Below are 230,686 nucleotides of genomic sequence, written 5' to 3'. Positions count from 1 at the left end.
CAGCACAAACCGCAAACTCGATTGCGATAAAAATGGACAGGGAATACGTTGCCGAAATGTCCTGCATTGCTGGTGTCGGTGGGGATGTAAAACCACTTGTTAAAACGGCAAAATCTGGTCGAGACATCATTGCAATTGATGGGTGTCCTTTGTCATGTTGCAAACATATTCTGGCAAGGCATAGTATTGAAGCAAAGCATTATTTTATCCTGACAAACTTTGATGTTCCAAAAAAGCAACATGTAGATCCAGATCCTCAACTTACCGAGAATGCCTACAATCAAATTTTAAGGCGTGTGCATGAATTATCCAGATGAAAAAATGAGAATGAAAAGGCTCAATTTGTAGCGGAGCCTTCCCTCATTGTAGAGCACGATTGTATTCTGTTTTTCCTAATTGACTTCCACATCTCGTGATAGAATTTATATATATTCAAACCATTAAACACAAGCCCTTAAAACTGAATAATACCACCATTAGATTTAACCCAGGTTAAATGAACTCAGGGAGGGTAAATATGTATAAGAAAATCCTATTAGCCGCAGATGGTTCGGAGCATTCGAAACGGGCAGCTGAACATGCACTTATGCTGGTGAATGGAAACTTACATACAAAAATAGAAATCGTCTATGTGGTGGACTATGATAAAGTGAAATCCGAAGTTTTAGAAAACTGGAACGCAGCTGATATAGGGGACAAACGAAGATTTCGACTAAGAGGTATCGAACGAATTATGAGGAAATCAGGTGTTTCTTACGAAGTCGTTTTTCTTTACGGGGAACCAGGAACTTCGATTGTGAATTACGCAAATAAAAATAAGTTTGACCTTGTCATCATTGGTAGTAGAGGTCTAAATATACTACAAGAGTTTGTTCTAGGAAGTGTCAGTCATAAAGTGGCGAAACGTGCCAATTGCCCAGTTTTAATCGTAAAATAAATCAAGCAGTTAGACTTTTTATAAAAAAGTTCTAGCTGCTTTTTGTGTGAACACAGTATCAAAAACTTACCATAAAAACACTTGATCTTTTACTAAGAGGGAGAGAAAAGAAGTGAAAAACGGAGAAAAAATGAGCTAATTATATTTGTGTGCGATTACATGATGGATTCACAAAACAGAAACAATCCGATATACTATGATTTGTTAATGACGGACCCGACTTTCATGAGAGTTGAAAGTCAAGAGAAAGCAAAGTCACCTTGTTTGGAAAGAGATAACTGGCCGAAATTTTCTCGAGTTTCAAGCTACAAAAGCATTACAAGGAGTCAGTGATATGAAAGTTGAATTCCAAGAAACAATAAAATGAAGAAAGAGGTGCTAAATTGAATTTATCAACATATAAAACTGAATGGTTTGGCAATATTCGAGGAGATATCTTGTCAGGTATAGTGGTGGCTCTTGCACTAATTCCAGAAGCGATCGCCTTTTCATTGATAGCAGGAGTTGATCCAAAGATAGGGTTATACGCCTCATTTTGTATTGCTGTAACAATCGCGTTTGTTGGTGGAAGACCTGGGATGATTTCAGCAGCTACGGGTGCAACGGCATTGTTAATGGTAACACTAGTTGCTGAACATGGCCTTCAATATTTGCTCGCTGCTACAATTTTAACTGGAATTATTCAGATCATAATGGGTGTATTAAAGCTAGGTAGACTCATGAAATTTGTCCCACGATCCGTTATGACTGGATTTGTGAATTCTCTCGCGATTCTTATTTTTGTTGCCCAATTACCTCATTTTGTAGGTGAGTCATGGCAAATGTATATAATGGTTGCTGGTGCTTTAGCGATTATCTATATCTTCCCGAAATTTACGAAGGCTGTTCCATCACCACTCGTTGCAATTATAGCTATGACGATTATCGCAGTAATGACGAATAGTGGGGTACGTACAATTGGGGATATGGGTGAACTTCCGTCAACTTTACCCATCTTTTTACTCCCTGATATTCCATTGAATTTTGAAACATTAAAAATTATCTTTCCTTACGCTTTATCAATTGCAATTGTTGGATTGGTAGAGTCATTATTAACTGCATCTATCGTAGATGATATGACAGACACTGAAAGTGATAAAAATAAAGAAGCGCGTGGGCAAGGTATTGCGAATATTGTCTCTGGTTTCTTTGGATCGATGGCTGGTTGTGCGATGATTGGTCAATCAGTTATTAACGTAAAATCAGGTGGACGTGGAAGACTTTCTGCATTTGTAGCTGGTGTTTTCTTAATGGTGTTAATACTTTTATTACAAGACTTCTTAGTTCTAATTCCAATGGCAGCTCTTGTTGGGGTAATGTTTATGGTTTGTATTGGAACTTTCGACTGGTCTTCTCTACGTACCATTCATAGAGTTCCGATTACGGATACCATCGTTATGATTGTTACAGTTATAACCGTTTTACAAACAAATGATCTTTCAAAAGGGGTTTTGGTTGGAGTTATACTTAGTGCTATTTTCTTTGCTGCTAAAATTTCAAAAGTTAAGGTCACAAGTATTTCATCAAAGAATTCTCAGAAGAAAGTGTATCATGTATCAGGCCAAGTGTTCTTTGCCTCAGTTACTGACTTTGTAAACAGTTTTGATTTCAAAGAAGATGTGAAAGAGATTGATATAGATTTATCGAATGCTCATCTGTGGGACGATTCTGCGGTTGGCGCAATTGATAAAATTGTCTTAAAGTATCATCAAAATGGTACAAATGTAAACATTAAGGGGTTAAATTCTGAAAGTAATAAATTAGTTGAAAAGCTTGCTGTATACAAGACACCTGATGCTCTTGAAAAAGCAGTAAATGAATAGAGAGGAAAACAGCTGTTTTTTACCTTGTTTAGAGTGTAGACAAAGTCAAACTCGACTTTGTCTACACTCATTTTTATAGGGAACATTAGTAAGTTTCATTTTCCCAGACTGTCTTGGAAACCCTTGTCAGACAAGGTGCGCTCACCGATCGAAGACGCGAATAGAAGTTGCCTTCATGGGCGTACGAGTGAGGCTAGCAACGAAGTATACGAGTGTTTGTCAACAGTCTGAACACGCTGTTTTGGTACAGCGTGTTTTTAAATTGCATAAAAGTGTGTCAGACAGAAAAGTTTTATATTATTTAAATGATATTTTGACTGAGTAGCCAAGGTTAGTAAAAAATTCCTTTAATGCGATCTCTGCATTCTTTTCTGCTGTTTGTAAAACGCCCACTTCTACAGCTTCTTTTTTGATTAGCTCTTGTGCTTCTTTAGCAAGATTGAAACCTTCTGCCCAGTCAACCTCGCTACGGAAAAGACCTTCATCTGAGAACGTACTAACTTTATCCATTTGAATAGCTGGATCCTGAATAATTGTAGCAGAAGGTAGAACAATTTCTAATTCTTTTTTCTGTTCATTAAATCTAATATCTTTTGGAGAGATCTCTTTTAAGTCGACGCCAGCAATAACAGTGGCAGGCACAACTAATAGTATTTGCCGTTTTGTTCCAGGGAGATTTACTTGAATCTCTTTCCCGAAGAGTTTATTGTCCTCTTGCTCAATAATGACCTTTACATGCGCCTTAGATGTTGCTAAGGTGGCTAGCTCCTGAATTTGTTCTACAAATGTTGTACTTTCTTGTTTAAAAGTACTTCCTGAAAAAATCCGATAACTTCCAAATGTGATGGTAAGTATAATCGCTATAATAAGAATAATTCTTATACCCCAAAACTTAAAAATGAACTTAAATAGTTCACTGGAAAGGTTAAGTCGTTTACCTCTACGACCGATTGTAGCAGTAGTTGCCGTTTCTTCGCTTCCAGATTTTAGCTCTTTTAGTATGCTCTCCAATTGTTGCGCTAATAATTGATCCTTTTTTCTCATTTCATTCTCCTGAACTTTGTCTGCTTTTTTCATTAGACTAGTATTGCTATGAATCTAGTACTTTTGAATTATAACAAATAACAAGGTTAAAAGACGAATTGTATAGATTTAATTTGTTTTTGTATCAACTGTTCAGGAATAGGGAGTAGATTTTTCTACTAAACTTCAATAGATGAACCACCTATGAAGGGGAGATTATCAACATGGGAATCTATATAGGTCATAAAGGAGTGCAGTATGAAGTAGAGGGCAATTAAATAGTAAGATTTCTAATAAATGATTAAGGTTGCTGTTTACAGTCATGATCAGCAACCTTTTCTTGTTATTATGTAATTTACACGAGTGCGTCCACTTTACCAAAGGTTAGGATGAGCTTCCTAATGAAAAATCCAACGAGCAGGCCTGGAATCACACATAACATTGGAAAAAAGACAGGTCCAAAAGTGATCCCCCAAAAACTAGCTTTTGGTGAAACCATTAAACCGACCGTAACAGAATAAGCACAAAAAGCAAATGGTAAAAAGGAATAAGGTGCTTTCCCACCACCAGCTTCTTTAAATGCGTCCCACATTGCAAAAAAGTAAAGACAGGGGTAAAACATGAGCCATCCATAATTGACCGCAGACAGTGCTTGTTGTGTCTCACCTAAAAAGCTAAGCATGATGGCATGATTAAAATTTGCACAGGAATTAACTAAGAATTCTAAGATGATAAAGGTCAGGCCCTTCACATATTGTTTATTTAATAATTGTCCGAACCCTGGTAATGCGATACTCCAAAAAATACGTTCTACAGCCTTCACATTCGTTTTATCCACCACACTTGTCGTTTCGATATGTATATTTTCTTATATTTGCCAGTAGATTATTCATGGAAATACAATAACAATGAAAAAGCACCTAACTAGATGCTTTTTCAATGAACTACATATATTCATTTGGTGGTGCTGGTGTACCGTGGATCGAATTTCTGTCATTATTTTTATTATTTGATGTTTGTTCATTCATTGAATCTTGTGGTTGAGTACCTTGGATTGACCCACCATCTTGCGTTTGTATGCTGTTATCTTGAATGACTTGAGGGCTAGGTTGGAATGATTGTGTGTTATTTTTTTGAGGAGCACGATATTCAACTTGCGTCTGATTTTCGTGATTCGGGTTTTCTTGTTGTATTCTTTGATAGGACTCTTCCTGTTGGTGTGGATAATCGATTGATTGTGAACGAGGATATTCTTGTGTGTATGATGAATTTTGGTTTTGATGGGGAATGTCTTGCTGGATCGAAGGCTGAGCTTGATTTTGGATATGTTCTGTAACTTGGTCGCGAGTTTCTGTAGATGTATTTGAAGTCTTGTCAAAGTATCCTTTACCTTTATCGGGATTTGATATTACGCCTAAAGCAGCCAGAATACCTACTATTGCGGTTACATAGGTTTCCCATGTCGTTAAGTCAATTTGTGAACCAAAGTCCTTAAACACCATATATACGATTGAGATAAGAGAGAGCCATAATCCATAATTTTTCCATTTCATGTTTTGATAACTCCTTTGCGGTAGTTTCAGGGGTATCTTATTCGTTTCTTGAAAAAAACGTGACTACCATACAGGATTGTTGTCCAAAGCCCCATAAATGGGGCGTTTAGGATGTGCCCGATTCATTTTGCAATCTTTCCAAGATTCGTCTTTTACGGTATAACATATTACCAGTCTCAGTAAGATCTCGAATCATGGAGCGATTTGATACGGCACCAAAAATGATTCCTGCGATTGGAATCATTTGAAGAAGCTTTTTCCAACCAAATTGATCTCGATAGGTATAGACAACCTCACGCCAACCTTGTAGTTGCGACATCATTTCATTTGACGAGTTTCTACCATGATAAAACGAAGAAAGTTCTTTCAGTATGGCTTGTTTACCAACTACATCTGCGGATGAAAATTGTAAGCATTTTATGATAAAGATACGTTCGTTTTTGTCCTTTGGATCGTAACCATGAATAATGGCAATCTCTTGTAAGGTTTTTAATGACATTCCTAGCAATGCAGGGATATCAACTGCCAGTGTAAATATTCCACCGACTCCTGTCGTTGCACCCTGAAGGGTAGCAACCTTTGCCCACTTTTCAGCATGCTCCTGACTAGCGTCAATCATGGTTTGTATAGATGTTTGTTCAATATCTGAAATACTTTCAATTGAGGACTTTGCCTGTTTTTCTACAAGTTTAAATATGGCTTTTTCCTGCACGAGATATTTACCGCCAGTTTGAATGTAACTGCCAATTTCATCAAGTAATATCCCGATTTTTTCATGAATGAACTTTGGAGTAAGTTTATCAAGGAGTTTAAAAGGAAGTCTACCAATCCGGTCCCAAAACCATAATCCACTCTGGTCTTTCTCCCAAGCTTCAATCTTTTTTAGTTCATTTTCGAGTAATTGTTTAGACTCCATTTGCATTCCTCTTTCTGAATTGTACTCTTTTATGTGTTACGTTTGTAATTCAAAATAGTTTCATAAATATTTTCTACCGACTGGGTTTTCAGTTCTCAAATATAATTGCCACATCCATTATATTGTAAATATGATATAATAACCTAATCAAAAATGAGGGTAGTGATTATGATGAATGTAGTGGTTGTGATGATTGGTGGATTTCTTGGTGCTATCTTTCGCTACCTTGTAGGAGAATGGTTACCTACATCTCATGGATTCCCAACTGGAACCTTACTAGTAAATGTAATAGGTTGTCTATTATTAGGATGGTTATTATCTTTTATTGCGAATCAAACAAACGTGAACCCAAAGGTTGCTCTCTTTCTGAGTACTGGGATAATCGGATCTTTTACAACATTCTCCACTTTCTCAATTGAGGTTATTCATTTAGTGGATGAAGGAAAGTTCGGCTTTGCAATAATATATGTGTCAGTCAGCATTTTGGGAGGATTGTTATTATCATATTGTGGAAATCGATTGGCAAACATACGGACAAGGGTGAAATAACTTGATGATTTTAGTTGGAATAGGAGGCGCGTTAGGAGCGGCGAGTAGATTTCTAATCGGAAACTGGATTGTGAAAAAAACTGGAAAGACATTTCCGTTCGCAACTTTTTACATAAACACTGCTGGTTCACTATTACTAGGAATCTTAACAGGAATGAGGCTCCAAGACATGATTCCAAGCTGGTCATGGTGTTTGCTAGGGATTGGTTTTTGTGGTGCATTCACGACATTTTCGACCTTTGGGTATGAAACTGTTCATCTATTTCTTGAAAAAAAATACAAGATCGCTATTTTATATCTAGCATCATCAACTGTTTTTTGTACTGTTCTAGCTTTATTTGGCATCCAAATAATAGTATAAAAAGCCAGGAGAATCACAGACTCCTGGCTTTTGTATGATCTTATTATTTTTTTAGGACGTCGTGGTCCACATAACGTTCACCGTTCATTTCACTGATGACATTGATTGCAACCTTCGCACCATCACCAGCTGTGATGATCGTATGAACACTAACACCTGCACAAGTTCCAGCAGCCCAAATACCTTCTATATTTGTTTTTCCTGCAGAATCAACATCTAGGACAGTTTTTATACGAGGCTCTGTACCTTCTTTAGTTGCAACGCCGGCTGCTGCGGCAACATCTGTTAACGCACCAGTAGCAAAGATAACATGTTTACCTTCGTATTCGCCGTTTTCAGTTACTACTTTAAAACCGTTTTCGGATTTTTCAACGGAAGTAACCGCTTGTTGTACAACCTCTGCACCAAACTTTGCTGCTTGTTTTTGGCCAATTTCAACAAGTTCAGGACCTTCGATTTCCATCACACCATAGTGGTTCTCTACCCATGCGCGTTTTGTCATTCCTTTATCACTGTCTAGAAGTAATGTTTTCTTCCCAGCTTTAGCTGCAAATAAAGCTGCACTAGCTCCTGCAGGGCCTGCACCAACAATAACAATATCAAACATTGATTCAACACTCCTTATGTAAAATATACTCAACCATAATTATACCCATTTGTTATATCCCAATCTAATCATCTGCTTTTAAAGTTTTGAACAAATGATTAGTGTAGATCGTTATATATACTTCAATTTAACGATAGGACAAATTCACATTCATTCATCATTAAAGAAAAAAGGACAAAAGGAAAAAACCTTTTGTCCTCAGGCTGTCGAGAAAGTCTCGACAGCCTTTATTCTTTTGATACACTTTACTAATTCACCGCATTAATATGTTATAATATAGTTAATAAATTAGGGTTGGTGATATTGTGTTAAATACTAGGGAAAATACACAAAATGAAATTGAATTTGTATCAATTGACGAGCTTGTTCCAGATAACCATCTGTTACGAAAAATAGATAAATACATAGATTTTTCTTTTATAATTGAGAGAGTAAAACCTTACTACTCTGAAGATAATGGTCGACCTTCGATCGACCCTCTTGTTCTTTTTAAAATGATGTTTATTGGATATTTTTATGGTATCCGTTCCGAAAGACAACTTGAACAAGAGATAAAACTTAATGTCGCATATCGTTGGTTTTTAGGTCTCAGATTTAAAGATCCTGTACCACATCATTCCACAATAAGCTGGAATCGCCATAAGCGTTTTAAAGATACAGACATCTTCCAAGAAATCTTTGATGAAATTGTTCTTCTTGCAATGAATCACAAAATGGTTGGCGGAAGAGTCTTATTTACGGACTCCACTCATCTCAAAGCTAATGCGAATAAACATAAATTTACAAGGGAAGAAGTTGAAGTAGAAACTCGTGAATATTTAAATGAGTTAAATAAGGCAATTGAAGAAGATCGTGCTGAACATGGAAAAAAGCCTTTAAAGGAAAAGGAGGAGGTGAAAGAAACAAAAGAGATTAGAGTAAGTACCACAGATCCAGAAAGTGGGTTTATGTCGCGAGACAATAAGCAAGAGATGTTCTGTTATTTAGACCATCGGACAACAGATTTGAAGTTTAACATTATAACTGATGCATTCGTAACTCCAGGTAATGTCCATGATTCAATACCATATCTTAGCCGTTTAGATCGTCAAATCTTACGATTTAACTTTAATGTGGAAGCTGTTGCTCTTGACTCTGGATACTTAACTAATCCGATTTGCAAAGGATTATCAGATCGTAAGATCTTTGGAGTTATTGCCCATAGAAGGTATCAACCAACAAAAGGACTCTTTCCAAAATGGAAGTTTAAATATAATAAAGAAAATGACATTTATGTTTGTCCAAATAGCGAGGAACTAACATATCGTTCAACTACAAGAGAAGGTTACCGAGAGTACAAGTCAGATCCCAAGAAATGTTCAACCTGCCCTCTTCTTGAACAATGCACTAGATCCCAGAATAAGCAAAAAGTTGTTACTCGTCATGTTTGGGAAGATCATAAAGATAAGGTGAGGCTAAATCGCCTCTCTCCAGAAGGGAAAATTCTTTATAAGTTTAGAAAAGAAACCGTAGAGCGAAGCTTCGCAGACTCAAAAGAGCTGCATGGGCTTCGCTACTGTAGGTTACGGGGAATTAAAAATGCTAGTGAGCAGGTATTACTTACAGCAGCCTGCCAGAACATGAAAAAGATTGCCAACCACCTAGCCAAGCAAGGCTAGATGGTTGGGAGTGATATTTTCAAGATTTTTGATAAAGAATAATGTCAACTTACAACTACAAAAACCACCGAAAACAAAAAGTGTAGAGAAAAAATACCCCTTTCTCTACACTCTGAGGACAAAAGGAAAAAACCTTTTGTCCTACATATGCTCTGAAATTTGTTGATAAGTTGGATCTGTTTGTTTGCCCAATTTTGTTGATCGATCATGAAGAAAATAATAAAGCACAATTCCAAGTAATACATAAAAAGAACTAAATAAATAAAATGTTCCAAGACCTATTTGCGCGCTAATAAGGCCGACTATGGATGAACCAATTCCAATTCCCGTGTCAAAAATAGATAAGAATGTAGCTGTGGCAGTACCTCTGCGTGTGGGTGCCGCAGCTTGAATAGCAATCGTTTGAAAGCTTGGAAATAAGGTCCCCCAGCCTAATCCAATTAAAGCAGCAGCCAATAAAAACACAAACGAATTAGATGAAATTCCAAGGACGAACATTCCTATTGCAAATACAATAATGGATGGATAAATAATTTTATTTGCACCATATAGGTCAAACCATCTTCCAGTGAAAGGTCGTGATACGAGAAGGACGATTGCATATACGACAAAAAAGAAACTTGAAACAGCAAATAGTCCTATTTCTTGAGCATATACAGACACAAACGAAAGGATAGAGGAGTATACGATTCCTATTAGACCGCCCACAATAGAGATTTTTATGGCTGGAACCTCAAAAAGATCGGCAAAAGAAAACTTCTTTTTCGTTCTTTTTTGTTGTGTATGAACTTCTGGCAACTGTGATGGTATTTTCACAAAATATCCTGATAGAAATGCAAGAATGGCACAAAGTGATCCAACAATAAAAACACTTACCATCCCAGATTTGTTCATCAGAGTCAATCCTAAGAACGGACCAATGACCATTGCTAAGTTAGTCGACATAATAAAATACCCCATGCCTTCGCCTTTTCTGGAATCAGGAATAAGATCTGCAACAATTCCTCCAGCAGCTGTTGTAGCCATCCCGAATCCGATTCCATGTAATAGCCTTAATAACAATAAAGTATAGATGGATGGAGTGAAAAAATATAGGAGCGATGAAATCAAGAAAAGAAGCAATGAGAGTGTAAGAACATTCTTTCTTCCAATGGTTGTAAGCCATTGTCCCGCAAATGGACGTATGATAATAGCGGAAAATAAAAATACCGTAACCATGAGTCCAGCTTCTAATTCATTCCCACCTAAATCATTCAAGGTATAAACGGGTAATGATACTAATAAATAATAAAATGTTAAAAAAACAAAGAAATTACTAATCGAGAGACTAATAAAATCTTTCGTCCAAAGCTTTTGTTTCCCCATTACACTCAATTCCTCCTGTTGTTATTTCGTAAGTTGCTTGAACCACTTGTTCAAAAGGTTATGAAGCTGATCTTGCAATTCGGGTGGAAATTCTCGAACCAGTCTTTTATTCATTCTAATTATGGCTTGTTCCCATTTCGGATACTCCGCTAATGCCTTTTCCGTTAACTCAATTTGTTTCGTACGTTTGTCAGAGCCTTGAACCTGTCGTACAAGATTGAGTTTTACAAGCTTTTGGATATTTCTAGTCATTGGCGGGGCTTCTACACTCAAGTATTCGCATAGCTCAGATTGAGACATGGTCCCTTTTGTTTTTAAAACAAATAAAACGGACCATTGAGCACTAAATAGTCCGAAGGGTTCTAATGTTTCATTTACATGTTTTGTAAGCTGACGTGATAATTGATGCACGGCATGAAATAGGGTATGACCTGTTTCCATATTAACACCTCTAAAATCAATTAGTTACCTAGGTAACTATATCATGTTCAAACTAAAAATGGCAAGTCAATTCCATTACCAAAATGGATATCTTGGATAATTAAATGGATTAAATGAAAAACTACTTGTAATTCATTCAATTGGGGGGATCAGTTTTGATTTCTAAAGAAATTCTATCCATTTTGGAAGAGAAAATTACACTTATTGAAAGAGGAGACAAAGCGATATACTTAGTGGGTCCAATCCAGCTACCAGTTAATTTAAATGGGGAAACAGTCATTTTTCAATGGTATTGCTGGCTTCTTTGTAATGAAGTGACAATAGACGCAAATCGTATCATCCAAAAGCTATCATCAACAAATCTTGCAGAAATGCAACAATCTAGTGTTTTGGTATTTGGTGATTTTGAGAATGCGGATGAGGCACTTATTAGAATGCACAGTATTTGTCATACGGGTGATATTTTTGGTAGTAAGCGTTGTGACTGTGGGTACCAATTGAAACAATCAATGAGAATCATTGTGGATCATGGTGCTGGAGCCTTATTTTACCTAGCGAATCACGAAGGACGGGGGATTGGCTTATTTAGTAAGGCAATGGCTTATATTTTACAGGAAAATGGTCTAGATACTGTTGAAGCAAATATACAACTGGGCTTCCAAGATGATACTAGAAACTATGAGGATGCAATTCGAGTATTAAAAACATTACGGACAAAACCAGTATCCTTAATTACGAATAACCCTAAAAAAATTGAAGCATTGAAAAACTCTGGTATGAATGTTTCGGATCGGATGCCAATCTGGGGAGATATATCAGAATATAATCAAAACTACTTAAAGACGAAAGTTGAAAGAGCAGGCCACTTAGTTGAGATGGCTCAAGACGAGCAACCATTCTAATTGAAGTAAAAAAGGTTCGCTATTAATGAATAATCGAAAATGGCGAACCTATTTAACTATCAAGTACTTTCAATCCTGGTACCAGTGGGGAAGAGGCACGAACTAAAAACAGGAGTCTGAGAATCCATCATACATTCATAATGAAGACCACACTAGTCATAAGGAAAATTATCACCCTCCATGTTTCGAAATGGAGGTAGAAACTGAATCACAATTACAACCGGTAACAAATACCCAATCAATGCCTCGATAATTGCAACAGCCCTTGAAATCCCAAATGGCGTTACATCACCATAACCAACAGATAAGAGTGTAATTGCACTAAAATATAACGATCGTGTTACTACATCAAGGGACTGCTCTTGGTGTGAGTCTGATGCATAATGGTCATGAACAGAACCAAGATTAAAAAGATCCAATAAAATATATATAATGGCAAATGTTAATAATGTATTAAGATAAACAAAGATAAAAATTAACCCGCGATACAGGGTTTTTTTGCGATGGATAAATGACTTCATCTTAAATCTCACATCCTTATAGCGAGCCTTTGTATAAGTATATTAAGAAGTCATTAGAATAGACTAGCCTTGAGTTCAACGTTTTATAAAAAACTCGGCAGATTTTACCGAGCGCAAGAATAAATGATTATGATTCATGAGTGGTATTTTTCTCTTTTACCCATTTATTTAATTCATGCAAAAATGCGTCCTTGTTATCAACAGTTACATAAAGCTTTGTTACTTCTCGTTTTACGCCGAATGGGAGGGTGGCTAAAGTTGGTTCTGTTAAAATAATCTCGAATTGTGGATCCTCTTCGATTAAGTCTGGTAGCGTAATGGCAAAGCTATGTTTTTCTTTAGCTCTTACTTCTTTTTTTGTTATGGTCGGTTGAATCGATAGAATGGTATTTAAATCAACCACGATTTCGCGTCGTATGCCAACCTGGGCAAGGAGTTTATCATCCTTAATGACTATGGGAGAAAGACGTACTGCGTGGTAATCCGCAATAATCCAAAGCAATGCATATAAATCTAACGCTGTTATAATCCAAGCAGCCGTGTGATTCCAAAAATGAGCAATTAGAAAGTGGACTCCAATGACCTCTATGACCATTGCATGAGCGAGCATGATAAAAAGGCCGAAATAGCCCGAATTCTTGTGAATAGTAAATGAACGAAGATGATTTCCGTCTTTCCACTTCTTCTTCCAAGCAAAGAAACCATAATAGAAGATTGAAAAATCATATACAAGAATGTCATTCAGTTTTTTCTTGCCAAATGTTTTATTCATTGCCATCCTTATAGTTGAAGGATAAAAAAAATTAATTTCTTTTAGCTTTTTATAATGTTGAAAAAGTAAAGGGATTTTACGTACTAGTAGGACTAAGAGAAATAGTTCAATTCCAATAAAAAGGGCTTCGAGTCCAAATATCCCGTATTTTACATAATCAAAAATGACTACATCACGATGTGGAGCAATGAAATAAACAAACCAAAAGCCACCAATGAAAACTGGGAGAAGGGTAATCAAAGAAAGTCGATTTCTAACTACAAATAAGTAGAAAAAAAGTGGTAATACAATGGTTACGTCAAATAAGGATGCAAGGATTAATGTATCTGTTACGGGTTCAAATGGTTGAATAACCATTAACGTATAATTTGAGCTTAAGATTAACAAAGCCACAATGATAAAAATATAGATGGACCTGTTTTTTTTGAGTGAGTACGACATAAAAATTCCCCCTTATTCTTCAGACTCGATATGAGAAGTAGTTATAATCGTATGAAGCTTTCGCACGATTGTTTGGAACTGTACCATTTCCTCTTCTGTAAGCTTTGAGTAATACTTTTCCATGATTTTTTGGTCAATTTTATCGCTTTCTTCATATAATTCGACTCCTTTAGAACCAAGTGAAATGAGGATTTCACGTCTATTATTCGGGTTAATTTCTCTTTTAATGTAATGTTCACTTTCTAGCTTGTTCAAAAGTTGACTTACAGCACTTGCAGAAATATTCATTAGCTGTGCTAGTTCATTTACTGTAATTATTTTCGCTTGATGTACGTGATGTAATACAATGGACTGTTTGGTGGTAATATCATATTTAAAAATTGATTCGAATTCTTTGAGTAAAAGAGAATTAACCTCATCGAGAAGATTAAAGGTTTCTTTCATATATGTTTTAATATCCAATGTTAACCATCCTTTAAATTTAATAATACAAAATAATTAAGTTATCTTAACTATATTATAAACTTAATTATTTATGGTAGCAATAAAAAAAGGTAGCTTTTGCCACCTTTAAAAAAATATGTTTAAAATTTGATACATGATTCCAGCAAGCAATGCTGAAATTGGAAGTGTAATGACCCAAGTTAGAACGATTTTTCGAGCGACTCCCCACTTAACACCTTTTACGCGCTGAGCTGAACCGACGCCCATGATTGCAGATGAAATAACATGAGTAGTACTAACTGGTAAATGAATATATGTTGCTCCAAAAATAATCAATGCAGAGGACAGGTCTGCAGCAGCCCCATTTATCGGACGGATTTTCATAATTTTACCACCGACTGTTTTTATGATTTTCCAACCACCAACTGAGGTTCCGAGCCCCATTGCAGTGGCCGCAGAGATTCTTACCCATAGAGGAATATCGTTTGACGTTGTAAATCCACCAGCAATTAAGGCCATTGTTATAATCCCCATTGCCTTTTGTGCATCATTTGTACCATGAGTGAAAGCTTGAAGTGATGCAGTGAAAATTTGGAAAATCCTAAAGCCCTTATTGGTTTTATAAAGATTGGAATTGCGAAAGATGACTTTAAATAGACTCATCATAATAAATCCAACAGCCAATGCAATGAAAGGTGAAAAGAGAAGTGCTTGTAATATTTTTATGAAACCATTGTAGTTTAGAATTCCAAACCCAGCTGCCGAAATAGCTGCACCCGCGATTGAGCCGATTAAGGCATGAGAGGAGCTACTCGGAATCCCGTAATACCAAGTAATAAGATTCCAGGCAATCGCCGAAAGTAATGCAGCTAAAATGACAACTGTCCCATTTGAAATAGCAAATGGATCCACAATATCTTTTGTAATTGTTTTCGCTACACCCGTGAACGTAATTGCACCAATAAAGTTCATGGAGGCCGCTAAGACTATGGCTACACGAGGCTTTAGTGCCTTTGTTGATACACTTGTCGCAATCGCATTAGCTGTGTCGTGGAACCCATTTATAAAATCAAAGGCTAGTGCAAAGAAAATAATTAAAATAGTAAGCAAAAATAATGTATCCATGGCAAAAGTTTCTCCCTTAAGCATTTCTCATAATAATTGTTTCTAGCGTATCAGCGACATCTTCACAGTAATCTGAAATGCCTTCTAGAATCTCATATATCTCCTTGACTTGGATAATTTGAATGGGGTCCTTGACAGTTTGAAAAAGTTTTTTGATGGAAACTCTTAATAGTTCATCACACTGTGATTCATAATCATTGATTTTGATTGCATGTTTTCGCATATCTAACAGCTTTTTTGAAGATAAAAGCTCGATGGCATAAAATATTTCAATTGTGCTTTTATGGATCAAGTCTGCATATGAAGTCATATATTCGTCTGTTTCTGTTAACGTATACATTTCAAATCTAGCCGCACATTGCTCCATTCCGTCTAACACATCATCCATTTTCATTGCTAATTGTAGAATATCCTCACGCTCAATTGGAGTAATAAACGAATTATTCAACTCAGCAATTAAGCCGTGGATAACATCATCGCCTTTTTTCTCAAATCTCTTCATTTCAATAGAAAACTCTTTTAAATCACTCATATTTTGAATTTTAAATTGTACAAAGTAATCTGCTGCTTCTTTGAGATTTGTAGAGATCGTCGAAAGTGCCTCGAAAAAAACATCCTTCTTCTTGTTTCCAAACATAGAATTGTTCCTCCATACAAAAATAACTATTATTTCAATTCGTACCATAAAGATGGTTACCCATTCTTTTAGTATCTATAGAAAATTAAGGAAATATACTTGAAATTTATTGTGTGTAGTGTAAAATTACACTAACGGGATGGTGTAATTTTACACTATGGACGATGATTGGTGGTTAAGCTATGGATATATTTCAAACAAAAGAAATACATGCAAATTTAAAAGATGAAATGATTTCGCTTACAAATAGAGTTAGTGGAGTTGGTGAAGCATATCTTCTTTCAAGGTTCGAGATCTATAACAAGGTTGTTTGCTTAAGACGAAATCAAAAGCTTTTAGCTTTTCAACTTGTTCAAACTTTTGAACTAGGTGGGGAAAAATATGTCTATTTTGGACCTTTGTTCTCAAAGATGAGCTGTTTTCTCGACCTATTTATGGATTATCTCCTTTTTGTGATGGGTGAAAATAAAGGTAGGAGTATTCACCTCCTTGCAGAAATTGAGAATCCTGAAGTTCTGCTACTATTTAAAGCATTATTTGAGGACCAGGCTTTTCCGAAATTTCAGGATTGCCATGTACCCGATGAAATAAAAAAGTCTTTACTTGTATTTTCAGAGCAGATTTCACATATTGAAAATCTTGATATACAACGTTTGACTTCATCATCAAAGGATTCACTTTATCAACACAGACGGGCTCATGTAGAGATAGAGCAATGGTTACATTCAAGAAATATTGATCTTTCAAATGGTAAGAAGGTTGTATTATACTCCACGATTTCACACGAACCAATTACACGTAAGGAATTTAAGGTGCAGCTAGAAAGAAATAGAAAACAAATGGAGAAATGGAAGGAAAGGAAGAAGGAAGTCTTAGGTCTATTTAAAGGAGGAATTGTGAGCAGTGTCTAACATTTATTTTTCACAGATAAGAGAGGATAGCTTAGTGGAAAGGGAGATTTCAAGTATCGTAAACCCAAAGAAAGTACTTGTCGTAGGATCTGGAGGTTGTACGGCCCTTTCCATACTGAATGACTTCGTTGATCGAGTTCTCTGTATTGATATAAATCCAGCACAATGTGCTTTGATTGAGTTAAAGAAGGCGGGAATCCAATACTTTTCATTGGATGAGTTTCTCGCCTTTATTGGAGAATCTCCATGTGAAAATCGAGTTGAAATGTATAAAGTCCTAGCAGAGGATTTGCCTGACTATGCAAAAGAATTTTGGGATAAGCATCTTCATGAAATTGAGGTAGGGATTAATCGATGTGGTATAAATGAACGCTTTTATAGATTTATAGGGGAGAATATCTGCCGAAATATATATGATGAATCGGTTTGGAAAGAATTATTTTCTGCAAAAACTTTAGAGGAGCAACAAGCCTTCTATGAAAAATATTTAACTACCCAAGAATGGAAAACAGCAGTCAAAATTTTATTGAGCAAAACATCCCATCTTCTATTTTTTCCACACTTTATGTTTGCGAATGCAAGTGAAAATGACTTTGGTCACTTCTTTATGAATCAATTTGAGAAAGAAGTGAAAACAAAGCCCATTCATAATAATTATTTCTTAAGTCAAATCATACTCTCATCCTATTTAGAAGATGAACACGAAGGGGTTCCATTTTACTTATCGAAAGAAGGTTTTGAATCGGCCAAACGGAATAGTCATAAACTTACAATTCATCCCAATAGCATTCAAGCATTTTTAATGAAGGAAAACTCCATTGATGCCTTTTATTTGTCAAATGTATTTGACTGGGCAGATGTGAACGGAAAGGAAGAGATTTGTAATGGAATTTTACAGGCGAAATCTAAAAATGCCTTTGTCTTGTTCCGAAATATGCTAAGTACAAGTCAGTTTCCTGCCTTTTTTATGAAACAATTTATGTATGACGAAGAGCTGTCAAAACGTAGTGAGTTATTGGAACGTTCGATGTTATATCAAAAAATAACCGTTGGGCAGTTTGTATGACTTATCAATTTAATGAACTTGATAAATCCCATGGGGAACAACTGCTCCAATTAGCTAAAGAAACAAATACAGGAAGCGATCTGTTTTATGTGGATCGGACTCCAGACTTTTTTCGTCTGTCCGAAACGTTTGGGAAAACAAGACATTTCGGATTGTTTAATGAGGATTCGTTAATCGGCAGTGTTGCGGTTAGTCAACAAAAGAGAGTAATTGAAGGAAAGTGTCAACTTGTATACTACCTGAATGACTTAAGAGTACATCCCGATTATCATCGGACATTTGCTTATTATCGACTGATAGAACATCTACTAACACTTTATCGTAATGAAGGGACCGTAAAATGGATGTTTTCTACAGTTCTTGATAGTAATACCAATAAAATATCTTTAAGCAAGGGATACAGGCTTATTCCTAATGGAGTTGAAATCGGTAAAACCGTTCATATAGGTGTGCCGATGTTTATGAAATCTAGAAAAAATAGCTCTGTTGTATCGGAGATAGATGGTGAAAGAGCATGGGAGATTTATAAAAAGATGGCCAAATTCCAATCATTTTCCCCTTGTGAAAAGAAGATATTTCTAGAAAAAAATGGATTGTTTTTTGTATTGAAAAATGAGAAGAATGATGATTTATCAATTTGTAAACTTGTTAATCGATCAGATGCTAGAAAGCTTCGTCTATCTAAGAAGCTTCCAATCTCATTTAAAATTGTGAATGCTCTTTGTAGGATAGCGGGGTGTCCACCATTGCCAAATCCTGGAGAAGAATTTCAGCATGGCTACATGGCGTTTTTTGCTACAAGGGAATCTCCAAAGAGATCTAGAGATGAATTCATTACCTATATTCAAAGGACGTATAAACACAACTTCTCTTATTTGTTTTTTGGCACATCAGTTGCGGAAGCCAGTCACTACCAGGGGCGTCCATTTCATATTAGACTTTCGTCCACAACATTTGCATATGGAGATATTCCAGAAAACCTTTCAATGAATTACCACGAATTAATACTAATATAGGAGGATTTCTAAATGGAGAAATTTATTGAGTTAAAGAGAGTAACAGATTGTATGTTTGTTGAAAAGAAAATTGAGGAACACCCATTGTTCGTCGAAATGATGGACGGCAAGTTAACAAATGAACAGCATAAAGAAATTGCGTTACAAATATATTATGTTGTCCTTTATTTTCCGCGTTTTTTGTCCGCAATTTTAACGAATATGTCAGATTTTCGAATGAGAATGCCGCTTGTTGAAAACTTGTTTGAAGAGCATGGGAAAATGAAAGAAAAATATGTTCATAGCGAGACCTACAAAACTTTTTTGAAAGGAATTGGGATAACAGAATTCGAAATTAACGAAAGTAAGCCAAGCATCCCAGTCATTGCTTACAATCGAGCAATCACTGACTTATGTCTGCATTATCACTACTTGGAAGGCCTAGCTGCACTTGGAGTAATAGAAGAAATTGTCGCAAGAGTTTCTCCATTTGTCGGTCATTATGCCAAACAAACTTACGGTAGTGATAACAAATCACTTGTACACTTTACTGACCATGAAGTGCTCGATGTTCAGCATGCTAATGAAATATATGAAGTAGTAGCGCAATGTTATGAAGGTGACCAAAAGCAAATCATCGAGCGCGGTCTACAATTAGGCATGTATTATCATACAAGAATGTACACGGATATTTTGGAAGGAGTTCGTAATAATAAATAAAATTAATTAGTATCCCCTTAAAAGAGAACCCTGTTCGAATACATATATATAGTGCTAATTTTGTAATATATAGTATTTGTCTAATCTGGAGGGCATTCGAATGGGAAAGAACTTCATTAAGATTTTGTCTGAGGTAGGAAGGATAAAAATCATCCTGTTAGTTGGGTTGGTTTTTATTCTTTTTGTAACGATTGGACTAAACATGTATATCAACTCCCGCGATGTTAGTGCATTAAAGAATCCATTACCAGAACCAACCATTATTTATGATAAAAACGGAAAGATTGCTAGTAAAGTGCCAGGGTCTAAGATAGATGGTGCAAGTTACGAAGATATTCCACCACATGTCATCAATGCGGTTATCGCCATTGAAGACCAACGATTTTACAAACATCCTGGAGTCGATTACATTGGAATTTTTCGCGCTCTTTTTCGAAATGTAAAAGCGGGCGAAATTGTTGAGGGCGGAAGTACGATTACCCAGCAGTTAACAAAGAACGTTTTTTTAACACATGAGCAAACATTAAAGCGAAAAATTGATGAGTTTTTCCTTGCTCAGAAGATTGAACGCACTTTTTCAAAAGAAAAAATAATTGAAATGTATCTGAACCAAATTTATTTTGGCGAGGGTGCTTGGGGTATTAAAAATGCTGCAAGAACTTATTTTGGTAAAGAGGTTAGTGATTTAACAATTAGTGAAGGTGCAATCCTAGCAGGATTAATAAAAGCTCCTTCAACAATGAACCCATTAATCAATCAGGAAAAATCATTTAATCGTAGGGACCTTGTACTTGCAATGATGGAAGAACAGGGATATCTTACATCAGACCAGGTGAAGGAAGCAAAGTCTCAAGAGATTGTGTTTAAAGGACGCCAACTTGATCCATATAGAGGTAAGTACCCCTACTATATTGATTATATTATTGAAGAGGCCATTGAAAAATATGGCCTCACACAAAATGAGGTCATGTCTGGGGGCTTGGAGATTTATACAGATCTTGATCCACATATGCAGGAATCTGTGGAGAATGTTTTTAAAGACGATAGCTTATTTCCTGACATCGCAGAAGATCAACTGATTCAAAGTGGTGCTATTTTAGTAGACCCGAAGACTGGTGGAATTAGTGCTCTAGTTGGAGGGCGCGGTGAGCATGTATTTCGTGGTTTTAATCGTGCGACCCAATTAAGAAGACAACCAGGTTCAACCATCAAACCACTTTCTGTATACACTCCTGCACTTGAACACGGCTACAGCATATACGATGTTTTACCTGATCAACCAATGAACTTTAACGGATATGAGCCAAAAAATGTATCTGGTAGATTCAAAGGTAGTGTGACCATCTATGATGCCGTTAGGAATTCTGACAATGTTCCAGCTGTATGGCTATTAAATGAAATGGGAGTAAAAGCAGGGATAGATGCCGTTAACGAATTCGGTCTCCCAATAACAGAAAATGATCAAAATTTAAGTCTTGCTCTTGGTGGACTGGATAAGGGGGTTGCTCCTATCCATATGGCCGAAGCATATACAACCTTTGCAAATGAAGGAATGAAGACGAAGGCACACGCAATTTCAAAAATCGTTGATTCCAATGGAGAGGTCATTGCTGAATGGAACGAAGAGCCTGAACAAATCACAAGCCCTGAGGTTGCACAAAGGATGACATATATGCTGAAAGGCGTTGTTGAAAATGGGACTGGACGCAATGCGAGAATAGATGGAAGGGAAGTTGCAGGTAAAACAGGCTCAACTCAAGTCGGAATTCCTGGTATAAGCGGAGCAAAGGATATTTGGATGGTCGCATATACACCTGAGCTTGTGGGGACTATTTGGATTGGATATGACAAGACCGATGCCAATCATTATGTATCAACAACAAGTGCAACTGCAGCAACGATCCTTAAAGAAATGATGCAACAGTCATTACTTCATATTCCACCTAGCTCTTTTAATCTCCCAGCTTATCAAGCTCCGATAAGGAAAACTGAGCAGAAGCAGAAGGAAAACAAAGAGCAAAATCAGAATAAGAATGAGTGGGAAGAGCATAAGAAGAAACAAAAAGAAGAAAAGAAACAGAAGAAAGAAGAAGAGAAAAGGCGGAAAAAGGAAGAAAAAAAGAAAGACAAAGATGATGATTAAAGAGGTGGCCCCAGATATGACGGGGCTTCTTTTTTTACAGTCTAACAATGAAATTTACTTGTAAGGATATTTATTTTTACAATATTGTATCTTGCTGTAGGTCGAGGAATATATACGATATGGATGTGTAGGAATTTTAAAAATAATGAAACCTTTCTCAATGGTTAATCGTAAATGATAATGTATAGAAATTCAAATTCATTAGTGGAGGTGAAGCTATGGAGTTATTCGGATATAACATTGAAACCATTTATCTTATCGGCTTAATCATAAGTGGAATTGGCACTCTTCTCTTTATTTTATTTGGTGATTTTTTAGATGGAATCTTCCCAGAAGGTTTTTTAAGCCCTACACTCATTTTTTCATTCCTCACTTTTTTAAGTGCATCAGGTTACATCTTTGAAAAAATATTTTCTTTTCATAGTTTCTTAATTTTTATTGTTTCACTTGTTTTAGCACTTATTTTAGTAACTCTATTGAATGTTTTTGTCTTAGTTCCATTGTCCTCTGCCGAAGAGTCCATGGTATACCGGGAAGAAGATTTGAAAGGCAGACTCGGCAAGGTCATTACTTCAATCCCTGTTGATGGCTATGGTGAAGTAGTAATCGAGGGGATCAGTGGAACAATCTCTAAATCAGCAAAGGCCTTTAATAATGAACCAATTTCATATGATGAAAAGGTTCTTATTATAGATGTGAAAGAGGGCGTTGTATACGTCTTACCTTACCAAAATATGAAGATTAAAGGGGGAAATCAAACATGACAACAGGAATTTGGATTGTAATAGGAGTTGTCGCATTTTTAATTCTTGCACTAATCGGGGTATTCGTTACTAAGTACAGAACAGCGGGGCCAGATGAAGCTCTTATCGTAACAGGAAGTTACTTGGGTGGGAAAAATGTTCATGTGGACGAATCTGGGAACCGGATCAAAATTGTACGTGGTGGCGGTACTTTTGTACTACCAGTTTTCCAACAAGCTGAACCACTGAGTCTCTTATCGAGTAAATTAGATGTGCAAACGCCTGAGGTTTACACAGAACAAGGTGTACCCGTAATGGCCGATGGTACAGCCATTATTAAAATCGGTGGTTCTATTTCTGAAATTGCCACCGCTGCAGAGCAATTTTTAGGTAAACGAAAAGAAGATAGAGAAAATGAGGCTAGAGAAGTATTGGAAGGTCATCTTCGTTCGATTCTCGGGTCGATGACAGTTGAAGAAATCTATAAAAATAGAGAAAAGTTCTCACAAGAAGTGCAGCGCGTTGCATCACAAGATTTGGCTAAAATGGGTCTTGTCATTGTATCGTTCACAATTAAGGATGTTCGTGATAAGAATGGTTACCTCGATTCATTAGGTAAGCCAAGAATTGCTCAGGTAAAACGTGATGCTGACATTGCAACTGCAGAAGCAGATAAGGAAACCCGTATTAAGCGTGCAGAAGCAGATAAAGAAGCAAAGAAATCTGAGCTAGAGCGAGCAACAGAAGTAGCAGAAGCGGAAAAAATCAACCAATTAAAAATGGCTGAGTTCCGTAGAGAGCAGGATATTGCAAAAGCACGAGCTGACCAAGCCTATCATCTAGAAGAAGCAAGAGCGAAACAAGAAGTTACAGAACAGCAAATGCAAATCCAAATCATCGAAAGACAGAAACAGATTGAACTTGAAGAAAAAGAAATTTTACGTCGTGAAAAACAATACGACTCAGAGGTAAAGAAAAAGGCTGATGCTGATCGATATGCAGTCGTTCAAGCGGCAGAGGCTGAAAAAGCGAAACAATTAGCAGAGGCAGATGCGAATAAATATCGTATCGAAGCAATGGCAAAAGCCGAAGCAGAAAAAATCCGTATTGACGGTCTAGCAAAAGCGGAAGCTCAGCGTGCACAAGGGGAAGCTGAAGCAGACATTATTCGTCTAACTGGTCTTGCTGAAGCGGAAGCAAAACAAAAAATTGCTGAAGCATTCGAGCAATATGGAAAAGCTGCAATTCTTGATATGATCATTAAGATGCTTCCTCAATACGCGAAAGAAGTGGCTGCACCATTATCAAATATTGATAAAATTACGGTTGTGGATACAGGTAGTAGTGGGGAAAACGGTGGCGCCAATAAAGTAACAGGTTATGCCACGAACTTGATGTCAACCCTTCAAGAATCTTTAAAAGCCTCATCAGGTATTGATGTGAAAGAGATCATCGAAAACCTCTCAGGTAAAGGCAATGTGAAAAACAGTATCGACAATTTAACCGACGAATTGGCCCAAACAAGAAAAAACACCGATGTAACAGAGATAGAATAATGAATGTTGATGGAGCAGCCTATTCAGGCTGCTTTATTTGATGTAACCTTTTTTGGCTAATTTGATTTTGACAATGATAGCGGTGAAATCTGTGGGAGAGTCCAAAACAGGAGTGATCTGAAAAGGGATAACAGTGTAAAAACATGGAATAGATCAAAAGAAGATATGATTGCGACAGGGAACTTGAAGAAATTCAGGTTAAAGTCCAAATAAGACTCTGATTGCGACAACGATAGTGAGAAATCCTTAGGATAGTCCAAATAAAAGTCTAATATCGACAATAGTAGCTCAGTAAGTCACAAATAAAGTCCTATGAACTCCACGTCCTTGATTTTACGTCGAACATTAATCACAACCATTGTTCATTTTTACTTGTTTCAAGAAGCAAAGCGCATATACTATAAAAGTCCAAATTAATTTTTTTCAAAGTGAACTTTTCGATTACACTCTTCGTATTATGAATGAAAAAACAAATAAATCTTCTCGGGGGAGAATTATTGCATGGATGAAAAGGAGTTAATTCGCAGTGCGAAGCGTGGTGATTCACTCGCGTTTGCTATGCTTTTTAAGGAAAACTATCCTTTTTTAGTAAAGTATTTAATAAAGGCAACAATGAACCCTGATATTGCTGAAGACTTGGCACAGGAAGCAATGTTAAAAAGTATGGAAAAAATCAAATTATATAATGGTAAATCAAAATTCTCCTCATGGCTGATAACAATCGCAACAAACTTGTATATTGACGATCTCCGAAAAAAGAAACGTGAACTAGAATTTAAGCATCAGGAACAAGCATTGCGAAAGATGAAATGGCAATTTGAGAACCATTCAGAGGATTGGAATGATGCTCTTGCTGCACTTGGAAGGCTTTCGGATGAAATTAGGATTCCGATTGTATTAAAACATTACTATGGGTATTCTTATGAAGAAATAGCTGACATGCTTCATATCGCCATTGGTACTGTTAAATCGAGAATACATAATGGAATCAAAACAGTAAGAAAGGAGCTGAGACCTAATGAAGAAAAGCAAACTAATACTACTAAACGCCGAACAACGAAATGAGGAAGATTCAGAAACCATTCAAGAAATTAATGATGCTTTTACTAAAATTGATCAACATTACTCGGTTTTTACTCCTGATTTACAAGTGTTTGAACAAATGGTGGCAGTTGAACAACAAAAACAAAAGAAGAAGTTTAGACGGGATTTAATCGCATTTATCTTAATTGCCTTATTTATTATGACAAGTTTAATAACCGCAGTTTTTCAAATACCAATCGTGTTTATCATCATTCAAGGTATTGCGACCATTAGTTTTCCTCTATATAGTTTTTATCGATATAGAAAACGGGTGATGCATACATGAAAAAGTATAGCATCGAATTTTGGATACTACTAATAATCATCCTACTTATTCAAAGTTTTTGGTTATTTTTAGATGCAAGGAAGAGGGGACATAACTACTGGTTTTGGGGAATTTGGGGATTAATACAAACGCCAATGCCCATTGTTTTTTATCTCCTATTTGTAAGAAAAATTTATCAACGTAAAGCAGGTAGGGAATGATGTGGAATATTGCAAAATATATTGTATTGTTAATAGCGATAATTGGACAAATTGTAGGTATTGTATTTTTGTTTATTGATATATCAAGAGCAATCACGTTTTATACTTTTTATATGGTGGCTATTGTTCTATTATTTGCTATTTTAGTATGGGAACGAAAACGAGAGAAAGAGGAGGATGATCAAAATGATTATCGTGACTACTGATTATGTACCAGGTAAAGAAGTAAAAGAGCTTAAAGGATTTGTAAGAGGTGGTACAGTCCAGTCTAAACATATTGGTCGAGATATTATGGCAGGATTAAAAACAATCGTTGGAGGAGAAATTTCCGATTACACTGAAATGTTGGAAGAGGCTCGGCAGAAAGCAATTGGCCGAATGGTTGATGATGCTAAAGCAAAGGGAGCAAATGCAATTATCGGAATGCGCCTACAAACTTCAGCTGTCATGCAAAATGCTTCTGAAATTATTGCATATGGCACAGCCGTGTATGTTGAGTAGAAAGTATTTAGAAAACACTTGAAAAAATAAGATTACATGTTAGTATTGGAAATAAGCAAATTTTATAAAAAATCACGATTCCACTAGGGGTGCCTTTAAAATGGTAAATGACAATGTTTGCATTCATTGTTTTATTTACAAATAAGGCTGAGATTGAGGATTGAGTTATCATGACCTCGAGACCCTTAGAACCTGATCTGGTTTATACCAGCGTAGGGAAGTGGGCTTTGGGTTAGTATGTTTTTTTATGGTTAATAATCAATCCAAACCACTTTTTTTACGTTGTGTAAAGAAGGTGGTTTTTTATTTTGCTTAATAAGTGATTAAAGGGAGGAAAAATGAAATGTTATTTTCAGAGGAGATACGAAAAGAGGCAAATTCTATATGGGAGGCTAGCTTTGAGCATCCATTTGTAAAAGGTATCGGTGATGGTTCTTTGCCACTTGAGTGTTTTAAATATTATGTGCTGCAAGATGCTTATTATTTAACGCATTTTGCTAAGGTACAAGCAATAGGTGCTGCTAAAGCAGAGGACCTACATACAACGAATCGACTGGCGATACATGCACAAGGGACCTACGAAGCTGAATTAGAATTACATAAAAGTTTTTCGGAAAAGTTAGGTGTGACTGAAGAAGATAGAAAAAATTTCAAACCTGCACCAACAGCCTATGCCTACACATCCCACTTGTATAGAGCAGCTTATTCGGGCCATTTAGGTGATGTCATTGCAGCTTTATTGCCTTGTTACTGGCTGTATTATGAGATTGGGGAAAGACTTAAAGATTGTCAACCAGAAGAACCAATCTATCATAAATGGATTGAAGCATATGGTGGTGAATGGTTTAAAGAATTGGTTGAAGAACAAATTAATCGCATCAATGATATTGCTTCAAATGTAACGGATGTAGACCGAGAACGCATGAAGGATCATTTTTTAATTAGTAGTCAATATGAGTATTCTTTCTGGGAAATGGCGTATCGATTAGAGAAATGGCCTGTTAAGCAAATAGTAACTGTTTGAAGTACCCATATATAAGAGGAGAGTTTTCTATGAAAAATAATGGACTAAAATTAACAGATATTTTGGTCACAATTGTGATTTCAATCGCATTTGGAATCGTTTATATCGCTTGGGGATCCTTATATTATGTTGTGAAGCCAATTGGACTACATATAGATCAATTACTATATGGAATGTGGTTTATTGCAGCTACTGTTGCATATTTGGTCATTCGTAAGCCAGGTGTTGCTTTACTTGCCGAAATAGCAGCTGCCTCAGGAGAATTTATATTGGGTTCTCCATGGGGACTAACGGTTCTTCTTTATGGTGTTGTGCAAGGATTGTTTGCAGAAATAGTATTTATGCTCTTTCGGTACAAAAAATATAATCTTGCTGTCATTCTATTAGCAGCTTCAGCTTCATGTTTAGGTTCAATCATCATGGATATTGCTTATGGAGAGATAGGTGATTTAGCTGTATGGAATCTTGCTTTATTAGTGGTAGCTAGATTTATAGGTTCTATATTATTTGCTGGGATATTTGCATTCTATCTTGTGAAGGTGTTGGAAATGACAGGAGTAACGAATCTTGTACGCCCACTTTCGAAAAGTGATTTTGATTCATTAGATCAAAAATAAAAGGGTGTTTAAAATGGAAACAATTGCCTATGTAGAAAATCTACGTTTGAAATTTCCAGGAGATGAGTCCTTAGTTTTTAAGGACTTGTCTATCAATATTAAAAAAGGAGAGAAAGTACTACTTCTGGGACCATCAGGATGTGGAAAATCAACGTTACTTCAGGTATTGAGCGGGATTATCCCCAGCTCAATAGAAGTACCGATGAAGGTGGATTCACTACAGGTCCCCGCAAAATGGGGTTATGTCTTCCAGGACCCAGACTCCCAGTTTTGTATGCCATTTGTGGATGAGGAGATTGCTTTTGTCTTGGAAAATTTGCAAATCCCAAAGGAACAAATGTCTGAGCTAATCCAATATTATTTAAATCAGGTTGGATTAGATTTAGAAATGGTGCATACAAGCATTCAAACGTTGTCTGGGGGAATGAAACAGCGTTTAGCCATCGCTTCGGTTTTAGCACTCGATCCTGATGTATTATTTTTAGATGAGCCAACAGCCATGCTGGATCCAGGTGGGACAGAAGAAATTTGGGAGGTTATTAAGAACGTTGGACAAGATAAAACACTCGTTATTGTAGAGCACAAACTTGATCATGTTCTTGAATTAGTAGAAAGAGTTATCCTTTTCAATGATGTAGGAGAAGTAATTGCTGATGGACATAAGGATGATATGTTATCTCGCTATCAAACGCTCATGCGAGAGCATGGGATTTGGTATCCTGATGCATGGGATCACTTTGTTCGAGACAATAGGATAAACAGTCATCAAGATAATCTTGCAAGTAGTCCACCTTTCATTCAACTTCAACAATTTAAAGGATATAGGAAGAATAAGGAATTAGTGAGTGTGGATGATGCACAGGTTTTTCCAGGTGAGTGGATTGTCATAAGGGGGCAGAATGGAGCGGGAAAAAGTACGTTCCTTCACTCACTTATGCAATTTATTAAAACAACAGGTGACTATATCTTATATGGAAAAAAGATAAGAAATTCATTCAAACTTAGTCAGCAAATATCCTTTGTTTTTCAGAATCCTGAGTTACAATTTGTCACGAACTCTGTGTATGAAGAAATTGCATATTCTTTGCGAATTGACAAAAGAGATGAACAAGAAATAGCTGACACGGTTGAAGAGCTTTTACAATTATTTCATCTTACAACACATAGAGATAAACATCCTTTTCAGCTATCAATGGGTCAAAAAAGAAGATTAAGTGTAGCCGCTTCAATCATAAGAGATCAACAAATTCTTTTACTAGATGAACCAACATTTGGACTTGATTTAAAGAATACTTTTGCACTACTTACCTTGCTAGAAAAATATAGACAAAAGAACAAGACGATTATGATGGTTACTCATGATTCGAAAATTGAAGAATATTTTGCAACACGAGTTTGGACTATTGAAAGTGGTCGTTTGATAAAAGATCAAATTGCAAGAAGGTCGAATGTCAATCATAGTGTTGTATCAGTGTAAGAGTAGAAAGGAATTTACAAATGGAATTTTCAAGTAAAGAGACATGGTTACATCGAATCAACCCAAGTGTAAAACTGATCGTATTAGTTTTTTTATGCATTGTCGTATTATTCACAGACCATCTTCCATTTCTTATTCATACTGCTGTAGTCGTTTTTATTTTATTTTTTTGTTTCTCAGGACATTCTGCTAAAAGAATCTTATTATTAACTTTACCATTTCTCCTTATATTTGTTTCAACCTCATCTTCCATGGTTTTTTTTGGAAAAGGAGATACAGTTTTGTATCAATGGGGATTGGTCTCTATTTCGGAGGAAAGTATTTATAAAGGTTTACTTGTTGGATTCAGGGGGATTATCTTTGCAGGGCTTGGCCTAACGTTTTCTTTAACAACGCGACCTGTTTTCCTTTTTTATTCATTAATGCAGCAACTTAAACTGCCACCCAAATATGCTTATAGTTTTATGGCGGGATTGCGTTTAATTCCAATCATGATTGAAGAGTTTCAAACCATTCAAAATGCGTTGAGAGTACGAGGGTATGAACGTAAAAATGGGATACAATCGTTTTTTAATAAATTGAAGGTATATTCAATTCCCTTATTATCCCAAAGCATTAGACGTGCTCATCGAATTGCGGTAGCCATGGAAGCAAAACAATTTTCAAGCGAAAACCATCGAACTTTTTATTATGAGTTAACATTTTCAAAGTATGATATGATTTTTGTACTTTATTTTATCGTCATGTTGAGTTTAGGGTATTTCGTCTATCTACAGCAAATCTCCTTTACATTATTTTGAAAACTTAACGCTTCATGTAAATAATCAAGATATGGTACGATATTTTATATCAGAAGATTTCAAATGAGAGTCGTATAGGGGATAAAGGAAGGAATGATTCAAGTTGACAGAACGCTACTCACGGCAAGAGTTATTTGGACCAATTGGAATAGGTGGACAAGAAAAAATTAGTAGCAAACATGTTCTTATCGTTGGAGCTGGTGCTCTTGGCACGGGTAGTGCAGAGGGACTTGTTCGTGCTGGGATTGGAAAGTTAACAATCGTTGATCGTGATTATGTGGAATGGACGAATCTACAAAGACAGCAGTTATATAGTGAAGAAGATGCAGAGAATCGTATGCCAAAGGCAATCGCTGCCAAAAACCGATTGGAAAAAATCAATTCTGAGGTTGATATCAATGCACATGTCATGGATGTCTCAATTCAGGAGATTGAACATATCATTCATGATGTTGATCTAATAATTGATGCAACCGATAACTTTGATATAAGAATGCTGCTAAATGATGCAGCACAAAAATATAACATTCCTTGGATTTATGGGGCATGTGTTGCGAGTTATGGAATTAGCTATTGCATCTTACCTGGACAAACACCGTGTCTACATTGTCTGTTAGAAACGGTTCCATTAGGTGGGCTTACTTGTGATACGGCAGGGATTATAAGTCCCGCGGTGCAAATGGTGGTGTCCTATCAGCTAACGGAAGCACTTAAAATCTTGGTAGAAGATTATGAAGCTCTCAGAAATAAATTGGTTTCATTTGATCTATGGAAGAATCAACATACATCTATAAATGTTGACCGTATTAAAAAGAACGGCTGTTTATCCTGTGGGACTAATCCAACTTATCCATTTTTATCGTATGAAAATCAAACAAAGACCGCCGTATTATGCGGTAGGGATTCAGTTCAAATTCGACCAAGTGAAAGAATTGAAAGAGATTTGGATTCAATAGCAGAACTGTTAAAAGCCCAAGGTGGTAAGATTGAAAAAAATCCATACCTCTTATCCTTTACAAAAGAAAAAAACCGCATGGTTGTTTTCAAAGATGGGCGAGTACTTATTCACGGCACGAAGGATATATCAGAAGCAAGGAGTTTGTATCATCGCTATTTAGGATAGTGGTGTTAGCGAACATAATTGGGTTAAACACCGAAGTTGTTTAAGAGTAGATTCACAAAAAATTCAACTAATTGACAAAAAATTGCCTCAAAAATGGCCTGACATTTCCACTACAAATGATACTCTAAAATTATAAAAAGATAATGGGGGAGTAATAGTGGAAGAATTGTCAATAACATTTAATATTGCGGCAGCGTTGGTTTTAGTATTTTTTATCGGTGCAATCATAATTGAATCATAAAAAAAATCCACGGTACTGAACTGACCCGCCAAAATGGGACTTAGAAAAAACACCTATGCTACCTGACGTCCATATTCAATTGGAGCCAGGTAGTTTAATTTTGCCTGTATTCGTTTTTCGTTATAGTAACACATATATTGATTCACAATCTCAATTACTTTAATATTAGTGATAGAAGATCTTCTATGGTCTTTGAATCCTTCCGACTTTAGCGAGGAGTGAAAGGATTCGATTACGGCGTTATCATGGCAGTTTCCTTTACGGGACATGCTTGTGATAATGCCTTTTTCTCTTGCGAAATTTTGATATGCATAGGATGTATATACTGATCCTTGATCACTATGCAATAGAACTTTTTTAGGTCTTCGCTTTTTTATGGCCTCTCTCAATGTACTTAATACAAAGTTCGTATCTTGTACTGAACTTACCGTATAAGCGACTACCTCGTTATTATACAAATCCATTATTGTTGATACATAAAGCATAGAAGAGCCATATGGTAGGTATGTAATGTCAGTTACCCACTTTTCATTGGGTCTTTCTGCCTTAAAGTTCCGGTTAAGAATGTTGTCCACAATAATATTACTTTCCCCATTGATATGTTTCTGTCTTTTTACTTTAATCTGACATTGAAGATTGAATTTTTGCATTATACCTTGTACAGTCTTGCGATTAACCTTAATGCTATAACGCTGTTTTAGAAGAGCTTTAATTTTTCTATGTCCATAATGATATTTAGTCTCTTCGCAAAGGTCGATTATAAGCTTTTCTAATTTTTTTGGCCCTCGATTAATGTATTTCTTTTTCCAACGATAAAATGTAGATTTTGGTATTTCTAGAACACTGAGTATATCAATTATTTTATATTTTTTTGATAACTCCTCTACCAATTCAATAACTACTTGCGGAACCAGCTCCTTTCGAGTTCTTTGTACTTTTTTAGAATTTTAATTTGCATCTGAAGATGCTTATTTTTGTTGCGTTCTATTTCAAGTTCATCCTGGCCTTCTGGACCTTTTCCATAACTGTACTGTTTTCCAATAGGCTGTTCAAAACGATAGCTTTCCCCATTACGATCCCAGCGCATCCATGTCTTTATTTGTGAGACATTCTTTATCCCCAATTCATTCATAATTTCTGAGTTTGTAAATCCATTCTTTTTCATTTCTATTGCTTTTACTTTAATCTCTGATGGATAATGTACCTTTTTCCCCATATAAAAACACCCTCCATAAATATCGATTAGTTATTAACTAAATTCGATACAGGGGGTGTTTTTTCCTTGTCTCATTTTACTGGGTCACTCTATACCGTGGATTTTTTTACGCATTTGTTCATTTATTCGGGGGTATTTACCATGATTCCTGCTACTTGTTGAAGGCGAGCATAGAAGGCATCTGCTGCTTCTCCATTAAGCCCAGTTTCCTCGAATGCTTCCTTCATACAACGAAGCCAAGCTAAAGCACGTGTTGGAGTTATTTCAAAGGGCATATGGCGATATCTCATTGCGGGCGGACCAAATTCGTTACTGTATAAAGTGGGTCCACCTAAAAACTGGGTAAGAAACATATATTGTTTTCTTTTAATTTCTTCAATATCTCCTTCGAATAATGGAGCTAAGTCAGGATCTGCATATACCTTTGGATAAAAGGCATTCACTAATTTTCGGATCGCATCGGCGCCTCCTAATTCTTCATATAACGAATTTAGTTTAAAGCTCATTATTTCACCGCCACTTAAATATTAATTATAAGTACTATATCAATACTAAAAATAACATGGTGTGATTAAAATCACGCTAACTTACATAATTATTCCCATGAAAGAAAATGTTTGCTATTATAAAATTATCGGAAAAAATGAAATGAAAGTATACAAACCTTCATTGTACTATCTTAAACAATAATAACCCCAATTACAATTTAGGAGTTGAGATTTTCGTGGACGATTTGCCACTGGGTACCATCATATTGTTACTAATTCTTATCATGTTATCAGCTTTCTTTTCAGCAACTGAAACAGCTTATTCAAGTGTGAACCGAATTAGGTTAAAGAATTATGTTGATGAAAAGCGTCGGGGAAGTAAGAAAGCATTTTATATCACTGAGCATTTTGACAATGCACTATCAACAATCTTAGTAGGAAATAATATCGTCAATATTGCTGCTGCGTCTATAGCCTCGAAGGTCGCATCAGATTTAGTTGGTGGAAATGCAGGGCTTGTTATTAGTACATTTGTCATGACATTACTCATTTTAGTTTTTGGAGAAGTTCTTCCCAAGTCTTTTGCAAAAGAAAATGCAGAAACTTTCTCATTACGAGTTTCAGGAGTTTTATTTACATTAATGAAAATACTGACGCCAGTAACATATCTATTCAGTTTGCTAAAAGCCGTAGCGGCCAAATTGATTAATAGTAAGAATGATACTCCGTCAGTCACAGAAGAGGAAATCAAAGTAATGGTTGATTTGAGCGAAGAAGAAGGTGTAATTGATAACAAAGAAAAAGAATTAGTACACCGCTCCCTTGATTTTAATGATATTTTAGTTGGAGAAATCTTAACACCGCGTACTGATATGATTGCAGTTGAAGTGAATGATTCAATTGAAAAAATTCGTGATATGTTTTTAGAAGAACGATTTTCACGTGTTCCAGTTTATGAAGAGAATATTGATAATATCATTGGGATATTATCAGAACGTGAATTTTTAAGTCTTCTCGTTCAACAAAAGAAAATAAATGTGCGTTCAATTGTTCGAAAGCCTTTTTTCGTTGTTGAATCCATGAAAATCTCAACCTTATTGCCAGAACTTCAAAAGACGAAAACGCATATGGCGATCGTTGTGGATGAATTTGGCGGAACTTCAGGTTTAGTTACATTAGAAGATATCATTGAGGAAATAGTCGGTGAAATTTGGGATGAACATGATGAAAAGATAAAATACATTACGCAAATAGATGATAATACGTATGAAGTAAATGCCGATATGGCACTAGACGATTTTGCTGAAATCATCGGAGTTAAAGAACCAGAAAGCTCTCATTACTCGGTAGGGGGTTGGATTTTTGAATCCTTTGAGAAAATTCCAGCTTCTGGTGATACATTTGATTATCAACATATTACCCTTACTGTCACAGAGGTTGAAAATCGACGAATCAGAAAAGTTACCGTAGAAGTGAACCAACCAATAATAGAAATTGAAGAATAAAAAAAGGGGATAGTCCTTTTGGTTTTCTAAGTATTGAAAACGAATCGAACGTCCCCTTTGTTTTACTGAATGATACTAGCAAGGTTTGCAGGGATAGGGATTTTGTCATCTATCTTATGTTTTTTTTCAAATGAGTGATATTCAAAAAGAACTCCTTCAGGTGAGGATACAGATAGATCTAAAATGTAATCTCCGTGGTCTCCCTTCGTTTCGAGATAAAAGGTAGTGTCCTCTACTTTCAAGTGGTAGAAATGATATTGAAATCCGAGAAATTCCTTTGTATCGAAACTTGTATCGGGATGACTTGAAATGTACTGAGCTAGGTCATCTATCGTGGCCATAGGTTTTTGTAAAACTGTGTTTATTTTTTCTTTTACGTTTTGGGAAGTAGTAGAAAATGTATCTTTTGCTTTTGTTGTTATATCCCGAATAAATTGATTTACTTCAGTCAATTCGGATCGCTCCTAAAAGGAATACTTATTTTATGAAAAATAATCTTGATAGCCTTCTCGTGGAATTTCAGCATCTTTTTTATTCACATTATCCACTACAGCTTTAATTTCACCTTCCATATAAGAGTCACTTACTTGCTCGTGAGTTTCAGCGAGCCCAGAAGACAATTGATCATCTTTATCGTAGTCCTCTGGTTGGTAATATCTTGCGGCTAAATCTTCGGTAGTATTTTGGTTCTTATCTTTCAAGGCTATCTCCTCCTACAAATTAATATCTTCGTTTTTAGTATCCCAACAATATTTTGTAATAAGTCTAGTCAAAAAATGGAACATTAGTAAGAGTAGGAAACAAATGAAGAGACACCCGTTAAGGGTGCCTCTTAAGCCAAAAATATTTAATTGTTATTAACCTTGACGTCCACCCATAGATTGTTGAGCGAAAGATACTAAACGCTTTGTAATTTCTCCACCAACTGATCCGTTTGCGCGAGATGTAGTGTCAGCACCTAAGTTAACACCAAATTCTTGTGCAATTTCATACTTCATTTGTTCGATAGCTTGTTCTGCACCTGGTACTAATAATTGGTTACTGTTGTTGCTATTGTTGTTTGCCATTTTCCTTCATCTCCTTAAACTGATTTTTTTTGGTGGGTTACTCTGGAATTGCACCAGATATAAGGGTTTCCTTAGCCTCTAGGCTAACCCGAATAATTATTCTTTCACGTAATATTTCAGTGATTTTTTAGTTGTGGGTGGGTGTTGCTGTGTTTGTACTAAGTATTATGTTACGAACAAAAGATTATATTCGATATTCTCTCTACCAATTAATTCCTTAGAAAAAGGAAGCATAACCGCTATGATTCATCAAAAACTAGTTGTAAGAAAATATGAACCATGAGTAGGAGAGAAGACTATGTCTATTTGCCCATTATGTAATGGATTTTACAAAGCTAACTTCTCATGTACGCAATGTGAGAATCTATTAGAGGATTCTGGACGTGTTCTCGATTATTTTGGTCCTTATAGTGCTTATATGCAGATTGATTCCCTGAAAATGATAGATGGCATTCCAACAACCTTACAAAATAATGAATGCGCTCATCTTTTCTATTGTACAGTATGCAATAACCAAGAAATAAAAATGATCAAAGAATAGGGATATGTGATACCTTCTTGTCTCAATCCACTTATAGTGAGAAAAGTGTTCAAAAAAAGTCGCCCATGGATTAAATGGGCGACTTTTTGTTCCTAGATTATCGAATTCTTTTTTCTGTATCTGCGTCGAAGAAGTGGCATTTGTTCATGTCAAATGCGAGTTCGATTGTTTCACCTGGTTGTGCTTGTGTACGAGAGTCAACTCTTGAAACAAAGTCAGTTCCACCTAATTGTGAATAAAGCATTGTTTCAGCACCTGTTAATTCAGAAACTTCAATACGAGCATTGATTTTTGAACCTTGAGAAGACTCGATGAATACTGGCTCATCATGGATATCTTCTGGACGGATACCAAGGATAACATCTTTATTTACATAGCCTTGTTCACGAAGTACTTTCATTTTTCCTTCTGGAACAGCAATATTTACATCAGCAATTGTAAATACGCCATCTTTTAATTTACCTGGGAAGAAGTTCATTGCAGGTGAACCAATGAATCCAGCAACGAATACGTTTTCAGGATTGTCATAAACTTCTTTTGGTGCTCCAACTTGTTGAATGATACCGTCTTTCATAACAACTAGTCTAGTTGCCATTGTCATCGCTTCTGTTTGGTCATGCGTTACATAGATTGTAGTTGTTTGTAGGCGTTGGTGAAGCTTAGAAATCTCAGCACGCATCTGAACACGTAGTTTTGCATCAAGGTTTGATAAAGGTTCGTCCATTAAGAAAACCTTTGCATCACGAACAATTGCACGTCCTAGAGCAACACGTTGACGTTGACCACCTGATAAAGCTTTTGGCTTACGATCTAAGTATTCTTCTAGACCAAGAATTTTTGCTGCATCTTTAACACGACGGTCAATTTCATCTTTCGGGAATTTACGTAACTTTAATCCGAATGCCATATTATCATATACACTCATATGTGGGTAAAGTGCATAGTTTTGGAATACCATTGCAATGTCACGGTCTTTTGGAGCTACGTCATTGACACGTTTGTTATCGATGTAAAAATCTCCATCAGAAATTTCTTCTAATCCAGCAATCATACGTAGTGTAGTTGACTTACCACAACCTGATGGACCTACGAATACGATGAATTCTTTATCCTTAATATGAAGGTTAAAATCCTCTACTGCAGTTACTTTATTGTCGTATACTTTGTAAATATGATCTAATACTAATTCAGCCATTATTTCTCCTCCTAGTGTAAACGTTTTCGATAAGTTAAGTTTACTTTATAAGGGGAATATGCGTAAATGTGTAAATTGCACAAAAAAATGAAAGGGTTTTCGTGCAAGTCTACGAAACTTAAAAATTCTCTATTGTCAGAATGGCTAAATAGGTAGTAACAGCACCGTGAAAGTGCTTTATATCAATACCTGTCTTTTCTATGAATTTCTCAATTCGATATTGCAAACTATTTCGATGCATATATAAACGCTTCGCTGCGTTTGAAACATTCAAATCACTTTCAAAAAACACCTTGATAGTCTCTAGTAATTCTTGGTCATTCTGAATATCAGCGGGAATGACATTTTTTAGTTGACTACGATAAAAAGGGTCCATACCTTCTATTAATAAATACGGTAAAATATCATGTAGTTGATATACCTTTTGTTTATGTGAGAATTGCATTCCTTTTTGGAATAACTCTTTTTCAATTTGAAATAACTGGCTAAGCTTATCAGTTAGAGTATGAGTTTGCCCGATAAATAATCGGAGATCTGTGTAAAAATCACTGGTTAAGGTGACGGAAATCTCATCATACAAAATATCCTCAAGAAACTCTTCATTTCTAGTTTCAATTAGTACGCCACTTGATTCATTTTCCCATAAAAAAATAGTATCAATTGGTAATAATGCTTGAAATGCTTCCTGAAATTCAAATTGGTCAGTAATAGGTTGGTCGGCATGAAATAAAATAAATCGGCAATGCGAAAATGAAAATTGATTAGGTGATTGTTTTCCTTGTTGTAAATATAATAAGTTATACCAATATGTCTGTGTGTCCGTCATATTATTCAAATGAGAGCCATATGGCGTGAAGAGTGAAGATAGGAGAGATATCTCTTTAGTGGAAAGTCGCTCCTTCTTAATTCCAAAATAGGTTCCTGTTTCCGTAGAGAACCATGAAAATTTATCAGTTTGATAAGGGGATCCCGACGTAACTAGATCATCTTTATAATGTGATTTTAAATTTTCAATCATAAGAATTATCCTTTCTGCAAATCGAAAAAATCTCCTTCTATTATAACAGAAGGAGACATGGATAAACGAATTATTCAATTACTTCGGGTGGGTCTTCTTCAATGAAGTCGCGTGCTTCTTCAATATTTGTTTTATCGTGAAAGCGATAAACAGTGCCCCCCGCCATACCCTCATTTATGAATCGATCCACATCCATAAAAACCTCATCTTTTCCTTCATATTGAAGGTCTTCACGTTCTTTCCCTTTTTTATCCATAAAAAAACCTCCTTTGCTACATAGTGTGTGAAGGAGGCGAAAAAATACTCAATTTCAACCTAATTAATTATCATAAACATGAAAAAGCATTAGTTCATGGATTTGTTTTGTAATGTCATCAATCACTTTTAATTCGGGGTGGCTACCATGCCAATCAATGCTACCATCTTTGTTATACGTTCCATTATATTTTGTACCTTGGTAGAAAAAAGAAAAACTCCATCCTGGAATTTTACTACTATTATACAAAGGTTTCCACTGAAAATGTGAGATCATCCTAAATATCCCCCTAAATTGTAATTGCACCTTGCATGATTACTTAGATTTTTTATGGTAGACATGCACAACAAAAGAATCGATCACTCATCTTAATTGAAGAAGTGCGAAACATTTTCAAGAGAGTGCTAGCACCAATATAAGCTACTGAACATGACAATATTTAGTCGGCATTTATGCCTTTGTCCCTTTCATTATAAGGAGTTTGGTTAATTTTTCAATCCCTTTGTCTTGGATGTGATCTTCATCAAATACCATTGGTTTTGAATTGATTTCATATATATATATTGCCCCATCGGTAGTTCGACCAAGGTCAATGGAAAATTCACCGATAAATGCTCCTGTTTGTTCCATTAGTTCTTTTCCAATTTTCTTAACAAGTTGTCTTAAGATGGATTCATTAAATCGAGAACGTACCAATTCATAGGGAATAATTGTGCCTCCATTAGGAACATGGGTAGTTATTTCACTTTTACCACTAAGTCGAACTCCAATACCACTGATGGTATGATCTTTCTTTTCATAATGACATAAAATTCGTAGGTCGTAACGCTTGCCTTCGAAAGTGTCAGATGGAATTGCCTTTTGAATGATGAAGTCTTCTTGCATAAGTTCTAGTTTATTTTTCTCCCAAAATGAGGTAAGTGTTGGATAACTTTGTTTCTTTTTAGGTGTCTCAACAATGTAGACATTGTTTCTTTTTGTTATTCTGTATAGACCTATTCCTTTACACCCCTTAGAACTCTTTAAATAAAGGTCCCAATGTTTTGTTATCATGAATTCAAGATCCTCTTTACGCTTCAGAAGAAGGGTTTCGGGAAGAAAGGAAGAGATAAATTCATTCCCTTGTAAGTATTGATAAACCTTCCATTTTGAAAAAAAATACGGATTGAAAAAAGGAATCCTTTTCTTTTTTATAAATGAAACGATATCACTGAAATGTTGGCTATCTTCCATTCGTCGGTAAGGTATACGGTTATATACAGCATTTGGGAGAGGGGTTCGTAGTTTAATCCATTTATTAAAAGGTTGATAAAAAGTAAAGCACAACAAGGAATCCTCTTGTATGGAATTTGGTGTCATCACAATCCCAAGTGCACCTTTGTCCTGTAAGGAAAGTAGAATTCTCTTAAGAACTTTGACATTTCCGAAAAAAGTATTGTCTTTTGAGGAACCTGCTAGAATCCCAATTAAGGGTCCAACAATATTACTTTCTCTTTTCACTTGGAAGGGAAGCGAATGCTCTTGCTTGCTCCCCATATAAGAAATGATTGTGTTATACTTACCAAAGATAAGTCCATTTGGCTCCTCACATTGGTACCAATCGTTTTTATCAATATGATAATAAATGGTACTCATTTTCATTTGAAAATTTCCTCAGGTTTTTTAATCGTTGTCTCTGTTAAATAGATAGCATATTGCAATGAAAGTCTGCTAGAGAGCTTATCGTATTTCCTTAACTTCGGATGTGAAAAAATAGAACGACCTGGTTTTGAATTAGCTTCAAATAGCCAGACACTTCCTTTCTTATCAATTCCTAAATCAAACCCAAGTTCTCCGATATGCCCCTTTAGTCGAGAATCAATAGCTTCACTTAATAAGAGTGCTGCTTGTTTAAGGGAATCGGCCATTCTTCTGCATTCTTCTAGATCTGGAAAAACTTCAGTGAGTGTCCGTACAACTCCGCCATTATTTAGATGTGTTGTAACACTCCCACGCCCAGAAATTTTCCCCGCAATCACACTAACCTGCCATTTACCATTCTCATCCTTGTTTGTATGAACTCGAAAATCAATCGCTTTATGGTCACTCCGAATTAAATGAATTCCCTGTTGAACAATATAATGTTCCAATCGTTTGTTGCGGAAATGTGTGTTAATAAATGATTCAATCGTTGAAAATCGCTGCAATCGATTTTTCCCATCTTCGTCTCGGAAACGGCAGAAATATTGTTCTGTTTCTCTGTCAAATAAGATTTGATATATTCCTAGACCTAGGCTACCATTTGCAGGTTTTATATATACATGTTGGTATTTCGAAAGCATTCTTTCAATCAATGAAAAAGTTGGTTCCTTATGTGTTTCTGGTAAATACGTGGCAACTCGGTGGTCACTTTCTAATAGTTGGTGGATTTCCCATTTATTAAAAAAACCTGGATTAAACCATGGTATCAAGTACTCATCATGCAATCGTTGTTTGACTTCGCGTAATGCTTTATGATTTTCTGTTCGTCGATTAGGTAGTCGATCATATACAACATTTGGGAATGGAACTTCAATAGATTCCCAGCCATTGTGATTATGAAATAGTCCAAAAATTGTTCCTTTTTCCCAATTAATATGTTTTGCACCAAATATAAAAACATATGCGCCAACGGCTTTTTCTTGCGTCAAAAGTTTTGCGAAAAACAAGGTACGTTCCCCAATTGGACGTATCATTGACTCACTAAATCCAGCGGTGAAAATTCCGACCAGTGGACCAATATAGAGATTATCTTCATGGACAAAGACTTGTGTCGTACTGGTGTATGGGATTTTTAACGATTTAAATATATCCTCAGACATTTTGATTTCCTGTTTTTCGTAATGAACCACTGTGCATTCACAGGAGGATGTTCCAAAATATATATGTTTAATCGGTGTTTTTAATTGGATCTTATTTGGAATATAGACGATTCCATTTTCTTGGTTTGTTACAGTTAGTGGTAGAGGTGTTCGCATTTTTTACAACTCCTTTTTGAACAGGTATTTAGGTTGAAAGCTTTGAATGTAGATATAGGCAATATTTTAAAGGTGCTGTGAATAGGACGTCTTCAATAGCTGGGTCAGTATCCAAAATGACCTTTCTTCCCGGTTTTGAATTCGTATCTAAAATAAAGATGGCTCCTTCCTTTGTAAGACCTAAATCTATCCCAAGTTCGAATAATGGATGAAAGTTTTCTTCCAATACAACAGGTAGCCTATTAGTAATTGTATGAATGTTATCTATAAGTAATTGCTTTTGTTGAAAAGACATTTTTTCTGTCCAGGTATCAAACCTATGAGTTTCACCGCCACCTCCTAAATTTGAAATGAGATGATCAGGTAATCCAATCCGTATTCCACGTCCTTGTTCAACCCATTTACCATCAGCATCTTTTTGAAGTAAAATGCGGATGTCAAATGGACGGTTGTTCTCGTCTTGGAGTGGTAAATAGCTTTGCATTAAATACGGTTGTTTTGTAACAATAGCATCTAACCAATTCTTTAATTCTCCTCTATTCGTAAATTGGTTTCTTTTTAATTGGTTTGCATCTTTGTAGACAACCTCGGCATAATTTCGATGAAGAAAAAGTCCAATAATCCCTTTACCCATAGAGCCCTTTTCTGGTTTAAGGATGAGTTCATGCTTTTTCATCAAGGTTCGCAAGATTGTAGAAGAGGAGGTAGCTTGTTTGGTGGAAGGGACATATGGTAATAGGTTCTCATCTTGACTTATTACATTATAAATATTCCATTTATTAGGAAGACCTTGGCCAAGAAACATATTGGTCGGACGATTTTTTAACCAGTTCATAATGGGTTGACTTTTAGTTGAGACTTCATCATTTGAGTAGAAACAACGGTCATATAAATAGGTTGGAATTTCAAACTGACTTTGTTCCCATCTATTCTTTTTTTGATTATATGATTCTCCGAGGACCATTTCAGAGGCGGGTTCGATAGAAGTAGGTGTAAAGCGGTATAACTGTATCCCAAATTCAGGTGCTCGCTTAGCTAGTTCTGTCGCATATCCTCTTTCTTGGTTCGGATAAAGAGTAATGAATCCTAGTGAAATCACAAGAACCTCTCCCTTCTTTTGCGAATGCTTAAATACTCGCCCTAAACTGACGCAATGATTTTTTTGAGTGTATCATGCACCAAGGTGAACGTATTTTACGAGTTTAATCACGAAGCCAATTCCTTAATGTAAGGGAATTGGGTGTTAACTTAAATCGTTTTCTTGATTACGGTATTCGGTGTTGGGCCGCTTTGAAATTTGACGAACTAAGAAGTGCTAATACCTGACAATGTTAGAATGGCAGTTTTGTAGATATGATTCTTTTTGAACACATATTTTAGATCATTTTTTCTGTAAGAAAGATACAATGTTTTAAAATAGCTTTTGCACTTGGACGAATTTTGGACGATAAGCCATTCTGTTCCTGGTTTTTTGACGGTTTTGTATTTACCTCAATGATGGTTGGCTTACCATTTTCATCAAGGGCTAAGTCTATTCCCAGTTCTGCATAAATTCCATCGGTCGTTCCATCTATAATCCCAGCCACCTCCAGCGCTAAATCTATAATGAGTCGTTTTATATGGGGAACTTGTTTTTTTTCATAGTTCGCTAGAAGGACTTGATTAACTTTTTGAATCTCTCCACCTCGTGCGAGATTAGAAACAAATTCATCCTTCGAAGAGACACGGGCAATTACTGAAGTTAGTTGCCATTTATCACTTGACTGCTTCTGACAAAGTACTCGGAAATCCAGTGGTTTATCTTCATATAATAAAAGCGAAATACATTGCTGAACGATAAAAGTGTTTCTTTTTAATCGGGATAATAGGGATTGAAATAGGGTGGAGAAGTTATTGTGAACTGTTTCAATGTCCCCAGAGAATGTCGTATAGTCTAGCAAATACGTATTTTCATCGGTTTTATGAATCCTATAAATATTTCTTCCTTGACTGCCATGAACGGGTTTTACAAACACACAATGATATTTCTCAACCATCTCATAGAGAACGTCTTTACTCGTTAACAATATAGTGTCTGGCAGATAAGTATGGAGATGTTCATTTTCCCTCAATATTTCGTGTACTTCCCATTTGTTTAAAAAATGATCATTAAAATATGGAACATTGTTTATTCGCAGTTCAGTGGTAAAATCGATAAACCTAGGGGACTGTTCTCTTTTACGTGAGTGAATTCGATTATGAACAACATGAGGGTATGGAACGTTATGTTTTTTCCAAGTACCATCTACATAGATATACCCAACCTGATTATAAAATGTAGTTAGAGTAAACACATAAAAAAGTACTCCTATTTCATTTGCATACAGAGATAATTCTTTACAGAACTCCTCAACCGAACCGAGTAAGATCTGATTGCTTTTTTCTACACTGTCTGTTAAAAGACCTACGACTGGTCCGATTTCAAGTGTGTTTTTTTCCTTTTTGGACAAGGTTATTGAAAAATGTTCAGTTGGAAGTAGTAGTTCGCTTAGAACACGATCAGTACATTGAATGACAGGCTCGCTCTCTTTTATAGATACGATTTCAACAACGACACTATTCCTGCTGCAGACTAATTCAATTTTTTGTTGTCTCTGTATGCCTAACTCCTTGAGAATGAATTCACTAACTTTTATTTGAAATGTGGAATCCTGTTCGTTTGTAACAGGAACCACCTCGATAAGAATTTTTTTCGTCATCATTATTACCTCATTTGCTTAACTTGACGATAAAACACTATAATTGGTAAGGTGATACTTTAGTTGGAGTAATCCTACTTATGATAGAAAAGAAAGTTTGAATTTTTATACTAAGTTAGCTCCAGGTGCCATCGGCTCGAGATCACAAGCCAATCGCTTCTAAAAGGCAAAGGACGCCTGCTGTCAGCTCTAGTCTTGTGCTTGTCGCCACTAAGCGAAGCACCTTGCGCTTTACTAAGTAGGCATTTGTCTGATATCGTATCGTATGAAAATACAGCAAAAACTGTGATTGGAAATTAAATTGTGTGTTCAAAAGGGTGAAGGATATGAATGTATTTTTAATGATTTTATTCATGATGGTGATTGGAGCCATCATTGGTGGGGTGACAAATCATCTGGCAATTAAAATGCTGTTTCGACCATATAAAGCAGTCTATATTGGTGGAAAGCGACTTCCATTTACTCCTGGTTTGATTCCGAGACGAAGAGATGAGCTCGCATATCAAATGGGGAGAACGGTAGTGGAGCATCTGTTAACTCCCGAAAGTCTTAAAAATAAGCTTCGAGATGAAAGTTTTGTTTCAACAATTGAGGGCTGGGCGAAAGAAGAAGTTGGAAAGCTCTTAGCGACTGAAAAGAATTTGATCGAACTTGCTGAACAAGTTGGGATCCATCAACTAGACGAGGTGGCAGAGGATAAGCTAATTGGTTTTATTGAAAAAAAATATGAAAACTTGTTAAAGGAAATAGGTCAAAAAGAATTAGGACATGTTATCCCTGAGGAACTGTTGGTAAAAATAGAAATGAGATTTCCCGACGCGGCTAATTATATAACAGATAAAGGGATTGAGTATTTCGAAAGCGAGGAAGGGAAACAACGTTTAAAAAGAATGTTAGACGACTTCTTATCTACCCGTGGAATGCTGGGGAATATGGTCCAGATGTTTTTAGGAAACACTAGTTTAATCGATAAAATTCAACCTGAAATCATTAAATTTCTTAGCAATCCAGGAACGAAGGAACTAATACAATCATTAATAGAAAAAGAGTGGAATAAGGTAAAGGCTTGGGAAGTAAATGAAGTCGTTGAGCAGGTGGGGTCAGAAAGAATTTTAACCTCTCTAAAAGATCAGATTCTAAACATGCTTTCTATGAAAAACTACCTTACGACTCCTGTGAGCGTCTATTTACAGCCTTATAATGACCGAATTATTAATGATTTTGTTCCAATAGGAATTGAGGTTGCGAGTGATTTTATAGTTAATCGTGTAGAGAAAATGATGAAGAGTCTAAAGTTGGAGGAAATTGTAAAAGATCAAGTTGGAACATTTTCTGTTGAGCGTTTAGAGGAAATGGTATTAGGCATTTCAAAAAGAGAATTCAAGATGATTACATACTTAGGAGCACTACTTGGAGGTTTGATCGGTTTCTTTCAAGGGATTATTGCACAATTGTTTTAACAACGACGAACAAAACCTTCGATTTAGAATATGTTAAAACTATGTAACTAATTGTGGGATAAAGATGAATTCTATGGAAATGTTTGTTATAGTGGGTAAGAACCATTTTGCTCGAAGTAAATTTTGGAAAAGGAGGTAGTAAAATGGGTGTAAATTTATATGATGTTGCGTATAGTGTTGAGAAGGCGATTCGTGAGAGCGATGAGTATCAGCAATTAAAGCAATTATATGATCGGGTTAATGATGATGAAGGAGCGAAAAAATTATTTGAAAGCTTCCGAAATATCCAGTTAACCCTTCAACAAAAACAAATGATGGGTGAAGATATTTCACAAGAAGAAGTAGAACAAGCACAAAGACAGGTTGCACTTGTTCAACAACATGAAACAATTGCACAACTGATGGAAGCAGAACAGCGTATGAGCGTTGTGATTGGTGAGCTAAATCAAATCATGCTTAAGCCACTTGAAGAACTATATGGCAGCATGGAACAACAATAAATATTTGAAGGACCCTTTGCGTATGAGCGAGGGTTCTTTTCTATTTTGAAGGGTTGTTTATTATTAACAATGATTGATCTCGGACACTAGGCAAAGTTTTTGAGTCGGGGCTTGAGCCTCCTCAATAAAATGTGGAGACGACTTGTCATAGAAACCTAAAGATACTTCTTGAACTTGTAAAGAAGTGAAAGTGCTTAGTCGATGTTTCGCTTTAAGTGTTTACGAAGTTGTAATTTTAGCTCATTCAGATGAAAAACTAGAGTTCTAATCAGTTTTATTTTTTCATAACCTTATGTATAGGGGCACCAACTCGAGAAGGAGGACCTGCTAACATGTATAGGTTACTAGCAATCAATGTAGATGGAACACTACTGCGTTCAAATGGTCGGCTTCAAAGTGGAACAAAGGAAGCTATAGATTACGTTCGAGCTAAGGAAGTTTATGTGACTCTTATAACAAGGCGTCATTTTCCGTCGACTAAAAAAATAGCAAAAGCATTAAAACTAGATTCATTGTTAATTACGCATAATGGAGGGTTCATTAGCGACAATATAAATGAACCTATTTATGTAAAACGTATGTCTGAAGAAAAAACATTTAATATTGTTCAGGTACTAGAAAACTTTAAGTGCAGCATTCGCCTCCAACATGAAAAGTTTTCGATTGGCAATCGTGTGCGATTTCCTGGGAACCTGATCGCAAAAGCAATGTTTGGCTCAGGAGACCCACTTTTCTATCCAATGCAGTTTGTCGATTCACTTGGGGACTACTTAACAGATCATCCAGTTGCACCACCTAAAATTGAAGTCTATTCACAAAGTGAAAATGAATTAGAAACCATTCAAGAAACACTAAATGAGCATTTCGAGGATATACAAGTTGCCATCACAGAACCACATAAGTTAGAAATAACACCATCTGGCGTTTCGAAGCTTAGTGGTTTGAAAATACTAGCCAATCATTTAGAAATTCCATTACATCAGACAGTAGTTATCGGTGATTCACTAGATGATATTGAGATCATTGAATCTGCTGGTTTAGGAGTTGCGATGTGGAATGCGCCGAAGGAAGTGAAATTTGCTGCTGACTGGGTGACACGTTCTAATAATATGAATGGTGTCTCATATATGATAAAGGAACATTTCAGAAAGCAGCAAAGAGTTGAGTTTTTAAAACAAATTAAGATTGAGAAATAATACAGGTAAGCTCTCCTCCACTGTTAAGTGGGGGTTTTTTATTGGTAAATTGCTAATGCTGATAGAAATGAAGGAATCGCCGATATTCTGTCTTTCATGTATCAAAGAATTCAACCAAAAATTCTCATATTGATTAAAAAACGTACATTCTGTACACTTATAACAGCAATTAACTTTAACAGTAGAAATTGCATACTTCTATCGAATACAGTTAAAGCCTGTGGCGAAAGCGACGATTCTTTTAGGAAACTATTAGAGTGGTTAGATAAAGACTAAGAGCAAAACTTCATGTGGCAACGTCTTTATGTCCACCTTGTGTGACCTTAAAATTAGGTGCAAATTCGCCAAAGATGATTTGATTAAATAAAAAGGTGAGGCAAACGATGCGTATTTTGTTCAGTGGGCTTGAAGATGATCGGTTTATACGACCTTTACAGCTCATCACGAATCTATTTTATGAAGATAGTGAAATTTCAATGACAGGTCTGGAAAACCCAGAACTAAAAGTAGACTTTAAATATGAATACAACAAACCCATGATTTCCACATATGCTAAGCTGACTGATGTAAAATCTGGAAAAGAGTATCACGGAAGCTATAGTAAGGAGTTTCCACCATTTGAGAATGAAAAGGAACTGTTTAAAAAGATAAAAAATGCCGTTTCACATGTATATGTTACTGTTTTGCAAGATTTTACAGGAACGATACAGCCGTGGGGAATGCTTACTGGGATCCGACCAACAAAGCTTCTACACAAAAAGATTCAAGAAGGTATATCTCGCGAACTGGCACATAGTCAACTAAAAGAAGACTATTTAATTACCGATGAAAAACTTGAATTAATGCAACAAATTGTGGATCGCCAGCTTACTATGGTTCCTGATCTCTATCAACTACAAAATGAAGTAAGTATTTATATAGGGATTCCCTTTTGCCCAACAAAATGTGCGTATTGTACCTTCCCTGCCTATGCGATTAATGGAAGACAAGGTTCAGTCAATTCATTTCTTGGTGGACTTCATTATGAGATGCGAGAAATGGGACGCTGGTTAAAGGAAAATAATATAAAAATTACAACGGTCTATTATGGCGGTGGAACTCCTACAAGTATCTCAGCTGAAGAGATGGACATGTTGTATGAGGAAATGTATCAGTCCTTCCCAGACGTAAAAAACATTCGTGAAATAACAGTTGAAGCGGGAAGACCTGATACAATTACTCCCGAAAAACTTGAAGTTCTGAAAAAATGGGATATAGACCGTATTAGTATCAATCCACAGTCTTATATACAGGAAACACTTAAAGCGATTGGACGTCATCACACCGTTGAAGAAACAATCGATAAGTTTCATCTTGCTAGAGAAATGGGAATGAACAATATCAATATGGATTTAATTATTGGCCTTCCTGGTGAAGGAGTCGAGGAATTTAACTTCACACTCTCAGAAACGGAAAAGCTCATGCCAGAGTCGTTAACCGTTCATACTTTATCTTTTAAGCGTGCATCGGAAATGACGAGAAACAAGAAAAAGTATAAGGTAGCTGGCCGTGAAGAAATTACAGCCATGATGAACAATGCGTCAAAATGGACGAAGAAAAATGGTTATGTGCCTTACTATCTCTATCGAATGAAAAATATTCTTGGTAATCTAGAAAATGTTGGCTATTCTCTTCCTGGGCAAGAGAGCATCTACAATATAATGATTATGGAAGAACTTCAAACAATTATTGGTCTTGGTTGTGGGGCTGCAAGTAAATTCATTGATCCAGTCACGGGGAAGATCACGCAGTTTGCAAACCCAAAGGATCCGAAGTCCTATAATGATAATTATATTGAATACACGAACAAAAAAATCAATATCTTAAATGATTTGTTTGGTGTACCAAAAGGGGTATAGGTCACTATACCTCTTTTTTCTATCCAAAAAAGAGGATTTTTCTTATTAATGAGGAATTATTCATGTAATGGAATTCATACAGTTTAATAATCTCACTCCATAAAATGTAAACGTTTACTTTAAACCTCTACTAGACAAGAATTCATAGGCATTCCGCATTATATTTACCCAACCTAACACATACATTGTTACAGAAACACCCCTTAACTAAGGAGGGATCATGATGGCTGCACGTTATCTGCAAAATGAACATCACATTTTTCGTGATGCCTTTCGGAAGTTCCTTGAAAAAGAGGCATACCCCTTTTACAACGATTGGGAAAGAAATGGAATAATCCCCCGTTCCTTTTGGATGAAAATGGGTGAAAATGGGTTTTTATGCCCATGGGTCAGTGAAAAATACGGTGGTTTTGAAACAGACTTTGGCTATTCAGTAGTCATTAATGAAGAACTTGAACGAGTTGGAGCAAGCATGATTGGAATCAGTCTGCATAGTGATATTGTGGTTCCTTATTTACATGCATATGGGACAGAAGAGCAAAAACAAAAATGGTTACCAAAATGTATTTCAGGAGAGACAATAACAGCGATCGCAATGACTGAGCCAGGTGCAGGTTCAGATTTAGCAGGTGTTAAAACATCAGCTGTAAAGAAAGGCGATCATTATATTGTTAACGGTGAGAAAACATTTATTACAAATGGTATCCATGCTGATTTAGTTGTTGTTGTATGCAAAACCAATCTGAAAGAAAAACATAAAGGGATTAGTTTGTTAGCCATTGAGAAAGATACCCCTGGATTTTCAAGAGGAAGGAAACTTGATAAGGTTGGTCTCCATGCTCAAGATACAGCAGAACTTATTTTCGAAGATGCAATAGTTCCAGCCGAAAATCTCATTGGAGTAGAAGGAAAGGGTTTTTATTATTTAATGCAACAGCTTCAGCAAGAACGACTAATTGTGGCAATTTCCGCTCAGGTGGCGGCCGAGACAATGCTTAAGCTAACTTTGAAATATGTAAAGGAGCGTGAGGCCTTCGGACGAACGATAAGTAAATTCCAACATGTTCAATTTAGACTTGCTGAAATGGCAACAGAAATCGAGATAGGCAGAACATTTTTAGATGACTTAATTGAACAGCATATGGCAGGAAAGGATGTGGTGACAAAGGTCTCAATGGCAAAATGGTGGTTAACCGATATGGCAAAAAAAGTGGCAGCTGAATGTATGCATTTGCACGGTGGATACGGTTATATGGAAGAGTACGAGATTGCTAGAAGGTATCGAGATACTCCTGTATCTGCGATATATGCGGGTACAAATGAAATAATGAAAACGATTATTGTAAAAAATCTAGGGCTGTAAAAATAATTATATTGTAGATGGGGGAATGGAAAATGATGAACATACCATTACTAGTATCTTCAATGCTTGAGCGAGCAGAAAGGTATTTTCCAAAGAAAACGGTTGTTTCTAGGACCTCTACTGGCATCGTCACTCATACCTATAAGGAGATAGGCGAACGAACAAGAAGATTATCAAGCGCCCTCGAAAAAATAGGAGTAAGAAAAGGAGAACGTGTCGGAACACTAGCATGGAATCATCATCGACACCTTGAGGCATATTTTGCTATACCAGGCATTGGGGCAGTCTTACATACAATCAATATCCGACTTTCACCTGCACATATTACCTATATTATTAATCATGCTGAGGATAAGGTATTGATTTTTGATGAGGATCTGCTCCCATTATTAGAAAAAGTAAAGAATCAGCTAAATAGTGTTCAGGCATTCGTCATGATGACTGATAAGGATGAATTACCAGAATCTAGCTTAGAGCCACTTTATCATTATGAAAAACTAATCAATGAAGGAAATCCTTCATATGAGTTTAAAAAAGATCTAGATGAAAACGACCCAGTTGGAATGTGTTATACATCTGCAACAACTGGTAATCCAAAAGGTGTTATTTATTCTCATCGTGGAGTTGTCTTGCATAGTATGGCACTTGGTCTTGTTGATAGTGCTGGTTTATCGGAAAGCGATATTGCGATGCCAGTAGTTCCGATGTTTCACGTCAATGCATGGGGAATACCGTTTGCTGCAGTGTGGTTTGGAACAACTCTTGTTATGCCAGGACCTTACTTTACCCCGAAGATTTTAGCTGAATTGATAGAGTCTGAGAAGGTTACTACGACAGCGGGAGTACCGACCATTTGGCTCGGGCTTCTTAATGAATTGGAACAAGGTAATTACGATACAAGTAGCTTGACCAGGATTTTATGTGGTGGTTCAGCAGCTCCCAAAGGTCTCATTAAAGCTTTTGAATCAAAATATAAAATTCCATTCATTCATGCATATGGGATGACGGAAACAACTCCACTTGTTGTTCTATCTCGTTTAAAAAGCTACCAAAATGAACTATCAGATGAAGAGAAATTAGAAATACGTTCGAAGCAAGGTTCACTTGTGCCACTAGTGGAAATGAAGGTGGTAGGAGCTAATGGGGAAGTTGCTCATGATGGAAAAGAAATGGGAGAACTCTTGCTAAGAGGGAACTGGATTGCTGATGAGTATTACAAGGATGAGCGAACTAATGAAGCGTTTCGTGATGGTTGGCTTCATACTGGGGATGTTGTCACAGTCGATGAAGAGGGAAACGTAAAGATTGTGGATCGAACAAAAGATTTAATTAAAAGTGGGGGAGAATGGATTTCCTCGGTTGATATTGAAAATGCACTCATGGCCCATGAAGCTGTGTTCGAAGCAGCAGTTATTGCTGTCCCGCATGAAAGATGGCAGGAGCGTCCTATCGCATGTGTTGTCTTAAAAGAACATGCAAAAGGTAAGATAGCAAAGGAAGAGCTGTACGAATTTCTGAAGCCACAATTTGCAAAATGGTGGATACCTGATGACATGATCTTTATGAATGAAATACCTAAAACATCGGTTGGGAAATTCTTGAAAAGAGCACTGAGAGACCAATTAAAAGACCATTTTTCACAAGTTTAATAACGCTGTGTAGCCATCCAATATTTTTGGATGGCTCAATTTTAGAAAACGGTTTCATTTAAATTGATATAATTGTATAATGATAGTAACACCACATAAGGGGGCTTAATAATGGCAACTGAACAAGTAGAAAAAGTGTTACTTCATATGGATGATCGGGTAGCGTATCTTACTCTTAACCGCCCTAAGTCACTAAATGCAATGGATGTTGAAATGTTAACTCAAATTTTACATAATTTAAAAGAGGTAGCTGCCAATGAACAGGTGGATATCCTTGTCTTGGCTGGCAGTGGAACAGGTTTTTCAGCTGGTGGAGACATAAAGACTATGCTAAGCTCAACAGATGATCGTGAATTTGAACCAGTAATGGAACTGATATCAGAAATTACGAAAACGCTCTATCTAATGCCAAAGTTAGTCATTAGTGCAATTCGTGGACCAGCAGCGGGACTAGGTTTAAGCTTCGCGCTAGGGGCTGACTATATTATTGCGGACCGACTATCTAACATAGCGATGAATTTCATTCGAATTGGCCTGATTCCAGATGGAGGTGCACATTTCTTCCTAGAAAAACGACTTGGTGAAGCAAAAGCTAAGCATGTAATTTGGGAAGGAAAGCAATTGTCACCTGGAGAGGCATTGCATATTGGCTTAATCGATGAGGTTGCAGAAGAAGATCTGCAGACAGCCGTCATTCAAAAAGTGAAAAAGTGGAAAAAGAGACCAATACTAGCAATGATTCAATCAAAAGCAATTTATAATCAGATGCACCTGCCTGAGCTTGAAGAAATACTTACATTAGAAAAACAAGGCCAGTTTGCGATGAGAATGACAAAAGACCATAAAGAAGGCATTCAAGCCTTTTTAGAAAAAAGAAAACCAATCTTTACTGGTGAATGATTGAAGAATCCCGCTGATAGCTCAGCGGGATTTTTTAATGAAAAAAACATTAATGGTGAAACAATACTAATTTTCCTGCAGAACTTGTGCAGCGGTGTGTCGTTTCTAAATAATTCTTTTCTTTAAGAATTCTTTCTCCCTTTTCCTTTGCTTCTTTTTCGGTAGCAGCATCAAAAGACTCCTCAAGTAATTTTTCTCCTGTTTTATCAAACACAGTAAGCACATAGTTCATGTCTGATTCCACTCCCCTTGTTAAAAAATCCTTGATAACTAAAGTGTAGTTGATTGCTAGTTTGAGCGCAATCAAAACCCAATATAAATGTGTTATGATAAATAACGAAACTTTTCTGAGACTTAATCGTAATAACAACTGAAGAAGGAGGAGTCGATATGGCATTAAAGCTTGAAAATGTTACAAAACGATTCGGTAGCTTTACAGCAGTTGATAATCTATCGATTGAAATACCAGAACGAGAAATGTTTGGATTTCTAGGTGCCAATGGTGCGGGAAAGACAACTACATTCCGTATGATCCTAGGTTTATTAGATACCAGCGATGGTCGCATTCATTGGGATGGGAAAAAAATTAATTATGAGAACAGTCACATGATTGGGTACTTACCAGAGGAAAGAGGATTGTATCCCAAAATGAAGGTGCGTGACCAGCTAGTATATTTAGCAAGACTGCGTGGCATGCAAAAACAAGATATATTAAAGCAAGTCGATTATTGGTTAGATCGATTCAAAGTACCTGAATATGCAACAAAAAAAGTGGAGGAACTTTCAAAGGGGAACCAGCAGAAAATACAGTTTATCGCATCTGTCATTCATATGCCAAAATTGCTAATTCTTGATGAACCGTTCAGTGGTCTTGACCCAGTGAATGTTGAACTTTTAAAAGAAGCAGTCGTAGATTTGAAAAATGCAGGAACCTCCATAGTGTTTTCAAGTCACCGGATGGAGCATGTTGAAGAATTATGTGAGCACTTGTGTATCATGCATCATGGTAAACCAGTTGTACACGGCTCACTAAAGGAAATAAAGCGTTCCTTTGGGAAGAAAAATGTGATCGTGCATGCTGATTTTGATATCAGTCATTTAAAAACACTCGCAGGAGTGACGAAGGTAAAGGAAACAGCCGAAGGTCTCAATTTACAGGTTGAAAGTGAAGCTATTTCACAAAAAATACTTGAGTCCATCGCTGGAAAAGGTTTTGTTCGAAAGTTCGTATTAGAGGAACCATCCTTAAATGATATATTTATCGAAAAGGTAGGTGCTTCCTATGAATAAGTTTTGGATTATCTTATTTCACACGTATATTAGTAAATTAAAAACGAAATCATTTATTATCACAACACTAATTACAGCTCTCATTGTGTTTGGACTCGCAAATATTCAAACCATTATCGAAACGTTCGATAAAGATGAAACAAAGCATGTTGCAGTTTTGACTGAATCAGACGAACTTTATCAAGCGTTTGAACAAACATTAGCACCTATGGCTTCTGATATCGTTATAGAGAAAATGGATGATACGGAAGAACGGGCCATGGAGCAGGTTACAGCTGAAGAAATTTCTGGCTATCTTATTTTAAAGGAAACATCAGAAGGACTTCCAGAAGGGGTCTATAAAGCGCCTTCCATTACTGATTCAGGAATTACAAGTCAGCTCGAACAGGCTCTACAACAACTTAAAGTAACAATCGCTACAACAAAAGCAGGATTAACTTCAGAACAAATTGATGAATTATATGCACCAGTCCAGTTTAGTAAAGTGGCACTAGAGGAGCATGCAAAATCTGAGGAAGAGCTCAGTCAAGCCCGTGGTTTAGTATATGTTCTTTTATTTGTTATCTATTTTGCAGTCATCATGTATGCAAATATGATTGCGATGGAGGTTGCAACTGAGAAATCCTCACGTGTGATGGAAATTCTGATTTCAAGTGTGTCTCCCATTAAGCAAATGTTCGGGAAAATACTAGGAATTGCGCTATTAAGCTTAACTCAATTCGCAGTTATTTTAGCCGTTGGTTATGGTTCGTTAAAACAAAGGATGAGTGGAATGGAGGGCGGATTTTTTGAAGTGTTTGGATTCGGTGATCTTCCAGTTTCAACATTCGTTTACGCGGGAATTTTCTTCATTTTAGGATATTTCCTCTATGCGACACTAGCTGCCTTTTTAGGTTCTTTAGTAAGTCGCATTGAAGATGTTCAACAAATGATTACACCGATGACCTTATTAATTGTGGCTGCGTTTATGATTGCAATGTTTGGTCTCACAAAACCAGAATCGTCTTTCATTACCATTACATCTTATATCCCATTTTTTGCACCAATGATTATGTTCCTACGCGTTGGTATGTTAACTCTTCCAATATGGGAAATTTCATTAGCAATTGGATTATTAGTATTGACAATAACTCTATTAGCTATATTTGGAGCTAGAGTTTATCGAGGGGGAGTCTTAATGTATGGTAAATCCTCTTCTTTCAAAGATATTAAAAAAGCTCTGCAAATAAAATAGATATTTCCTTATTTTACCAATATAGGGACGGTCCGAAAAATCATTGAAAAATGAATTTTGAGGGCAGTCCCTCATTTTATATTTTATGGTTTTTGCGAATATTGGTGTGTTCTTGATTTCCACTTAAGGTAGGTACGACAAAGTGTATGTAGCGTTTGGAATTGTGAGAGTAGCGGGAGTCCGCCAGTTACTATCAGAGCAAAATCGAAAAACTCAAAAAGGCAAGGTAGTAAAACGACTCGTTTTTCTACCTTGCCTTACTTTTTCAGCATATGGGATAGCCTCTTTTTGTTTTACTTTAATATTCTATTGTAGGCATGAGGTGAGAATAAACGTCCGTCACTTGATTATTAAAACAAGAACGTGCATTCGTATTTTAGAAGTGGTAAAATATACGTAAATCAGTCTAAGGAGCTTTTAATATGGATTCAGTTACTTTTTTACATATCGCGGATTTACATTTGGACAGTCCATTTTCAGGGTTGGCAAACTTACCATCAGAGTTATTTAAGCGTGTACAGGAAAGTACATTTTCCTCCTTTACTAGACTTATCAATATTGCAATTGAGAAAAAAGTTGATTTTGTCGTCATTGCGGGTGATTTGTTTGATGGAGAAGATCGAAGTCTTCGTGCACAATCAAGGTTTCGAAGGGAAATGGAGCGACTGCAAGAGCATGATATTGAAGCGTTTGTAATCCATGGAAACCACGATCACCTTGGTGGCAATTGGCCACACTTTGAATGGCCAAGCAATGTGCATGTATTTCAAACAGAAAATGTAGAGGTAATTCCATTTAGTAAGAATGGAAAAACACTTGCCAATATCTACGGTTTTAGTTACACGAAAAGAGCTGTACTTGAAAATAAAACTGCATCCTACGAAAAAAAAGAAGGCGCCCCTTTTCATATAGGGATATTACACGGTAGTAAAGAAGGAGAAAGTGCACATAGCCGTTATGCCCCGTTCTTATTAACCGAACTCCAGCAAAAGGGTTTTGATTATTGGGCTCTTGGGCATATACATAAAAGCGAGATTCTATCAGAACACCCACCCATTATTTATCCTGGAAATATTCAAGGCCGACATAAAAAAGAAACAGGAGAAAAAGGTGGCTATCTTGTAAAACTTACAAAATCGAGAGCAGACTATACATTTTTACCGACTGCAGATCTTTTATGGGAAAATACGACCATCGATATTTCAGGACTCGCTAGTTTTGACCAGTTAGTTGACAAATCCCTTTCTCAACTCGATTCCCTTCGTAGAGAAAATCAAGGCTTATTTGTAACAATTGAGTATACGGGAACAGGCCCACTACAAAAACAACTTCAGGAACATGCAATAAAAGAAGATCTCATATCCCTTCTAACTGACCAAACAACAGGAAGAAATTTTGTGTATGTAGTAGGTATTACACAACCTAAGCAACACGAAACCGATAAGGAAAGGATAAAACAGGATTCTCATTTTATCGGTGATTTACTAGAAAACATAGAGACCTATCAGGAGTTCCATCAGGCACTATTGCCTTTACGGAACCATCAAAGTTACCGCAAGCTTATCGAACACTTTACGGGCGAAGAACTCGAGGACATACTTCGTAATGCAGAAAGCTTAATACTTCGGGAACTTTATCATGCGAAATCGAGGTGAAGATATGCAAATTATAGGAATTCAGGTCTATGGATACGGAAAATTAGAAAATATTGAATTTGGTAACCTACATCCTAATCTTCAAGTGTTTTTTGGGAAAAATGAGGCTGGAAAATCAACACTTATGTCATTCATACATAGTATATTATTTGGATTTCCTACAAAACAACAAAATGAACAGCGTTATATCCCGAAAACAGGATCCAAATATGGTGGAAAACTGATCCTTCAAACGAAGGAATATGGAACGCTTATGATTGAAAGACTGCCAGGTAAAGCTGCTGGAGATGTGAAAGTTTATTTTCCTGATGGAACGGTAAAAGGTGAAGATTTTATTTATGAGCTCTTTCAAGGAATGGATAAGAACCTTTATCAAAATGTGTATTCTTTTAATATCCACGGCTTACAGGGCATACATCATTTGACGAGCGAAGATGTTGGGAGGTTTTTGTTTTCAGCAGGAACAGTTGGAACAGATGCCTTGCTTGGATTACAAGATAAACTAACGAAGGAAATGGATGGATTATATAAGCCTAAAGGAAAGAACCCTCCCCTTAATATGGAATTAATTCGACTTAAGGAAGAACACATAAAAGTGTCAAAGTGGCAGGAGAAAAATAATATATATGAGGAATTGTTAGAGGAAAAACAGCAACTTGAAAAGGAATTAGAAAACCTTGACTCTAAGAAACGTCTCATAAGGGAAAAAATATATGAGTCTGAAAAGCTTCAAACCATTCAACCTATCCTGGAAGAGTATCAAATCTTAGTTAGCCAATTGAAATCTTTACCACGATATGAACCTTATCCAGAAGATGGGTTGAAACGATTCGAACAGCTACAGGCACAGTTGAAACCTTATGAGGCACAAGCAGCAGCCATACAAGCTCAAGCTCAAGAATGGGAAAAGGAAAAAGATGCGATTGAACTGTCTCCACAATATCTTGAAAATGAAAAACACATTTTGGATTTGGTTGAAAATAGGAACCTTTATACTGAAAAAAAGAACAGATTGCATCAAGTAACAAGAGATCTTGAACAATTAGAAGAAGAATTAAATCAGTTGAAGAATCGAGTCCATTTTTCATTACCAGAAACAGATATCTTTACATTAGATCTAAGCATTTCTGCGAAGGAGACTTTTTCTGAGATTGTAGCTGAAACCGTACGACATAAACAACAGAAGCATTACCTAGATGATAGCTTTACAAAAGCAAAGGAGCAATTAGAAAATAGCGAAATAAAATTGTGTGATCTAAAAAGACAAGTCTTGCCTGACGATGAACGAAAATACTATGAAAATAAGAAACATCAGTATACTACGAGAGAGAGTTTGGAAGAAGAAAAGAGTAAGCTTGAAGAAGAGATCAAACGAATTGATCAAAAAATAGTGCGAGAAACTGTTAGAGAGAAAGAAATTAGGTCAAAGTTTACTCGATTATTTTATGGGATTGCACTAACCTTAGCTATTATTTCAATTTATTTTTATGTTTCCCAAGAATGGATGACTGGTGGTATCTTAACAATTTTAGCACTGTTCATGCTTCCAATCGGAAGAACAGTGATCTCGCAGATGGCGTCCACAATTATTCATGAACTGCATGAAGACAGAGAAGCTTTGTTGAAAAAGCTTCAGACAATACAGGAGCAGCTTTTGCAAAGTAATCAAACAGATAACGAAGATATTTCATCTTTACTACTTCGAGATCAACATATAAGGCAGCAACTTGAAATTGAACAAGCCACTCTTCAACAATATGAACGTGCCTATGAAAAGGTACTTGAGGGTTTTGAAGAATGGGAGACAACTGGATTTACAATCGAGGAAAAAGCAACAAACATAAAGGAAACATACGGACTTCCCTTGAATATCTCAAATGAACTATTAATGGATGCCTTTCAAATTCTTGAAGCAATCAGAGATAAGGTGCTGACGAAACAAAAACTTATCGAAGCAAAAGGTAATCTTCAAAATGAAATTTCTGACTTTCAAGTTAAAGTAAATAGAGTAGGAAAACAATTGAATATATTGGAACTAGGCACCATTAGGATCGACCGATTGGCCATCAGGTTAGAAGAAGAAAAAAAGAAAGTAGAACAACATACCCAGTTCGAAGAGAAAGTAAAAAATGCTAAAGAACAGAACTCAAAACTAACTTTTGAAATCAATCATTTGCAAAATGAAATTAAAGTTCTCTGGGATATTGCTCAAGTTTCGAGCGAAGAGGAGTATCGCGCAAAAGGACAAGCAAATGAGAGAGCGAAAGAACTGAATGAACGGATAAATATTCTTAAAGCACAACTAGATCGATTCGGGGAATTAGTTTCAAAATGTAACTATGAAACGAACTATAAAAATCTGATTGTAGAATTGTCTGCTGAATTAGGTCAATACCACGAAAGCGAAAAAGAAATACAAAGTCAGCTTTCAGCGGTAAACCACAGTCTCCTTGAGCTTGAAGAAGGTGGAACTTATGCAGATTTTCTTCATTCATATGAGGCAAATAAATCAGTGGTAAAGAATTACGCCAAACGTTGGGCAACGCTTGCAGTTGCAAAAGATATTTTATCCAAAACAATCGATCAGTATCGTAAACTGAGGCTTCCAAAAGTAGTTGAAAAGGCTGAGCAATATTTCTCAATACTGACTAATCAAAGGTATAAAAGAATCTATATTGACAATGATGCAGATGGTTTTATCGTAGAGGATGCAAACGGAATGCGCTATAAACCAAATGAGCTTAGTCAGGCAACATCAGAGCAATTGTATATTGCCATAAGATTTTCACTCGCTTACACGATGCATCCTAATCACTCTTTTCCATTTATTATCGATGATAGTTTTGTAAATTTTGATTCACATCGATTAGCTAGTGCGATGTCATTAATTAAAGAACTAGCAAAAGAACATCAAGTCCTCTTATTTACCTGCCATCAACATGTTATGGAAGGATTTGGCGAGAACAATCCTATCTATTTAGAATCAGGGTATATCCAAGAAAATAGTAAAAGTATGCTATAATTTCGATAGAAATTGAGATTTTCAAAGGATCTATAGATAGAAGAACAAGAATTTACTTTTCTAGGGGGAGAACATATGGTGAAGGGCATTGTGCATTATGAAGTAGGACAACAAGTTGATGTGTACCTATTAATAAAATCATCAACCAAAGGGATTGCAAGTAATGGAAAGCCATTTTTAACTTTAATTTTACAGGATAAAAGTGGTGAAATGGAAGCCAAGCTCTGGGATGCGTCACCCGAAGATGAGGTAAACTATGCTGCACAACAAATCGTTAGACTTGCTGGGGAAATTAACAGCTATCGGGGACGAAATCAGCTTAAAATTAGAAATATCCGACCCATAACAGATTTAGATGGCGTAACAATTTCTGATTTTCTAGAGGTTGCCCCCGTACCACAAGATGAAATGGCTGCGAAAATTACACAATATATTTTCGAGATGAAAAACTCAAACATCCAAAGAATTACGAGGCATCTGTTGAAGAAACACCAACATGCATTTTATGAATATCCAGCTGCAACCAAAAACCACCATGAATTTGTGTCTGGATTAGCTTATCATGTAGTTTCGATGCTCGATTTAGCAAAGTCTATTGCTCGCCTTTATCCAACATTGGATACGGACTTATTATATGCTGGGATCATCCTTCATGATTTAGGAAAGGTTACGGAGTTATCTGGCCCAATTTCAACCACTTATACGATCGAAGGAAATTTATTAGGACATATATCAATTATGGTAAATGAAATCGGTCAAGCGGCAAAAGAGTTGGGAATTGAGGGTGAAGAAGTTACCATCTTACAACATATCATTCTAAGTCATCACGGAAAGGCTGAATGGGGAAGTCCCAAACCACCATTAATTAAGGAAGCGGAAATTCTCCATTATATTGATAATCTTGATGCAAAAATGAATATGTTGGACCGTGCGTTAGAACGGGTAAAACCAGGAGAATTCTCAGAACGGATCTTTGCATTAGATAATAGAAGTTTTTATAAACCTACATTTCATAAATAACAATGAAACTCGACTATAATAGTCGAGTTTTTTATAAATAGAATTTTGCTTTTTATGGAAAGCTATGTAAAAAAACAAGAGGTCCGTAAAAGATGGCAAAAGTATTTCTTTTCTTACTATTTTTGTTCTCTATTTTTTATAGCAATGTGGAGGCAACAACTGAATATGAAGAAAAAGACAGCCCAATCAGTTTTAAAGTTGAAATGGTTCCATGGGATCTAGTAAATGAGATACTTCCTAGGAAATCCTTTTTTACAATTATAGACGTTGAAACTGGTCTTCAATTTCGAGTTCAAAGAAGGGCAGGGAGCAGACATGCTGATGTCCAACCGCTCACCTTTGATGATACAAAAATCATGAAGAAAATCTACGGTGGTCACTGGAGTTGGAAACGTAGAGCCGTTATTGTGAAGTATGGTGATCAAATGCTCGCGGCTTCGATGCACGGAATGCCGCATGGTGCGGGTGCGCTAAAAAACGGTTTTCCAGGTCATTTTTGTGTACATTTCTTGGGGAGCACCACTCACTCTTCAAGGGAGCCAGACATTGCTCATCATCTGATGTTATTGAAAGCAGGAGGTAAACTCGACGAATACATAAGTAGTGCTGATCCATACCATCTTGTAGAAATATTTGCGACAGGTATTAATCAAGCAGATCGGAAAATTATCCGTCAAACCATTTTGCCCAATCTGGATAATAAAAAGTTATTTAAACTCTTACGTAAAATCGATATTTTTTCCATCACAAATATGTCTTATTTACCGTTAAGTGATTTAGAGGTGCTCTTAACGGTGGAAATCCCAGTTGAGGTAGAAATTTATCGTGAGGGTCTAGGGAAAGAACGGAAGCAAATTATTTTCGTGTTAGTCAGAAATAGCAGTGTTGATCGTTGGTATATCCAACAAAATGAATTAATTAAGGAGCTATACCATAGTAAAAAGTGAAATAAAAAAGGATTTATTTAGTTTTTGTAGAATTCTGTAAATAACACTTTAAACTTGGAGTGAATAAGATGTCGTCAACTAAATCTTTAATTTATGGTGTATTACTGGGAAGTATCATTGGGGGAATGTCTGTCCTTTTAAGTACGCCTACCTCAGGTAAAGAATTTAGAAAAACATTAAAAAATAATCAAAAACAGCTTTCTAATTCCATATCTCAAGTTGTTAATGAGGGTAAAACTTTAACAGAACAAGTAACTCATACAAGTAAGCAGGCGGCCAGTACCTTGAAAGAAGTTTCAAAAGAGATTCAGAAATCCATAAATCATTGGAAACAAGAAATAGAAGATAATCAAAGAAATATTAATAAAGAGCTTTTAGAAATTGAAAGTGCTTTGGAAAAATTGGAAAAAGCGGTTACAAACAAGTAGTATCAAAATTTCTTCAGTTAATTTAAAAATTTTGTAAATTTACATCTTTATTAATTTTTATTTTATTGGCATAATAGTAATAAGTGAATTTAGAAAAGTGGGTGAATCTATGAAACATGAAGAAAAGATAGGCTCCATCAAAGAAGCGCTCCTTTTTAGTCAAAGAATGGCACAACTTAGTAAGGCATTATGGAAGTCTATTGAAAAGGACTGGCAACAATGGATTAAGCCTTATGATTTAAATATTAACGAGCATCATATTATTTGGATTGCGTATCATCTAAAAGGTGCTTCAATTTCGGAAATTGCTAAATTTGGAGTTATGCATGTTTCGACTGCATTTAACTTTTCTAAAAAGTTAGAGGAACGTGGACTTCTCCAGTTTTCGAAAAAAGAGAATGATAAGCGTAATACTTATATTGAATTAACTCCAAAAGGCGAAGAGATTTTTTTGAAAATTCTAGAAGGTTATAATCCTAGCAAAAATGCTGTGCTGGAAGGGGCGCTTCCACTTACAAAGCTTTATGGGAAGTTTCCAGAAATTGTTGAAGTAATGAGCATCGTCCGAAATATATACGGCGATGATTACATGGAAATTTTCGAGAAGTCATTCCGAAATCTTGAAGATGATTTTATTGAGGTTGATGGCAAGTTATACAAACGAGTCGAGGAAAAAATAGAAATGTAATACATGGATTTAGTCAATACTATCGATTATCCCTTTAAACTCGTGCATTAAAGGGGTATACCTTCTTTCTTGTGCTAAAACATTGATTGTTGTTTCTGGATCTAAATTATGATGAAGCATCCCGACAAATTGCGTTAAAAGCGGTGTGAAATCAATAAATCCCTCCGCTTTTTGTTTTTTGTATTCTGTGCTCAATTTTTCACAAATGTCTAACAAGTCCTCAACGTCTCTTTTTGATAAGTTTGCTTCTATGATTATTTTATGAAATGGTGATAATTTATCTTCAATTAACGGTATAATTAATGATTGATAATATTCAAGTCGCTCTAAACGTTCTTCTATGGACTCCATATCATACACTCCAACTCATCGTATCAGTCATCTGTTTGTAGAATACTTTTCAAAATTATTATGTCCAAAAAACACGAAAAAAGTCGAAAAAACATGTATTTTATCGTTCTTTTGGTTACCTATTGCATTTTTGTTTGAAACAAAGTAAAGTAGTTTAGTAAGTTTAGAGTAAAAAATTCGAGTTTTAAATCTGGATATTATTTCCATTTATTTACTTCCAATGATTGTGGATGGTGATTTTGTATGACTTGTTGGAAAACCATTAATCTTACAAAGGATTATGGATTCCTTCGAATTATTATGATATCCATAATGTCGATGTTAATTGCATTTATTCTTTTTTATTTACCAATGAATTTAATGTATTCTTCTATTGAACCGAAAGAAGATGGAACTATTTATTTCTTAATAGCCTTACTTTTAGTGTATCCATTACATGAGACCTTGCATGTCTTACCATTTTGGATAACCAGAAAGAAGATAACCGTCACATTTAAATGGATGAACGGAATAATCCCAACGATTATAACTCGTTCTAAAAATCCGTTATCTAAACCATTTATTATTTTAGTAAAATGTACACCATTTTTATTGTTAAGTACTCTAATGATAGGAGCATGTGTTTTATTTCCTGCATTTATTCATTATTTTTCCATTATTGCAGCAGTTAATTTTGGATTATGTGTGCCAGATATAATTTGCTTAGGACAGTTTATCAAAGCACCAAGATCTTGCACGATTGAAGAAATTGAGGATGGCTATGATATCTTGATTCATAATTAAGATGACGGAGCAAATTAGTGAATTAAATTTTTCGAACTCGATTAGATAAATGCTCCAAAAACATATTGTATTTTTAGATGGGGGGATTAGGAGTGATCTTATTTTATATTCCATTTGCTGCTTTTATATTGTTTTATATTAATCAAATGACTTACCGGCTATGTGAGCAAAAAGAAATTCCTGATGACCGCCAGCCAAAAGTATATCGTACAATTAATATTTTAATTACCATTTTACTTATTTCCTCGTATGTAGAGGTCCTGTTTACGTAAATGGAAAAAGGATGACCAATTGGTCATCCTTTTTTGTTTGCGAAGTATGCTAGCGCAACAATTAACTTGGACTGATTAGCTTAAGAGTCAAGCCCTAGAGACCATAAGTCAATCCAGCTTAAGGAAAAAATCATTCCTTTTCACCAGTTTTTCTTATGCTTGTCGGACTTTGCAAAGGAAGTGCTGACGTCCACGTTAGCCGAGGGACGTGGCTGTTTTAGTGGACGAACAGCAACAAAGGCTTAAGCTTTTTTTAGAACCAAGCAGCACCTACGATGATTAGTAGGATGAATAACACAACGATTAGTGCAAATCCACCACCATATCCTTGACCCATGATTACACCTCCAATACGTTTGTACGGTATATTATGCAAAAACATTTGTGAACGAGTAGGCATTTGTCTTGCCTTTTGGAATTTTCTTTTCGTGATTACCTTATAGTTGAACTAACCAAAGCTTTTGCCTTATAATTTAGTTCACTATATCTTATTCAAGGTAATTCTAGATGACTGTGCGAATGTCCCATATTTTTGAAGAATCTTACGAAAATGTTTTCTTTCTGTTTTAAAAGTATGTTATAGTAAATTTTGTAGCATCGGACAAACAGTAGATAAAAATTGTACATAGTAGGAGTGTGTGTAATGAAGAAATCAATTATTGCCCTGACAGCCGCTGTAGGTATTTTTGGGTTAAGTGCTTGTAATAATGCTGATGATTCAGCTGTACTCGTGGAAACGAAAGCGGGTAATGTCACAAAAGAAGAATTATACAATGCAATGAAGGATCAAGCAGGCGCTGTTATCCTAAAGGATTTAGTATATACAAAAGTTTTATCTGATAAATACGAAATAAGCGATAAAGAACTAGATGCAAAATACGATGAAATGCAAGCGGCTTTAGGTGCACAATTCGATATGATCGTTGAGCAAAATGGTGAGGATTTCGTTCGTGAACTTCTAAAGTCTGATATGCTTAAAGAAAAAGCTGCATTAGAGGAAGTGGAAGTTAAGGAAGGCGAAGTGGTTAAAGCTAGTCATATCTTAGCTAAGTTTTCTGATAATCCAAATGAGGAAGTAACTGAAGAACAAAAAGCTGAAGCGAAGAAGAAAATTGATGAAGTAAAGGCTAAGCTTGACAGTGGGGAAAAATTTGAGGATGTAGCAAAAGAATTCTCAGATGACAGTACTGCTCAAAATGGTGGAGACTTAGGTTGGTTCGGAAAAGGACGCATGGTTCCTGAATTCGAAGAAACAGCTTTCTCACTTAAAGAAGGCGAAGTAAGTGATATCGTAGAATCACAATTTGGTTATCACATCATTAAAGTAACAGGAACTACTGAAGGCTTTGAAGATATGGAACAAGAGAAGAAAGATGAAATCCGTAGAGCATTGCTACAAGCTGATCAGAGTGGTGCTACGCTTCAAAGTGCATTAGATAAAGCAATCGAGAATGCAGATGTCAAAGTCAAAGACAAAGATTTTAAAGACTTATTTAAAGCTCCAGCTGCTGAATAATAAATATAGCAAAGGACCGTAATATAATGTACGGTCCTTTTTTATACTAATTTTGTTGAACAAGGCTGTCATGAATTACATAGGCTCTGGTTTGTTTACTTGTTGAGAACGTCGTCTTTCTCTTTCATCATTCATTCGTTCAATATAGACATTCCCTTCTTGTTCAATATAGGAGTCCTCGATCTTTCGTTCCTCTCTAGTAGTCCGAATCACCATATATGCGCTAAAAAGTACTCCAAATAACGCTACATATACAAACCAAGGTACTGATAACATTACATTCCACTCCTTGTCCTACTTTTTACTTCTACTATATGATGAAAAGTATATAGATATCACTTATTTTCATAGAATTTTGATATGCCATTTTGCACTATAGTGGGTATTTGAATCATAATTTGGTTCTATTAACATTATGATCATTCTATCAATGATATTCAGATTCTATCATTAATACCTATTTCTAGAGTTATCCAACAGAAAAAGGGTGCCCCACGATAAGTAGGTCACCCTCAAAAACATTAAGTTTATCATGCACTTACTGTAAAATTTGTACGCTTCATGATTTGCTGTGCAATTGGATATATAATCGCCATTGCAATAATTCCCATTACAGTTGTCGGTAGGACTACAGTTAAGAACAATCCGATGAAAGTTCCAGGAAGTCCAGCGACTAAAAGTGCAACACTTAAGAAAACAATTCCAGAAACTAGAATTCCTACAGCAGTAACTGCACATATCATTATGATTGATTGAGTATACTTTCTTGCAGCAACAAGAACACCATAGAATACGAATGCTGAAACGAACTTGTCAAATGGACTCGCAATTTGACCACCTGGGAAACCAGTTGTCAAGGCTGAAATGACACCAGCGACAAGTGCAACAAGCAATACATATTTCTTTTCTGGAAATAGGATAATGCCTAAAAACATCATGACCAACAATAAGTCAGGCTTCATTCCCAGATAAATAGGTGGCATTACAGCATGTAAAACAGCACCCATTCCAATTAATAATGATAATAGTACCAATACCTTTGTATTCATTTCTCATCTCTCCTCAGCTTTTCTAAGCTATTTATTAGATCCTCCAATAGTGCACTCATTGCCTATTGCGAAAATCTTAACTCTAAGTATATCAGACTATTATCCTGTTTTGAAGTGACTTATTCAGAAAATTCCATCTGATTTTAGTGAATAGTAGGAATAGCGAAAAAACAGATATGTTAAGTTTTATAATAACTCTATAGGGTACTTAAAATTTTATGAGAGGTCTCTAAACTGTATGAGAAAAGACGTTACCATCGTTGTGGCAACGTCTTATTAAACCAGTTTTTTTGTTTACATATACCTATTTCATTTAGTTATTTGATTTGAATTCATCCATAAATGCCGCAAGAGCTCTAACAGACTCTAATGGAACTGCGTTGTAGATGGATGCACGGCATCCACCAATGGAGCGATGTCCGTTCAAACCAACAAATCCTTTGTCTTTTGCCTGTGCTAAGAACTTCTTCGTTAGTTCATCACTTGGAAGTGTGAAGGACACGTTCATAATGGAACGACTACCTTTTTTTGCATGTGCTTTATAGAAACCATCTGAATCATCAATCGTATTGTATAAAAGTGCTGCTTTTTCATGATTCTTTGCTTCAATTGCAGGAACCCCACCTTGTTCCTTTACCCATTCAAGTACAAGTGAAAGCATGTATATTGAAAAAGTAGGCGGTGTGTTATAAAGAGAATTTGAATTTACATGTGTATTGTAATCCAACATGGTTGGAAGATTCTGATTTCCTTGTTTTAACAGGGAGTCCTTAATAATTACAACTGTCACCCCAGATGGTCCAAGATTTTTTTGGGCTCCTGCATAGATCATATCAAATTGTTCAACATTGATTTCTCTACTTAAGATATCACTAGACATATCTGCAATTAAAGGTACATTTTTATAGGTTGGGTATTTTTCCCATTGTGTACCATAGATTGTATTATTAGATGTAATGTGTACATATGCAGAGTTATCAGAAAGGTTGTTTACGTCTATTTCAGGGATAAAGTTATATTTTTCATCTTTACTTGATGCAATTACATTTGTGTTCCCAAACTTTTTTGCTTCATCAAGTGCTTTTTGAGACCAAGAACCTGTTAATATGTAATCAGCTGTTTTATCTGCTGTTAAGAAATTCATTGGGATCATTGAGAACTGAAGACTAGCGCCACCTTGTAAGAATAAAACATGATAGTCATCTGGTATACGCATAAGGGAACGTAAATCCGAAATCGCTTGCTGGTGAACTTGATCATATTCTTTACTGCGATGGCTTAATTCCATAACAGACATTCCAGTTCCTTTAAAGTTGAGTAATTCAGCTTGTGCACGGTCTAAAACTTCTTGTGGCAAAGCAGAAGGACCTGCGTTAAAATTGTATGCTCGTTGCATTGTTGACTCCTCCTAATTTTTGGTGTCTTACGTAAGGCACCATCAGCTTATTAGTCTAAGACAATCGCTTCTGTAGGTAAATAATACCTTCTGTAAGTGCTTGTCTTACGCTTTTAACCGAATAAGGTGCCTTGAGACTTTTTTATATTACTTTAGTTGAATAAAGTTATCTTATCATGTTTTCACAAAAAAAAAAGTGAAATCTTTCGAAAAAAAATGAAAAAAGGCAAGACATATAGTCAAGCCTTTAAAAAATTTTAATTTTGCTCAATTGCGTTAGAAATAGTTGAAGCGATATTTTGTAGATCTTCGCCTGAGTATTGGCTTTCATGTGATTTCCAAACAATACCAAACCCATCACCTTTACCGTAACGAGGAATGAGGTGTAGGTGGAAATGGAATACAGATTGTCCAGCTTGTTCACCATTGTTTTGTAAAAGATTCATACCTACTGGATTGAATTCTTTTTTAATTGCTTTTGCAATAGATGGAACAACTTCAAAGATATGTTGAGCAATTTCAGGTGTTAATTCAAAAACGTTTTCTTTATGTACTTTTGGGATAACTAGCGTATGTCCTTTTGAGACCTGGCTGATATCTAAAAATGCATACACATGTTCATTTTCAAACACTTTTGCACTTGGAATTTCTCCATTAATGATCTTACAAAAAATACAATCACTCATTTTTCGTCCATTCCTTTCAATTACATTTATATGTATTTTAGCACAACTTTATAAGATGTTAAAATTTTCATACAAACAAAGAAACAGGGTGCAATCGCAAAGGATACACCCTGTTCTTGAAGAAGGCATCATGTTAAAAGGTTAACGGTATCTTTGATAAACACCTCATTTTTTTAGGAATGAAAGTCTTTATCTAATGGAGTGAGTCAATTACGTGGTTCAAGCGGACCATCCCCTTGTCATGTTTTATAAGTTCATACAACTTATAAATCGACTAGATAGTCTTTAACAAACACCTCATTTACAAAATAATGGTTATTTTGTTAGTGGCAATTTGTTCGAACTCACAATTCTCTCACATTTCCCAAAGTAACCATCCCCTTATAACAGTTTTAAAAAGCTGTCGTCTAAAACAAGGTTATTGTCTTTAACAAACACCTCATTCCAGGTAGATGATTAACATCAAGGCTTTTTTCTTGCCCTCTTCAAAAATTAGTATGACCCGTTCCAATCAATTTATACAATGTTTTTTAGCTATGTTAAATTGGCAATTTTTGATATGATTAAAATGAAAAGTGATTATAGATGAAGGCTTGTATGTCAATTGACTAGCGTTATATTCCTTAACGGTTTCGTAGAGGTGATGAGCGCAAACAGGAGGTGCAATTATACTTTCTGTAACATTGACTTGACTAGAAAGCCAATCGCGCATGGAGTTAAAATTCAAAAATAAATAAAATTTTGTAGGGTAAAGAAGGGAGCTTTACATGGCACTATTAGAGATTTCTAATCTAACTGGTGGTTACACACAAAATCCAGTACTTAAGGATGTCTCCTTCCACGTTAAGCAAAAAGAAATAGTGGGTTTAATTGGACTCAATGGTGCAGGGAAGAGTACAACCATTAAGCATATAATTGGTCTGATGGAGCCGAAGAAAGGAACTATCCAGATAAACGGAAAAACAATTCAAGACGACATGGAAACCTATCGTTCCATGTTTAGTTTTATTCCTGAAACACCTATTCTTTATGATGAATTAACATTATATGAACATTTAGAGTTAACAGCAATGGCATACGGTATCGAAAAGAAGGTATTCGAAAAAAGAGTACAACCCTTATTAAAAGAATTTCGAATGGAAAAAAAGGTGAAATTCTTCCCATCTAATTTTTCTAAGGGGATGAAACAAAAGGTGATGATTATGTGCGCCTTTCTTGTTGAACCATCTCTGTACATCATTGACGAGCCATTTGTCGGTTTAGACCCTCTTGGCATTCAATCCTTATTGGAAATAATGAATAAGATGAAAAATCAAGGAGCAGGCATCTTAATGTCAACCCATATATTAGCGACAGCCGAGCGTTACTGTGATTCATTCATTATTTTACATAATGGGAGGGTCAAGGCTTGTGGTACCTTAGAGGATCTCCGCAAACAATTTAATATGGAAAACGCGAAACTTGATGATATTTATATCAGCTTAACAAAGGAAGAAGAAAATGATTGATAGCAAAGATCTATGGAGGAAGAGACTCGCTCAATATTTTAAGGAAATAAGCAGGTATTTACGGTACATGTTAAATGACCATTTATTAATTGCTCTCCTATTCTTAGGAGGTGGAGGGGCTTATTACTATAATTTCTGGTTGCAGGATGTGCCTAAAGATTTTCCTTATGCAATCGTAATTGCTCTTGTATTAGGGACTATTTTAACCAGTAGTCGAATCCAGACCTTGTTAAAAGAACCAGATCTTGTTTTTTTACTACCTGTCGAGAAGCAACTTACACCCTATTTTCAAAAGGCATTCTGGTACAGTTTTTTCTCTCAGATTTATCCTTTATTAATTGTTTTCGCAGTAGCAGCACCTTTATATCTTGCTGTTACTGAAAAAACAATGTCATCTTTAGTTGCTATTTTTGTAATTGTACTATTAAGTAAGGCATGGAATCTTATGATGTCATGGTTCACACAGTATTATATGGAAAAGTCTACATACTACATAGATATGATGATTCGACTTATCCTGAATGTCGTCCTTGTTTATTTATTGTTTTCTAGAGCATCGATTCTATTTATCGGAAGTATAGTAGTAATCATGATAGGATTACTACTATACTTTCAAAAAAACGTGGAGAAAAAAGGACTAAAATGGCAGACATTAATCGAGTTAGAATCGAAAAGAATGCTTACTTTTTATCGAATCGCCAATTTATTCACTGATGTTCCTAAGCTACAAGAACGTGTAAAAAAACGTCAATGGCTAAACTGGGTAACAGGATTCATCTCTTACAATAAGAAAAATACATTCCGCTATCTTTATACACGTACTTTTTTACGGACGAGTGACTATTTAGGTATGTATGTGAGATTAACACTTATTGGTGGATTAGTTCTATATTTTGTGCCATTTCAATATGGGAAAGCTTTTGCCATGATTTTATTCCTATATTTAACAGGCTACCAGATCATAACGTTATGGAGGCACCATAGTTTAAAAATTTGGGTTCAGTTATATCCAGTCAGTGAAGCTTCCAGGCTTGCGTCATATTTGCAGTTTTTATGTCTACTGCTTCTTGTTCAATGTATGTTATTTACAGTCATTTTGATGCTTACGGTTGAAATCATGAGCACATTCATCTTTTTCATAATGGGTGTCCTATTCGTCTTTCTTTTTGTGTTTATTTATACAAAAGGAAAAATACGAAAATTAGACCGTCTGTATAGATGAAAAAGTGAAACCTTTGTTTCTATTTATACGTAGTAATATGTAAACACAAAGAAGGGTAGAGGCGCATGAATGATTCGTATATGTTAATGGTGGAAGAGGAATTATTTCAATGGAGGAAAAAGCTAATTAGAAAGTCTAATATGCTCCAACGTGTCTCGAAAAAAGCACAAACAAAAATGAATGAAATGATCCCTGAAAAGGCCCACACAATTATAACAGAAAGTATTAAGAAGATGATTCAGGCAACATTGATTGGCTCAGAATACACAACCAAAGGCGACTATCCAAAAGATTTGTCATTACAGGCGAAAGAAAAACTCTTAGAAGAGAAGTTAACAGTTTATAGGCGAACTGCCGCTGCAGAAGGAGCTGGAACTGGGGCAGGAGGATTTCTATTAGCACTCGCGGATTTTCCATTGCTACTGTCGATAAAAATGAAATATCTATTTGAGGTTGCAGCAATCCACGGGTTTGATACGAAGAATTATGAAGAACGGCTTTTCTTGTTGTATGTGTTTCAATTGGCTTTTTCAAGTGATGAACATAAAAAGAAAACATTTGAAATAATTGAGAACTGGGAAGCGGAGAAGGATAAGCTTATAGAATTGGATTGGAGGGTCTTTCAACAAGAATATCGAGATTATATCGATTTTGTGAAGATGCTCCAATTATTACCTGGTGTCGGGGCGGTTGTGGGAGCTTATGCAAATTACAATTTACTCGACCAATTAGGTGAGACAGCGAAAAATTGTTATCGATTACGAATATTAAAATAAAAAAGAACGCAAGAATGCTGAATGTTACATCATTCTTGCGTTTTTTTTGCCGATAAGGTGTTACACCAAAGTGTCTCTTATCTTATTCAATGTTTGAATAGTTTAAGATTGCTGCACCTAGTGTCTTAGCTGCAATTAACATGGCCTTCTCATCAATATCAAATTTAGGATGATGATGTGGATAAGCGTTTGATTCATTAGTTGGCATTGCGCCAGTAAAGAAAAAGGTTCCTGGCACATGCTGTAAATAATAGGCGAAGTCCTCTCCCCCCATTTGAGGTGCTGTCTCTTGTACATAATGAACACCAGGCACCTCTTGAGCTATTTTAGCTAGAAAATTTGTTTCTTGTTCGTGGTTTACAACAGCAGGATACCCACGATCAAACACATACGTGTAAGTTGAATCGGTTGCGATGCATGTTCCTTTTACTATTTTTTCAATTTCTACTTCCATTTGACTTCGAACATCTTCACTGAATGTTCGAACTGTACCTTTGAGACTCGCAGTATCTGCAATGATATTGAAGGTATTATCGGCTACAAATGAACCGACAGAAAGAACAGCAGATTCAATTGGATCGACACGTCTACTCACAATTTGTTGTAAATTCATCACAAGTTGGGAACCGATGACAATGGCATCCTTTGTTGTATGAGGATGTGCGCCGTGCCCGCCTTGTCCCTGAATTTTAATTTCAAAGCGGTCTGCAGCTGCCATAACAGGGCCGACACGATATTCAATCGTTCCTGTAGGGACTGTTGCCCATAAATGTGTACCGAAAATGACATCTACATCTTCTAGGCAACCATCTTCGATCATCGCAATTGCACCACCTGGAGCTAATTCTTCTGCATGTTGGTGGATAAGAACCACTGTACCAGATAGTTGCTCTTTTAATTCATTTAAAGTTTTCGCTAATACTAGCAGTGTAGCAGTATGTCCATCGTGCCCACATGCGTGCATGACACCTGGAACTGTTGATTTATAAGGAGTATCTTTTTCGTCTTGAATTGGCAAGGCATCAAAATCAGCACGTAAAGCTACAGTTGGTCCTGGTTTGCTACCGTGAATTTTAGCCACTACTCCATTTCCACCTACATTTGTTCGTACTTCAACACCTAGATTTCTATAGAAAGTTGCAATAAATTCGGCTGTTTTATACTCTTTAAATGATACTTCAGGATGCTGATGTAAATAGCGGCGAATATCAACCATTTCAGAGTATTTTTTATCTAAAGATTCATATAACTGGTTTAACATTTCCCAATTCTCCCTTTTGCTTTGTCATACGAATAAATTATATCATGAATATGGAATTACATTAATTTTTTGAAAAAAAAAGAGGAGGCACTTAAGCCTCCTTAATAAATCGATTCAAGTAATGCATTTCCATTCCTAGCTACCTTTACTTTTGCGAATTTTGCATTTCGCTGTAGTTCTAACCCCGTACCTTCTTTTACAAAATAACTTTCAATACCGAGAATGACTCCATTGTATCCATTATATTTACCTGTAAGTATAACTTCGTCCTCAGCTAAAAGATAATCAGTTGGATTTATATTTGTTAGTATTTTCTCTCGTTGATAGATCCCATTATTATCTTTTTTCACAAGAATGAATACCTTGTTTCCTGAATGAACATTAATAAGTTCATTCGTTTCAGCAATTTCATAGCGCAAAATTACATAATCACCTTGGAGCATGGAGCGTGGATCCACTGGTGCTAAAGCAAGGGTAATTTCTTTTCCGTTTTTCAGAAGGGACTCATTGCTCCAAATTTGATATCCAACAAATGCTAATTGTAACAAAAGAATGAGTCCGATTTGGCCCCATTGCTTTTTTGAAAAAGTTTTTTCTGTTTTCTGATCTTTAATACCAGACTTACGATCAAAGTATTGTGTAATGATAAAGAAAACAATACCGATAATGAGAAGTGAAAGTGATTTATGCACAAGTGACCAAAGAAGGTCATAATAAGTCGAAATAAATAAAGCAATCCAGAATACCAAGGTCATTCTAAAAAGAAATACTTGGTCTTCCTTTGAAAAGAAAAGAACAAGGGATGTTGTAATGATAAAAAACATCAAACTATATACTATTTCTTGCCAAAGTAAATTGTCGGTAAATGATAACGCATAAAAAAAGAGTAAGGAATAAAACAAACTAATTCGTTTTAATGTTGCTTCAGAGCGAACCAGATAGTAAACGATTGCGTTTAGCAGTGCATAACCAATAAAAATGAATTCTAGCTGTTCCGACAAGCCACCTTCATCAAGGATAAGATGTAACGAACAACCAATGATTGTTGAGTAACTTAAAAAACGAATAATACCACCTTTCATGGCTATGGTTACGGCGACTGAGATAAGTAAATAGAAAATAGTAATGGGTGTTGATAAGAAAAACGCTTCAAGTAAACCAGAGAAGAACCCAATAAACAGTAATGTGTTTCGAACATAAGGTCCAAGTTTTTTTGTAAACAAACCAACGCTAATAAAGATAATACTTAATACGACAGTTGCATAAGCACTAGAAAATAGAATGAAGAGAACACCACCAAAGCTGATTGAAAACATAAAAGATCCAATAAGTGTCACGATTACAATCAAAGTCCCCTTCATCGTTTGAGCAAGTGGAGTATCTGTATGTTTGGAAGATAAATGCTTTGCCAGCATAACTCCACCGATAATTAGCGCGACTGAGGCAATTGAACCTAGCACTTGTAAACCAAGATATCCGATTGATTCTCCGAATAAAAATGGGATTTCAATAATTTTCGTACAAACGTAAATACTGATCATTGTGAATAAAATAATGGAAATATAGCGATCAATTTTTTTCGTAACTAGAAAGAAATAAGAAATGGCTGCAAATGCAATATATAAGACATTTGTCCATCCACTATAAGGTTCAAATAATTCAAAAATGCTCATTCCGATTAACATGATATGGGTCATCATATAAGACAGATAACGTATAGTCTTATTACGAAAAAAATCAGTAAAGGTAAAAATGAAGAGGATCAAATTAATGACCGCAATAACAAAGAATATGAGCCACTCTTGAAAATCTGAGCGAACAATGAAGTAAGAAGAGGGATGCATATAGAACCAATAAGCAAGGTGGAATAGGACGAAACTAAAAATAGCTAAAGGTGCATAGCGCGTACATATCGCTAGTAATAATGTAGGAATTAGCCAAACAACAAAAAGTATATAACTATCAGCGTGTGAATTATATATTTGACCCACTAACGCCATACATAGACCAAAGGATATGGCACCAGCAACAAGTAGCCATCTTCCCAAAAATACTTGATATGAAAGAACTTTTGAAGAAAGAACGGATAACAAATAAAATAAAAGCATACCAGCTACTGCAAGCGTTAGTTTTTCGAATCGAGTAAATTCAGGCCAGTTTGCGGCAAAAAAATAAAGAATTCCTGATAAAATTAAAACAATCGAAGCAAAATAACCAAATGGAATGAGCTTCCTCATAATAAACTCCCCTTTTCCTTCTGGAAAATATTATTTTATTAGCATATTCTATTAGTACTATATGTGATGCTGTTTAATCGTTGTCTTGATTATAATATATTTTTCCATTTTTGATACCATTATTTATTCTATAAACTTAAATTGAACTTGGGTAAAATAAACCCGAGGTGAATTACGAATGGAATTGTTTTCAGCAGAGTTCTTTTCAGCTCTACTTGCAATTGTAGTAATTGATCTCGTCTTAGCGGGCGATAATGCGATTGTAATCGGTATGGCCGCTAGAAATTTGCCAAAGGAATTGCAAAAAAAAGCAATTATCTGGGGAACAGTTGGAGCGATTATCATCCGGGCTGCAGCCACCCTTGCAGTAGTGTGGCTTCTTGAATTACCTGGATTACATCTTATTGGGGGCATCCTACTCATCTGGATTGCTTATAAGCTCCTCACTGACGACACGGAACATGAAATAGAAGCTAAAGGATCATTTATAGCAGCGATAAGAACAATCATTGTTGCGGATGCATTAATGGGCCTTGATAATGTACTGGGAGTTGCAGGTGCGGCGCATGGTAGCTTTTTATTAGTTATCATTGGGCTCATCATTTCCGTTCCAATCATGGTCTGGGGAAGTACACTGTTTATCAAATTAATTGATCGATTTCCGATTATTGTTGTATTTGGTGCAGCAATTCTTGCTTGGACAGCTTCAAAAATGATTGTAGGTGAACCATTTCTACAGGACTTTTTTGAAAATCCATGGATCAAGTATGGTTTTGAGCTCCTTGTAGTACTTACGGTTATTTATATCGGCACAAAGGCGAAGAAAACCAAAGCTCAGTCCATTAAAGAAAAACAAAAAGCGTCTTAGAAATGGGGCTGTCCGATAAGTCCTAAAAAATAAGGCAAGGGAGAAAAACGACCGTTTTTCTCCCTTGCCTTTTCGTCTACTACACGGGCCTCGTGATGTTGTGGAATAAGAGATTCGATATCATAAATCATTTGAATTTGTCGATTATCGTAGGGTTTGAAAGTAGGGGCTAATTGTCTTGGATTAGGTTCCTTTTGTTTTTCTTCATTTTGAACTTCTAGTTTCTCCTCTTCGAACTCTGGAAAAAGGGAAGTTTGCGTGTTATAATTTTCATTAGTAATCAATTGATTGCTCATAAAAAATCATCCTTTCTGGAATGTTGTGTGGTAACTTCATTTTACTAAAAAGGATGGTTTTTTTGTAACGGGTTCTGTTTTCGAGTACAAAACTTCAAATAACACATCAAAGGGAGTGCCAAATCGCATTGATTTCGCTACTCCTTTTTTCTTGATTTAACGGTAATTATCCATAACAAACTAATCAATTGGTACTACAAAAAGCACCCTAAAAAGAAGATGACAGAACTTTCTGTTCTTCAAAATTTTTGGTGTCATTTGCAATACTTTTTAAGTTACCAAAAAAACCTCTGAACTGGAAATATGGTATTGTAAAGAGACAAAATCTTCAAATAAAGGGAAGGTTAGTAATAAAAAATTGCGGTAAAACTGAGAAAAAAATGGAGGAGCAAATGGATAATCACAAGTTTAATGAGTTTATTAAAATTGCAAAAAAACTAAATGATATTGAAATTATCCCATTGTTAATGGGTTCGGTTGGTTTAGAGGTCATTACAGGAAAGAGTTGGGATGCACAAGACTTAGATATTCATATACCTGGTGATAAAAGAGGGTGGGAAGTACCACCTGAATTAAATATACATAACTGGAATGAAATAGTGACCATTATGAACACAATGGAATATAGTTTGGTTGATTTGCACGAACACGAGTTCTCTAAAGAAGGATTATCAGTTGAGTTTGGTATTATTGACACTTTACCAAGTTTCGCAGGAGTACAATTAGAGAATTTAGAAATGCAACAAATGGGAGAGGTAAAGTATTATTTACTAAATCCTGAGCAATATTTAAGTGTTTACGAATCTTCATCCAAGGATAGTTATCGAGCAGATAACAATAATAATAAAGATATTAGAAAAATAGATTTCTTAAAAAGTATGTTGAACAAAATACCATAAAAAAAGGTCGGTCAGTGGTTTCAGCCGCTGACCATTTTTGTGCGTTTTATATTGATTTTTTTTGCACGAAATAGACAACCTTTTCGTCTGATAATTACCTGTTTGTACTTCAAAACCGAACCCGTTAGTTTTTTTGTATGTTTTTTTAAAAATTACGAGTCAATACTATTAAATTTTGTAACCTTGTTGATTGTAGCGAAAGGTACGAGACTCCTGCGGGAAAAGCGTGGCCAGTGGAGACCCCGCAGGAGCTTGCGACGAGGAGGCTCCCGGACCGCCCGCGGAAAGCGAGTACCTGCAGCGGAAATCAACACCAGATTTTTTAGTAAACCCAAAAAACAAAAAATGAGGGCTGTCCTCAAAAGTCATTTTTCAGTGACTTTTTGGACAGCCCCTTTTAATTTAAGATAAAATATGTATATCATTTGGATAATAATGGATACTATAAACGATAAAAGTGTACATAGGTTAGAAAGGACGGAAAAAATGAAAAAATTTACAATGTCTGTATTTGCGTTATTACTAAGCATTTTCTTGGTAGGTGGCGTTCAAGTAGCTGCGGAAATGGATGGAGAAAAGCCAAAAGTTGAGCTGACTGAAAAACAAAAACAAGAATTGGATGAGCTTTATCAAGAACTTCTTAAAACGAAAAAGGAAATTATTAACAAGTACATTGAATTCGGTGTACTTACAAAAGAAAAAGGTGATAAAAAGCTTAACTGGTTAGATGAACATTATCAGAAAATAAAAGAACATGGATATATTCCAAAGCATCATCATAAAAAACATAAAGATGACGATAAACACGATAACGATTAAAAAAAAGCTAGATAAAACAAAAAATGTTTTATCTAGCTTTTTTTAATTTGGCGTGTTTTTAAGAACAGAAGAAAGACCCTATCAGGTAGGGAAATGGACAGCCCTTTGCAAAATTTTACATCAGGTAGAGGGTCCACCTACATTATTTTCAATTTGTAAATAACAACAAAGTTTGCGAAAACAGCCCTTATTTTAATCAAAAGAATGAATGTTGAAATTTACATTTATTAGAAAGTAAGTTAAGAAATTTGTTGTTCAAAATAGTATTTTCACCTATAAAAAGGTAATCAATATCTTATAATCCATTCTCGTAAAAGTCGATTAACCTTTGTATAATAAGGGTATCTAAGATTTTGATTATTTACGGAATTTAGAAAGTCCAATAGATTAAGGAGGTAGTAAAGTATTTTAGTAGGAGGAATTAGTTTTGAGAAATAATAAAAAGAAACTTTTAGGTCTATCACTAGCATTAATGCTAGGAGTAGGTGGACTTGCTGGATGTGCGGGTTCTGGTACATCCGAAAAAACAGATTCAGATGGCAAAACAAGTTTTACAATTATGGCAAACCTTTATACACCAGAAGTACCATCTGATAAGATTGAGAAGCTTCTTGAAGAGAAGACAGGCGTAGACATTAACATTCAGTGGACACCTGATACGAGTTATGAGGAGAAATTGAATACTGCTTTTGCAACAGAGTCATTACCAGAAGCTGTTTTTCTAAAAAACCAATCTACCTTTATTCAATTTAAAGAAGCCATTCGCGATGGTCAGTTCTGGGAGATAGGCCCATATTTAAATGAGTTTCCGAACCTTAGTAAACTAAATGAACAAATACTTCAAAATACCGCAGTAGATGGTAAAATTTATTCACTTTACCAAGGTAGGCCATTGTCACGACAAGGATTAATCTATCGTAAAGACTGGGCAGATCGTTTAGGAATAGAGGCACCAAATACGATAGAGGATGTCTATGAAATGGCTCGAGCGTTTACCGAAGATGATCCTGACGGAAATGGCAAGAATGACACATTTGGGATTACTGATCGTGCGGATTTAGCTTATGGAGCATTTAAGACAGTAGCATCATGGTTTGGAACACCAAATGGTTGGGGTGAGAAGGACGGACAACTTCTTCCAGAATTTATGTTTGAAGAGTATATAGACACGATGGATTATATAAAGAAGCTTCGAGATAATGGATACATTAACCAGGACTTCCCAGTAACGAGTAAAGAAGACCAACAAGCATTCTTTAAAAATGGTACGGCTGGCATGTACATCGGATCAATGGCTGATGTATTGAGTATTCATAAAGATGCTGTAGCCCTTAATCCTGACATAGAATTTGAGGTTCATAATCAAATAGTAGGTCCAACTGGTGAATATGGGATTTGGGCGATACCAGGTTACGGTAATGTGGTACTATTCCCGAAATCTTCTGTTAAAACAGAAGAACAATTAAAAGAAATTCTTGGTTTTTTTGATAAACTTGCTTCACCAGAAATGGCAAACTTAATTTTCTGGGGTATCGAAGATGAACATTACACGGTTCAAGATGGAAGAGCTCTAGCATCAGAGGATACGGATTTAACAACAAGAGAGGTAAAGCCGTATCAATCATTGGAAATCGGTGAACCGAAGACGAATGGAAGGTATGAAGGTGTATTTACTCTTCCAGTAAAAGAAAAGGCTGAAGAATTAATAATCGATAACGAAGATTATCTGATTCATGATCCAACAGTTGCTCTGGATTCTGCAACACTAGCAGAAAGAGGAGAACTATTAAATCAAAAAATTAATGACGCAACCTATCAATATATTCTTGGTGATATTGACAAGGATGGATTTAAAAAGGCGATAGAAGATTGGAAAAAGTCTGGTGGAGAAGATGTTATAAAAGAATTTAATGAAGCATACCAGAAAATCCAATAAGTTAAAATCTCTAGTATGATGAAGGCTGTCGAAACTGTCGAAATGCCTTCATCTTTTTTGTATATTTGCGGTATCTTCAATTTTGTAAAAGTAATAATCATTTTCTTAACATTGATTTTGAAAGTGCTTTCAAACCTTGTATTTACAAGGATATGTGAGAATTTGATTATTCACGTCATCCTATCATGACGATAGATTAAAGGTGCAACACAAAAAAATAAATAGGGGGAATTCCTTTGAAGAAAAGTAAGAAAAAGTTTTTAGGCTTATCCCTTGCATTAATGTTAGGGGTTGGTGGATTAGCTGCTTGTTCAAATGAAAGCGCTTCAGGTAACAAGGATTCTGACACAAATCAAAAGGAAGAGAAAGTTAGCTTCACTATAATGGCTAACCTTCACACACCAGAAGTACCATCTGACAAAATTGAAAAGTTGCTGGAGGAGAAGACTGGTGTCGACTTAAAGATTCAGTGGACACCTGATACGAGTTATGAGGAGAAACTAAATACGGCATTTGCAACTGAAACACTGCCAGAAGCAGTTTTCTTAAAGAACCAAACAACTTTCATACAATTTAAGGAAGCGATTCGCGATGGTCAGTTCTGGGAAATTGGTCCATACTTAGATGAGTTTCCAAACTTAAGTAAGTTAAATGAACAAATCTTAGCAAATACGGCTGTTGATGGAAAAATTTACTCATTATACCAAGGTAGGCCATTATCTCGCCAAGGTTTAATTTATAGAAAAGACTGGGCAGACAAACTAGGGCTTGGTACGCCTGAAACTATTGAAGATATCTATGAAATGGCGAAAGCATTTACTGAACAAGATCCAGATGGAAATGGTAAGAATGATACATTTGGATTAACGGACCGTAGTGATTTAGTTTATGGTGCATTCAAAACAGTTGCTTCTTGGTTTGGCACTCCAAATGAATGGGGCGAAAAAGACGGAGAATTACTTCCAGAATTCATGTTTGATGAGTATGTCCAAACAATGGATTTCTTTAAAGACCTGCGTGATAATGGCTATATAAATCAAGACTTCCCGGTAACAAGTAAGGAAGATCAACAAGCATTCTTTAAAAATGGAACTGCAGGTATGTATATTGGTTCAATGGCTGACGTTGTAAGTCTTCATAAGGATGCTGTGGCATTGAATCCAGACATTGAGTACGATGTTCATAATAAAATTGTGGGACCACATGGTGAGTTTGGAGTATGGGCGATCCCTGGTTATGGAAACGTTGTATTATTCCCTAAATCTTCTGTAAAAACAGAAGAACAGTTAAAAGGCATTCTTGGTTTCTTTGATAAATTAGTAACACCTGAACTTTCTAACCTCATTTTCTGGGGAGTGGAAGGTGAGCATTATGAAGTACAGGATGGCAGAGCATTAGCATCTGAAGATCAAGATTTAACAAACCGTGAAGTAAAGCCATATCAAGCTCTTGAAATTGGTGAAATTAAAACAAATGGTAGATATGATGGAGTATTCACATTACCAGCAAAAGAAAAAGCAGAAAACCTCATTCTTGATAATGAAAACTACCTTATTCATAACCCAGCAGTTGCACTTGACTCAGCAACATATGCAGAAAAAGGAGAGCTTCTAAACCAAAAAATAACTGATGCTACATATCAGTATATTTTAGGAGATCTTGATAAAGCTGGTTTCGAAAAGGCTATTGAGGATTGGAAGAAATCTGGTGGGAACGATGTGATTAAAGAATTTAACGAGTCATATAAGAACTCTAAATAAGACAATGAACTCTTGGTAAAAATAAAAGGCTGTTCTCGGACAGCCTTTTATTCATTCAAAAGACATAATTATAAAACAAGCAATTGCGTTGTTTTAAGAGAATCGACTGTCAAGTAGAAGGAGAATGTTGGATAATCATTTTCTTACCATTTAGTAATGGTAGTTAGGTAGACAGTTTTCCATTCGGATTGCTTACAATCATGATACACAGATGATTACCCTTTATTAAGTTGTAAATAAATGAGCTATTTTTTGAATAAGTGATGTGGACAGAATAATCATCATCTAAGATAAGGTGATAGTGTTATCCATACTTGTCATATCGACAGAGCATATGAAACTTTGATTATTTACGATATCTATTATTCTTTACAAAATAGGAGTATAAGGTTTGTTTCAAAGCGGTAAACAACAACTCCTACTGTATTTGCTTCTTAACAAATCTTAAAGCAAATACGAACATGATTGTGATGATAATTATATGACGAAAGGAAGATGAGGGTGAAATCTGAAACACTTATTGAGCAGAGCAGTCAAACAGAGCTAACAACAGTTAACAAAGATTTGCAAAAGAGCTTTAAGGCAGAAATAAAAAGACGTATTTTCAAGAATAAACTATTATACTTAATGATCCTACCTGGTCTTTTGTATCTTATTATTTACAAATATATTCCGATGTTTGGTCTAGTAATCTCGTTCCAAAATTACAAGCCTTATCAAGGAATCCTAGGAAGTGAATGGGTAGGATTTGAGCATTTTACTCGTCTATTTACAGATTCGGATTTTTGGATGATTTTAAGAAACACACTTGTTCTATTTGGGTTGCATATTTTTGTAGCGTTTCCAATTCCGATTGTACTAGCACTGATGTTAAATGAAGTCAAAAATCTATTTTTTAAAAGAACGATACAATCACTTATTTATATCCCCCATTTTATGAGTTGGGTCATCATTGTATCAATCAGCTTCGTTTTATTAACAATGGATGGTGGGTTAATTAATGAATTACTAGTCAGTCTAGGATTTAATAAGGTTAATTTTCTTATGAATTCCGATTGGTTTAGACCAATCTATATCATACAAGTTGTCTGGCAAAGTGCTGGATGGGGAACCATTATTTATCTAGCAGCAATTTCTGGGGTAGATCCTGGTTTATATGAAGCGGCAAAAATGGACGGAGCAAGTAAATTTCGTCAAATCTGGCATATTACTTTACCAGCAATTCGACCAGTCATTATTGTCCTTCTTATTTTAAAAATCGGAGATGTCTTAGAGCTTGGTTTTGAGCATGTATACCTATTATTAAATGCTTCAAATAGAAGTGTTGCTGAGATTTTTGATACGTATGTGTATACAACTGGATTATTACAAGGTCAGTATAGTTACAGTACGGCGGTAGGTTTATTTAAAGGGCTTGTTGGTCTAATTCTTGTAGTCTTTGCGAATAAAATGGCTAAAAAATTCGGAGAAGAAGGTATTTATTAAGTCTAATTAAGGGAGTGAGAGCATGGTAGGAGAAAAAGAGTTTGGAAGTCGAGTCTTCCGTTGGGTAAATAATCTATTACTTATTATTATAGCGCTAACAATGGTCCTGCCATTTGTACATGTTATCGCAGCCTCATTTACAACAAGTGCAGAGTTAGCTGATAAACGTTTTGTCCTTTTTCCAACTGTATTTAGTTTGGATGCGTATAAGTATATTTTTTCAACAAATACAATTTTTAAAGCATTATTTGTATCCATTGGGGTAACATTGATTGGTACTTTATGGAGTATGTTTATTACATTATTAACTGCTTATGGATTATCACGAAAAGATCTGATTGGTAGACGGCAAATCTTATTTTTATTTGTATTCACCATGTTATTTAGTGGTGGAATGATTCCTACTTTTTTAATCGTAAAAGAGACAGGCTTACTAGATAGTTACTCAGCATTGATTATTCCAGTGACAATAAACGTATTTAATATGATTATTTTACGCAGTTTTATTATGGGGTTACCTGAAGGATTGATTGAATCGGCTAAAATTGATGGTTGTAACGATTTTGGGGTATTGTTTAGAATCGTGTTACCAATATCAAAACCAGCTCTTGCAACCGTTTCCTTATTCTATGCAGTGGCTTATTGGAACACATATATGCATGCGATTCTTTATATCAATGATGCTGCCAAATGGCCAATTCAAGTTTTATTAAGACAAATTGTAGTGCTTGCAAGTGGTCTCAGCTATGATAGCTCAGAATTTACAAATATACCACCGCCAGATATTACAATAAAAATGGCAGTAATCGTTGTTGCAACAGTGCCTGTGTTACTAGTCTATCCGTTCCTGCAAAAATACTTCACGAAAGGTGCTATGCTCGGATCAATGAAGGAATAGTAGTTTTAGTAAGATAGCGGGAGAGCTACAGGTAAGAATCACTAAAGCTTTTGAGAAGTTGGTTTTCACCTTTAAATCGTTTTTCTAAAATGGCTTGAAGGTAGATCTGTCGAACATGGTTCGGTATTATTTTGAATCTGACAACGTCTGATTTAGCAGTTTTATTACGAAATGAATGATTTACAAAAATGCCCGTAGATTTACGGGCAAAATTTATTTCGCTTTTCCAACAAGTTATGGCTAAAGGTGAGTATTAATCAGAAATGCCTTTGGAGTTCCATCTCAGCATCGGATTATAGAAAGGTGTATGGACCCCCGGATAATCAGGCAATGTTCATTTGGATACAGTCAACAAATGAACAAGTATTAAAGCAAGTAATTTAAGGAGTTATGTAGAACTATAAATCAATAGGTACTATCATTTAGGAGGGAGTAATATGGCTATTATAGATATTACACAACTAGGAGCAATGGGAGATAATCAAACGGATAATACAGAGATTATTGCTCAGGCAATTAATCAGTGTACAGATGATGGTGGAGGGACTGTTTATATACCTTCAGGGACATATTTGACTGGACCAATTGTGCTTAAAAGTAATATTACACTTTATGTTGAAGCAGGTGCCACACTCGTCTTTATAGACAATTTTGACCTGTATCAACCTGTCAAAACAAGGTGGTCAGGATATGAATGCTATGGCTATTCTCCGTTAATTTTTGGTGAAAATCTAGAAAATGTTGCGATTAAAGGAGAAGGCTCCATTGATGGACAAGGGAAAGCTTGGTGGAAGATTAATAGCCAGCTTCGTGTAAATAGTAAAGCGTATTCGTCGAAAACAACAGAGAAAATTTTTCAATTGAACCAACACTTCATGGAACCAATTGAAACGAATCTTGTTGAATGGGATTCACAATTTCTACGTCCACCATTATTGCAATTGATGAATTGTAAGCATGTATTAATTGAGGGTATCATCTTGAAAAACTCACCGTTTTGGAATACACATCTAGTATATTGCGATCATGTTACTGTTCATAATGTTACCTTTGAAAATCCTGCAGATACTCCGAATGGTGATGGATTTGACATCGACTCTTGTTCAAATGTACGTGTATCCAATTGTCACTTTGCAGTAGGGGATGATTGCCTTGTTTTAAAATCAGGAATTAATGAGGATGGAAGAAGGGTAGGTAGACCAACAGAAAATGTGGTTGTTACAAATTGTACGATGCATCATGGACATGGTGGAATTGTCTTAGGTAGTGAAATGTCAGGAGGAATTAAAAATGTGACCATTTCTAACTGTACATTTATTGGAACAGACCGGGGAGTTCGAATTAAAACGAATCGTGAACGCGGTGGATATGTGAAAAATATACTTGTGAACAATATATATATGGAAGATGTATTATGTCCAATAGCCATAAATTCATTTTATAGACATGGTGTCAATGAAAAAGATCCAACAGTTAATAGTCTTGAAGCGCAGCCTATCACTGAAAAGACACCAGCAATAGAACATATTCAGATTAGTAATGTAACTGCAAAAAACTGTCGGGCAGCAGCAGGGTTTATTTACGGGCTTCCAGAAAGCCCAATTAATGATCTATCAATCTATCATACTGTAATTGAAATGACAAACGACCCAGATGAAATAGGTGGAGAACCAGATATGGTTCAAGAGGAATTAGTAATGGCTGGAGCAGGTATCTATGGAAAGTATATCTCAAATTTGAATATCCATCATGTTCGTGTAGAAACACGCCAGGGTGCAGGACTTCAGATTGAGAATAGTGAATATGTTAATATTGATCATTTTACAATGAGAAACCAACATGACTCTACTCCAGTTGTGGTATTAAATCGAGTGAATCCAAAAAACATAGGGGGCTTTGCTACGCAAATAGAAAAACCGAACTATTTACAAATCAAAGACCCAAGTAAAGTAAGTGAATAATACATTATAAATTGTTTGAAAGAGAGGGGATACATATGTGGGTCAACCATCCATTTCTAGATGACTTGTATCGAGAAACTGTTAATGTTAGAGATACGACAAAACGATACGATGAAACATGGCAAATATCTTTAAAGGCAAAATTTGAGGAGCTGATTGGTACTTTTAAAAGTGACCATGAACTCCAGCCTACGATTGTGAAACAAATGACATACAACCAATATACAAGGTATAGTGCAGAGATTACAACTCTACCAAATGTCAGAATGCAGATGTACGTTTTAGTTCCAAATGGTATAGAGGGTAATAAGGCTCCAGCAGTGCTTGCGCTACATGGACATGGGTACGGAAACAAAGATATTGTAGGTCTAGATCCAAATGGAAATAATCGAGAAGGGGATTCTGGATATCATAAGGATTTTGCTATTGAACTAGTGAAAAGAGGGTTTGTTGTAGTTGCCCCTGAATTAATAGGGTTTGGAGAACGAACGTATTCTACGGACGAGCGTAAGAACTCATCAGATAATTCTTGTTATTCCTTGGGAAGTCAGTTGTTACTTTATGGTAAGACACTAGCAGGACTTCGTGTATTTGAATGTCAAAGAGTATTAGATTTCATGGAGGAATTTGAAGAAATAGACCCTACCCGCATTGGTTGTATGGGGATATCTGGTGGTGGACTCGTTTCGGCTTTCACCTCTATCCTTGATAAACGAATTAAGGCAACAGTCGTTTCTGGTTATACGAATACATTTAAAGGAAGTATTATGGGCAGAAGACATTGTTTAGACAATTATGTACCAGGTATCTTGCAATATGCCGAAATGCCAGAATTAATCGCATTGATGGTGCCTCGCCCATTATTTATAGAGGCTGGGAAATCGGACCATCTTTTCCCTGTAAAAGATACTGAAAAAGCAATTGAAGATATTAAAAGAATATATTCAGAACATAATGTTTCGCACTTGCTAAAATGGCATGTTTTTGACGGTGGCCATGAAATATGTGGAGAGCAATCATTTGAATGGCTTTGTTCAACGCTGGATGTTAGGTTTTGAAAATGGATGGGGGTAAATGGTTATTGAATGATATAGACATAAGCCGTATTAATCAGAATGTTTGGCAGGCAGACTTGGAAAATGGACTATACCAAAATCCAATCTTGCACGCAGATTATTCAGATCCTGATGTTATACGTGTTGGAAAAGATTATTATATGGTTTCATCAAGTTTTCATATGTCACCTTGTTTACCCGTTTTACATTCTACCGATCTTGTAAATTGGAAAATCATTAATCATGTAGCTGAATTTTTACCATATGAGAGTTATGATAAACCACGTCATGGAGATGGTGTTTGGGCACCAAGCATTCGTTATCACAACGGAAAGTTCTGGGTGTTTTTTGGTGCGCCTGACGAAGGGATTTTTATGAGTACGGCAATAGACCCAGCAGGAGAGTGGACACCTCTGCATTTGGTTAAGAAAACAACAGGCTGGATAGACACATGCCCATTTTGGGATGATGATGGTCAGGCATATCTTGTAAGTGCATTTGCAAAAAGCAGAATTGGGTTTAAAAGTATCCTCCATATAAGTCGCATGGATTCCGATGGGACGAAAACGTTAGACGAAGGTGTCCATGTATTTGATGGTCGTGCACATCATCCCACGATTGAAGGGCCCAAACTTTACAAACGAAATGGTTATTATTATATCTTCGCACCAGCAGGTGGTGTTGCAACAGGCTGGCAAACCATACTCCGCTCAAAAAATATCTTCGGACCATATGAGGATAAGATCGTATTACATCAAGGAACGACAAACATAAATGGCCCCCACCAAGGAGCTTGGGTTGAAACAGAAACAGGAGAATCATGGTTCCTCCATTTTCAAGATAAGGGAGCATACGGTCGAGTGGTTCATCTACAGCCAATGAATTGGGAAGACGATTGGCCAGTAATAGGCCATAATCAGAATGCAGAGGGAGTCGGAGAACCTGTAATCAAGTGGAAAAAGCCTGAGACTCTAGTACCATCAGGGATTCGTGTTCCCAACATGAGTGATAACTTTAGCTCTGAAAAATTAGGCCACCAATGGCAGTGGCAAGCAAATTATAAAAAAGAGTGGTATGAATTAAAGAATCAAAAGCTTAAACTACATGCAATCAATCAGTTTGGTGTAGGAAACCTCTATCATATCCCTAATATATTGACACAGAAATTTCCTGCAGAAACATTTAATGTTCAAACAAAACTTAGTTTAGTTCCTGAAATGGAAAAAGATTGTGCAGGGTTATTAATATTAGGTAAGGAATATGCGACTCTCCAAGTTAGGAAACAAGAAAGTAGTTTAGGCATCTTTTATGTCACTGGTAATGAAGAAAAAGTACAAAATATCACATGGATCGGTACTATCAGTGGGGATGAACTATTCCTACGTGTAGAAGTAAAAAAGGGTGCGATTTGCCAATTTAGCTATAGTGTAGATGGTATCAATTTCACGAAAATAGAAAAAGAATTTAAAGCTACAATAGGTAAATGGGTAGGCGCTCAAATGGGAATCTACTGTTCCAACATGGAAAGCCGAAATAGTAAAGGGTACGCTGAGTTCAATTATTTTTTAGTTCACAAATAAAGGGGAGAAACGTTTTTGTCTACCTATAAAAATCCAGTAATTCCTGGGTTTTACCCAGACCCATCGATTTGCCGAGTAGAAAATGATTATTATCTCGTTACTTCTACATTTGAATACTTTCCTGGTATTCCGATTTTTCATAGCAAAGATTTAGTCAATTGGCGACAAATTGGTCATGTACTCGATCGCCCAAGCCAGCTAAACCTTGATGGAATACCAAACTCTAAAGGAATATACGCTGCAACAATTCGTTACCATAAAGGTCTTTTCTATGTCATTACAACTTTTGTAGAAAGTCAAACAGGTGCGAGAAAGAACTTCTTTGTCACCTCAGAAAACCCTGGTGGTCCATGGTCTGACCCATATTGGTTAGATGACTGTCCTGGTATTGATTCATCTTTGTTTTTTGATGATGACGGAAAAGTGTATGTCACAGCTAATCGACGACCTCCAGAAGGTCAACTTTATCCAAAACAGATGGAAATTTGGTTGCAGGAACTGGACTTAGAGACGAAACAATTAATTGGTGAGAAATATAGTCTATGGGATGGGGCATTAAAAAATATACATGCACAGGAAGCACCACATCTTTATAAAGTCGATGGAATGTACTATTTACTAATTGCAGAAGGTGGAACTGGTTTTACTCATTCAATTACTGTAGCACGCAGTAAAAACATTACAGGTCCTTATGAAGGATCTAAAACAAACCCAATTTTGACACATCGACATCTAGGGAAGGAATACCCGATTACGAATGTGGGCCACGGTGATATTGTTAAAACACATAACGACGAATGGTGGATGGTATGCTTAGGAACTCGACCGTATGGTGGTCAATTTCGGAATCTAGGCAGGGAGACTTTTCTCGTACAACTCAATTGGGAAGATGGCTGGCCTGTCGTCAATCCAGGAAAAGGGATCGTTGAAATGGAAGCTATCGCACCAAATTTGGAAGAGAAAAGATGGCCATCCGAACCTGCCTGTGATCATTTTGATTCAATTGAATTACGGATGCAATGGAACTTTATCCGAACCCCACGAGGTCATTTTTGGTCATTAAAGGATCGTCCAGGCTATCTGCGTTTGCGATTAAAGCCAGATACCATCACAGAATTTGTTAATCCGGCCTTTATTGGAATGAGGCAGCGCCATATGAATTTTGCTGCGCGTACAAAAATGGAATTTATACCAAACAATATAAATGAAGTAGCAGGAATCATTTTGCTTCAGAACACAGATTTCCATTATCGGGTTGAGTACACACAATCTCAATTAAGATTAGTAGAAAGAGTAGCGGATCGGGAAGTTATCTTAGTTTCAAAACCTTATCAACAACAAGAGGTCTTCTTTAAAGTAGAGGCTTATGGTCAATCTTACAATTTTTATGTTGCCAAAAGCTCTGAAAACTGGGAGGTTCTGAAGGAAAATGTTGATGGGACAATTTTAAGTTCAGACGTTGCAGGCGGATTTACAGGGGCTTATATAGGGATGTATGCAAGTTCCAATGGAATAGAGTCTTCAAACTATGCTGATTACGACTATTTTGAGTACTATGGTATAGACGAATGAGAAAGGAAATATGCCTCCCATTTTGGAAGCTTCAGACTGTTGACAAAGGCCAGTATACTTCGTTGCTAGCCTCATTTGTCCTCTCATGAAGGCAATCTCAATTCGCGTCTTCGATCGGTGAGCGCGCCTTGTCTGACAAGCGTTTGCAAGATAGTCTAGGAAAGTGAATCTTACTAGTGTTTCCTATAAAAATGAGTGTAGACAAAATAAAGTTTGACTTTGTCTACACTCTGAAGCTCTTATTTTGGTAGCCATTTATCATTTTTACGGAATATGTTTTCTAAGGTGTATGTGGAAGTTTCCTCTTCACTTATTAAATTTGCCCACTTCACTCGTTCAGAGGAGTCACTTCCAGGGCCAGTACTATTACATTCGATATAGCGGGATGTATGTTCATTTTCTTCATTTCTCCAATTATCCCATCCGTTGGGATGAATATGCTCACCCATCCATGTATTGATAAAAGCAGTATGGGCATATGGTCGCCACGGACGACCCAAATATACTTCAGTGGCCTCTTTTGCTCCAGTAAGTTTGCAATTTTTAAAAACAAACCCAAAATCATTTTCCATAGGAGTTGAAGCAGCAGTTATATAACCTTTACGGAGACTATGAATGATACATTGATCGAAAACAGAGATACCAGCACCGAAGATAAAATCGACATGTCCTTCAATATAACACTCAGAGAAATAGTGTCTGCCTTTTGACAGATAAAGGGTGTCCTGATTGGCTAGCAATCGTACATGTTTAAATGTACATTTATCTCCAGATACATAAAGCGCAATTGCTTGGCCAATTTCATCCCCATAGCCAGCCACATTTTGAATTGTAAGGTTTTTTATTTGAATAGAATCAGCAAAAATATGAAAAGTAGCCGTTTCAAAAGTACCAATCTCAGATCCATTCGCATTTTTCATTCTTGCAAATTTGCTTCCAGAAATGGTAGTCTTCTTTTCCCCAGCGCCAATAATTGTGATAGTAGGTTTGTTTTCTGGTATGGTAATGATTTCTTCATAAAAACCTTCTTTTATATAAATCGTGACAGCTTCTAATGGGAAGACCCGAATTGAATCAATGGCAGCTTGTATCGTTTCAAAATCTCCCTCGCCATTTTGAGAGACTACTAGTTTTTTCATGAATCCAGCTCCTTAACTAGCTAAGTATATACTTAATCTTGAATAAGTGCCTGTAAATGTTGTGTAGAGCATCGAATCTTACATTGCTCTGACAGAATCACGATATTTACCTGGTGTTATCCCTTCAATCTTCTTAAAGGAGCGAATGAAGTTTTGGGAATTATTAAAGTTAAGTCGATCGGATATCTCTTTAACAGAAATATCGGTTTCTGCAAGCCATTTTTTGGCCATGTTAATTCGATACATGGATAAATATTCACTAAACGAAATGTTCATTTCTTTTCTAAAAATACTGCTTAAATAGTTTGGATTGTAATGTAGTCTTTTTGCAATCATATCCAGTGTAATATTGGATTCAAATTCCTCATGAATAATATGAACAATATTCTCCGAAATGTTCTTATATTGTGATTTTGCACGGTCCTCGATCTTCTGAAGAAGTGGATCGATAATGACTGTAATAAACCAATCCTTTACGTCTTCTCTTGTTTTTTGTTCATAAATATTTTCAAAAATAGATCGATTGTCTTCTATATCTAGAACATTAATTGCCAATGTATGCATTAATTCAATCAAATCACTTAGTAATCGAACCAATGAGATTTGGTATTGGTCATGATTTAAATCATCAGAGAAAATTTCATCAATCAACTCATTGAGTAATTGATAGACTTTCTCTTTGTCATTGACCTTGATGGAATCAAATAATTCATTCTCAATTCGTTTAGGAAAATAGGTATGTAAAGCTTTACCTATTTCGAGATTTTCAAAGAAAATAATTGATTCAGTACCATATTTAAGTGTATATTTGAGTGCTTCCAGGCTTTCCTTGTAGCCAATTCTTGTTTGAAGAATATCGTTGTAAGGTTCACTCACACCTATACTAATTGGAACACTATATTCCTCTTTGACCTTTTTCTGAATCTGTTCGGCGATATCATTTACAAATTGGTTAAATTCATGTTTTGAATCTAAATTGCTCAATAAAAGCGTAACTTGAGTTTGTTTGTTAACAATTGGCATCAGTCGCTCTTGGCTTGGAATCAGTTTTTCAACAAGGTCATTAATAACAAACAGAATCACATCTTCTTCTTTCGATTTAAAAGAAGTCCCCTCAAGACTGTCTATTTGAACAGTGAGTACACTTACCCATTTAAAGTCGGTGTTATATCCATAATATTTCATCCTGCCATCTAGTTCTTCTTTAGTCACTTTACCAGTCAAAAGACGATGAGTGAAAAATTGCTTCAGTTGAACAATTTGGTTTTGTAATGATTTTTCTAAAATATCATTTTGCTTCAGCATATTCCTTACATGTTTCTCAATAAAAACAAATTCATTCTTATCGCTACGATTATCCCTATCGGTTATGGAATGTAAAATAAAATTCTGTAATTGTTTAATAGGTTGATAGATTAATCTACTTCCAAATAATGCAAGTAATAAAGAAAGTCCAGCAATTACTAATGTGATGGTAAGTGTTAGCCATCCAATCGACCTAGATTGGGCAGTTAGTTCACTCAGCTCAACAATAGAGAGGTAGACCCATCCATTATAAAAAGATTTTCGGTAAGTAAATAGATAATCTGTATGTTCTGACGCGATTGTAAATTGTCCAGTATCGTCTTCATCAGATATATGTTCTGTCAGTACGTCGCGATATTCAAAGGCTTGTCCAACCTTGCTTGTATCATCATGTAAGACAACGCTTCCATCCTTATCTAGAATAAAAAACGATTCTAAAGTATTATCCTTATTTAACATATCTCGAAAGCTACATGTCGGTATATTGGCAATAATCATCCCTGTTTTATTTGATGAAATTGTGGGTATTTTTTTTATCAGGTTTAAATTATAGCTACAAGCACGAGAGGCGACTTGTTTATATAATGAATCCTTTGAGTTTTCTTCTAAAAGCCAGACAGAGCTTGTCTTAAGAGATAAATAACGTTCAGAAATTTCGAATAATTGATCTTCTGTAAGTCGTTGCAAACCATAATTATTAACGAGCCAATTATTTTGAAGACTAATTAGCGCAACATCGGTAAGGCGTGTATCGAAAGTTTGTTGGTGACTAAGATCGTCTCTTAATTGATTATAAAGTTGAAATTGTCTAGTTGTAAGTGGTTCTCTTAACGATTCAATAATCTTAGAAGAAGAAGCTAGTTGTGTTAGGGATTGATCAACCGACTTAATAACCTGCTCGACATTTGTTTGGATTTGGTACACACTATGCTCTTTTTCTTTGGCAACATAATTCTCCACAACAGAAGTTGAACGAAGAAATGAAAACACACCAACAATGATGACTGGTATTATGGCTAAAATACTTACAAATAAAATCATTCTGTGAAAGAAGCTTCCTGGTAGCTTGAGTTTCATGAAATCACTCCAAATCTATTCAAATGTGAGGGGATGATTATTATGCTCGTAACATCCCTGTACTAGAAGAATGTATCTCTATTATAGATGTAAGCCCTTATAAATTGAATAATCATTATATTACATTGTGTCATTATATTAGGGTATTCCTAATAAACTCAGGGATTTGAAGCTTTAAGGAACAGTAAATTAAATGATTATAGTCATTATTAAGTAAATATCCTAGCATAAAGGCAGGAGAGTTGTTACCGTTTTCAAATTAAATTTTATCAAAGTGTTTAGAAAGGATGTTAATTCTTGAAGAGTACAAAAGTTGAAAAATCACCTCTATATTTTGCAAAGAAAACATGTGACACCATTATGGCATATTTTACTCCAGAGGAACTTCCACCAGGAGGTCGTTGGCACTATCACCAAGGAGTCTTTTTATGTGGAATGGACTTAGTTTATAACAAAACAAATGAACAAAAATATTTAGATTATATAAAGGCTTATGTAGATCATAATATTGATGAAAATGGGAACCTGTTATTTGCAAGAGATGAATTGGATTCTATACAAGCAGGTCTTCTATTGTTCCCATTATATAAAGTTACTGGTCTAAAAAAATATAAAGTAGCAGCAAAGCGACTACGTAACATATTTACAACTTTAAATCTTACGAGTGAAGGTGGCTTCTGGCATAAAGATAAGTACCCTTATCAAATGTGGCTAGATGGTTTATATATGGGTGGACCATTTGCGCTACATTATGCAAAGGATTTTAATGAACCAGAATTAATCGATATGGTCATCCATCAGGAAAAATTAATGCGAAAACACACGAAAAGTGAAGCCACTGGTTTGTACCATCACGGATGGGATGAAAAGGCCGTTCAGCCGTGGGCTCGTTCAGATGGAAAAGCTCCAGAGATATGGGGTCGTGCACTTGGTTGGTATGGATTAGCTGTAATAGACATGATTGATATTTTACCAGAGGATCATCCACAAAAGACAGAGTGGATTGAATTTATACAAGACTTTGTACAAGATGTTGTCAAGTACCAGGATGAAAAGACAGGGCTTTGGTATCAAGTGGTAGATAAAGGAGATCTTGAGGACAACTGGCTCGAGACTTCTGCTTCTAGTCTATTTATCTATTGTATTGCTAAAGCTGTTTCAAAAAAGTATGTAGATGAGAAGTATGCATCATATGCAACAAAGGCATATGAGGGTCTACTTAAATATAAAATTCAAGAAAACGAAGAAGGCAATCTTATTATTGATGATATAGTCATTGGTACTTCAATTGGGAAATATGACTATTATATTAATCGTGAGCGAAGTCATAATGACTTACACGGTGCGGGTGCTTTTATCATGGCAAGTATGGAGATGGAGAAACTGTATGAAGTACACCAGGGGTTAGTAAATCAATGAAAAGATATGCTATTTGTGGATTAAGTAACAGAGCTCTAAAAATGTTTATTCCTCCATTAATTGAGAAATTTGCCAAACAAAGTGAGATAGTTGGGTTGTTAGACAGTGATGAATATCGTCTTGAATTATGCAAGGAGAAATTTCCAGTATTAGCAAAAACACCTACGTACCGACCAAATCAAATTGATGCAATGATTTCGGAAACGAAACCAGATTGCATAATTGTTGTGAGTCGTGATGACACACATGTTGATTATATTTTAAAGGCGTTACAACATGATATAGATGTGATTACAGAAAAACCCATGGTTACAACAGCTAGAGATGCTGTAAGAATAATAGAGGCTGAAAAGAAAAGTAAAGGGAACGTAACAGTAGCCTTCAATTATCGATATAGTCCATATCATAGAAAAATTAAAGAGCTCATTTTGGAAGGGAAAATAGGAAGGGTGACCTCTGTTGATTTAAATTGGTATATCGACACATACCATGGTGCGAGTTATTTCAAACGATGGAACAGGAAAAGGGAATATTCAGGTGGACTTTCCATCCATAAATCAACACATCATTTTGATCTTGTAAATTGGTGGGTTGATCAACATCCTGTGGAAGTTTTTGCACACGGAGCCCTACATTATTATGGACAGGACGGAGAGCTTAATCCAGATCCAACCACAGATAACAGATTCTGTAGTACATGCCATGTAATCGATAAATGTGAATATTATCAAAGATGGAATCCGCGTGAATTTACGGAGACTGTAGAGGATGATCACTTAAACATGGGAGATAGAAAAGAAAATCGATATACAGGATATCAACCAGATGCTTGTATTTTTGATTCGGAGATAAATATTGAGGATACGTATACAGCTTCAGTAAAGTATCACAAAGGTGCGTTATTAAGCTATTCTATAAATTTCTCAACTCCATTTGAAGGATATAGACTCGCAATTAATGGTACGAAGGGACGAATTGAAACTCAAGAATTTCATGCACCAAGCCGTGTACCCTTTGAAGTGCCTGACCAAACAATAGATTACTATCCATTATTTGGCTCAAAAGAAGTCATTCATGTTGTGAAAACACCTGGGGGTCATGGTGGTGGAGACCCTGTGTTAATTCATGATCTCTATCAAGGTATTGACCCGAGGCGCCATTATGAAATACTAGCAGGTTCACAAGCAGGTGCCTATTCAATTGCAATCGGTGAAGCAGTTTGGAAATCAGTCAAAGAAAATAAACCCATCACTATTGAACAATTGCTAAATAACAATCAAGTACAAGTATAAGAATTTATACCTGTGTAGAAAGGGGAGAGGCAAATGCTTGGAGGATTGGAGAGTCCATTTTATCGCTGGTGCGGGGTAATATCTCGGTTAATTTATTTGAATTTGCTCTGGCTTTTATTTACCACAATGGGACTTGTAGTTGCAGGATTTGTACCAGCAACCGTAGCAATTTTTGCAGTGACTCGTAAGTGGATTATGGGAGAAGAGGATATCCCTGTCTTTTCAACATTTTGGAACGTGTATAAAAAGGAATTCTTGAAATCCAACCTCTTAGGGCTTTCCCTTTTTGTCACAGGTTACATTTTATATGTCGATCTTGTGTTTTTGCCAACTACAAGCATGTTATTGATTGTGGTGAGGTACGCACTAATCGCAATTTGTTCAGTATTTTTCGTTATATTACTGTATATATTCCCTATATATGTTCATTTTAACGGAACTATCAAATCGTATTGGAAAAATGCCGTCATGTACGGTCTATCTTACCCACTGGTTACTTTTTCAATGATTATAGGGATTTTTGTACTTTATGTTGGCTTTACTTATATTCCCTCTCTTATACCTTTTCTCAGTGTTAGTTTAGTAGCCTATTTAATTATGTGGCTGGCTTTAAAAGTATTTGCAAGAATTGAAGAAAAGGTTAATGGAATAACCGAGAAGGGACAGGTAAAAGAGAATCTAGTTTTAGGTGAAAAGACAAATTGAAGGTGTATAAATGGAGAATATTTGTATATATATAGCGGGAGATTCAACAGTGTCTGATTGCCCACCAAATGAAGAACCACGTGCAGGGTGGGGACAGGTACTTCATCAATATTTTAAAGAAAATGTCATCATCCACAATTTTGCAATTGGGGGAAGAAGTTCAAAAAGCTTTATCGAGGAAAATAGATTGGATGCGATTCTAGATGCAATTCAACCAAATAATTACCTTTTCATTCAATTCGGTCACAATGATCAAAAAGTAGATGACCGAAGAACTGAACCATTTTCCTCATATCAAGATTACTTGAGTCAATACATTGCCGGGGCAAGGAAAAAAGGTGCTATACCAGTGCTAGTCACATCTATGCATAGAAGAACCTTTGATAAGAATGGAAAAATAGTCAATAGTTTAGGTGATTATCCAGAAAGTATGAAAGCACTCGCAGAACAAAAGCAAGTATGTCTCATTGATTTGTGGAAAGAGTCAAAGAACTTGTACGAATCTTTGGGGCCAGAAAAATGTAAAAATCTATTTCTTTGGTTCGAGCCTGGGGAACATCAAAATTATCCAGAAGGAATCAGCGATGACACCCATTTTTCTGAGGAAGGGGCAAACCAAATTGCTCAAATTATTGCCAGAGAAATGAAAGTGAAAATCCCAGACTTATCCAAATATCTAAAGGAATAAAGTGAGGTGTTCAAATGATCAATCTAGGTATTCGTGCTCATGATGTGAAAGTAAATTCTTTAGAACAACTTGCTCAAACAGTTAGAGATAAAGGGCTTACTTCTGTGCAGTTGGCATTAGCAAAATCATTTCCAGACCTAAATTCCAGTCTGGGAAGTCTTTCACCTGGTTTTGGTCAATATATACGCAATGCTTTTCAACGGAATAACATCCAAATTGCAGTATTAGGTTGCTATATTAATATGATTCATCCAGACCTTCATGAACGAAAAAAGGTACTAGACCGTTTCAAAGAACATATTCGTTTTGCAAGGGATTTCGGATGTAGTGTTGTCGGAACGGAAACAGGAAATGTTCATGCGAAAATGGGTTATACAGAAGAAAATTTTAGGGAAGAACCTTTTTTAGCAGTCGTTGAAAGTGTAAAAGAGCTTGTACATGAAGCTGAAAAGTTTGGTGTAATTGTTGGGATTGAAGCGGGTGTGAATCATCCTGTCTATCATGCAAGTCTATTAAAACGTTTATTAGATGAAGTGAACTCTAACAATCTACAAGTTATTTTTGATCCAGTAAATTTAATGACTGCCCAAAATTACATACACCAAGACAAGATTATTAAAGATGCGATCGAGTTAATTGGAGACCGAATGATTATTGTTCATTGTAAAGATTTCATTATTGAAGAAGGAAAATTGAAGTTTGTATCTCCTGGTAAAGGATTATTAAACTACGATTTAGTTATGAGCTTAATAAAGCCATTAAAACCACATATCCAATTTCTTTTAGAAAGTACTACCGAACCGTTTATCGATGATAGTATTGCATTTTTACAAGAGAAATATGAGAAATCATAGAAGTGGATTATCATAAAAAAGTTCTTTATCAGTATTTAGTTTTGTAATAAGACAATGAGACTATGGTGGACACTTTATAACTATTGAGCAGTGTTTGGCGAGAAACCACAGTAATAGGAGCATACTCGAACGTTTAAAAATCGGAATATTGACAAAATAAACTCTTTTTAAATATAAGGAGGCTAATGATATGGAACATTTAAAATATCATGTTGAATCATTAAAACTTGGAAAAGAACTCGAGAGTACCTCAGATGTGAAGGTATATGAAAAGTCTTTAACTCACTATGAAAATGTAAGTCTTGTAATGGTAAGAGATCAAGCACAAAGATGGATTCTTGCCACAGGTAATGGGAGTTTATTTGAGGAATTAGAGGGAACTGTCATTACGGATAGTGGCAAAGTAGTTCCGTTGACACATGAAAACCGTTTAGTATTAAATCGTTACTTTGCTTACACTGCTCCTAGAGCGTTCGGTACAAAAATTGCAACAATGGGGTTAGGTGATCGCTTAGGTCTTGCTTCACCAGGACATATTGAAACGGTTAGAGGTCATCAAGTAAGGCCAATTCTTGCTCAACAAAGTATACGAGAATTAACACTCACCAATCGTACAATGAACGATGTAATTGATGCTGCAAGTTTTGCGGTTTTCCAAGAAGGGTATACAGAAGGTTTTGGGGCAGATGGTGACCACTTGAAAGAAGAAGAAGATATTAAAATGGCATTGTCACTAGGCATGTCAATGCTTACACTAGACTGTTCTGACCATATACAAAATCGAGTTGAAGCTCTAACAGAAGAAGAAATAAGTGCTGAATTTGAAGGACTTCCTGAAGAAACGAAGTGTCATTATAACGAGTTATATTTAAATAAAAGTTTTAATGTTGAAGATCTTTCGATTGTATTTGATAAGAACACAGTACAAAAATTTGTGTTGCTATATAGAAACGCTCTCGATTATATGGTCCATGTCCATGACACCTATATTAAAAAAGCGAATCGTGATATTGATTTTGAAATTTCGATTGATGAAACGGAAACAGTTACATCACCAGCCGCACATTTCTTTGTAGCAAATGAATTACTAAAACGAGGAGTAACGGTAACAAGTCTTGCACCTAGATTCTGTGGTGAATTTCAAAAAGGCATTGATTACATTGGTGATCTTGAACAATTTGAGAAAGAGCTTCGTGAACACGCACTTATCGCTGAATACTTTGGCTATAAACTAAGTATCCACTCAGGAAGTGATAAATTTACAGTATTTCCAATCATTGCTAAATATACAAAAGGTATACTTCATGTAAAAACAGCAGGTACAAACTGGCTTGAAGCTGTTCGAGTAATAGCGAAGGTAAACCCAGGTCTATATAGAAGGATGCATGCATATGCGCTTGAACATTTAGATGAAGCCCTAAAGTATTATCACATTACACCAGATATGAGCACAATCCTTCCACTTGATTCTGTTTCAGATGCGGAATTACCTGAATATATGAATAATGATGCTGCAAGGCAGGTTATCCATGTAACTTACGGGCTATTATTAACTGCAAAAGATAAGAATGGAAACTTCATTTTCAAGGATGAATTCTTCACTACACTACATGAAAACGAAGAGGAGTACAGACAAAGCCTTGTAAAACACATAGGGAAGCATGTTGAGTTATTAAACTTATCTAAAGAATTGACTACTAAAACATCCTTATAAGGATTGTATTGCTAATAAATAAAAGAAGGGGGATATTATGAAAAAATTTATGGACGAATCCTTTTTACTATCAAACAAAACTGCAATCGACCTGTACAACAATTACGCAAAGGATATGCCGATTATTGATTATCACTGTCATTTAAGTCCGCAGGAAATATATGAAAACAAAACGTTCAAAAATATAACCGAAGCATGGCTCTATGGAGATCACTATAAGTGGAGAGCAATGAGAGCGAATGGTATTGATGAAGAGTATGTAACAGGTCATGCATCTGATTATGATAAATTCATTGCATGGGCAAAAACAGTTCCAATGACAATCGGAAACCCATTATTCAACTGGACTCACTTAGAACTACAACGCTTTTTTGATGTTCATGAGATTTTGAACGAGAAATCAGCTCCTATGGTATGGGAAAAAGTAAACAGCAAGCTCACTAGTGGAGGATTTGGTGCGAGAGACTTAATCAAAAAATCTAAAGTGGAAGTTGTTTGTACAACTGACGATCCAACTGACTCTTTAGAGTATCACAAGCTTATTGCTGAAGACGCAAGTTTTGATGTCAAAGTATTACCCAGTTTCCGTCCAGATAAAGGTTTAGAAATCAACCAAGGTACGTTTGTAGGCTGGGTGAAAAAGCTTGCTGATGTATCAGGTATTACAATATCTTGCTATGATGATTTCTTACAAGCGCTTGAGAATCGAATTCAATACTTTCATTCATTAGGCGGCCGTATTTCAGACCACGCATTAAACACAATGATGTATGAACACACAAACAAAGAAGAAGCCGCAGCAGCATTTGACAAAGCAATGAAGGGTGACAAAGTTTCAGTTGATGAGGAAACTAAGTATAAATCATATACTCTTGCTTACTTAGGAAAAGAATATGCAAAGCGTGACTGGGCAATGCAATTACATATTCATGCATTGCGTAACAACAACACTAGAATGTTTGAAAAACTAGGGCCAGATACAGGATATGACAGTATCAATGAAGGAGAAATAGCACGACCATTAAATGAGCTTTTAGACACGTTAGAACGCGATGATGCACTTCCAAAAACGATTCTATATTCATTGAATCCCAATGATAACTATATTCTTGGAACAACAATAGGCAACTTCCAAGGTGGAGGAAGGCCAGGAAAAATGCAATTTGGAACTGCTTGGTGGTTTAATGATCAAAAAGATGGCATGCTCGAACAAATGAAAGCACTTGCGAACCTTGGATTATTCAGTCGTTTTATTGGTATGCTAACAGACTCTAGAAGTTTTCTTTCTTATACGAGACACGAATATTTCAGACGCCTAGTCTGTAATTTAATTGGTGAATGGGTAGAGAATGGAGAGGTACCAAACGATATGGATCTACTAGGAGATATCGTGAAAGGAATCTGCTACCAAAATGCAAAAGAATACTTTGAATTTTAAATGCTGAAATTAGGATAGTATGGATACAAAAGAAAGCTTTTCAAAGCTAATATCATTACAGCGAACTTGATCTAATGCAGAAATGAAAACGAAAACTCAATACTACCATAACACCTTCCATTTAGTTATACTTACTAAGGGAAGGTGTATTATGTATAGATTTTTTCTTTTACTAATCATGATTTTATTTATAAATGGTTGTAGTTCACCAGAAACGAATGAAGATACAAAAGGAATTGAATTAACTGTCTCTGCTGCAACAAGTATGCAACATGTCCTTCTTGAAATGAAGAATATGTTTGAAAAAGAACATCCAACAATTGATATAGCCTTTAATTTTGGAGCATCGGGTGCACTTAGTCAGCAAATTTCACAAGGTGCCCCTGTAGATATATTTTTATCTGCATCAGAGGAGAAGTTCCAAGCAGTAGTTAAAGAGGGGCTAATTTATGAAGAGTACCAAAAAAATGTAATTGGCAATGAACTAGTTCTGATTGTTCCAAAAGACAACCCTAATAAAATTACCTCAGTTGAAGATGTAAAGAAAGAGGTTGTAAGGTTATCAATTGGCATACCAGAATCGGTTCCTGCAGGGATGTATGCAAAAGAATCACTTATGAATATGGGTCTTTGGAATGATATCGAAAATAAGCTCGTATTTGCAAAGGATGTACGGCAAGTACTTACCTATGTAAAAACAGGAAATGTGGATGCAGGTTTTGTGTATAAAACAGACACACTAAACTCAGACAAAATTCATATTGTGACAAGTGTAGAGCCAATCCATCATTCCGAAATAATTTACCCAATTGGGATTGTGAAGACTTCGAAACACTTAGAGGAAGCGAAATTATTTTATGAGTTTTTATTAAGTAAGAAGGCACTTGCTCTTTTTGAAGAATACGGATTCACAAGACTTCAATAAAAAAGCAATTGAGCTATGCTCAATTGCTTTTTTAAGTCATCTTTATTAAGAGCCCTGTCGGTTTTCACCTTTAGCAGGGATATAGCGAATATCTTGCGAACCGATAGCTGCGCCTATTCGCTCAAAGCGTGACAATACGTCAAATATCTAAGCATATAACTACATTTAAAGGATAATTACATATACGGATGTACACCCTTAGCAACTTCTTGAACAATTGATGCAAGAGATGATATTTGTTGGTCGTCTAAGTTAAATGATTCTTTGATTTTTGCTTCAAGATTACTCGTGATTCGGCGTTTGCCAACTTCAACAAGTGCAATAAGGGCAAAACTACAATTTACTGCTTTCGCAAAATCACGTTGAGTCATGTTATTTTTTTTGCGTAAAAATTTTACAATTTCTTTGTTCATACTAGACATTCCATACACTCCTAACCATGTTTATACGAGTGGATACATGGGGTATAAATCTACTATTCTATGATATTCACAATATTAACATCATATATTAATTTCGTCTAGGCGGACATTTTTTTGCCCTGGATTAGAAAAAGCTGTGGATTAATCCACAGCTTGAATATTTTATTACTCTCCGTGTAGTCTACGTGCAGCATGGTTTGTTGGACCTACATGTTCATTTAATTTAAATGAATGACGAATGGCTGCTGTGATAAATTTTTTCGCATCATAAATAGCTTCTTTCGGTTCTAGCCCTTTTGCAAGTCCAGCTGTAATGGCTGCTGAATAAGTACAACCCGCACCATGTGTAAACGTAGTTTCAAATCGTTCACCTTCAAGAACTTCAAGTTCTTTTCCATCATAGAGAACGTCTACGGCCTTATCATGTTTTAGTTTACCTCCACCTTTAACAAGTACAAATTTTGCACCAAGGTCATGAATTTTAACAGCAGCCTCTTTCATTTGGTCGACAGTCTTTATAGAACCTATTCCGCTTAATTGACCTGCTTCAGTTAAATTTGGAGTGATAACAGTTGCGAGTGGAGTTATAAGTTCTCTAAGTGCAATTGCATGGTCAGGGAATAAAACTTCGTCTACTCCTTTACAAACCATGACAGGATCTACAACAAAATTTTGTATATTATGTTTCTTCACTACATCAGCAACAATTTCAATAATATCAACGGTTGGAAGCATACCTGTTTTTGCAGTATTTACCCCAATTTCATCAAGGATAGTAGCCAACTGAGCTTTAATAATATCATGTTCAACTGGATATACTTGGTGGCCCCATTGATTGTCCATTGCTACAATTACAGTTAAGGCAGACATGCCAAAAACTCCATATTCCTGAAAAGTTTTGATATCGGCTTGAATACCAGCTCCGCCACTACTATCGGAACCTGCAATCGTAAGCGCCTTTGGTAAACTCATATTTGAAACCCCCATTTGGATAAATTGTGACAAATAATATTATATAACAATTGTCAAAAATTGATATAATATATCGAAAAAAAGGATGCTTACAATAATAGGAAAAAAAGAAAAATTGCTTTTCTTGATCATAATTTGTTACAATACTTTGATGTAAGAGAAATGTGGAATTCGATCCTAAAACATTCATATCTTGCAAATATAATGACAGGTGGTCGAAAAATAATGACAGAAACCAAACCTTATCGAGTATTACTTTATTATCAGTATGTGACAATTGAAAACCCAGCAGAATTTGCAGCAGAGCATCTAGCTTTCTGTAAAGAAATTGGCCTGAAAGGTCGTATTTTAGTAGCTACCGAGGGAATTAACGGAACAGTCTCTGGGACAATTGAACAAACAGATAAGTATATTGAAAAAATGAGACAAGATCCTCGCTTTGAAACAATGCCATTTAAAATAGATGAAGCAGATGGACATGCTTTTAAGAAAATGCATGTTAGACCTCGTCCAGAGCTAGTCAACTTAAGTCTTGAGGATGATATTAATCCGTTAGAATTAACAGGAGAATATTTAAGTCCAAAAGAATTCTACGAAAAAATGCAAGATCAAAATACAATTATTCTGGATGCTAGAAATACGTATGAGTATGACTTAGGTCATTTCAGAGGAGCAATCAGACCAGATGTTGAAACGTTCCGTGACTTGCCACAATGGGTACGTGAAAACAAAGAAATGCTTGAAGGTAAAAAGATTTTAACTTACTGTACAGGCGGTATTCGTTGTGAAAAGTTCTCTGGTTGGTTAGTAAGAGAAGGGTTCGAAGATGTTGGCCAACTTCATGGAGGAATTGCAACGTACGGTAAAGATCCAGAAGTACAAGGTGAACTTTGGGATGGTCAACTTTATGTGTTTGATGAGAGAATTGCTGTTCCAGTCAATCAAAAAGAGCATGTAATTGTGGGAAAAGATCATTTTACTGGTGAACCATGTGAACGCTATGTAAACTGCGCAAACCCTGATTGTAATAAACAAATTCTATGTTCAGAAGAAAATGAGCATAAGCATTTAAGAGGTTGTACACATGAATGTCGTGTTCACCCACGCAACCGTTATGTTGAAGAACATGGTTTGACTGCCGAAGAAGTATCAGAACGTCTACAAGCTCTTGAAAAAGAATTCGTGCAACAATAAATCATAATGCCACAGTGAAAATAGTTCACTGTGGTTTTTTAATAGCATGAATTTGAAAACAACTTTGTGAGCCATTTTTTGATACAATAATAGAAAAGAAAGGAGCGAACCGTGAAAGTAATTGCATCCCATCCGTATATTGTGATTCAGCGGAAAATTGAGTGGAATGAACAAAAATATATTGAAACAGATCACCAACTACGATTATTTGAAGATCGAATTCTTTCTACTGCTAATGAATTTTGTCTAGATCATGTGTATGACGTATCATATCGAACTAGCTTTTTATACCTCCACACAAATCAAGGAGTATTTTCCTATAATATTAAAGAAGAACCAATTCAATTTATTTCTGCTTTTAAAGCTTTAAAGCAATAACTATCTTTGAGGTGAACCATGGAAATCGATAAAATTGTCAATGTAGTTAAAAATCGAACACCATCTATCATGGGACGTGGTGATTTTAAACGTTTTTCCATCCTCTTACCTTTAATAAAAAAAGATAATGAAGTTCATGTCCTCTTTGAGGTTCGTTCCAACCAACTAAGAAGACAGCCTGGTGAAATTTGCTTTCCAGGTGGTAAAATGGACCCAACTGATAAAGATGAACAGTATACTGCTGTAAGGGAAACGATGGAGGAACTTGGAATAAAAGAAAGTGAAATTACTAATATAAGTCCGCTCGATTATTTTGTATCACCGTTTGGAACAATTATATATCCATTTGTTGGCGTAATCACAAATCCTGATGGAATTAGTCCCAATCCTGGAGAGGTTGGAGAAGTATTCACGGTGCCACTATCATTTTTTCTGTCAAATCCACCCCAAATTTTTAAAGTGAATTTTCATGTCGAGCCAGAAGAGGATTTTCCATTTAACGATATCATCGGTGGAGAAAATTATAATTGGCAGGTAAGAGGGATGGACGAATGCTTCTATTATTATGAAGATCGTGTCATTTGGGGATTAACAGCTGGAATTCTTAAACATTTTATTGAACTAATTGAAGGGGCTGTCCGATAAGTCCTCAACAAAAAGGCAAGGGAGAAAAACGACCGTTTTTCTCCCTTGCCTTTTCGTCTACTACACGGGCCTCGTGATGTTGTGGAATAAGAGATTCGATATTATAAATCATTTGAATTTGTCGATTATCGTAGGGTTTGAAAGTAGGGGCTAATTGTCTTGGATTAGGTTCTTTTTGTTTCTCTTCATTTTGAACTTCTAGTTTCTCCTCTTCGAACTCTGGAAAAAGGGAAGTTTGCGTATTATAATTTTCATTAGTAATCAATTGATTGCTCATAAAAAATCATCCTTTCTGGAATGTTGTGTGGTAACTTCATTTTACTAAAAAGGATGATTTTTTTGTGAGTTTTTTTAAAAGTTACGAGTCAATACTATTAAATTTTGTAACCTTGTTGATTGTAGCGGAAGGTACGAGACTCCTGCGGGAAAAGCGTGGCCAGGGGAGACCCCGCAGGAGCTTGCGACGAGGAGGCTCCTGGACCGCCCGCGGAAAGCGAGTACCTGCAGCGGAAATCAACACCAGATTTTTTAGTAAACCCAAGTAACAAAAAATGAGGGCTGTCCTCAAAAGTCATTTTTCAGTGACTTTTTGGACAGCCCCTTTTATTTTTCTAATAAACTGTTTAGTTTCTCTGCGATTTTTTCACTAACATTCTTTATGTCCTTTTTTGCTTCTTCTAATACAATTTTCCATTTTGCACTTTCTTCTTTTAATGTTTCTTCTATTTTTTCAGCTTGTTGTTTTAGTTCTTCTTTTGTAATTACTTTTCGGTCCTCTTGTCCAGATAGCTTCGCATTGACGGAAACAACATCAAAGGAGTCAATTTCCATTCCAGAGATCATTTCGTCCATAATCGCTTTAAATAGAGGAACAACATATTGTGTACTACTACCTGGGATATAATGTGTTTTGTCTGTTTTGTCATAGCCTAACCAGACCGCACCGACGAAATTAGGTGTATAACCAACAAACCATTGGTCCTTAGTACCACTAATATCCTTATAGGGAAGCTGCGTTGATCCTGTTTTTCCTGCTAAATCAACTCCAGATATTTTAGTACCTTTCCCTGAACCTGTTTCAACGACATTTAATAGCATAGAGGTCATATCATTCGCAACTTTTTTTGAAGTAACTCGAGTTGTCTTTTGCTTATGTTCAGCTATAATATTTCCAGTCGGTCCTACAATTTTTGAGATGAGGTGTCCTTCAGAACGTTTTCCATCGTTTGCAAAAACGGAATAGGCCTCTGCTAATTGTAACGGAGATATCCCTTTATGCATGCCGCCAAGACCAATGCCTAGATATCGATCCTCAGTTTCATAAGGAATACCAAACCTTTTTAAAGCATCAAGCCCTTTGTCAAGTCCAATTTGGTCTAATAACCAAACTGTTGGTGCATTTAATGAATCCTCAAGTGCTTTGTACAGTTTGACTTCTCCTTGGTACTTTTTATTGTAGTTTTCAGGTGTGTAATCTCCATATGTTTTTAATTCATCGACTAGCACAGAAGTCACTTCATAGCCTTCTTCTAGTGCTGGCGTATATACTGCTAAAGGTTTTATCGTTGAGCCAGGCTGTGCTTGCAAGTGTGTAGCTCGATTAAATCCTCGGAACACTTGATCACCACGGCCACCAACTAAACCTAGTACACCACCAGTTTTAGGATGTAACATGACAACCCCACTTTGCACAGGGACATCCTTCCCTCTTGGAAATAGGTTGTCTTTTTTATATACAGCTTCAAGGGACGACTGAACATGTTGATCCATTTCAGTATAAATACGATACCCACGAGTTAAAATTTCTTCTTGTGTTAAACCGTACTTCTTAATCGCTTCATCCAGCACCGCATCGACATAATAAGGATAGCTTCTTTCGATATAGCTTCCGCCACCATCCTCAAGCTTGATTTCTTCCTTTTTTGCCTGAGCATATTCTTCATCCGTAATCATATTTAATTCATGCATTTTTAATAAAACAGTGTTCCTGCGATTGATTGCTCGATCATAGTTTTTATAAGGATCCAATGCTGAAGGTCTTTGTAACACTCCCGCTAGCATTGCTGCTTCACTTATTGAAACATCTTCTATATTCTTATTAAAATATTTTTTGGAGGCTTGATTAATCCCCCACGAACCATTTCCAAAGAATACCTGGTTCAAGTACATTTGTAAGATCTCGTCTTTTGAGTAATGCTTTTCAATTTCCACTGCTAAAAAAAGCTCTTCAATTTTTCGTTTATAGGTTTGTTCAGGTGATAAAAGAGCATTCTTTGTTAGTTGTTGAGTAATCGTACTTCCTCCACCTGTAATTCTTCCTGCAAATAAATTATTGAAAAATGCGCGCATAATTCCTTTTATATCAAAGCCATTATGTGAATAAAAGCGTTCGTCTTCAATTGCAATAACTGCATTTTTGACATGGTCAGGAAGTTCCTCTACTAACACTCCTTCAGTTCGATTTGTCATGATTTTGGTTGCAACTTCTCCATCCTTATCATATATAACAGTAGATTGTCGTAAACCCTCTTTCAATGATTGAACGTTTGCCTGGCTGGCCATAAAGGCAAAGAATAGCATCGAAACTAGAATAAATACGAGAGCGATGAGTAACAAAATTTTGGTAAGATGCTTATCCCGCCAAAATCGTTTGATAGACTCCCAGAATCGTGTTATATGTGGCACTATTTTATCAAATAAACCTCTCATCTTAGTTTCTCCATTCGTTAGGGTTCTTGAATTTATATTTTATAATAGTTTATCAAATATGAGAAATAATAATCTTTTTAAGTTAGAAATTAGGAGAATGTAGCAATAGAAGGGGAAGGGACTTTCTTAAAGTATAGCTATGAGAAAGTTACACCCATAACACAAAAGAGAGCAGGTAACGCATCGACGTATAACTGCTCTTTTTTGTCCAACGGAAGATCTTATCTTTTATATTAATTTTTATAGTTATTTTACATTCGACAGCATGTCAGCTAAATATTGACGAATCTCTTCTGGTTTCCCAGAAACCTTAACATCTCTTTCCTCGTCTTTTTTAAGTTTGACCTTTGCTTTTGCTAATACTTCTTCTTCTTTGGCCTGAGGGATGACAACGACACCGTCTGCATCTGCTACAACAATATCACCTGGGTTTACTGAAGTTCCTCCACAAGAAATCGGAACATTCACTTCACCCCAACCTGCCTTTGCACTAGAAGCAACTGTTGTTCCTTTACAAAAAACAGGGTAGTTGAGCTTTTTAACTCCGAGAATATCTCGAATGACTCCATCAGTTATAACCCCTTTAATGCCAAGGGTTTGCGCTAATCCAAGGATGAAATCTCCAGCAATTGTTCGATATGTATCCCCTTTTGCATCGACTACTAGCACATCCCCAGGCTTGGCCTCATTGATTGCTTGTAAGATGGTTGTATTATCGCCTACTGGCATCTTAACTGTAAATGCTCGGCCAGCAACTCGATACTCTTCTTTCAATGGCTTAATTGCACTATCCATATTATTTAATCCTTGCATGATATCCGAAATGCAGGTAGTGGGAATGTCTCCAAACTCTTTTACAATCTGGTCCATAAATACCCTCCTTGAAAATAGTCATCTACTGTATTATACAATAATTTGTTAATTTTGAATAATTCGTGATTTAGGTATCGCCGCTATTCTAGCGTCACGATTCATTCACGATTTTGTCCAGCATATTTTTTGTTCCTTTCTGCTCATGATATGATTGAGTCTTCTATTGAAAGGAAAGATTAAATGTGCTTTGTATTTTATATTCAAAGAGAGGGCATTTAAATGTACTGGAAGGAAATTAGAGGACGATTGGAGAAGAGTTATGATAGAAACTAGTAGAAGGAGACTCGCAGTCTACTTAAATAAAGATTATAGAGGTTTTACCATTGTTGAGATTAATTTAGGATAATCATCAACCCACAATAATATATTTATAATATAAAGTAGGGAGGCTATACGATGGAAAAACAAAAATTGTATATTAATGGCGCTTGGGAGGAAGGCGTAGAATATGAAGAATTACGTTCTCCTTATAACCAAGAAACAATTGGGTTAATCCCATTAGCTACAAAAGAACAAGTAGAAAACGCAATTACAAGTGCACAACAAGCGACAAAAACGATGCGAAACTTAACTTCGTTTGAACGTGCCGAAATACTTGAAAGAGTATCCGATTTGTTCACAGAAAAACTTGAAGAATGTGCTCTAATACTGGCTTCAGAAAATGCCAAACCGTTAAAAGCTGCAAGAGCGGAAATCCTCAGAACTGCAGAAACATATAAATTTGCTGCAGAAGAAGCGAAACGACTTCACGGGGAAACAGTTCCGCTGGATGCTGCAAAAAGCGGGAAAGGACGCTTTGGCTATACAAAAAGAGAACCTCTCGGCGTTATTGCAGCCATTACACCGTTTAATTTTCCTTTTAATCTAGTCGCACACAAGCTTGGCCCAGCATTTGCTGCTGGAAATACACTTGTCTTAAAGCCTGCTTCACAAACACCATTGAGTGCAATTATGACTGCAAAACTATTTGAAGAAGCAGGTCTGCCAAAAGGAGCGCTAAATGTTGTAACAGGAAAAGGCAGTGTAGTGGGTGATCTATTGATACAGGATCATCGTGTGAAAATGATTACATTCACAGGCAGTGTACCAGTTGGTAAGCGTATTAAAGAAAAAGCCGGACTTAAGCGCGTCACCCTGGAATTAGGGTCAAATGCAGCCGTTATCATTGATAGTACGGATGATTTGGAAGCTGTAGCAGCTAGGTGTGCGGAAGGAGCATATAATTTTGCAGGACAAGTATGTATTTCAGTTCAACGCATTTATGTAAACGAACATTTATTTGAAGAGTTTCTGGAAAAAATGAAATATTACACGGGCAAACTTGTTCTCGGTGATCCGAAAGCAGAAGAAACGGATGTATCAGCACTTATTAATCCCCAGGAAACAGAGAGAATTGAACAGTGGGTAAAAGAAGCTGAGGAAGCTGGAGCAAATGTAGTCCTAGGTGGTAAGAAGGAAGGGACCGTTTTTCAACCGACAATTTTAACCCATACTACTGATACTCTAGCAGTTTCTTGTAACGAAGTATTCGGTCCAGTTGTATCGGTTAATTCGTATAAAACATGGGATGAAGCGATCAAACTTGTTAACAATTCGGAGTATGGTTTGCAGGCAGGAGTGTATACTACAAATATCCAAAAAGCATTTGAAGCTGCTGATCGATTAGAAGTTGGTGGAGTGATCATAAATGATATTCCAACTTTCAGAGTAGACAATATGCCATATGGTGGGGTTAAGAACAGTGGTGTTGGAAAAGAAGGAATTAAATATTCCACTGAAGAGATGACAGAATTGAAGTTTGTATCATTTAAACTTTAATAAAATAAAGGAGCTGTCCTAAGAGGGATTAAAAAGTGACTTATAGGGCGGACTCCTATTTTTTATTGTATAGGAAAAAATAAAACTCAATCATGTTTAGAGTAGGAATTACGTCACGGGCACCTTTTATTTTACAAATGTAACATTTTTAGTTTAAAAGGAGTCAAATTTTATAGAAGAAAAAAGCAGGGAGGTAGCCTATGTACAAAAAAGGATTACTATCAATGTTGATTGGTGTACTCTCCGTTACTATCGTGATTGGCTTTTTATATGTATTTTTTGAAGTGGATCATGAGCAGCCAAATGAACAGAATGCACCGAGTGAGGAGTCTACTCAGCCATCAGAAAAGAATGACTCCGAAGGAGAGATAGATCCTTCCACAGAAGAAAAAATAGGTACTCATGAACTGGTTAGTGAAATTTTATTAAAATCAAAAACAGGGAAAGTTCCACAAACTTCTTTTATAGCTGGGCAAACAAAGATTCAAGAAATACACAGTCAATGGGGGCAACCAACCAAAATTGACAAAACTTCGGTTGGTGATTTTGTGGTGTATTCTGATCATGAAGTTACTATCGGTATTAAGGACGAATTGGCATTTGATATTCGCTCTTATCATTCAGATTTAACGAACATCTCTTTTCATGATATTAAAGAAGCGATAGGTGAGCCAGATGAGATTAGATATTACCAAGATGACCATGTTAATCAAATTATTTTAATTTATCAAGTGAATAAGCACTTTCAGTTAAAGTGGATATTACCAAAGCCGACGGAGCAAGTGCCAAACCCAACAGTTCATCATATTTCAGTCGTGACAAACCTTCAATCAACAGATAATGAAGATGAAAGTCTAACGTTAGAAGAAAAAATAGGTCAAATGATTTTTGCTGGGATATCTGGTACGAAAATGAATGAAAATATGAATCAATTAATTAGAAACTATCATGTCGGTGGGATTATATTTAATGGTGATAATTTAGTAACTCCAAAACAAACGGTTACTTACTTGAATCATATTAAGCAAGCAAATGAGGGGCAAATTCCATTGTTTTTTGGAGTGGACCAGGAAGGTGGCAGAATTTCGAAGTTACCAGGAGGACTAAAGGATTTTCCAACAAACCTAGAAATCGGTAAAATCAATAATCCAAATCTCTCATTTGAAATCGGCAAAACCCTAGGAAAAGAGCTTCAAGCATTTGGGTTTAATGTGAATTTTGCTCCTGTACTCGATGTTAATAGTAATCCAAAAAATCCAGTAATTGGAAATCGTTCTTTTAGTGCTAATCCAGAGATTGTAAGTAGGCTTGGGATTCAAACAATGAAGGGGTTGCAATCTCAGTCTATTATTTCAGGTATCAAGCACTTTCCAGGTCATGGGGATACACATGTAGATTCTCATTTAGAGCTACCTAAGGTTGAAAAAACACTTGCGGAGTTAGAAAGTCTAGAGTTGATTCCATTTCGCGAGGCCATAAATGATGGGGCAGACATGGTAATGGCTGGTCATATCTTAGTACCAGCACTTGATCAAATCTATCCATCCTCCATGTCAAAAACGCTAATCACCGACATCCTACGAAATCAACTAGGTTTCAATGGAGTGGTTATAACCGATGACTTTTTCATGAAGGCCATCACCAATGATTATGAGATTGGTGAAGCTGCAGTTCAATCTATCAAAGCTGGTAGTGACATTATTATGGTTGCTCATGACTTTAACAAAGTGGTTCGCGTCCATCATGCAATAAAAAATGCAGTCAAAACTGGGGAATTAACCGAAGAAAGAATCGATGAAAGTGTGACAATAATCCTTGAATTGAAGGAAAAATATCAACTAGACAATACAAAAACAAAACATGTGGATATAGATAATCTGAATCAATCCATCCAACAAGTTCTAGACAAATTATCAAAAGGGAAATAGGGACACAGTTAATACTCATTGAAATACTGGTGAAACCAGTAATTTTAAGCAAATCACTTCAGTCTGCTACTATCAGATAAAAATAACAAATGGCAAGGGAGAAAAGTGATTCGTTTTTCTCCCCTGCCTAACTTTTTAACACTTATTGAAAGACCTCATTTACCATTTTACGAAGCTAATTTATTTTTCTTTTCAGGCTTAATTGCAAATAATCCCCCAAGTAAAAATGTTCCACTGATAAAAAATACGGAAAAGATTCCTGCCCATGAACCAACTACTCCAAAAAAGACAGGGGCAATTAACTGTGATAAGCGATTTGAAGCAAGGCGTAGACCAAGTACTTCACCTGTTCTGGATTTCGGTGATGCATTATAGGTTGTTGTCATAGAAAGCGGTTGGCCACATCCTAAACCAAGTCCCATTAGAGCACTTAATATACCCAATATAATGACGTTTCCTGTAAAGGGTACTAACAAAAATGAAATACCCGCCATAAAAACGGATGCCATTAAAACATAATCTCTCCCAAGCTTTTCGGCTAAGAGTGGTAAAAAGACACGAACGACAATCATGGCTAAACCTTGAATCGAGATAATCCATCCAATTGTTGATGTAGAAATGCCGTATTGTTTGGCAAATAACGGAAAGTATGCAATGAATATGTCTTTTGAATATAGAACAAGAGCACTTGAAATTAATGCTTTCCGTAGTAAAGGCATTTTTAATAATCCGACAGAAGCAGCAATCTTCATTTTTTGTTTAGGTTGTCGCCTACGTAAGACAGGAATAAATAAAGTCATAAAAATCGGTATGACAGTAAGACAAATTGATGCAAAGAAAACAGAAGAATAAGAAATGTGTTCACCCAAGTACCCACCGAAAATTGGCCCAATTACCGCTCCTAGTGCTGTAGCAATCCCCCATAAACTGTAATATTGATCCCGTTTATCCTCTGTTGCAATGTTTCCTAAAATATTTTGTAAGGAAACCGTGATAAACACTGCAGCTGTCCCAACAATTAATTGTGAAATAAATAAACTGATGAGTGAAGGAAAAGAATACGGGAGAATCATTCCGATTGAAATTCCAATGAGTCCAAGAAAGACTGGTAACCGGTCACCTACTTTATCGGCAACCCTCCCAGCGTAGATGGCAAAGATGAGTGGAAAAAAGGCAAAAGCTGCCGTTAAAATGCCAATATCGAATGTATTTGCCCCCATCTCAGACGCATATAGCGTAATAATTGGTCTAGTTGTGTTTAGTGTTGTTTGAAATACCGTACTTATAATAATGACAATCCAAAGTATCATGTTTCTTCCCCTCGCCTATTAACCTCAATCTTTATAATGTATGGATAAATATAGTATATTAATAGATATAAGTAAAATACTGGATTTGAATGAAGAATCATAAGATTTTTGAATATCTAAAGTGCTAGTAAGCAAAAGGAGGATAGGAATAAATGCGTAGTGAAGATTGGGAAATCCTTAAGGTACTATATGAAAATAAAAATATTACAAAGACGGGAAAGGAATTGTTTATCTCACAACCTGCTTTAACAAATCGGATTAAGCAAATTGAAAAGGAATTTGGAGCAAAGATTATTAATCGCGATAGACGAGGAGTCAGATTTACTCCTCAAGGAGAATACTTAGCAAAAAGCGCAGAGGAAATGATTGTAAAACTTAGACAAATAAAAGAAAAATTGAGAAATATGGAGAGTGACGTTGCTGGAACGATTCATTTAGGTGTTTCAAGCTTTTTCACCAAATATAAACTTCCACAATTGTTAAGAGAGTTTAGAAAGCAGTATCCAAATGTAGAATTCAAGGTAACAACTGGATGGAGTCGGGACCTTTTCCATTCCTTATATAAAAAAGATATACATATTGCGTTTGTTCGAGGTGATTATACATGGCTTGAACAAAAACAACTATTATTTGAAGATTATCTCTGTGTTGCTTCAAAAGAGGAAATCGAATTAAAGAACTTACCAAATCTGCCGCGTATTGATTATAGAATGGATAATTTCTTGAAATCGATTGTTGATCACTGGTGGATGGAAAATTTCACAAAACCGCCAATCGTAACAATGGAAGTTGATCAAGTTGATACTTGTAAAGAAATGGTAGTGAATGGGCTAGGTTATGCAATCATGCCAGGAATGATCTTAAAGGAAAATGAAGACATCCGAAAGATATATATAAAGGATAAAAAGAATAAACCATTAATCCGAAATACATGGATGCTTTATCATGATGAATCAATAGAAGTGAATATAATTAACACATTTGTTTCTTTTATTTCATCTATTGATTTACAGGAACTATAAAAATATGTGAACTTTATGAACAAAATGATGTTTTTGTCGTTAATATCCTTTAAATTGAAAACGGTTACATAATTAAAAAATGAAAGTAAGATAAGGTTGTGAATGGTAAGAAAGATAAGAAGGGGTGGAACAATGAAAAAAGTATTTTCATTTGTAGCAATTTTATCTTTATTATTTGTGGCAGCCTGTTCTTCAGGTGCATCAGGAGACAAAGGTTCATTTCCAAAAGGAAATATTGAACTTGTAGCACCTGCAACTCCAGGGGGAGGTTGGGATGCAACTGCTAGAGCAATCCAAAAGATTTTTAAGGATGAAGGTATTGTGGACCAAAATATTAATGTTGTCAATAAGCCTGGTGGTGGTGGAGAAATAGGTTGGCAGTATCTTTCTACCAAAGATGCACATCATTTAGCGATTAACTCCAGTCTTTTGATTACAAATAACCTATTAGGTCAAAGTGAACTCACATATGAAGAGTTTACTCCACTCGCGATTTTAACAACTGAGTGGATTTCCATTGCAGTTGGAAATGATTCTAAATTTGAAACTGCAAAAGAAGTAATGGAGCAATTAAAACAAGACCCAACATCCTTAACGATTGCTGTTGCACCAGGGTTAGGTAACAATGATCACCTATCTTTCGTTCAAGCAGCTAAAACATATGGTGTTGACGTGTCAAAATTAAATTTCATGATCTATGAAAGTGGCGGAGATGTAGTAACCGCACTTTTAGGTGGTCACGTTGATGTGGCAACAATGGCGGTATCAGAGTCTAAAGAACAGCATATCGCTGGTAACTTCAGAGTAATAAGTGTTTCTTCTGAAGAAAGAATCGAAGGTTTAGAGGAAGTTCCAACTTGGCAGGAACAAGGTGTAGATATGGTATTCCCTCACTGGAGAGGGATTATGGGACCTAAAGACATGTCAGAGGAAGAAATTGCATACTGGGATAAAGTAATCAGTGAAATGGTTGAAACGGATGCGTGGAAAGACCTTGTAAAAAACAATGAATGGTCTCCTTACTACCTCGATAGCAGCGAGTCAGTTAAATTTTTAGAGGAACAAACAAAAATGTATGATGAATTAATTACTGAATCCGGACTTGTTGATTGATGTTGAGGACCCTATTTTATAGGGTCCTTCATACTTTGAGAATACGATACATCTATAGAAAAGAGGGAAAATCATGACATGGCTTATCGAACATCAAAAAAGTCAGAAAGAATTAGCAGAAGAATTTAAGAGGTTAATAGAAGAAAAGTCCATCCTTCAAATTATGGGTACACATGACGGAATGGCTGCCTTAATGGCAAAAAAAGTTGGTTTTAAAGCACTTTATTTATCGGGTGGGGCTTATACTGCAAGTCGAGGCCTACCTGATTTAGGGGTGTTACATTCTCAGGAAGTGGCAGAAAGAGCACGTGATATTATCCGTGCATCCAATTTACCACTTTTAGCAGATATCGATACAGGATTTGGTGGAATCTTAAATGTTGCCAGGACTGCAAAGGAAATGGTTGAGGCAGGTGTAGCTGCTGTCCAAATTGAAGATCAAGATTTACCAAAAAAATGTGGCCATTTAAATGGAAAAAAATTAATTCCTATTGATGAGATGGAACAAAAAATAAAAATTTTGAAAGAAGTTGCTCCATCATTAATAGTGGTTGCTAGAACAGATGCGCTCTCTGTTGAGGGTAGAGAATCAGCTATTCAGAGGTTAAGAAAATATATGGAAGCTGGGGCAGATGCCTTATTTCCTGAGGCACTAAATACTGAAGAGGATTTTAGAGCTTTTAGCATGGAATTTGATATACCATTACTAGCAAATATGACTGAATTTGGAAAAACCCCCTATTATACAGCAGAAGAATTTGAGTCTTTTGGCTACTCGATGGTCATTTATCCAGTTACATCGTTACGCGCGGCTGCAAAAGCATATGAAAAAGTATTCTCGCAAATTTTTGAAAAAGGAACACAGCGTGATGTATTAGACCAGATGCAAACACGCAAAGAGTTATATGAAACAATTAAACTTCATGACTATGAAGAGATGGACAAAGAAATCGCAAAGACTATTGTTCCAGAAGTGAAGTAAGGAGGTGCTACCATGTCACAATTTTCAGTTCGGTGTGTGGTTTACAGGGGGGGCACAAGTAGGGGACTTTTTTTTCATGAAAATGACCTGCCAGTAAATAAACAATTAAAGAATAAAATCTTTTTAGAAGGAATAGACGCCTATAATCCAACGCAAATAAATGGTCTTGGAAGTGGAACATCCCACACGAGTAAAGTTATCGTTATTTCAGAGCCCACAGTAAAGGGGGCCGATCTAGATTATACATTCTATCAAATTGGTATTGGTGAGGAAGTAGTTGATGATGAAGGTACTTGTGGAAATCTAATGGGGGCAATCGGGGCATTTGCTGTTGATGAGGGAATTGTCCAAGCAAACCAGAATGATGAGTGTGTTACTGTTAATGCCTTTAACAAAAATATTCATAAAATGATAAAAATGCGCGTACCTATATCGAACGGTCATGCAAAGGTATCGGGTGATTATTTGATGCCAGGGATTGTTACCCCTGGTGCAAAAATTATCGTTAACATCCTTTCTCCAGGAGGTGGAAAGACAGGAAGTACACTACCGATCGGAATAAGAACAACGCTATCAACGAAAAAAAGAGATTATGAAGCAACCTTTGTCGATATCGTAAACCCTTTTGTATTTGTGGCTGCAAGTAATTTTGGATTACTTGGTTCAGAGCCTAACCAAGTAATAGGATCTGATAGTACCTTATTGGATGAACTCGAAGAAATTCGGTTGAAAATGGCAGTTTCAAGTGGAATGGCAAAAAATGAGGAAGAAGCTAGAGCGATTCCATCTATTCCAAAGATAGCACTTGTTGCAAGTCCACATGATTATGGAACCTCAACAGGAAAACAGATTAAGGCCGAGGACATTGATATCGTTGCAAAAATGGTTTCAATGAAGAAATTGCATCGAACTTTTGCTGGAAGCGGATTATATAATCTGGCTGCCGCTGTTTTGCTTGAAGGAACCATTCCTAATAAAACTTCTAGAAAAAAAGAAGCGGGAGATATTGAACAAATCATACGAATTGGACATCCAGAGGGAATAGCGGAAGTCCGTGTTGCTCTATCTAAGGATAAAACTGATGTGGTATCTGTTGGTTTGGACCGAACGGCACGTAGAATTCTAAAAGGTGATCTTTATATTCCTCATTAAGTGTCTTTAAAGCCTGAATATAGGAACAAGACTGTCCTGTAGTGGCGTTTTTGTACAGCAGCGCAAGTGCTTCAACTAGAATGCTTATTTAAATGCACATCAAAGGAGGACATGGAATGAGTGTAACAGAAGTTTTTTCTAATTTAAAAAGAACTCTACATGTTGATGGAAAGGACTATCACTATTATCGGATAAATGATTTAGAAGCCATGGGTTATCCTGTCTCATCACTTCCATATTCAATTAAAATGCTACTGGAGGCAGCAATTCGACATAATGACGGTAAACATATTACTTCTGCTCATATTGAACAACTAGCAAACTGGAAGACTATGCAATGGGAAAAAAAAGAGATACCATTTAAGCCTGCTAGGATCGTTTTTCAAGATTTTACGGGTATCCCTGCTATTGTTGATTTAGCTGCAATGAGGGATGCCGTGAATCGAAAAGGTGGAGACGTCTCTCACATTAATCCCCAAATACCTGTTGATTTGGTAATTGACCATTCCTTGATTGTTGATCATTCTGGTAATCAGGAATCCTACTCAGCAAATCTAAAGCTTGAGTATGAGCGGAACCTTGAAAGATATCGCTTTGTTAGATGGGCACAAAGCAACTTTACCAATTTTAGAACCGTCCCCCCCTCGAACGGAATTGTTCACCAGGTAAATTTAGAGTATCTAGCTAGTTCTGTTGTCACAGAAACGGAAAATGGAGAAACAATAGTTTACCCTGATTCCGTAGTAGGAACGGATTCTCATACGACAATGATCAATGGACTTGGAACAGTTGGATGGGGAGTTGGAGGAATTGAAGCAGAGGCAGCCATGCTTGGACAACCTCTTTATTTCGTACTTCCCGAAGTGATTGGAATAAAGTTAATTGGGAATCTTCAAGAAGGTGTTACTGCAACGGACCTAACCTTGACAATTACGAACATCCTGCGAAAAAAGGGAGTAGTTGGAAAGTTTGTAGAGTTTTTTGGTAAGGGATTATCGAGTATTTCTTTAACTGATCGTGCAACGATAGCTAATATGGCACCAGAGTACGGTGCAACAATGGGATATTTCCCAATAGATGATGTAACGCTGGACTATCTTGAGCTTACAGGTCGTGGAGATCATCGAAAATTAATAATGGCATATTATGAAGCACAAGGGCTTTTTAGAAAAGATAAATCCCCCGATCCACAGTTTACTGAAACAATAGAGGTGGATTTGTCTTTAATCAAACCAACTCTCGCAGGTCCGAAAAGACCACAGGATAGCATCGAATTGTCCTCAATGAAGCAAGAGTTTACCAGAATTATATCAATGCCTGTTAGTTCTGGAGGATATGGTATAGATGAATCAGTTTTAAATAAGCAGGTGGATTTACCAGATGGAAGTAAAATCGGTACAGGATCGCTTGTATTAGCTGCAATTACGAGCTGTACAAATACATCTAATCCAAGTGTGATGATAGCGGCGGGTCTAGTTGCGAAAAGGGCGATGGAATTAGGTCTAAAGAAGCCATCGTATGTAAAAACAAGCCTTACTCCTGGTTCCCGAGTTGTGACCAAGTATCTTAAAGAAACAGAACTATTACATGCTTTAGAGGAGATTGGTTTTTATTTGGATGGTTATGGTTGTGCAACTTGCTGTGGAAATAGTGGTGCTCTGATTCCTTCAGTTGAAGCAGCTATTAAGGATAATAACCTCCTCGTTGCCTCGATTTTAAGTGGAAATCGGAATTTTGAGGGGCGAGTACATCCATTAATTAAAGCAAATTATTTAAGTTCACCTCCATTAGTTGTAGCTTATGCACTCGCAGGTACTGTGAAGATTGATTTCTATTCCGAACCAATTGGGAAAGGAAACAATGGGAAATTAGTTTATTTACAAGATATATGGCCAACAACAGATGAAATAAATGAAATAATTAGTTCTTCAATTACAAGTGAGATGTTTAAGGAAGAATACGAGCATATTTTTGAAAATGAAGCATGGTTATCGATCGAATCTACAAATGGTCCTCTCTATAAATGGGATAATCGATCAACATATATTCAAGAGGCTCCGTATTTCAGTGAAGTGAGCTCTAACAGCAAACAAGATTCATTATTTAAAGATATCAAGACATTATTGATGTTAGGTGATTCCGTTACAACGGATCATATTTCTCCTGTTGGACAAATTCCATTAAATAGTCCAGCAGGTTTATATTTAAATGAAAAAGGTATACCAGTTCGTCAATTTAATTCTTATGGTTCAAGAAGAGGAAATCATAATGTCATGGTTAGAGGGACATTTGCAAATATTCGAATGCGAAATAAATTGGCAGATGGTAAAGAGGGGGGCTATACAAAATATTTACCTACAGGAGAAATAATGCCAGTCTATGACGCTGCTATGAGGTATAAAAACGAAAATAAGAGTCTATTGATCATAGCAGGAAAAGAGTATGGTACCGGTAGTTCACGCGACTGGGCTGCAAAGGGAACGGCATTATTAGGTGTAAAGTTCGTCCTTGCCGAGAGTTTTGAGCGTATCCATCGCAGTAATCTTGTAGGAATGGGAGTATTACCGCTACAATTTTGTGAAGGGGAGAATGCAGAGATCTTACAATTAGATGGAACCGAGGACTTTGAAATAAAAGGTTTGAATGAAACGATTAAACCAGGTCAACAGGTACGCATTGTTGCTACTAACAGTGGTCAAATGGAATCTAAAGAATTTACTGCGATGGTACGCTTAGATAGTCTAGTAGAAGTCGACTATTATCAAAAAGGAGGTATACTACAATCAGTTCTTGAAAAACTTATATAAAAAGTAAACCCTTAGCTAGGAGCTAAGGGTTTTTGTATTACCAGCTTTTTTCTTTCTTCTGTTCATGAATAATGGATAAGTAAGTGATAATAATGTTAAGATGATTAGCGTAATTGCAATAGGCGAACCAATAAATATATCTAGGCTACCTTGACCTGCTACAAGGCTTTTTCTGAAGTTTTGTTCCATATCAACCCCAACAATAAGTGCTAAAATCATAGGAGCAATAGGGAAATTGTATAGTTTTAAGAATAAGCCGATAAATCCAAAAAGGATTAAAATATAGAAATCTAGGATGGTATAGTTCATTGTATATGCACCGATAAATGCAAGGATTAAAATAATTGGATAAAGAACCTTAGCAGGTACATCTAATATTTTTATAAATACACCAACCATTAGTACGTTTATAAGAAATAAGAAAATATTCCCTAAAAATAAAGCGTCAATTAAGCTCCAAACCATATTTGGGTCACTTTCAAACAGTAGCGGACCTGGTTTGACACCTAGCATAACAAGAGCTCCTAACATTACTGCTGTTGTTCCAGATCCAGGGATACCCATTGTTAAAAGTGGAACAAATGCACCGACAGCTGCTGAGTTGTTGGCTGTTTCAGGTGCAGCTAACCCTTCAATGGCCCCTTTACCAAACTCTTCAGGACGTTTTGAGAGTTGTTTTTCAGTACTGTATGCCATTAATGAAGCAATCGCACCACCAGCACCTGGTAATACACCTACGAGAAATCCAAGTGGAGAGCTACGCCACATTGGCCATTTTGAACGTTTCCAATCCTCTTTTGTGATCCAAACACGTCCAAGCTTGTGTTTCTTACCAAGTGGATTATCAATTGTTAAATAGTTATATAAAATTTCACCAATAGCGTATACACCAATAATAATAACTAAAAAATCAATTCCATCACTAAGGTGAACGTTACCAAATGTATAACGATATACCCCAGTTTGAAGGTCAATTCCTACAGTAGCGAGTACTAATCCAATTCCCATTGAAATAAATCCCTTTGTCATATTCCCCAGAGAAAGGGAAACAACTGCTGATAAAGTGAAAAGCATGAGTAAAAAATACTCTGCTGGACCAAACTGTAACGCGAATTTTGATAGTGGTTGAGCTAATAACATAAAGCCAATAACAGCTACAAATCCACCAATCAGTGATCCAATTGCCGTAATGGCAATTGCTGGGCCAGCACGACCAGCTTTAGCCATCTGGTACCCATCAAATGTTGCTGCTACTGCTGATCCATCACCAGGTGTATTAATTAATATCGAACTTAGTGACCCACCGTACATAGCTCCGTAATAAATCGTTGCCATTAAAATTAAAGCACTAGTGGGGTCCATACCAAATGTAACAGGTATTAAAACCGCAATAGCTGTAGCGGGTCCCAAGCCTGGGAGCATACCAACAATCGTTCCTAAAAACCCACCAAATACAACAAATAATATATTTTCTGGTCGAAGGACGGTTGTAAATCCTTCAAGAATTCCTTGTATATCCATGTTATCCCCCCTTAATCTATGGTAAGCTGACGTCTAATAATTGAGTAAAGGCATACCATGCCCCTAAACTAAATAGTACAGCTACACTAATATTGACTTTCCATTTTTCTTTTCCATTTACGATAAATAATATAGCCATCATGAAGAGGATCGTTGAGAGTAAGAATCCAAATCTTTCAAAAATAAGAGTATAAATGAGTGACAATACTAGTGTTGAGATGATAAGAAAGGGTGCTCTGCCTTTAAATAATAACTGGACTTCATCATTCTTTGGATAGTGATGCTTAAACTCTTTAATAAAATAAATAACACTTACTACAAAAAGAAAAATACTAACTATTAATGGAAAATACATCGGACCATTAGGATCTCCCAATTTTGCTTTTGGAAGATTGATAGTTGATATAAAATAGAAAATACTAATTAGAATTGAAATGGTCGGTATGATTAATCTTGAAGCCCCCATTTTATAACCCCTTTCTAACATTACTTTTGTTGAGTTTAATTTTTTTGTGAATGAAACACAGCCGAACTAGCTGCTCTTTATTAACCCTTATAGATATAATAAAAGTTCTGACACACATATGTAACCGTTTTCAAAATAAGTAATATAAAAACCGATAAATACTTTTTGTTCATTTTGTTCATGAAAAAGCATCTTGAATCCAGTTCAAGATGCTTTTGATTACTTTATTTTTGAGTATTTTCGTTCGGGTCTACCTACTATCCCATATTCTAACTCTGCAGTTACTTCATTGGTTGAGGCTAAGTATTCTAAGTATCGTCTGGCTGTTGTTCTTGAAGCTCCCATACGTTCTCCCATTTCTTCTGCAGTGATACCTGCATCCAACTGGCTAATAATTTCTTTTACCTTTTCTAGTGACAGGGGATCAATGCCTTTTGGATAATGGATTTTCTTTTCAAGCGTCTGTATGGGTTTACCTCCGAAATATTGGTCTGCTAATTTTTGATCGACCTCGTCCGTGTTGTTAAGAAGTTGTTTCTTTTCAATGTATTTTTTTATAGTCTCTGTAAATTTTTCAACGGTTACAGGTTTGATTAAGTAATGAAAGACTCCACTTCGAATCGATTCTTCTAAATGTTGTTTTTCTGTTGCAGCGGTAATCATAATGATATCTACATCTGGATGGAGGTGCCGAATAATGGGGAGAATTTGCGTCCCCATTTTGTCCGGCATATAAACGTCTAATAATAGTAGATCAATATTCTCATGTTTTTTTAACCATTCAAGTGTTTCTTTTGCATTTGAAGACTTTCCGATCAACTTCACATTTTCTATTTTTGTAAGAAATTGTTCATGAATAGACGCTACTCTAAAATCATCTTCAGCAATAAGGACATTGATCATGAGCCTACCTCCTTATAATTCTATTTTTTCTTGGGTAAAAATACTGTAAAAATAGCTCCACTATTTTTCCCGTTTGTCACTTCAATTGAACCGTTTAATTTAAGTACAACGTTTTTTACATTCCAAAGTCCAAAACCTCGGTTTTTTTCTCCTTTTGAAGATTTCCCTTTGTGGAAGAGGTGAGGGACTGTCTCATTAGGAATTCCTTTGCCGTTATCACTAACTTCGAAAACGATGTCATTCCCAATATCAGTTACAAAAAACGTGATTTCTCCTACTTCTTGTATTACTTCTTCAATTGCATTATCAATAAGGTTGCCAATAATAATGATGCAATCTGTAATGGAAATATGTTCTGGTAACTCAGATAGAGAACTATTTTCATCGATTATCAAATTTACCTTTTTTTCAGAAGCTTTTCCAATTTTACCGAGTAAGATAGCTTGTATCTTTGTGTCTTTTATATGATTAAATAAAAGGTCATTTTGAAAGTTTAATTGATTAGTTTCTTCTTGAATCATTGCAACCGCTTGCTCGTATTGTTCAAGTTGTAACAAACCAGACAGCACATATAATTTATTCGTAAATTCGTGGGTTTGTGCCCTTAAGTCTTCAGAGTAGTTTTTAATCTCTGTTAGTGTATCGACCATTTTTTTAATTTCTGTTTTATCTCTAAAACTTGCAACCACTCCAACTGTCTTTCCATTCTCAATAATAGGCATTCGGTTCACAATTAGGACGCGATTATTAAGAATCATCTCGTCATCGGTTTCATCTAGATTTGTCTCTAAAACTCTAAGCATTTTTGTACTAGGTAAGATTTCTTTTATAGGTTTATTTATACTGTCCTTAGATATTCCAAGCATTTGTTCTGCAGAATTATTCAGTAGAGTAATGTATCCAATCTGATCAATGGCAATTATTCCTTCTTTTACTGATTTCAATATCGCATTTCTTTCTCGAAATAAGGAAGCGATTTCATGAGGTTCAAGACCCATTATGTCATTACGAATACTTCTTGCTAATAGAACTCCACCAAATAAACCAATCACTAAAACAATAATAGCGATAAATAGGGTTTTAAGTAACTTTTGATGTATGCTTTCCTGAATCTCACTTTTTAGGAAGCCGACACTTACTACACCAATTAGCTGTTGACCATGTTCTTGTGTGATGATTGGTGCTTTTCCCCATAAAATCTGGCCTAATTGATTATCTGTTTCTACCGTATAATAGCTACCAAAAACAATAGCTTTATAGTTTTCACGATCGAATGCAGAATGATCAAAATCGACGGAAGGATATGTGATATTTAGTCCATCTTTATATTCAATGAGTACATAGTCTGCACCCACTTGATTTCCGATTTGTTGTGTTATAGCAAGTATAGAACCTTCCTGCAAGTCTTGATGCGAAACATCATTTATTACGGGTATTAATGAAATAGTCCTCGAAGCTTGAAGCGCGAGCTTTCTCATTTCTTCATGAGTGTCTTTAGCTTCATAGTAAATAAACATCCCCGTTAATACTGTGATTACAAACACAATCAAGGTAACAATTAATGTAATGATTTTTGTTTGTAAGGTAATGTTAAAGAATTTTAACATGTGTCTCTCTCCGATGACATTAAAATATATATCTATTATATCGGAATTTGTCAGAAAATCACCAATATTTTAAAACATTAATGCGGTCTTAGTGTTAGGTTTAATTTCACTATGGTAGACGAGTACAAGGAACTTATTTCAATAACTAAATGTCCGATTCTATTCATCTTTTAGTACATGATAGGTCTTTGTGTAGACAGGGCCAGTGAAAACAGTTTGGGTAAGACCTGCTTTTGTTTTATGAATGACAAGTTCAAGCTGTTTGAATGATGCCGAGTGGGTCCAATCTAGGTAAAATGATTCTTTGACCCAAAAGCTTGCGATTACAAAGGTGTCGTTTTTAATCGGGCGAAGTACTCGAAATGCCACTAATCCAGGAGTGCTGTGAAAGAGAGAATTCAATTGGATAATATTGTTTTCAAAAAGTGGCTTTCCTTCTTCTGAAACAGGTACATATGTCAATGCTGCAAACCCCGCGCAGTCAATTTCCCCTGAGCCAGTATGGACTTCATATCTTTTTGGTGCAGCAAATACAGACTTCTTTGTTGTTTCATGAAGTAAAATCGCCGTTTCGTTATTATAAAAGGCAATCATGTTTTTATTCTTATGCTTTATTTGTAGCTTTTTTAAAAAATCAACTGTACCAAATGCAATATAAAAATTCATGTTACTCCTCCTTTACGTTTTGAGTTTAGCGTCATTGGAATTTTAATTGGGCCTTATGCCAATCGTTTTAGATGGTAAATTCAATACATAGTGAGAAACTTTTACAGTTATACTAAAAGATAACATAATAAAACAAGCTAAGAAAAATATCTGAGAATAAATGAGACATCGATAAAATTTTTCTTTCATTAATATAGAGCTTCGTTTACACAAGATACATGTTTTTAAACATTCCAAGGAGGGTATTGTATGAAGAAGAGATTAATTCTATTGTTTATTACTATTATAGGTTCGTTTGTCCTTGGTTTGTGTGGGTATTTGCTTATCTTATATGCAGGTGACTATGTGATTGATGACAAAAAGCTTGTGATGAATTCAGCAACCAAGCTTATTGATGAGGAAGGGCAATTTATTACGAAATTATATTATGAGAATCGTGACCTTGTAAAAATTAAAGATATTCCAGAATATGTACAACAGGCATTTATTGCAGTTGAAGATACTAGGTTTTATCAACATCATGGAATTGATCTCCAGGCGATTGGAAGGGCGATTTACAAGGATATTGTTGCTGGGGGGAAGGTAGAAGGAGGTAGTACGATAACGCAACAACTTGCAAAAAATGTATTTCTAACAAATGAAAAGACTTTTTTGAGGAAAACGAAGGAACTAATCATTGCAATTAATTTAGAAGAAAAATATTCAAAGCAAGAGCTCCTTGAAATGTATCTAAATCAAATCTATTTTGGTCATGGTTCATACGGAATTCAGTCGGCATCTAAGTTTTATTTTAATAAAAATGTAAGTGAATTAACTGTTGAAGAAGGGGCACTCCTTGCAGCCATTCCTAAAGCACCTTCTACATATTCTCCCATTTTGCATCCTGAAAAAAGTAAACAAAGACGTGATCTCGTGATTAGCTTAATGGAAAAGAGAGGCTTTCTACAACCAGAAGAAGCGGTTAGGGTACTTGGAAAGACATTATCTTTAGACATACATGAAATAGAGAGGGATCCAGCTTTATTAACATATATTGATATGGTTTTTGAAGAAGCAAAAACGCGATATAAGCTCTCAAATGAGGAGTTATTAAGAGGTGGCTATACAATCACTGTTCCTCTTCATTTAGAAATACAAAAAACAGCCTACGAGTTATTTAAGGATCAAAAGAACTTTCCAGGTGTAGATGATCAAGTGGAAGGCGCCTTTGTTCTCCTTGATAACGATACAGGGGGTGTTCTTTCTGCAATAGGAGGCAGGCATTATGTCAGTCGTGGGATAAATCGAGTTGTAGTTAAGCGACAGCCAGGATCGACAATTAAGCCATTAGCTGTTTACGGGCCTGCACTAGAGGAGAATGGCTTTGAACCTTATTCCTTGTTGGTGGATAAAAAGCTATCCTATGGGGACTATGAGCCAAGCAATTTATCTGGAATTTATAAAGGGAAAATATCAATGTACGATGCATTAATTGAATCTGCAAATGCACCAGCAGTTTGGATGCTAGATCGACTTGGAATAGACACGGCTAAAAAATATTTGACAAAAACTGGGATTTCAATTCCTGATCAAGGGTTATCAATTGCGCTTGGTGGACTAAAAGAAGGGATTTCTCCAATCGCAATGGCAAAAGCATATCGTGCATTTGCCCGAGATGGGAAAGTAATTGAACCACATGTGATTAGTAAAATTGTCAATCGTGATGGAAAGGTGATAGGTGAGGCATCTCGTCATGAGACCGAAGCATTTTCAAAACAAACAGCTTGGTATATGACGAGGATGCTTGAAGGGGTCGTGGATAATGGAACAGCAAAAGTTGGTTCATATTCAGGTGCACTTGCAGGGAAGACGGGAACAACTAATTTACCAGGTGTGAAAGACGGTATCAAAGATGCCTGGTTTGTTGGATTTACACCATCTGTTGTTGGGGCCATTTGGATGGGATATGATACATCAAATGCTACCCATTATTTAAAAACAGGAAGTGCTTCAGCGACGAAACTATTCAAGAAGATTCTTGATCAATCAGAGCTAAAACAAGTAACCGCGTTTTCGACTCCTAAGGATGTGGAAGAGCTTGAACCCCCAATACGTCTATTTGAAATTACAGATGTCAAAGCTAACTTAACTTTCAAGCCACTTGGACTTTTTACGGTTACACTTAATTGGACACCAGGAAAAGATGAACGCATTGAATATCGAGTCTATGAAGAAAGTTCAAATACTGTTAAATATGTCGGCTCTGTTAGAGGCAGTGGGAAATTTGAAATTGAAAATGTAAATATATTTTCAATGCCTTCATATTTTATAGTCCCCTATAATTCACAAACGAAAGAAGAAGGGATTCAATCACAATCTATAAAACCTACCTTATTTTCAAATAAATAAAAAATTCCAAGTTCGAAAGGGGGGTGTTCTATTCATCACCCTTGGTGAATGTTCGTCAAATTTTTGACATTTGCCCCCGTTTTGTATACAAGGATAGTAGAAACAATTATAGTGATAGAGTGAGGAGATAGAATGTACGATTAATAAAAACCAAACTTACTATGCTATGATAATAAATATTTGTGAGGATGTTGAAAGGTAGGTAAATACATATGCAAAAGAGTTTCAATGATACATTATTAAGGGCGGCTAGGGGTGAAAAGACTGAGCACGTACCTGTCTGGTATATGAGACAAGCGGGACGTTCCCAACCTGAGTACCGGAAAATTAAAGAGAAATACGGATTGTTTGAAATTACACATCAACCAGAACTTTGTGCTTATGTAACAAGACTTCCAGTCGAGCAATACGATGTAGATGCTGCAATTCTTTACAAAGATATTATGTCTCCGCTACCAGCAATGGGAATAGACGTTGAGATTAAAGCAGGAGTTGGTCCTGTTATCAGCAACCCAATCCGTTCTGTGAAGGATGTTGAGAAACTGGGTGAAATTCATCCTGAAGAAGATGTTCCGTACGTGTTAGAAACCATTAAGCTTTTAACAACAGAACAACTTTCGGTTCCATTAATTGGATTTGCTGGAGCACCATTTACACTAGCGAGCTATATGATTGAAGGTGGGCCTTCAAAAAACTATAATAAAACGAAAGCTTTTATGTATGCTGAGCCAGAAGCTTGGTTTGCACTAATGGATAAATTAGCTGAAATGACCATCACATATGTGAAATCGCAAATTGCTGCAGGCGTTAAAGCTGTGCAGATTTTTGACTCTTGGGTAGGGGCACTTAATGTTGCAGATTACCGTCATTTCATTAAACCTGTGATGCATCGTATTTTTACTGCTCTACGTGAGGAAAATGTACCTTTAATTATGTTCGGAGTCGGTGCAAGTCACTTGGCATTAGAATGGCATGACCTACCAATTGATGTAGTTGGTCTTGATTGGCGTTTGCCTATCATGAAAGCAAGGGAACTAGGGATTACGAAAACGGTTCAAGGAAACCTAGACCCAGCAATTTTATTAGCACCATGGGATGTTATTGAAGCAAAAGCAAAAGAAATCTTAGACCAAGGAATGCAACAACCTGGGTATATTTTCAACCTCGGTCATGGTGTTTTTCCAGAAGTTAAACCAGAAACTCTTAAGCGTTTGACTACATTCATCCACGAATATTCAAAGAATAACTAATCTAGCTTTTTGAGGTGTATGAAATGACAAAGAAGAAAATGGGTTTACTCGTAATGGCATACGGTACTCCATATAAAGAGGAAGATATTGAACGATATTACACACATATTCGTCACGGACGCAAGCCATCAGAAGAGAGTTTAGAGGATCTACGCAACCGTTACGAAGCGATCGGTGGTATATCTCCACTTGCTAAAATTACAACTGAACAAGCGGAAAAACTAGAACAACATTTAAATGAAATTCAAGATGATATTGAATTTAAAATGTATCAAGGGTTAAAACATATCGAGCCTTTTATTGAAGATGCAGTAAAACAAATGAATCAGGATGGAATTGAGGAAGCGGTGAGTATTGTACTTGCGCCACACTTCTCAACTTTCAGTGTGAAATCCTATAATGAACGTGCGAAAGAAGAAGCTGAAAAACTTGGTGGGCCGAAGATTACATCCGTAGAAAGCTGGTATAAAGAGCCTAAATTTATCAATTATTGGGCAAATCAGGTTAAACAAGTATATGCTTCAATGCCTGAAGATGAAAGAGAAAACGCAGTATTAATAGTATCTGCTCATAGCTTACCAGAAAAAATTATTGCTGCAGGGGACCCATACCCAAATCAATTACAAGAGACGGCTGATTTGATTGCAGAAGCAGCAGGTGTGAAAAATTATGCAATAGGTTGGCAAAGTGAAGGGAATACCCCTGAGCCTTGGTTAGGACCAGATGTTCAAGATTTAACAAGGGATCTATATAACCAAAAAGGCTATAAAGCATTTGTGTACATTCCAGTAGGGTTTGTTGCTGATCACTTAGAGGTACTCTATGACAATGATCACGAATGTAAAGTCGTTACCGAAGAGCTAGGTGTTAGCTATTACCGTCCAGAAATGCCAAATGCAAAGCCAGAATTTATCGATACATTGGCTACAGTGATTTTAAAAGAACTAAACAAATAAATTTTCATTGAATGTATATATTTGATGAGTGTTCAAAAAGGAGGATGAAAAGGACCGCGTCGACAAGACCCCGACGTCCTGTCGCAATGTCGACACTAGCACGTCCTTTGCGTCGAAAATTCGAGCGGTGAAGCTTTGATTGAGTGGCGGAACGTATGAGTTGATACGTGGGCAAATGTTCTAGCACGAAGGAAAAGTGATTTTCCTTTTCCAAGGAACTAAAAAAGGCTAGCCAACGAGCTTCTACAGGATGTGGTGAATTCGAGTTTGACAAGGACGTGTCGGCTTTTAGTCGAAGTTCCACATCCGATGTTCATTTTCATCCCATTTTTTGACATACTATTGAAAGAAGGCGATGTTAAGTGAGTAATCAAAAGGTAGTCGTAATAGGTGGTGGGATTACTGGTTTAACGGTAGCTTATTATCTCCAGAAAGAGGCAAGGGAGAAGGGCTTAGATATAAAATGTACCCTTTTGGAAGCGAGTCATAGACTAGGTGGAAAAGTTCAAACAGTTGAACGAGATGGTTTTGTGATTGAAAGAGGTCCAGATTCATATTTAGCAAGGAAAAAAAGTGCCTCTCGACTTGTCAATGAAGTAGGTCTAGGGGATAAATTGGTCAACAATACTGCTGGTAAATCATATGTTCTTGTAAATGGAAAGCTTCATCCGATGCCAGGAGGTTCGATTATGGGGATTCCAACTCAAATCGGGCCGTTTATTACGACGGGGTTGTTTACGCCTTTCGGTAAATTACGTGCAGCAATGGATTTTGTGCTGCCACGAACATCTGATGATGGCGATCAGTCACTTGGACAGTTTTTTAGAAGAAGACTAGGAAATGAGGTTGTAGAAAACCTTATTGAACCATTGTTGTCAGGAATTTATGCAGGAGATATTGACCAATTAAGTTTAATGTCAACTTTTCCACAATTTTACCAAGTAGAGCAAAAATACCGAAGTCTAATTGTTGGTATGAAGCAAACAACACCACCAAAACCAAAGACAAATGGTGCAACAAAATCTGCACCAAAAGGCCAATTTTTAACTGTAACTACAGGCTTGCAATCATTTATCGATGCGATAGAAGCTAAGCTCGAACCAGGAACTGTATTTAAGGGAATTAAGGTAGAAAGTATTGAGAAACAAAATAATCATTATGAAGTGAAGCTCAACAGTGGTGAAACCATTACAGCTGATAGCGTGGTACTAGCAACACCACATCATGTTACTCAATCTATCTTTAATCAATATCCATTCTTCGATTCCTTTAAGAATATGCCATCTACCTCCGTTGCAACAGTGGCAATGGCTTTCCCAGAGGAGGCAATCAAGAAAGATATTGATGGAACAGGTTTTGTTGTCTCCCGTAATAATGATTATATTATTACGGCTGTTACGTGGACTCATAAAAAATGGCCTCATACAACTCCTAAAGGTAAGGTTCTTCTGCGTTGTTATGTTGGAAAAGCGGGGGACGAAGCAATCGTCGATCAAACAGATGAGGAGATTATCAAAGTGGTCCTCGATGATTTAAATAAAACGATGGACATTACGGACCAACCTGAATTTTCAATTGTAACAAGGTGGAAGGATGCGATGCCACAATATACAGTTGGTCATAAGGATAGAGTTGAAACGATTAAACAGAATGTCGCTGAACACTTACCTGGTGTCTTCTTAGCGGGAAGTTCTTATGAAGGTCTAGGTCTACCTGACTGTATAGACCAAGGAGAAGCAGCAGTAAAAAATGTTCTCGAATTCCTAAAAGAAAATACACCAGTACTCGTATAAAAAAGGAAGGCCTGAGCCTTCCTTTTTTATTTGATTTCATTGCAATGATCGCATTTATTGCCGTAGCACTCATGTTGCTCCTCAATCTCATGGCCACACTCAACACATTTTTTTGGCGGCAAGTTTTTGAAAAATTCTGTACTTTTTACTAACATTTTAACCCCTCCGTTTGTTTTCTCCGCATATACGGGTAGTCAAGGACCCCTATTATGTGGGCTTCAATTCCCAATCAGTGGGGATAAGAATCCCTTCTTCTGATTGTTGGTTTCGCTTTATTGTTTATAGTGTACTATAACAGTTTAAAATATGTCAATAACTGTTTTGTAACAATTTTCGCTAATAATGCATTTTTTTTTCGTTTCGATTATAGTGGTATTGGATGGGGTAAACCATTAAAGAAGAGTGGAAGTAAGAACAAGGAGAGGTGATTCTATGAAAGTAACGGTAGTTGGTTTCTGGGGTGGTTTTCCAGCAGCAAATGAAGCCACATCTGGATATCTATTTGAACATGAGGGGTTTCGTTTACTCGTTGATTGCGGAAGTGGTGTACTAGCACAGCTTCAAAATTATATAACAATAGATGAACTTGATGCGGTAATTTTATCTCATTACCATCATGATCATGTAGCAGATGTCGGTCCCATGCAGTACGCAAAACTCGTAACGAATACAATACATAACAATCAAAAAGTACTTCCGATATATGGCCATATGGCTGATCAAGACGGCTTTTCAAAACTAGAGTATAAGGGGCATACAAAAGGTATTGCATATGATCCGAAAAAAACAATTGAAATTGGACCATTTTCCATCTCGTTTATGGAAACGAAACACCCTGCAGTATGTTACGCAATGAGGATTTCAGCAGGTGAACAAACAGTTGTTTTTTCTGCTGACTCAAGTTACTTAGAAGAGTTTATTCCTTTTACCGAAGATGCAGACCTGTTTATTTGTGAATGTAACTTATACGCAGAACAAGATGGTTCTAATATGGGTCATATGAATAGCACGGAAGTTGGAAAAATAGCAGCTGCAGCCAATGTGAAGGAGCTTTGGATTACACATTTGCCACATTACGGACAACATCAGGACTTAGTCAATCAAGCTATACAACAATATAATGGACCTATCAAATTAGCAAAATCTGGATTAACTTGGGAGTGAAAAGCTATGTTATTTATCGACAATAAAGGTATTACCGATCCACAAATCAATCTAGCAATTGAAGAATATGCACTGAAAAATCTCGACATAAATGAAACGTATTTATTGTTTTATATTAATGCTCCATCAATCATCATTGGGAAGAACCAAAACACGATTGAAGAAATTAATACTCAATATGTTGAGGAAAATGGTATCAAAGTAGTGCGACGCTTATCAGGCGGAGGAGCTGTGTATCATGATTTAGGAAATCTAAATTTCAGCTTTATTACAAAGGATGACGGGGAAAGCTTCCATAATTACAAAAAGTTTACTGAGCCGGTCATTGAAGCATTACATAAGCTTGGTGTAAATGCACAACTTAGCGGACGAAATGATATTGAGGTTGAAGGTAGAAAGATCTCTGGGAATGCCCAATTTTCAACAAGAGGTAGAATGTTTAGCCATGGTACTCTTATGTTTGATTCTGAGATTGATCACGTTGTATCAGCTTTAAAAGTAAAGAAGGATAAAATAGAATCAAAAGGAATTAAGTCTGTAAGAAGCAGGGTTGCAAATATCAGTGAATTCCTAACTGAACAAATTACGATTGAAGAATTTAAACAGATGCTACTACGGTACATTTTTAACTCGGATGGGGACATTCCTGAATATAAATTGACTGAACAAGATTGGGAAAAAATCAATGAAATTTCCAAAGAACGTTATCAAAATTGGGATTGGAACTATGGAAAATCACCTAAATTTAATTACCAACATACACATCGTTTCCCAGTTGGTTCAATTGATGTGCGACTTGAGGTTCAAAAGGGTGTCATTGAAAATTGTAAGATTTTTGGTGACTTTTTTGGTGTTGGGGATGTAGAGGAAATCGAAAATCAGTTAATTGGAAAAAAATACGAAAAGGCTGAATTGGAGAAGGCACTTGAAAACATCGATATATCACATTATTTTGGTAAAATTACAAAAGAAGATTTTATCCAATTAATTTACTGATTCATATGAAAAACAGGTAGGATTCTTTATTTGAATCTTACTTGTTTTTTTGAAAAACTGTTCTAAATATTCTTGATAGAAAAACTTTCTTTCAATATAATAAATTATGTATATTATTATTAAGTATAATGAATGAGTATTCATTCATAAAGTATAGGGAGGGAGAAAGTTGAATTTATCATTACGACTAAGGGAAACAGCAAAGAAATATTTTGACAAGCCAGCATATATTTTTCAAGGAAATGTAAGTACATATGCTGAATTAGATGGTGCAGTAACGAGATTTGCAAGCGGGTTAGAAAAGTTAGGGATTAAAAAAGGAGACCATATCGCTTTAGTATTGGGGAATACTCCACACTTTGTCATTGGATTTTACGGTGCTCTCAGGGTAGGAGCAACCGTTATTCCGATAAATCCCATTTATACACCTGATGAAATTGGATATATCGTGAATAACGGTGATGTTAAGGCTGTAATTACATTAGACTTGCTTGTCCCACTGTTTGAAAAGATGAACGAACACCTTCCGAAAATTGAACACCTCATTGTATCCGAAACACCTCAAGGGACAAATAGTGAATTAGATGTTTCAAAGTTATCAATCTATCCTAAAATGAAATCGTTTTCAAATGTCGTTAGAGCAGGAGAAGTCACTTTTGTTGGACCAGCTCTAGACGACAATGATGTCGCTGTTATCTTATACACTTCAGGAACAACCGGGAAACCTAAGGGAGCCATGTTAACACAGATGAACTTGTATAGTAATGCAAGGGATGTTGCGGAGTACCTGAAGATTTCTAACTCTGATCGTGTTATCACAACATTGCCGATGTTCCATGTTTTCTGCTTAACCGTAGCATTAAATGCTCCACTAATGAATGGGGGAACGATGCTAATCGTGCCTAAGTTTAGTCCAAAAGAAATCTTTGAAATCGCAAAAGAATATCAAGCAACTGTTTTTGCAGGAGTACCAACGATGTATAATTTCCTTTTACAGTATCCCGAGGGGAATCCTGAGGACCTACGTTCACTACGTTTATGTATCTCAGGCGGCTCAGCGATGCCTGTAGCTCTGTTAAAAAGCTTTGAGCAGAAGTTCAATGTGTTAGTATCTGAAGGGTACGGTTTGTCCGAGGCATCACCAGTAACTTGTTTTAATCCATTAGATCGTCCAAGAAAGCCAGGTTCAATTGGGGCGAATATTGTAAATGTTGAAAATAAAGTAGTTAATGAAGATGGAGATGAAGTTCCAATTGGTCAGGTTGGTGAACTCGTCGTCCGTGGACCGAATGTGATGAAAGGCTATTATAATATGCCTGAAGAAACTGCTGCAACATTACGTAATGGTTGGCTTTATACTGGTGATTTAGCAAGAATGGATGAAGAAGGCTATTTTTATATCGTTGACCGTAAGAAGGACATGATTATTGTCGGGGGATATAATGTATATCCGAGAGAGGTAGAAGAAGTTTTATATAATCATCCTGATATAGTTGAAGCTGCAGTAGTTGGAGTGCCAGACCCAGAACAGGGAGAGGCAGTTCTGTGTTATGTAGTTAGAAAGAATGATCGTTTAACAGAAGAGAATCTCCTTGCATATTGTCGAGAACATTTAGCAAAGTACAAGCTTCCAAGTAAGATTGAATTCATTGAAGAACTACCTAAAAACACGACTGGAAAAATACTTCGACGAGCATTGAAGGATTTAGTTATGAATAAGTAAGTTTTAAAGGAACAGGTCAAGTCGACCTGTTCTAATTTTTTTAAAATAAAATTTGTTAAAGGAATTTTTCTATTAAAAGCGAAATAGGATGTAAGCGATTCAAAATTAATAGTAAGAGGTGGAACCATGACTACAGTAACATACCGAGTTGAAAATCATATCGCAACTGTCACACTAAATCGCCCAGAAGCGCTAAACAGCTTTAATTATGAGATGCTTAAAGAACTAGATGAGGTAGTTGAGCATATCCGTACAAATGCAGATGTAAGGGTTGTTATCTTTACTGGCTCAGGTGAAAAGGCATTTAGTGTAGGTGCTGATTTAAAAGAGCGAAAAACCTTAAATGAAGAACAGGTCAGAAGAAACGTTTATAAAATAGGATCAGTCTTTGAGAATATAGGAAATCTACCACAGCCAACAATTGCTGCTGTTAATGGATATGCGTTTGGAGGTGGTATGGAGCTTGCCTTAGCTTGTGACTTCCGAATTTCAGTAGAAGATACTCAAATGGGATTAACAGAAACAAGTCTTGCCATTATTCCTGGTGCTGGAGGAACACAGAGGCTTCCGCGCCTGATTGGTGAAACGAAAGCACTTGAACTGATATTAACCGCAAAACGAATAACTGCAATCGAAGCAAAAGAACTCGGAATTGTTTCGAGTGTCGTACCACGTAATGAACTCTTGGAAGAATCTTTGAAATTTGCAAATGAAATGTTGAAAAATGGACCGCTTGCCTTACAGCAAGCTAAGTTTGCAATAAAAGAAGGAATGAATACAGACTTACATACAGGTCTTAAAATTGAACGTAAAGCCTATGAAGTGATTATCCCAACCGAGGACAGAGTCGAAGCATTAAATGCTTTTAATGAAAAAAGAAAACCTATTTATAAAGGAAAATAGAATGGATTGGGCGTCTCAGTGCTGAGGCGCTTTTTTAGATTTCTCTAACGCCGATAGAGTTTTATAATGTTGATAGAAATGAAAAAAAAACTGATAGAATTAGATTATCGTCTAAACAGCGAATATAACAACAATAGCTCGTGTGTTATGGGACGCAACTAAAAATCAATGCAGGATGAGGAATCCTCCAATATTGGAGTTTCGCTTAATCATTTAGTTTTCTAGTTCCATACATGTAGTAAGCATCAAGTCATTCTAACGTAAGGGAATCATCCATATGCAACCATTTACTGAAAATGTGATTCAAATTATAAGTCAAATACCACAGGGCAAGGTCATGACGTATGGACAGATTGCACGTCTATCAGGGAGTCCTAGAGGTGCAAGACAAGTTGTGAGAATCCTACATTCCATGAGTAAAAAGCATAATTTACCTTGGTTTCGAGTTATAAACTCCAAAGGTGAAATTGCCATTAGAGACGAAGAGACGCGTACCGCCCAAATCATCTTTTTAGAGGATGAAGGAGTTGAGGTCGTAAATGGTTCAATCGATCTTAGTAGATATCAATATCATCCCTAAAAAGAGCCTAGAATAAATCCCTAGGCTTACTACGTTTTATTAGTTGTCCATCCTGTCAAAGATAGGACAAGAGAAAAGTCATTGTTCTAACTGGCCTCACTTTAAACTAAAATAATAAAAGAAGAGGTTGTACATAAAGGGGGACAGCTTAGTGAAGAAGGTAATTAGTTGGTCACTTGGAATTTATCTGGTCTTTGGCCTGTTTATAGCCTGGTATTTATTTTTTGGAGCAAATACGGATATCCCGTCACAGCTACAAGGAAGTCCAGCAGACCCACAGACATTTATGAGTGATCGTGAGCTATTGTTAAGTGAAGAGTATTCACAATTTCGAAACCTTTTGTTTTTCTTGTCAGTACCATTTGAATGGCTCATTTATACATTGGTTCTCGTAATCGGGATTTCAGCAAAATTTCGAGATTGGTCTAAAATATCAGCTAAATTTTCGATTCTCCAAACGGCGATTTATTTATTCTGGCTTTCCTTGTTGGTAGAGGTTTTATCATTTCCTCTTTCATGGATAAGTTATAATGTCTCCAAGTCATATAACATAAGTGTCCAGTCAACGCAAAGTTGGATGAAGGATTTATTAATTGATTTTTGGGTGAATTATGCCTTAATGATTGTGATTGTTGGCGTTTTGTTCTGGTTAATACGCAGGAATGAGAAAAGATGGTGGTTTCATGCTTGGTTGCTATCCATCCCGTTCTCACTGTTTCTCATGTTTGTACAGCCAGTTATTATCGACCCACTTTATAACGATTTTTTCCCATTAACGAACAAAGAACTTGAAACGAAAATTCTTGAGTTAGCAAGTCGCGCGGATATTCCAGCAGATCATGTATTTGAAGTAAATATGTCAGAAAAGACAAATGCACTTAATGCATATGTAAATGGAATTGGCTCCAATTCTAGGATAGTTTTATGGGATACTACTCTCGAAAGGTTGAGTGAAGACGAAATTTTATTCATCATGGCCCATGAGATGGGGCATTATGTGATGAAGCATATATATTTCGGAATTGCTGGCTATTTGCTATTAACTTTTGTTGGGTTATTTATCATTAGTAAACTCATGAACTATATGATACGAAAATGGGGACATATATTTAAAATTTCAAGTGTAAAAGATATTGCAGTTCTTCCTGTGTTTCTCTTATTAATTTCTGTTCTGAGTTTTGTTTCAGATCCTGTTTCAAATGCAGTTTCAAGACATCAGGAAAAGTCAGCTGATTTGTATGCTATTGAAATGACTAATGATAACGTGGCGGCAGTCTCGACATTTCAAGAATTATCAAAAGCAGGACTAAGTCAAGTGAATCCGCCGTTCCTAGTGAAAATTTTTAGATATGGGCACCCTACGATGCTTGAGCGAATTACGTATATAAACGAATTTGAAAAGAGTGACAAATAACCCAAATAGCCTTGTTTACAGAACTATTTCTGTGAGCAAGGCATTTTTCGTTTTCTGTTGTTATAGTACAGAATAACTATTTTTAAAATTGTTATATAAAATTTTCAGAAATATATTCCATTTTTAAATGTTCTGTTATACAATACATTTATAATTATTAATCTGTAGTATAACAATAAAGGGAGGAAAACAAAATGACAAATGAAAGAGTTGAAAAATTAAAAGAAAGCTGGGAAATGGATTCAAGATGGAAAGGGATTGAAAGACCTTATCGTGCAGAAGATGTGATTCGTCTACGTGGATCAATTGATATTGAACATACATTGGCACGAAGAGGCGCTGAAAAGCTTTGGAATCTTCTTCATACGGAAGATTATATTCATGCTTTAGGAGCTTTAACAGGAAATCAAGCTGTTCAGCAGGTAAAAGCAGGATTAAAAGCCATTTATTTAAGCGGGTGGCAAGTAGCTGCTGATGCAAACTTATCTGGACAAATGTATCCAGACCAAAGTTTATATCCTGCTAACAGTGTACCAAGTGTGGTAAAACGAATTAACCAAGCATTACAACGTGCTGACCAGATCCAGCATTTAGAGGGAGAGGGAGATATTGATTGGTTTGCTCCGATTGTGGCTGATGCAGAAGCAGGTTTTGGTGGACAGTTGAATGTATTTGAGCTAATGAAAGGAATGATTGAAGCGGGAGCTGCTGGAGTACACTTTGAAGACCAGCTTTCCTCCGAAAAGAAATGTGGACATTTAGGTGGGAAGGTATTATTACCAACACAAAATGCAGTACGTAATTTAATTTCTGCACGCTTAGCTGCAGATGTAATGGGAGTTCCAACGATAATCGTAGCACGTACAGATGCTGATGCTGCAGACTTAATTACAAGTGATATTGACCCTGTTGATCAGCAATTTATTACGGGTGAACGAACACCAGAAGGTTTTTTCCGAACAAAAGCGGGAATGGACCAAGCAATTGCACGTGGCATAGCCTATGCACCGTATGCTGACTTGGTTTGGTGTGAAACGTCCGAACCAGACCTAGAACAAGCTAAGCGATTTGCGGATGCCATTCATGAGAAGTTTCCTGGTAAGCTATTAGCCTATAATTGTTCTCCATCATTTAATTGGAAAAAGAAGCTTGACGATGAAACAATTGAGAATTTCCAAAAGGAAATCGGTAAGATGGGTTACAAATTCCAATTTGTCACGTTAGCAGGATTCCACTCATTAAATCATAGTATGTTTGAACTAGCCAGGGGTTATAAAGAAAGAGGAATGGGAGCATACTCAGAGCTCCAACAAGCTGAGTTTGCAAGTGAAAAATATGGTTACACAGCAACAAGACATCAGCGTGAGGTAGGGACTGGATACTTTGATGAAGTGGCACAGGTTATTACAGGTGGAACATCTTCGACTACGGCACTCAAGGGATCTACGGAGGAAGCTCAATTTACGAAGTAGTGCACACCGCACGAAAAAACTGGCTAACATTTGTTAGTCAGTTTTTTATGTGATTGAAAAAAGCATCACCGTCATTGTACTACGTTTTACTATATAATTTGCGGTATTCTGCAGATGCCTTCATAAACAACCCTTCATTGTTAGCATCAATTGCTTCATTCACCTTTTTTTCTAATAGTTCTTTTTTTCGTTTAAATAGGCTCTCATCAATAACCATTTGAATATAGATATCTAATACTGATTCTTTAGGTGCTTTAAGTGCCTTCGTACCCTGTGACTTCATGATTTCTGAATATGTTTTTCTTTTTTTCATGAAAGCTCACCCCTAAATCCTTTTTATTAGTATATTTAGCAGGGGGGAGAAAATCAACTGAATTTTTTGACTTTTTAAAAATTAAGTTGGAATATAAAAGAATATTACATGATATTTTGGATTTTTAAGCATGATAATAGTGGAGGTGGAAAAAAATTGAAAAATAACAATAAGCAATTAACTCATGATATACCGATGAACACACCATTAAATCCAGTTTTTGGAATGTCGAATACTCTTGATACTAATAATCCGTTTCTTTCTGAATCGGCATATGCAGGTAATTCTATTGATGAACACACCACATTAGAACAAGCTAACGCCTATTTAGCTGAAAAAGAATTAGGACAAATTAATGAGAACTCCTGAGAAATACGCAATAGTGTACTTATCTTATGAAAAGATTTGTTTATGACTTTGAATGGATGATACTTATATAGAAAAGCACAATATAAGTGGGTTTCTTTTAAAATGGTTATTGGAAGATCAAAAGAGTATTTTAAAAAGAAATCCACTTTTTCTTTATGAACATTTTGTGAACCGACTAGTTATAAATACCTATAAATGATAATATGTAAGTGCTTCCATCAGTTGAATAATAGAACAAATCGAGAGGGGTTGAGTACATGGAAGTTAAGCATTCAAATTATTTAATGGAATATGAAATTAATCCAGACACTATGGCAGTACTACCAATTGAAATAGGAAATAATACCTGTTCGAGAGTACTTGAAGTGGAAGGTGAATATGTTGTTGCCATGAAGCCAACCGAGATTGTCGACAGAAGCTGCCGTTATTTTGGAAGTTCACTTAAAGGTAGGCAAGAAGGGACACGTGAAATTATGGGAGTAACCCATAAAGCACCAATCATTGTTGAAGCGTCTAATAAAATTTTCCTGTTTCCAACAGCCTCCCCAACGAAGCTTGATTGTGCATGGCTCTCACATAATTATGTTTCAGATTGTAATTATAGTTTACATGAGAAAACAACTGTTATTTTTACAAATAAACAGGCAGTCCAATTGCAAATTTCGAAAGGTTCCTTCCAAAATCAACTACATAGAACTGCACAACTGCGAACCATTGTCACCAATAGAATGGATAAACCAAAGAAACGTATCAAATTTGTCTTAAACCCCCAAAATAATTAAACTTACCAAAAAATGTCCAATTATTATTAAATGAATCTATCAGTACGTTTGCGATAAATGTATCTACTCACTTGTATTTTTTTTGATGAAATAAGCTTCAAGAAGTTGTTGAACCTCATTTCGAATCCGTGGGTTAAAATAATTATGCTCCTCTTCATAGCCTCGATACATGAATGAAAATAAGGTAAATGCCTCATCTCTTTGTTTTTCCCATACCTTCATATTTTTCTTTTTCATTTGTTGTTTGATTGTATAGAGGTCTTTTTGAACCATCTTCATTGTATGTTCAAGTAGCTGGAGATACGGCTTTTTTAACTTAAAGCCAGCCGTTTCTATTACTGAAAGATCACGGTTAAGGATGGTAAGAACCATTGGCAAAAAGATGGCTTTTTCAAAAATATCACGGTCATCTTCTGGTATTCTTGTCATGATTACCCCTCTTTTTAGAACATATGTTTGTATACATACTATAATATATTTTTTAAGAAGAATCAAGAAGAGTGAAGGAGAATTTATTTCAAATGTCGAAATACTTTTGGAAGGAATATAAAAAGTAAACTACTTTGACAATTAATGAGATAAAGGACGGGAGCTAGAGATGACAGAACAAAAGCCTAGAGGTATCGTTGCAGAGGATTTATATGAATTAAAAACAGTGAATGATCCACAGTTTTCACCAGATGGACGCAAGTATGTATACGTTGAGACTGAGATTAATAAAGAAAAGCATGAGTATAATTCACATTTATATGTAGGGACAGTTGATGGAAAGATCACTCAATGGACATATGGGGATGTTAGAGATGGCTCACCACGTTGGTCTCCTGATGGAGAAGTGATTGCATTTGTATCAAATCGTTCAGGTAAACAGCAAATCTATGTTATGAACGCTCACGGTGGCGAGCCTAAACAAATTACATATTGTGTTAATGGTGCGCGAAATCCAGTTTGGTCACCAGATGGCACAAAGCTCTTGTTCACAACTTCGTTAGCACCAGATGAAAGCATTTCAGATAAAGACGAAAAAAAGAAAGATGAAGATGAGAAAAAACTTGAACCAATGGTAATCGAGCGAATTCGCTATAAATCAGATGCTGCTGGGTTCTTAGATAATAAAAGTCAACACCTTGCAGTAGTTGAAGTGGCTACTGGAAAAGTGGAGCAACTCACATCAGGAGAATATGATTATACCGCGGGTTGTTGGTCACCAGACGGGACAAAAATTACATTCGTAGGTGATATCAGTGAGGATTCAGATTATAATTTGATTTCTGACATATACGTCATGACCATTAACGATAAAAGTTATCACAAGATTACAGGGAGTACTGGAAATTTCGGAAATCCATCTTGGTCACCAGATGGCAAGTACATCGCATTAATTGGCCATGAACAAGAATTTGCAGGTGCTACATTACCTAAGATTTACCTATATACAGTCGAAAATGCAGAATTAATTTGTTTAACAAGTGAGTTAGATGCCTATGTTGGTGATTGTGTAGCTGCTGATTTCCAATTAGGTGGTTCAAATCCAGGAGTCATTTGGAATGAGGACAGCAGAAGTTTTTACTTTATCCTCTCAAACCATGGCAGCACAGGGGTTTATTATGGGTCAATAGAGGGAGAAATGTATCCTTCCCTTTTTGAAAATCAGCATGTATTCGCATTAACAGTGAACAACCATAAGGCTATTGTAGGGATTAGTAAACCAACAGAGCCAGGGGATCTCTACCATTTGGATTTGAGTACGGGTGATATCAAACGACTCACAAATGTAAATGAACCTTTTTTACAGGGAGTTGAATTGTCAGATGCAGAACCGTTTACATTCCATGCCCCAGATGGCTGGGAAATAAATGGCTGGGTGATGAAGCCATTTGGCTATAAGAAAGGTAAAAAATATCCGACCATTGTCGAAGTACACGGTGGACCACATGCAATGTATGCTAATACATATTTCCATGAGTTCCAAGTATTAACGAGCAAAGGTTTTGTCGTTGTCTTTACAAACCCTCGTGGAAGTCACGGCTATGGGCAACATTTTGTTGATGCCGTTAGAGGTGATTACGGTGGTAAGGACTATTTAGATGTAATGGCAGCAACAGATTATGCTGTCCAACATTTTGAATTTGTCGACGAAACGAAACTTGGTGTAACTGGAGGGAGTTATGGTGGTTTCATGACTAACTGGATTGTTGGACACACAAAACGATTTAAAGCTGCTGTAACACAACGTTCCATTTCAAACTGGATCAGTTTTTATGGTGTAAGTGATATTGGTTATTTCTTTACGGATTGGGAGCTAAAAGGGAATCTACTTGAAGATGCTGAAAAACTCTGGGATCATTCACCACTCAAATATGTGGGAAATGTGGAAACACCGTTATTAATCATTCATGGTGAGCGTGATTTCCGCTGTCCAATTGAGCAAGCCGAACAATTTTATGTAGCATTGAAGCATCAAAAGAAACCAACAAAATTTGTACGTTTCCCAGGAGCCAATCACGAATTATCACGAAGCGGAAATCCAAAACTGAGAATATCTCGTCTCCACCATATTAAAGACTGGTTCGTTGAATATCTTAATTAAGATGCAAAAAGACACTGGTGCAAAACGAGGCAGCTGAAAAACTTACGTTTTTTATAGGTGATTAAATTGATAAATCAAAAAAGACGACTAAAATTCATTTTTTGAATTAAAAGTCGTCTTTTTTATGCATATGATACCATTTCACCCTGGGTTATACGAAAGAGAAGTCCACAAGTTCATTCATTTTCCGTAGCATATTATCCTGCGGAACGACAATATCATAGATTTGCATAAACGGACTAAAAGTCATTGATTGTTGTTTTTGAATCATAGAACCCACCCACATAGAATTGATACAACCATTATATAATGAAAAAAGGTATTATTTTCTCAAATTCAGAGAAAATAATACCTTTTTAACTAATGTTGATTGGAGCGGAAGGCACGAGACTCCTGCGGGAAAAGCGTGGCCAGGGGAGACCCCGCAGGAGCACAGCGACGAGGAGGCTCCCGGACCGCCCGCGGAAAGCGAGTGGCTGCAGCGGAAATCAACACCAATTTTAGAAAGGGACTTTTTCAGTGCCCTCGTGCAAAACTAGTGTCTTTTTCTGTAGATTAAACGAAATATTTTGGTAGTAATGTCCAATTGGGTGTACAATATTAGTAATCATATATTTAGCATACGCTTAATGTTGAGGAGATACATATGGATATAGAAACAATTAAAGAACTCATTACATTGAAAAATATAGAAGAATTACTAGGGGAATACCGGTCATTTGGTCCGTTGCCAGGAATACTTCTTCCGATGCTAGAAGCGTTCTTACCGTTTTTGCCTTTAGTTGCATTTGTGGTTGCGAATGCAAATGCGTTTGGACTTTGGCTTGGTTTTTTATATTCGTGGATAGGTGCGATCGGAGGATCTCTTCTTGTCTTTTTTTTAGTTCGTAAGTATGGTCAAAAACGTTTTTTTTCGTTTGTAAGTCGCCACAAAAAAATAAAAAGTCTTATAAATTGGGTGGAAAGGCATGGGTTTGGTCCGTTATTTCTTTTACTATGTTTTCCGTTTACCCCATCTGCAGCGATTAATTTAGTTGCTGGACTCTCAAGGGTCAGTACAGCCCAATTTGTATTAGCCGTTTTATGTGGAAAATTAGTCATGATATTCACCATTAGTTTCATAGGCTATGATATACGAGCTCTTTACCAACAGCCAGTCCGAACGATTATTGTAGCCGTTATTATTTTTATACTTTGGATTGTTGGGAAAAGGGTGGAAGCATGGCTAAAGGTAAAGCCAACTCGGCTGAAAGAAGACGAGGCCTAACTTAATCTAGACATCGCACCCTATAAGTTGAAAAGAGGCAAAATAGTTACTATTTTAGTTAGAGAGTAATCTCCAAACTAAATAAAGTTAGGAACCTCCACCGAAGCCATAGGATATTCAACGGGTACATTTTGAGAAAGCGCGGGAGTACTCAACGAACAAACGCTAAGGCGTATTTGAGTAGAGGGGGAGTCAGAGTGGAGGGATCTAAAACGGAGAAAAAATCAAACCTTTCTTTCGTTAAATCCATAGGAATCAGCTTGATTATTGTTGTTTTTTTACGAGCGTTTTTTTTTACAAACTACATCGTCGAGGGTGAATCGATGATGCCAACTCTTGAGGATGGAAACCTCTTAATGGTCAACAAGATTGGGATCAAGTTGGGAGAGCTTGACCGTTTTGATATTGTAGTTTTCCATAAAAACAAAGAGGAGGACTTTGTAAAAAGGGTCATCGGTTTGCCAGGTGATCATATTGAATATCAGGACGATGTACTTTATGTAAATGGAAAAGCTGTTTCTGAGCCATTTTTAGACTCCTTTAAAAAAGAACTTTTCATTGGTCAATTAACAGGAGATTTCACCCTTGAAGAAGTAACGGGAGAATCAACTGTGCCTGAAGATCAACTTTTTGTCATTGGTGATAATCGCTTAGATAGTTGGGATAGCCGTCATTTTGGATTTGTAAAAATGGACCAGGTGGTTGGGAAGGTAAATATCAAATATTGGCCATTCGATAAAATAGGAATCCTTCATTAAAAACACTTACCTACTTAATATAAAGAACAAGAAGAAAGAACTCAGCCAGAATTCGAGTTCTTTTTTAGTTTGAATATGATAAAATAGTAGCAAAATTACAAAAAGAAGGGAGGTTATGAGTTGGGTACTAAGATACAAGTTCTCCAGACAAAAATAACTCCACCCAATGTAAAGGATACGATATTACGAAGACCTACCTTAATGAAGAAAATGAAAACGATTCCAAAATATCCGCTCACTATTCTGCACTCAGGGGCAGGGTATGGGAAAACAACTGCACTTGCAGCTTTTATTAATGACCGAAAAGATTTATCTTGCTGGTATAGTATCGGGGCGAATGATGATGACATTATTCCTTTTTTAACATATGTGGTCTATGCGATTCGAAAAAACTACCAGGGCTTCGGAACGGAACTCCTCTCTTTTATTGAAAAGATTGAAAGATATGTTCGAGATGAAGAAATAAGAACGCTTTGCTCTTTATTTATTAATGAAATTTCTGTGCTTCATACAAATATACTGTTGGTTATCGATGACTATCATCTTATTGGACATTCTTCAGCAATTGACCAGTGGATGACGTGGTTAATTCAACATCTTCCTTCAAACTTAAATCTTGTCATCTCGTGCAGGATTAAGCCCAACTGGGATTTTCTAACCTCTATGAATGTGAAAGGAGACCTTCTTGAGATAAAGCAGCGTGAACTTGTATTTTCGTTTGACGAGGTAGATGTTCTATTAAGTGATTTGTACGAACGTGAAATGGATGAAAAAGAGATTGAAAAAATCTTCTCATTGACAGAGGGATGGATTATCGCAATTGGAATGATACGTCAGCAATTAGTTTCTGAAGGAGGATTAGAGTCCATTCTCAATAATAAATCGAAATCGCTTGATGAGTTATTTCGGTTTCTTGCTATGGAAGTTTTCATGAAACAACCTCCAATGATTCAGCAATTTCTTGAAAATACTTGTATTTTTGAAGAATTAAATGGAAAAGTATGTGATGAAGTATTAGGGATTAGAGGCTCAGGTGAGATGCTAAAGGAGCTTTCCGATCAAAATCTCTTTTTGATATCAATTGGGGAAGGTCAATATCGGTATCATGCACTGTTTAAGGAGTTTCTAGAACAGCGTTTATTCTCAATGAATGAGCGCCATTTTCACAATCTGCATATTCAATCAGCGAAATATTATCAAAAAATTGGTGATTTTAATCAAGCAATCTATCATTTAGAAGCAACTCGCGATTTTGAAAGAATTGCAGAAATCCTTCATCAATATGGAGAAAAAATGATTCAAAATGGGCAACTTGTCGGTCTGCTAGACCGGATAAAAGACATACCTGAGTCTCTTATGAACCATTATTACCTGCTGTGGCTCTATAAAGGTGAAGCATTAAGATATCGCTGTTCATATAAAGAGGCTGAAGATTGCTACATAAAGACGATCCAATTAGCAAAATCAGCTAAGGATCTCCGCAGTTTGAGCAAGGCTTACGAGGGACAAGCGAGAATCTACCTTGATACCATTCAGCCAGGTAAAGCAGAGCGTTATTTATTGCAGGCGATTGAAGCACTCGAAGAGCACAAAGATTCTTCAAGTGAAGATAAGAGTAGAGTATATCAACTAATGGCTGAAAATCTTGCAAACGCTGGAAAGGCAAATAAAGCAAAAAAGTGGTATGAAAAAGGGAGAGCCTTAAATATTCCATTACTTGATGGGAATTTAGAGGCAAGACTTTATTTGCGAACTGGCAAGCTAGTGGAAGCAAAAAAAATACTGAGTCAAAAGAAAGTGATAGAACAGGACAACAAAACCAGCCATTTACAACAATCCCATCGAGAAACAGATTTATTATTATCTTTAATCGAGGCATTTATGGGAAATGGACAGGTGGCGAAAGAGCTTGCGGAATCAGGGATAAAACAAGGAGTTCAATTTCAAGCACCTTTTGTTGAAGCTTGTGGTTGGATTCGCATGGGTCACGCTGTGCAACTACTCGAAAAATATGATACATCACTAGCAACACAGTGCTATGAAACAGCTCTTGAAATCATGGACGAACTAAATGTATCAAGGGGGAAAGCAGAGCCGTTGATGGGCTTATGCCTCCTTTATGGTAACAAAGGATTATATGAAAAAGCGATTGAATTTGGCAATAGAGCCTTAGACGAAACAGAAAAAGTGAAGGATGCATGGCTATCTGCACTGATCCTATTATGTATGGGTATCTCAGCTGTTCATAATGAAAAGTGGAACGAAGCTGGACATTATCTAAAACGATGTGAAGGCTTGTTTCAAACTTGTGGTGATCAATATGGAATCGTTTTAACACAGCTTTGGCTGGCATTCTTGCATTACCACCAAAAGGACAGTGATGCTTTTAAAGAAGCCATTACGAGTTTATTAAAGAAAATGCAGGTTGGGGGATATGATTTTATCCTTACAAAGCGAACCACCTTTGGTCCGCTAGATTTATATAATGTCGTTCCATTATTACTAGATGCCCAAAAAGAAGGCATACATCTTCCATATGTTAACCAACTTCTTAATGATTTGGGATACTCAAATATTACTTCACATCCTGGTTACACGTTACGAATTCAAACTTTAGGGAGATTTCGAGTCTGGCTCGGTAGTCAAGAGGTGGAGGAATCCGATTGGCAGAGAGGCAAGGCAAAAGAATTACTTGAGTTGTTTGTTACTATGCGTCATTCAATGATTGATCGCGAAGAAATATTTGCATGTCTTTGGCCAGACCATGATGAATCGGCGGCAGCACGAGACTTTAAGGTTGCATTAAATGCCTTAAATAAGGCGTTAGAGCCAAAACGGGTAGCAAGGTCAACACCATTTTTTATCAAGCGAATAGGTTCATCCTATGGATTGAATCAAGAAGCGGGCTACCAGTTAGATATAATTGAATTTGAAGAATGGATTCATGCAGGATTGCATGAAAAAGATACCGAGCAAATGATCAAATATTTAAGGCAGGCACTAGAATTCTATGAAGGTGATTATTTACCTAACCGTAGATATGAAGACTGGTGCTTAAGTGAAAGAGAGCGGCTTCAGGTATTGTTTCTACGTGGTGCCGAACGCATTTCGCAAGCCTTTGTTCAAACTGAAAGATATGATGAAGCCATTTATTGGTGTGAGCAAATTTTAGCGAAAGACCGCACATGGGAAGAAGCATATCGACTGTTGATGTTCTGTTACTATCATAAAAACAATCGTCCTCAAGCAATTAAGTGGTATAAAAAATGTGTATCTGCTCTAGAAGATGAGCTAGGGGTAACTCCGATGCAACCAACCAAACAAATGTATGAAATGGTACTTCAAACTTCCAAAATAGAATAATCATATAAAAGGGTTAGAACTACAGTACGAACGTAGTTCTAGCCCTTTTTAATATATTTCGATTTGTACAAGCATAAGACTTTAAAGAGTTGATTTATACCTAAATACTTGCCACAAATCTAACGTGTAACTCAGTTGTAACTACCTTCAAGTACGATGAATGCAAAGGTTTTACAGTTTCAAGGAAAAAAAGGGGGAAGGGAAATTGAAAAAAATCTCATTTCGTAAGTTGTTTTTGTTAAGCTTGCTAGCCATGCTAATGGTTGTAGCAGCTGCTTGTAGCTCAGATTCTTCAACTAAAGAAGAGAGCCCAGGGTCAGATGATTCAAACAATTCAAGTGAAGAGACGAAAGATCCGATCAAGATTGGTGTTCTAGCTTCATTAAGTGGTGGGCTCGAATCTTATGGAAAACAAACAACACAAGGATTTGAGTTGGGGCTTGAATACGCAACAGATGGAACGATGGAAGTTAATGGTCAAGAAGTTCAATTTTTTGTAGAGGATACAGAAACAAAGCCAGAGGTAGCGATCCAAAAAGCAACAAAATTAATTGAAGAAGATGGAGTAGACTTCCTAGTTGGAGCATCAAGCTCTGCGGACACCTTAGCAGTACTTCCACTAGCAGAGGAATACGAAAAGATTATGATTGTTGAACCAGCAGCCGCGGATAGTATTACTGGTGCAGATTGGAATGAATATGTCTTTAGAACAGCTCGAAACTCTTCACAAGATGCGGTAGCAGGAGCGGCAGCTATTGCAAAAGAAGGGGTGAAAATTGCGACGCTTGCCCCTGATTATGCATTCGGTCGTGATGGAGTTGCAGCCTTTAAGGAAGCAGCTGAAAAACTAGGTGCTGAAATCATTCATGAAGAATACGCAGACCCTGCAGCAACAGATTTTACTTCAAATATCCAAAAGATTATTGAGGCAAAGCCTGATTATTTATTCGTCGTTTGGGCGGGAGCAAACTCACCGTGGAATCAAATTGCAGATATGAAGGTTCAAGAAAATGGTATAAAAATTTCAACAGGTGCCCCTGATATTCCTGCACTGGCAACCATGAATGCGCTAATTGGGATGGAAGGATTCACTGTATATTATCATGGCCTTCCTGAAAATGAAATGAATGATTGGTTGGTTGAACAGCATAAAGCGAAATTTAATGGAGAAGTTCCAGATTTATTTACTCCAGGTGGTATGACTGCTGCATTAGCCATTGTTGAAGCCATTAAAAAGACGGATGGGGACACAAATGCAGATAAGTTAATTGAGGCAATGGAAGGTATGAGTTTTGATACTCCAAAAGGTACGATGACATTCCGCGAAGAAGACCACCAGGCACTTCAAACATTATATGCCATTCGCTTAGAACAAGTAGATGGTTTTGATTATCCTGTCCCCGTCTTAATGAGAGAGTTAAGTCCAGAAGAAACAGCTCCGCCAATTCGTAACTAACACAATTTAGTGGGCTTCGGTAGAACGATCTATCGAAGCCTCCTTTTAGAAAAAAGAGGTGATATTACGTGAAGAATATAATTGAAACGAAGGATCTGACAATCGCATTTGGAGGACATGTTGCTGTAGATAAGGTCAATTTTACGGTTCCTTCTAATCATTTTAAATCAATCATTGGACCAAATGGTGCAGGGAAAACCACCTTTTTTAATTTGTTAAGTGGTCAGCTTTCACCGACGAATGGTCAAGTTTTCCTAAAGGGTGAAGATATTACGAAGATGTCACCAACCGTCCGTACACGAAAAGGGATCGGTCGTTCTTTTCAAATCACAAATGTTTTTCCAAATCTAACAGTCTTAGAAAATGTTCGTTTAGCTGTACAATCAGTAGCGGGTGTACGTTATCAAATGTTTAAGCATTTTCGTAAATATCGACAATTCGAAGAAAAAGCAATACAGATTTTATCGCTTGTTCTTCTTGATAATAAAGCAAATGCAATTGCGAAAAATTTAGCACATGGCGAAAAACGAAAGTTAGAGATTGCCATGCTTTTGGCATTGGAGACAGAGGTTCTTCTACTTGATGAACCAACTGCAGGAATGTCTCTTGAGGAGGTTCCAGCCATTCTTGATGTGATAAAAAAGATAAAGGCGGAAGGGAATCGAACGATTATTCTAATTGAACACAAGATGGATATGATTCTCGACCTTTCGGATAGTGTAATGGTTTTATTCAATGGAAGATTACTAGCAGACGGGACACCTGAAGAAATTATGAATAATGAAACGGTTCAAACTGCGTATTTAGGAGGTTTATACGATGACACTGCATCTTAAAGTGGAGGGGATTGAGACCTATATTGATCAGTTCCATATCTTACAAGGTGTTTCATTTGAGGTCAAAAGAGGTGAGGTAACTGTTCTATTAGGGAGAAACGGTGCAGGGAAAACCACGACACTCAGGTCGATTATGGGACTCAATCCTCCGACAAAAGGAACCATCGAATATGATGGAAAAAATATTGCAGGCCTCACAACCCATCACATTGCATCTCAAGGAATAGGGTATGTTCCAGAGGACCAAGGTATATTTGGAGATCTGACAGTGGAAGAAAATATGAAGGTTGCGATAAAAAAGGATAATGATGAAACGAAAGAGCGTTTGGAATATATATTGAATCTTTTTCCTGATTTAAAGAAACTTTGGAGGAGCAAAGGTGGCAACCTAAGCGGTGGTCAAAAACAAATGCTTTCAATCGCAAGAGCTTATGTGAATAATAATGACTTGTTGTTGATTGATGAACCTAGCAAGGGATTAGCGCCAATTATCGTTGAAAAGGTGATGGAATCGATACAAGAGATGAAGTCGAAAACAACAATTGTGCTAGTTGAGCAAAATTTTAACATGGCAAGTACAATTGGGGATCGCTTTTTCATCATTGATGATGGAAGAACGGTTCATCACGGCGAAATGCAGGAGTTAAAGGAAAACGAACAACTCCGTAGACAATATTTAGGAATCGCCTAAAGAGAATCATTGCACTTTTGGAATTAGTTTTTAGTGTCTAGTTCCAGCGCCTAGAGGTCAATGAACGCAACCTTCTAGCCAGCTCGTCTTGTGCTTGTCGTGGCTGACAAGGCGCTTGCACTTTTCAGTAGAGGAGGAGAATTTGTGGATGCAATTATCAATTTAACAGTGAATGGTCTTGCTACAGGAATGTTAATTTTCCTACTTGCAGCTGGTCTGACTCTAATATTTGGATTAATGGATGTTCTGAATTTTGCTCACGGTGGTCTATTTGCATGGGGAGCGTATGCAGGAGTTTGGTCATATGGGCAAACTGGTAGTTTTGTAGTTGGTATTATTACGGCACTTATAACGGGTCTTATCTTGGGTTTACTAATGGAGAAATTCATCATCACACCAGTCTATGGAAACCATATTCAACAAATTTTAATTACGCTCGGAGTTATGATCGTTCTTTCCGAGATGCTCAAGGTGGTTTGGGGACCTAATCAATTAAGTGCAAAGACCCCTAGTTATTTAAGTGGAAGCTGGGAATTTGGTGGAGTTATTCTCATAAAGTATCGTTTGTTTATCATTATAATAGGATTTCTTGTTTTTTTTAGCATTTATTATATTCTCAAAAATACAAAGATTGGTCTAATCGTTCGTGCAGGTGTTATTAACAAAGAGATGGTCCAATCACTTGGAATTAATATCAAAAAAATTTTTATGCTTGTGTTTATGGTCGGTGCTTCCATGGCTGCACTCGGTGGTGTTTTACTTGGACCATATTCTGGTCAAATTTATGCAGAGATGGGAATGGAATTTGCCATACTCGCGTTTATCGTCGTTGTCATTGGTGGGATGGGAAATATTACGGGATCTCTATTTGCAGCGATTCTAGTAGGTTTATCAGGTTCCTATATGGCCTATTATGTCCCTGAATTATCTCTTGCAGTGAATATGCTTCTAATGGCGATTGTACTAATTTTTAGACCACAAGGATTATTTGGTGCAAAGGGGTGAGGAAATGAGACTTCTATCTAGTTCTTCAAAGATAACGGTCATATACATTGCAGTTGCTGTATTCCTATTATGCTTTCCATTTATCAATGACACCAGGAGTATATTAATCCTATTTACACAAATCTTTATCTTCGCTGTGTTTGCAATGAGCTATGATATTTTACTAGGCTTTACAGGAATTGTGTCATTCGGGCATGCCATGTTTTTTGGAATCGGGGCGTATACTACTGGTATTTTGTTAAAGCGATTTGAGCCAACAATAATGGTATTTCTACTGTCCATTATTATTGGAATGATTTTAGCTGCTGTATTAAGTTATATAGTAGGTTTACTTTCGTTACGTTTAAAAAGCCACTTTTATGCGATGCTTACGCTAGCATTATCAGGTTTGTTCTTGGTTGCTGCCGAGAAATGGCGTTCACTAACGGCAGGAAATGATGGTTTTACCTTTCGAATCCCAGATCTTCTAAAAGACCGAATGACCCTTTATTTTATAACATTACTTCTGATGATTGTTGTCTTTTTGACATTAAAAAGATTTACAGAATCTCCATTGGGGAGGGTTCTCCAAGCGATTCGCGAAAATGAGCCTCGAACGGAGTCTTTAGGCTACAATGTCATCCATTATAAAATCATTGCTAGTGTCGTAGCGGGAGTTATCGCGAGTGTTTCTGGATCGATGTATGTATTAACCTTACGTTTTGTCAATACATCTGTATTTGCTCTCGATGTAACTTTAGATGCCCTTCTTATGACCATTATTGGAGGAGTAGGGACGCTAGTGGGCGCTATCATTGGTGCTGGGCTAATTGAATTTGCTCACCATTGGTTAACAGGACTCGCAAAGGTTCACTGGATCTTTGAGAGATGGATGATTTTCTTTGGTACATTATATATTTTAGCCGTGATGTTCTTCCCGATGGGAATCGTAGGAACAGTAAAGTCGTGGTTTAATAAACAAAAAGGAAAGAAACAAATAAAGAAGGATGAGAAAGAAAAAATTGCTGGGTAAGGAGCGAGGGTCATGAATGATAACCAAACCATTACTTCATTCGTTGTCCGCTGTGCTCTTATCGATATCGATCACGAGACAATGAAAAAGTCATGGCGAATAAAGGTAAGTCATGTCCAAGGAGAAAATGAAATTGTCGTAACTGACTTAGACGATGCAATCCAGTTTATGAAACGTGTAATTGAGGGGTGACTTACAATGCAATCGGTTGGAATCTTAAGTACGGGTATATACTTACCTAAAGAGTTTGTTACGTCTGAAGATATTTCAATCAAGAGTGGGATTCCTAAGGAAATAATCGAAACAAAACTAGGTATTTTGAAAAAACCAATACCAGGTCCAAATGATCATACGTGTGAAATGGGCATTATAGCTGCAAGAGAAGCAATCAAAAAAGCGAATATAGACCCATTGGATATTGATTTAATTATGTATATAGGAGAAGAACATAAGGAATATCCGCTTTGGACAGCTGCCATTAATATGCAACAGAAATTAGGGGCTACCAATGCATGGGGATATGACGTAGCAATGCGCTGTGGAACAACGATTATGGCTATAAAAGTTGCTAAGGATATGATGAAGTCGGATGATTCCCTCAACACTGTATTACTTGCAGGTGGCTATCGAAATGTCGATTTTATAGATTATGAGAATCCTAGAACACGCTTTATGTATAATTTGGGTGCAGGTGGAGGAGCAATTCTAATACAAAAAAGTGCTCACAAAAATCATGTTCTTGAGAGCCACATTATAACAGACGGAGCATTTTCGGAAGATGTTGTCGTTGTAGCTGGAGGAACCAAGCATCCGATAACGAAAGATGCAATCGAGCAGAAATTAAATATGTTAGATGTTCTCGACCCACAAGGCATGAAACAGCGACTTGAGGAGAAGTCGATGCAAAACTTTCTTCAAGTAATTCGAACCGCGCTTAGAAAAAGTGGATATACGGAAAAAGATATTGATTATCTAGGCATTCTTCACATGAAAAAATCGGCACATGATTATGTGTTAAAAGAACTAGGTCTTTCAGAAGAACAATCTATTTATCTAAATGAGTACGGACATATCGGTCAGATCGATCAAATCATTTCAATGGAATTGGCGGTAAAAAATGGTAAAATAAAAAAAGGAGATCTTGTAGTGCTAGTGAGTGCAGGTATTGGATATGCATGGGGTGCCACCGTAATAAAATGGGGGGATTGTTAATGTCGGTAGTAGAATTAAAAACTGTTAATCTAGCAAATGGCGAAACACTTGGCTACAGGGAACGTCACGGTGGAGATAAGGTCATTTTACTTATTCATGGAAACATGACATCATCCAAACACTGGGATGTAGTTATTGATAGTATTGATAACGATTACAAAGTATATGCAGTTGATATGAGAGGCTTTGGGGTCTCAACTTATCATCATCCTGTACGTTCTATTAAGGATTTTTCTGATGACATTAAACTATTTGTGGATGAATTAGGTTTAACTAATTTTATACTTGCAGGGTGGTCAACAGGCGGTGCGGTAGGAATGCAGTTTGTTGCGGACTATCCAGGAATATGTTCGAAACTCATTTTACTTGCATCAGCATCAACAAGAGGGTATCCATTCTTTGGATTAGGAGCAGACGGCAAAATGGATTTTGCCAATCGGTTAAAGACAATGGAGGATATACAGAAAGATTTGGCACGAACAATCCCAATTCAAACGGCTTATAACAATCGAGACAAAGAAACATTAAAAGCAATTTGGAATGCTGCCATTTACACGAAAAAACAACCTGAAGAAAAACAATATGATGAATACCTCGAAGACATGATGACACAACGAAATCTTGCTGATGTCTATTATGCTTTAAATACGTTTAACATCAGCCATCACCACAATGGTTTAACAGAAGGGAATGGCAAAGTAGATGATATTAAAATCCCAGTTTTGGTCTTGCGCGGTGATCGAGACTTTGTTGTTCTTGAAAATATGGCACAAGAAATTATAGAGGACATAGGAGAGAATGCAACATTTGTAGAACTGAAGGATTGTGGCCATTCCCCATTGATCGACAACCTAGAATTGTTGGTAAATGAAATGCATAAATTTATGAAGCAAAAGGAGCCTACAAAATGAGATTAAAGGATAAAGTAGCAATCATTACTGGTGCAGCAAATGGATTGGGACTTGAAGCTGCTATTACGTTTGTTCGTGAAGGGGCAAAAGTAGCACTTACAGATTATGACAGTACAGGGGCTGAGAGAGCTCAGGAATTGAAAGAACAAGGAGCAGAAGTTGAGTTCTTTCAAATTGACGTAGCAAACCGAGAAAGCGTTGACCAAATGGTTGCTGATGTCATGGAGCGATTTGGTAAGATTGATATTTTAATAAACAATGCTGGGATAACTCGTGATGCCATGCTAACCAAACTTTCACAAGAGGATTTCCAAAAGGTAATTGATGTGAACGTAACAGGTGTTTTTAACTGCACACAGTCAGTTGTTCCACATATGGTTGCAAATGGTAAAGGGAAGATTGTCAGCACCTCATCTGTAACAGGAGTTTATGGGAATGTGGGGCAAACCAATTATGCCGCCTCAAAGGCAGCGGTTATAGGAATGACCAAAACCTGGGCAAAAGAGCTTGGGAGAAAAGGCATTAATGTCAATGCGGTTGTACCTGGTTTTATTGAGACAGGAATGGTGGCAACGGTTCCTGAAAAGGTGATCAATCAGATGAAACAAATGATTCCTCTTCAGCGACTTGGAAAACCATCAGACATCGCGAATGCATATTTATTTTTGTCATCAGATGAATCAGATTATGTAAATGGTACAACCTTACATGTTGACGGTGGGATTATGATGTAGATAGGAGCTGATATGGCTCCTTTTTTTGTTTTAGTAGAAGGTTGGTGATAATCAAGTAAAATTGGAGTAGTTTGGATTTCTATGTGTGTTTGGTGGGTGGTGGTGCTCGATTCTGACTAGAGTGATGATTGTTTCCATGTATTAGGGAGTTGGTAGTACTCGAGTTCAATTGGAGTAGTGTCAGTTTCCAGGTATTAGGATGTTGATGGTCCTCGAACACGGATGGAGTACTGCCACTTTCCAGATATCAGGAGATTGGTAGTACTCGAGTCCAATTGGAGTAATATCATTTTCCAAATATTAGTGAGTTGACGGTACTCGAAATCAAATGGAGTATACCCATTTTCCAGGTATTAGGATGTTGATGGTCCTAGAATACGGATGGAGTACTGCCACTTTCTAAAAATTAGGAGATTGATAGTACTGGATCCCAATTGGAGTAATATCATTTTCTAATTATTAGTGAGTTGACGGTACTCGAAATCAAATGGAGTATACCAATTTTCCAGGTATTAGGATATTGATGGTCCTAGAATACGGATGGAGTACTTTCACTTTCTAGATATTAGGAGATTGGTAGTACTCGAGCCCAATTGGAGTAATATCATTTTCCAAATATTAGTGAGTTGACAGTACTCAAATCCAAATGGATTACATTTACTTTCCATGTATTAGGAGAATGATAGCACTCAAACATAATTGGAGTAAAACGATTTTTCATATAGTAAAACGTCGGTGAAACTTAAAACCAGTTTACATACCACCAACTTCCTAAATATCGAAATTAAGCATCACTGCAGGTTTAACTAAAGTTCTTATCACCATCTTTAGTGTAACTTCCATGTAACTACTATCTCTTATAGTAAGGATAGAATAAAGACGACGTAAGGAGAGATAGTTGTGAGGTGGGAACTGGATTGGATTGCAAATCGGGCTCGACTATCACCTGATTCAATTGCTGTTGTAGATGGAGAAACGGGGGATCGCTTTACTTTTGAAGAATTAAATATACGAGCTGAAAATATGGCCTCTTATTTTAATCATATCGGTATTAAAAAAGGAGATCGAGTCGCATTATTATCCCCAAATGATGTCAGTTATTTCGACCTACTATTTGCGTGCGGGAAAATCGGAGCGATATTTGTACCGTTAAATTGGCGATTAGCAAGTAAAGAACTAGATTATATTCTTTCAAACTCATCACCAAAGCTACTTGTAATAGCGAGCCAATTTGAGAGCTTGATTTTAAACAAAGATTCTAGAAAATGCCTAATTATTCATTCAGAAGAGTATTGTCAGATTATAGAAACCTCAAATATATCCATCGAAAATCATAGCACTATAAATGAAAATGATCCATTAGCGATTATTTATACAGGAGGAACAACGGGCAAGCCGAAAGGAGTCGTCCTCACACATCAATCCATGATGTGGAATGGACTAAATACAATCCTAAGCTGGAATTTGACAGCCGAAGATGTGACATTAACCTACATGCCGATGTTCCATACGGGTGGGCTAAATGCGTTATCCATCCCCATTTTGATGATGGGAGGCAAGGTTGTCATTGCGAACAACTTTGAGCCGAAACGTGCTATCCAAATGATTAATCAAGAAGGGTGTACAGTCGTTTTACTTGTGCCGACAATGTACCATATGATGATAAATACCCCATACTTCAAGGATGTTAGTTTTCCTACGATGCATACTTTTTTATCTGGTGGAGCACCATGTCCGCTTGAAATCTATCAAGCCTTCGAAGAAAAAGGACTGTCTTTTAAAGAGGGGTACGGCTTGACAGAGGCAGGTCCCAATAATTTTTTTATTGATCCAAAGATTTCAAGGTTTCGTAGAGGGTCAGTTGGTAAAGCTATGTATTTTAATGATGTTAAAATTATTTCTCCAGATGGTAATCCAGCAAAGGTTGGTGAAGTGGGAGAGCTTTTAATTCGTGGAAAGCACCTTTTCCATCATTATTGGAATAATCCAGATGCAACAAATGAAGTATATCAAGATGGATGGCTACATACAGGAGATTTGGCACGGTGTGATGAGGAAGGCTATCATTATATTGTTGGCCGTAAAAAGGAAATGATCATTACTGGTGGTGAAAATGTTTACCCATTAGAAGTCGAACAATGCATTAGCCAGCATGCTGCCATTAATGAAGTAGCAGTTATTGGAGTACCTCATCAAAAATGGGGAGAAATGGTCATAGCCTTCGTCTCATTAATGCCGGGACAAAATGTCTCAAAGTCTGAATTAATGGAGTTCTGTCAAGAGAAAATTGGTAAATATAAGGTACCAAAAGAATTTATATTTGTTGACGAACTTCCAAAAACACATGTTGGAAAGATTGACAAAAGCCATCTACAGCAGAAATATAAAGATATCGTTAGTTAAAATATGTATTAATAAAAAGATATAATCTATGAAAAAAACGACTTCAATTTTAATGAGTGGTCGTTTTTTTGTTATGTGAAATAAATATTAACATTATACTAAGACTAATTACCTATTGTTCGTGTATAATGCAAATAATATGTAATACTTTTGTTTAATTTTCGTAAATTTTCTTGACCAATTACCTCGCTGACAGTATTCTGTAGTCGTACCAAATTCTACTAATTTACTAAGTGAGGGGAGAAAACTGTGAAAAAAGGCATAGTAAGAAAACTACTGTTGTTATTATTTACTTTTAGTTTAATAGTACCTACTTTTCTATTAAACTTCGCACCACTTGCAAGTGCGGCAGAAAGAAATACAGAAGTAACTGAAGTACAATCATCCTTTATTACTGTAGCGGAAGCGATTGCAAACAATAGCGGTAAGGCTACGGTGCAAGGGTATATTGTAGGTACAGTTAAGAATGGACCCAGCTACGTTCAAGAGGAACCATTCGGAGTTGCTACAAATCTTGCTTTAGCTGACGATCCAAATGAAAAGGATCCAGCTAAAATCTTGCCTGTTCAGTTACCAAATACAAATATCCGTACAGAATTAAACTTACAAGACCATCCAGAAAACTTCAAAAGGAAGATAGCCATAACAGGTAGTCTAGAAGCATATTTTGGTGCACCTGGATTAAAAAGCGCTTCCTCTTATGAATATCTTGACGATGATACCACCCCTGAAGAACCAAATCCAGACCCTGAACAACCAACTGTTATCAGTATTGCTGATGCACGTACTCAAGGTACTGGAGAAGCAACAGTTAAAGGAATTGTCACTGCCGTATTAAAAAATACGATTCATATTCAAGACGAGACAGCTGCTATTGCCGTTCGTCCAACGTCTTTAGATGTCCAACCTGGTGATGAAATCACAGTTATTGGTTCATTGCAAGATTATAGAGGATTATTACAATTAGATTCCGCTAAATTAATTGAAAAGTCAGATTCTGAGGTGCCAGCCCCAGTTGAATTAGAAGGGGCAAAGGTTAATGAAGAAAATGAATCTAAACTAGCTTTAGTAAAAAACGTAGAATTAATTCATGTTAATAATGGAAATGGCTGGGCAAATTATACAGCAAAAGCCGAAGATGGCACTGAATTCTTAGTTCGAGATGAAAATGATTCCTTAGAACTAAGTGTAGGTGCAATGTACAATTCAATCACTGGCATCGTCCAACAATTTGATCAAGATTATCAAATCATACCACGTGGACAGGCTGATATTATTGAGGATGCTACAAAAGTCCAACCAGTTCATGCGTCTCAACCATCAGGCACTATTCCAGTAGGGACCCAAATAACGTTATCGACTACAACTGAAGGTGCAGATATTTACTATACAATAGATGGCACAGTACCTACAGTTGAAAATGGTCAAAAATACAGCGGACCAATTACAATTAACAAAGACCTTACCATTAAAACAATTGCTGTTAAAGAGGGTTTAGCTGCAAGTGAAATAAAAGAGTTTACGTATAAAGTATACGAAACTAAAGAAATCAAAATCCATGATATCCAAGGGGAATCCCATGAATCTCCATTTAATGGAATAAAAGTTGAACAAGTTGAAGGAATTGTTACATATACCTATAAAATCGGTAGCGGTAACTACTTCCATATGCAAACCCCAGATGAGAAAAAAGATAATAATCCAAAGACATCTGAAGGGATTGTCGTGTATACAGGGAACCAAGCAAATGTAAAGGTTGGTAATCTAGTCAGTGTTACAGGCACAGTCGATGAGTATCATATTGATGGGTATTCTGACACAAAACAAGAAACTGATTTATCCGTTACACAGATTAATGCACGTGATGACAGAGGTGGACAAGTCACAGTAATTGAAGAAAAGGTTGAACTGCCCAAACCAGTAAAAATCACAAGTGAAAACCTTCCAAATCAAGTAATTGATAATGATAGTTTTACAAACTTCGATCCCGAAGAAGATGCTATTGATTTCTGGGAAAGTGTAGAAGGAATGCTTGTTGAAGTAGGAACTGTAAAGGCTGTAGCTCCTCAAGAACATGGCGATTTAATTACAGTCCTGGAAAACAGAAAAACCGATACAATCCACGGTGGTGTTTTATTAACAGAGGACAACGCAAATCCAGATCGTATTCAGTTCAAGATGTACGACAATAATGCTGCTAGAGACTTTGAAGTAGCAACTGGTGACAAATTTACTGGACCTATTACAGGTGTTGTGAATTATGGATTCCAAAACTTTAAGATATATGTTGATCTAGAAGTTATGAAAGCTAAACATGTTGAAGGTCATATACAACCTGAGACAACAACGATTACAAAAGAGGAAGATAAACTAACGATTGCCTCTTATAATTTAGAAAATTTCTCAAATAATCCTAAATCAACAACCAACGATAAAGCACAAAAACTCGCAAGAGCATTTGTCCAGGATATGGAAAGTCCTGACATCATTGGAGTAACAGAAGTCCAAGATAATAATGGACAAGATCCTGGAGATTCAACAGCTAATAAAAGCTATGAACGTTTAATTCAAGCGATTGTTTCTGCAGGTGGTCCAGAATATGAGTACTTAAATATTGACCCTATTAACAATCAAGATGGTGGAGCACCAAATGCAAATATCCGTGTTGGATTCCTATATAATCCAGAACGTGTTTCATTACCTGAAGGTATCCAAGCAGGTGATGCAACAACGGCTGTAGGTTATGAAAATGGTAAATTAACGCATAATCCAGGTCGTATTGATCCTACTAATCCTGCATTTGAGAACAGTCGTAAACCATTAGCTGCACAATTTACCTTCCAAGGTGAAGATATTGTGGTAATTGTTAACCACTGGAATTCCAAATCGGGTGACACGCCATTATTTGGATCAACCCAACCACCGATTTATGGTAGTGAAAAACAGCGTAAACAAATAGCTAACATAGTGTATAACTTTATTGAAGAAATCAAAATGGATAATCCAGATGCAAATATCGTATCAGTTGGAGATTTTAATGATTTCCAATTCTCTGAGTCTCTTAAAATCCACGAAGGTAATTTAATGACAAATATGATTAACAAAGTGGATAAAAATGACCGCTATACTTATTTGTTCCAAGGGAATTCTCAAGTGTTAGACCACATTTTAGTTTCGAATAACTTAGTAGAAAATACGAAAATTGATATTCTTCATATTAATGCAGATTTTACTGACATGGCAGGACGTGCGAGTGATCATGATCCAGTAATGGTTCAAGTTGATTTGGTTGAAGACAATCCTGTTGAAGAAAATTTTGAGCTTAACATTATGCATACAAATGATACACATTCAGCGTTAGACCATATGCCGAAAACAGTTACTGCAGTGAAAGAAATACGTGCTGAAAATCCTGATGCATTACTTCTCCATGCTGGAGATGCCTTAACAGGAACATTATATTTTAATGAATTCCTAGGACAAGCAGATCTAGCCATGATGAATTTAATGGGCTTTGATGCGATGACCTTTGGTAACCATGAATTTGACTTAGGTTCTTCACCAGAAGGACATCAAAGATTAATCGAATTTATCCAAGGTGCAAACTTCCCGTTTGTAAGTAGCAATATTGATTTCTCACAAGATGTTAAATTCAACGGGTTATTCAATGATTCTATTGAATCAGACTATGAAAATGGTCAAATTTACAATGGAATTATTAAAGAAGTTAACGGTGAGAAAGTGGGAATCTTCGGTTTAACGACAGAAGAGACGAAAGATATTTCGAGCCCAGGTTCTATTCTATTTGAAAACTATCTTGAAGAAGCAGAAGCTGCTGTTGCATATTTCGAAGATCAAGGTGTCAATAAAATTATTGCAGTAACTCATATTGGATATGACGATAATGCAGCAATTGATAATGACTTAATTCTTGCTGATAAAGTAGAAGGCATTGACGTGATTGTTGGTGGACATAGCCACACTACATTGTCAGAACCAGTAGTGGTCGCAAATGATGAAACACCTACAATCATCGTTCAAACAGGTAATGCAAATAGTAACCTAGGTGTTTTAGACGTTGTTTTTAATGAAAATGGTGTTGTCGTTGAACATGAAGGAAAACTAGTTTCAATCGGTAATCAAGAAGATGATCCAGAAGCAGTAACTATCTTAGCACCATTCAAAGCAAAAGTAGACGAAGTGGCTAAAACAGAAATTGGTGTAACAACACCAATTGAACTAGAAAATCCACGAACAAGTGGTGACAATTCAAAACCAAGCGTACGAAAAAACGAAACAATTCTTGGTAACCTCATAACAGATGGTATGCTTACAAAAGCCAGAGAATTCACTGGTAAGAATGTAGTGATGGCATTACAAAATGGTGGTGGGATCCGTGCAGCAATTGATGCTGGTCCAATTACTGTTGGCGAAGTCATTACAGTTCTTCCATTTGGGAATACATTAGCTACGATGGAAGTGACGGGTGCCGAATTGAAAGAAGCCTTTGAAAAATCTGTAAGCTCATATCCAGCAGAAAATGGCGGATTCTTACATGTATCTGGTGGTAAGGTAGAATTCGATTCTTCAAAACCTGCAGGGGAGCGTGTAGTTAATGTTTATATTAAAGATGATAATGGAAATCTAGTAGCAGTTGATAATAACACAGTATATACCATTGCAACAAATGCGTTTACAGCTAAAGGCGGAGATGGCTATGACGTATTTGCAAAAGCTTACGAAGAAGGCAGAGTAACGGACTTAGGACTTTCTGATTGGGAAAACTTCCGTGATCATTTAATGAGTATTGGAAGTGAGAATATCCCAACTGAAATTGAAGGTAGAATCGTCGATGTATTCTCAACTCCAGGCGAAGAACAACCGACACCAGGTGAAGAGGAACCTCAAATTATTGTTGTTACTCCTGAGGTTGAAAGAGGAAACAAATATGTAGTAACGGCTAATGATTTGATTGAATTAGAAGATAATGCAACTGTAAGAGTAGAAGTTCCAGCAGAGAAAAATACAATTTTTGTATCATTGACATCCGAAGCGGTTACTAAAATGAAAGAAGCTAATGCAACATTAGTCATTTCGAATGGTATTGTTGAACTTCAAATTCCAGCATCTAACTTACCTGATGGTGAAACGGAGATTAAAGTACAAAAGGACAATCGCAAGGATGCCTTGATTGCTTATGATTTCACAATCAAATCAGATGGCAAGGGGTATCACAAATTTAACGAAAAAGTCACGATGACATTCATCGTGGATTCGAAATTAGTGAAGGATCCGAATAATGTTAAGGTGTTTTATTGGAATCCAGAAAGTAAAAGATGGGAATTGGTCGGTGGCGAATGGAAAGATGGTAAAATTACAGCAACAACCGACCATTTCAGTACTTTTGGAGTGCTAGAAGTTAAAGATTCTAAGGAGACTCCAGTACCTGATACGAAAGACTCTGATAAAAATAACTCAGGTAATAAAGAACCAGGAGTGAAGGGTTCTGATGAATCTAATTCACAAGAAGGCAAAAAGCTTCCAACTACAGCAACTAATACAGGAAACTTATTAGTAGCAGGAATGATGCTAATCCTTGTAGCAGTTAGTCTTGTCTATTTTGTAAGAAGGAAAATGGCATAAAAATGTAAGAAGTATTGAGCTTCAAAAGCCATAGAACTAGGGTTCTATGGCTTTGTTTATAGGGAGTATTTAACATAAATGAATGGGAATGATTTTACTGATTCTCATAATTTAAATCTCAAATTAGACCTAATTGATCCTTTACCTTAGCATATTTTGAGCCCCAGAAAATGTCTTGAAGCCCTTATCTATGGCCCCTTTCTGACTTAATTTGCTGTAGATGTCTTGAATTTCTTCTTCGCTTTCACATTCTAGTGTAAGAGAAATGTGATTTCCGACAGTTACTTCTTGACCAGGGAATGTATCCGAAACCATGAGAAATAGTTCTTCTTTCTTTAATTTTGCATGAATGATTCGATAATCAGCCTCAGGCGGAGTTGGATACTCAGTTTCACCTAATGTCTAAATTTCTGTAATTTCTCCACCAAGAGTATGTGTATAAAAATCAAACGCAACTCTTGCATTCCCATCAAAAAGTAAATATGGTGAGTTGCTTGCCCTTTCATTGTCAACATAAAAATCGAAAGCGCTTACAATGTGATTTCTGTTTCCTGAAGAAGGTTACATTTTTGTATCTTTTTTCCTGATATTCCATTATAATGTTCTGAAAATAGAAAGGGCGGTGTTAGAAAGGAGAGTTAAGATGATTAGAAAACTAAAGCCAGAGGATGCAGAGAAGTATTGGAAATTACGATTAAAAGCATTAACAACCGACCCCAATGGGTTTTTAGTCACCTTTGAAGAAGCAATAAATACGGAAAATGCAATAGAAGAATACAAGGTTAGTTTACAATCCAAAGAGATTATAACTTTTGGTGCCTTTGAGGGAGATCAATTAGTTGGAATGGTTACATTAGTAAGAGAAACACGCCGAAAAATAAGACATAGAGCTAATATTGTAGCGATGTATGTTGATGATCAACATAGAGGTAAGGGAATTGCTAAAGCGTTGCTAAAAGAGGCAGTAAAATTGGCAGAAAGTTATCCAGAATTAGAACAATTGTATTTAACTGTAGATTCTGATAATACAGATGCGAAGGAACTATATAAAAAAATAGGCTTTAAAAAGTTCGCTACGGATAAAGGAGCAATCAAATACAATGGACGATATCGGGACGAAGATCATATGAAATTATTTCTCGAGAAATAATTGTCAAAATATGTCTTGCAAAAAGAACAGCAGTCGCTTATTATTTAATTAATAGCATATATTGATATATTTATTGTTTTCGAAACTACATATTGTGTTTTGCCTTGAGAAATAGATGCCGATTAGGCTTAAAAGGGAATCTGGTGAAATACCAGAACTGCCCCCGCAACTGTAAATGCTGACGAAATGAACAGACCACTGTATAAGATTACTTAGATTAGAGTTCAAAAAAAGAGGATGGAAAGGACCACGTCAACAAGAACGCGACGTCCTGTCGATGTGTCATTTTCACCAGAATTTTTGATACCTCTTTAAGGTGCTTATATGGGAAGGGTTCAAAGTAGAATGAAGCATAAGTCAGGAGACCTGTCTTTTCTTTAGATGTTTCACTTCTTCGGGGATTGAGAAGATGAAACGGTGGCGACAGGTAGGGTTCTATCTTTGTGCTCTCTTGATGTTATCGTTTCATCCGCTCAATTCATTGGGCGGATTTTTTGTTGTTTAAGAAGTTATCGATTTCAACCTTGTAGATAATTTTAAAATAGTTATCTACGTATACAGCAAGCGCACCAGCCCCTCTGTTGTATATCAAATCCGTCAAGAAGGTCAAAAAACACGCCTTTAGCCGTATCGTCTTATGCTAGTCGGACTTACACAGGACAAGGAAGGCTCAGAGAGGAGCATCTCACGAAGAAAATGGAATGCATTTTCGTGGATGTATTGACATCGATGTTTGCCATAGGGTGTGGTAGTAGTTAGTCGATGTTTCACTTTCAAGGCGCTTGCGTATTTGGTTTTGTATTGAAAAAAGTTAAGGGAGAGAAAAAAATTGACTATCTCAACTCAAGGAGAATTAGAAGTAGTACTCCAATCACTAATGTATGCTGAGAAAAACTATCAGATTGATACAACAGAAATGAAAGAAAAAATAAGGGGTATGAATCTATCGAATGGTCCAAATCAGCAAGCCCTTTTTTATGCTTTAAACAATATTGCTATGGACCAACCGAACTGGACCTATTTAGCAGCACATCTTTATTTAAATGAGCTTTATGAGAAAGCAGCACAGAGCAGGGACTATAATCGTACACAAAAATATGGTGACTTTTTTGAGTTACTACAGGAATTAACAAATAAAGGCATATATTCGGCAAACATACTAGATTCCTATACAAAAGATGAAATTGAAGAACTAGGAAAGGTTATTGACCCAACTAAAGATTTTTTATTTACATACATAGGATTATTTTTATTAGCAGACCGCTACCTTGCGAGAGATTATGAGCGCAACATTTATGAACTGCCTCAAGAGCGTTTTATGATCATCGCGATGACGCTCATGCAACATGAAAAAACGGACCTACGCCTGACTTATGTGAAAGAAGCATACTGGGCATTAAGTAATTTATTTATGACGGTAGCTACTCCAACTCTTTCAAACGCAGGTAAAAGTTTTGGTCAGTTATCCTCTTGCTTTATTGATACAGTGGATGACTCACTTGATGGCATTTATTTAAATAATTGGGATATTGCTAGATTGTCAAAAGATGGTGGGGGAATTGGCGTATACTACGGCAAGGTTCGTGCGCTAGGTTCCGATATCAAAAAGTTTAAGGGGAATTCGTCAGGTGTCGTTCCTTGGATTCGACTTATCAATGATACTGCAGTAAGTGTTGATCAGTTAGGGCAACGGCAAGGGGCTATCGCGATTTATCTAGATCTTTTCCACAAAGATATTATGAATGGTTTTTTAGATTTGAAAACAAACAATGGAGACGAACGCCGCAAGGCCCATGATATTTTTACAGGGGTATCTGTTCCAGATCTTTTTATGCAAAAGCTCCAAGAATGTGATGAAAATGGAAGAAGTATTGGGGAGTGGCACACGTTTTGTCCACATGAAGTAAAGCAAGTAATGGGATGGAAAGATGAACATGGTAATCCGTTAGGTCTTGAGGATTTTTACGATGAAGAGGATGAAAAATATTTCACTGAAAAATACATTGAGGCTGTCAATCATCCACTGTTACCACGTAAAACTTATCGAGCAATGGATATTATGGCACGGATCATGATCGCTCAGCTAGAAACAGGAACACCATATATGTTCTATCGTGATGAAGTCAACCGTCAAAATCCGAACAAACACCTTCTAGGAAAAGGAAGGACAGCAATCTTTTGCAGTAATTTATGCACAGAAATTGCACAAAACATGTCTGTAACGGGAATCTCTAAGGAATATATTGATGATAAAGGAAATATAGTGATTGTTCGAAAACCAGGTGATTTTGTGGTTTGTAATCTTTCTTCTATTAATCTACCAAGAGCTGTACGAGAAAATGTACTTGAACGTTTGATCCGAATTCAAGTTAGAATGCTAGATAATGTTGTAGATTTAAATACAATTTCAGTGAAACAAGCAGAAATCACTAACAAAAGATTTCGTGCTGTCGGCCTTGGGACATTCGGCTGGCATCATCTTCTAGCTCTAAAAGGAGTGTACTGGGAATCTGAAGAGGCTGTTCAATTAGCAGATGAGCTTTATGAGGATATTGCCTATTATGCAATCCAGTCATCGATGGAACTTGCAAAAGAAAAAGGAGCATATCAAGAATTTGAAGGTTCGGAATGGGAAACAGGCGTTTATTTTGCACGAAGAAAATATACTACCCAACGTTGGAAGACGCTACAACAAAAAGTTGCACAAAACGGTATGAGAAATGGGTGGTTAATGGCGGTAGCACCAAACTCATCTACTGCAAAAATAGGTGGATCGACTGATGGTATCGATCCAATCTATGCAGCGGAGTATGCGGAGGAAAAGAAGAACTTTAAGTTCAAGGTAACTGCGCCTGATCTTAACTCTAAAACCTATGCATTTTACAGAAAAGCACGTCATGAAGTGAATCAAATATGGAGTATTCGACAAAATGCTGCACGTCAGCGTCATATCGACCAGGGCATTAGCTTTAATTTGTACGTAAGACACGATATTAAAGCAAAGGATCTCTTGCAGCTCCATTTGGAGGCTTGGAAGCAAGGGCTAAAGACCACCTATTATGTTAGAAGTACTTCACAAGCAGAAATTGAAGAATGTGAATTATGCCATAGTTAAGGAGGACGAATAAATGACATATAACCAGCCATTAACAAAAATAAAATTATTTAATCCAGCTTTTCCGAATAAGTCTACAGGAATCATTAATGGAGAAACGTCAGGACTGTTAAATTGGAACGATATTGCGTATCCGCAAATGTATACACTCTATCAGACATTGTTAGCAAATTTTTGGAAAGCACAAGAAATCAATATGCAAGATGATATCAAGCAGTGGGATCATTTATCACCTATTGAACAGGATGTATTTTTAAGAATTAATACACAGCTTGCTTCTCTGGACAGCCTACAAACACCAACGATGAATCAGGTGATGGATTATGTCACTGATTCAAGCTTTAAAGCCATTTTTGCCGTGATTTCACAGCAGGAGGCAGTACATAATGAATCGTATTCATATATTTTAAGTTCCCTAGTTCCGTTACATGAACAAATAGAACGATTTAATCAAGCAAAGGATGACCCGATTGTTAAAAGAAGAAACCAGTTGATTCTTAAGGCATACGAGGGATTCAGAGAAAATCCAACTCCCAATAGCTTATTTAAGCTTGCAATCAACTCGATTAATCTGGAAGGAATCTATTTTTACGCTGGTTTTGCTTTTTTCTATCATCTTGCTCGTCAACAGAAAATGCTTAAAACAAGTACGATGATTAGCTATATTCAACGTGACGAGATGCAACACGCCTATTTCATTGCGCAATTTGTACGAATTCTCTTATCTGAAAATCCAGAATTAAATACAGATGAGAATAAAAAGTACGTTTATAAAGCAATGGGTCAAGCTGTGGAGCTAGAAAAAGAGTGGGCTCATTATATCTTAGAGGATATTGATGGGATTGATTTGGGTGAATTTGAAGATTATGTGGAGTATTTGGCGAACAAACGATTACGTCAACTTGGATTCCAAAATCTGTACGAGGAGAAAGAAAACCCAATGCCGTGGATTCAAGTATTTAGTGACGAGATGATGAATGATACGAAGTCAGACTTCTTTGAGCAAAAGTCACGTACCTATACAAAAGTGTCCCAATCAAATGGGTTTGATGAGCTTTAGGGATGAAGATAGGCATTGTATACACATCGATTACAGGTAATACAAGAGAAGTGACGACAATCATAAGTGATACAGTCATAAAGTATACAAGTCAATGCGATATCTTTGAGATTTCACAATTTCCATACCATAAAATAGGAACCTTCGATGTACTCTTTTTAGGAACTTATACGTGGGGAAATGGGGAAATTCCTCAAGAAATGAAGGGACTTTATCGTGCATTTGAGAATGGATCCCATAAGGAGATTGTCACTGGGGTATATGGAACAGGCGACCAATTTTATCCTCATTTTTGTGGGGCGGTTGATGAGTTTCGGGATATGTTGTATGTCCATTCAAATTTAGCTGCTACGTTGAAAATTGAATTGGCACCACAAAAGTTGGATCAACCTCGTATAGATAGATTTGTTGAAGTTGTGGTGGAGCGTGTAAATGACAAAAAGGGAATCACCGTTTGAGTGATCTCCCTTTTTGTCATATTTTTAATGTGTAACTCAACATAATATTAAGTCCAAATAAAGCTAGTAAGCTTCCGAGTAGAAGTGGAAAATTCAAAGCTGATGCTATCAGTGCGCCTAAACTCCCACCAACCATTAACGTAAAAGAATAGATGGAGATAGCAGAGCCTCTTGCATGTTCACCAAGCTTCCCAATAACTGAAATGAGGGATGGGTATAGAAGGGAAATAGCTGCAATAAATGGAATGGTAATGATGGCAATCACCATAGGTGTTCGTGCAAATAGAAGAATCATTAAACTAAATGCTACTAGACAAAGACCGATTAATAATGTACGACGATCGCCAAAATGCCGAACTAATTTTCCTGTTAGTAGTGAAAAAGAGGCACCAATCAGACCGATAGCCCTAATTTGAAATAAAGTTTGTCGGCTGATCGAATAGTTATCTTGTAAGTATTGACTCATTCCATCGTAGAAAGAAATGAAGGTTAATAAAATCGTGAACGTGATGATGTAGCATTTTAGTAGCGAGGGATTTTTAATTATTTTTGATAAATCCTGAGTCAATGAAGTCATTGCTCGGTTTGTACCTGATTCAGGCGGAAGGATCATCAATCCACTGATAAATAGGAGTAGATAAATAAGCGCAAAGCAATAAAATACAAATTCCCAGCCATAAAAAAAGGTGATGCTAGAACTTATCAGTTGACCAAGGATACCAGCAAATAAGAATCCACAGTTAATAAGGGCTAATACAAGGGTACGGTGTCGAAGTTGGAAAACCTCGAATATATACGCAAATGCAACTGGTGGAAAGCTTCCTAGTGCAAAACCTTGAAGACTCCTAAAAAGATAAAGTGAATTTTCATTAAAGGAGAATCCCACTAATGTGGTAGTAAGAAAGGAGAGAATTAAACCCAGTAGAATAACTTTTTTTCTCCCGATTTTCTCTGAAAGTGGACCAAAGAATAACAGCCCACATGCATAGGAAAATGAAAAAACACTTCCCCCAAGCACCGCTTGTTCCACAGTGATATCGATTGAATCAGAAACACTTTGATAAATGGGAATAAAAGTATAAATATTAGAGGCCACAAATACCCCTGTAATAATTAATAAAAAAGCTACAAGAAATAATCGTTTCAATTATACCACCACCCTTTTGTAACATATGCCTAACCTGATTTTCGTGTTAATAAAAAATAACAATACTAGAATTTGGATTGGTTAAGATTCACTTATTCGACATTTTTTTTGTTACAATTAGAGGATAAGCATGAAACGAATTTCTGCTCATTAGGAGGTTACTATATGTCTCTACAATTTATTTTGGGAAGAGCGGGCACAGGGAAGTCATATACATGTCTTGAAACGATTCGTACAAAGTTATTAGATAATCCAATTGGTTCGCCAATAGTGTATCTAGTTCCAGACCAAATGACATTCCAATCTGAATATGATTTAATCAATACTCCTGGAATTGGCGGAATGATGAGAGCACAAGTATTCAGTTTTACCCGTTTGGCATGGAGGGTTCTTCAGGAAACTGGTGGGATGAGCCGTTATCATGTCAACGATATCGGTGTGAATATGCTGCTTCGAAAAATAATTGATACAAGAAAACAGGATCTTAAGGTTTTTACTCGTGCTGCAGATAAAAGTGGTTTTATTACACAGATGGAAGAAATGGTAGCGGAGTTTAAGCGTTATTGCGTGACGCCTGAAGTATTAGAAGAACAAAGACAAACCATTACACATGAAAATAAAGTGCTTTCTGATAAATTACATGATCTACAACTATTATATGATGAACTAGAAAAACATCTTTTTGAGAAATACGTGGATTCTGAAGATTACTTACGCCTTTTAGCAGAGAAAATTCCACAATCTACGTATGTAAGAGAGGCAGAGATACTAATTGATGGTTTCCACAGTTTCACTCCTCAGGAACTTGAAGTAGTGGGACAGCTCTTGAAGGTGTCAAAAAAAGTTACGATTGCTTTAACAGTTGATAAGGCATATGATTGGCCACCGCATGATTTAAGTTTATTCCGTATGACGGGGAAAACATATCAATCTATTATTCAATATGCAAAGGAAAATGGAATCTCGGTCGAGGATTCGATTTTGCTAACAGAACAGCGTCGTTATACCTCAGAGCCATCGTTGGCCCATCTAGAAAGATATTTTGATGAAAGGCCTACAGTTTCATATAACGAATCAACATCCATTACGTTAAGCCAAGCAGTGAATCGCCGAGCGGAAATTGAAGGAGTTGCTCGAGAAATTCAAAAATTAGCACGGGATAAAAACTATCGTTATCGTGATATTGCGATTATGGTTCGCAATGCGAGTGATTATCATGAAATGATTGAGACAATTTTTCAAGATTATCACATTCCATTTTTTATTGACCAAAAACGTTCAATGTTAAACCATCCACTAATTGAATTGATTCGTTCGAGTCTTGAGGTTGTGAGTAGTAACTGGAGATATGAGTCTATATTCCGTTGTGTAAAAACAGATCTTTTATATCCATTCGGTGAAGAGATTGCTGCAGTTCGTGAAGATATGGACAAGCTCGAAAACTATGTGCTTGAGTATGGGATTCAAGGCTATCAATGGACGAATGGGAAGCGTTGGAAGTATAAACGTATTAGAGGATTAGAGGATTCAGACCTCCCACAAACAGATAAAGAAAAGGCATATGAGGAAAAGCTAAACGAACTTCGACACATGATTGTCGAACCCTTACTTACACTCGAGAAACGTCTCAAAAAGGCGAAGGACGGTAAAAGCATGTGTGAGGCGCTTTTCCTTTATTTAGAGGACCTTGAAATCCCTGCAAAAATGGAAGAAATGAAATTAAATGCAGAATTAGAAGGGCGACTATCGGAAGCTAGAGAAAATGATCAGGTGTGGAATTCTGTCTTAGAATTGCTTGATCAATATGTAGAAATCATCGGTGACGAAAAAGTTTCGCTCACAATGTTCAATAATATGATCGAAACGGGATTGGAAAGTATGCGATTTGCCCTTGTTCCACCAGCAATAGATCAGGTACTTGTTGCAAGTTTAGAACGCTCTAGACTTTCAAATATAAAATGTACCTTCATTATCGGTGCCAATGACGGTATTCTTCCTGCTCGTCCTAATGAAGAAGGGGTGTTTTCAGAATCAGATCGAGAAACTTTAGCTGATACAGGATTACAATTAGCACCTGGTAGCAGAGAAACGCTATTAGATGAAAATTTCCTTATTTATTGTGCGCTAACTAGTCCTCAGGAAGCATTGTATATAAGTTATCCATTGGCCAATGAGGAAGGAAAATCTCTTCTTCCTTCACCGATCATAAAGCGTCTTAAAGATATTTTTCCACTTATAAATGAAAGGTTTTATATGAATGAACCATCAGAGTTGCCAGTAAGTGAACAGTTAGAATATATCGTAAACCCTGATGTGGCATTATCATCTTTAGCAACACAATTACAGGCTTGGAAAAAGCAATATCCTATTCAGGATTTATGGTGGGACGTTTATAATTATTTTGCCAACCACGATGAAATGAAATACAAAAGTAAACGAGTGTTAAGCAGTCTGTTTTATGAAAACAAGCCGAAAAAACTTTCAAAAGAAATAACTCAAAGTTTATATGGTGACCATATTCAAGGTAGTGTCTCACGTATGGAAGTATTCCAAGGCTGTCCATTCTCTCACTTTGCAAGTTATGGCCTTCAGTTAAAAGAGCGGAAAGTATTCCGCCTAGAATCACCTGACATTGGAGATTTATTCCATGCGGCACTCAAGAAAATCGCAGACTCTTTAAGAATCAATGGAATTGACTGGCGCGACCTTACAAAAGAGCAGTGCGAACAGCTTGCTGCAAAAGCGGTAGAAGAACTGGCACCACGATTACAGAAGGAAATATTATTGAGCTCAAATCGCTATCACTATATCATGCATAAGTTGCAGAAAATCATTAGCCGTGCATCTAAGATATTAAGTGATCATGCGAAAGCTAGTGGCTTTGCTCCAGTGGGAATTGAGCTCGGATTTGGTAGGAAGGGACCTCTTCCACCAATTCGTTTTAATTTAGATAATGGAAGCACAATGGAATTGGTAGGACGAATAGACCGTGTTGATAAAGCTGAAAGCTCACAGGGTGTATTGCTGCGAGTTATTGACTATAAATCAAGTCAAAAGTCACTTAATCTTTCTGAAGTATATTATGGACTTGCTCTTCAAATGTTAACTTATTTAGATGTAATCATTACTCATTCTAGGGATTGGATAGGAATGGAGGCAAAACCAGCAGGTGTTCTATATTTCCACATTCATGACCCACTGATTCATTCCAATAAGGTGTTGCCTGAGGATAAAATCGAAGAGGAAATATTTAAGAGGTTTAAAATGAAGGGACTTTTATTGGGCGATGAGGAATCTGTTCGTCTAATGGATCAATCACTAGGAACAGGTTATTCTCAAATTGTCTCAGCAGCGATTAAGAAAGATGGAAGTTTTTATTCTAATTCTCAGGTAGCAAGTGAAGAAGAGTTGGGTTATCTTCGGAACCATGTACGAGGAGTCTTTAAAAACACGGGTAACCGGATAGTAAATGGTGAAATTGACATTGCACCCTATAAACTTAAAGATAAAACGCCTTGTACGTACTGTCCGTTTAAATCTGTTTGTCAATTTGACCAGAGCCTGGAAGAAAACAAATTTCGAGTCCTGCCAAATGAAAGCAAGGATGTAATCCTTGAAAAAGTTCGGAATGGAGGTGTGAAAATTCATGACTAATCATATACCAAAACCTGGAGGTAGCCAATGGACAGATGATCAGTGGAAAGCAATTGTCTCAAGTGGACAGGATATTTTAGTTGCAGCTGCAGCGGGGTCTGGTAAAACGGCTGTCCTAGTTGAGCGGATTATTCGAAAGATACTATCCAAGGAAAAACCTGTTGATGTAGACCGTTTACTCGTTGTGACTTTTACAAATGCATCAGCAGCAGAAATGCGTAATCGGATTGGGGAGGCTTTGGAAAAAGCTTTAAAAGAGGATCCTGCCTCTTTACATGTCAGAAGACAATTAAGCTTGCTAAATCGTGCTTCCATCTCAACGATTCACTCTTTCTGTTTGGAAGTGATTCGGAAATTTTATTACTTAATTGATATCGACCCTGGGTTTCGAATTGCAGATTCGACCGAGGCTGAACTACTTCGTGATGAGGTTATGGAAGAAATGTTTGAAGAACATTACAGTAATCTCGAAAACACAAAATTCTTTGATTTAGTAGATCGTTTTACAAATGATCGAACCGATGTTGAATTACAGAATATGGTTCGAAGACTATATGAATTTTCACGTGCACATCCAGCCTCTTCTGAATGGCTACAGCAGATTGTGGAGGACTATCAAGTCGATGACCAAACTTTGGATCAAACACCATATATTCCGTATTTACTAGCGGATATATCGCTGCAATTACAGGGGGCAAAAGCCAAGTTAGAATATGCAATGGACCTTATTCGAATGCCAGGGGGACCAGCTCCTCGAGCAGAAAATATTGAGGCTGACCTTGAACAAATCTATCGTCTTTTACGTGCAAAGGATCAATCATGGTCGGCACTATATCATGAAATGCAAACACTTGCGTTTGGTAGAGCAAAGCCTGTTAAAGGTGATGAATATGATGAGGTTCTAAAGGAACAAGTAACAAAGCTAAGAGACGATGCAAAAAAACTCGTTGAAAAAATAAAAGAAGATTTATTCAGTCTACCTCCTGAAAGCTATTTAAATAATATTAAAGAAATGAAGCCTTCCATTGAAATGCTTGTACAGCTGGTCATTGAATTTGGTGAAAGATTTCAGAAAGTAAAAGAAGAAAAAGGACTAGTTGATTTTTCAGATCTAGAGCATTATTGTCTTGAAATTCTAAGTAAATCAGGAACGTCTTCAGTGGAGTTAGTGCCTTCGGAAGCGGCATTAGAATACCGACTTCAGTTTGAAGAAGCATTTGTTGATGAGTACCAAGACACAAATATGGTCCAAGAATCGATTTTAAAACTTGTTACAAAAGATGGCGAAGCGACAGGAAATATGTTCATGGTTGGTGACGTGAAACAGTCGATTTACCGATTCCGACTAGCAGAGCCTATGCTGTTTCTAAGTAAATATAAACGTTTCACTCAATCAGGGGATGGAACTGGATTAAGAATTGATTTATCAAAAAACTTTCGTAGCCGTGCTGAAGTATTAGATGGAACGAATTATTTATTCAAACAAATCATGGGTGAAGCTGTCGGTGAAATTGAGTATGACAATGATGCCGAATTAAAACTAGGGGCAGACTACCCTGTAAGAGACCACATGGCTGCCGAATTGTTATTAATTGATAAAAACGGACAAGAAGTTGAGAATGTTGGACCAGAGGAAAGTGCTGAAGATGAGGGGCAAATGATCCTCTTTGACGAAGCTGAACTTGAAACAGCCCAGCTTGAAGCTCGGGCGATGGCAAAGCAAATTAAACACATGATATCTTCTGAGTTTCAAGTGTTTGATCGAAAAGAAAACCGCATGAGGAATATTACCTATCGAGATATTGTGATTCTCATGCGTTCGATGCCATGGGCTCCGCAAATGATGGAGGAATTCAAACAACAGGGAATCCCTATTTATGCAGACCTTTCAACAGGCTATTTTGATGCAACCGAAGTCGCGATTATGATGTCCTTACTGAAGGTGATTGATAATCCGTATCAAGATATTCCACTTGCATCGGTTTTACGTTCACCAATAGTTGGACTTGATGCTGAAGAGCTTGCGAAAATCAGAACCTATGAAAAAAACAGTCCTTATTATGAAGCATTAAAAATCTTCTTAAAAGAAGCTTCAAGCAGTGATGAGACATACGAGAAAGTTGGACATTTTTATCATAAATTGGAAAGTTGGCGTACAAGAGCAAGAACAGGTTCCCTGTCTGATTTGATATGGCAATTGTATAGGGAGACATACTTCTATGATTTTGTAGGAGGTATGCCAGGTGGAAAGCAACGTCAAGCAAACCTTCGTGCACTTTATGACCGTGCACGTCAATATGAGGCGACATCTTTTAGAGGATTATTCCGTTTCTTGCGTTTCATAGAGCGAATGCAAGATCGCGGAGATGATTTAGGTACTGCAAGGGCACTGGGTGAACAAGAGGATGTTGTTCGACTGATGACCATTCATAAAAGTAAGGGACTTGAATTCCCAGTTGTGTTTGTAGGCGGTCTTTCTAAGCAATTTAATATGATGGATTTAAACAAAAGTTATTTATTGGACAAAGAGCTTGGATTTGGTACAAAATACGTAAATCCAACTTTACGCATAACCTATCCAACTTTACCGATGCTTGCCATTAAGAAAAAAATGCATCTAGAACTGATTTCTGAAGAAATGCGTGTCCTTTACGTTGCTTTAACTAGAGCAAAAGAAAAACTATTTCTTGTTGGTACGGTGAAGGATGTAGAAAAGCAACTTGAAAAATGGCAAGCAACCCTTCAAAACAAAGAATGGTTACTTGCGGACCACACAAGAGCTGGGGCTAAATCTTACTTAGATTGGATTGGTCCAGGTTTGATTCGTCATAAGGACGCAGGGTTGCTTCGAGGTGAAGAGACTGTTGAGCATCTCCCATCCGAAATTGTTAATCATCCAGCAAAATGGGAAATTCAAACTATCCCAGCAACAAGTTTACAAAAAATTGATAATGAAGAAGAGAGCAGATATGAACAAATTGAAGCTGCATTAAAGGAAGGTAACCCAATTCCAGTTAGTAGTGATGCTTTTGAAAAAATCGAGCATCAACTAACATGGCAGTATCCTTATAAATCTGCAGCAAATAAACGTTCAAAACAGTCGGTTTCAGAGATTAAAAGACAGCGTGAGAGCATGGATGAACATAGTGATATCCTGTTTCTTCCAAAGTTTCGATCCAGTTCTGCTGATCGCCCAAGGTTCATGCAGAAGAAATCATTAACGCCAACAGAGCGTGGTACAGCGATGCATATGGTGATGCAGCATATTGGATTAAATGAACCGATTAATAAAGAATCAATTCTAGAGCAAATCCAGCGAATGGTTCATCATGAGTTATTAACACAAGAACAAGCAGATGTAATTAATATAGACAGTATTTTAGGGTTCTTTGAATCAGAAATTGCTCAGCGTATGCTTGTAGCTGAACAGGTAAGAAGAGAGGTTCCGTTTAGTGTGGCGATACCCGCGTCAGAGGCATATGCAGACTGGTCTGATGAACAACATGAGAATGTACTGATTCAAGGGGTCATTGACTGTATTTTTGAAGATGAAAATGGAATTGTACTCATTGATTATAAAACAGACACGATATCTGGTAAGTTTAGAGGTTTTGAAGATGCAAAACCAGAACTTGAAGACCGCTATCGTGTGCAGCTTGAACTATATAGTAAAGCAATCGAACATATTTGGCGAAAGCCACTTACAGATAGATATTTATACTTTTTCGACGGCGGGCATCTGTTAAAAGTATAGCTCCTAATGATTAGATTGTGAGACTCTACAGGGTAGCAGTAATTTTTACTGCTACCTTAACTATGTATAAGACAAAAATATCTTTGATGCCAGAGCAAGCGTAGAGTTGGAATATCATGGTCGTCTGGGACGCTAACTGGTATTTTGCAACAGAACTTCTCGGTATATCAGGCTATTGTGAAACGATAAATGAAATGAGCGCAACTGTATTACACGGTATATAACGGCATTGTAACTGAAATCCAGACAATCGAACTATCGCACGATTCTCAACTAATAGATCGTATAATTGCCATGTGTAAAATCTTGAGATGACATAAAAAAAACAAAATCGCTCCAAAAAAGTTACCAATTAACTCTACCAATCTTATACAACCTCCTATGTTAAAATAATAGTATTGAATTTCGGTTAAGAAAGGGGACTTCCTGATGAGAATTCTTCACACTGCAGACTGGCATTTAGGTCGATCACTTGAGGGAAGAAGTAGATTAACAGAGCAAGCGCAATTTCTGGACGAGCTTGTTAAAATCGTTGAAGAAGAAAAAATAGATGTGGTATTAATGGCTGGAGATGCATTTGATACTGTAAACCCACCAGCAGCTGCTGAGCAATTATTTTATGAAAGTATTTCTCGTCTATCAAACGGGGGAAATCGACCAGTATCGATTATTGCCGGAAACCATGATAATCCAGACAGACTGTCGGCAGCTTCACCACTTGCCCAAGGGCAGGGAATTCAGTTACTTGGACTACCGACTATGGATGTACAGACCATTTATGTTCCTACAACGAATGAAACGCTGAAATTAGCAGCCTTACCATACCCGTCCGAGTCACGATTAGCAGAAGTGTTATCCGATTCACATGAAGAATTATTGCTACGAGATAAATATGATCAACGCATACAAGGTATCTTCCAAGAAATGAGTAAATCCTTTACACCTGAAACAATTAATATGGCAATGAGTCATATTTATGTAACGGGTGGAAGCAGCACCGATTCTGAGCGTCCAATAGAGGTAGGGGGAGCTTATACCGTTGCGGCTACAAGTCTTCCAGAAGCCGCTCAATATGTAGCATTAGGACATTTACATCGTCCTCAAATGGTCTCTCGAGCAAACACAGTAGCCAGATATTCAGGCTCACCTTTAGCCTACAGTTTTTCAGAAGCTGGATATGCAAAGTCTGTGACCATCTTGGATGCAAAACCTGGCCAAGAAATTGAAATGTCTGAGGTGTTTTTATCAAGTGGGAAGCCACTCGTAAGGTGGAAAGCAAAAGATGGGCTAGCACAAGTATACGAATGGCTAGATGAAGGCAAGGACGTAAACGCATGGATTGATTTAGAAATTCATGTCAAGAATGCTCTATCAATTGAAGAGATTCATAGATTACGGAAGCACCATAGTGGACTTATTCACATTCGACCAATATTTGAAGACCTAGAAAAAGAAAAAGCAGCACGGACTTCTACAACGAATACTCCCATCGATGAACTATTTGTACGCTTTTATGAAAAACAAACAGGCGGTGCACAACCAGAACCAGAGCTTACAAAACTATTTTTAGAACTGATTTCTGACGAGGTAGATGAGGAAGGTGAAGAAGCATGAAACCAATTACTCTAACAGTAGCAGGACTTCATAGCTTCCGTGAAAAGCAAACTGTTGATTTTGGTTCCCTTTGTGAGGGGGGCGTTTTTGGGATTTTTGGACCGACAGGAAGTGGGAAATCCTCCATTTTAGATGCGATGACACTTGCCCTTTACGGTAAGGTAGAACGTGCCTCTAATAACACCCATGGTATTCTTAATCATGCAGAAGAACAGCTTCATGTTTCTCTTACATTTGAATTAGAAAACGCAAATGGAGCCAAACGATACATGATAGAGCGAAGTTTCAAACGTCAAGATGACTTGAAACTCAAATCTTCATTGTGCAGAATCATTGAAGTTGGGGAAGAAACTGTTGTTCTTGCTGATAAAATCGGGGAGGTCAATCAAAGTGTTCAGGAATTACTTGGATTAACCATTGACGATTTTACGAGAGCGGTTGTATTGCCACAAGGAAAGTTCGCTGAGTTTTTATCACTTAAAGGTGTCGATCGAAGACAAATGCTACAGCGACTATTTAATCTTGAGCAATATGGGGATAAGCTCAATAAAAAACTTAAGAATAAGGTAACGACAGCAAAAAATGAACTTAACGAAGTAACAGCTGAGCAATCTGGTCTTGGTGATGCATCAAAAGAGGCCATTAAAGCCGCGGAACAAGAATTAAGGGAATCTCAAGTACTTCTCGAAAAACGCCAAAATGAGCTCAATAAGGTCGAAGAGGAATTTGAAAAGTATAAAAATATTTGGCAATGGCAAATAGAGAAGGACAGTCTAACGAAAAAAATATCAGAAATTGAACAAGAGAAACCAAAAATCCTTCAATTAGAAAATAAACTAAAAAACGCGGAAACTGCGTCTCGTATTCTTCCATACCTTGAAGAATATGAAACGGCGATGGAAGAACTTGAAAAGGCAACAAAACTTTATCAATCCATACAGAGCCAATTAGTTATCAAAAAAGAAGAAAATGAAATAAAGGCGAAAGAGTATCATCAGGCCCGTCAAGAAAAGACAGAAAAGTTACCAATTTTTCTAACTAAAAAGCAAAAACTGACAGATGCAAAGGTTGAGCAGGAGAAAGCATTAACCCTTGAAAGAGAAGCTAGTGAACTACAGAAAAAAGTAAATAGCTTACAAGCTCTTGTCCGTGAAAAACAAAATCAAATAGAGGAAATCACAGTATCTATTACGAAGAAATTTGAAAAACAAAAGGAGCGTAAAGCACAGCTTTCGCAGCTAACTGTTTCAGCTGAAGATCGAGATGAACTTCAAAAAGCATACAGCCAGAAACAATCGATTATGTTTACAGATACAAACCTTAAGGAACAAAAAGACGAGCTAGAAAAGAGCCGTGTTCTACTTGAACAAACACAAGAATTGCTTCGTACCAAAAATGATGTACTCGCTCAGGATAAACAAAAATTAGAAGCTATTTTTCTAAAAAATGCTTCCACGTATGAAGCAGTCTGTGAACGAGAAAGGGAAAGTGAAAAGGTAATTAAAGTTGCTGAAACTAAACTATCTACATTAAAGCAAGAACTAGAGGATAATCGTAGGAAAAATCTAGCTAAACAAATTGCGAGCCAGCTTCAAGCGGGCCAACCATGCCCTGTTTGTGGTTCAAGCCATCATCCAAATCCAGTTCGTCACGAGGACCATGGAGAAGAAATTGAAACACAAATTGAAAAACTTACAGATGATATCACAGCAGCTAGAGATATGAAACAAGAGTTTTCTACGTTAAAACTGAAACTTGAGCAGATATCCCATGGCCTAATTCAGGAGTATCCAGGACAAATGAATATCCCTGTCCAAGGTAGTCAGATTCCACTTGAGGATGAAATCAAAGACCTAAACGAAAAACTACAATTCCTTCATGTTGAACAAAAATCATTGCAACAAGATTATTTAAAACTAAAAGAAACAGGTAGAAAAGCAATTCAAAATATAAGAGATTCACTAAAGCAAGTTAGTCAACTTGAACAGATGATGGAAAATAAAAAAAATTCTTTTCAAGAACTACAAGTACGTGTATTAAACCTACATGAAAAATTACAACAACAGTATATGGATTGGAAAACAGCTTTCCCACAACTTGAAATTGATGCGATTGAAGCAAAACTTAAGGTCATTTCAACAAATGATAGATTGGCACAAAGTCTATCAGTTGAGATTGAAAATGATTCTAAGATTCTTGAACAAAAAGAAAAAGAGAAGGATAAATACCAAGATGAGTGTAATAGACTTGAACGTCAGATTGTTGAAATCACTTCAACGTTAAAAGGGAAATGGGAAGCTCTAACCGAAGCGAGAGAAAAATTTGTAAATGAAATAGGGAATAACAATATTGACCAACTTATTGAAGAAACGGAGCAAATGATAAAGCATCTTGAAGAAACGGAAGGCCATGCATACGAAGCGTGGCAACAAATTCAATCAGCATGCCAAAAGTTAGAAAATGAGACGCATGCGGCCCTACAATCACTACAAGATTGGCAGAAACGAAGTGAAAAGGCAACAATTAAGTGGACCGAAGCACTTGAGTCAACCAGTTTTACGCAAATTTCAGATGTGAAGGATTCGATTCTTACTAAGAATGAACTAGAAAACCTTCAACTACAAATTGAGCAATATTGGGATCATTACAAGCAAATTCAAACAGATATACAAAAAATAAATGATTTATTGAAAGATGAAGTACTGAGTCAAAATAAATGGGATGAGATCCAAAAAGTTCGTCAGGAAATGAAAGAGATGTTAAACCAAGCAGTAGAAGCGAAGGGGGCAGCCGTAAAAGCTCTCCAAGTACTGTTAGAAAAACATGAACGTTTCAGTGAACTAGAAGAACGACGCAAGAAACTCGAGAAATTAGTCGAGCAATATCACAAACTGCAATCTGTATTTAAAGGAAATAGCTTCGTAGAATTCATTGCAGAGGAACAGCTTGTTCAAGTGAGCCTCGATGCCACAGAGCGTCTTGGCATTTTAACAAGGCAGCGCTATGCAGTTGAGGTTGATTCACAGGGTGGATTTATTATGAGGGATGATGCAAATGGTGGTGTCAGACGCCCTGTCACTACACTTTCTGGTGGAGAGACCTTTTTAACATCATTGGCATTAGCGTTATCTTTATCCGCACAAATTCAGTTAAGGGGCGAATACCCATTACAATTCTTCTTCTTAGACGAAGGGTTTGGAACATTGGATGCTGATTTACTGGATACAGTTGTGTCCGCACTTGAGAAACTGCATTCCAAGCAGCTAGCAGTAGGCGTTATTAGTCACGTTCAGGAATTACGAGCTAGACTACCAAAGCGTCTCATTGTTGAACCAGCGGAACCATCTGGTAGAGGGACCATAGTTAGATTAGAAACATTATAGAAATTTTAGAAAAAGGCCAGCAATGGCCTTCAGAGTGTAGAGAAAGGGGTATTTTTTCTCTACACTTTTTGTTTTCGGTGGTTTTTGTAGTTGTAAGTTGACATTATTCTTTATCAAAAATCTTGAAAATATCACTCCCAACCATCTAGCCTTGCTTGGCTAGGTGGTTGGCAATCTTTTTCATGTTCTGGCAGGCTGCTGTAAGTAATACCTGCTCACTAGCATTTTTAATTCCCCGTAACCTACAGTAGCGAAGCCCATGCAGCTCTTTTGAGTCTGCGAAGCTTCGCTCTACGGTTTCTTTTCTAAACTTATAAAGAATTTTCCCTTCTGGAGAGAGGCGATTTAGCCTCACCTTATCTTTATGATCTTCCCAAACATGACGAGTAACAACTTTTTGCTTATTCTGGGATCTAGTGCATTGTTCAAGAAGAGGGCAGGTTGAACATTTCTTGGGATCTGACTTGTACTCTCGGTAACCTTCTCTTGTAGTTGAACGATATGTTAGTTCCTCGCTATTTGGACAAACATAAATGTCATTTTCTTTATTATATTTAAACTTCCATTTTGGAAAGAGTCCTTTTGTTGGTTGATACCTTCTATGGGCAATAACTCCAAAGATCTTACGATCTGATAATCCTTTGCAAATCGGATTAGTTAAGTATCCAGAGTCAAGAGCAACAGCTTCCACATTAAAGTTAAATCGTAAGATTTGACGATCTAAACGGCTAAGATATGGTATTGAATCATGGACATTACCTGGAGTTACGAATGCATCAGTTATAATGTTAAACTTCAAATCTGTTGTCCGATGGTCTAAATAACAGAACATCTCTTGCTTATTGTCTCGCGACATAAACCCACTTTCTGGATCTGTGGTACTTACTCTAATCTCTTTTGTTTCTTTCACCTCCTCCTTTTCCTTTAAAGGCTTTTTTCCATGTTCAGCACGATCTTCTTCAATTGCCTTATTTAACTCATTTAAATATTCACGAGTTTCTACTTCAACTTCTTCCCTTGTAAATTTATGTTTATTCGCATTAGCTTTGAGATGAGTGGAGTCCGTAAATAAGACTCTTCCGCCAACCATTTTGTGATTCATTGCAAGAAGAACAATTTCATCAAAGATTTCTTGGAAGATGTCTGTATCTTTAAAACGCTTATGGCGATTCCAGCTTATTGTGGAATGATGTGGTACAGGATCTTTAAATCTGAGACCTAAAAACCAACGATATGCGACATTAAGTTTTATCTCTTGTTCAAGTTGTCTTTCGGAACGGATACCATAAAAATATCCAATAAACATCATTTTAAAAAGAACAAGAGGGTCGATCGAAGGTCGACCATTATCTTCAGAGTAGTAAGGTTTTACTCTCTCAATTATAAAAGAAAAATCTATGTATTTATCTATTTTTCGTAACAGATGGTTATCTGGAACAAGCTCGTCAATTGATACAAATTCAATTTCATTTTGTGTATTTTCCCTAGTATTTAACACAATATCACCAACCCTAATTTATTAACTATATTATAACATATTAATGCGGTGAATTAGTAAAGTGTATCAAAAGAATAAAGGCTGTCGAGACTTTCTCGACAGCCTGAAGGCCAGCAATGGCCTTTTTTCTGTTTAACGTAATTAACTAGTCACGTTAGGACTAACCTACTCAATAAAAATGTGATTGAGCTAGATCATCTCATCTTGTACTTGTCGTACTTCTACACGAATTACTGAAATAGACGTTTGCTAAAAGGACTGGAAGTGAGTTGATGTTTTTTATTTCAATTTCTCATGCTAAATCATTTTTTACTATGCATTCTTTTTGATGAGTTGATCTGCAAAATCTTCATCATTTGTATTCGTCGAATTCAAGCCATTATTGGTACAGATAAAATCACCTGTATTAAACGAACCTGATCCCGAATAAGTTTTCGCTGACTCCTTAGGTGAAACATAGAAGGAGTCCCCAAAATTTATTACTCCACCGCCAACATTGATTATTTTAATAGGTCCAACAACTGAGGGCATATTCTTTCATCCTTTTAAACAACTTATTTAAAGTACCTTCTCTCATACTATTACTTTATGAAAAAAATGAAGAATTCGTTACCTGCTTACGTTTTCGATTGCTGATCAAGTAATTTACGGATATGTTTCACTTTTGATTCAGTATGAATAGTCTCCGTTGAACCAATTTGCATAACACCAGCTGACGAAACCCCATCAATTCGTATGGAATTCACTTTTATAATGGGATTTTGATTGAATATCCTCATGTTTATTGATTCCGTCACTTCTACTTTGGGAAGGTCCCTTGAAAAAATAGGGAATTGTGAAAAGTCTCCTTCATTTGTAAAAAACAAAGGAACTTCCCGTTGAACCGCAAGTGCACTGGAGATAGGCTTGATTTTCATTGAATCTCCAATTTCTAGGATGCTGCTAAACGATAGGGAGTTCACTTTAATGAAATCGACAACTGAAATTCTTTTCATATCCCATCATCCTTGCGGGGCAAGTGGGACATATGGACCGATAATAAGAGATTCAGGTGGTGTATCAAAGGCTGAAGCCAATGAGATCGTCTTCGCGTCCCCAATAATAAACACAGATGACGTAGATACACCGACAATATCGATATGTCCAACATGGATTTCTTTATTGACTACAGTAAAGTTCATGAATCCTGCTCCTCCTTCATAGTTTTTGGGAAGTTAGTAAGATACGCGTCTATGGAATTTTGAATATCCGTTTTTATTCTGGCTACCGTAGTTTGGTATATATCGAGTTGCCGTGTTGGGTCTTGGAGTTCAGCTTGCTTTTGTTCTAGATAAAAAATGATCCGGTCGACGATTTGTTTACGGATATCATCCAAAATAAACTGGACATGTTCATCTGGAAGTGATGTCCTTTTCTGTTCTAACATGTTCTGGATATATGATGAACATTCATTATTTAAGTATGCGTCTACTTCATCATGTATTTCCTGAATAAAATCTTTATGAGTATGTCGAATGTCTGGAATATTCATCTTATTTTGTGAAACTGCAAAATCTTCAATTTGTTCACCGTTCACTGGATTCAATCCAATATTTAATGTCCCTTCCAATGTTTCGACCTTTAGTTGATCAAATTTATATTCAATCCTGTCAATATGTGTTTTTGGGGTATTCTTCATTTCATTTATTTCACTTTGTATGTTCATGAGTATTTTTTCTAATTGTGAAATGCGTTGGTTTTGCTGTTCAATATAAGAATAGAGACTCCGAATATAAGGGGAAAGATCATAAGGATATGAGTACAAAAGCATTCACCCTTTCCAAACATAAGATAATGTACCTTATGCATAAAAGGAGTAATGGGTGAATGCCTATGATTGAGTGGGAGCTACCAACGGGACAGCAGGTGCCTCTACTGGGGGAGTCTCTTCTTCAAATTCTGGGGCAGGTTCAGTAAATCCTCCTGTATTATAGAGATGAGAAGCGGGTTTAATAAGTCCTGCACTCCCAATCTGTAAAACAGATGAATTGCTAACACTACCGACTCGCAAAGTATGAATACAAATACTTTGATTGATATAAAAGTTCATTAGATCACCCTCCTCATGCATTCCCAATAACTACACTGTCAATGCTATCTGTATCATAAGTGTTTGTTACACTTTGATTATTATAGATTCGAAGCCCATCTCCAGTATTAAACGAACCTGCACCTGCAAATGTCTTTGCTGTACTGGATGGGGAAATTTGAAAAACATCTCCAATATTCATTACACTGCTATTCCCAATGCTATTTACTTTTACGGCTCCTACAATTGCTGGCATACTATACACCCTTTTATAATCCGAATTTGATAAATTACGAATAGAGACATGAATTGGTTTGAATAATAACAGTTTTTTTATTCTATGTAATTTGCCCAGTAAATGTGATTTTGACATATAACTGCGGGTGGTTGATGTATGTTTTTTTAATAAATTTCCTAGTGTTTCCAAATTGTTTCTCTTATAATCGAATATAGGTAAAAATGTGAGGAGTTGTCATAATGAGTAATGAACGTTTAACACCTGTCATGGGAGCAGAACGGATTCACTCCATTGATGTTATAAGGGGACTTGCGATCTTAGGTATTTTCCTTGTGAACATGCCTTCGTTTTTTTCCCCTGTACTATACTTAAATCCGCAAGAGTGGTGGAGCGGTGAAATCAATCAATGGACAAATAAATTTATTGACATATTTGCCCAAGCAAGCTTTTACACCTTGTTTTCATTTCTTTTCGGCTTTGGTATGATCATGTTTAAAGAAAGGGCGGTTGCGAAAGGATATTCATTTGCACCATTAATTACAAGGAGATTGATTGTGCTACTGCTTCTTGGATGCTTACATGCATTTTTCGTATGGCATGGAGATATTTTAATAACGTATGCCATAGTCGGAACTATTTTGCTCTTATTCCATAAGGCTAAGCCAATTACGCTTTTAATTTGGGCATTAGTTCTTATTTTTGTACCAAACATCCTCATCGGCGGACTTATGCTGATAGCTGTTATGTTTGAGCCAAATTTAAATTCTGTCTTATACAATGAACAGCTTGCTTTAAAATCGGCTGAAGTGTATGCAAATGGTGGGTTCTGGGAAATTACAATTCAAAGATTCCAAGATTGGTATTATGCTAATAACGTAACAAGTATCTTTGCTTTAATTATTACACTATTACCAATGTTCTTGTTAGGTGCTTTTATCGCAAAGAAAAAATGGTTTGAAGGCCGTGACGAGGATATAAAAAAAGTGAAAATTCTTTGGCTGATATCATTTCTAATCGGCGTTCCTATGAAACTGCTACCTTATTACACAGCAAAAAATCCTGCGACGGATTACTTGCAGGATACGATTGGTGGCCCAGGAACTGCCATTTTCTACGCAACCTCAGTAGTACTGTTAATGAGGCTTCCATTTTGGAAAAAGTTGTTAACGCCACTAACATTTGTAGGTAGACTATCGTTAAGTAATTATTTATTTCAATCAATCGTTTGTACCTTATTGTTTTATGGATACGGGATCGGATTATATGGAAAGGTCCAGCCATTTGAAGGGTTTCTTCTTACCGTAGGAATTTTCATTGTTCAAATTGTATTAAGTTATTTTTGGTTAAAAAAATTCAGATTCGGTCCATTCGAATGGATGTGGAGAACCTTAACATATGCTCAGAAGGTAGATATACGTAAAAAGGCTATTCGTTAAGCGAATAGCCTTTTTAATTGACCATTTTAAGTTTTCTTTCTTTCGACTTTTGGTATGTATTCAATAAATGGTCTAATTCCTGACTACACTTTACTGTTTCCCAAGCAGTAAAGCCATGCCGATTTGCTAATGAAGTCATTTTTCGGCGCTTTAATTCAATTGCAATTCTTAACATGAACATTTTCATTTCTCCATTTTTTTATAGTACAAAAAAATAAGTGCCCTCATACAAAAGTAGTATATACAGAGCTTGTACTTTTATTATACCTGCCTTTACAGGGATTAAAACAACTTCGCTAAAACCTCTAATAAAGTTACAAAAACATACAAAGTTCTACAAAATTAGTAAAGATGGAATAGAGTTTGTTTGGTTAGACTACATATATCAACGTAACAAAAACAAGAGGAGATCATGAGGTTTTTAAGTCAGAAAGAAATGGTATTTAAAGTAAACATAATCGGCTGGACTAGGAAACAGGCTTGATCCACTACGATCCTTAAAAGGTGGAGATGTCACGGAAATTCTATAAGGACTTTGAAACAAGACAGAATAAAGTAGAAGAGACTTTACTGTCACAAAAGAGACATATTTACTATGCCCATAGTGAAAAAGAATTGGTACAACCTTTTTATTTTTTTCCCAAACATGCTATGATATTCCATGAATGAAAAGATATAAAGGAGGAAGTAGTTCATGACAGTGAATACTCATGCACATATTACTTCTTGGGCAGTTGCTATTATCCTGTTTGTTGTAGCAGCAACTATTTTGAATAAGGCAGGAAAAGAAAAGGCGCAAAAAATTGTTAAAATGATTTTACGTTTATTTTATTTATTCGTTTTAGCGACAGGCTTCCTACTGTTATTTGGTGGAGTGCAAATTGACGGCGAATACATAGGAAAAGCAATTCTAGGTATTTTAACAATTGGTTTTATGGAAATGATCTTAGCACGTTCTAGTAAGGGAAAACCAAATGGACTATTTTGGGCATTATTAATCATTGTGTTAGTCTTAACCATAGCATTGGGGATGAGACTTCCACTAGGTATTTGGGGTTCTTAATCCTTATGTGAAAAAAGCTACCAGTTATGGTGGCTTTTTCTTTTTTTCTATGTTTTTCGACAAGAATCTATGCTATCTTATGGATAGGTATACATACTTCATGAGCGAAAAAGAGTGGTGAATCTCATTATGAGAACCTATAGTATAGTTTGTAATAACGTGAATGATATTGAAGAGGTTGTAGAGCAACATCATCTTACTGCAGAAAATAATGTACTAATCCAAATTTTTACTGACTATATAGAAACACAATTTTTGAAAGTAGTTGTAAAAAGATTAAAAGAAAAGATTCCGCATGCAACAATGCTCGAAACGTTGCCTGGGAACAAACTACAGAATAAAACAAGTGCAACAAATAGTGTAGTGATTACATTTACTGTTTTCACTGAACCCGAACTAAAGTCTGCTATTCTTTCAATACCAGAAACGAAAGGGAAACAGGCGTTATTAGCGTTATCAGAGTCGATGCACAAATCCTTAAAAGAAATAGAGGATTATTTTGAGAAAAAGGCAGAGGAAAAAGCAGCGTACTTAGCCTATTTTGATTCAGCGACAGGTTTATCCAATCGCTTGCATTTTACAAAACAGGTAAATGATTTTGTTGAAAAAATGTCAAAGAAAAAGAAGAATAACAAACTATCTATCTTTTTTATTGATTTAGACCGTTTCAAAATCATTAATGATACTGTTGGACATTACGCGGGTGATATTATCCTCAAGGAGGTAGCAAACCGGATTGAAGAGCTACTCTCCAACAACAGCTTTCTTGCGAGATTTAGTGGAGATAAGTTTACCATTTTAGTAACAGATGATGTTGAAGTTGAAAGAATAGCAGACCTTGGTCAAAAAATATTGCATGTAATTTCCAAGCCCATTATGTATGAGGCTCGGGAGTTTTTTCTAACGGGAAGCATTGGAGCAAGTTTATTCCCAGACGATGGCATGACAACTGAGTTATTATTCAAACATGCGGATACTGCTATGAACCTTGCGAAAAAGCAAGGTGGGAACAAGATGAAATTTTACTCTACAGAGATGAATCAACAAGTTTTGTATCAATTGGAGCTTGAAGGCTATTTAAGAAGAGCCCTTGGAAAGCGTGAATTTCATTTGTGTTTTCAACCTTTAATCGATTTATCGAGTGGCGAAATCTATGGGACTGAGGCTCTGATAAGATGGGAACATCCTAAACTAGGACTTGTGTCACCAGGTGAATTCATACCACTTGCTGAAGAAACGGGCCTGATCCATGAGATAGGGAAATGGGTGTTGAAAAAAGCATGTCAGGAAAATAAACGATGGCATGACATGGGGTATGATCATCTAACGATTTCAGTTAATGTTTCTGCGAACCAGTTCCAACAACTGAGTTTTATAAATGAAGTGAAAGAAGTGTTAGTAGAGACAGGTCTCCCACCACAATATTTAACGCTAGAGCTTACCGAAAGCGTAATGCTACGGAATGTTACCCATAGTGTTTGTGTAATGAAAGAATTACAAAAACTAGGTGTTAAGGTATCGATAGATGATTTTGGTACAGGTTATTCATCTCTGGGGTATTTAAAAGATTTGCCTATTAATAATCTGAAAATTGATAGAACCTTCATTAATAATCTTAAAGTCAATACATCAGATATTGCCATTGTAAAGGCTATTATTACGATGGGACACGGACTAGCTGTAAAAGTAGTCGCTGAAGGCGTTGAAACCGATGAACAAATTGCATTACTTAAGGAACTTCAGTGCCATTATGCGCAAGGATTTTATATTGATAGGCCGATGAAGAGTGAAGAGTTTGAAAAGGGATTAGAAAAACTTAAAGTAATGTGAAAATAAAAGGGGCTGTTTATGTTTTTATACATCCAGCCCCAATTTCTTTTTTATCTACACAGTGTTGATAAAATTGTCCTTTTTCCATTTGCTAAGGTGAATTCGAACCGATCCTTCTTTAGCTTGCCTCGTGAAAAGTGATGGTGTACAGACATAAGTATTTCCGTATTATCAAACAGGATAAAGTTTACCCCTTCATTTTCCACATGTTCGGGTTGGTACATCAATTGATTATGACAATAAATGCAATCATATAATGAAAATGAAAGTTCATTTAAAGTAGATGTAAACCGTAAAAATTGCTCTTCTGTGAAACTTTCCAACAATTCCTTATAGGCAAGGTTTAATTTTTTGCGAAAACGAAGGCAATCTCCATTATCGAGTTTGTAATAATAACTTCTCATTTGGATAAGCCCATCTTCCACAAAAACTCCTTTTTCCCACCTATTCAAAGTGAATACTTCTACTTCCTTTCCAATCATTTCTTCAAGCATCGACGCTTCATCAGTTTCTGCATCAAAAAAGATCCATTGGTCGTTAATACATTCAGTTGTACCAGTTATAAAAGAGCGTTTTTGTTCCTTTATGGTGCCAAGACGTTGATGTAAATCCAAAGCAAAGTCCTCCATCCATTGCTACAGTATTTTGAAAATCGTTTTATCCTCTGTTTAGACAAAAGAATGGAAAATTATAACCATGGAATTTTTCCTTTTTTGAAGGTATTTTACATACAAAAAAACAGCCTTAATGGAATTAGGCTGTTATATTCGAATTATCGACGGGTGTAACAAATCGATTCTTTTGCCATGCTCGAGAACGCCATCGCCAAAGCATGACGATGCCGCGAACCCATTCATCCACAATAAAAGAAATCCAAACACCTATTAATCCTAGGTCGAAATGAATGCCAAGCACATATGCAATTGGCACACATAGTCCCCACATTGAAAGTATTCCCATATAAACTGGTAATTTCACATCCCCGGCTGCTCTTAATGCATTAATAAGAACAAGGTTAAATGCCCGACCTGGTTCTAGAATAATGGTTAACAGAATGAGGATACCGCCTGTTTTGATAATGTCTTGATTGTCAGTAAAGATGGATAGAAGTGGATCTTTAAAGATTGAAAAGACAATCGCCATAACTGCTGAAATCATAATCGCTAGCTTTAAGCTTTTTATTGCTCTCATATATGCATCTTGAATCTGACGAGCACCAATCATCTGTCCAACTAATATCTGTGTACCTTGACTAATGGCAATACTAAACAGGAAAATAAACATCATTAAATTTTGTGCATAAACTTTCGTTGTAAGCGCCTGTGTTCCCATAATCGTAATAAAATATGTGATAATCATCTGTGAAGAATTATATGAAAGTTGTTCTCCAGCAGACGGTATTCCTATTTTGAGTAGATTTTGAATATGTACTTTTGGTAAAGTAAATACCTTTTTGAATGGCAGCTCTTTGCCTACTCGTTTTATTAATAGAATGATGATGACAAGTAAACCAACTAATCTACTAAATGATGTAGAAATCGCAACTCCTTCAACCCCGAGAATGGGCAATCCGAACGGTCCAAAAATGAAAATATAGTTCCCGATTACATTAAGGATGTTCATTCCAATCGTCACATACATGGTATCCTGGGTGAAACCATAACTTCTGATGACAGCTCCAATTGTCATGATTAATGCTTGCAGGAAGGAGAATAAACCAACGATTCTTAGGTAGCTATCAGCTTCATCCATTAGTTCCATGGGTAAATCCATTAGTAGCAATAACTTCTTACTCCATATAAAAACAAAAAGACTAAGAATAAGACTGAATGCTAAGTTTGCAAAGATCGACACAACCGCAACCTCAGCAGCACTTTTTTCATTTTTTGCTCCAAAATACTGGGCTACTAAAACAGCTGTACCTGTCGCGATGAACCCAAACATGACAATGATTAATGATAATATTTGATTGGATACCCCAACTGCGGCAACCGAGTTATCTGAATACATGCTGAGCATAAGGGTATCAGCATTCCCCATTAACATATGCAACAACAATTCAATAAAAATGGGCCATGTTAACGCAAACAATGTTAGCTTTCTGGTATTCACCGAAGTGTTCAAGCTGTCATCATCCCTTCAAGAACCTAATTGAAAACGATATTAGTTTATCATAGAACACTGAAAGAAAATATAGTAAAAAATACTTTTACCAAGACTCTGCTTTAAAAAAGTGTTACGAAATAGCTCTTAATAATAAATGAAGGGAAAAAATTTTGTACAAAATATGAACAAACAAGGCTTTATTTGACTTTTGAAAGGGGAAAAGGTTACTTTAAAGTATGATAAAACTAAGAAGTAATAGGATAGGAGTTACATAATGAAGAAAAAGAGATACAAAGTGGCTTTGCTTATTCCATTTCTGCTATTTTTCGCTCTCCCAATATTGGCTGTAGCTGAAGAATCAAATTCGAACAAAGAAGAAAGTATTTATTACATAGTGGTTGATCGTTTTAACAATGGAGATCATTCGAATGACCTCGACGTGGATGTATCCAACCCAAATGCTTATTATGGTGGAGATATTCAAGGGATTATTAGCAGACTGGACCATGTAAAGGAAATGGGTTTTACATCGATATTATTATCTCCAGTATTTGAAAATGATTTGGCAACATTTTACCCATATAAAGTGAAAAACATCAATGAAATCAATCAACGTTATGGCACGATTGAGGATTTAAATCAACTTGTAAATGTTGCTCATGATAATGGAATGAAGGTCATGCTCGATCTTGGAAACGGTTCTAATAGTGAAATCCTTAATGATGAATTTATCGATAAAGCCCAGTGGTGGATACAAGAAACCGATATTGATGGATATAAGCTAGATCTTATCGAAGGTATTTCACCAAATTTTATTACATCACTGTCTAACGCCCTTAAAACAGCAAAAGAAGATTTTCTATTAATCGGAGAATCTTTAGGGGTAAATAATCTTCCTGAACTTGAATCAGCTGGTTTAGATTCCGTTTTGAACATGATACCATATGAGGAAATTACAAAATTTAGTACTCCAGATCAAACTTTTAACGATATAGAAAAAGCATGGGATCAAGCGCGAGAATTTGAAAATCAGCACACTTTCATTCATTACATTGATAATCAAAATACTGTACGATTTACACATTTGGCTGTAGAAGCAAATGAGCATCCAGCACCACGCCTTAAGTCAGCATTAACATATCTATACACTACACCAGGTATACCTATGGTGTTATATGGAACGGAAATTGCATTAAATGGCACCGAGCCTCCAGACAACTTCGGTTTAATGGACTTTCGAACAGACGAAGAGTTAATTGAGTACATTACCTTACTCTCAAAAATTAGATCAGGAGTCCCCGCACTCACGAAAGGGTCCCTTGAATTAGTGTTAAATGATAAAGGGCTACTCGTCTTTAAACGGGAGTATGATGGGGAAAAAGCATTTGTTGCGATAAATAATACAACAAAAACACAAAGCTTTACGTTAACGAAAGATCAAATCGGAGAAGACAAGGAATTGACTGGACTCATTACGGAGGATCTTATTCGTCCTATTGATGATGTGTTCAATGTTGTTGTAAAACGTGATGTCTCTGAAGTGTTTGTTGTTCGAGATACGACAAAAATTAATTATACGTTATTTGTTCTTGTATTTATCGTACCCATCTTAATGGTTGGATTCATTTATCTTAATAAAAGACGAAACGGAAAAAGGAAACCAAAATAAAAAACAAAGCATCATCCACACAGGATGATGCTTTGTTTTTACCCATTAATAATTTCTCCCCCATTAACGTGAAGGATTTGTCCTGACATATAAGAAGCGTCGTCACTTGCTAGGAAAATATAGCTTGGTGCGACTTCCTCGGGTTGACCAGGTCGTTTCATCGGTGTTGTTGACCCAAACTGTGCCACTTGATCACTTGGAAAAGTTGAGGGAATAAGTGGTGTCCAAATAGGGCCTGGGGCAACACCATTGACCCTGATACCTTTTCCAACTAATTGCATGGAAAGGGAACGAGTAAAGGAAACAACGGCTCCTTTTGTTGAAGAATAATCAACAAGCTGTTCATTCCCTTTATATGCCGTTACGGAAGCAGTATTGATGATCGAACTCCCTTGCTTTAAGTGGGGCAGGGCAGCCTTTGTTAAATAAAAGTAGGAAAATATATTGGTTCGAAATGTTCGCTCAAGCTGTTCGGCAGTGATTTGGGTAATACTTTTTTGTGGATGCTGTTCAGCTGCATTATTGACCAATATATCTAATTGTCCAAATGTATCAATGGTTTTCTTTACAATCTCCTCGCAAAATGCTTCGTCACCGATGTCACCTGAAAGAAGTAAGCATTTTTGCCCTTCTTCCTCTACTTGTCGCTTTGTTTCCTTTGCATCATCATGTTCATTCAAATAAACGATGACCACATTGGCCCCTTCTTTTGCATAATGAATCGCAACTGCTTTACCAATTCCACTATCTCCACCTGTTATGATGGCAACCTTATCTCTTAATTTGTTACTCCCTTGATAAGAATAATCTTCAGAGACTGGCCTTGGATCCATTTTTGACTCTACACCAGGCTGAGAATTTTGGTGCTGTGGAGGTAAAATATTCTTACCTTGATTTTTCGACAAAACCATCACCTCTTCTGTTTAGTCATGCACTTTATTTACTGTTTAATAAAACGTCCTTAAATATACATTCAACAGTTATCCCACTTCTAACGGACCAGTATAATCCCCACCTCTTAATTCAAAAATTCTAAGAAGCATGGTGGGGAATAACTGCCCTTAATGGTGAATACTTGAACAAAGTCTAAAAATGCTACGTTTGAGTGGTATTGTTGCCCACAACGTGAAGACCCCATCTAACAATCAGTTGGAATGAAAAACCTACTGATCGAAGTTTCACTTTATTAAGTAATTATAAAAATTCAATTTGTTCAATAAAACATCCTTTATAATGTAAATAGATAGAAAGAGGGGTTATCCATGGAAAAACCTGAAAAAATTTTACTTGTTGAAGATGATAAGGAAATTGCCCGTATTGTTTGTGATCATTTACGAAAAGTAGGTTATAGCGTGACCTGGGCATCTACGGGAAAAGAAGGCTGGGAAGATTTTAAACAGGAACAATATGACCTTGCCTTAATTGATTTAATGCTTCCCGAGATGGATGGGTATACATTGTGTAAAACCATTCGATTAGAAAGTGAAATACCTCTCCTCATTGTAAGTGCCCGTAATGAGGATGAAAGCAAAATAAGAGGGCTTAATCTTGGAGCAGATGATTATGTAACAAAACCATTTAGTCTGGAGGAACTGAGTGCAAGAATTAGTTCTCATTTAAGAAGGTACAGACGATATAACAATAAAAACTCAAATGAAAATCGCATTCATTATATGAATGGCCTGTCGATTGATTTTACGAATGAACTCATTTACTTACATGAAGAAATTGTCCAAATGAGTACAAAAGAAAGGGAGCTATTATTTTTATTAGCAAAAAATCCTTTACAAACCTTTTCTAAAAAAGAAATCTATGAGCATATTTGGCAGCAGGAGGATGTGGATGGAAATAATACGGTTACAGTTCATATTAAAAGCTTGCGAACAAAATTAGCGGATGAAACGCGCTCAGCTAAGTTTATCCAAACTGTCTGGGGTGTCGGCTATCGGTTTATTGGAGAGCAACTTTTATGAAGATTAAACAATGGTTGATGATTAGTTTTTTTCTAGTGATGTTGCTTCCAGTTGTGGCTCTTTATATCCTGTATGTCAGTTTAAGTAACCTTGACGAAAGCCAAGCGTTTGTTGAATACGTTGAGATGAACAATAGAATGGAAGAAATAGAACCGCAACTATTGGATCCGAATTTATACAAACTCGGACATAAGGAACAGTATGACAAAGTTCAAGCTCTAACGAGTGAAGCTATTAAGATTACATTATATCGTTCTGATGGTGTTGTTGTATTTACGAGTTTACCACAACTACGTTCATATGGATTCACGACGATAAATTTCGAACAGCTGTACAAAAATTTAAATGAGCTTCAAAAGAACTCTCGTACTTATTCATTGAAAAAGCCCGTTTTTGATCAAGGAAAAATTGTTGGTATTTTTGAAATATCTATCGCAAGAGAAGAATGGATTGAAGGGGTAAATAACCGTTACATTTATTTAGCTGTGTTTTTCAGTATCTTTTTTGTCCTGTTATATGTCGTTGTTGTCATACTATTAAATCGAAAATTGAATCGTCCATTAAGTCATCTTCAAAGACAAATGACGGCTTTTGCAAATGGGGAGAAACTGTCGACTCAAATTCGTAAATCGAATGATGAAATAGGAGAGTTAATTAAACATTTCAAGAAAATGAAAGCACAAATAGAAAAAACGCGTGAGGAACTAGCTGTTCAACAAAAAGAAAAAGAATTCATTGTGGCATCTTTGTCACATGATTTAAAAACGCCCTTAACTGTTATTCGCGCCTATACCGAAGCTCTACAGAACGATGAAAATTTATCTGAACAAGAAAGAACGGAATATAAGGATATTTTATTTGAAAAGCTTGAGTATATGAAACAGATGCTTGATGATTTAACTGTTTATACAGCACTGCAATCCTCCAAGCAACAAACAGAACTTGTTGAAGTGGACGGAGAAGAATATTTTGATATGTTGTTATCGGGCTATGAGGAACCATGTAATCGGAAAGGAGTTTCATTAACTGTTACCCAATCTGTTAGTGAAACTTACCTAGTAGATCCAAAGCAAATGGTGCGTATTGTTGATAATCTCATGGGGAATGCAATCCGTCATACAGAAAAAGGAGGTCAGATTTGGCTTGGAGCCATTTCAAACAACACTAAACTACCAGACTGGGTATTTAATGAATTTTCTGAGGATCTTGAGGAATGGAGAATACAGGGTACTGTTATCCTGATCCAAAACGAAGGTAAAGGAATTCCCGAAGAACAAATAGATAAGGTCTTTCATCCATTCTATCAAGCAGAAGGGGCTAGGAATAATGGTGGAAGTTCTGGTCTGGGGCTTAGTATTGCCAAAATGTTAATGGAACAACAAAAAGGAAAAATTAAAATCTGGTCAGGTGAAAACGTAGGGACATTACTAGCCTGTTGGATAAAGGAAGGTTGAAAAAAATGAGGAAAACACTAGTTTATTTATCGATGATTTTACTAATAGGCCTCTTAGCAGGTTGTAAAGGGGAGATGGCGATGTCGTCTGAAGAAATTGTTTCAAAGGTATTGTCCGCAAAGGAAGATAAGCTTTCTTATTATGGAGAAGGGATCATGAAGTTAACAACACTTGACGAAGGTACGGAGGATATTAGCTTTCAAGAATATGCAGCTAAGGATGGAAAACGAAAAATGGTTACCAAATCACTAGAAAGTAATTTGGAATCATACGCATTAAACGATGGAAATAAGCTAATCTCCTATGAACCAAGTAGTCAACAGGCATTCAGTATGGACCTTTCAGATGATGGAATTCCAGCACTTACATCTTCACCTAAAGAACAGCTCATGACGATGTTAGACTCCATTAAAGAAACGCATGATTATGATATTGTTGGTGAAGAAAAATTTTTAGATTTAAATGTCTATCATTTGAAAGCTACACCAAATACAGATAGTAGTTTTTTAGGTGAAATTGAACTTTGGGTGGACCAAAAAACATGGTTTATCGTGAAATTAACATCTGTAATAGGAGATGCAAAATCGGAGGTGGAGTATAGTTTGATTGATTTCTCACCGGAATTTCAGGAAGACACTTTCACTCTAGATATTCCTGAAAGTGTAACCATTACCCCGATTGAGTCTGAGATTGAGCCCAAATTTGGAACAATAGAGGAAGCTCAAAACACACTAGAACAAGAATTCCTAGTATTTGCAGAAGAAGATCTTGCGATTGATAACGTTGAAGTTGAGATGCTACAGGGTATAATCAATCGTCCAGAGATTACTGTTTATTATTTACATGAAGGGATTCCATCTGTATTGGTTTCTGTTTTCCCAACACCTGAAGAGGCTGGAACGGAGATTAATCCTGGAAAATGGCAGGTGCGTGGTCAAAATGCAGAATATGATGATTTTATCAATGCAATTAGTTGGGATGAAAATGGATTACGCTATACGATTATTATTGAAAATCCAGACCTTTCCATTGAAGAAGTAATCGAAATGACGAAAAATATGGTGCCTAGTAATGAAATGTAGGTGAAATCATGTTCCCAAGCTGGTATATCATCTTACTATTTATTATTGCAGGGGCTGGAATTCAAATTCTAGGAGAGATATTCGAGAAGGTCCATAAAAAAATAGGAATATCGATTGAAATTATTTTGGCACTTGTTTCAATTGGATTTGTTTTTTACAAATATTCATTTATTGATGGCTTTATTTATATCGCGCTAATTTCAAGTGGTTATTTTCTGACAATCTCGTTGTCTTCTGGTCATGAAAAGAGAAGAGAACTTGAGAAAGAGTTGCGACAACTGAAGGTCGAGTCAATTCCCTTAAAATGTAAATTGAATCGATTAGTTATTGATTTAGGGTTAACAGGGATTGTATTACTCGGCGCAATACTTTTTTACATTTTTGGTCCTGAGGATAGTCCAGTCATATATATGATTGTGTTTGGACTTGTCAGCACATTTACAGAGTTATTAAAGAGAGTCGGTAGCTATGCAACAATTAAAGTATTTATTGATGAGGCAAATAAAGATTTATATATTACATCTCGTTTTCAATCTCGAAAAATCCCAATTGAAGACATAGAATCAGTAGAATTGGAAACGAATGTAGACCTTTTAAAACTTCATCCTTTATTAACGATGTTTTCTTCACGTGTAGATTTTACAACGAGTTTTCACAAGGTTTTGAGAATTTCTGTACCAGGTGAGACGCTTTATCTAACAATTCTTGAAGCAGAAAAGTGGAAATCAAAGTTAGGACAAATGATCAACAAGGAAGAAGAGGGAACTCCCCAAGTTGTACTCCCAATTTGGCATCGAAAGAATGTGAAGCGATTAATTGGAAAACTCTATTTTGCATGTACAGTAAAGGGGGTATCTGCCTATACTGGCCTCCTTCTACTACTCTATTATTTCGAGGTCCCAACTTGGGTATTGGTTACTGTTGTCATTTCCTTTTGGGTTTTTAACTTGTATATTTCCGACCAAGTGTTAAAAGTAGCCATGGATGCAAAAGAGACTCAAAATCAACAACTTATAAAAATATCTCAGCGTATATTTGAAAAAGCAGGGATACCAAATGTCCGGGTATATGAAACGGAGAGTAACGAATATAACGGCCTTGCGACAGGCATCAACGTTGGAAAATCAATGGTTACCTTAACAACGGCCACCTTAAAGCTTCCGATAGAAGCAATCGAAGGAATTCTTGCGCATGAAGCGATACATGTAAAAAAGAGAGATGTGTTATGGGGACAGCTATGGAGATTTGGCTATATGTTAATCATTCTTGCAGTTGTTCTGTTCATACAAAACTATGTTTCAAATATAGAAGAATATAAAGTTCCTATTTTTATAGTAGTATGGATAATCATGATTTCATTCCCAATCATCCAATCATTATGCTCTCAGTGGATGGAGGTACGTGCGGACCATTTAGGTGCTTCTCTTCTAGAAGGAAAGAGCGAGCAGATGTTTAATAGCTTAATTGCCCTATCACAAAGACAAGATGAAGCAATTAATAAATCACTTTCTTACAGTACGGTGCAAAAAGACGATGAGAAGGATATTTCATCTATTGAAAGAGATTCGTTATTATGGAGATTTATCGAGTTTCAATTCATGCCTCATCCACCAATGTATTGGAGAATTCAGACCCTAAAAGAAAATAAAGAAGGATGGGGAAGAATCATTCAGACACGCTGGTTGGTTGATCGTGTGAAGGAGTCAGTTTTGAGATAGAAGAGGTGAGATGATGAAAGTTTCGAAAGTATTATTTGTAATTGGAGCACTGGTTTTTCCATTCGGAGTCTATCTATCTACCTTTAATCCCTTAGGAGTAGTCATAGCGATTGCAGGAGGATTAACCGTGTTCTTAACTACACCTGCTATACAATCCTAGAAAAAGGAGTTGAATAAAAAGATTTTATAAGTATTCATGATTGGATAACCCAATTCAATCGATATTCTATGTTTTTTGCGGATTTCTGTTTACTATCGTGGTTAGCTTGGTCGTTTGGATTGATACAAAACACTCATGCTAGTACTATTAACGGGTAAGGTTATCAATAGTTGGTGTAATTGGATTGCATGTTAATGGTTTTTATAACGATGGTTGGAGCCCCTCACTTAGGGGCTTCTTTTATGTAAGGGGACGAAATGGTCAAAAATTATAAAAAAATCTGAATTTATGGTACGATAATAGAAAAGACAATAGGAGGGTAATAGAAAGATGGAATTAACCGTTTATCTAGCTGGACAAATTCATGACAATTGGCGTGAGGAAATTAAAGATAAGGCAAAAACAAAGGGTCTTCCGCTAACTTTTGTTGGCCCCCAAACTGACCATGACAAATCAGATAATATTGGTGAGGAAATTTTAGGTGAACAACCTGGAAACTATTACAAGGATGATGCGGCATCAGATATTAATAACTTTCGAACACAAGTATTGATGCAAAAATCAGATGTTGTGATCGCATTATTTGGTGAAAAGTATAAACAATGGAATACGGCAATGGATGCGAGTGCAGCGATCACCATGAACAAACCAACAATAATTGTAAGACCAACATCACTTATACATCCATTAAAAGAGTTATCTAATAAAGCAAATGTGACAGTTGAAACTGTTGATCAAGCACTAGAAGTATTACAGTATATTTTTGAATAGAACAAATGCAGTGGAGTCAAATCCACTGCATTTTTTTATGAATTGATAGACTCTTCTAGTCTTTTCAAATTTTCACTAATGTTAGTGTTGCTTTTTCACTAGAAAAATATGAAAATGCTTAATATAGGGTAATCGTTTAACTGTATTGAATTTCCCAAAAAGACAACATTTGAAGGGACGTAGTGGCTTTGAATGAAAGACGAAATGTAAAAGAGTTATTATCAGAGATGAGTACATCAGAAAAGGCCAGGTATCTTTGGGAGTATTATAGGTATTATTTATTTGGGTTTATAATTGTTGTAGCAGTGGTCGTCTTTATCGTAGCCGAGCAATCGGGTAAAAAGGAATCTGCACTTACCATTCTAGTATTAGCAGATTCGGTAAATTCTACTGAAGTAGAAACCATCAAGCAAAAACTAGATGAAGAAATTCTTACAGAAGAAGAAAGGGAAACACATGAATTATCTATTCAAGTTATTCCATATTCTTCAAATACTGCAGATGCCACAACGGTACAGGCTGCATTACAACGAGTTGCTGCCGAAATCTCGGTTAAAGACCTCGATATACTGTTTATTGACAAGAATCAGTTTGAAATCATGAACAGGGAGCAGTATTTTTATAATCTAAATGAGTTGATGAATGAAAATATTCCAATTGACGAGGAGTATGCTTTTTATAATACCAATCAACAAGTAGTCGGCATTGCTGCATCAGAAGTACCACTATTTAATCAAGCAATTGGTAGTTCGGATGTTATCATGGGAGTTATAGGAAATACTCAAAGGAAAGACAAAACGAAAGAGCTCTTGAACATATTATTCGAAAAATAATGCACAGATTTAAAAATGTAAGGATAAGGGAGTCCACCTTTATGGAATTCCTTATCCTTTTTATTTTGCGAGAACAGTTTTGATATAGGTAGTAAAGTTACGATTTCCCGTTCTATGGGATTTGTATAATCGTAAAAAAACACAACAAGTTGAAAGGGATTCCATAGTTTATGAAAACGCTTAGCTGTAAATTGAGTATATAAACAAAAATTGAAAGAAGGTGGTTCTGGTGTCGAGTATAGCTCCAGAAAAAGTAATGGCGCAACCGAGTATTCGCAAAAAAAGAAGGGGCGTATGGGGGAATATATGGAAATTTAAGACTTTATATTTATTATCATTACCTGGTCTTCTATTTTTCTTAATCTTTAAGTATGTACCACTATTTGGGATTGTGATAGCGTTTAAAGATTACAATCTTTTTAAAGGTGTCACGGATAGTCCCTGGGTTGGATTGAAGCACTTCCAACGGATGTTTGAACACTATGAGTTCGTTGATATTTTAACGAATACATTATTAATTGCATTCTACGATATGTTATTTGCTTTTCCTGCTCCAATTATTCTAGCATTACTGTTAAATGAGCTTAGAAAAGTTATATTCAAGCGTACACTTCAAACAGTTATTTATATGCCACACTTCTTGTCATGGGCTGTTATTGCTGGGATCATGATTGAGATTTTATCTCCATCTGGTGGTTTGATTAACCGTATCATTGAAATGTTTGGATTTGAATCAAGATATTGGTTAGGGGAGGAAAGTTATATCCGCTCAATCCTTGTAGGATCTGGCATTTGGAGAGATGCGGGTTATGGTACGATTATCTATTTAGCGGCATTAGCAGGGATTAATCCTTCCTTATACGAGGCGGCTGAGATGGATGGAGCTAATCGGTGGAAACAAACCCTGTATATCACACTTCCTGCTCTCTTGCCAACGATAACAATTTTATTTTTGCTGCAGATTGGTAACTTTTTAGATTTCGGATTTGAACGTGTATATGTATTCTTGAATCCACTTAACTCTGCAAATGCAGATATTTTAGATACGTATATTTATCGAGTGGGTCTAGTGGAAATGCAATATAGTTACACAACTGCCGTTGGTGTCTTTAAATCAGTTGTCGGGTTAGTCCTAATTGTGTTGGCTAACCAATTAAGTAAAAAAGCAACAGGAAATAGTCTGTACTAGGAAGGAGATGAAAAGATGAGAAGAAGATCAACATCAGAAAAAATATTTGGAAGTATGATAGTCGTATTTTTAATTTTCTATGGTGCCCTTGCTTTATTTCCACTCTTGCATGTATTTGCACAGTCATTAAGTAGTGCTTCAGCGATTGGATCTGGAAAAGTATTTTTATGGCCAGTAGAGACGACATTTGAGAACTATCAAGAAATTTTGAAGAATCCTTCTATTTGGCAAGCATTAAAAGTTAGTATATTCATCACAGTTGTCGGGACCATCATTAACCTAGTGATGACAGCGAGTCTCGCATATCCGTTATCAAGAGACGAATATAAAGGGAAAAGATTCATATTATTGCTGATTCTATTTGTGTGGATTTTCAATGCACCACTCATTCCAAACTATTTATTACTTAAGGAACTTGGAATGGTTAACACATTATGGGCCTTAATGATTCCGAATGCCATTACAACATTTAATCTTCTTGTGATGAGGTCGTTCTTCTTGGCGATTCCGAAAGAATTAATTGAATCAGCCAGAATGGATGGTGCTGGGGAATTACGAACATTATGGAGTATTATTCTTCCGCTATCAAAACCTGTAATGGCTACAATGTGTTTATTATATGCAGTTATGCACTGGAATACGTATACAGCAGCGATTTACTATATTCAGGATGCTTCATTAATGCCGATTCAGGTAAAACTAGCACAATATGTTAAGGAATCTGCTGATGCTTTACTTCCGAATGATGAAATCGTGTCAATGACTTCAGAAGAAGGAATTAAAATGGCTGTTGTTGTAATCGCTGCGATTCCGATTATTATCTTGTATCCTTTCCTTCAGAAGCACTTCGTAAAAGGGATGACACTTGGTGCAGTTAAGGATTGATGAGATAATCAATCACAGATTAATAATTCTTATGGAAAGTATAAGGAATCATATGGAATTTACATTTTTGTTAGGTGGGAGCACTATCGGGGTGGAAAAAGCAAAGGTAGTCGCTTCCTGCAAACAATAGGTTTGTAATATCCATGAGCAACATTCCGTTAGCAAACAGCCTGTATAAAAGTTCAACATGAACTAAATTAAAAATGATAGGTGGTCTGATTGATGAATAAGAACTACTCGTTTATGGATTATCAAAAATTGGACGATGCATTACCAGAGCTTTGGGAGGCGTTGCAACAAAAGATTGCTCGAATGTCAGAGCAAATGGGTGATAAATCTCCTCACGTTGCGCCGAAGGACACGGGAATCTATGATAATATGAGCATAGACTGGTGGACTTCAGGTTTTTGGCCAGGTATGTTGTGGATTATGTACGATATGACTGGTGAAGAAGGTTATAAAGATGCGGCGTGGGATTGGGATGAACGAATGGAACGTAAAATGATGGAAAAAAATCGTTTTCATCATGATGTTGGTTTTCAATTTTTGCCGACGGCAGTCATTAAGTATAAGTTAACTGGTGACTTAGATGGACGTCGCCGTGGACTAGCAGCAGCCAATTTTTTAGCTGGTCGATTTAATATCGCAGGTCAATATATTAGAGCGTGGAATACGACAGAGAGTAAAAAATCATGGAATCATGAAAATACAGGCTGGTCAATTGTAGATTCAGCTTTGAATATATCCATTTTGTTTTGGGCTTCTGAAGAAATGGATGATCCAAGATTTGAACATATTGCTAGGGCACATGCGGATACAGTGGTGAACTATTTTATTCGTGAAGATGGATCTGTGAACCATGTTGTGAACTTTGACCCACAAACAGGCGAATATATTGAGGCAATTGGAGGACAAGGTGCAGCACCAGATTCAGCATGGAGCCGTGGAGCCGCTTGGGCTCTGCACGGGATGGCGAACACATATCGATATACTGGGGATATCAAATATTTACAAGCTGCCCAGAGAGTGGCTCATTTTTTCTTGGCAATGCTACCAGAGGATTATGTGTCACATTGGGATTTTAGGGCATCAAAAGATCTAGAAGGCGAGCCTCGTGATACTTCGGCAGCTAGTTGTACCGCTTCTGGCCTAATTGAAATAGCAAACGCACTTCCAGAAATCCAAGGAAGACCATATAAGGAAGCAGCTAAGCGTATCCTCCTTTCACTCACGCAGAATTATGGGACATGGGATCGCCCAGAGCATGAGGGAATTTTATTGGAAGGGACAGGTAATAAACCGACAGGAACAAATATTGACGTCTCACTTATTTATGGAGATTATTTCTACTTAGAGGCAATTGTTAAATTACTAGGTTGGAAGAATCGAATATTTTAATCTCATAAAAAAACACAACAGAAACATAAGTCAGCCAATAGGCTTAAAAAAATACAGGTGGTATATTGGAAGTGTATTGAAAGCGCTTTATATAAAGAAGAGAAAGAGGGGGACAAAATGAAAAGAAAGCTTAGATTGATGGGTATTTTACTTCTTGTCTTAGTCATGTTCTTGGCAGCATGTAGCAGCAGCGAGAGTACAGGAAATGAAGACTCAAAAAATGGTAAGAGCGGTGATGAAACAGCAGAAAAGCAAACGATTTCAATCGTTGCAGGAAGCAATAAAAACTCAGTAGCAACTGACACTGCCGATATCAACAAAGAAGAATGGGTGCTGAAACTTGAAGAGGAAACGGGTGTAGATTTAGATTTCCGTTTATTACAACAAGAAAACATTCGTGAAGCCATAGGTATCATGTTTGCAAGTGGAGATATTCCAGATGTATTACATACGCAACAAGGGATGTTACCACTTGACCCAACAATGGCAGGTTCAGTAGAAGCTGGTGTGTTCATGCCGCTTAATGACCTTCTAGAAAAATATGGACAAAACCTATTAAAAGAAATTCCGCAAGAAGCTTGGGATGAAGTAACGGTAGATGGTAATATCTACGCTATTCCTCAATATCTGTCAAACAACTCAAGACGTGGTGTAGTTGTCAGAACAGATCTAATGGAAAAGTATGGAATTGAGACTCCTGAAACAGTTGATGAATTTATAGACATGCTTAGAGTGTTTAAAGAAAATGGTCATGATGCTCCATTTGGTGCTAGATCAGGATTTGCTTATTCGCAAGCTATTTTCGGTGCATATGATGTTATGTTTGGAAACAATATGTATGAAAAAGTAGGAGATGAAATTGTTCCGAAATTTACAGATGTTGAAAATATGACAAAGGCACTTGAAGCTTGGAAAACAATGCTTGATGAAGGACTAGTAGCTCCAGACTTTCCTTCACATGGTAGTTCAGAAAGAGGAAAAAACATTGATGCAGGTGATACAGTCGTATTTGAATACAATGTAAACAGTCTCCTTTCTTTCGAAGAGAAACAACAAACGAACATTGATCCTGAAAGAAAATGGGATGTTATTCCATCTCCAGTAGGTCCAGACGGTAAGGGCGGTAATATGCTTTACGGTGCTACACTTCGTTTAAACTATGTGAACGCAGATATTAGTGAAGAAAAAGCAGAAGCCATTATTAAATTCTTCGATTGGATGGTAACTGAAGAAGGTAAGACTTGGTTCTCATTTGGTATTGAGGGCGAAGACTATGAGAAAGATGCAGATGGAAATATTATCTTCAAAGAGGCTGAAACAGAGGAAGAGGCTAGACAAGCTGGTTTCCGTAATTCATGGCTACAATTAGTAGGAGATTTAGCAATTGACGAAGTGAAGACAGCTCAATTACCTAATGGACAGAAGGTATTTGATGCAATGGAATTAGTTTCTAAAGAAGGTCGTGAAGGTATTTCATTTGTAAAACCTCTTGAAGCATATTCCATTAATCCAGATATTACACCAGGATTTGATACAGCACCTAAACTAATTGAAGATGCAATGATTCAAATGATCTACGGTAAAATGCCTATTAGCGATTATCCAAAAGTAATTGAAGATTGGAAAGCAAAAGGCGGAGCAGAAGTAATTAAAGAAGCAACAGATTATTGGAACAAACAGGAAAATATCTTCCGTGTAGGTCCAGATGCTAACGTAGACTAATACAAATGTCTTAATAATCAGACTCCCTTATGGTATAATATATTAATATACTACAAGGGAGTTTTATTTACGTTTCGACAACTGGGGGGAATTTCTGTGAATAAAGTATTGGTAGTAGATGATGAGCTAATAATTCGGACAGGCATTACAAAGATGGTTGAGCAATTTTCAAGAAAACAAATGGATGTCCATTGTGCTAGCAACGGTATGGAAGCGCTCGCCATGTTAGAAAAGCTTGATATTCAACTTGTATTGACCGATATTCGGATGCCAAAGATGAATGGACTCGATCTTTGTGAGCGCATACATATTCAGTATCCTCATATTCAAGTAGTAATTATTTCAGGTCATGATGATTTTAACTATGCTAAACAAGCAATGAGATACGGTGTTCGAGAATATTTGTTGAAACCAGTATTACCCGATGATATTTTTGCTGTACTAGATAGGTATTTTGATAGTCAAAATGTAAATCAACCAGTTAAGTTCTCATTGTCTGAATATGAGGCATGGATGGAATTATTAGAGGAAGTACTCTGGAAGCTTGAAAAAGATCGAATACCAATAGTGTTAGGAATGTGGGATGAACTTTGTAAGAAATCAGGCATGCGTCCCGAGCAATTGGCTCAATTGCAAAGAGAAAGTCTAGTTAATCTTAAAAAGAGATTGGTAAAACGTTCATTTCAAGCACAAGTCGATCTTCCAAAGGATTTGGAAATACTTGAAATCGAAGAAATGTTAAAGTTATTTAAAACCGAAATTATGTCCATAGTAGAGCAATTAGAGAACATGAGAGGTGCAAAATACAAAAACCCTTTCGAAGAAGCAAAAGCATATATTGATGCACATCTTGCCGAAGAGATCTCCCTTGATGATATTGCACAACGTGTAGGAATGTCTCCAACCTATTTTAGTTATTTATTTAAGAAGGAAAGTAATGAGACTTTTGTGCAATATAGAATTCGTAAACGAATGGAAAAAGCAAAGGAGCTTATGGAAATTCCACATTATCGGATAATTGATATTTGTCAAGATGTGGGCTATACAGATTATCCGCACTTTACCAAAACCTTTAAGAAATATTTTGGATATTCACCTTCAGAATATAGAGCGAAGATGGGAATTGCGTAAATGTTGAAATTATCTTTGTTCCATAGAATTTTTATCTACTTCATCATTGTTATTCTAATTTCCTTAGTCACAACAGCTACAATAACATATTGGCAATCTGCCAAAGAATTTGATGAATACATGTACGATCGCATGAAACAGACGTTAAATAATGCTGTACATCATACTAATATGTATTTCAAAGCCTATGAGACGACCTTAACTTTGTTATCAAGTGAACAGGTTCATAAATTTGTCTCCTTACCTGGAAATGATTATTTTGGTCACTATGACTATGGGTCACCAATTAAAGAAATACATTTTCAAAATGCGATACTCCGTAATCCAGAGATCGCTTCACTGTATTTAATTAGTAGGAATGGTCAGTATGTAACGATTTTTAACAACCTCAAAGGCTTAGGTTTAGAGGTATATGATCGTTCTTTTGAAAGAAAGAAAGTTTATGAGGTATTAGATAATGCCACAGATAGAAGAGGGAGTATTCAAGTTTTTGAAAACAGTGTGATTTCCCCTGAGAATGATAAACTTATGACATTATCTAAACGAATTTCATCACCAAGTAATGTGAACGATTTCATCGGAGTGATTGGAATTGAAGTACATAAGAATGAATTAGAGCGTCTATGGGAAGGGATTGATTTAGGCGAGCAAGGATATTTCTTCGTAGTGAGTGACAGTGGACAGATTATATATCACCCTAGTCATGAAATGATCAACACTCATTTAGATGTAGAGTTAGCGAGTAAAATTAGCGAAAGAGCAGGTGAAGCGATTTACGATCACTCTGGAGAAGAGAAGACTGTATATCTATCCCGTCCGTCCAATTACGCAGATTGGAACCTCGTTGTTTCGATGCCACTCCATGATTTAAGAAAGCCGATTAATAATATACGAACGAATACTTTTATTATGAGTGTAATAACGTTGATTATCGCACTAATCCTAGCATTCCGATTTGGACAATTGATAATTGGCCCAATTCGCACACTTAAAAAAGGAATGGTTGAAACAGAACAAGGAAAATGGGTTCACCTGCCGCTTACAGGCCGTCAAGATGAAATGGATGATTTGACCAAAAGATATAATAAGATGGTTACTCGACTGTCACAACTAGTAGACAGAGTGTATAAGGCAGAACTTAAGGAACGGGAAATTCAAGTCGAGAGAAATAAAGCTGAACTACAGGCTCTGCAATTACAAGTGAATCCCCATTTTTTATACAATACGCTAGAGACCATTGCTTGTTATGCGGTGATAAATGATTCTGAAGAGATAACAGATATCGTAAAATATTTATCGCAGATGTTACGATATGCGGTAAGGACAGACCTAGAAGCGGTTACAGTTGAGAATGAAATTAATCACGTTGATTGTTATATGAAAATACTAAACCATAGAACTGGAATGGATTTCGAGATCGATATCGATATCCTACCAGAGCATATGTCAAGAAATATAGTTCGACTTACGCTCCAACCTATTATAGAAAATATTTTCAAACATGCTTTTCCAGATGGTATAGAGGAGCATCATTTCATCCGAATTACTTCTTTCGTCAAAGATGACGAATTTATCATTTGTGTAGAAGATAATGGTATAGGTATTTCTGAAGAAGTGTTAAAGAACTTAAAACAAGTTCTAAATGGAAACCAGACTGGATATAGTACTTCACAAGGTGGAGGAGGCATAGGGTTAGCGAATGTCCATCGTCGAATTCAAATGGTGTTTGGTGAAGAGTATGGTCTAACTATAGAAAGTGAATCATATAAGGGGACTAAGATGTACTTACGAATGCCTATCAATCAAACGAAAACTGAAAGTGCAATCGCATAAAATAAAGCGTTGAAACGACTTAGGTGGTCGTTACAACGCTTGTTTCTGTATGGTCGGATTTTTCTTGTGGAATTAATTTTGTAAATTTACGGTCAGCCACCCAGTAGATAAAATCAGCAGCAACACTGAAAAAGAAAAAGAAAATCAAGAATGGAAAATTCAATGAAAGAATAGCCCATGCAATAAGAATAATCATACAAAAGATCGATAAATGAATTTTATATAATCCAAATTGAAGACTAGAAACACATAATTTTTTAAATGATGTAATTGTATTAACCATAAGTGGATAAATACTAATAAAGGATAGAAATACAAGAAAAGCAATAAATATGTAAGCTAAATATATGTAAGGTTTGTAGGGTATATCTACTTGATTTAAAAATAATAGGTTAGAGATTAATAGATAACCGATTATCGTAAAAAGAATGCCAACTAAATAGCTTTGCTTCCAATTTTCAATAAACTTTTTCTTATATTGTGAATAAACAGCTACTTCATTCTTTGTTCTCCACTCTCTTACTACTCCAAAAAGTGCAGCAAGTGCTGGATATATGGTCACTATAGGAATACAACTGAGAATAAACAATATATTTAAAACCATGAATTGGTAGATCCACGTACAAATTTTGTATAAATAACCATCCATGCTAAGAATCAGAAACGCCCCCTTATGAAAAATATATGACAATAGTAATATATTAATTATATCAAATAGTGAAAATTCATACAATGAGAGGTTGTAAGTGCTTTCTATCTTAATGTTGTTTTCGAACTGATTGTTGCTCTTTAAACCTTTATTTCAAGTAAATCTAAGTTAAACGCTGTGTTAACTTCCGTTGCAGGTGCGCTTTTAAGAGGGCATGTCCTTTGCCTCCTCGTCTTGAACGCTCGTTTTCGGTCCCTTCGGCTCATGCTATTCCCGCCAGACCCACTGGGAATCTTCACTTCCTAAAGTATTTCCTAATACTTGCATTTTCAAGAATCTCCACTCACCAGCTACAATCAACCATTTAGTGGAGGATACACACGTAACACGTAGACTCCTTGAAAATGTTTTGCATTTACTACGTTCGATCTAAAGCTGGAAGCAGCTTTCCTTGTCCTGTGGGAGCAAAGGTCTCGGTGAGACTTTGCAGTTCGAAGCGCGAGGAGGCTTACCAGCCGTCCGCTTAAAAGTAAAGTGTGTAGACGGAACGATGTCTTACGTACAATTTTTAATATGGTACATCGTATTTTATTTGGTTAGCCAGAGCAACAAGCTTTTAGAAAAATAGCCTTCCAAAATGTCTTATTAACGAAAAAGAAAAGACTACAATTTGTGATCATTAAGTAACTAACTCATTAAATGAAGCTGAACGTTCCACCTGTAGTGGAAACAAATGACTCAATGATAAGAAATGAAAAAATGCAGCGGTTCTATGTCCGCTGCATCATTTCTATCTGTAATTAATAAACTGAACATCAATCGGTAAGTCTGCTTCACGAATAGCATTGATAATTTGTTGCAAGTCATCTCTGCTTTTTCCAGTCACACGAACTTGATCATCTTGAACCTGGCTTTTTACTTTTAATCCACTGTTTTTAATAATCGTGTTAATTTTCTTTGCGTTCTCTTTGTCAATGCCCTGAATAAGTTTTGCACGTTGACGAACAGTTCCGCCAGATGCATTTTCAATTTTTCCGTAATCAATATTACGAGTTGCAACCCCACGCTTAATCATTTTACTAATTAATACATCTTTTAATTGTTCAAGCTTGTACTCGTCATCAGAGATAAGGACAAGTTCCTCTTTATCAAGTGTGATGTCACTTTTACTTCCCTTGAAGTCATAACGATTTTGAATCTCTTTTTTTGCAATGCTAATCGCATTTGTCACTTCAGGCAAATCAACCTTTGACACTATATCGAATGAGCTTTCCTTTGCCATTGCCAACCTCCAAAAAAGTATATTTGCCTTGATTATAGTCAATATTAGCAATTTGGACAACTTTTACCAAAACTATACTAGTAAATGATGGACGTAAACGTCTATACTATGAAATGAGATACATAAGAAAGAGGGCTTGAAAAATGAATGAATTACAACCAGGTACAGTAGTAACCTTGCGTGTTGACAGAGATGCTCCGTTTGGGTATTTTTTAACAAACGGTGAAGAGGATGTCTTATTACACTCAAATGAGATTGTAGACGAGTTTGACCCAGATGGGGACGTAACTGTTTTTCTATACCAAGATCATCAAGGAAGACTAGCAGCGACGATGAGGATTCCAACTATTCAAATCGGTGCCTATGACTGGGCAGAAGTAGTTGAAGTAAAACGCGATCTTGGTGTATTTGTTGATATTGGAATAAGCAAAGATATTCTAGTTTCTAAGGACGATTTACATGAGGTTTGGGATTTATGGCCACAACCAGGAGATAGACTCTATGTTTCACTAAGGATTGATAAAAACGGAAGACTCTTTGCTAAACTTGCGACTGAAGATGTCATTCGTTCCATATCAAAGCCAGCAACTCGAAAAGATTTTAACAAGGATATAACTGGAACTGTCTATCGATTATTAATGGTCGGCTCATTTATGATTTCTGAGGAAGGGTACCTTGGATTTATTCATGAAAGTGAGCGAACAAGAGAACCAAGAGTTGGCGAAAAGGTGAATGGTAGAATTATTGATGTTAAGGAAGACGGAAGTGTCAATGTTTCTCTACTTGGTAGAAGCCATGAGATCATGGGTGATGATGCTGAGAAAATTTATCAGTATATGGAAAGCCGTGGAGGTGCAATGCCGTATTGGGATAAGAGCTCTCCTGAGGATATTTCAGCCAGATTTGAGATGAGCAAAGCGGCATTTAAACGAGCTCTTGGTAAGCTGATGAAAGAAGGAAAAGTATATCAAGAAGATGGGTGGACTTACTTCAAAAAAGAAGAGTAATGATAAAGAAAAACGCATCGGTCGCAAACCGATGCATTTTTTTCATGTTTTTCTGTAAGCCATGGGTGCCAGTAACACAAACGCCTGGGAAGTTCTGTTAAAATGCGTCGTGTTATGGTCAAGAACAGGCAGATGTATAAAGTATTTTCTTACAAATGATCTGTTTTCTTTGAATATTGATGTTTACCTGCTTGACGGTTCTTTTCTCTCATCATATTTTTTTCATGTCGTAAAGCATTGTTGTCTTGTGCTTTTTTATCGTTATCACTTGTTTTTGGCATGATCTAACACTCCCTTCAATCCTTTCAAAATTAGGATATCCAGTCGTTTTTCAAACTATGTAAGTTTAGCTTTGAGGTATTTCGTTTAAGAAGAAAATCGCGATTGTACCAGGTCCTACGTGCGATCCAATCGCAGCACCAATCATATTAATATACACTGATTTACAGCCGAATTTTTCTTCAAATAGTTTCTTTAATTCAAGTACCTCGTTTTCAACATCTGCGTGACTTATTCCGATTGTCTGGTCCGCTAAGTCAACACCGCGCTGTTCCATAAGCTCGATTATTCGTTTATATACTTTCTTTTTACCACGAATTTTTTCAAGCGGAATTAGCTTTCCATCCTCTACGTTTAAGAGAGGCTTAATGTTTAATAGTCCTCCAACGAAGGCGGAAGCTTTACTAATTCTACCGCCGCGAGCCAAATATTCAAGATCATCGACAGTGAAAAGATGTTCCATATGAGTGCTATAAAATGTTGCTAGTTTCACGACTTCCTCTTTTGAAGCCCCTTTGGCAGATAGCTCAGCAGCAGCTTTCACAACAAGCCCTTGGCCGAGTGAAGCACATTTTGTATCAATAATCGTTAAATCAAGATCTGGGTACTCCTCTTTTACTTCTTCGCTCATCATTACTGCGGTTTGATAGGTGCCTGACAATTGTGATGAAAATGCGATGTAAACCGCAGATTGTTTTTCTTTCGCGATTTCAGTAAAGACCTCTTTAAATCGGTGAGGTGATACTTGAGAAGTTTTTGGAGCACTTCCTTTTCGCATCGCTTCATAGACTTTTACAGGTTCAATGGTTGCAATATCTTCATAATCTTGCCCATCTAGATGAACTCCTAAGGAGAGTAAGGTTACATTGTATTCTTCAAAAAATTGACGTGGTAGATCACTACCGCTATCAGTTAAAATTCGTACGGTCAAAAGTCTCACCTTCTTTTGTCTTGGTCAAGCCTGTAAACAAACTTGCCTAAAGTAAGTGTAGCGAGAATTGGATAAAAATACAACAAATGAGGAAAAATTTTGTATGACTACATTTTTTATCATGTAAGAGTAGAATGCTGTACCAGGAGGCCTATTTAGATGGTGAATAGAGAATTTAAAAAAGTACTAATTGTTACATTTGGAGCATTGCTAAATGCAGCTGCATTAAATTTATTTTTAATCCCAGCAGACGTTTATTCAGCTGGTTTTACAGGTGTGTCTCAACTTTTATATCGGATTATAGGTGATTACACACCATTTCATGTCTCTACTGGGGTCATTTTACTATTATTAAACATTCCAGTTGCTATATTAGGTTGGAAAAAAGTTGGGAAGGCATTTACTCTTTATAGCTTTGTTTCAGTTGCTCTAACCTCATTATTTTTGTTGTTTATTCCACTTAAACATATTTCTAATGATATCTTACTAAATGCTGTCTTTGGTGCTGTCATTCAAGCAATTGGTATCGGACTTACCTTAAAATGGGGTGCATCGACAGGGGGACTAGATATCATTGCACTCGTTTTATCAAAATCTAAGGATAAGCCTATAGGGACCTATATTTTTACACTTAATGCCATCATCGTACTGTCAGCAGGTTTTTTATTTGGCTGGGAGAAGGCTCTTTATACCCTTGTGGCTTTGTATGTGTTGACCAAGGTAATAGATACAGTTCACACGAGTCATGTGAAGGTAACTGCAATGATAGTTACAAAAAAAGCTGAAGAATTAAAAGAAGCGATCCAATCAAAATTAGTGAGAGGAATCACTTTAATCCCTGCAAAAGGGGCATTTTCAAGTGAAACAAAGGAAGTACTAATGATTGTCTTAACACGATATGAATTATATGACTTAGAACGTGTTATTAAAGAAGTAGATCCTCAAGCGTTTACAAATATCCTTCAAACGATTGGTGTTTATGGATTATTTCGTAAAGAATAGTAACTTTTCTTATACATGCTTCGACTAATAGTGTAAAGGGGTGACAATTATGAGAAAATGGCTTTTGCTAGCCCTCGTATTCGTATTAAGTATATTTCTTGTTACTGGATGTGGAACGACATCTGAAGATGCTCTTCCAGTGAATGGAGGAGGCGCTGAAAAGATAGAATCAGAAACACCACCAGAAAAAGAGAGTGAAAAACCAGAAGCTGGAGAGAATATGGTTGAAAATCTTAAAGCTGACTTCTCAATTAAAACAGAGGAAAGTGCTGCAACCTTTACGATTTCATTAAAAAACACTGGCGATAGCACATTGAAAGTAGGAATACCAGGTGGACAGAAATACGAAATTGTTGTGACAGATAGTAATGAAAATGAAGTCTACCGTTATTCGATTGACAAAGTATTTATTATGTCCCTTGAAGAAATGAAACTTGAACCAGGCAAGGAAGAGGTCTGGGAGGAACAGTGGGACTATACATCAAATGATGGTACGAGACTTGCTCCTGGAGAATATAAAGCGACAGTATCCTCAACAGCTTTTGAAGTGAATGGACAAAAAATTGAAGAAAACGCACTACAGACAGAAAAAATGTTCACTATTCCAGGGGAAGAGAATAACGCGTTCCGAAATGTAAAAGTAGTCGGTGAAAATGGAGAATATACTGTAACTGGAGAAGTACGAGTTTTCGAAGCAACATTCTTCTATTCAGTTGAGGATGGACACGACTATGTGATACCAGAAACGCTCCAAACGGCTTCAGAAGGCGCACCTGCATGGGCTCCGTTTGAAATTAATATATCTATCCCAAAAGAAAAACTACCTACAAATGGGGCATTGATTCTTCACTTATATGAAAGAAGTGCGAAGGACGGTTCCATCACAAATCTATACCATGCTAAATTACAACAGTTCCAGTAATAATGGGGGAGGGGTCAGACAAAATTGTCTGACCCCTTTGTTGAATTCGTACCAGGTGGACCCGCACTTATTGGCAATATAATTCTTACTCTAAAAGCATTCGTTAAGCTAAAGAAGAATCAACTGCCAGTAAATACTTTTGAATAAGGACCAAAGACGTAGAATGCCATAACCATGTGGCAATGTCTCTGGGACCACATCTTGTGGGTCGCAACTAACAACCAGTTGAGGATGTAGAAATCCTCCACTGGTTGAAGTTTCATTTTACTGAAGTTGGTCTAATTCATTTTGTAATTCGCGGAGTTGTTCTTTTTCGGCTGTCGTAGAGTTAGCATATGCAGAAGAAAGAGAATTTTTCGCAACCGAAATGGCATCTTGTAGCGGTACATCACTTTGACCCGTGCTGGCTAATTTTGCAATTTCAACTGTTTCTCGGGCTTTCTGGAACAAACGGTTACCCATGTTATATTCCTCCAAGTGATGAATTTTCGACATTTTGCTTTTTCTTAGCTTCTGCCTCTGCTAGAGTGGTACGGTAAGGAAAGCGCTGAGCATGTTGTTGTACTGCATCTGCACCTTGATGAACAAATCGTTTTGATTTATTACTACCCATCCGTAAATTCCCCCTTTAACAGCTTTAAAAGAAGTGCTTTGTGGTAGCACCAGTTATATTGTTTGATTTTTTCGGTTCGGTTATATCAGGTAATTATTTCTGATGGTTCGTAACAATTCATGTGAGTGGGCGAATAATTAATTGAAGGAATAGTACCATTATTGTAAATAGGTCAAAATTGATAAAAGTTCGGTCTTAATTATTTATCAAAGGGCACAATTCTAATTTTGACATAAAAAAGAACCAGCATTTCAGCAGGTTCTCCTTACTTATTCTCTAATTTTAAAACTTCTTCTAGGTAAAGGGCGATCCCATCTTCTTCATTTGTTAAAGTCACATGATTGGCGATTGATTTAAGCTCATCAATCCCGTTGCCCATGGCGACTCCGTGACCTGCATATTCAATCATTTCCAAATCATTATCTTCATCTCCGAAGGCAATAATTCTGTCTTTTGGAATTTGATAATAGTCTGCAACTTTTTGGATACCGACAGCCTTATTGAGACCAGCTTTTACAATTTCAATCACATGCCAAGGTGCAGCCCATTTGCGATGATCGACCACTTCTGCGTGTATTTCCGAAAGGTACTTTCGGATTTTATCCGCAATCACTTCATCGGGGTGAATTAACAATGAAGTCGGATCATGCTTTAAAATTTTTCGTAAATCACCGGTTTCAATATTCGGTTTCCCCATGCCGAAAATATCTAACATCGTTTCATCATGATAGTGAAAATATACATCATCGATGACTTCGGCTAAAATATTCTTCACACGTAACTCATCTGCAACTTCTACAATTTCTTTAACCGTTTTTAGATCAAGTGTATCATGATAGACACCCCAATTTTGATCGAGAGGGTGATGGACAAAGGCTCCATTGAAATTTACAATAGGCGTTGTTAGACCAAGTTCCTGGTAGTACATCGAGCTCGAACGGTAGGGTCTTCCAGTCGCAATCATAATTGCATGTCCAGCTTTTTTCGCCTTCTCTAACGTAGCTTTCGTTTTGGTTGATATGGTCTTATCGTCTTTAAGCAATGTACCGTCTAGATCAAGTGCAATTAAGTGTTGTTTTGTCATAAGAATCTCCTTTGCCTCTATATTCCCTTTCCTTAACTAAACCATTTATGAAAAAAATCGTCAATGAAAAGACAAACTTTTTAGATAAACTTAAAATTAGTGTTACACTAGTAATTGGTTAATTCTTCATAAAAGGAGTACATACAAAATGATTATTGTTGAAAAAAAGAAGTATGCGGATATTCCATTATTACATATTGTAAAAAAACAAGCGAAAGATGAAAAATTACCACTGATCGTGTTTATTCACGGCTTTGGAAGTGCGAAAGAACACAATCTTCATTATGCGTATTTATATGCCGAAGAAGGTTTCCGAGTGGTTTTACCAGAGGCTGATTATCATGGTGAACGCGATAAGGGCCTTGAAGAACTTGAAATGAATTTTAAATTCTGGGACATTGTGATGAATGAAATTAAGGAACTTGCTGTCATCAAAGACGAGTTGAATAAAGAAGGACTTATCGATGAGACAAGAATTGGTGTTGCTGGGACTTCAATGGGAGGAATAGTCACATTAGGTGCACTGACTCAATACCCTTGGATCAAAACAGCTGTAAGTTTAATGGGAAGCCCGTATTATGAAGAATTTTGTCGTGGTCAAATTGAAGAAATGAAAAAACATGATATTGAAATTCCTCTTAATGATAAAGAATTGGAAGAATTGTATTCGGAATTAAGGAAATATGATCTAACCTTTCAACCAGAAAAGTTAAATGGAAGACCACTATTATTTTGGCATGGCGAAAAAGACAAGGTCGTACCATTCCAATACACATATGATTTTTATAAAGAGTTATTGCCACTCTACAAAGACAATGAGCAAAACTTAACCTTTATTGTTGATACAACAATGGATCATAAAGTGAGTAGAGAGGGCTTACTTGCCTCAGTAGACTGGTTTAAAAAGCATTTATAAAAGCAAAGAACGTGTCACACATGACACGTTCTTTGGGAGCTTATCTAATTCCTAATGCAATTTTTGCGTAACGGCTCATCATATCTTTGTTCCATGGTGGATTCCAAACAATGTTTACATCTACATCTTTTACTTCTGGTAATTCAGTTAGAACTCGTTTAACGTCCATTGCAATTGTACCTGCGAGCGGACAACCCATTGATGTTAAAGTCATGGTAACTTGGGCGACATTCTCATCATTCATATCTACATCATATACAAGGCCTAGGTTTACAATATCAATCCCCAATTCAGGATCAATCACTTGTTCAAGAGCACCCAACATATTTTCTTTTAATGCTTCATCCATTTAATAACTCTCCTTTCGAGAAATAGCTTACTTTAATGGTGTCTAGTTTCAGGCGCCATCGGCTCGAGACGTAACTCAATCACTTCAGAAGGTAATAACACCTTCGGTCACGCTTGTTTAATACTTGTCCCCAATGCCAGGACGGCTGGATTCGAGCATTTTGCACAGGACGTGCATATTTTTAACTGAAATTGAGGCGCCTTTTACTTTTCTTAAGTATAACGAAACATGCGGAGAATGTGAAATTCAATGCCTTAATATCCGCTTAATTGTTTTTTTGCATCTTCTGACATACGTTCAGGAGACCAGGCGGGATGCCAAACCATTAATACCTCGACCTCATTCACTTCTTCAAGATAAGCAACGGAATGTTTAACTCCGCTTGTAATACTGTCATGGAGCGGGCAACCTGGAGTTGTTAACGTCATCTCAATATACACATTATTATTTTCTTTAATTTCAATACCATATATAAGTCCTAAATCGACAACATTAATATTGAGTTCAGGGTCAATTACTTGTTTTAACTGATCGAGAATTTTATCTTTTAATTCCATTATCATTCTCCCCTTATTTGAAAAGTACTTTTATAATGCTGTAGCTGAAAAAGAAGGTAGAAGCAACAACGAAGCTTTGGCCGATTGAAAAGATAAGCAAATAACCTGTTGCAATGGAGAGAATGACAACAAGACAACCTCCAACAAGCCCCGTATAAATAGGAATTGCCATTTTTTCATCAATCATCTGTTTTAAAGTAGGTACATCCCTCTTTCCAATAAGCTTACTGTATTTATGTGTCCACCATAAAAAAGGAATAATTTTATATAAATATCCAAGGATGCTACATGCAATCCATAAGATGATATATAGAAATATGAGGACACCAAACAATTCATAATAACTTGGCAAGATAGAAAGAATCATTCCAGCTAAGTGAACGACTAGACCAAAACCAATAGCAATCAATGAAAAAATAAAAGGTCGATCAAGCTTTTTCTTTAATCTCAACTTGATGATCGTGGTAATATGGTAAGAAAATAGCGCAAAGCCTGCAAACAGTAGACTCATCCCAACCTGTAAAAACAAGTTTTTCTCGGTGATGAAGCTAAAAATTGTTACGATAAGTCCTATTGCATATACGATAAAAATCCATTTAGCAGGTTTCATTGAGAAACCGTGTGATAATGAAAACATTGGGATCATTTTATAAGAAAAGCCAAAAATTAAGAAAGTAAACCACCCTGCAACACCTAATAAAATATGACTTTTTAGGACAACAAGGTGATCAAGATTTGAAATACCCATTCCTAAATTTATGATTAGTAATATTCCAAGTGTAATCGTGATTAGCAAACAGATTAACGCACTACCTACAAATAGGGTTAAAATATTTTTTTTGGCCTGTTTTTTCATCGTCATAAACATTTGAAAAAGAAATAGCAAAATTCCAATAACAGCTAGAGAACCTGTGAAAATTGAAAGGGTGGGTGAGAATGATAGGGTGATTCCAAAACCACCAAATCCAATTGCTGTTACCCAGAATTGAGCAAATCCAAATTTCTCATTCCAAATCGGTGTAAGGAAAGCTACAGGCACTAGCTGATACATCGCCCCCATAGTTACCATTAAGGCCCAACCAAGAATGAGTAAATGGGCAGATGATAGGATGGCAGGCGTTCGGAAATTCCCCTCTATCACTATGTGTCCATTAAATAGAAGGATAACTTGGGAAGCTATAAGGGCGACGATACTAAAAATAATAAAGGACAGAGGTAGCCTAATATCTGTTTCATTTGATAATTGAGGCATCATTTACTAGTGAGCTCCTTACTTTGTAATGTCAATTTGAAAGCCGCCATCAGGATGTGATGCTGTTGTATGTTTGTAGCCAAGTTCGTCGAGTTGTTCATATAGGAACATAGGGCGACGATCATTGATAATGGTTAAGGTGTCACCTTTATCTAAATTTTCAAGTGCTTTTAATGTTCTCATCATTGGTGTAGGAGGCTCAAGACCCCGATTATCTAGCTTCATTCTTTGGCACCTCTTTTTATAAAGGTAACTTTCCAATGTTTTTTATCAATTTGCTCTGCTTCGTTTGTAAAGCCTTTTGCCTTTAAAATTGGAAACAAAGGAGTTGGTTTAAATGGTGCATGTAAAATGAAGGCATCTCCATTTTGTAAAGGTTTAACAGCCTCCATTATCTTTTGAAAAGGTTCAATTTTATTTTTAAGATCTTCTCGAACATCTATTTCTACAACTTTGGTTTCCTCTTGACTCATTAAAATTTCCCCCTTATAAAATGTATAACTTAATGATAATCATTTTCAGTGAGAAATGATGTGACTTGAATCACAAAATGAACTATTTTTAAAAAGGAACTTAATAAATTTCATCGTGAAGCCTCATATGATCTAATAAGTAATATCCATCTGGGGTCAGATCAACAATTTGTTTCTTTTTCAATACCGAAATCGTTCTACTAACAGATTCTCGTGTGGTCCCGATCATATTGGCAAGTTCACGGTTTGTGAAATGAGTGGTTAGTTTATATCGATTCCCAATTTTTTCTCCATTACTTCTACATAAACGAAGTAAGAGCATGACAATTTGTTCTTGAGTATTTAAGAGAATTTGTTCCTCTAGGCGATTTTGGAGGTCGATTATTTTTTCACCTAGAACCCTAAAAATTTTAATGCAAAGTTCAGGGTTTTTAAGCAGTATTTCTTCAAATTTATCAATAGGGGTATAGATAATATTTGAATCTTCCATTACCTCAGCATGTGCTGGAAATCCACCCTTTCGAAAGAACCCTGCATGTGGAAACATTTCTCCTGCTTCAAGTACAGAAACAATCTGTTCCTTGCCATGCATATCTGATTTATATATCTTTACCTTTCCAGATTGAATAAAAAAAACACGATCAAGTGGATCGTCTTGCATAAAGATAAACATTTTTTGCTTATATAATCGTGATTGTGAAATGTCAACAATTGGCTGAAGTTCCTCTGTGGTTAGTTCCCGAAACAACGGAACTCCATTCAATTGTTCATGAATGGATGGCAGTCTCATCTGACTCACTCCTTATTCTAATAACTAATATATTAAGTGTAGCAATCTTCCTTTATTAGACTGTGATTTATATCATAGGTAGTGAAGATCCTACACATTTTTCATAAAATAGACACAAAAAATAGGAGTAGTTTTCTAATTCGCTTCGACTTTTTTCATGCACAATCAATACATAAAGTTAATATTGTTTAACGCGTCTCCATTAAATATGTCGCAACATCCTATGGTCTTTTATCGCAAGCTACAAGTTCCACTAATTCCTTCGTTGGGTATGCGTTATGATAAAAAACATATCTACATAGTGATTAGACTCACTACTTCTAGATTCAGACTTGGGTATCATGAAGCCATAAAACGCTAAGGAGGAATTAATATGGGATTTGCAGCGAAAGTAAATGCACCAGATTATGCGCCGAAGGATAAACACCCAACTATTTTTAGAACATTTGACAGCTTAAAACCAGGTGAAATCATGGAGTTAACAAATGACCATGATCCAAGACCACTCCAATATCAATTTAAGATGGAACGCGGTGATGAGTTCACATGGGAATACCTAGAACAAGGTCCAGACATTTGGCGAGTTGCCATTGGTAAAAAACAAAATTGATAACTAAATACGATATCATTTAAAGTGTAGGCAAAGCTTTTTAAAGTTGCCTACACTTGTTTTTTATAGAAAGCCTTTTTAAAAGATTGGTGCTAATGAATAAAACAAACCTATTGATTGCAGCGTTAGGTGGTGACACCTCGAAAATGTCTTCATATATTCTTCGTGCGTAGGTTAATTCTAGGTAGTACTTCAAAGTCTGCTCACAAAAAGTGAGACTTTAGACCCCACAGGGGCGATTAGCGACTTGTCCAGTTGTAGCGGCAAGAAACTTGAGAAATTTCAACTCTTCCTACGAGGCAAAAAGCGCCTCTATGTCGGAGTCTCTGACACACAGGAAGTGCTAGTGCCGATTAGACATGAGGACGTGGCGATTTTCGTAGGGAATAAATTTGTTTAGAGTGCTAGCTGCTTCCACATTTCGTTAAGGTGGCTCAAAGTCACATACGCTTAAAGCGTCCATCTGAAGGGGAAATCTATAGTTTCTGTTTGGAAGACTGTTTCAATCATGCTACTATGGAGAAAACGTAAAAGGATGGTTCCAACATGACTAATTCAACATTCACAGGTATTGTTTTGGCAGGGGGACAGTCTAGAAGATTTGGTAGCCATAAGGCATTCGCGAAGCTTCATCAAAAATATTTTTATGAATACGCAATTAAAGCACTAGCAGAAAATGTGGATTCCCTCTATATTGTGAGTCATCCTGACTTAAAGGAACAATTTGAAAAACAAACACCTTTTCAAGTTGTTCAAGATGTACCTGAATTCCAAGGGTGTGGTCCACTAGCGGGAATGTTTACTGTTATGAAAAAGGGGGAAGCAAATTGGTACGTAATAATACCATGTGATACGCCTTTTGTGACAGACGATCTTGTAAAACAGTTAATGTCCTTTACGAATGACCTGAGTTATGATGCGATTGTTCCAATCATTTATGAAAGAAAGCAACCTTTAATAGCTGTCTATCATGCTAGGGTGGTAACTAAAATAGAAAGATTGTTGAAGAAAAATTTTTTAAAAATGAGCCAGTTATTAGAAGTATGCAAGGTTAAATATTTAACAGATCAAGACCTAGATCTGCAAGGAATGGAATTCGAAAATATCAATAATCAAACAGAGTTTAATAAAATTACACAAGTCCCTTTTCCTAATATAAGAAAAAAAGACTAATCACACCACGCTAGAGCGGCAGGTCTTCAGGCCCCACATCGTGTGGGCCCGAGTTGTTTTTGTATTAAAAATCAAGCTTATACACTCATAATTTTCTGAAAAGTATGATAAAATATGAATACAATGTCTTTATGAAGGAGGGATTGAAACTTGAGAGTAGGCTTGATATTAGGTATAGTATCCTCTGGCCTTTTACTAATTTTAGGTTTGTCTACTCATCAATTTGAAGCATATTCTGTTATTTCTGGGACATTTGGAATCATCTGCTTTTTGCTTGCAGGAATCGTATCTGATTCCTTTGTAGGGGGAGATCGGATGAGA

Annotated in this window: 211 protein-coding genes and 2 riboswitches (2 of these 213 only partly in view); of the genes, 135 read left to right on the top strand and 76 right to left on the bottom strand. The window is 36.5% G+C overall.

The features are described from left to right. The 3 genes from ACWPVE_RS03600 to ACWPVE_RS03590 all read left to right on the top strand — a co-directional run. Window positions 1-317, top strand: the 3' portion of a protein-coding gene (locus ACWPVE_RS03600) for a putative zinc-binding protein (protein ID WP_453990737.1). 52 nt of this gene lie to the left of the window's left edge; only the last 317 of its 369 coding nucleotides appear in the window; its start codon lies beyond the left edge, outside the window; it ends in the stop codon at window positions 315-317. A 200-nt stretch (window positions 318-517) separates the two neighbouring features. Beyond that, window positions 518-937: a universal stress protein gene (locus ACWPVE_RS03595; RefSeq protein WP_453990735.1), complete on the top strand. Its 420-nt coding sequence runs from the start codon at window positions 518-520 to the stop codon at window positions 935-937. A gap of 383 nt (window positions 938-1,320) precedes the next feature. Further along, complete coding sequence (locus ACWPVE_RS03590) at window positions 1,321-2,799, top strand: SulP family inorganic anion transporter (protein ID WP_453990733.1); 1,479 nt, start codon at window positions 1,321-1,323, stop codon at window positions 2,797-2,799. A gap of 297 nt (window positions 2,800-3,096) precedes the next feature. Here ACWPVE_RS03590 and ACWPVE_RS03585 read toward each other — a convergent pair whose 3' ends face one another. From ACWPVE_RS03585 to ACWPVE_RS03570, 4 genes are all read right to left on the bottom strand, one after another. Next, entirely contained in the window at window positions 3,097-3,843 is a 747-nt protein-coding gene (locus ACWPVE_RS03585; RefSeq protein WP_453990731.1) for a DUF4230 domain-containing protein, read from the bottom strand. Between the two features lie 334 nt (window positions 3,844-4,177). Then, window positions 4,178-4,645 carry a hypothetical protein gene (locus tag ACWPVE_RS03580; protein WP_453990729.1) on the bottom strand — a complete coding sequence of 156 codons (468 nt, stop codon included), beginning with the start codon at window positions 4,643-4,645 and terminating at the stop codon, window positions 4,178-4,180. Between the two features lie 121 nt (window positions 4,646-4,766). Further along, entirely contained in the window at window positions 4,767-5,375 is a 609-nt protein-coding gene (locus ACWPVE_RS03575) for a hypothetical protein (RefSeq protein WP_453990727.1), read from the bottom strand. Between the two features lie 106 nt (window positions 5,376-5,481). Then, the gene (locus tag ACWPVE_RS03570) at window positions 5,482-6,291 is read right to left on the bottom strand and encodes an EcsC family protein (RefSeq protein WP_453990725.1); all 810 of its coding nucleotides are present in this window, start codon (window positions 6,289-6,291) and stop codon (window positions 5,482-5,484) included. A gap of 168 nt (window positions 6,292-6,459) precedes the next feature. Between ACWPVE_RS03570 and crcB (ACWPVE_RS03565) the strand changes: the two genes are divergently transcribed. After that, a complete protein-coding gene (crcB, locus tag ACWPVE_RS03565; protein WP_453990723.1) occupies window positions 6,460-6,840 on the top strand; it encodes a fluoride efflux transporter CrcB in 381 nt (126 codons plus the stop codon). A 4-nt stretch (window positions 6,841-6,844) separates the two neighbouring features. After that, entirely contained in the window at window positions 6,845-7,201 is a 357-nt protein-coding gene (gene crcB / locus ACWPVE_RS03560) for a fluoride efflux transporter CrcB (protein ID WP_453990857.1), read from the top strand. A gap of 43 nt (window positions 7,202-7,244) precedes the next feature. On the opposite strand, the gene ACWPVE_RS03555 is transcribed toward crcB (ACWPVE_RS03560), so the two are convergent. After that, window positions 7,245-7,808, bottom strand: a complete 564-nt coding sequence (locus ACWPVE_RS03555; protein WP_453990721.1) for an FAD-dependent oxidoreductase — start codon at window positions 7,806-7,808, stop codon at window positions 7,245-7,247. Window positions 7,809-8,113: 305 nt separating this feature from the next. On the opposite strand from ACWPVE_RS03555, the gene ACWPVE_RS03550 reads away from it, so the two are divergent. After that, entirely contained in the window at window positions 8,114-9,466 is a 1,353-nt protein-coding gene (locus ACWPVE_RS03550; protein WP_453990053.1) for an IS1182 family transposase, read from the top strand. Between the two features lie 141 nt (window positions 9,467-9,607). On the opposite strand, the gene ACWPVE_RS03545 is transcribed toward ACWPVE_RS03550, so the two are convergent. Together ACWPVE_RS03545 and ACWPVE_RS03540 are read right to left on the bottom strand one after the other, a co-directional pair. Continuing rightward, window positions 9,608-10,831, bottom strand: coding sequence for an MFS transporter (locus ACWPVE_RS03545; RefSeq protein ID WP_453990719.1), 1,224 nt, complete (start codon window positions 10,829-10,831; stop codon window positions 9,608-9,610). Between the two features lie 21 nt (window positions 10,832-10,852). Further along, window positions 10,853-11,272, bottom strand: coding sequence for a MarR family winged helix-turn-helix transcriptional regulator (locus ACWPVE_RS03540; protein ID WP_453990717.1), 420 nt, complete (start codon window positions 11,270-11,272; stop codon window positions 10,853-10,855). Between the two features lie 155 nt (window positions 11,273-11,427). On the opposite strand from ACWPVE_RS03540, the gene ACWPVE_RS03535 reads away from it, so the two are divergent. After that, complete coding sequence (locus ACWPVE_RS03535; RefSeq protein WP_453990715.1) at window positions 11,428-12,174, top strand: GTP cyclohydrolase II; 747 nt, start codon at window positions 11,428-11,430, stop codon at window positions 12,172-12,174. A 152-nt stretch (window positions 12,175-12,326) separates the two neighbouring features. Here ACWPVE_RS03535 and ACWPVE_RS03530 read toward each other — a convergent pair whose 3' ends face one another. From ACWPVE_RS03530 to ACWPVE_RS03510, 5 genes are all read right to left on the bottom strand, one after another. Continuing rightward, window positions 12,327-12,695 (bottom strand): ion channel, encoded by a 369-nt coding sequence (locus ACWPVE_RS03530; RefSeq protein ID WP_453990713.1) that lies wholly within the window; start codon window positions 12,693-12,695, stop codon window positions 12,327-12,329. Between the two features lie 127 nt (window positions 12,696-12,822). Further along, a complete protein-coding gene (locus tag ACWPVE_RS03525) occupies window positions 12,823-13,908 on the bottom strand; it encodes a hypothetical protein (protein WP_453990711.1) in 1,086 nt (361 codons plus the stop codon). Window positions 13,909-13,920: 12 nt separating this feature from the next. Next, window positions 13,921-14,370 (bottom strand): MarR family winged helix-turn-helix transcriptional regulator, encoded by a 450-nt coding sequence (locus ACWPVE_RS03520; RefSeq protein ID WP_453990709.1) that lies wholly within the window; start codon window positions 14,368-14,370, stop codon window positions 13,921-13,923. A gap of 108 nt (window positions 14,371-14,478) precedes the next feature. Further along, window positions 14,479-15,477 (bottom strand): anion permease, encoded by a 999-nt coding sequence (locus ACWPVE_RS03515; RefSeq protein WP_453990707.1) that lies wholly within the window; start codon window positions 15,475-15,477, stop codon window positions 14,479-14,481. A 16-nt stretch (window positions 15,478-15,493) separates the two neighbouring features. Further along, entirely contained in the window at window positions 15,494-16,114 is a 621-nt protein-coding gene (locus ACWPVE_RS03510; protein ID WP_453990705.1) for a DUF47 domain-containing protein, read from the bottom strand. Window positions 16,115-16,296: 182 nt separating this feature from the next. On the opposite strand from ACWPVE_RS03510, the gene ACWPVE_RS03505 reads away from it, so the two are divergent. The 16 genes from ACWPVE_RS03505 (at window position 16,297) to ACWPVE_RS03430 (ending at window position 31,359) form a co-directional block, all read left to right on the top strand. Beyond that, a complete protein-coding gene (locus ACWPVE_RS03505; RefSeq protein ID WP_453990703.1) occupies window positions 16,297-17,025 on the top strand; it encodes a hypothetical protein in 729 nt (242 codons plus the stop codon). Continuing rightward, window positions 17,018-18,091 (top strand): DUF3419 family protein, encoded by a 1,074-nt coding sequence (locus ACWPVE_RS03500; protein WP_453990701.1) that lies wholly within the window; start codon window positions 17,018-17,020, stop codon window positions 18,089-18,091. Before ACWPVE_RS03505 ends, ACWPVE_RS03500 begins: the two co-directional genes overlap by 8 nt. Further along, window positions 18,088-19,107, top strand: a complete 1,020-nt coding sequence (locus ACWPVE_RS03495) for a GNAT family N-acetyltransferase (RefSeq protein ID WP_453990699.1) — start codon at window positions 18,088-18,090, stop codon at window positions 19,105-19,107. The genes ACWPVE_RS03500 and ACWPVE_RS03495 overlap by 4 nt, the downstream gene beginning before the upstream one ends. A 12-nt stretch (window positions 19,108-19,119) precedes the next feature. After that, window positions 19,120-19,806, top strand: a complete 687-nt coding sequence (locus ACWPVE_RS03490; protein WP_453990697.1) for a TenA family transcriptional regulator — start codon at window positions 19,120-19,122, stop codon at window positions 19,804-19,806. A 100-nt stretch (window positions 19,807-19,906) separates the two neighbouring features. Continuing rightward, entirely contained in the window at window positions 19,907-21,949 is a 2,043-nt protein-coding gene (locus ACWPVE_RS03485) for a transglycosylase domain-containing protein (RefSeq protein ID WP_453990695.1), read from the top strand. A 218-nt stretch (window positions 21,950-22,167) separates the two neighbouring features. After that, window positions 22,168-22,713, top strand: a complete 546-nt coding sequence (locus ACWPVE_RS03480; protein ID WP_453990693.1) for a hypothetical protein — start codon at window positions 22,168-22,170, stop codon at window positions 22,711-22,713. Further along, window positions 22,710-24,248 (top strand): SPFH domain-containing protein, encoded by a 1,539-nt coding sequence (locus tag ACWPVE_RS03475; protein ID WP_453990691.1) that lies wholly within the window; start codon window positions 22,710-22,712, stop codon window positions 24,246-24,248. Before ACWPVE_RS03480 ends, ACWPVE_RS03475 begins: the two co-directional genes overlap by 4 nt. 501 nt (window positions 24,249-24,749) lie before the next feature. Continuing rightward, window positions 24,750-25,313 carry an RNA polymerase sigma factor SigY gene (gene sigY, locus ACWPVE_RS03470; protein WP_453990689.1) on the top strand — a complete coding sequence of 188 codons (564 nt, stop codon included), beginning with the start codon at window positions 24,750-24,752 and terminating at the stop codon, window positions 25,311-25,313. Then, window positions 25,267-25,617 (top strand): YxlC family protein, encoded by a 351-nt coding sequence (locus ACWPVE_RS03465; protein WP_453990687.1) that lies wholly within the window; start codon window positions 25,267-25,269, stop codon window positions 25,615-25,617. Before sigY ends, ACWPVE_RS03465 begins: the two co-directional genes overlap by 47 nt. A gap of 196 nt (window positions 25,618-25,813) precedes the next feature. Further along, a complete protein-coding gene (locus ACWPVE_RS03460) occupies window positions 25,814-26,023 on the top strand; it encodes a hypothetical protein (RefSeq protein ID WP_453990685.1) in 210 nt (69 codons plus the stop codon). Then, window positions 26,004-26,318 carry a YbjQ family protein gene (locus ACWPVE_RS03455; RefSeq protein ID WP_453990683.1) on the top strand — a complete coding sequence of 105 codons (315 nt, stop codon included), beginning with the start codon at window positions 26,004-26,006 and terminating at the stop codon, window positions 26,316-26,318. The genes ACWPVE_RS03460 and ACWPVE_RS03455 overlap by 20 nt, the downstream gene beginning before the upstream one ends. Before the next feature lie 75 nt (window positions 26,319-26,393). Then, a riboswitch (TPP riboswitch) is annotated at window positions 26,394-26,554 on the top strand. 107 nt (window positions 26,555-26,661) lie between these two features. Further along, on the top strand, window positions 26,662-27,342 hold the full coding sequence (tenA, locus tag ACWPVE_RS03450; protein WP_453990681.1) for a thiaminase II: 681 nt from the start codon (window positions 26,662-26,664) through the stop codon (window positions 27,340-27,342). A 29-nt stretch (window positions 27,343-27,371) separates the two neighbouring features. Beyond that, the gene (locus ACWPVE_RS03445; protein ID WP_453990679.1) at window positions 27,372-27,959 is read left to right on the top strand and encodes an ECF transporter S component; all 588 of its coding nucleotides are present in this window, start codon (window positions 27,372-27,374) and stop codon (window positions 27,957-27,959) included. A gap of 13 nt (window positions 27,960-27,972) precedes the next feature. Beyond that, window positions 27,973-29,436 carry an ABC transporter ATP-binding protein gene (locus tag ACWPVE_RS03440; RefSeq protein WP_453990677.1) on the top strand — a complete coding sequence of 488 codons (1,464 nt, stop codon included), beginning with the start codon at window positions 27,973-27,975 and terminating at the stop codon, window positions 29,434-29,436. Between the two features lie 20 nt (window positions 29,437-29,456). Then, the gene (locus ACWPVE_RS03435; RefSeq protein ID WP_453990675.1) at window positions 29,457-30,236 is read left to right on the top strand and encodes an energy-coupling factor transporter transmembrane component T family protein; all 780 of its coding nucleotides are present in this window, start codon (window positions 29,457-29,459) and stop codon (window positions 30,234-30,236) included. 103 nt (window positions 30,237-30,339) lie between these two features. Then, complete coding sequence (locus ACWPVE_RS03430; protein WP_453990673.1) at window positions 30,340-31,359, top strand: thiazole biosynthesis adenylyltransferase ThiF; 1,020 nt, start codon at window positions 30,340-30,342, stop codon at window positions 31,357-31,359. Between the two features lie 294 nt (window positions 31,360-31,653). On the opposite strand, the gene ACWPVE_RS03425 is transcribed toward ACWPVE_RS03430, so the two are convergent. Continuing rightward, window positions 31,654-32,816 (bottom strand): IS3 family transposase gene (locus ACWPVE_RS03425; protein WP_453990671.1). Its coding sequence is split into 2 segments (ribosomal slippage): window positions 31,654-32,543 and window positions 32,543-32,816, totalling 1,164 coding nucleotides; the frame shifts between segments, so codons are not numbered across the junction. Between the two features lie 122 nt (window positions 32,817-32,938). Further along, the gene (locus ACWPVE_RS03420; RefSeq protein ID WP_453990669.1) at window positions 32,939-33,322 is read right to left on the bottom strand and encodes a globin domain-containing protein; all 384 of its coding nucleotides are present in this window, start codon (window positions 33,320-33,322) and stop codon (window positions 32,939-32,941) included. A gap of 218 nt (window positions 33,323-33,540) precedes the next feature. Here ACWPVE_RS03420 and ACWPVE_RS03415 point away from each other — a divergent pair, with 218 nt between their 5' ends. Continuing rightward, the gene (locus tag ACWPVE_RS03415) at window positions 33,541-34,809 is read left to right on the top strand and encodes a hemolysin family protein (protein WP_453990667.1); all 1,269 of its coding nucleotides are present in this window, start codon (window positions 33,541-33,543) and stop codon (window positions 34,807-34,809) included. 62 nt (window positions 34,810-34,871) lie between these two features. On the opposite strand, the gene ACWPVE_RS03410 is transcribed toward ACWPVE_RS03415, so the two are convergent. From ACWPVE_RS03410 to ACWPVE_RS03400, 3 genes are all read right to left on the bottom strand, one after another. Continuing rightward, complete coding sequence (locus tag ACWPVE_RS03410; protein ID WP_453990665.1) at window positions 34,872-35,261, bottom strand: hypothetical protein; 390 nt, start codon at window positions 35,259-35,261, stop codon at window positions 34,872-34,874. 30 nt (window positions 35,262-35,291) lie between these two features. Next, complete coding sequence (locus ACWPVE_RS03405; RefSeq protein WP_453990663.1) at window positions 35,292-35,510, bottom strand: DUF4025 domain-containing protein; 219 nt, start codon at window positions 35,508-35,510, stop codon at window positions 35,292-35,294. 156 nt (window positions 35,511-35,666) lie between these two features. Continuing rightward, entirely contained in the window at window positions 35,667-35,876 is a 210-nt protein-coding gene (locus ACWPVE_RS03400; RefSeq protein ID WP_453990661.1) for a small, acid-soluble spore protein, alpha/beta type, read from the bottom strand. A gap of 298 nt (window positions 35,877-36,174) precedes the next feature. On the opposite strand from ACWPVE_RS03400, the gene ACWPVE_RS03395 reads away from it, so the two are divergent. Further along, window positions 36,175-36,417, top strand: coding sequence for a hypothetical protein (locus tag ACWPVE_RS03395; protein WP_453990659.1), 243 nt, complete (start codon window positions 36,175-36,177; stop codon window positions 36,415-36,417). Window positions 36,418-36,514: 97 nt separating this feature from the next. Here the strand turns inward: ACWPVE_RS03395 and ACWPVE_RS03390 are convergent, their stop codons facing one another. From ACWPVE_RS03390 to ACWPVE_RS03355, 8 genes are all read right to left on the bottom strand, one after another. Next, window positions 36,515-37,612: an ABC transporter ATP-binding protein gene (locus ACWPVE_RS03390; protein WP_453990657.1), complete on the bottom strand. Its 1,098-nt coding sequence runs from the start codon at window positions 37,610-37,612 to the stop codon at window positions 36,515-36,517. 118 nt (window positions 37,613-37,730) lie between these two features. Continuing rightward, window positions 37,731-38,630: a PucR family transcriptional regulator gene (locus ACWPVE_RS03385; RefSeq protein ID WP_453990655.1), complete on the bottom strand. Its 900-nt coding sequence runs from the start codon at window positions 38,628-38,630 to the stop codon at window positions 37,731-37,733. Window positions 38,631-38,700: 70 nt separating this feature from the next. Continuing rightward, the gene (locus ACWPVE_RS03380; RefSeq protein ID WP_453990653.1) at window positions 38,701-38,886 is read right to left on the bottom strand and encodes a hypothetical protein; all 186 of its coding nucleotides are present in this window, start codon (window positions 38,884-38,886) and stop codon (window positions 38,701-38,703) included. A 63-nt stretch (window positions 38,887-38,949) separates the two neighbouring features. Further along, on the bottom strand, window positions 38,950-39,162 hold the full coding sequence (locus ACWPVE_RS03375; protein WP_453990651.1) for a YheE family protein: 213 nt from the start codon (window positions 39,160-39,162) through the stop codon (window positions 38,950-38,952). Between the two features lie 174 nt (window positions 39,163-39,336). Then, on the bottom strand, window positions 39,337-40,527 hold the full coding sequence (locus tag ACWPVE_RS03370; protein WP_453990649.1) for a YheC/YheD family endospore coat-associated protein: 1,191 nt from the start codon (window positions 40,525-40,527) through the stop codon (window positions 39,337-39,339). Continuing rightward, window positions 40,524-41,882, bottom strand: a complete 1,359-nt coding sequence (locus ACWPVE_RS03365) for a YheC/YheD family endospore coat-associated protein (protein ID WP_453990647.1) — start codon at window positions 41,880-41,882, stop codon at window positions 40,524-40,526. Before ACWPVE_RS03365 ends, ACWPVE_RS03370 begins: the two co-directional genes overlap by 4 nt. Before the next feature lie 28 nt (window positions 41,883-41,910). Further along, the gene (locus ACWPVE_RS03360; protein WP_453990645.1) at window positions 41,911-42,981 is read right to left on the bottom strand and encodes a YheC/YheD family endospore coat-associated protein; all 1,071 of its coding nucleotides are present in this window, start codon (window positions 42,979-42,981) and stop codon (window positions 41,911-41,913) included. A 277-nt stretch (window positions 42,982-43,258) separates the two neighbouring features. Beyond that, window positions 43,259-44,620, bottom strand: coding sequence for a YheC/YheD family endospore coat-associated protein (locus ACWPVE_RS03355; RefSeq protein WP_453990644.1), 1,362 nt, complete (start codon window positions 44,618-44,620; stop codon window positions 43,259-43,261). A 326-nt stretch (window positions 44,621-44,946) separates the two neighbouring features. Between ACWPVE_RS03355 and ACWPVE_RS03350 the strand changes: the two genes are divergently transcribed. From ACWPVE_RS03350 to ACWPVE_RS03320, 7 genes are all read left to right on the top strand, one after another. Further along, complete coding sequence (locus tag ACWPVE_RS03350) at window positions 44,947-46,080, top strand: DUF445 domain-containing protein (protein WP_453990643.1); 1,134 nt, start codon at window positions 44,947-44,949, stop codon at window positions 46,078-46,080. A 143-nt stretch (window positions 46,081-46,223) separates the two neighbouring features. Continuing rightward, entirely contained in the window at window positions 46,224-46,580 is a 357-nt protein-coding gene (locus ACWPVE_RS03345; RefSeq protein ID WP_453990642.1) for a YlbF family regulator, read from the top strand. Between the two features lie 332 nt (window positions 46,581-46,912). Next, the gene (locus ACWPVE_RS03340) at window positions 46,913-47,776 is read left to right on the top strand and encodes a Cof-type HAD-IIB family hydrolase (protein ID WP_453990641.1); all 864 of its coding nucleotides are present in this window, start codon (window positions 46,913-46,915) and stop codon (window positions 47,774-47,776) included. 383 nt (window positions 47,777-48,159) lie between these two features. Next, on the top strand, window positions 48,160-49,674 hold the full coding sequence (locus tag ACWPVE_RS03335) for a coproporphyrinogen III oxidase (protein ID WP_453990640.1): 1,515 nt from the start codon (window positions 48,160-48,162) through the stop codon (window positions 49,672-49,674). 223 nt (window positions 49,675-49,897) lie between these two features. Then, the gene (locus ACWPVE_RS03330) at window positions 49,898-51,037 is read left to right on the top strand and encodes an acyl-CoA dehydrogenase family protein (RefSeq protein WP_453990639.1); all 1,140 of its coding nucleotides are present in this window, start codon (window positions 49,898-49,900) and stop codon (window positions 51,035-51,037) included. Window positions 51,038-51,069: 32 nt separating this feature from the next. Continuing rightward, window positions 51,070-52,686, top strand: a complete 1,617-nt coding sequence (locus ACWPVE_RS03325; protein ID WP_453990638.1) for a long-chain fatty acid--CoA ligase — start codon at window positions 51,070-51,072, stop codon at window positions 52,684-52,686. Window positions 52,687-52,797: 111 nt separating this feature from the next. Next, the gene (locus tag ACWPVE_RS03320) at window positions 52,798-53,586 is read left to right on the top strand and encodes an enoyl-CoA hydratase (RefSeq protein ID WP_453990637.1); all 789 of its coding nucleotides are present in this window, start codon (window positions 52,798-52,800) and stop codon (window positions 53,584-53,586) included. Window positions 53,587-53,635: 49 nt separating this feature from the next. Here the strand turns inward: ACWPVE_RS03320 and ACWPVE_RS03315 are convergent, their stop codons facing one another. Further along, complete coding sequence (locus tag ACWPVE_RS03315; protein ID WP_453990636.1) at window positions 53,636-53,818, bottom strand: YhzD family protein; 183 nt, start codon at window positions 53,816-53,818, stop codon at window positions 53,636-53,638. 158 nt (window positions 53,819-53,976) lie between these two features. On the opposite strand from ACWPVE_RS03315, the gene ACWPVE_RS03310 reads away from it, so the two are divergent. From ACWPVE_RS03310 to ACWPVE_RS03275, 8 genes are all read left to right on the top strand, one after another. Beyond that, window positions 53,977-54,876: an ABC transporter ATP-binding protein gene (locus ACWPVE_RS03310; RefSeq protein ID WP_453990635.1), complete on the top strand. Its 900-nt coding sequence runs from the start codon at window positions 53,977-53,979 to the stop codon at window positions 54,874-54,876. Further along, the gene (locus ACWPVE_RS03305; protein WP_453990634.1) at window positions 54,869-56,110 is read left to right on the top strand and encodes an ABC transporter permease; all 1,242 of its coding nucleotides are present in this window, start codon (window positions 54,869-54,871) and stop codon (window positions 56,108-56,110) included. Before ACWPVE_RS03310 ends, ACWPVE_RS03305 begins: the two co-directional genes overlap by 8 nt. 422 nt (window positions 56,111-56,532) lie before the next feature. Continuing rightward, a complete protein-coding gene (locus ACWPVE_RS03300; RefSeq protein WP_453990633.1) occupies window positions 56,533-57,765 on the top strand; it encodes a metallophosphoesterase family protein in 1,233 nt (410 codons plus the stop codon). After that, on the top strand, window positions 57,749-60,787 hold the full coding sequence (locus tag ACWPVE_RS03295; RefSeq protein WP_453990632.1) for an AAA family ATPase: 3,039 nt from the start codon (window positions 57,749-57,751) through the stop codon (window positions 60,785-60,787). Before ACWPVE_RS03300 ends, ACWPVE_RS03295 begins: the two co-directional genes overlap by 17 nt. Window positions 60,788-60,862: 75 nt before the next feature. Continuing rightward, window positions 60,863-61,807: a 3'-5' exoribonuclease YhaM gene (gene yhaM / locus ACWPVE_RS03290; protein ID WP_453990631.1), complete on the top strand. Its 945-nt coding sequence runs from the start codon at window positions 60,863-60,865 to the stop codon at window positions 61,805-61,807. A 92-nt stretch (window positions 61,808-61,899) separates the two neighbouring features. Further along, a complete protein-coding gene (locus ACWPVE_RS03285) occupies window positions 61,900-62,754 on the top strand; it encodes a hypothetical protein (protein WP_453990630.1) in 855 nt (284 codons plus the stop codon). Window positions 62,755-62,822: 68 nt separating this feature from the next. Continuing rightward, window positions 62,823-63,182: a YtxH domain-containing protein gene (locus tag ACWPVE_RS03280; protein WP_453990629.1), complete on the top strand. Its 360-nt coding sequence runs from the start codon at window positions 62,823-62,825 to the stop codon at window positions 63,180-63,182. A 109-nt stretch (window positions 63,183-63,291) separates the two neighbouring features. After that, window positions 63,292-63,870, top strand: a complete 579-nt coding sequence (locus tag ACWPVE_RS03275) for an HTH-type transcriptional regulator Hpr (RefSeq protein WP_453990628.1) — start codon at window positions 63,292-63,294, stop codon at window positions 63,868-63,870. Between the two features lie 9 nt (window positions 63,871-63,879). Here the strand turns inward: ACWPVE_RS03275 and ACWPVE_RS03270 are convergent, their stop codons facing one another. Beyond that, window positions 63,880-64,221, bottom strand: coding sequence for a DUF1878 family protein (locus tag ACWPVE_RS03270; protein WP_453990627.1), 342 nt, complete (start codon window positions 64,219-64,221; stop codon window positions 63,880-63,882). Between the two features lie 243 nt (window positions 64,222-64,464). Here ACWPVE_RS03270 and ACWPVE_RS03265 point away from each other — a divergent pair, with 243 nt between their 5' ends. Continuing rightward, window positions 64,465-65,004 carry a DUF3267 domain-containing protein gene (locus tag ACWPVE_RS03265; protein ID WP_453990626.1) on the top strand — a complete coding sequence of 180 codons (540 nt, stop codon included), beginning with the start codon at window positions 64,465-64,467 and terminating at the stop codon, window positions 65,002-65,004. 77 nt (window positions 65,005-65,081) lie between these two features. Next, on the top strand, window positions 65,082-65,276 hold the full coding sequence (locus ACWPVE_RS03260; RefSeq protein WP_396232308.1) for a hypothetical protein: 195 nt from the start codon (window positions 65,082-65,084) through the stop codon (window positions 65,274-65,276). A 253-nt stretch (window positions 65,277-65,529) separates the two neighbouring features. On the opposite strand, the gene ACWPVE_RS03255 is transcribed toward ACWPVE_RS03260, so the two are convergent. After that, window positions 65,530-65,676: a YjcZ family sporulation protein gene (locus ACWPVE_RS03255; protein ID WP_453990625.1), complete on the bottom strand. Its 147-nt coding sequence runs from the start codon at window positions 65,674-65,676 to the stop codon at window positions 65,530-65,532. A 243-nt stretch (window positions 65,677-65,919) separates the two neighbouring features. On the opposite strand from ACWPVE_RS03255, the gene ACWPVE_RS03250 reads away from it, so the two are divergent. Beyond that, complete coding sequence (locus tag ACWPVE_RS03250; RefSeq protein WP_453990624.1) at window positions 65,920-66,792, top strand: peptidylprolyl isomerase; 873 nt, start codon at window positions 65,920-65,922, stop codon at window positions 66,790-66,792. A 75-nt stretch (window positions 66,793-66,867) separates the two neighbouring features. Here ACWPVE_RS03250 and ACWPVE_RS03245 read toward each other — a convergent pair whose 3' ends face one another. From ACWPVE_RS03245 to ACWPVE_RS03230, 4 genes are all read right to left on the bottom strand, one after another. Then, the gene (locus ACWPVE_RS03245; protein ID WP_453990623.1) at window positions 66,868-67,068 is read right to left on the bottom strand and encodes a sporulation YhaL family protein; all 201 of its coding nucleotides are present in this window, start codon (window positions 67,066-67,068) and stop codon (window positions 66,868-66,870) included. A 254-nt stretch (window positions 67,069-67,322) separates the two neighbouring features. Beyond that, window positions 67,323-67,841, bottom strand: coding sequence for a tryptophan transporter (locus ACWPVE_RS03240; protein WP_453990622.1), 519 nt, complete (start codon window positions 67,839-67,841; stop codon window positions 67,323-67,325). Between the two features lie 313 nt (window positions 67,842-68,154). Continuing rightward, window positions 68,155-69,237 carry a 3-phosphoserine/phosphohydroxythreonine transaminase gene (gene serC / locus ACWPVE_RS03235; RefSeq protein ID WP_453990621.1) on the bottom strand — a complete coding sequence of 361 codons (1,083 nt, stop codon included), beginning with the start codon at window positions 69,235-69,237 and terminating at the stop codon, window positions 68,155-68,157. Window positions 69,238-69,494: 257 nt separating this feature from the next. Further along, on the bottom strand, window positions 69,495-69,923 hold the full coding sequence (locus ACWPVE_RS03230; protein WP_453990620.1) for an HIT family protein: 429 nt from the start codon (window positions 69,921-69,923) through the stop codon (window positions 69,495-69,497). A 767-nt stretch (window positions 69,924-70,690) separates the two neighbouring features. Between ACWPVE_RS03230 and ACWPVE_RS03225 the strand changes: the two genes are divergently transcribed. The 3 genes from ACWPVE_RS03225 (at window position 70,691) to ACWPVE_RS03215 (ending at window position 73,429) form a co-directional block, all read left to right on the top strand. After that, on the top strand, window positions 70,691-71,431 hold the full coding sequence (locus tag ACWPVE_RS03225) for an ABC transporter ATP-binding protein (RefSeq protein WP_453990619.1): 741 nt from the start codon (window positions 70,691-70,693) through the stop codon (window positions 71,429-71,431). Then, window positions 71,424-72,653, top strand: a complete 1,230-nt coding sequence (locus tag ACWPVE_RS03220) for an ABC transporter permease (RefSeq protein ID WP_453990618.1) — start codon at window positions 71,424-71,426, stop codon at window positions 72,651-72,653. The genes ACWPVE_RS03225 and ACWPVE_RS03220 overlap by 8 nt, the downstream gene beginning before the upstream one ends. Window positions 72,654-72,718: 65 nt before the next feature. Continuing rightward, on the top strand, window positions 72,719-73,429 hold the full coding sequence (locus ACWPVE_RS03215; protein ID WP_453990617.1) for an EcsC family protein: 711 nt from the start codon (window positions 72,719-72,721) through the stop codon (window positions 73,427-73,429). A gap of 82 nt (window positions 73,430-73,511) precedes the next feature. On the opposite strand, the gene ACWPVE_RS03210 is transcribed toward ACWPVE_RS03215, so the two are convergent. After that, on the bottom strand, window positions 73,512-74,690 hold the full coding sequence (locus ACWPVE_RS03210; RefSeq protein WP_453990616.1) for a M20 family metallopeptidase: 1,179 nt from the start codon (window positions 74,688-74,690) through the stop codon (window positions 73,512-73,514). Window positions 74,691-74,791: 101 nt separating this feature from the next. Then, window positions 74,792-76,927, bottom strand: a complete 2,136-nt coding sequence (locus ACWPVE_RS03205; protein ID WP_453990615.1) for a GDYXXLXY domain-containing protein — start codon at window positions 76,925-76,927, stop codon at window positions 74,792-74,794. Between the two features lie 178 nt (window positions 76,928-77,105). Between ACWPVE_RS03205 and ACWPVE_RS03200 the strand changes: the two genes are divergently transcribed. Continuing rightward, window positions 77,106-77,795, top strand: coding sequence for a TerC family protein (locus tag ACWPVE_RS03200; protein ID WP_453990614.1), 690 nt, complete (start codon window positions 77,106-77,108; stop codon window positions 77,793-77,795). Here ACWPVE_RS03200 and ACWPVE_RS03195 read toward each other — a convergent pair. Further along, window positions 77,792-78,091 carry a hypothetical protein gene (locus tag ACWPVE_RS03195; protein WP_453990613.1) on the bottom strand — a complete coding sequence of 100 codons (300 nt, stop codon included), beginning with the start codon at window positions 78,089-78,091 and terminating at the stop codon, window positions 77,792-77,794. The genes ACWPVE_RS03200 and ACWPVE_RS03195 overlap by 4 nt on opposite strands. Before the next feature lie 392 nt (window positions 78,092-78,483). Between ACWPVE_RS03195 and ACWPVE_RS03190 the strand changes: the two genes are divergently transcribed. From ACWPVE_RS03190 to ACWPVE_RS03145, 10 genes are all read left to right on the top strand, one after another. Beyond that, on the top strand, window positions 78,484-78,990 hold the full coding sequence (locus tag ACWPVE_RS03190; protein ID WP_453990612.1) for a phosphoribosylanthranilate isomerase: 507 nt from the start codon (window positions 78,484-78,486) through the stop codon (window positions 78,988-78,990). A gap of 486 nt (window positions 78,991-79,476) precedes the next feature. After that, window positions 79,477-79,809, top strand: a complete 333-nt coding sequence (locus ACWPVE_RS03185) for a YckD family protein (protein ID WP_453990611.1) — start codon at window positions 79,477-79,479, stop codon at window positions 79,807-79,809. Window positions 79,810-80,281: 472 nt separating this feature from the next. Then, entirely contained in the window at window positions 80,282-81,745 is a 1,464-nt protein-coding gene (locus tag ACWPVE_RS03180; RefSeq protein ID WP_453990855.1) for an extracellular solute-binding protein, read from the top strand. A 281-nt stretch (window positions 81,746-82,026) separates the two neighbouring features. Next, window positions 82,027-83,505, top strand: coding sequence for an extracellular solute-binding protein (locus ACWPVE_RS03175; RefSeq protein ID WP_453990853.1), 1,479 nt, complete (start codon window positions 82,027-82,029; stop codon window positions 83,503-83,505). 564 nt (window positions 83,506-84,069) lie between these two features. Next, window positions 84,070-84,990, top strand: coding sequence for an ABC transporter permease (locus ACWPVE_RS03170; protein ID WP_453990851.1), 921 nt, complete (start codon window positions 84,070-84,072; stop codon window positions 84,988-84,990). A 22-nt stretch (window positions 84,991-85,012) separates the two neighbouring features. Then, entirely contained in the window at window positions 85,013-85,888 is an 876-nt protein-coding gene (locus ACWPVE_RS03165; protein WP_453990610.1) for a carbohydrate ABC transporter permease, read from the top strand. Window positions 85,889-86,325: 437 nt separating this feature from the next. Continuing rightward, entirely contained in the window at window positions 86,326-87,849 is a 1,524-nt protein-coding gene (locus tag ACWPVE_RS03160; protein WP_453990609.1) for a glycoside hydrolase family 28 protein, read from the top strand. A gap of 35 nt (window positions 87,850-87,884) precedes the next feature. Further along, a complete protein-coding gene (locus tag ACWPVE_RS03155; protein WP_453990608.1) occupies window positions 87,885-88,907 on the top strand; it encodes a dienelactone hydrolase family protein in 1,023 nt (340 codons plus the stop codon). Window positions 88,908-88,909: 2 nt separating this feature from the next. Continuing rightward, window positions 88,910-90,484 carry a glycoside hydrolase family 43 protein gene (locus ACWPVE_RS03150; protein WP_453990848.1) on the top strand — a complete coding sequence of 525 codons (1,575 nt, stop codon included), beginning with the start codon at window positions 88,910-88,912 and terminating at the stop codon, window positions 90,482-90,484. 15 nt (window positions 90,485-90,499) lie between these two features. After that, window positions 90,500-92,056: a glycoside hydrolase family 43 protein gene (locus tag ACWPVE_RS03145; protein ID WP_453990607.1), complete on the top strand. Its 1,557-nt coding sequence runs from the start codon at window positions 90,500-90,502 to the stop codon at window positions 92,054-92,056. Window positions 92,057-92,295: 239 nt separating this feature from the next. Here the strand turns inward: ACWPVE_RS03145 and ACWPVE_RS03140 are convergent, their stop codons facing one another. Together ACWPVE_RS03140 and ACWPVE_RS03135 are read right to left on the bottom strand one after the other, a co-directional pair. Next, a complete protein-coding gene (locus tag ACWPVE_RS03140; protein ID WP_453990606.1) occupies window positions 92,296-93,195 on the bottom strand; it encodes a pectinesterase family protein in 900 nt (299 codons plus the stop codon). Window positions 93,196-93,273: 78 nt separating this feature from the next. Further along, the gene (locus tag ACWPVE_RS03135) at window positions 93,274-95,577 is read right to left on the bottom strand and encodes a helix-turn-helix domain-containing protein (protein WP_453990605.1); all 2,304 of its coding nucleotides are present in this window, start codon (window positions 95,575-95,577) and stop codon (window positions 93,274-93,276) included. A 297-nt stretch (window positions 95,578-95,874) separates the two neighbouring features. Between ACWPVE_RS03135 and ACWPVE_RS03130 the strand changes: the two genes are divergently transcribed. The 8 genes from ACWPVE_RS03130 to modA all read left to right on the top strand — a co-directional run bounded on the left by ACWPVE_RS03130 (window position 95,875) and on the right by modA (window position 104,612). Further along, entirely contained in the window at window positions 95,875-96,996 is a 1,122-nt protein-coding gene (locus tag ACWPVE_RS03130) for a glycoside hydrolase family 88/105 protein (RefSeq protein ID WP_453990604.1), read from the top strand. Continuing rightward, entirely contained in the window at window positions 96,993-98,288 is a 1,296-nt protein-coding gene (locus ACWPVE_RS03125; RefSeq protein ID WP_453990603.1) for a Gfo/Idh/MocA family protein, read from the top strand. Before ACWPVE_RS03130 ends, ACWPVE_RS03125 begins: the two co-directional genes overlap by 4 nt. Window positions 98,289-98,321: 33 nt before the next feature. Beyond that, a complete protein-coding gene (locus ACWPVE_RS03120; protein WP_453990602.1) occupies window positions 98,322-98,993 on the top strand; it encodes a YesL family protein in 672 nt (223 codons plus the stop codon). A gap of 10 nt (window positions 98,994-99,003) precedes the next feature. Next, on the top strand, window positions 99,004-99,681 hold the full coding sequence (locus ACWPVE_RS03115; protein WP_453990601.1) for a rhamnogalacturonan acetylesterase: 678 nt from the start codon (window positions 99,004-99,006) through the stop codon (window positions 99,679-99,681). Window positions 99,682-99,695: 14 nt separating this feature from the next. Beyond that, window positions 99,696-100,535, top strand: coding sequence for a sugar phosphate isomerase/epimerase family protein (locus ACWPVE_RS03110; RefSeq protein WP_453990600.1), 840 nt, complete (start codon window positions 99,696-99,698; stop codon window positions 100,533-100,535). Window positions 100,536-100,725: 190 nt separating this feature from the next. Continuing rightward, window positions 100,726-102,249 carry a tagaturonate epimerase family protein gene (locus ACWPVE_RS03105; protein WP_453990599.1) on the top strand — a complete coding sequence of 508 codons (1,524 nt, stop codon included), beginning with the start codon at window positions 100,726-100,728 and terminating at the stop codon, window positions 102,247-102,249. A 37-nt stretch (window positions 102,250-102,286) separates the two neighbouring features. Further along, window positions 102,287-103,687, top strand: a complete 1,401-nt coding sequence (gene uxaC / locus ACWPVE_RS03100; RefSeq protein WP_453990598.1) for a glucuronate isomerase — start codon at window positions 102,287-102,289, stop codon at window positions 103,685-103,687. Window positions 103,688-103,838: 151 nt separating this feature from the next. Next, window positions 103,839-104,612, top strand: coding sequence for a molybdate ABC transporter substrate-binding protein (gene modA / locus ACWPVE_RS03095; protein WP_453990597.1), 774 nt, complete (start codon window positions 103,839-103,841; stop codon window positions 104,610-104,612). Window positions 104,613-104,788: 176 nt separating this feature from the next. On the opposite strand, the gene ACWPVE_RS03090 is transcribed toward modA, so the two are convergent. Together ACWPVE_RS03090 and ACWPVE_RS03085 are read right to left on the bottom strand one after the other, a co-directional pair. After that, complete coding sequence (locus ACWPVE_RS03090; protein WP_453990596.1) at window positions 104,789-105,034, bottom strand: helix-turn-helix domain-containing protein; 246 nt, start codon at window positions 105,032-105,034, stop codon at window positions 104,789-104,791. A gap of 165 nt (window positions 105,035-105,199) precedes the next feature. Further along, window positions 105,200-106,006, bottom strand: coding sequence for a bifunctional hydroxymethylpyrimidine kinase/phosphomethylpyrimidine kinase (locus ACWPVE_RS03085; RefSeq protein ID WP_453990595.1), 807 nt, complete (start codon window positions 106,004-106,006; stop codon window positions 105,200-105,202). Between the two features lie 225 nt (window positions 106,007-106,231). Here ACWPVE_RS03085 and trhO point away from each other — a divergent pair, with 225 nt between their 5' ends. The 3 genes from trhO to ACWPVE_RS03070 all read left to right on the top strand — a co-directional run bounded on the left by trhO (window position 106,232) and on the right by ACWPVE_RS03070 (window position 108,223). Next, entirely contained in the window at window positions 106,232-107,200 is a 969-nt protein-coding gene (trhO, locus tag ACWPVE_RS03080) for an oxygen-dependent tRNA uridine(34) hydroxylase TrhO (RefSeq protein ID WP_453990594.1), read from the top strand. Window positions 107,201-107,311: 111 nt separating this feature from the next. Then, window positions 107,312-107,578, top strand: coding sequence for a hypothetical protein (locus ACWPVE_RS03075; protein WP_453990593.1), 267 nt, complete (start codon window positions 107,312-107,314; stop codon window positions 107,576-107,578). 18 nt (window positions 107,579-107,596) lie between these two features. Next, window positions 107,597-108,223 (top strand): NUDIX hydrolase, encoded by a 627-nt coding sequence (locus ACWPVE_RS03070; RefSeq protein ID WP_453990592.1) that lies wholly within the window; start codon window positions 107,597-107,599, stop codon window positions 108,221-108,223. 4 nt (window positions 108,224-108,227) lie between these two features. Here ACWPVE_RS03070 and ACWPVE_RS03065 read toward each other — a convergent pair whose 3' ends face one another. From ACWPVE_RS03065 to ACWPVE_RS03055, 3 genes are all read right to left on the bottom strand, one after another. Then, complete coding sequence (locus ACWPVE_RS03065) at window positions 108,228-108,500, bottom strand: hypothetical protein (protein ID WP_453990591.1); 273 nt, start codon at window positions 108,498-108,500, stop codon at window positions 108,228-108,230. A gap of 326 nt (window positions 108,501-108,826) precedes the next feature. Then, a complete protein-coding gene (locus tag ACWPVE_RS03060) occupies window positions 108,827-110,932 on the bottom strand; it encodes a PBP1A family penicillin-binding protein (protein ID WP_453990590.1) in 2,106 nt (701 codons plus the stop codon). Between the two features lie 246 nt (window positions 110,933-111,178). After that, complete coding sequence (locus ACWPVE_RS03055; RefSeq protein WP_453990589.1) at window positions 111,179-111,802, bottom strand: RraA family protein; 624 nt, start codon at window positions 111,800-111,802, stop codon at window positions 111,179-111,181. A gap of 399 nt (window positions 111,803-112,201) precedes the next feature. On the opposite strand from ACWPVE_RS03055, the gene ACWPVE_RS03050 reads away from it, so the two are divergent. Together ACWPVE_RS03050 and nagZ are read left to right on the top strand one after the other, a co-directional pair. Further along, window positions 112,202-113,623 (top strand): aldehyde dehydrogenase family protein, encoded by a 1,422-nt coding sequence (locus ACWPVE_RS03050; protein ID WP_453990588.1) that lies wholly within the window; start codon window positions 112,202-112,204, stop codon window positions 113,621-113,623. A gap of 200 nt (window positions 113,624-113,823) precedes the next feature. Further along, entirely contained in the window at window positions 113,824-115,551 is a 1,728-nt protein-coding gene (gene nagZ, locus ACWPVE_RS03045) for a beta-N-acetylhexosaminidase (protein WP_453990587.1), read from the top strand. 167 nt (window positions 115,552-115,718) lie between these two features. Here the strand turns inward: nagZ and ACWPVE_RS03040 are convergent, their stop codons facing one another. Then, the gene (locus tag ACWPVE_RS03040) at window positions 115,719-116,861 is read right to left on the bottom strand and encodes an MFS transporter (RefSeq protein WP_453990586.1); all 1,143 of its coding nucleotides are present in this window, start codon (window positions 116,859-116,861) and stop codon (window positions 115,719-115,721) included. Window positions 116,862-117,013: 152 nt separating this feature from the next. On the opposite strand from ACWPVE_RS03040, the gene ACWPVE_RS03035 reads away from it, so the two are divergent. The 5 genes from ACWPVE_RS03035 to acnA all read left to right on the top strand — a co-directional run bounded on the left by ACWPVE_RS03035 (window position 117,014) and on the right by acnA (window position 123,937). Beyond that, window positions 117,014-117,883, top strand: a complete 870-nt coding sequence (locus ACWPVE_RS03035) for a LysR family transcriptional regulator (RefSeq protein ID WP_453990585.1) — start codon at window positions 117,014-117,016, stop codon at window positions 117,881-117,883. A gap of 132 nt (window positions 117,884-118,015) precedes the next feature. Then, complete coding sequence (locus ACWPVE_RS03030) at window positions 118,016-118,996, top strand: tripartite tricarboxylate transporter substrate binding protein (protein WP_453990584.1); 981 nt, start codon at window positions 118,016-118,018, stop codon at window positions 118,994-118,996. A 73-nt stretch (window positions 118,997-119,069) separates the two neighbouring features. Further along, window positions 119,070-119,978 (top strand): methylisocitrate lyase, encoded by a 909-nt coding sequence (gene prpB, locus ACWPVE_RS03025; protein ID WP_453990583.1) that lies wholly within the window; start codon window positions 119,070-119,072, stop codon window positions 119,976-119,978. A gap of 12 nt (window positions 119,979-119,990) precedes the next feature. Then, on the top strand, window positions 119,991-121,130 hold the full coding sequence (locus ACWPVE_RS03020) for a PrpF domain-containing protein (RefSeq protein ID WP_453990582.1): 1,140 nt from the start codon (window positions 119,991-119,993) through the stop codon (window positions 121,128-121,130). 116 nt (window positions 121,131-121,246) lie between these two features. Then, window positions 121,247-123,937, top strand: coding sequence for an aconitate hydratase AcnA (gene acnA / locus ACWPVE_RS03015; protein WP_453990581.1), 2,691 nt, complete (start codon window positions 121,247-121,249; stop codon window positions 123,935-123,937). Between the two features lie 15 nt (window positions 123,938-123,952). Here acnA and ACWPVE_RS03010 read toward each other — a convergent pair whose 3' ends face one another. The 5 genes from ACWPVE_RS03010 to ACWPVE_RS02990 all read right to left on the bottom strand — a co-directional run bounded on the left by ACWPVE_RS03010 (window position 123,953) and on the right by ACWPVE_RS02990 (window position 129,100). Then, the gene (locus ACWPVE_RS03010; RefSeq protein ID WP_453990580.1) at window positions 123,953-125,458 is read right to left on the bottom strand and encodes a tripartite tricarboxylate transporter permease; all 1,506 of its coding nucleotides are present in this window, start codon (window positions 125,456-125,458) and stop codon (window positions 123,953-123,955) included. A 16-nt stretch (window positions 125,459-125,474) separates the two neighbouring features. Continuing rightward, window positions 125,475-125,924: a tripartite tricarboxylate transporter TctB family protein gene (locus ACWPVE_RS03005; protein WP_453990579.1), complete on the bottom strand. Its 450-nt coding sequence runs from the start codon at window positions 125,922-125,924 to the stop codon at window positions 125,475-125,477. Window positions 125,925-126,143: 219 nt separating this feature from the next. Continuing rightward, window positions 126,144-126,827 (bottom strand): response regulator, encoded by a 684-nt coding sequence (locus tag ACWPVE_RS03000; protein ID WP_453990578.1) that lies wholly within the window; start codon window positions 126,825-126,827, stop codon window positions 126,144-126,146. A gap of 20 nt (window positions 126,828-126,847) precedes the next feature. Continuing rightward, entirely contained in the window at window positions 126,848-128,434 is a 1,587-nt protein-coding gene (locus ACWPVE_RS02995; RefSeq protein WP_453990577.1) for an ATP-binding protein, read from the bottom strand. Window positions 128,435-128,593: 159 nt separating this feature from the next. After that, entirely contained in the window at window positions 128,594-129,100 is a 507-nt protein-coding gene (locus ACWPVE_RS02990) for an antibiotic biosynthesis monooxygenase family protein (protein ID WP_453990576.1), read from the bottom strand. Window positions 129,101-129,349: 249 nt separating this feature from the next. Here ACWPVE_RS02990 and ACWPVE_RS02985 point away from each other — a divergent pair, with 249 nt between their 5' ends. The 4 genes from ACWPVE_RS02985 (at window position 129,350) to hemY (ending at window position 135,487) form a co-directional block, all read left to right on the top strand. Further along, window positions 129,350-131,488, top strand: coding sequence for a transglycosylase domain-containing protein (locus tag ACWPVE_RS02985; RefSeq protein WP_453990575.1), 2,139 nt, complete (start codon window positions 129,350-129,352; stop codon window positions 131,486-131,488). A gap of 212 nt (window positions 131,489-131,700) precedes the next feature. Further along, window positions 131,701-132,738 carry a uroporphyrinogen decarboxylase gene (hemE, locus tag ACWPVE_RS02980; protein ID WP_453990574.1) on the top strand — a complete coding sequence of 346 codons (1,038 nt, stop codon included), beginning with the start codon at window positions 131,701-131,703 and terminating at the stop codon, window positions 132,736-132,738. A gap of 23 nt (window positions 132,739-132,761) precedes the next feature. Beyond that, window positions 132,762-133,694 carry a ferrochelatase gene (gene hemH, locus ACWPVE_RS02975; protein WP_453990573.1) on the top strand — a complete coding sequence of 311 codons (933 nt, stop codon included), beginning with the start codon at window positions 132,762-132,764 and terminating at the stop codon, window positions 133,692-133,694. Window positions 133,695-134,056: 362 nt separating this feature from the next. Further along, complete coding sequence (gene hemY / locus ACWPVE_RS02970) at window positions 134,057-135,487, top strand: protoporphyrinogen oxidase (protein ID WP_453990572.1); 1,431 nt, start codon at window positions 134,057-134,059, stop codon at window positions 135,485-135,487. A 26-nt stretch (window positions 135,488-135,513) separates the two neighbouring features. On the opposite strand, the gene yhfH is transcribed toward hemY, so the two are convergent. Beyond that, a complete protein-coding gene (gene yhfH / locus ACWPVE_RS02965; RefSeq protein WP_453990571.1) occupies window positions 135,514-135,642 on the bottom strand; it encodes a protein YhfH in 129 nt (42 codons plus the stop codon). 277 nt (window positions 135,643-135,919) lie between these two features. Here yhfH and ACWPVE_RS02960 point away from each other — a divergent pair, with 277 nt between their 5' ends. The 7 genes from ACWPVE_RS02960 to aceA all read left to right on the top strand — a co-directional run bounded on the left by ACWPVE_RS02960 (window position 135,920) and on the right by aceA (window position 143,739). Then, the gene (locus ACWPVE_RS02960; protein WP_453990570.1) at window positions 135,920-136,651 is read left to right on the top strand and encodes an MBL fold metallo-hydrolase; all 732 of its coding nucleotides are present in this window, start codon (window positions 135,920-135,922) and stop codon (window positions 136,649-136,651) included. Between the two features lie 6 nt (window positions 136,652-136,657). After that, window positions 136,658-137,647, top strand: coding sequence for a lipoate--protein ligase (locus ACWPVE_RS02955; protein WP_453990569.1), 990 nt, complete (start codon window positions 136,658-136,660; stop codon window positions 137,645-137,647). A gap of 169 nt (window positions 137,648-137,816) precedes the next feature. Next, a complete protein-coding gene (locus ACWPVE_RS02950; protein WP_453990568.1) occupies window positions 137,817-139,370 on the top strand; it encodes a fatty acid--CoA ligase family protein in 1,554 nt (517 codons plus the stop codon). A 126-nt stretch (window positions 139,371-139,496) separates the two neighbouring features. Continuing rightward, on the top strand, window positions 139,497-140,273 hold the full coding sequence (locus tag ACWPVE_RS02945) for an enoyl-CoA hydratase (protein WP_453990567.1): 777 nt from the start codon (window positions 139,497-139,499) through the stop codon (window positions 140,271-140,273). A 277-nt stretch (window positions 140,274-140,550) separates the two neighbouring features. Next, a complete protein-coding gene (locus tag ACWPVE_RS02940) occupies window positions 140,551-140,853 on the top strand; it encodes an MGMT family protein (RefSeq protein ID WP_453990566.1) in 303 nt (100 codons plus the stop codon). A gap of 151 nt (window positions 140,854-141,004) precedes the next feature. Then, entirely contained in the window at window positions 141,005-142,267 is a 1,263-nt protein-coding gene (locus ACWPVE_RS02935) for a M48 family metallopeptidase (protein WP_453990565.1), read from the top strand. 194 nt (window positions 142,268-142,461) lie between these two features. Continuing rightward, window positions 142,462-143,739 (top strand): isocitrate lyase, encoded by a 1,278-nt coding sequence (aceA, locus tag ACWPVE_RS02930; RefSeq protein ID WP_453990564.1) that lies wholly within the window; start codon window positions 142,462-142,464, stop codon window positions 143,737-143,739. Between the two features lie 79 nt (window positions 143,740-143,818). On the opposite strand, the gene ACWPVE_RS02925 is transcribed toward aceA, so the two are convergent. Beyond that, window positions 143,819-144,052, bottom strand: a complete 234-nt coding sequence (locus tag ACWPVE_RS02925) for an IDEAL domain-containing protein (RefSeq protein WP_453990563.1) — start codon at window positions 144,050-144,052, stop codon at window positions 143,819-143,821. 108 nt (window positions 144,053-144,160) lie between these two features. Here ACWPVE_RS02925 and ACWPVE_RS02920 point away from each other — a divergent pair, with 108 nt between their 5' ends. Both ACWPVE_RS02920 and ACWPVE_RS02915 read left to right on the top strand, forming a co-directional pair. After that, complete coding sequence (locus tag ACWPVE_RS02920) at window positions 144,161-144,421, top strand: hypothetical protein (RefSeq protein WP_453990562.1); 261 nt, start codon at window positions 144,161-144,163, stop codon at window positions 144,419-144,421. Window positions 144,422-144,678: 257 nt separating this feature from the next. Further along, window positions 144,679-145,203 carry a competence protein ComK gene (locus ACWPVE_RS02915; RefSeq protein WP_453990561.1) on the top strand — a complete coding sequence of 175 codons (525 nt, stop codon included), beginning with the start codon at window positions 144,679-144,681 and terminating at the stop codon, window positions 145,201-145,203. Window positions 145,204-145,266: 63 nt separating this feature from the next. On the opposite strand, the gene ACWPVE_RS02910 is transcribed toward ACWPVE_RS02915, so the two are convergent. Continuing rightward, window positions 145,267-145,632: a hypothetical protein gene (locus tag ACWPVE_RS02910; RefSeq protein ID WP_453990560.1), complete on the bottom strand. Its 366-nt coding sequence runs from the start codon at window positions 145,630-145,632 to the stop codon at window positions 145,267-145,269. Window positions 145,633-145,801: 169 nt separating this feature from the next. Between ACWPVE_RS02910 and ACWPVE_RS02905 the strand changes: the two genes are divergently transcribed. The 19 genes from ACWPVE_RS02905 (at window position 145,802) to ACWPVE_RS02815 (ending at window position 174,867) form a co-directional block, all read left to right on the top strand. Next, entirely contained in the window at window positions 145,802-147,793 is a 1,992-nt protein-coding gene (locus ACWPVE_RS02905) for a S9 family peptidase (RefSeq protein WP_453990559.1), read from the top strand. Between the two features lie 646 nt (window positions 147,794-148,439). Beyond that, window positions 148,440-149,060, top strand: a complete 621-nt coding sequence (locus ACWPVE_RS02900) for a TVP38/TMEM64 family protein (protein ID WP_453990558.1) — start codon at window positions 148,440-148,442, stop codon at window positions 149,058-149,060. Between the two features lie 197 nt (window positions 149,061-149,257). Beyond that, window positions 149,258-149,818, top strand: coding sequence for a signal peptidase I (gene lepB, locus ACWPVE_RS02895; protein WP_453990557.1), 561 nt, complete (start codon window positions 149,258-149,260; stop codon window positions 149,816-149,818). A 120-nt stretch (window positions 149,819-149,938) separates the two neighbouring features. Next, on the top strand, window positions 149,939-153,181 hold the full coding sequence (locus ACWPVE_RS02890; protein WP_453990556.1) for a BTAD domain-containing putative transcriptional regulator: 3,243 nt from the start codon (window positions 149,939-149,941) through the stop codon (window positions 153,179-153,181). 253 nt (window positions 153,182-153,434) lie between these two features. Next, the gene (locus ACWPVE_RS02885; RefSeq protein WP_453990846.1) at window positions 153,435-154,637 is read left to right on the top strand and encodes a substrate-binding domain-containing protein; all 1,203 of its coding nucleotides are present in this window, start codon (window positions 153,435-153,437) and stop codon (window positions 154,635-154,637) included. Between the two features lie 68 nt (window positions 154,638-154,705). Continuing rightward, entirely contained in the window at window positions 154,706-155,473 is a 768-nt protein-coding gene (locus ACWPVE_RS02880; protein WP_453990555.1) for an ABC transporter ATP-binding protein, read from the top strand. Continuing rightward, window positions 155,457-156,164: an ABC transporter ATP-binding protein gene (locus ACWPVE_RS02875; protein ID WP_453990554.1), complete on the top strand. Its 708-nt coding sequence runs from the start codon at window positions 155,457-155,459 to the stop codon at window positions 156,162-156,164. The genes ACWPVE_RS02880 and ACWPVE_RS02875 overlap by 17 nt, the downstream gene beginning before the upstream one ends. A gap of 144 nt (window positions 156,165-156,308) precedes the next feature. After that, a complete protein-coding gene (locus ACWPVE_RS02870) occupies window positions 156,309-157,169 on the top strand; it encodes a branched-chain amino acid ABC transporter permease (protein WP_453990553.1) in 861 nt (286 codons plus the stop codon). A gap of 4 nt (window positions 157,170-157,173) precedes the next feature. Further along, on the top strand, window positions 157,174-158,181 hold the full coding sequence (locus ACWPVE_RS02865) for a branched-chain amino acid ABC transporter permease (RefSeq protein WP_453990552.1): 1,008 nt from the start codon (window positions 157,174-157,176) through the stop codon (window positions 158,179-158,181). A gap of 12 nt (window positions 158,182-158,193) precedes the next feature. Beyond that, window positions 158,194-158,373: a hypothetical protein gene (locus ACWPVE_RS02860; RefSeq protein ID WP_453990551.1), complete on the top strand. Its 180-nt coding sequence runs from the start codon at window positions 158,194-158,196 to the stop codon at window positions 158,371-158,373. 6 nt (window positions 158,374-158,379) lie between these two features. Beyond that, window positions 158,380-159,393, top strand: coding sequence for a 3-oxoacyl-ACP synthase (locus tag ACWPVE_RS02855; RefSeq protein ID WP_453990550.1), 1,014 nt, complete (start codon window positions 158,380-158,382; stop codon window positions 159,391-159,393). Further along, a complete protein-coding gene (gene phaZ / locus ACWPVE_RS02850) occupies window positions 159,393-160,304 on the top strand; it encodes an intracellular short-chain-length polyhydroxyalkanoate depolymerase (protein WP_453990549.1) in 912 nt (303 codons plus the stop codon). Before ACWPVE_RS02855 ends, phaZ begins: the two co-directional genes overlap by 1 nt. Beyond that, on the top strand, window positions 160,301-161,038 hold the full coding sequence (gene fabG, locus ACWPVE_RS02845) for a 3-oxoacyl-ACP reductase FabG (RefSeq protein ID WP_453990548.1): 738 nt from the start codon (window positions 160,301-160,303) through the stop codon (window positions 161,036-161,038). Before phaZ ends, fabG begins: the two co-directional genes overlap by 4 nt. 900 nt (window positions 161,039-161,938) lie before the next feature. After that, window positions 161,939-163,441 (top strand): acyl-CoA synthetase, encoded by a 1,503-nt coding sequence (locus ACWPVE_RS02840; protein ID WP_453990547.1) that lies wholly within the window; start codon window positions 161,939-161,941, stop codon window positions 163,439-163,441. Between the two features lie 249 nt (window positions 163,442-163,690). Continuing rightward, window positions 163,691-169,084 carry a 5'-nucleotidase C-terminal domain-containing protein gene (locus tag ACWPVE_RS02835; RefSeq protein WP_453990546.1) on the top strand — a complete coding sequence of 1,798 codons (5,394 nt, stop codon included), beginning with the start codon at window positions 163,691-163,693 and terminating at the stop codon, window positions 169,082-169,084. A 643-nt stretch (window positions 169,085-169,727) separates the two neighbouring features. After that, complete coding sequence (locus ACWPVE_RS02830; RefSeq protein ID WP_453990545.1) at window positions 169,728-170,234, top strand: GNAT family N-acetyltransferase; 507 nt, start codon at window positions 169,728-169,730, stop codon at window positions 170,232-170,234. 96 nt (window positions 170,235-170,330) lie between these two features. Next, window positions 170,331-170,622: riboswitch (cobalamin riboswitch) on the top strand. Between the two features lie 489 nt (window positions 170,623-171,111). After that, on the top strand, window positions 171,112-173,349 hold the full coding sequence (locus ACWPVE_RS02825) for a ribonucleoside-diphosphate reductase subunit alpha (protein WP_453990844.1): 2,238 nt from the start codon (window positions 171,112-171,114) through the stop codon (window positions 173,347-173,349). 13 nt (window positions 173,350-173,362) lie between these two features. Next, window positions 173,363-174,409, top strand: a complete 1,047-nt coding sequence (locus ACWPVE_RS02820; protein ID WP_453990544.1) for a ribonucleotide-diphosphate reductase subunit beta — start codon at window positions 173,363-173,365, stop codon at window positions 174,407-174,409. Window positions 174,410-174,411: 2 nt separating this feature from the next. Beyond that, the gene (locus ACWPVE_RS02815) at window positions 174,412-174,867 is read left to right on the top strand and encodes a flavodoxin domain-containing protein (protein ID WP_453990543.1); all 456 of its coding nucleotides are present in this window, start codon (window positions 174,412-174,414) and stop codon (window positions 174,865-174,867) included. 16 nt (window positions 174,868-174,883) lie between these two features. Here the strand turns inward: ACWPVE_RS02815 and ACWPVE_RS02810 are convergent, their stop codons facing one another. Then, window positions 174,884-176,014 (bottom strand): MFS transporter, encoded by a 1,131-nt coding sequence (locus ACWPVE_RS02810; protein ID WP_453990542.1) that lies wholly within the window; start codon window positions 176,012-176,014, stop codon window positions 174,884-174,886. Between the two features lie 165 nt (window positions 176,015-176,179). Between ACWPVE_RS02810 and addB the strand changes: the two genes are divergently transcribed. The 4 genes from addB (at window position 176,180) to ACWPVE_RS02790 (ending at window position 188,419) form a co-directional block, all read left to right on the top strand. Continuing rightward, a complete protein-coding gene (gene addB, locus ACWPVE_RS02805; RefSeq protein ID WP_453990541.1) occupies window positions 176,180-179,668 on the top strand; it encodes a helicase-exonuclease AddAB subunit AddB in 3,489 nt (1,162 codons plus the stop codon). Then, window positions 179,661-183,422, top strand: coding sequence for a helicase-exonuclease AddAB subunit AddA (gene addA / locus ACWPVE_RS02800; RefSeq protein WP_453990540.1), 3,762 nt, complete (start codon window positions 179,661-179,663; stop codon window positions 183,420-183,422). Before addB ends, addA begins: the two co-directional genes overlap by 8 nt. 429 nt (window positions 183,423-183,851) lie before the next feature. Continuing rightward, on the top strand, window positions 183,852-185,036 hold the full coding sequence (locus tag ACWPVE_RS02795) for an exonuclease SbcCD subunit D (protein ID WP_453990539.1): 1,185 nt from the start codon (window positions 183,852-183,854) through the stop codon (window positions 185,034-185,036). Further along, window positions 185,033-188,419: an AAA family ATPase gene (locus ACWPVE_RS02790; protein ID WP_453990538.1), complete on the top strand. Its 3,387-nt coding sequence runs from the start codon at window positions 185,033-185,035 to the stop codon at window positions 188,417-188,419. Before ACWPVE_RS02795 ends, ACWPVE_RS02790 begins: the two co-directional genes overlap by 4 nt. Before the next feature lie 145 nt (window positions 188,420-188,564). Here the strand turns inward: ACWPVE_RS02790 and ACWPVE_RS02785 are convergent, their stop codons facing one another. From ACWPVE_RS02785 to ACWPVE_RS02755, 7 genes are all read right to left on the bottom strand, one after another. Continuing rightward, on the bottom strand, window positions 188,565-189,917 hold the full coding sequence (locus ACWPVE_RS02785; RefSeq protein WP_453990053.1) for an IS1182 family transposase: 1,353 nt from the start codon (window positions 189,915-189,917) through the stop codon (window positions 188,565-188,567). 312 nt (window positions 189,918-190,229) lie between these two features. Further along, a complete protein-coding gene (locus ACWPVE_RS02780; RefSeq protein WP_453990537.1) occupies window positions 190,230-190,448 on the bottom strand; it encodes a spore germination protein in 219 nt (72 codons plus the stop codon). A gap of 86 nt (window positions 190,449-190,534) precedes the next feature. Next, complete coding sequence (locus ACWPVE_RS02775) at window positions 190,535-190,912, bottom strand: spore germination protein GerPE (RefSeq protein ID WP_453990536.1); 378 nt, start codon at window positions 190,910-190,912, stop codon at window positions 190,535-190,537. Between the two features lie 6 nt (window positions 190,913-190,918). Continuing rightward, window positions 190,919-191,098, bottom strand: coding sequence for a spore gernimation protein GerPD (locus tag ACWPVE_RS02770; protein WP_453990535.1), 180 nt, complete (start codon window positions 191,096-191,098; stop codon window positions 190,919-190,921). Next, window positions 191,095-191,721, bottom strand: a complete 627-nt coding sequence (gene gerPC / locus ACWPVE_RS02765; RefSeq protein ID WP_453990534.1) for a spore germination protein GerPC — start codon at window positions 191,719-191,721, stop codon at window positions 191,095-191,097. Before gerPC ends, ACWPVE_RS02770 begins: the two co-directional genes overlap by 4 nt. A 66-nt stretch (window positions 191,722-191,787) precedes the next feature. Next, window positions 191,788-192,006, bottom strand: a complete 219-nt coding sequence (locus tag ACWPVE_RS02760; RefSeq protein ID WP_453990533.1) for a spore germination protein GerPB — start codon at window positions 192,004-192,006, stop codon at window positions 191,788-191,790. 13 nt (window positions 192,007-192,019) lie between these two features. Next, window positions 192,020-192,241, bottom strand: coding sequence for a spore germination protein (locus ACWPVE_RS02755; RefSeq protein ID WP_453990532.1), 222 nt, complete (start codon window positions 192,239-192,241; stop codon window positions 192,020-192,022). Between the two features lie 221 nt (window positions 192,242-192,462). On the opposite strand from ACWPVE_RS02755, the gene ACWPVE_RS02750 reads away from it, so the two are divergent. Next, entirely contained in the window at window positions 192,463-193,659 is a 1,197-nt protein-coding gene (locus tag ACWPVE_RS02750; RefSeq protein WP_453990531.1) for a DUF418 domain-containing protein, read from the top strand. A gap of 13 nt (window positions 193,660-193,672) precedes the next feature. Here the strand turns inward: ACWPVE_RS02750 and ACWPVE_RS02745 are convergent, their stop codons facing one another. Beyond that, window positions 193,673-193,840 (bottom strand): aspartyl-phosphate phosphatase Spo0E family protein, encoded by a 168-nt coding sequence (locus ACWPVE_RS02745; RefSeq protein WP_453990530.1) that lies wholly within the window; start codon window positions 193,838-193,840, stop codon window positions 193,673-193,675. A gap of 513 nt (window positions 193,841-194,353) precedes the next feature. Here ACWPVE_RS02745 and ACWPVE_RS02740 point away from each other — a divergent pair. Then, window positions 194,354-194,722 carry a YisL family protein gene (locus ACWPVE_RS02740; RefSeq protein WP_453990529.1) on the top strand — a complete coding sequence of 123 codons (369 nt, stop codon included), beginning with the start codon at window positions 194,354-194,356 and terminating at the stop codon, window positions 194,720-194,722. Window positions 194,723-194,851: 129 nt separating this feature from the next. Next, a complete protein-coding gene (locus tag ACWPVE_RS02735; RefSeq protein WP_453990528.1) occupies window positions 194,852-196,552 on the top strand; it encodes a putative bifunctional diguanylate cyclase/phosphodiesterase in 1,701 nt (566 codons plus the stop codon). A gap of 50 nt (window positions 196,553-196,602) precedes the next feature. On the opposite strand, the gene ACWPVE_RS02730 is transcribed toward ACWPVE_RS02735, so the two are convergent. Continuing rightward, window positions 196,603-197,166, bottom strand: a complete 564-nt coding sequence (locus tag ACWPVE_RS02730; RefSeq protein ID WP_453990527.1) for a DUF2777 family protein — start codon at window positions 197,164-197,166, stop codon at window positions 196,603-196,605. A 139-nt stretch (window positions 197,167-197,305) separates the two neighbouring features. Next, a complete protein-coding gene (locus ACWPVE_RS02725; RefSeq protein ID WP_453990526.1) occupies window positions 197,306-198,676 on the bottom strand; it encodes an MATE family efflux transporter in 1,371 nt (456 codons plus the stop codon). Between the two features lie 256 nt (window positions 198,677-198,932). Between ACWPVE_RS02725 and ACWPVE_RS02720 the strand changes: the two genes are divergently transcribed. After that, the gene (locus ACWPVE_RS02720) at window positions 198,933-200,327 is read left to right on the top strand and encodes an alpha-amylase family glycosyl hydrolase (RefSeq protein WP_453990525.1); all 1,395 of its coding nucleotides are present in this window, start codon (window positions 198,933-198,935) and stop codon (window positions 200,325-200,327) included. 38 nt (window positions 200,328-200,365) lie between these two features. Here ACWPVE_RS02720 and ACWPVE_RS02715 read toward each other — a convergent pair whose 3' ends face one another. After that, the gene (locus ACWPVE_RS02715; protein WP_453990524.1) at window positions 200,366-201,238 is read right to left on the bottom strand and encodes an SDR family oxidoreductase; all 873 of its coding nucleotides are present in this window, start codon (window positions 201,236-201,238) and stop codon (window positions 200,366-200,368) included. 351 nt (window positions 201,239-201,589) lie between these two features. Here ACWPVE_RS02715 and ACWPVE_RS02710 point away from each other — a divergent pair, with 351 nt between their 5' ends. The 13 genes from ACWPVE_RS02710 to ACWPVE_RS02650 all read left to right on the top strand — a co-directional run bounded on the left by ACWPVE_RS02710 (window position 201,590) and on the right by ACWPVE_RS02650 (window position 216,476). Continuing rightward, window positions 201,590-202,300, top strand: a complete 711-nt coding sequence (locus ACWPVE_RS02710; protein ID WP_453990523.1) for a response regulator transcription factor — start codon at window positions 201,590-201,592, stop codon at window positions 202,298-202,300. Beyond that, window positions 202,297-203,754, top strand: coding sequence for an ATP-binding protein (locus ACWPVE_RS02705; protein ID WP_453990522.1), 1,458 nt, complete (start codon window positions 202,297-202,299; stop codon window positions 203,752-203,754). Before ACWPVE_RS02710 ends, ACWPVE_RS02705 begins: the two co-directional genes overlap by 4 nt. Before the next feature lie 5 nt (window positions 203,755-203,759). Continuing rightward, window positions 203,760-204,836, top strand: coding sequence for a LolA family protein (locus ACWPVE_RS02700; RefSeq protein ID WP_453990521.1), 1,077 nt, complete (start codon window positions 203,760-203,762; stop codon window positions 204,834-204,836). 8 nt (window positions 204,837-204,844) lie between these two features. Continuing rightward, window positions 204,845-206,554: a M56 family metallopeptidase gene (locus ACWPVE_RS02695; RefSeq protein WP_453990520.1), complete on the top strand. Its 1,710-nt coding sequence runs from the start codon at window positions 204,845-204,847 to the stop codon at window positions 206,552-206,554. 13 nt (window positions 206,555-206,567) lie between these two features. Further along, window positions 206,568-206,714, top strand: coding sequence for a hypothetical protein (locus ACWPVE_RS02690; protein WP_453990519.1), 147 nt, complete (start codon window positions 206,568-206,570; stop codon window positions 206,712-206,714). Between the two features lie 330 nt (window positions 206,715-207,044). After that, window positions 207,045-207,485, top strand: a complete 441-nt coding sequence (locus ACWPVE_RS02685; protein ID WP_453990518.1) for a YtoQ family protein — start codon at window positions 207,045-207,047, stop codon at window positions 207,483-207,485. Window positions 207,486-207,673: 188 nt separating this feature from the next. Beyond that, entirely contained in the window at window positions 207,674-208,318 is a 645-nt protein-coding gene (locus ACWPVE_RS02680) for a hypothetical protein (protein WP_453990517.1), read from the top strand. A gap of 256 nt (window positions 208,319-208,574) precedes the next feature. Then, entirely contained in the window at window positions 208,575-209,507 is a 933-nt protein-coding gene (locus ACWPVE_RS02675) for an ABC transporter permease (RefSeq protein ID WP_453990842.1), read from the top strand. A 15-nt stretch (window positions 209,508-209,522) separates the two neighbouring features. After that, window positions 209,523-210,392: a carbohydrate ABC transporter permease gene (locus ACWPVE_RS02670; protein ID WP_453990516.1), complete on the top strand. Its 870-nt coding sequence runs from the start codon at window positions 209,523-209,525 to the stop codon at window positions 210,390-210,392. Window positions 210,393-210,614: 222 nt separating this feature from the next. Further along, window positions 210,615-211,790: a glycoside hydrolase family 88 protein gene (locus ACWPVE_RS02665; protein WP_453990515.1), complete on the top strand. Its 1,176-nt coding sequence runs from the start codon at window positions 210,615-210,617 to the stop codon at window positions 211,788-211,790. A 117-nt stretch (window positions 211,791-211,907) separates the two neighbouring features. After that, window positions 211,908-213,512, top strand: a complete 1,605-nt coding sequence (locus ACWPVE_RS02660) for an extracellular solute-binding protein (RefSeq protein WP_453990514.1) — start codon at window positions 211,908-211,910, stop codon at window positions 213,510-213,512. Window positions 213,513-213,608: 96 nt separating this feature from the next. Next, window positions 213,609-214,643, top strand: a complete 1,035-nt coding sequence (locus ACWPVE_RS02655) for a response regulator (protein WP_453990513.1) — start codon at window positions 213,609-213,611, stop codon at window positions 214,641-214,643. Further along, on the top strand, window positions 214,644-216,476 hold the full coding sequence (locus tag ACWPVE_RS02650) for a sensor histidine kinase (RefSeq protein WP_453990512.1): 1,833 nt from the start codon (window positions 214,644-214,646) through the stop codon (window positions 216,474-216,476). 19 nt (window positions 216,477-216,495) lie between these two features. Here the strand turns inward: ACWPVE_RS02650 and ACWPVE_RS02645 are convergent, their stop codons facing one another. Both ACWPVE_RS02645 and ACWPVE_RS02640 read right to left on the bottom strand, forming a co-directional pair. Next, window positions 216,496-217,080 (bottom strand): YesL family protein, encoded by a 585-nt coding sequence (locus ACWPVE_RS02645; protein ID WP_453990511.1) that lies wholly within the window; start codon window positions 217,078-217,080, stop codon window positions 216,496-216,498. Between the two features lie 835 nt (window positions 217,081-217,915). Beyond that, the gene (locus ACWPVE_RS02640) at window positions 217,916-218,407 is read right to left on the bottom strand and encodes a YajQ family cyclic di-GMP-binding protein (protein WP_453990510.1); all 492 of its coding nucleotides are present in this window, start codon (window positions 218,405-218,407) and stop codon (window positions 217,916-217,918) included. Between the two features lie 143 nt (window positions 218,408-218,550). On the opposite strand from ACWPVE_RS02640, the gene ACWPVE_RS02635 reads away from it, so the two are divergent. Further along, a complete protein-coding gene (locus tag ACWPVE_RS02635) occupies window positions 218,551-219,414 on the top strand; it encodes a CvfB family protein (protein WP_453990509.1) in 864 nt (287 codons plus the stop codon). Window positions 219,415-219,563: 149 nt separating this feature from the next. Here ACWPVE_RS02635 and ACWPVE_RS02630 read toward each other — a convergent pair whose 3' ends face one another. Together ACWPVE_RS02630 and ACWPVE_RS02625 are read right to left on the bottom strand one after the other, a co-directional pair. Beyond that, a complete protein-coding gene (locus ACWPVE_RS02630) occupies window positions 219,564-219,695 on the bottom strand; it encodes a DUF3941 domain-containing protein (protein WP_010283423.1) in 132 nt (43 codons plus the stop codon). A gap of 65 nt (window positions 219,696-219,760) precedes the next feature. Further along, window positions 219,761-220,624 (bottom strand): DegV family protein, encoded by an 864-nt coding sequence (locus tag ACWPVE_RS02625; RefSeq protein WP_453990508.1) that lies wholly within the window; start codon window positions 220,622-220,624, stop codon window positions 219,761-219,763. Between the two features lie 159 nt (window positions 220,625-220,783). Between ACWPVE_RS02625 and ACWPVE_RS02620 the strand changes: the two genes are divergently transcribed. Together ACWPVE_RS02620 and ACWPVE_RS02615 are read left to right on the top strand one after the other, a co-directional pair. Further along, window positions 220,784-221,626: a YitT family protein gene (locus ACWPVE_RS02620; protein ID WP_453990507.1), complete on the top strand. Its 843-nt coding sequence runs from the start codon at window positions 220,784-220,786 to the stop codon at window positions 221,624-221,626. A gap of 49 nt (window positions 221,627-221,675) precedes the next feature. Beyond that, window positions 221,676-222,548: a BsuPI-related putative proteinase inhibitor gene (locus ACWPVE_RS02615; protein ID WP_453990506.1), complete on the top strand. Its 873-nt coding sequence runs from the start codon at window positions 221,676-221,678 to the stop codon at window positions 222,546-222,548. Between the two features lie 264 nt (window positions 222,549-222,812). Here ACWPVE_RS02615 and ACWPVE_RS02610 read toward each other — a convergent pair whose 3' ends face one another. From ACWPVE_RS02610 to ACWPVE_RS02600, 3 genes are all read right to left on the bottom strand, one after another. Continuing rightward, complete coding sequence (locus ACWPVE_RS02610) at window positions 222,813-223,010, bottom strand: DUF3813 domain-containing protein (RefSeq protein WP_453990505.1); 198 nt, start codon at window positions 223,008-223,010, stop codon at window positions 222,813-222,815. A gap of 1 nt (window position 223,011) precedes the next feature. Beyond that, window positions 223,012-223,161, bottom strand: coding sequence for a competence protein (locus ACWPVE_RS02605; RefSeq protein WP_453990504.1), 150 nt, complete (start codon window positions 223,159-223,161; stop codon window positions 223,012-223,014). A 265-nt stretch (window positions 223,162-223,426) separates the two neighbouring features. After that, window positions 223,427-224,245: a Cof-type HAD-IIB family hydrolase gene (locus ACWPVE_RS02600; protein WP_453990503.1), complete on the bottom strand. Its 819-nt coding sequence runs from the start codon at window positions 224,243-224,245 to the stop codon at window positions 223,427-223,429. Window positions 224,246-224,393: 148 nt separating this feature from the next. Here ACWPVE_RS02600 and yjfP point away from each other — a divergent pair, with 148 nt between their 5' ends. Then, window positions 224,394-225,161 (top strand): esterase, encoded by a 768-nt coding sequence (yjfP, locus tag ACWPVE_RS02595; RefSeq protein ID WP_453990502.1) that lies wholly within the window; start codon window positions 224,394-224,396, stop codon window positions 225,159-225,161. Window positions 225,162-225,201: 40 nt separating this feature from the next. Here yjfP and ACWPVE_RS02590 read toward each other — a convergent pair whose 3' ends face one another. The 6 genes from ACWPVE_RS02590 to ACWPVE_RS02565 all read right to left on the bottom strand — a co-directional run bounded on the left by ACWPVE_RS02590 (window position 225,202) and on the right by ACWPVE_RS02565 (window position 228,582). After that, window positions 225,202-225,510 (bottom strand): metal-sulfur cluster assembly factor, encoded by a 309-nt coding sequence (locus tag ACWPVE_RS02590; RefSeq protein ID WP_453990501.1) that lies wholly within the window; start codon window positions 225,508-225,510, stop codon window positions 225,202-225,204. Between the two features lie 254 nt (window positions 225,511-225,764). Continuing rightward, window positions 225,765-226,067: a metal-sulfur cluster assembly factor gene (locus ACWPVE_RS02585; protein ID WP_453990500.1), complete on the bottom strand. Its 303-nt coding sequence runs from the start codon at window positions 226,065-226,067 to the stop codon at window positions 225,765-225,767. Between the two features lie 13 nt (window positions 226,068-226,080). Continuing rightward, window positions 226,081-227,322 (bottom strand): hypothetical protein, encoded by a 1,242-nt coding sequence (locus ACWPVE_RS02580; protein ID WP_453990499.1) that lies wholly within the window; start codon window positions 227,320-227,322, stop codon window positions 226,081-226,083. Between the two features lie 15 nt (window positions 227,323-227,337). Then, window positions 227,338-227,544, bottom strand: a complete 207-nt coding sequence (locus ACWPVE_RS02575) for a DUF2249 domain-containing protein (protein WP_453990498.1) — start codon at window positions 227,542-227,544, stop codon at window positions 227,338-227,340. Beyond that, window positions 227,541-227,792 (bottom strand): DUF2249 domain-containing protein, encoded by a 252-nt coding sequence (locus ACWPVE_RS02570; RefSeq protein ID WP_453990497.1) that lies wholly within the window; start codon window positions 227,790-227,792, stop codon window positions 227,541-227,543. Before ACWPVE_RS02570 ends, ACWPVE_RS02575 begins: the two co-directional genes overlap by 4 nt. Before the next feature lie 100 nt (window positions 227,793-227,892). Further along, the gene (locus ACWPVE_RS02565) at window positions 227,893-228,582 is read right to left on the bottom strand and encodes a Crp/Fnr family transcriptional regulator (RefSeq protein WP_453990496.1); all 690 of its coding nucleotides are present in this window, start codon (window positions 228,580-228,582) and stop codon (window positions 227,893-227,895) included. Between the two features lie 373 nt (window positions 228,583-228,955). On the opposite strand from ACWPVE_RS02565, the gene ACWPVE_RS02560 reads away from it, so the two are divergent. The 3 genes from ACWPVE_RS02560 to ACWPVE_RS02550 form a co-directional block, all read left to right on the top strand. Then, a complete protein-coding gene (locus tag ACWPVE_RS02560; protein ID WP_453990495.1) occupies window positions 228,956-229,192 on the top strand; it encodes a DUF2249 domain-containing protein in 237 nt (78 codons plus the stop codon). A gap of 546 nt (window positions 229,193-229,738) precedes the next feature. Continuing rightward, window positions 229,739-230,365 carry a molybdenum cofactor guanylyltransferase gene (locus ACWPVE_RS02555; protein WP_453990494.1) on the top strand — a complete coding sequence of 209 codons (627 nt, stop codon included), beginning with the start codon at window positions 229,739-229,741 and terminating at the stop codon, window positions 230,363-230,365. A gap of 150 nt (window positions 230,366-230,515) precedes the next feature. Further along, window positions 230,516-230,686, top strand: the 5' portion of a protein-coding gene (locus tag ACWPVE_RS02550; RefSeq protein WP_453990493.1) for a DUF5316 domain-containing protein. It continues 123 nt past the right edge of the window; the window shows 171 of its 294 coding nt (coding positions 1-171); it begins with the start codon at window positions 230,516-230,518; the stop codon falls past the right edge of the window.

The sequence above is a fragment of the Bacillus nitroreducens genome (genome assembly GCF_964021195.1).
This window is presented reverse-complemented; position numbering and strand designations above follow the sequence as displayed.

Excerpts from the sequence above, each read along its gene's own strand:
- ACWPVE_RS03595 (WP_453990735.1), top strand. The coding sequence starts at position 518 with ATGTATAAGAAAATCCTATTAGCCGCAGATGGTTCGGAGCATTCGAAA.
- ACWPVE_RS03585 (WP_453990731.1), bottom strand. The coding sequence starts at position 3,843 with ATGAGAAAAAAGGATCAATTATTAGCGCAACAATTGGAGAGCATACTA.
- ACWPVE_RS03575 (WP_453990727.1), bottom strand. The coding sequence starts at position 5,375 with ATGAAATGGAAAAATTATGGATTATGGCTCTCTCTTATCTCAATCGTA.
- ACWPVE_RS03570 (WP_453990725.1), bottom strand. The coding sequence starts at position 6,291 with ATGGAGTCTAAACAATTACTCGAAAATGAACTAAAAAAGATTGAAGCT.
- crcB (WP_453990723.1), top strand. The coding sequence starts at position 6,460 with ATGATGAATGTAGTGGTTGTGATGATTGGTGGATTTCTTGGTGCTATC.
- crcB (WP_453990857.1), top strand. The coding sequence starts at position 6,845 with ATGATTTTAGTTGGAATAGGAGGCGCGTTAGGAGCGGCGAGTAGATTT.
- ACWPVE_RS03555 (WP_453990721.1), bottom strand. The coding sequence starts at position 7,808 with ATGTTTGATATTGTTATTGTTGGTGCAGGCCCTGCAGGAGCTAGTGCA.
- ACWPVE_RS03545 (WP_453990719.1), bottom strand. The coding sequence starts at position 10,831 with ATGGGGAAACAAAAGCTTTGGACGAAAGATTTTATTAGTCTCTCGATT.
- ACWPVE_RS03540 (WP_453990717.1), bottom strand. The coding sequence starts at position 11,272 with ATGGAAACAGGTCATACCCTATTTCATGCCGTGCATCAATTATCACGT.
- ACWPVE_RS03530 (WP_453990713.1), bottom strand. The coding sequence starts at position 12,695 with ATGAAGTCATTTATCCATCGCAAAAAAACCCTGTATCGCGGGTTAATT.
- ACWPVE_RS03525 (WP_453990711.1), bottom strand. The coding sequence starts at position 13,908 with ATGTCGTACTCACTCAAAAAAAACAGGTCCATCTATATTTTTATCATT.
- ACWPVE_RS03515 (WP_453990707.1), bottom strand. The coding sequence starts at position 15,477 with ATGGATACATTATTTTTGCTTACTATTTTAATTATTTTCTTTGCACTA.
- ACWPVE_RS03510 (WP_453990705.1), bottom strand. The coding sequence starts at position 16,114 with ATGTTTGGAAACAAGAAGAAGGATGTTTTTTTCGAGGCACTTTCGACG.
- ACWPVE_RS03505 (WP_453990703.1), top strand. The coding sequence starts at position 16,297 with ATGGATATATTTCAAACAAAAGAAATACATGCAAATTTAAAAGATGAA.
- ACWPVE_RS03495 (WP_453990699.1), top strand. The coding sequence starts at position 18,088 with ATGACTTATCAATTTAATGAACTTGATAAATCCCATGGGGAACAACTG.
- ACWPVE_RS03490 (WP_453990697.1), top strand. The coding sequence starts at position 19,120 with ATGGAGAAATTTATTGAGTTAAAGAGAGTAACAGATTGTATGTTTGTT.
- ACWPVE_RS03485 (WP_453990695.1), top strand. The coding sequence starts at position 19,907 with ATGGGAAAGAACTTCATTAAGATTTTGTCTGAGGTAGGAAGGATAAAA.
- ACWPVE_RS03480 (WP_453990693.1), top strand. The coding sequence starts at position 22,168 with ATGGAGTTATTCGGATATAACATTGAAACCATTTATCTTATCGGCTTA.
- ACWPVE_RS03475 (WP_453990691.1), top strand. The coding sequence starts at position 22,710 with ATGACAACAGGAATTTGGATTGTAATAGGAGTTGTCGCATTTTTAATT.
- sigY (WP_453990689.1), top strand. The coding sequence starts at position 24,750 with ATGGATGAAAAGGAGTTAATTCGCAGTGCGAAGCGTGGTGATTCACTC.
- ACWPVE_RS03465 (WP_453990687.1), top strand. The coding sequence starts at position 25,267 with ATGAAGAAAAGCAAACTAATACTACTAAACGCCGAACAACGAAATGAG.
- ACWPVE_RS03460 (WP_453990685.1), top strand. The coding sequence starts at position 25,814 with ATGATGTGGAATATTGCAAAATATATTGTATTGTTAATAGCGATAATT.
- ACWPVE_RS03455 (WP_453990683.1), top strand. The coding sequence starts at position 26,004 with ATGATTATCGTGACTACTGATTATGTACCAGGTAAAGAAGTAAAAGAG.
- tenA (WP_453990681.1), top strand. The coding sequence starts at position 26,662 with ATGTTATTTTCAGAGGAGATACGAAAAGAGGCAAATTCTATATGGGAG.
- ACWPVE_RS03445 (WP_453990679.1), top strand. The coding sequence starts at position 27,372 with ATGAAAAATAATGGACTAAAATTAACAGATATTTTGGTCACAATTGTG.
- ACWPVE_RS03440 (WP_453990677.1), top strand. The coding sequence starts at position 27,973 with ATGGAAACAATTGCCTATGTAGAAAATCTACGTTTGAAATTTCCAGGA.
- ACWPVE_RS03435 (WP_453990675.1), top strand. The coding sequence starts at position 29,457 with ATGGAATTTTCAAGTAAAGAGACATGGTTACATCGAATCAACCCAAGT.
- ACWPVE_RS03420 (WP_453990669.1), bottom strand. The coding sequence starts at position 33,322 with ATGAGCTTTAAACTAAATTCGTTATATGAAGAATTAGGAGGCGCCGAT.
- ACWPVE_RS03400 (WP_453990661.1), bottom strand. The coding sequence starts at position 35,876 with ATGGCAAACAACAATAGCAACAACAGTAACCAATTATTAGTACCAGGT.
- ACWPVE_RS03395 (WP_453990659.1), top strand. The coding sequence starts at position 36,175 with ATGTCTATTTGCCCATTATGTAATGGATTTTACAAAGCTAACTTCTCA.
- ACWPVE_RS03390 (WP_453990657.1), bottom strand. The coding sequence starts at position 37,612 with ATGGCTGAATTAGTATTAGATCATATTTACAAAGTATACGACAATAAA.
- ACWPVE_RS03385 (WP_453990655.1), bottom strand. The coding sequence starts at position 38,630 with ATGATTGAAAATTTAAAATCACATTATAAAGATGATCTAGTTACGTCG.
- ACWPVE_RS03380 (WP_453990653.1), bottom strand. The coding sequence starts at position 38,886 with ATGGATAAAAAAGGGAAAGAACGTGAAGACCTTCAATATGAAGGAAAA.
- ACWPVE_RS03375 (WP_453990651.1), bottom strand. The coding sequence starts at position 39,162 with ATGATCTCACATTTTCAGTGGAAACCTTTGTATAATAGTAGTAAAATT.
- ACWPVE_RS03370 (WP_453990649.1), bottom strand. The coding sequence starts at position 40,527 with ATGAAAATGAGTACCATTTATTATCATATTGATAAAAACGATTGGTAC.
- ACWPVE_RS03365 (WP_453990647.1), bottom strand. The coding sequence starts at position 41,882 with ATGCGAACACCTCTACCACTAACTGTAACAAACCAAGAAAATGGAATC.
- ACWPVE_RS03355 (WP_453990644.1), bottom strand. The coding sequence starts at position 44,620 with ATGACGAAAAAAATTCTTATCGAGGTGGTTCCTGTTACAAACGAACAG.
- ACWPVE_RS03350 (WP_453990643.1), top strand. The coding sequence starts at position 44,947 with ATGAATGTATTTTTAATGATTTTATTCATGATGGTGATTGGAGCCATC.
- ACWPVE_RS03345 (WP_453990642.1), top strand. The coding sequence starts at position 46,224 with ATGGGTGTAAATTTATATGATGTTGCGTATAGTGTTGAGAAGGCGATT.
- ACWPVE_RS03340 (WP_453990641.1), top strand. The coding sequence starts at position 46,913 with ATGTATAGGTTACTAGCAATCAATGTAGATGGAACACTACTGCGTTCA.
- ACWPVE_RS03335 (WP_453990640.1), top strand. The coding sequence starts at position 48,160 with ATGCGTATTTTGTTCAGTGGGCTTGAAGATGATCGGTTTATACGACCT.
- ACWPVE_RS03330 (WP_453990639.1), top strand. The coding sequence starts at position 49,898 with ATGGCTGCACGTTATCTGCAAAATGAACATCACATTTTTCGTGATGCC.
- ACWPVE_RS03325 (WP_453990638.1), top strand. The coding sequence starts at position 51,070 with ATGATGAACATACCATTACTAGTATCTTCAATGCTTGAGCGAGCAGAA.
- ACWPVE_RS03320 (WP_453990637.1), top strand. The coding sequence starts at position 52,798 with ATGGCAACTGAACAAGTAGAAAAAGTGTTACTTCATATGGATGATCGG.
- ACWPVE_RS03315 (WP_453990636.1), bottom strand. The coding sequence starts at position 53,818 with ATGAACTATGTGCTTACTGTGTTTGATAAAACAGGAGAAAAATTACTT.
- ACWPVE_RS03310 (WP_453990635.1), top strand. The coding sequence starts at position 53,977 with ATGGCATTAAAGCTTGAAAATGTTACAAAACGATTCGGTAGCTTTACA.
- ACWPVE_RS03305 (WP_453990634.1), top strand. The coding sequence starts at position 54,869 with ATGAATAAGTTTTGGATTATCTTATTTCACACGTATATTAGTAAATTA.
- ACWPVE_RS03300 (WP_453990633.1), top strand. The coding sequence starts at position 56,533 with ATGGATTCAGTTACTTTTTTACATATCGCGGATTTACATTTGGACAGT.
- ACWPVE_RS03295 (WP_453990632.1), top strand. The coding sequence starts at position 57,749 with ATGCGAAATCGAGGTGAAGATATGCAAATTATAGGAATTCAGGTCTAT.
- yhaM (WP_453990631.1), top strand. The coding sequence starts at position 60,863 with ATGGTGAAGGGCATTGTGCATTATGAAGTAGGACAACAAGTTGATGTG.
- ACWPVE_RS03285 (WP_453990630.1), top strand. The coding sequence starts at position 61,900 with ATGGCAAAAGTATTTCTTTTCTTACTATTTTTGTTCTCTATTTTTTAT.
- ACWPVE_RS03280 (WP_453990629.1), top strand. The coding sequence starts at position 62,823 with ATGTCGTCAACTAAATCTTTAATTTATGGTGTATTACTGGGAAGTATC.
- ACWPVE_RS03275 (WP_453990628.1), top strand. The coding sequence starts at position 63,292 with ATGAAACATGAAGAAAAGATAGGCTCCATCAAAGAAGCGCTCCTTTTT.
- ACWPVE_RS03270 (WP_453990627.1), bottom strand. The coding sequence starts at position 64,221 with ATGGAGTCCATAGAAGAACGTTTAGAGCGACTTGAATATTATCAATCA.
- ACWPVE_RS03265 (WP_453990626.1), top strand. The coding sequence starts at position 64,465 with ATGACTTGTTGGAAAACCATTAATCTTACAAAGGATTATGGATTCCTT.
- ACWPVE_RS03260 (WP_396232308.1), top strand. The coding sequence starts at position 65,082 with ATGGGGGGATTAGGAGTGATCTTATTTTATATTCCATTTGCTGCTTTT.
- ACWPVE_RS03255 (WP_453990625.1), bottom strand. The coding sequence starts at position 65,676 with ATGCCTACTCGTTCACAAATGTTTTTGCATAATATACCGTACAAACGT.
- ACWPVE_RS03250 (WP_453990624.1), top strand. The coding sequence starts at position 65,920 with ATGAAGAAATCAATTATTGCCCTGACAGCCGCTGTAGGTATTTTTGGG.
- ACWPVE_RS03245 (WP_453990623.1), bottom strand. The coding sequence starts at position 67,068 with ATGTTATCAGTACCTTGGTTTGTATATGTAGCGTTATTTGGAGTACTT.
- ACWPVE_RS03240 (WP_453990622.1), bottom strand. The coding sequence starts at position 67,841 with ATGAATACAAAGGTATTGGTACTATTATCATTATTAATTGGAATGGGT.
- serC (WP_453990621.1), bottom strand. The coding sequence starts at position 69,237 with ATGCAACGAGCATACAATTTTAACGCAGGTCCTTCTGCTTTGCCACAA.
- ACWPVE_RS03230 (WP_453990620.1), bottom strand. The coding sequence starts at position 69,923 with ATGAGTGATTGTATTTTTTGTAAGATCATTAATGGAGAAATTCCAAGT.
- ACWPVE_RS03225 (WP_453990619.1), top strand. The coding sequence starts at position 70,691 with ATGGCACTATTAGAGATTTCTAATCTAACTGGTGGTTACACACAAAAT.
- ACWPVE_RS03220 (WP_453990618.1), top strand. The coding sequence starts at position 71,424 with ATGATTGATAGCAAAGATCTATGGAGGAAGAGACTCGCTCAATATTTT.
- ACWPVE_RS03215 (WP_453990617.1), top strand. The coding sequence starts at position 72,719 with ATGAATGATTCGTATATGTTAATGGTGGAAGAGGAATTATTTCAATGG.
- ACWPVE_RS03210 (WP_453990616.1), bottom strand. The coding sequence starts at position 74,690 with ATGTTAAACCAGTTATATGAATCTTTAGATAAAAAATACTCTGAAATG.
- ACWPVE_RS03205 (WP_453990615.1), bottom strand. The coding sequence starts at position 76,927 with ATGAGGAAGCTCATTCCATTTGGTTATTTTGCTTCGATTGTTTTAATT.
- ACWPVE_RS03200 (WP_453990614.1), top strand. The coding sequence starts at position 77,106 with ATGGAATTGTTTTCAGCAGAGTTCTTTTCAGCTCTACTTGCAATTGTA.
- ACWPVE_RS03195 (WP_453990613.1), bottom strand. The coding sequence starts at position 78,091 with ATGAGCAATCAATTGATTACTAATGAAAATTATAACACGCAAACTTCC.
- ACWPVE_RS03190 (WP_453990612.1), top strand. The coding sequence starts at position 78,484 with ATGGATAATCACAAGTTTAATGAGTTTATTAAAATTGCAAAAAAACTA.
- ACWPVE_RS03185 (WP_453990611.1), top strand. The coding sequence starts at position 79,477 with ATGAAAAAATTTACAATGTCTGTATTTGCGTTATTACTAAGCATTTTC.
- ACWPVE_RS03180 (WP_453990855.1), top strand. The coding sequence starts at position 80,282 with ATGCTAGGAGTAGGTGGACTTGCTGGATGTGCGGGTTCTGGTACATCC.
- ACWPVE_RS03175 (WP_453990853.1), top strand. The coding sequence starts at position 82,027 with ATGTTAGGGGTTGGTGGATTAGCTGCTTGTTCAAATGAAAGCGCTTCA.
- ACWPVE_RS03165 (WP_453990610.1), top strand. The coding sequence starts at position 85,013 with ATGGTAGGAGAAAAAGAGTTTGGAAGTCGAGTCTTCCGTTGGGTAAAT.
- ACWPVE_RS03160 (WP_453990609.1), top strand. The coding sequence starts at position 86,326 with ATGGCTATTATAGATATTACACAACTAGGAGCAATGGGAGATAATCAA.
- ACWPVE_RS03155 (WP_453990608.1), top strand. The coding sequence starts at position 87,885 with ATGTGGGTCAACCATCCATTTCTAGATGACTTGTATCGAGAAACTGTT.
- ACWPVE_RS03150 (WP_453990848.1), top strand. The coding sequence starts at position 88,910 with ATGGATGGGGGTAAATGGTTATTGAATGATATAGACATAAGCCGTATT.
- ACWPVE_RS03140 (WP_453990606.1), bottom strand. The coding sequence starts at position 93,195 with ATGAAAAAACTAGTAGTCTCTCAAAATGGCGAGGGAGATTTTGAAACG.
- ACWPVE_RS03135 (WP_453990605.1), bottom strand. The coding sequence starts at position 95,577 with ATGAAACTCAAGCTACCAGGAAGCTTCTTTCACAGAATGATTTTATTT.
- ACWPVE_RS03125 (WP_453990603.1), top strand. The coding sequence starts at position 96,993 with ATGAAAAGATATGCTATTTGTGGATTAAGTAACAGAGCTCTAAAAATG.
- ACWPVE_RS03120 (WP_453990602.1), top strand. The coding sequence starts at position 98,322 with ATGCTTGGAGGATTGGAGAGTCCATTTTATCGCTGGTGCGGGGTAATA.
- ACWPVE_RS03115 (WP_453990601.1), top strand. The coding sequence starts at position 99,004 with ATGGAGAATATTTGTATATATATAGCGGGAGATTCAACAGTGTCTGAT.
- ACWPVE_RS03110 (WP_453990600.1), top strand. The coding sequence starts at position 99,696 with ATGATCAATCTAGGTATTCGTGCTCATGATGTGAAAGTAAATTCTTTA.
- ACWPVE_RS03105 (WP_453990599.1), top strand. The coding sequence starts at position 100,726 with ATGGAACATTTAAAATATCATGTTGAATCATTAAAACTTGGAAAAGAA.
- uxaC (WP_453990598.1), top strand. The coding sequence starts at position 102,287 with ATGAAAAAATTTATGGACGAATCCTTTTTACTATCAAACAAAACTGCA.
- modA (WP_453990597.1), top strand. The coding sequence starts at position 103,839 with ATGTATAGATTTTTTCTTTTACTAATCATGATTTTATTTATAAATGGT.
- ACWPVE_RS03090 (WP_453990596.1), bottom strand. The coding sequence starts at position 105,034 with ATGTCTAGTATGAACAAAGAAATTGTAAAATTTTTACGCAAAAAAAAT.
- ACWPVE_RS03085 (WP_453990595.1), bottom strand. The coding sequence starts at position 106,006 with ATGAGTTTACCAAAGGCGCTTACGATTGCAGGTTCCGATAGTAGTGGC.
- trhO (WP_453990594.1), top strand. The coding sequence starts at position 106,232 with ATGACAGAAACCAAACCTTATCGAGTATTACTTTATTATCAGTATGTG.
- ACWPVE_RS03070 (WP_453990592.1), top strand. The coding sequence starts at position 107,597 with ATGGAAATCGATAAAATTGTCAATGTAGTTAAAAATCGAACACCATCT.
- ACWPVE_RS03065 (WP_453990591.1), bottom strand. The coding sequence starts at position 108,500 with ATGAGCAATCAATTGATTACTAATGAAAATTATAATACGCAAACTTCC.
- ACWPVE_RS03060 (WP_453990590.1), bottom strand. The coding sequence starts at position 110,932 with ATGAGAGGTTTATTTGATAAAATAGTGCCACATATAACACGATTCTGG.
- ACWPVE_RS03055 (WP_453990589.1), bottom strand. The coding sequence starts at position 111,802 with ATGGACCAGATTGTAAAAGAGTTTGGAGACATTCCCACTACCTGCATT.
- ACWPVE_RS03050 (WP_453990588.1), top strand. The coding sequence starts at position 112,202 with ATGGAAAAACAAAAATTGTATATTAATGGCGCTTGGGAGGAAGGCGTA.
- nagZ (WP_453990587.1), top strand. The coding sequence starts at position 113,824 with ATGTACAAAAAAGGATTACTATCAATGTTGATTGGTGTACTCTCCGTT.
- ACWPVE_RS03040 (WP_453990586.1), bottom strand. The coding sequence starts at position 116,861 with ATGATACTTTGGATTGTCATTATTATAAGTACGGTATTTCAAACAACA.
- ACWPVE_RS03035 (WP_453990585.1), top strand. The coding sequence starts at position 117,014 with ATGCGTAGTGAAGATTGGGAAATCCTTAAGGTACTATATGAAAATAAA.
- ACWPVE_RS03030 (WP_453990584.1), top strand. The coding sequence starts at position 118,016 with ATGAAAAAAGTATTTTCATTTGTAGCAATTTTATCTTTATTATTTGTG.
- prpB (WP_453990583.1), top strand. The coding sequence starts at position 119,070 with ATGACATGGCTTATCGAACATCAAAAAAGTCAGAAAGAATTAGCAGAA.
- ACWPVE_RS03020 (WP_453990582.1), top strand. The coding sequence starts at position 119,991 with ATGTCACAATTTTCAGTTCGGTGTGTGGTTTACAGGGGGGGCACAAGT.
- acnA (WP_453990581.1), top strand. The coding sequence starts at position 121,247 with ATGAGTGTAACAGAAGTTTTTTCTAATTTAAAAAGAACTCTACATGTT.
- ACWPVE_RS03010 (WP_453990580.1), bottom strand. The coding sequence starts at position 125,458 with ATGGATATACAAGGAATTCTTGAAGGATTTACAACCGTCCTTCGACCA.
- ACWPVE_RS03005 (WP_453990579.1), bottom strand. The coding sequence starts at position 125,924 with ATGGGGGCTTCAAGATTAATCATACCGACCATTTCAATTCTAATTAGT.
- ACWPVE_RS03000 (WP_453990578.1), bottom strand. The coding sequence starts at position 126,827 with ATGATCAATGTCCTTATTGCTGAAGATGATTTTAGAGTAGCGTCTATT.
- ACWPVE_RS02995 (WP_453990577.1), bottom strand. The coding sequence starts at position 128,434 with ATGTTAAAATTCTTTAACATTACCTTACAAACAAAAATCATTACATTA.
- ACWPVE_RS02990 (WP_453990576.1), bottom strand. The coding sequence starts at position 129,100 with ATGAATTTTTATATTGCATTTGGTACAGTTGATTTTTTAAAAAAGCTA.
- ACWPVE_RS02985 (WP_453990575.1), top strand. The coding sequence starts at position 129,350 with ATGAAGAAGAGATTAATTCTATTGTTTATTACTATTATAGGTTCGTTT.
- hemE (WP_453990574.1), top strand. The coding sequence starts at position 131,701 with ATGCAAAAGAGTTTCAATGATACATTATTAAGGGCGGCTAGGGGTGAA.
- hemH (WP_453990573.1), top strand. The coding sequence starts at position 132,762 with ATGACAAAGAAGAAAATGGGTTTACTCGTAATGGCATACGGTACTCCA.
- yhfH (WP_453990571.1), bottom strand. The coding sequence starts at position 135,642 with ATGTTAGTAAAAAGTACAGAATTTTTCAAAAACTTGCCGCCAAAAAAA.
- ACWPVE_RS02960 (WP_453990570.1), top strand. The coding sequence starts at position 135,920 with ATGAAAGTAACGGTAGTTGGTTTCTGGGGTGGTTTTCCAGCAGCAAAT.
- ACWPVE_RS02955 (WP_453990569.1), top strand. The coding sequence starts at position 136,658 with ATGTTATTTATCGACAATAAAGGTATTACCGATCCACAAATCAATCTA.
- ACWPVE_RS02945 (WP_453990567.1), top strand. The coding sequence starts at position 139,497 with ATGACTACAGTAACATACCGAGTTGAAAATCATATCGCAACTGTCACA.
- ACWPVE_RS02940 (WP_453990566.1), top strand. The coding sequence starts at position 140,551 with ATGCAACCATTTACTGAAAATGTGATTCAAATTATAAGTCAAATACCA.
- aceA (WP_453990564.1), top strand. The coding sequence starts at position 142,462 with ATGACAAATGAAAGAGTTGAAAAATTAAAAGAAAGCTGGGAAATGGAT.
- ACWPVE_RS02925 (WP_453990563.1), bottom strand. The coding sequence starts at position 144,052 with ATGAAAAAAAGAAAAACATATTCAGAAATCATGAAGTCACAGGGTACG.
- ACWPVE_RS02920 (WP_453990562.1), top strand. The coding sequence starts at position 144,161 with ATGATATTTTGGATTTTTAAGCATGATAATAGTGGAGGTGGAAAAAAA.
- ACWPVE_RS02915 (WP_453990561.1), top strand. The coding sequence starts at position 144,679 with ATGGAAGTTAAGCATTCAAATTATTTAATGGAATATGAAATTAATCCA.
- ACWPVE_RS02910 (WP_453990560.1), bottom strand. The coding sequence starts at position 145,632 with ATGACAAGAATACCAGAAGATGACCGTGATATTTTTGAAAAAGCCATC.
- ACWPVE_RS02905 (WP_453990559.1), top strand. The coding sequence starts at position 145,802 with ATGACAGAACAAAAGCCTAGAGGTATCGTTGCAGAGGATTTATATGAA.
- ACWPVE_RS02900 (WP_453990558.1), top strand. The coding sequence starts at position 148,440 with ATGGATATAGAAACAATTAAAGAACTCATTACATTGAAAAATATAGAA.
- ACWPVE_RS02885 (WP_453990846.1), top strand. The coding sequence starts at position 153,435 with ATGCTAATGGTTGTAGCAGCTGCTTGTAGCTCAGATTCTTCAACTAAA.
- ACWPVE_RS02875 (WP_453990554.1), top strand. The coding sequence starts at position 155,457 with ATGACACTGCATCTTAAAGTGGAGGGGATTGAGACCTATATTGATCAG.
- ACWPVE_RS02865 (WP_453990552.1), top strand. The coding sequence starts at position 157,174 with ATGAGACTTCTATCTAGTTCTTCAAAGATAACGGTCATATACATTGCA.
- ACWPVE_RS02860 (WP_453990551.1), top strand. The coding sequence starts at position 158,194 with ATGAATGATAACCAAACCATTACTTCATTCGTTGTCCGCTGTGCTCTT.
- ACWPVE_RS02855 (WP_453990550.1), top strand. The coding sequence starts at position 158,380 with ATGCAATCGGTTGGAATCTTAAGTACGGGTATATACTTACCTAAAGAG.
- phaZ (WP_453990549.1), top strand. The coding sequence starts at position 159,393 with ATGTCGGTAGTAGAATTAAAAACTGTTAATCTAGCAAATGGCGAAACA.
- fabG (WP_453990548.1), top strand. The coding sequence starts at position 160,301 with ATGAGATTAAAGGATAAAGTAGCAATCATTACTGGTGCAGCAAATGGA.
- ACWPVE_RS02830 (WP_453990545.1), top strand. The coding sequence starts at position 169,728 with ATGATTAGAAAACTAAAGCCAGAGGATGCAGAGAAGTATTGGAAATTA.
- ACWPVE_RS02825 (WP_453990844.1), top strand. The coding sequence starts at position 171,112 with ATGTATGCTGAGAAAAACTATCAGATTGATACAACAGAAATGAAAGAA.
- ACWPVE_RS02820 (WP_453990544.1), top strand. The coding sequence starts at position 173,363 with ATGACATATAACCAGCCATTAACAAAAATAAAATTATTTAATCCAGCT.
- ACWPVE_RS02815 (WP_453990543.1), top strand. The coding sequence starts at position 174,412 with ATGAAGATAGGCATTGTATACACATCGATTACAGGTAATACAAGAGAA.
- addB (WP_453990541.1), top strand. The coding sequence starts at position 176,180 with ATGTCTCTACAATTTATTTTGGGAAGAGCGGGCACAGGGAAGTCATAT.
- addA (WP_453990540.1), top strand. The coding sequence starts at position 179,661 with ATGACTAATCATATACCAAAACCTGGAGGTAGCCAATGGACAGATGAT.
- ACWPVE_RS02795 (WP_453990539.1), top strand. The coding sequence starts at position 183,852 with ATGAGAATTCTTCACACTGCAGACTGGCATTTAGGTCGATCACTTGAG.
- ACWPVE_RS02790 (WP_453990538.1), top strand. The coding sequence starts at position 185,033 with ATGAAACCAATTACTCTAACAGTAGCAGGACTTCATAGCTTCCGTGAA.
- ACWPVE_RS02780 (WP_453990537.1), bottom strand. The coding sequence starts at position 190,448 with ATGCCCTCAGTTGTTGGACCTATTAAAATAATCAATGTTGGCGGTGGA.
- ACWPVE_RS02775 (WP_453990536.1), bottom strand. The coding sequence starts at position 190,912 with ATGAAAAGAATTTCAGTTGTCGATTTCATTAAAGTGAACTCCCTATCG.
- ACWPVE_RS02770 (WP_453990535.1), bottom strand. The coding sequence starts at position 191,098 with ATGAACTTTACTGTAGTCAATAAAGAAATCCATGTTGGACATATCGAT.
- ACWPVE_RS02760 (WP_453990533.1), bottom strand. The coding sequence starts at position 192,006 with ATGAACTTTTATATCAATCAAAGTATTTGTATTCATACTTTGCGAGTC.
- ACWPVE_RS02755 (WP_453990532.1), bottom strand. The coding sequence starts at position 192,241 with ATGCCAGCAATTGTAGGAGCCGTAAAAGTAAATAGCATTGGGAATAGC.
- ACWPVE_RS02750 (WP_453990531.1), top strand. The coding sequence starts at position 192,463 with ATGAGTAATGAACGTTTAACACCTGTCATGGGAGCAGAACGGATTCAC.
- ACWPVE_RS02745 (WP_453990530.1), bottom strand. The coding sequence starts at position 193,840 with ATGTTCATGTTAAGAATTGCAATTGAATTAAAGCGCCGAAAAATGACT.
- ACWPVE_RS02740 (WP_453990529.1), top strand. The coding sequence starts at position 194,354 with ATGACAGTGAATACTCATGCACATATTACTTCTTGGGCAGTTGCTATT.
- ACWPVE_RS02735 (WP_453990528.1), top strand. The coding sequence starts at position 194,852 with ATGAGAACCTATAGTATAGTTTGTAATAACGTGAATGATATTGAAGAG.
- ACWPVE_RS02720 (WP_453990525.1), top strand. The coding sequence starts at position 198,933 with ATGAAGAAAAAGAGATACAAAGTGGCTTTGCTTATTCCATTTCTGCTA.
- ACWPVE_RS02715 (WP_453990524.1), bottom strand. The coding sequence starts at position 201,238 with ATGGTTTTGTCGAAAAATCAAGGTAAGAATATTTTACCTCCACAGCAC.
- ACWPVE_RS02710 (WP_453990523.1), top strand. The coding sequence starts at position 201,590 with ATGGAAAAACCTGAAAAAATTTTACTTGTTGAAGATGATAAGGAAATT.
- ACWPVE_RS02705 (WP_453990522.1), top strand. The coding sequence starts at position 202,297 with ATGAAGATTAAACAATGGTTGATGATTAGTTTTTTTCTAGTGATGTTG.
- ACWPVE_RS02700 (WP_453990521.1), top strand. The coding sequence starts at position 203,760 with ATGAGGAAAACACTAGTTTATTTATCGATGATTTTACTAATAGGCCTC.
- ACWPVE_RS02695 (WP_453990520.1), top strand. The coding sequence starts at position 204,845 with ATGTTCCCAAGCTGGTATATCATCTTACTATTTATTATTGCAGGGGCT.
- ACWPVE_RS02690 (WP_453990519.1), top strand. The coding sequence starts at position 206,568 with ATGAAAGTTTCGAAAGTATTATTTGTAATTGGAGCACTGGTTTTTCCA.
- ACWPVE_RS02685 (WP_453990518.1), top strand. The coding sequence starts at position 207,045 with ATGGAATTAACCGTTTATCTAGCTGGACAAATTCATGACAATTGGCGT.
- ACWPVE_RS02675 (WP_453990842.1), top strand. The coding sequence starts at position 208,575 with ATGGCGCAACCGAGTATTCGCAAAAAAAGAAGGGGCGTATGGGGGAAT.
- ACWPVE_RS02670 (WP_453990516.1), top strand. The coding sequence starts at position 209,523 with ATGAGAAGAAGATCAACATCAGAAAAAATATTTGGAAGTATGATAGTC.
- ACWPVE_RS02665 (WP_453990515.1), top strand. The coding sequence starts at position 210,615 with ATGAATAAGAACTACTCGTTTATGGATTATCAAAAATTGGACGATGCA.
- ACWPVE_RS02660 (WP_453990514.1), top strand. The coding sequence starts at position 211,908 with ATGAAAAGAAAGCTTAGATTGATGGGTATTTTACTTCTTGTCTTAGTC.
- ACWPVE_RS02650 (WP_453990512.1), top strand. The coding sequence starts at position 214,644 with ATGTTGAAATTATCTTTGTTCCATAGAATTTTTATCTACTTCATCATT.
- ACWPVE_RS02645 (WP_453990511.1), bottom strand. The coding sequence starts at position 217,080 with ATGGTTTTAAATATATTGTTTATTCTCAGTTGTATTCCTATAGTGACC.
- ACWPVE_RS02640 (WP_453990510.1), bottom strand. The coding sequence starts at position 218,407 with ATGGCAAAGGAAAGCTCATTCGATATAGTGTCAAAGGTTGATTTGCCT.
- ACWPVE_RS02635 (WP_453990509.1), top strand. The coding sequence starts at position 218,551 with ATGAATGAATTACAACCAGGTACAGTAGTAACCTTGCGTGTTGACAGA.
- ACWPVE_RS02630 (WP_010283423.1), bottom strand. The coding sequence starts at position 219,695 with ATGCCAAAAACAAGTGATAACGATAAAAAAGCACAAGACAACAATGCT.
- ACWPVE_RS02620 (WP_453990507.1), top strand. The coding sequence starts at position 220,784 with ATGGTGAATAGAGAATTTAAAAAAGTACTAATTGTTACATTTGGAGCA.
- ACWPVE_RS02615 (WP_453990506.1), top strand. The coding sequence starts at position 221,676 with ATGAGAAAATGGCTTTTGCTAGCCCTCGTATTCGTATTAAGTATATTT.
- ACWPVE_RS02610 (WP_453990505.1), bottom strand. The coding sequence starts at position 223,010 with ATGGGTAACCGTTTGTTCCAGAAAGCCCGAGAAACAGTTGAAATTGCA.
- ACWPVE_RS02605 (WP_453990504.1), bottom strand. The coding sequence starts at position 223,161 with ATGGGTAGTAATAAATCAAAACGATTTGTTCATCAAGGTGCAGATGCA.
- ACWPVE_RS02600 (WP_453990503.1), bottom strand. The coding sequence starts at position 224,245 with ATGACAAAACAACACTTAATTGCACTTGATCTAGACGGTACATTGCTT.
- yjfP (WP_453990502.1), top strand. The coding sequence starts at position 224,394 with ATGATTATTGTTGAAAAAAAGAAGTATGCGGATATTCCATTATTACAT.
- ACWPVE_RS02590 (WP_453990501.1), bottom strand. The coding sequence starts at position 225,510 with ATGGATGAAGCATTAAAAGAAAATATGTTGGGTGCTCTTGAACAAGTG.
- ACWPVE_RS02585 (WP_453990500.1), bottom strand. The coding sequence starts at position 226,067 with ATGGAATTAAAAGATAAAATTCTCGATCAGTTAAAACAAGTAATTGAC.
- ACWPVE_RS02580 (WP_453990499.1), bottom strand. The coding sequence starts at position 227,322 with ATGATGCCTCAATTATCAAATGAAACAGATATTAGGCTACCTCTGTCC.
- ACWPVE_RS02575 (WP_453990498.1), bottom strand. The coding sequence starts at position 227,544 with ATGAAGCTAGATAATCGGGGTCTTGAGCCTCCTACACCAATGATGAGA.
- ACWPVE_RS02570 (WP_453990497.1), bottom strand. The coding sequence starts at position 227,792 with ATGAGTCAAGAGGAAACCAAAGTTGTAGAAATAGATGTTCGAGAAGAT.
- ACWPVE_RS02565 (WP_453990496.1), bottom strand. The coding sequence starts at position 228,582 with ATGAGACTGCCATCCATTCATGAACAATTGAATGGAGTTCCGTTGTTT.
- ACWPVE_RS02560 (WP_453990495.1), top strand. The coding sequence starts at position 228,956 with ATGGGATTTGCAGCGAAAGTAAATGCACCAGATTATGCGCCGAAGGAT.
- ACWPVE_RS02555 (WP_453990494.1), top strand. The coding sequence starts at position 229,739 with ATGACTAATTCAACATTCACAGGTATTGTTTTGGCAGGGGGACAGTCT.